Origin of the sequence: Kribbella sp. NPDC056951 (assembly GCF_042674205.1) — a bacterium.
GTDB lineage: Bacteria > Actinomycetota > Actinomycetes > Propionibacteriales > Kribbellaceae > Kribbella > Kribbella yunnanensis.
The window spans coordinates 852,244-1,082,929 of record NZ_JBHUQZ010000002.1 but is presented as its reverse complement, the minus strand read 5'-3'; the positions used below and the strand labels follow the sequence as shown (position 1 = coordinate 1,082,929).

Sequence of the window (230,686 nt, the reverse complement as noted above, 5' to 3'; positions counted from 1 at the left end):
GGCCTCCTCCTGAGGTGGCGGCGGTTTTGCCGGTCAGTGGTCAGGACCTTGCGGGTCCGGTGCGGGAGTACCGCGGGTATGTCACCGATGGGCTGGTGACTTTGGGGCGCGCGGTGGGGGTGTTGGTTCGGGCCTTGCGTAGTGGTGATCTGGGGGTGTCTCGTACGGCGTGGTTGACGGCGCATCTGGCGTATGAGCGGTTGGGGGCGGCGTACGACACGTTCGGCGATTTCGGGGACAAGATTGATGGGTTGCCGGACGGGTTGCCTGGTGGTGTGCGGGATGGCGGCTTCGTGGGGTTGCGGCGGATCGAGTACGGCTTGTGGCACGGGCAATCGCCTGCCTCGTTGGTACGGGTTGGTGTGCAGCTCGGGTCGGATGTCGCGGGGTTGCGTGCCGAGTTTCCGCAGGAGCGGACTGATCCGAACGACCTGCCTTTGCGGGCCCACGAGATCATGGAGAACGCACTGCAGTTCGAGCTGACCGGCCAGGCCGACCAGGGCAGCGGGACCGGACTCGCGACGGTCGGGGCGAACCTGGACGGGACGCAGGCTGTGCTGAATGCGCTCGCACCGGTGATGAGCAAGCGGTACGCCGGTTGGTCGCGCGTGGCCCCGTGGATCGCGAAGACCCGGGCCCTGGCCGGTACGGCGAAACGGTCGGACGGCACGTGGATCGCACCGACCGCGTTGGATCCGCGGACCCACGAGCGACTCGATGCCGCGGTCGGTCAACTCGTCGAGGAACTAGCCCCGATCGCCGCGATCGGCGACGTACGGAGGATCTCGTGAGCACGCCCGAGAAGCGTCGTGAGGAGCGCCAGGGCGCGGGTCGACGGGCGTTCCTGCGCGGCGCACTCGGCGCCGGAGTAGCTGGGGTCGCGGTGGGTGCTGGCGGCGGGATTGCTGCCGCCGGCCGCTCGGGCGCTGCCCCCGCGGCGGGACGGTCGGGCGGGGCCGCAGTTGCCGTTCCGTTCCATGGGGTGCATCAGGCTGGGATCATCACGCCGGCCCAGCCGCACGCCGTACATGTGGCGTTCGATGTGCTGGTCGACAACCGGGCGGAGCTCGCCGAGTTGTTTCGGACGCTGACTGACCGGGCTCGCTTCCTGACGGCCGGCGGCACACCACCCGATCCGGGCATTTCGGCGCCGCCGACTGACTCCGGCGTACTGGGGCCGACCGTCCCGGCGGACCGGCTCACGGTGACCGTCGGGGTCGGGGCTTCGTTGTTCGACGAGCGGTTCGGGCTGGCGGCGCGCAAGCCGCGCGGCTTGACCGACATGACGACCTTCCCCAACGACCACCTCGATCCGGCCGAGTCCAACGGCGACCTCAGTGTTCAGATCTGCGCCGACAACCGGGACACCGTCATCCACGCCCTGCGCGACCTCGCGCGCCACACCCGCGGCGCGATGCAAGTCCGATGGCGGTACGACGGCTTCAGTTCACCACCGCGACCGGCCGGCACCCCGCGCAACCTGATGGGCTTCAAGGACGGTACGTCGAACCTCGACCCGACCGACAAAGCCTTGATGGACAAGCTGGTGTGGATCCAGAAGACCGACCAGCCGTGGGCCGTCGGTGGCAGCTACCAGGTCGTGCGCCGGATCCGGATGCTGGTCGAGTTCTGGGACCGCGTGTCGATCAACGAGCAGGAGAACATGGTCGGCCGCCGTCGCGATACCGGCGCACCGCTCGACGGGAACGACGAGTTCGACGTACCGGACTTCGCCGCCGACCCGATCGGCGCGGCCGTCCCGTTGACGAGCCATATCCGCCGGGCCAATCCGCGCACCCCGCAGAGCGACGACAGCCGGATCCTGCGCCGCCCGTACAACTACGACCGCGGTGTCGACAACGTCGGCAACCTCGACATGGGGCTGGTCTTCGTCTGTTACCAGCAGGATCTGCAGCGCCAGTTCGAGACCGTGCAGAACCGGCTGGCCGACGAGCCGCTCGTCGACTACATCCAACCCGTCGGCGGCGGCTACTTCCTCGTCCTGCCCGGCGTCCAGAACACCGACGACCATTTCGGCCGCGGGCTATTCACCTGAGCTGTTCCCATCAAGGAGGAATGCGTGGTCATCAAGCCGCGTAACTGGAGCAAAAGAACCCGTACGGCGGCGATCGCCGGCGTGGCCGGAGTGAGCGCGCTGGCGCTGGTCGCTGTGGCCGGCCCGGCCTGGGCGGGTGACGGCTGGTGGCATCACGGCGGCGGCCATCATCCGCAGCCGCCGGTGAGCGCGAGCACACCGATCAAGCATCTGGTCGTCATCTTCGACGAGAACATCTCGTTCGACCACTACTTCGGCACCTACCCGAACGCCGCCAACACCGACGGCACGAAGTTCCACGCCGCGCGCAACACCCCGCGGATCAACGGCCTGACACCCGCGCTGCTCAAGCACAACCCGAACCAGTACAACCCGAGCAGGCTGAGCCACGAGCAGGCGATGACCTGCGACCAGAACCACGGGTACGGCGCGGAACAGAAGGCGTACAACGGCGGTAAGGCCGACAAGTTCGTCGAGTACACCGAGACCGACAAGTGCACCGGCCAGCCGATCCTGTACGGCGCTCCCGGTCTCGTCATGGATCACTACGACGGCAACACGGTGACCGGGCTGTGGAACTACGCCCAGCACTACGCGATGAGCGACAACTCGTACAGCAGCGTGTTCGGCCCGTCGACGCCCGGGGCGCTCAACCTGATCTCGGGGCAGACGCACGGTGTGTACGCCGTCGATCCGGTCACGGGCAAGAAGGTCACCGACGCGTATACGGTCGCCTCCCCGGACGCGAACGGCGTCGGCACGGTCATCAACGACCCGGACCCCGCCTTCGACGACTGCTCCGGCAACAACCACACGTCGAAGAACGCGCTCGGTGTGATGACCGGTAAGAACATCGGCGACCTGCTCACCAAGCAGGGCACCACTTGGGGCTGGTTCCAAGGCGGCTTCCGTCCGACCGGTACCGCGAACGGGTACTCGATCTGCGGTGCGACGCACCAGAACGTCGGTGGCAACACCGTGGTCGACTACAGCCCGCACCACAACCCGTTCGAGTACTACAAGTCGACCAGCAACCCCAAGCATCTGCCGCCGACCTCGGTCGCGAAGATCGGGCACACCGACCAGGCCAATCACCAATACGACCTGACCGACTTCGACGCCGCCGTACAGGCCGGCAACCTGCCGTCGGTGAGCTTCCTGAAGGCGGGGGAGTACCAGGACGGTCACGCCGGCTACTCCGACCCGCTCGACGAGCAGCATTTCCTGGTCAGCAAGATCAACGAGTTGCAGAAGTCGAAGGACTGGGCCTCCACTGCGGTGGTTGTCGCCTATGACGACTCCGACGGTTGGTACGACCACGTGACACCGCCGAACGTCAACGGCTCGAGCGACGCGGCCAACGACCAGGCGGCCCTGTGCGGCACCAAGCCCGCCGCCGGCGGTTATGCGGACCGCTGCGGCTACGGCCCGCGCCAGCCACTGCTGGTCATCAGCCCGTACAGCAAGACCAACTATGTCGACCACCAGCGCACCGACCAGACCTCGATCCTCAAGTTCATCGAGGACAACTGGCGGACCGGCCGGATCGGCGACGCCTCGTACGACGCCCGGGCCGACTCGCTGACCGGGATGTTCGACTTCTGGCACCGCCCGAACAGTCGCCCGGTCATCCTCGACCCCGGCACCGGAGCCGTCACCAAACACTGAGTTCATACCAACGCTGGCTTGAATTCGACCACCGGGAAAGGGGTCCGAAAGTCCCGGGAAAACCTGCGCAGCAAGGCATTCCGGGCATGGCCGTGACGGCGGTACGGTCGCTCGATGACGGACACCACGGCACCCACCAGCCCGATCGACGAGCTCTCCGAGCGGTTCCTCGCGGCCCATGCCGAGTTGTCGCCGGCCGCGGCGACGCTGATGGGGATGCAGGGGTACGACGACAAGCTTCCGGATCGATCACCGAATGGCTTCGAGGCGCTGATCGAGCTGCATCGATCGACGATCGCCGAGGCGAAGTCCGTGGCCGTCTCCTCGTTACGGGAGGAGACGGCCAAGGACGCGCTGCTGGAACGGATCGAGCTCGAACTCGAGCGGTACGAGGCCGGCGTACCGCAGTACGAGCTGAACGGGATCTCTTGTGTGCCGGTCGAGATCCGCGCGGTCTTCGACCTGATGCCGACGTCGACCGACGAGGACTGGGAGCAGCTCGGCACCCGGCTGAACCAAGTCGGTACGACGCTCGACGGGTACCGCGAGACGCTCCTGCAGCAAGCCGCGGCGGGTCGGGTCTCGGCCGCACGTCAGGTGCGGGTGCTGGCCGAGCGGATCGCCAGCTGGACCGGTGCCGAGGGCAACGACTACTTCATCGGGCTGACCGCGACAGCGCCTGAGTCCGCAGTCAGAGAGCACGTCGAAGCGGCCGCGATTGCGGCCAGTAAGGCGTTCGGCGAGTTCGGCGAGTGGCTGACCAACGAGTTGTTGCCGCAGGCACCTGAGCGGGATGCGGTCGACCGCGAGGTCTACCAACTCGCTTCGCGGTATCACATCGGCGCGACTCTCGATCTGGAAGAGGCGTACGCCTGGGGCTGGCAAGAGCTGGCCCGGATCGAGAAGGAGATGCAGACCATCGCGGCCGCGCTGAACGGCGGCGACCGCAGTATCCCGGCGATGGCCGCCGTACTGGACGCGGATCCGGCCCGCAAGATCCACGGCAAGGAGGCGTTCCGCGACTGGATGCAGGAGCTCGCGGACAGCGCCGTACAGGAGCTCGGGGCTAAGCACTTCGACATCCCTGAAGCGATCGGGCGGATCGAGTGCATGATCGCGCCGACCTCGGAAGGCGTCATCTACTACACCCCGCCGAGCGAGGACCTGACTACTCGTCCCGGTCGGATGTGGTGGGCCGTGCCCGACGGCATCGAGGACTTCGCCACCTGGCGCGAGGTCACCACCGTGTACCACGAAGGTGTCCCCGGCCATCACCTTCAGGTCGGCCAGACGATGGTCCGCGCCGACCTGCTGAACCGCTGGCAACGCCTCGGCTGCTGGGTCTCCGGCCACGGCGAAGGGTGGGGCCTGTACGCCGAACGTTTGATGGAAGAGCTCGGTTATCTCGACGAGCCAGGCGCCCGCTTCGGCATGCTCGACGCCCAAGGCTTCCGCTCGGCCCGCGTGATCGTCGACATCGGCATGCACCTGGAACTGGAGATTCCGCAGGACAACCCCTTCGGGTTCCACCCCGGTGAGACCTGGAACGCGGATCTCGGCTTCGAGTTCCTCCGCGCCCACTCGCGGATGGAAACCGAGTTCCTGCAAGCCGAGCTGAACCGCTACTTGGGCTGGCCCGGCCAAGCGCCGTCGTACAAGCTCGGCGAACGCATCTGGCTGCAAGCGCGCGACGAAGCCAAACAACGCCAAGGCGCCGACTTCAACCTGCGCACCTTCCACCGCGACGCCCTCAACCTAGGCTCGCTCGGTCTCGATCCTCTCCGCCGCGCACTCGCTCGCCTTTGAGCGACTGGACTGTGCCGAGGAGGGCTAGCCAGGTGAGGGCTAGGGTCCAGCCAGCTAGTACGTCGGTTGCCCAGTGGTAGCCGAGGTAGATGCGGCTGAGGCCGATGGCGAGGCTGAGTAGTAGGGCTGCGGCGGTGCCGGCGAGTTTGGTGAGGCGGGTGGCGTTCGAGTGCCAGAGGAGTGCGGCTAGGAGGAGGAAGAACACGGCTGAGCTGAGGCTGTGGCCGGAGGGGAACGAGAAGCCGGTGCTGACGGTTCCGACGACGATGGAGGCGTCGGGGCGGTGGCGGCCGATCAGGAGTTTGAAGCCGAAGGTGAGGGCGGCGGCGCCGAGCATGCCGACGGCCAGAAAGAGCGCGGGGCGCCAGCGCTGGGTGAAGAACCGCAGCAGCAGCGCGACAACGATGGTGAGTGCGGTCAGGACCCAGATCTCGCCGAGGTGGGTGATGGCTCGGACGAGTGGGGTCAGCGCGGCGACCCGGTGATTCATGAAGGTCGTGGTCAGTTGGGGGTCGAAGGCCGCTAGGTCATCGCCTTCGGTGGCAGCGTCGGCGAGGTTGGCGAAGACCGTCGTACCGAGGCCGACGACTGCTAGCCCGGCTACCACGCGCGCTGTCCTCATACGGTTAGAAGATATACAAGCCGGTCACAGCAGTCGGGGCGATGCCTAGCAGGAGCCATGGGGACAGGGGAGTACGGCGGAAGATGGCGAGGATGCCGGCCACCGTGAGGAGGCCGATCACGCCGGACATCGCCCAGAGGCCGACACCGCGGCCGAAGTCGTCGCTCGCGATGCCGATGCTGTAGACGGCGAGGGTGACGGCCGGGACGCTGCCGACGTGGAAGACGATGGCGGACGCGACCCAACGCTGAACGGTCTCGATGTTCATCGGGCGGGGTGTGCGCCGGCGTCGCTGGGTCTGGGCCACGATCTCTCCAATACTTAGTGTGCTAATCATTAGCCTACATAAAGTTGCTACACTAAGCACATGACCGAGACCGAGATCACGGCGGATCAGAACCCCCTGGCACTGGAGCACCAGGTCTGTTTCGCGCTGGCGGTCGCCGCCCGGACGGTGATCGCGCTCTACCGCCCGGTCCTCGAGCCGATGGGGCTGACGCACCCGCAGTACCTGGTGATGCTTGCGCTGTGGGAGCACGAGCCGGTCTCGGTGAAGGACCTGTCGCGAATGCTGCAGCTCGAACCGGCAACCCTGTCGCCGTTGCTCAAACGCCTCGAAGCCGCCGGTCTCCTGTGCCGCGATCGTTCCGCGACCGACGAACGCTCCCTGGCCGTAGCCCTCACGCCGCAAGGCCGCGTGCTTCGCGACCAGGCACTCGCCGTACCGCCGGCCATTGTCGAGCGCCTCGGCATGGACATCGACGAGCTGATGGACCTTCATGGCCGACTCACCAGAGTCATCGCCGCCGCAACCGGCGTGGAAAAATCGATCGCATGACGCGGAACGGTAAGTACTCACCGGGCGAGGCGGCCGATGTGACCGGGCTCAGCCTGGACACTCTGCGGTACTACGAACGCGAGGAACTGATCGGCCCGATCGAGCGGCTGCCCGGTGGGCGGCGGGTCTTCACCGAAGGTGATATCGCGTGGATCGGGGTCGTGAGCTGTCTCCGCGACGCCGGGCTGGGGATCGCCGACATCCAACGGTTCACCACACTGCTTCGTACGGCGGGCGACCCGGCCTCACGCGTTGAGTTCCTGCGCGAGCGCCGGGCCGCGTTGATCGAACACATGGCCCGGATGGACGCGGCCCTCGGCGTACTGGACGACAAGATCGAGTACTACGGCGCCCGGCAAGCCGAGAAGTCCGCCCGAGCCTGACGAGCTACCAAGCCGCGTCGAGCTCCGCGCGCAGTTCCGGCGCGAGCTCCAGACGAGCACCCGTGATCGCGGCAGTGAGCTGTTCCGGCCGGCTCGCGCCGACGATCGGACGAACCGGGGGAGTGCCGCCACACAGCCAGGCCACGACGACGCTGCTCCGGCTGACACCGAGCTCCGCAGCCACCTTGCCGAGCGCCTCCAGCCGCCGGGTGGTTCCCGGGTGCTCGTAGGCCTCGTCGAGCGGCCGGTCGTCCCGTTCGTAGGAACCCGCCATCAGCGGGGTGTACGCCCACAGGTCCCAGTCCTGCTGATTCTCGACGAAGTCGAGGACCTCGTCGGTGATCCACCCGAAGCGGTGATTGTGGACGTGCCCGCGAACGAACGGCCGCGGCTGCACGTACGAGTAGCGCAGCTGCGACGCGCTGGGCTCCACCACGCCCAGCTGTGCTGCGAGTCCCCGAGCTCGCTCGACGCGCCAGAGCGCCCAGTTCGACAAGCCCACCTTGCCGATGGTGCCTGCCGCGTGATGCTTTCCGAAGGCAGCGATCGTCTCTTCCATCGGCGTGTTCCGGTCGTCGCGATGCGCCCAGTACAGGTCGATGTGGTCGATCCCCATCCGCCGCAGCGACGTCTCGAGTGCCGCGTCGATGGCCGCCGTACCGAGCCCTTCGCACTGCTCCGGATAGCCGCCGACGACCGTGGGCTCCCACCCGACCTTCGTGGCGATCCGCACCTTGTCCCGCACACCGGGCCGCTGTGCCAACCACCGCCCCAGCAACTCCTCGCTCTGCCCACCAAAGCCACTGTCCGACTGCCAGAACGCGTAACAGTCTGCCGTGTCGATCCACACGCCACCCTCCGCGACGTACTGGTCCAGTAGGGCGAACGACGTCTTCTCATCGATCCTGGTCCCGAACTCCATCGCACCCAAGGCAAGGTCAAGTCTGCTCATACCGGCAGCGTTCCTCCTGGAGCGCGCTCCAGGTCAAGCCGATTCAAAGGAACTTGGGAACCAGCCGGTCGGCGGTGCGCAACGCGAAGGCGAGCGGGAGGGCCAGCAGCCCGGCAACAGTTCCGTGCAGCCGGCTCCGACGCCTCGTCGAAACCCTCGGCGGCAGAGTTGCGAACAGCGTGGCCAGTGCCGGTAGCGGCCGGACGAAGATCGTGTTCTCGGCGATCTGAGCGTCCGGGTTGAAGCGCAGCAGATTGTGAGCCTCGAGCGGCACCCCGCGAACCGTTGCACTGAAGGAGAACGACCATTGAGCACCCCGACTGAGCGGCTCGGTGGTCTGCAGATCCTCCAGTACGGCGAAGATGTCGCGATGCAGGGCGACGACCTCGTCCCTGCCCTCGAACGACAGCCGCATCGTCATGGGGGAGTGGAAGACGACGTCCGGTGCGAACAGGTCCGTGAGCGCGTCAGCATCTCCGCGTTCCGCGGCAGCACGGAGAGCTGCGACAGCTGCCGAGGCTTTGTCATCAGATGTGGAGGGAGGCATGACTCGATTTCACTACATCCATAAGGTCAGGCAAGGTCGGCTCGCGCCTCGGCTTCGATGCGGTGCATCGCGGCTGAGAAGCGGGGGACACGCCTGAGGTCGACCGCGCCCGTGCTGTAGTCGGTCAGCTGATGCCACTCGTTGTCTGTCACGTAATAGATGTGCGGGCTGACGGCGCCTGGTGATTCGGAGTAGCAGCGGGTCGCCATCTTGGTCATTTCCAGCATGGCGTAGACCACCGCCGGGTCCCGCATCACGTGCACGAGAAGCAGGTCTCGGGCGGGCATGGCGACGACGCAGCCGAACGGGGGATTCTCGACGTGCAGAGACTCGCGCAGGACGGTGTCGAGGACCAGCGCTCGGGAGGCGGTGAACATGGAGCCGCTGAGCATCGCGACCTGCGCGCCCTGGCAGTCGACGTACTCGACGGTGTCCTTGAGTCGGCGAAGGTTTGCCAGGCCGATCCGGTTGATGTCGTGCCAGGGGAGGCCGAGGCTGTCGAGGTCGAAGTGCATCGCGACCGACCGGCCGGCGTAGGTGGCCGGCGCCATCCGCAGGCCGGGCACGAACTCCGGAACGCGCTCGGCCCACTCCGGGTTGATCGTCGACGCGTCGACCAGGCGCAGGTAGAGCTCGTTGTCCAGATCCTCCGGAACCGCCGGCGGCGCACCACCCGGGGCCATCTGATCGAAGTGCGCCGACACGGCAGCACGCCACTGCTGCCGCGGCAGCCCGCCGACGGTACGGGCGAGATTGACGAGGCCGGCGGACATCCCGCCGTCCGCTGGAACTCCGTCGTCGCCGACGGGCAGCAGCGCACCCGACCCGTCGTACCGCATCGGGAACCCGCGGGCCGAGCTCGCGTCCTCGGCCAGCCGCACCAGGCGGTCCACCTGTGTCATCGTCAACGGCACCAGCACCGGGTGCAGCCGGTCCCCGTCCTTGCACTGCTTGCCGCTCACGCGGCGCTTGACCTTCCTGCCAGCACTCATCGAGCACCTCCTTTGCCCAAGAACATATGGACTTCGGAGCCCCGAAAACCGCCGACTTCACAATCTGTGGATAACTGCCCAGTTGCACGGTGGCTTCAGTCGCACCCCTCGACGCCCACTCGATCGGCGACTGCGCGGACCGTGTCGTCGGCAACCGATTTCCGGCGACACAGAGGCCACAGTCGGCGGCACACTGGTCGCATTCGGCACGGTGGCTTCGGTCGCGGCGGTGGTGGGTGGGCCTGTGCCACGGTGGCTTTGGTCGCGGGTGATGGCATGCTGCACGCGCTTGAGCACGCCTCCGGTCGACTTAGCCGCGGCGGGTCCATTGTTCTAGTACGACGAGGGTTTTGGTGCTGGCGATGGCTTCGGCGGAGCGGAGGGAGCTGACTACTCGGCGGAGGTCTTCGACGCCTTCTACCTGGATGCGGACCAGGGCGTCGGGGTCGCCGGCGAGGGTGAGGACCTCTTTGACTTCGGGGATCTGGGCGACGAACTCCATGATCTGGGCGAGGTCCAGGTCGTCGGCGAAGTGGAGTTCGGTCATCGCTTCGATGCCGGTGGCGATCCGGCCGTGGTTGATCTGGACGGTGTACCGCTCGATCACGCCGAGCTTCTCCAGGCGGGCGATCCGGCGTTGTACCGGCGCGACGGTGAGGCCGACGGCGGTCGCGATCTCGCGGAGCGGGCGGCGGGCGTTCTCGCGCAGCAGGTCGAGGATCGCGCGGTCGGTGGAGTCGAGGGTCGCCGGTTCGGGCACGCAACAGACTCTACCTCGGACACTGGATCTGTTGCGGCCCAGAGCCGCACGGAGTCGTGGAGATTGCGGATCGTCGCCAAACTCGACGATGACTCTTGTGACCGGGCCCACCAGCCCCCAGGCTCGTGGGAACCGCCGCGGACCCCCTGGAGAGCCGATGACCACCATCGCCCCCGCCGAGATCACAGTGGAGCGGCTCGCCGCGCCGCCGTACGACCTCGGCGACCGTTTCCGGCCGTCCGGACCCTCGACGCTGCTGACCGGCGTTCAGGCGATCGCGCGGCTGCTCGTCGAGCATCGTGCGCTCGACCGGCGCAGAGGGCTGCGGACCGCGTCGTTCGTTTCGGGCTACCAGGGCAGTCCGCTCGGTGGGCTCGACAAGCTGCTGGCGGATCTGCAGGACGTCATGGACGAGAACGACGTCCGGTTCGTGCCCGGCCTCAACGAGGAGCTCGCGGCGACCTCGGTGTGGGGCAGCCAGATCGAGTTGCCGCTCGGTGTCGGCACCCACGACGGCGTCACCGGCTTCTGGTACGGCAAGGGCCCGGGCGTCGACCGCGCCACCGACGCACTGCGGCACGCCAACATGTACGGCGTCAATCCGCGCGGCGGCGCCGTCCTGCTGGTCGGTGACGACCCGGCGTCGAAGTCGTCGACCGTACCCGCGGTGAGCGAGCGGTCCCTGGCCGCGCTGGGGATCCCGGTGCTCTTCCCGCGCAACGCGGCCGAGATCGTGACGCTCGGTCTGCACGCGATCGAGATGTCCCGTACGACGGGCTGTGTCGTCGCGCTGAAGATCGTGGCGGATGTCGCCGACGGTGCCTGGGCAGTCGGCGACGACACCGGCCGGGTGGTTCCGGTCGTGCCGACCATTGAGTGGGACGGCAAGCCCTACACCTACAAGCAGCGCCCGATGGTTCTTCGCCCCGACGCCATCGTCGGCGCCGAGGCCGACCTGGTCGGTCCGCGGACCGAGCTCGTTCGCCAGTACGCCGTCTCCAACGGGCTCGACGTCGTCGACATCGACTCGGCCCACGCGCGCGTCGGGTTCGTTGCCTCGGGCAGCTGTTACGACTCCATGCGTCAGGCGATGACCGATCTCGGTGTCACTCCCGAAGCGCTTACCCAGGCAGGGGTCCGAGTACTGCGACTCGGCCTGATGAGCCCGGTTGCCCAGGGCACCATTCGCTCGTTCGCGGAGGGCCTCGACCGGATCGTCGTGGTCGAGGACAAGACGTCGTTCGTCGAGACGCAGATCCGCGACATCCTCTACGGCACGCCGAACGCGCCACAGATCGTGGGCAAGCGCGACGCCGACGGCCGCACGCTGATTCCGGCGGACGGCGAGCTCACCTCGGGCCGGTTGCTGTCCCCGATGCGGCACCTGCTGGCCGAGCTGGTCGCGATCACACCGCCCACCCCGAAGCGGATCCCGCTCCCGCTGCTGTCGACCAGCAGGTCGGCGTACTTCTGCAGCGGCTGTCCGCACAACCGTTCCACCGGACTCCCCGAGGGGTCGATGGGCGGCGGTGGGATCGGCTGCCACGCCATGGTCACCATCTCCGACCGCGAGGACAGCGCGGTCACCGGTGTCACTCAGATGGGCGGCGAAGGTGCGCAGTGGATCGGCCAGGCCTGGTTCACCGACGCCGGCCACATCTTCCAGAACGTCGGCGACGGTACGTTCTTCCACTCCGGTCAGCTCGCGGTGCAGGCCTGTATCGCGGCCGGGGTGAACATCACCTACAAGGTGCTCTACAACGACGTCGTCGCGATGACCGGCGCCCAGGACGCCGAGGGTGCGCTCAGCGTGCCGCAGTTGACGCACAAGCTGCACACCGAGGGCGTGAAGAAGATCGTCGTCTGTGCGGACGAGCCGGACCGGCACCGCAGCCGCGACCTCGCACCCGGCACACTGCTCTGGCACCGCGACCGCCTCGACGAGGCCCAGCGGATGCTGCGCGAGATCCCTGGCGTGACGGTACTGATCTACGACCAGCACTGCGCCGCCGACGCTCGCCGTCAGCGGAAGCGCGGTAGCCTGCCCACCCGCACGCAGCGCGTCGTCATCAACGAGGCGGTCTGCGAGGGCTGCGGTGACTGCGGTGTGAAGAGCAACTGCCTGTCGGTGCAGCCGGTCGACACCGAGTACGGTCGCAAGACCCGGATCGAGCAGACCTCCTGCAACACCGACTACAGCTGCCTCGACGGTGACTGCCCGTCGTTCGTGACGGTGGAGACTGCGCCCGCGAGAAGCAAAGCCGCCCCGAAGCGCAAGGCCTTCCCGACTCCGCCAGCGGTCGCGCCGAGCAGTGCCGAAGAGCGGGTCACCAGCACCCAGAACGTGTTCCTGGCCGGCATCGGCGGTACCGGCATCGTCACCGTCAACCAGGTGCTCGCGACGGCCGCACTTCGAGTCGGGTACGCCGCTGAGTCGCTCGACCAGACGGGGTTGAGCCAGAAGGCGGGACCGGTCACCGGCCACCTGCGGTTCGCCGCCGGCGACCTGGAGCCGGCCAACCGCCTCACGCCCGGATCCGCGGACTGCTTCCTCGGATTCGACCTGCTCACCCTCGCCGAGGACCGAAACCTTGCCTACGGCAACGTTGCCTCGACCCGGACGGTCGTCTCCACCAGCCGCACCGCCACCGGCGCGATGGTTTACGACCCGGCCGTTCAGCACCCGGACGAGGCAGGCCTGCTGGAGCGGGTCCGCACGGCCGGCGCGGAGCTGTTCGACTTCGACGCACTCGAGGCCGCCGGACGGATCTTCGGCAATACGATCGCCGCGAACTTCCTGCTGGTCGGCGCCGCCTATCAGACCGGCGCCCTCCGGCTCCCGGCCGCGGCCATCGAGGAAGCCATCAAGATCAACGGCACCGCGGTTGCCGCGAACGTAGCCGCCTTCCGCTGGGGCCGCGTAGCGGTCACCGACCCAGCGGCCTTCAACGCCGCCGGAGCGACCCCAGCCCGGCAGGTGGCGCGCGACGTACCGGCATCGGTTGCTGCTGCCGGTTTCCAGGGTGAGCTGCACCGCCTGGTCGCTCAGCGCGCCACCGACCTGGTCGGTTACCAGAACGTCAAGCTGGCCAACTCGTACGTCGCCCTCGTGGCGCAGGTCGCGGCCGCCGAGCAGGCGGTCACCACGGACACGCGGTTCAGCGAGGCAGTTGCCCGCAACCTGTTCAAACTGACCGCCTACAAGGACGAGTACGAGGTTGCCCGCCTCCTGACCGACCCGGAGTTCCTCGACTCCACCGGCGAGGCGTTCCCCGGCGGCGTGGTCTCCTTCAAGCTGCACCCGCCAGTACTGCGGGCGATGGGCCGCACGAAGAAGATCTCGTTCGGCCCCAAGTCGCACGGCACGCTCCGCGCGCTGGCCCGGCTGAAGTCGCTCCGCGGAACCCGCGCCGACCTCTTCGGCTATGCCCACCTCCGCAAGGTCGAGCGGTCACTCCGCGACCACTACCGCACGCTCGTCCTCGACCTGGCTGCCAATCTGGACCAGGCGTCGTACGACCGCGCTGTGCAGCTCGCCGAAATGCCGGACCTGGTCCGCGGCTACGAGTCGGTCAAGCTGCGCAACGTCGACCGATACACCGAGGAGCTCCGGAAGCTGGGTGTCGAACCGCCGGCCTAGACCGACAGCCGGCGGGCCTTCACGGTGCCGTCTTGGTAGTGGAACTCCTTGCCGTCCATCAGCTTGACGCTGTCGTGGGCGGCAGTGGTGAGGAGTTCCCAGCGGCCGTCGTCGAGGCCTAGGTCGGCGACGACCTCGGCCGGCGTCGGGAAGTGAACGTCGCCATGCGCCTCGTGGTGGGACTTGATCGGGAACTCGAGGTGACCTTCCACGAGCAGGATGCCGCCGACGGCGACCGCGGCAGCGGCCTCACGGAGGATCTCCTCGCGAGGCAGGTCGATCGTCGAGTGCAGGAACTGCGCGGACACCAGGTCGAAGGTTCCGGCGGGGAATGTCTTGCCGAGCTCGTGCTGCTGGAACTCGATCCGGTCCTCGACGCCGGCTTCCTTGGCGTGCTCGGCGGCCCGGCCGAGTGCGATCGGCGAGACGTCGACGGCGGTCACCTGCCAGCCTTGCTGGGCCAGCCAGATGGCGTCGCCGCCCTCGCCTGAGCCGAGGTCAAGCGCGCGCCCGGGAGCCACGCCGGTCACCTCGACCACCAGTGCGGCATTCGGCTTACCGCTCCAGATCCGGGTGCTCTCGGCGTACCGGGCGTCCCAATGTTCTTCTGCTGTCGTCATGTGACCAGCCTCCGGCCTCGATAGCCCGATCGACAAACTTCGTTGCTGTTCCGGCAACTTCTGACATAGGCTCCGGAACCATGTTCGGTGTGCAAGGCAGGACAGCCCAGCTCCAGTGGTACCGGACCGATGCGGAACCGGCCGAGGTCGCGTTCCTGCACGGCTTCTCCGATTCTGCCCGGTGCTGGGAACCGCTGCTCGCCGCGCTGCCCGGGATCCGGGCGCTCGCCATCGACGCGCGCGGGCACGGCGACTCCGGGCTGCCGGAAGAGCCGCTTGGGTACGACGCCCTCCGCGACGATGCGGCCGTCGTACTGGCGGAGCAGCCTCGTGATGGCGGGGTGGTTGTGGTCGGTCACTCGATGGGCGCGATGTCGGCCGCCTACCTGGCTGCGGCGCGGCCGGATCTGGTTCGTGCGCTGGTGCTCGAGGACCCGCCGCCTGGTCAGGCGAACGCCGGTCAGGGCGAACCGTGGTCAGTGCCTACGTGGCTCGCGGACCTCCAGGCGCTCGAGTTGCCGGCCCGGATCGCGCGCGGCCGAACCGACGAACCCGGCTGGCCCGAGGACGAGCTCGAGCCGTGGGCCGAGTCGAAGGCTCAGGTCAACCCGGGGCTGTTCGAGCTGACGTTCCAGGACCCGGGCCCGTTGACCGACCTGCTGGCCGTGACAACGTGCCCGGTCCTGCTGATCCACGGGGACACCGAACGCGGTTCGCTGATCTCCAGCGAGTACGCCGAGCGCTGCGCGCAAGCGGCCGCCGGCGAGTTCCGGGCGGCCCACCTTCGTGGTGCGGGCCACTCGGTACGCCGGGACAATCGCGCGCAGTACCTCGACGAACTCAAGTCGTTCCTCGTCAAGAACGGATGATGCCCTGGCTGCTGGTGCGGTTACCGTCCCAGTCGCCGACCAACGGGCGGTCGCCGGTGTCGCCGTACCGGATCTTCTCGGTGGTTTCGGTGGGATCGATACCGCTCACCCGGAAGTAGAAGGTGCTGTCGGCGGGGTTGTAGACGGCCGGTTCGTCGCGGCCGTCGCCGTTCCAGTCGCCGATCAGCGGCTTCCAGTACGGGTCGCCGTACACGAACGAGCGGGTGCTGCCGTCGGCGAGCCGCAGCTCGAAGGTCGCGTTCGAGGCGCGGTAGACGCCCACCTCGTCGGTGCCGTCACCGTTCCAGTCGCCGACCAATGGGATCTGGTACGGCGTGCCGTAGACGACCGTGGTCGTCGTACCGTCGGCCGCGCGCTTGGTGAACGTGCCGGTGGACGGGGTGTAGGTGCCGACCTCGTCGGTGCCATCGCCGTTCCAGTCGCCGACGATCGGCTTGTCGCCGACCCCGCCGAACGGGATGGTGATCTGGCCGACGCCGCCGTTGAAGTTGTTGGTGAGGAAGAACTTGTTCTCGTCCGGGCTGTACGCGCCTGGCGTGTCTCCGCCCGCGCCGTCCCAGTTGCCGGCCAGCGGCACCATCGGAGTGTTGCCATAGGCAAAGGCCGGGATCGTTGCCGTGCCCGACGTTCTGCTGTTGGAGAGATACCAGTTGTAGACGCAGACCGCGGCGGGCGCTGCGGTCTGTGCCTTCTCATCGGAGAAGACTTTCGGAACCGCGATGACCGCGGCGGCGACGGCGGCCGCGACACCGCCGGTGATCAGTTGGCTGAGGAGTTGGGTGCGCATCTCGTCCCCCTATGCGTCGAGCCGGTACAGGGCGGCGGCCCCGGGTGCCAGGGTGGCGACGATCTTGGTCTTGTCCGCCTGCGCGGTGTAGGTGCGGGTCGCCGGGTCGAAGACCGAGACCTTGGTGACCGTTGCCTGGTTCAACGAAACGGTCGTGGTGCCGCTAGCGCCGTACTGGCGGTTGGCGATCAGCAACCAGCGAGTCTTCGCGGCATCGGTTGGCCGGAACCGCCCGAGCACCGCGGGACTGCCCGACGTACCGCTGAGGTAGCTGTCCGGCGTGAAGCCGACCGTGCCCGGTGGTGGGGTGTGGTTCGCGTGTACGGCGAGCTCGGACACCAGCGGTTTGAGCTCGGCGCCGACCGGGCGGAGCCAACTCGCGTTGATGGCCTTCGCGGCGTCGTACAGCGGGGTGTGCGTGCCGTCGAGGGTGGTGAGCGCGCGACCGAAGTTCTCCCCGCGCGCGGGGTCGGGCTGCCAGTAGGTGAAGTACTGAATGCCCTTGCAGCCATAGGCGAGGCTGGTGTTGATGTTCCACAGCAGCTCGTCCCGCGTCGGGAACCGGTGGCCGTTGTACTCGACGCTCTGCACGAACACCCACGACGGAATGTTCGCGCGCAGTGCCTCGGAGCGGATGATCGCCCAGTTCTCGAAGTAGTTCGGGTCCTCGCCCGACGTCAGCAACGGGTACCGGTCGTACGACAGCATCGGCGGCCGGCACGTGTCGACGAACCGGCGAACCATCGCGCGGTATCCGTCGCCGGTGCCCGGCACCAGATTCGAGTACGGCGTGTACGACGGCGCCTGTTCGCGCGCAATCGCGAATGCCTTGCCCAGCGAGGGGAACTGCCCTTCCGGCGGTTCGTCACCGAGGCTGAATCCGGCGAACGACTCGAAACCGCGGTACTGGTTCAGCGCATTGGTCAGCAGCGTCCGGGCATCCGCGGTGGTGATCGACATCGGGACCGACCGGTCGTCGCTGATCGTGAATCGCCGCGCCATGTTCTGCACATCGGGATCGCTGGAGACCAGCACCTTCAGGCCGACCTGCTCGGCGATTGCGAGGGTGTGCCGGATAATCGCCTGGTCGTCCAGATAGTTGCCGGTGATCAGGAAGTTGAACCCGGCCGCGCGGATCGCGTCGTACCGCGCGATGGTCGTCTGGAACGGCGGTGGCGGCCAGTACAGCCCGATCGGGAACTCGGCACCACCGACCAGCGGCAGTTCCACACAAGCCGCCGCCGGAGCCGCAGCCTGCGCGGGCACGTTGGCGGAACCGGTCAGGCGATGGGCGAACGGGATAGGCGCGGCGGCCAGCGCCCCGATGACGGCGCCACGCAGCACCGCCCGCCGGCCGAACCCGGTGGCCGCCCTTTGTTCAGGAATCATCATGCTCCTTCTCTCTGGTCACGACGCAGACCAGAACAGCCGAAGCTTTCACGCAGGGCAATCCTTTAGGCCCAGAACGTAATGAACGCCTGGCGACCAATACCGGACAGCCGATGCACATCAGGGTTTGAGAACGATCCGTCCGAAGACGTGGCCGGCGTCCATCTGCTCGTGCGCCTTGGCAGCTTCCTCCAGCGGGAGGACATCGTGAACCACGGCCTGGAGTTCGCCACGGGCCGCGGCCGCGAACTGGTCCCGGCGGACGCGTGCGCGGGCCGGCAAGTCGATCGTGTCCAGGCTGAACGTTGCCAGCGACAACGATCGCTGGAACGACCGCATCAGGTGATCGGTGAGGTCGGCCGGTAGCGGACCACCGACGACGCCGAGCACGACCAGCCGGCCGTTGGGGGAGAGCCTCGGGAGGAAGGTTGGCAGGTCCGGTCCGGCGACCACATCGAGGATGACGTCGTACGTCGCGGGTCCGTCGCCGGCGCCTGAGCGATCGAGCACGTGGGTCGCGCCGAGCTCGCGGAGGCGGCGACCGCGGTCGGGGGAGGAGGTGGTCACCGCGACCGCGGAGGCGGCGGCTGCGAGTTGCACAGCGAGCAGGCCGATGCTGCCTGCGGCCCCTCGGATCAGGACGGACTCGCCGGGGGCGAAATGCGCGTGCTGTAAGGCGAAATGGGCCACCGCGCCGGAGCCGCCGAGTGCAACGGCCGCCTCGTTCGTCAGGCCCGCGGGAATCCGCTCGAGGTGGTCGACCGCCGCGACGGCCTGTTCGACGTACCCGCCGCCGGTGCCGGTGAAGGCCCAGACCCGTTCGCCGATCCACGACGGATCGACCTCTGCGCCGACCGCGCTGACGGTCCCGGCGACCTCCGAGCCGAGGATGAGACCGGTGCCGAAGCCGTACCCGGCGAGGGTGCCGCGCCGGATCACGGCGTCGACCCCACCCACGCCGATCACCTCGACCGCGATGACCACCTGCCCGGGGCCAGGCTCTGGCGCCGGTACGTCGACCACCGCCATCCCGTCCGGTGCTCCGAATGTCCGGACCGCAACTGCTCTCACTGATCTGCTCCTTCTGAGTCTGTCTGCCGGTGCTTCGGACGTTAACGGACGCCTGCGTCCGGTTAGGTAGAGTGAGAGCGATGACCGTCGAACTGTCTCGTTCCCTGCGCGCCGATGCCGCGGACAACCGCGACCGGATCGTCGAGGCGGCGTACCGGCTGTTCGCGGCCGAGGGGATGACGGTGACGATGCGGGAGATCGCCCGGCAGGCAGGAGTCGGGCCGGCGACGCTGTACCGGCACTTCCCGACCAAGCAGGATCTCGCGGTCGAGGCGTTCGCCGAGCAGGTGCGGATCTGCCGCCAGGTCGTCGACGACGGGCTGGCCGAGCCCGACCCGTGGACCGGGTTCTGTCAGGTGATCGAGCGGATCTGCGAGCAGAATGCCGCCAGCCGCGGGTTCACCGAGGCGTTCCTCGCGACCTATCCGGAGCTGGCCGACCTGCGGACGCATCGCGAGTACACGATGGGCGTGATCGCCGAGCTCGCCCGGCGGGCCAAGCGGAGTGGACAGTTGCGCGCCGACTTCACGCTCGACGATCTGATCGTGATGCTCTCGGCACACCGCAGCATCCCGGGCCGGACAGCGCAGCAACGCCGTACGGCGTCACGCCGGTTCGCTGCGCTCACGATCGAGGCGTTTCGCGCGCGATTCTGAAGTGTTTGGTCGCTCCAGGTAGTCTCGTCGTTTGGCGCCCGGGCGAGCGGGTTGCCGTGTCGACGGGGTGGGTACGAGGAACGGATGTTGATCGCAGGGCGGTATCGGCTTGGCGCGTCTCTCGGGCGTGGCGGCATGGGGGAGGTGCATCGCGCCACCGACGAGGCACTGGGTCGGGTGGTCGCGGTGAAGACGATGCTCCGGTCCAGCGCGGATCCATCGGCGTCCGAGCGTTTCCGCCGGGAGGCGCGGGCGGCCGCCCGGTTGAGCGATCCCCACATCGTCGCGGTCTACGACTTCGGCCAGCACGACGACGCCTTCTACCTGGTGATGGAGCTGGTCGAGGGACGTTCGGTCTCCGGCGAGCTCGCTGACAGCGGACCGTTGTCGTGGCAGCGGGCTACCACGATCGTTGAGCAGGCCGCCGCCGGACTGATGGCCGCCCACGCCCAGGACGTCATTCACCGCGATATCAAGCCCAGCAACCTGCTGGTCACGGCGGACGGGACGGTCAAGGTCGCGGACTTCGGTATCGCGCAGATGCCCGGAGCCGAAACCAGTGAACTGACGATGACCGGTCAGATCCTGGGTAGTCCTTATTACTTGGCGCCGGAGCGCGCGCAGGGCCTGCAGTCTGGTCCCGAGGCCGACATCTACGCGCTGGGATGCGTTCTGTACGAGCTGGTCACCGGCCGGCCGCCGTTCATGGGCGATCATCCGACGGCGGTGCTCTATCAGCACGTGGACGCCGAGCCGGTTCCGCCCAGTGAGCTGCGCCCGGAGTTGGCCGGGCCGTTCGAGGGCGTGCTGCTGCAGATGCTCGCCAAGGATCCGGCGCAGCGTCCGACCGCTGCGCAACTCGCTGCGGGCAATTGGATGCCGACCGTCACCAATCGGCCCACCGAACCACTCACACCCGCAGCCGTACCCGCACCCGCGCCTGTGGTGCCGACGAAGGCCGCGCCGAAGCAGCGGACGACCTGGCTGATCGCCGCCGCCAGTGTGCTCATCATCGCCGGTGCGATCACCGCTGCCGTCGTACTGGCGAACCGCGGTGACGATCTGCCGCCGACGGTCGACATCGGGCCGCGTCCGAGCAGCAGTGTCAGTACGTCGAACACGCCGGGCCCGACCGCGCCGACGCAGTCCAGCGAGACGACTCGGCCGCCTTCGACCACACCGTCGACCACGCCGAGCGCGACGCCGACTCCTACCCCGACGCCGACTCCCACGCCGACGCCGACTCCGACGCCAAGCCCGACGCCGACTCCCAGCCCGACGCCGACGCCGACTCCGTCACCCACGCCCTCGCCGACTCCCACGCCCACCCCGTCGCCGACCCCGACCGGCACCCCGGAGCCGTAGGCTCGTGCTGCGGGCGTTGGCGTCGTACGCTGCCGCCAACAAAATGGGGGTGGGGCGGCATGGCACAGGCCGCGGGATACAGCTTCAATCCGGAGACCGTGTGGGGTGACACGGTCCGAGATCTCGCCGGGTACGGCTTACACGGCAAAGTCGTGGGGTCGGCAACGATTGTCCCGGCGAAGTACGGCGATGGTCTGAACTGCACCGGTGGCGCACTGCGCATCGTTGCCGAGGACGACACGTACCCGACCAACACCGACGGCGGGATCAGCCTAGCCGCGTGGGTACGACTGAACAACAACACCGCGGCAGCGCGCTGCCTGGTGTCGGTCTCGAGTGATGACGACCTCAACGTGGCGCTGTACGCGTCCAACGCGGCCGGGCACGTCGAGGCCTGGATCGAGGGGACGACGTACGCGACGACCACCAGCATCCGGGACGGCGCCGAGCACCACGTGATGCTGGTGGTCAACCGGACCACGGGTCCCGGCGACGAGTGGGTGAAGATCGTCGTCGACGGGACCGTGGTGTTGAGCGAGACCGATCTCACCCTCGACTTCGACTACGCCGGTGAGGTCACGGTCGAGGTCGGGCGGAACGTCATCGAGGAGGACGAGGCGCTGAACGGCGTCGTCGACGACTTCCGCTGGTGGAACGATCCGATCGAAACGTCGTACTGGGCAACGATTGTCGGGCAGGAGCAGATCGACCTGCAGCTCGCGATCTACCCGTTCGACAACGAGGCCAGCGACCGGAGCATCTACGGCCGGCATCTGATTCCGACGGCATCGGCGGCCTATACCTACGGCATGTACGGTCGGGCGCTGGTCTCGAGCGCGAGCCAGGCCGGAGCATCCGGCCCGGTCAACCTGCCGGACTGCGACCGGCTTGCGATCACCGGCTGGGTCCGGCTGGACGTCGTACCGAGCAGCCCGGAGCCGATCCTCGCGATCGACGACCTGGCCGGGAACTCGCGCGTCCGGGTGGTCGTCAACGCCGACCGCACGGTCACCGCGACCTGGGTGACGATTGCCTACGGCACCAAATCCGTGACCAGTACGGCGGAACTCGTGCACGGCGAGTTCGTCCCCGTGCACATCTCGATGAACCCGACGTACGTCGGCATCCGGATCGGCTCGCTGTCGCAGCAGACGACGTCGACCGGCAACGGCTTCCCGCATCTGACACCGACGGTCAACGGACTCAAGGTCCTGTACGTCGGTGGTGACAAGAACACCGGCGGTGAGGTCACCTGGAACTACCTCACGCTGACCAAGAACTTCCTGCGCGAGGTCGCCGACACCTACTGGGCGGGCCCGCCGACCAACTACCCGTCGCGGCCGCTGAACATCGCTCGCCTGGTCGTCGACTTCAACGAGAACGGCGGCACCACGGTCAAGAGCAAGTCGCCGGCCGCGAGCCCGCTCACCCGGACCTCGGCCGGTTCGTGGATCCAGGGTGTGCACGGTGCTGCCTTGGCCGCCAACGGTTCCGGCGGCAGCGCGACGGGCTCGATCGACTGGCCCGAGAATCCCAAGGGCTGGGCGTTCAGCGCGTGGGTGCGGTGCCGGGAGGAACCTTCTGGTGCGCGCTTTCTGGTGCTCCGCAACGAGGAACACGAGGTCGCCCACGCGGGACGCCTCTGGGGGAATCTGTGGACCCGCCTGTTCGGCGCCGATGGCAACACCGGTGCGATCTCGATCAGTTCGGCTCCGATTCCACACGAGACCTGGATCCACGTCGCTGCCTCGTGCAACGGCCAGCGGACCCAGTTCTTCCTGAACGGTGAGCGGGTTACTGCTCTCACCTACGACGTCGGTGCTTTGCGAGTCCCGACCCAGATCGTCATCGGGGGCGACGGCGACGACGACTCCGTTGCCGACATGGACAGTCTCCGGCTGTTCGATACACCCGTGAGCCCGGCCAACATCGCGTGGATGTACCAGAACCCAGGCCAGTTCTACGACACGGAGGGCGCCGTACTGCTGTGAGTAGGGCTTGGCGGCCGCGGGTACTGAGCGGCTATGGATGCAACAGGACTTCTGCAGGCAGCTGAGCGATTGTCGAGGTCACTGACAGCCGGTGACCTCGACCACACGCTGAGTCGGATCACGGCCGCGGCCGTCGAGGTGCTGCCGGAGGTCGAGTACGCCAGCATCACGGTGAAGCACAGCGACGGCAGGCTCGAGACGATCGCGCCGACCAGCGATGTGTTGTGGGGCGTGGATGCGGCGCAGTACGAGTTGCGTGAAGGTCCCTGTTACGACGCGGCGACGGACGGTGTGCATGTCCTGTCACCGGACCTGGCCGCCGACCCGAGGTTCCCCCGGTACGCCGCGAGTGCGGTCGCAGCCGGGATTCTGGCGCAGGCCGGTCTGCGGTTGTTCGACGCACCGAAGTCTCAAGGAGCGTTGAACCTGTACTCGACGAGCGTCGGTTCGTTCGAGGACCTCGGAGCCGTCGGTGCCCTGTTCACCCACCAGTCGGCCGTTGCGATCGAGTACGCCCGGGAGATCCACAGCCTGCAGGACGCACTCCGCACCCGCCGAACCATCGGCAAGGCGATCGGCGTCCTGATGGAGCGGTACACACTCACCGACCAGCGCGCATTCGCCTTCCTCGCCAGACTCTCCCAACAACGCAACATCAAACTCCACCGCATCTCCGAGGAGCTGGTCGAAGACGCCCAACTCCGTGGCGAACAAGGCGTCGGCGCCGGCTAGAAGCCCGGGAGGAAGAGACACAGCACGTGCCCGTGCGGATCCCGGATGACCCGGACGCCGTCAGGCTGCGGCTGATGCTCCTCCACCGTGGCCCCGAGGCTGACCGCACGTGCGGTATCCCGCTCAAGATCGTCAACCTGTACGTCGAAGTGCGCCTGCATCTGCTGGCTCCCCGGCTCCTGCGGCCAGACCGGCGCCACGTGATCAGTCTCCAACTGGAAGCTGAGCCCCGGCCGATCGTCATCGGGGTGGCAGACCCGAGCCCACTCCGGCGCGCTGCTCGTCACCTCCCACCCCAACAACTCGCTGTAAAAGCTGGCCAGCGCCGGCGGATCCGGCGTACCGAGAACGGTCGCAACAAGTCTCGTCATGTTTGGGCGGTACCCCACCGGCGACAGGCTCAGTCCTTCAGGCCGGCTCCGATGTCGGCGCTCATGACGTATTTCTGGAAGACGAGGTAGAGGGCTACCAGGGGGATCATCGAGAGGACCGAGGCGCCCAGGAGGACTGACCAGTTGACGTTTTCGGCGCCGACGATGGTGGCTACGCCGATCTGGAGGGTGTATTTGCTGGGCTCGTTCAGGACTACGAGGGGCCAGATGTAGTCGTTCCAGCGCCATTGGAACGAGAAGATCGCCAGGGTGAGCATGATCGGGCGGGAGAGCGGGAGCATGATCCGGAAGAGGGTCTGCAGCTCGCTGGCGCCGTCGATGCGGGCGGCCTCGAGCAAGTCGTTCGGGACGGTGAGGAAGAACTGGCGGAACATGAAGGTGCCGGTTGCTGTGATCACCGACGGTACGACGACGGCCGCGAGGCTGTTGTACATGCCGAGGTTGCGCACCACCAGGAACAGTGGCGCGAGGATGACCTCGCCGGGGAGCATCGTGGTTGCGAGGATGCAGATGGCGAAGGCTTTGATCCACCAGTTGGTGTACTTGGCGAGGGCGTAGCCGCAGGCGGCGCTGGCGATGATGGTGAGCACGGTGGCCGAGACGGCGACGATCAGGGTGTTGACGAAGTAGTGCGCGACGTCGAAGCTCGTCCAGGCCTGGGTGAAACCCTTGATGGTCGGGTGCTTGGGGAAGACTGTCAGTGGATACGAGAACAGCTCGCCGGCCGGCTTGAACGAGCTGAGCAGGAACCAGAGGACAGGAACGCCGTACACGGCGACCATGAGCCACAGGAGCGCGGTCGCCCAGATCTTCTTCGGGAGTTCGCCCGTGGAGGCGGTGGCGGCCATGTCAGGAGTCCTTCCGCCGGTTGAGGGCGAGCTGTACGAGCGCGATCACCATCAGGATCAGCATCAGCACGAACGACGCCGCGCTCGCGTAGCCGATCTGGGCCCGCTGGAAGCCCTTCGTGTAGATGTACTGGACGAGCAGGTTGTTCGCCGTCCCCGGGCCACCGCCGTTGATGGCCTGGATCAGCGCGTACTCCTTCATCGAGCCGAGCACGCTGAGCAGCACCACGATGAACGTCGTCGGCGCGATCGCGGGCAACGTGATGTGCCGGAACTTCGCCCACCCGCCGGCGCCGTCGAGCGACGCCGCTTCGTAGTACGCCGTCGGCACGTTCTTCAGTGCGGCAACGAACAGCAGCATGTTGAACGCCGTACCGCCCCAGGCCGCGGCCACGATGACGACCAGCATCGACAGGTTCGCGTTCGACTGCCACGGCACCTCGCTGCCGCCGAGCGAGGTGATGACGTAGTTGACGAGGCCGAAGTTCTCGCCGAACATCCAGCGCCAGATGACGCCCGCGATGATCGGCGAGATCAGCCACGGCAGGAAGAAGATGATCCGTGCGACCGCCTTGCCCTTGGTGTAGTTCGTGACCAGCAGCACCGCCGTGGTCAGCGAGAGCACCAGCGTCAGCGGTACGACGCCCGCCGTGAACACCAGGGTCCGGATCAGCGCCGAGTAGAACGCATCGTCCTGCAACAACCGCTGGTAGTTGTCCAGTCCGACGTACGGCGCGGTGCCGATCCCGGTGTAACTCGTGAACGAGTACAGCAGGCCGGTCACCGCCGGCCAGACGAAGAACGTGATCAGCAGCAGCAGGTTGATCGAGATGAGCGCCAGCGGTGCTGCGGTGTAGTGGTTCAGGCGGCGGCGCGGCCACACTCCTTGCACCGGCGTCAGCCCAGCGAGGCGTTGAGGCCGTTGACGATGTTGTCGACCGTCTTCTGTACGTCCTGCTCACCGTTGACGAACTTCGCCAGCTCGCCCTTGGTCGGGTCCTCGCCGGCTTCCTTGCCCGCCAGCAGCAGCTTGGTCCCGGCGGCCTGGCCGGACGACGAGATCGGGTCGGCGAGCTCGATCTCCTTGGCGTAGAGCGCGAAGGCGTCCTGCGCGGCCTTGGACTTGAACGGGTACGTCAGCGTCAGACCGGACTCGACCGGCAGGTAGCCGTTGGCCTGGGCCAGCTTGGTGTAGTTGTCACGCTGGAACAGGAAGTCGACCCACTTCTTGGCGGCCGCCGCAGTGTCCTTGTTGGTGAAGGCAACGACCTTGCCGCCGAGGTTGATGTCGGTGGCGTGCACCGGACCCGGCGTCGGTGCGCTGGCCCAGTCGAAGTTCGTGATGCCTTCGGCGAAGTCCGGCACCTGCCAGACGCCGGAGAAGTACGCGACCACCTGACCGCTCTTGAACAGCGCGTTCGGGTCGCCGCCCGAGGTCCAGACCGACTTCGGCATCACCTTGTCGTCGTTCATCGCCTTGAACTTGGTCAGCGCGGCCACGGTCGCGGCGTCCGGCGTCTGGTACTTGTTGTCGGCGCCGAGCTGGAAGCCCTTGCCGCCGTTGTTGTAGATGAACGCCCGGATCCGGGCCGCCGAGTTGTCGTAGACCAGGTCGTACTTCGCACCGGTCGCGGTCCGCACCTTGGTCGCGGCGGCGAGGAACTCGTCCCACGTCCAGGTCTGGCTGGGATCGGCCGGTACGGCGACTCCCGCCTTGGTGAACAGGGTCTTGTTGATGAACAGCCCGGCCGCGGTCAGGTCGGACGGGATCGCCAGCACCTTGCCGTCCTGCTCGGTGATCAGGTCCTTACGGATCTTGTTCGTCTCGTTGTTCGCGGTCGCGCTCAGGTCCTGGAGCTGGTTGATCCACAGCGCGTCGAGCGACGGGACGCTGGCGACGTCGGGCAGCGAGTTGGCCTGGGCCGACTGCCGCAGCTTGTCCTGGTAGCCGTCGTACGGCTGGTTCACCACCTCGACGGTGATGCCTTCCTTGGCCTGGAATTCCTTGGCCAGGTCGGTGTATCCCTGGATCTGGGCGGCCGTCGACAGCCAGAAGGTGATCTTCTTCGCGTCACCCGAACCTGAGTCGCCGGACCCGGAACCGCAGGCGGTCAGCACCGCCGCGGTCGCCATGCCTGCCGCTAGCCACCGCCACCGCCGAAGGGAACCGCTCATCGTTTTTCTCCTTGTGTTCAACGCAGCCCGGGTAGGCGACGGTGGGACGCTAGGAGGCAAGCGCTTACCGCGTCAAGAGCCAATGCTGTATCGATATACATTTAAGTCCTGACAAAAGGTTACTGAGCGGAAGGGTTCTGCGGTGGACCACGATTTCCTGGGGTTGCTGACGACCGCGGGCGAGGCGCAGATCACGCGGCTGCTGCGTGCCGGTACGGCGATTGGGAGCGATCCCAGACAGGTCGGGCGGGAGCTCCGGCGACTCGTGGCCGGGTACGTCGGAGAGTCGTCGTACCGTCACGATCCGGCCGTCCTGGAGTTGTTGCGGCAACTATCCGGGGAGCTCGCGGCGAGCCAGCACGCGGACGGGACCTACGACATCGGCAACCTGCATTCGCCACCCGACACGGCCTTCCTGGTCCAGGATCTCTGTGTGGTCTGGGAGTTGCTGAAGGATGACGACCAGGAGATCGCGGCAACGATCCACGAGATCCTGGCGAAGGCCGGTCCAGTATTGGCGAGCGGGGGAGTGCACACCCCGAACCATCGGTGGGAGGTGTCGGCGGCACTTGCCCGCATCAACCACATCCAGCCCGACCAGCGGTACGTCGACCGGATCGACGAGTGGCTGGCCGAAGGAATCGACGTAGGTCCGGACGGGATCTACAGCGAGCGGAGTTCGATCTACGCGTCCGCCGTGACGAATCCGTCGCTGCTCACGATCGCCTGGCTGCTGGATCGTCCGGAGCTGGTCGAGGTCGTCCGGCGCAACCTGGAGGCGACGCTGCACCTGCTGGAGCCGAACGGCGAGGTGGATGTGATCGCGTCCCGCCGGCAGGACCAGTTCCAGATCCAAGACGTCTGGGGCTACCTCCTCCAGTACCGCGAACTGGCGATCGTGGACGGGGACGGCAGGTTCGCCGCGGTTGCTCAGGGCATCGAGCGTCGAAGTGTCGGTGAGCTGGGTGACTTCTGGGCCGAGGTCCTCGAACGGCCGGACCTGGCCGCCAAATTGCCGCCGGCGACCGAGCCGCCGACCGACTTCGTCAAGGAGTTCCCGTCACAGTCGTCGGTGCGGATCCGACGGGATACCCGTACGGCGACGATCTTCGGCGGGACGGACTTTCACGACGTACCGGTGATCGCGTCCGGCCTCTCGGTCAACCCGACCTTCTTCAAGCTACGCAAGGGGGATGCGATCCTCGACTCCGTTCGACTCGCACCGCAGTTCTTCGGCACCGGGCACTTCCACAGCGAGTACCTGCGGCGGTTGTCGCCGTCCGTGGTCGAGCTCGGGGCCGAGGTCGCAGTGCCGTACTACCAGCCGTTGCCGCCGGAGCGCCGTACTGCGGACGGCCGATATGCGCTCACCCCCGACGGCCGGTTCTACGCGTCGATGGACTTCGGCGAACGGCCGCGGGACTACCGGACACTGCGGACGGTGATCACCGTGGCCGAGGTGGAGAGCGGGTTCGATCTGACCTTCGAGCTCTCCGAATCCGAGGCGCCGTACGCGATCGAGCTCTGTTTCCGGCCGGGTGGGGTGTTGTCGGGGGTCGACGAGATCGATGATTCCGGCAACTATCAGCTGGCGTCCGGGACCGGGGTGTACACGGTCGGCGACGACCGGATCGAGTTCGGTCCGGGGTCGGGGACGGCGCGCGTCCGGATGGATCCGGGGGAGCGGTACCGGATGCTCAACGGCTCGCTCGTTCCGGCCGGATTGCGGGTCTACCTGACCGGTCGTGCTCCTGGCGTTCAGAGACTCGAGATCCGTACTGTGTAATGGTCCTTGACCAAGGGGTTGTTACCGCGAACACTGGCCTCTGGCGCACGTAAGCAGCAACCAGGGGGTTCGGATTGAGCACCGGCAAGCAAGCGAGTCTGACCGACGTTGCCGATCTCGCGGGCGTGTCGCACATGACGGTCTCCCGGGTGGTCAACAAGACCGGCCCGGTGAGCGCCGCGACCCGGGCCCGGGTGCTCGCAGCCGTCGAGAAGCTGAGCTACCGGCCGAACTCGGCAGCGCGCGCCCTGGTCACCGGCAAGACCGGAATCCTCGGCGTGGTCACCCTGGACTCCACCTTGTACGGCCCGGCCAGCACGCTGTACGGCATCGAGCACGCAGCGCGCGAGGCCGGGTACTCGGTCACGATCACCAGCGTCGGTACGCCGGACACTTCGGCCATCGCGGACGCGATCGAGAACCTGCGTCGCCAGGCGGTCGAGGGCATCGTGGTGATCGCGCCGCATGCGGCCGCTAGCAAGTCGCTCGAGGTGGTGCCGCGTGACATCCCGCTGGTAGCAGTCGGCGGCGGTCAGGCCGCGCCAGTGCCGATGATCGCCGTCGATCAGTCCGACGGCGCACGTCGTGCGACCGAGCACCTGCTCGCGCTCGGTCACAAGACCGTCTGGCACGTGGCCGGTCCGGTCGACTGGCTCGAGGCCCAGGATCGTGAAGCGGCCTGGCGGCAGACCCTGAAGCGGCATCGCGTCCGCGCACCCCGCATCGTCCGCGGCGACTGGAGTTCACGCTCGGGGTACGCCGCAGGCCAGGTGCTGGCCCAGGAGAAGGACCTCACCGCGGTGTTCGTGGCCAACGACCAGATGGCGCTCGGCCTGCTGCGCGCCTTCACCGAAGCGGGGATCGCGGTCCCGAAGGACGCCCACGTGGTCGGCTTCGACGACGTACCGGAGGCGGCGTACTTCAGCCCGCCGCTGACCACTGTCCGCCAGGACTTCATCGAGGTCGGTCGGCGGACGTTCCGCCAACTGGCCGAGCAGATCGCCGGCGGCGAGCCGGCTGTTCGTGACCTGGTCCCCGCGGAGCTCATCGTCCGGGAGAGCACCGGGCCCAGGTAGCGCCAACCCAACGTTCGCGGCGGGCTCTTCGTCCTGTGGGGGCATGAGACGACGACGAATGGTGGTCGGGGCCTTGGCTGCCCTGGTCGGGGTCGGGGTGCTTGGGTACCAGTTGCCTGGTCAACCGGCGGATGCCGCCGCGGCCCAGCCGGCCGGACCCGAGCAGGTGGTGACCTTGGTGACCGGAGACAAGGTGGCGGTCCGGCCCGACGGCAAGACCTGGCAGGTTCGGGTCGAGCCGCGGGCTGGGCGCCGGACCGGGTTCCTCCAGAGTGTCGGGCCTGGGGGAGTGACTGTGATCCCGGCCGATGTGGCGCAACTGGTTCGGGACGGCAAGCTGGATCGGGCGCTCTTCGACGTGACCGGGCTGATCGCGCGGGGCCTGGCGGACGGGAAGAGTACGACGCTTCCGTTGCTGGTGCAGACCGATGGACGCCGGTCGGCCGGGACGCTCGGGCGGATGACGCGGCAGTTGGCGAACCTGGCGGCCGTTTCGGCGCCGAAGGGCCGCGCGCTGGATGAGCTACCGGCCGGAATCAAGCGGGTCTGGCTGAACGGGCGTGCAAAGCCCACGCTGGACGTCAGCGTGCCGCAGGTCGGCGCACCGGCCGCGTGGCAGGCCGGACACAGCGGGAAGGGCGCGAAGATCGCCGTACTAGACACCGGGTACGACGCCGCGCATCCGGACCTGCAGGGTGCAGTTGCCGCGAGCAAGGACTTCACTGGCGAGGGGATCCAGGACGAGGTCGGCCACGGGACGCATGTCGCGTCGATCGCGGCCGGACGCGGTACGGCGTCGAAGGGCAAGTACACCGGGGTTGCCAAGGACGCCGGGTTGCTGATCGGCAAGGTCTGCACCTGGGAGGGCTGCTCGTGGGACGCGATCATCGCCGGGATGCAGTGGGCCGCGGACAGTGGCGCCAAGGTGGTCAACCTGAGCCTCGGCGGCGACGCGTCTGACGGGACCGACCTGCTCTCGACGGAACTGAACCGGATCTCGGCCGCCTCCGGTGCCCTCTTCGTGGTGTCGGCCGGTAACGCGGGTCCGACCGGTCGGGTGTCGAGTCCGGCCGCGGCCGATCGCGCTCTCGCGGTGGGCAGCGTCACCAAGCAGGACGAGTTGAGCGAGTTCTCGTCGGTCGGCCCGCGGGCCGGCGACTTCGGCCTCAAGCCGGATATCGCGGCACCGGGATCGGACATCGTGGCTGCCCGGGCCAAGGGCACGCCCGATGACGATGCCGTTGACGAGAACTACGCGCGGCTGTCCGGTACGTCGATGGCCGCGCCGCACGTGACTGGGGCTGCCGCGATCCTCGCCGCGCAGCACGTGGACTGGACCGGCGAGCGGCTCAAGGCCATCCTGATGAGCAGTGCGCAGCCGCTGGACGGCATCTCCGTGTTCGCTCAAGGGGCGGGCCGTCTCGACGTGGCGCGGGCTGATCGGCAGCAGGTCGTGACTGATGCGGCGGCGCTGCAGTTCGGTCGGCTGGTCTGGCCGCATGCGGATCGCGAACCCATTGCACGCAAGGTGATCTTCCGAAACCTCGGTACGACGGCGGTCACGCTGGCCACGCAGCTCGACGTACCGGATGTGCCTGCTGGATTCGCCAAGGTCGATGCCGCCACCCTCACGGTGCCGGCGGGTGGACAGGCCGTGGCGACCGTGACCATCGACCCGAAGCTGGGGCGGCTGGGCACGTTCGAGGGGCGGCTCGTTGCACGCTCGGCTGACGGCAGTGTGGTGGTGCAGACGCCGTTCGGTGTGCACAAGGAAGAGGAGTCGTTCGACTTCGAGCTGAAGGTCATCGACCGCAACGGTGCGGTGCTGCCGGCGACCGGCTCGAGTGCGACTGCCCGCATCCTCAATCTGGATCGCCCGGAGATCGACCTCTTCCCGGTCGAGCCCGGCGAGAAGCTGCGGCTGCCCAAGGGCCGCTATCAGGTCGGCGCCTACGTCTACACGGCGAATGCCGGGTACGCGCTTCCGTCGGTGACCGCGTACGCGCAGCCGGAGCTCAGTCTCGACAGCGATCGAGTACTCACCATCGACGCCCGGCCCGGCAAGCCGGTGCGCCATCACGTCGATCGACCGGGTCGGACCAACGGCACCTTCGCGATGGTGACGACGACCGCGGCGGGTCGGAGCACCCTCTCGTCCTGGTTCGCCGAGCGCTCTTTCGCGGTGCCGACGTCCGGTTCGTCGGCGGACCTCGGCTTCCTGGACGGCTCGTCGACCGAGGCCGATGCGGTCGTGATCACCGACCAGCGCGGTACGACGATGCCGGTGGACTGGGCTTCCGGGGACGACGCGCGGTTCATCGGGAGCCGCAAGCTTCGCACGGTGAATGTCGGTCATGCCACCGACGCCGATCTCGCTCAGGTCGATGTCAAGGGCAAGCTCGCGATGTTCACGCTGGACGTGAACGAGGTTGGCGATTATGCCGCCCGGGTCCAGCGGTTGGCGGAGCTCGGCGCGGCGGCCACGCTCAACTACCTGACCGACGAAAACGCGTGGCCGGGTGACGAGCCGAGCATTCCCAGTGTCGTTGCCGATGGCCCCGGTATTCGCAGGCTGGTGGCGAACGCCGGCTCGTGGGCAACCCTGACCGGACGCCCGCAAAGCCCTTATCGGTATGACGTTCTGTTCGGTCACCGGGGCGGGATTCCGGCGGCGATGGATCGGCGGATCCGCGATCGCGACCTGATCACCGAGCAGACGGCGTACCACGGGAACCAGGGCGAGGCTGTGTCCGTGCTGCCGATCGGGTCGGCAGGGGACCTGGGGCGGCTCGGAATCCAGTGGGCCGAGCAGATCAGGCTTCCGTTGCAGCGCACCGTGCTGAGGTCAGCGGCTCCGATCACGTGGACGGACGAAATGCTCACCGACACCGCTCGCTATCGGAGTGAGGTGCTGGATCGCGGCCCGGGCCGCATCAGCACCGCGTGGCTCGCGCCAGTCACCGGCCCGGCGCCGGCCGCCGAGGCGATCCGGGACGGTGACGGGTTGTCGATCCGGTTGCCGCTTGTCTCCGATGGTGCCGGACATGCCGCTAGCGCATCCAACGAGGGCTACGAAGGATCAACCACGCTCTGGCGAGGCGACCAGCAGATCGCGCACTCCGACCGGCCCGGCGATCCGTTGACAACCGAGGTCGGGGCGGAGCAGGCGACGTACCGGCTGGTCGCGACTGCTCGCCGTACCGGGCAACCGACCCAGGTGAGCGCCGAGTGGACCCTCCGCTCCGGCCGGACGGCGGCCGCGCAACCCCTGCCGTTGGTGACGGTCGGCCTGCAACCGCCCGTCCGCCTCGACAACACCGCACCGGGTGGGCGCACGTTCCGGATCCCCGTCACCGCTCGGCAGTCGGCGACGGTCGAGTCGGTCGAGTACTCGACCGACAACGGCAAGACGTGGACCAACGCCGTCCTCGCGAACGGCGTGGCCACCATCAGGCATCCCGCCACAGGCTGGATCTCGCTGCGGTCGAGCGCCAAAGATGCTGATGGCAACAAGGTGGTGCAGACGACGCTAGCCGCCTACCAGGTGAGGTAGGACCCGGCAGCCCCCGAGCCCGCGCCGGGTTCGGGGGCCACCGTTCACAGATCCGTCGGGCCGAGATCCGGGTCGGGCGCGAACCGAGCCGTCGGGTCGGAGAGCGTGTCCAGCTCCAGTACGACGAGCTCGTTGGTGCCGGCTCGTAGGGCAGGGCCGGGGATGTAGAGGGTGTGTTGTGGTCCGCGGCGCCAGTAGCGGCCGAGGCAGAAGCCGTTGATCCAGGCGAACCCCTTGCCCCAGGCATCCGTCCGGAGGAACAGGTCTGTCGCTTCCTCCACCGTGAACGACGCTCGGTAGGCAGTCGGGCCGACGCCCGCCGCGGACGGCAGCGTGTCCTTCCACAGCTCCGGTACGGCGTCGAGGTCGATCGCCAGCGTCTGCCAGGCGGACGGGGTGTGCGCCCCGACCTGGAGCGGCCCGATCAGTCCCTTCGGCTCACCGATGCGCGCACCGTAGTTGACCCGACCCTGGTCCTCGACGATCAGATCAAGTCGGCCACCGCGGGGGAGGGTGATCGCGCGGTCGTGGTCCTCACGGCTGAGCACCCCGACCGGATCGCCGTCCAGGAAGACGTGCGCGCGATCGCGAACCTCGCCGAGTGCGAGAACCGCCGGACCGTCGACATCGACCTGCGTGCGGTACAGAGCGAACTGCGTGTCGAGGTCGTCCAGCGTCGGAAGCTCGTCGTGCGCCCGCCAGGTACCCCAGTTGTCCGGCCGGTCCAGCAACCGGATCGGCTCGCCCAGCTCCGCGCTGAACTCCGGCGTCGGCACCACCTGGTCAAAGTCAGGCAGCGGCGGCACCGGCGCATGCCGGGCGATGACCTCGCGGAAGGCGTGGAACTTGGCCGTCGGACGACCCGCCTCGTCGAGTGGGGCGTCGTAGTCGTACGACGTGATGGTCGGCCGGTAGACGCCCTTGTCGTTGGCGCCGTTGGTCAGGCCGAAATTCGTCCCGCCGTGGACCATGTAGATGTTCACCGAGGCGCCCGCCGACAGGAGCGCGTCCAGTTCGGCGGCCGCCTCGGTGGCGGAGGTGGTGTGGTGCGGTCCGCCCCAGTGGTCGAACCAGCCGTCCCAGAACTCCATACACATCAGCGGACCGGTCGGTTGATGGGTCCGCAGTGTCGACAGGCGCTCGACACTGCGTGATCCGAACGAACCGGTCCGCAGTACGCCGTCGATCCCGCCCGCGGTGAGCATCGCGTCCTCGGGCTGGTCGACGGTGACCAGTGGCACCGTGATGCCCTCGGCGCGGAACAGTTCGACCAGCCACTTGAGGTAGGTCGAATCGTTGCCGAAGGCCCCGTACTCGTTCTCCACCTGCAGGAGCAGGACCGGTCCGCCCTGATCCACCTGCAGAGGGCGCACGATCCGCAGTACCTCGCTCAGGTACTCGCCCACCGCGGCGAGGTACTGCGGCTCGTACCGGCGCACCCCCACTCCTGGCTGCCGGAACAGCCAGGCGGGGAGGCCGCCGTTGTCCCACTCGGCGCAGATGTACGGGCCGGGCCGGACGATCGCGTGCAGACCCGCTTCGGCGACCCGGCGCAGGAACAGCTCGAGATCGAGCATCCCGGTGGTGTCGAAGACACCGCGCCGGGGTGAGTGCGCGTTCCACGGGACGTAGGTCTCGATGGTGTTGAGACCCATCAGCCGCGCCTTCTCGATCCGGTCCGCCCACTGGTCCGGATGGATCCGGAAGTAGTGCAGCGCACCGGACAGGATGCGGAACGGCTTCCCGTCGAGCAGGAACTCGGACTCACCGATTGCGAAGTCTGACATCATTTCCTTTCAGCCGTTGACCTGGAAACCCTGCTGATTGCCGTAGGCAACCAGAGCGTCCTGCCAGGACTTCAATCCGTCGTCCAAGCTGCTTTTCGCCTGATACGACTTGCCGACGGTGTCACCGAAGATGCTGTTCGCGTAGAGCTGGTAAGGCAAGTAGCTCCAACCGGGAGCGACGGTACCCGCGGCACCGGTCAGCACCTGGTTGATCTCCTGGCCACCGAAGTATGCGCTCTTCTTGCCGACGAACTCCGGCGCCTTCAGGTCGGCCGTGGTGGCGGGGAAACCGCCGCTGGCCAGGAAGGTCTTCACGCCGTCACCGTTGTTGAGCCAGCGGACGAATCCGGCCGCGAGCGCGGGGTTCTGGCTCTGCTTCAGCACGGACTGCGTGCTGCCGCCGTTCTCGGCCGTGACCGGCTGACCGTCGTACGTCGGCATCGGGGCGACCCGCCACTTGCCGGCGCCGGCCTTGACCGAGGACTCCATCACACCGGGCATCCAGGCGCCGGTGGGCAGCGTGGCGATCGTGCCGTCGCCGAGTGCCTTGAACCACGCGTCGGACCAGCCGGGAATGCTGGACACGAGTCCACCCTGAACGAGCTGGTTCCACTCGGCGGTCCACTTCTTGGCGCCGTCGTCGGCCAGGTTGATCGTGACGTTCTTGCCGTTCGTGGTGAACGGCTTGCCACCGGCCTGCCAGATCATGCTGGTCGTGAAGCCCGCGTCACCGCTGTCGTTGGTGATGAACTTCTTCGGGTCGGCCTGGTGCAGCTTCTTCGCCGCGGCGACGTACTCGTCCCAGGTCTTCGGCACGGTCAGGCCGTACTTGTCGAAGACCTCCTTGTTGTAGAACAAGGCCATCGGGCCGGAGTCCTGCGGCAGCCCGAAGAGTCCGTCACCGGCGTGGACGGCGGTCCAGGTCGACGGCGTGTACGCCGACTGGAACTGGTCGAACCCGTACTGCCGCAGGTCGACCAGCGAGCCGGGCAGCGCGAACTGCGGCAGCGCCTGGTACTCGATCTGCGCGACATCGGGAGCACCCGAACCGGCCTTGATCGTGTTCTGCAGCTTGGTGTAGTGGTCGTTGCCGGTTCCGGCGTTGACGTAGTTCACCTTGACGTTCGGGTACGCCTTCTGGAACGCGTCCACCTGCGCCTGGGCGGACGGCGTCCAGCTCCAGTAGGTGATGGTGCCGCCCTTTTGCAGCGCCTCGTCGACAGCCGCGGGCGAGCCCTTGGCGCTGTCGCCGCCTCCTCCGGTGCCGGAGTCCTTGCTCGATCCGCAGGCGACCAGAACCAGCGACATCGCTGCGATCATGGCGCCGGCGGCCACCAACTTACGGGTGGTTGACTTCATGGCCTTCCCTTTCACTGTTTTACGCTCGCGCCCACTGCTGGTTCGGCTGGCCGGTGCAGGCCTTCAGCTGAACCTGCGAACCGTTCGCTGTTCCGGCGGCCTGCAGGCAGAGCGCCGGGTTGTTGATGCTGGAGATCGACTTGTCGTCGTTGAGCTGCCAGGTCTGGTTGATGGCACCCATGCAGTCTGTGATGACGACCGAGCTGTCGGCGCCCGGCGTCACACACTTGTCGGCGTACACGGTGAGCTGCTTGTCGGCGGTCAGGTTGAAGCTCTGGTTGCCGCCACCATTGCAGTCCCACAGGTCGAGCGCCGTACCGTTGGTGGTCGAGAAACCCGGTACGTCGACGCAGCGGTTGCTCTCGACTCCGCGCAGCGGCTCACCTGGCGGGGCCGGCGGCAACGTGTTGACCGGTTCCTTCTTGAGCAGGCCCCAACCCCACTGCAGCTGGGCCAGACCGCTGGCGCTGTTGACCTTCAGATCGCGTTCGCTGACCTGAGTGGTCATCGAGTACGAGTCACCGTTGCGCAGACCGGGCCAGTACACGATGCCCATCCGCTGTGCCCGGGCGGTCTCGGTCAGGGCACCCAGGTACGCCGTGGAGGTGTTCCCCTCGTGATTGCCGTAATTCAGGCCGATCGTCATCGGGGAACCGGCCTCGTCAATGATCGTGCGCCAGCCGTACTCGCCGATCCGCGGCCGCAGGTTCGCGAGCCAGGCGGCCTCGGTGGTGTCGGACGCCCAGAAGCCGTAGAAGTGCAGCGACAGCAGCGTGCCCTTCAGTTCGGGCGCAGCGCCGACCGCGGTGACGTTGTCGTTGTAGCCGGTACCGGAGATGACCAGCCGTCCGCGGGGCACATCCGAGTGCCGGTCGGCCCAGGACGAGGCGAGCGAGATCCAGTCCGGCGCCGAGTAGCCGAACGGTTCGTTCATCGGCTCGAAGTAGACCTTCGGGTTCTTCCGGTACGCCTTGAAGACGGTGTCCCACATCGCGGTGAAGGCGGCGGTGTCGTCGACCCGGCCGTCCTTGGCGTTGTCGGCCTCCCAGTAGCTCAGGATGACCTTGAAGCCTTGATCGGTGGCCGCGTCGATGGCGGCGCGGTAGGACGACCACCAGTTCGTCCCGACGCTGGACGGGTTGATCGGCAGCCGGATGGTGTTCGCGCGCAGCTCGTTGCGGAACTCGGTGAGGATGCCGGTCGACTTCCGGTACGTCGTCCAGTAGCTGTCCGCCGTACTGAGTCCCGACGGCACGACCTCGTCGTCGGCGTAGTTGTCGCGCGGGTCGGCCCAGTTCACGCCACGGAAGTCGGCGGTGTTGGGCTTGGGTGGCGTTGCGGCCGCGGGAACCGTGAGGGTGGCGGCGACGGTGGCGAGGGCCACGGCCGCCCGCCAGAGGGTGGATTTCATCGGACTCCTATCACTTGATACTTCCGGCACTCAGGCCGGATTGCCAGAAGCGCTGGAGCAGCAGGAACGCCACGACGAGTGGCACGATGGTCAGCAGCGAGCCGGTGATGACCAGGTTGTAGATCGGGTTGGCGCCGACTCCGGTGGCCTGGTTGTTCCACTGGGTCAGACCGACCGTGAGCGGGTAGAGGCTCGGTTTGCTGAGCATGATCAGCGGCAGGAAGTAGTTGTTCCAGGTCGCCACGACCGCGAACAGCAACACCGTCACCACACCAGGCGCGAGCAGTCGCAAGGCCACGGTGGCGAAGATTCGTACTTCGCCCGCACCGTCGATGCGGGCCGCTTCCAGCAGCTCGACCGGGATCGCCTCGGAGGCGTAGACCCACATCAGGTACAGGCCGAACGGGCTGATCAGGGACGGGATGATGATCGCCCACACGGTGTTGGTGAGACCGAGCTTCGAGAACAGCAGGAACGTCGGTACGGCGAGCGCCGTACCGGGGATCGCGATCGCGCCGAGCAGTACGGCGAAGACTGCGCGTCGCCCGGCGAACTTGTACTTCGCCAGTCCGTAGCCGGCCGCGGTCGCGAGCAACGTGGCCCCGCCGGCCCCGACGACGACGTACAGGAGGGTGTTTCCCAGCCAGCGCAGGAAGATGCCGTTGTTGTAGGTCAGCGTCTGCTTGATGTTGGCGAACAGCGCGAAGCTGTCACCGAACCACAGACCGGGCGTGGACAGCAGGTCGTCCTGGGTCTTGGTCGCGCTGATCACCAGCCAGACGAGCGGTACCAGGGTGTAGATCAGGTAGAGCACCATCAACCCGGTCAACAGACGCGACGGCTTTGACTTGGTCACAGTGCCTCCCGGGACCCGCGGAGCTGGACGATGTACGCGATGATCGCCGTCAGGACGCCCATCACGATCGCCACCGTGGCGGAGTAGTTGAACTGCTGGCCGGCGAACGAGAGGTTGTAGGCGTACATGTTGGGCGTGTAGTACGTCGTGATCACGTTCGGCGCGAGGGTGCGCAGGATGTTCGGTTCGTTGAAGAGCTGGAAGCTGCCGATGATCGAGAAGATCGTGGCGATCACGATCGCTCCGCGCAGGGCGGGCAACTTGATCGCCCGCACGGTCCGGATCGCACCGGCGCCGTCGATCGCGGCCGCCTCGTACAACTCACCGGGGATCGTGCGCAGCGCCGAGTAGAAGATCAGCATGTTGTAGCCGACGAACTCCCAGGTGACGATGTTGGCGATCGACGGCAGCATCCAGGAACCGCTCAGCGGCTGGATCACGGTGGTTCCGAACAGGTCGTTCAGATCCGCGGCCAGGCCGAAGGTGTCGCCGTACAGGAAGCCCCACATCAGGACGGCGACCACGCCCGGTACGGCGTACGGCAGGAAGATGACGATCCGGAAGAAGCCCGCACCGCGCAGCCGGGCGCTGTCGATCGCCAGCGCGGAGAGCAGCGCGAGGACGAGCATCACCGGGACCTGCACGACCAGGAACACCAGCACCCGGCCGGCCGACTCCCAGAACTTCGGGTCCCGCAGCACCTCGGTGTAGTTGTCCAGGCCGACGAACACCGTGCCGCCGAAGAACGCCTGGTCCCGGTACAGGCTCAGATACACCGCGTATCCGATCGGGGCGAGAAACGTGAGTGCGAAGACGGCCAGGAACGGGCCGACGAAGACCCAGCCTTTCGCCTCTTGCCGCCGCGACATCGCGTCGACCTCCTGATGATTGTTGACGTTAACACCGACGGCGGGGACGCTAGCTTGTTAACGTCAACATGTCTAGAGTGTGGCTTTCAACAGGCGGACGGAGGGGTGGAAATGCGCAGGCGAGGACCCTCGATCGCCGACGTGGCGCGGCTGGCCGGCGTCTCCGGACAGACCGTGTCCCGGGTCGCCAACGACCGGCCGAACGTCGACACCGCCACCCGCGACCGGGTGCTGGCCGCCATGCGCGAGGTCGGTTACCGGCCGAACAGCGCCGCTCGCGCGCTGCGCAACGGCCAGTTCCGCAACATCGGGGTGATCGTCTTCGAACTGTCCAGCTTCGGGAACACCCGCACGTTCAACGCCGTCGGTCAGGCCGCCACGGCGGCCGGCTACGCGATCAACCTGATCCCGCTGCTCGACGCCGACCAGGGCAAGGTGACCGGCGCGTTCACCCGGCTCCAGGAGCAGGCGGTCGACGGCATCATCATCCTGATCGAGGCCCATCAGCTCGACGAGGCCGAGATCCACCTGCCCGAGGGCCTCCCGGTCGTGGTCGTCGACTCCAGCGCGCACTACGACTACCCGATCGTGGACACCGATCAGGCGCAGGGTGCGCGGATCGCGACCGAGCACCTGCTGGATCTAGGGCACGAGACCGTCTGGCATCTCGGCGGCCCGCCCACCTCCTTCGCGGCGACTCGTCGTCGCCGTTCCTGGGAGGAAACCCTGGCTGCGCGTGGGTGTCCGGTCCCGCCGCTGCTGGTCGGTGACTGGTCGGCCGCGTCCGGGTACGCCGTCGGTCGCCAACTGGCCGCGGATCCGGCGGTCACTGCCGTCTTCGCCGCGAACGACGAGATGGCGCTCGGCCTGCTCCGCGCACTCCATGAGGAAGGACGTGAGGTTCCGGGTGACGTGAGCGTGGTCGGCTTCGACGATCAGGAGTCCTCCGCCCAGTTCTGGCCGCCGCTCACCACGATCCGCCAGTTCTTCCCGGAGGTCGGCCGCCGAGCGGTGGAGGCGTTGATCGCCGAGCTCGGGGTCGAGGAACACCACCATCGCCCGGTCAGCGTTCCGACCGAACTTGTCATCCGCGCCAGCACTGCGCCACCACGGGCCGGGTGACGCTCAGGCGTGGGTCACGCGCAAGTTCGCGTACTCGCCGATCATCGGAGCCATCTGGCGCAGGCCGAGTTTGCCGCCGGCCAGCGGATGCTCGTCGTACCACTCGAAGCTGACCAGGTCGTTGACGGCGAATGTGATCAGCCCGCGGCGTACCGACAGCTTCATCCGGTACGGGCCTTGCGCGTCCGCCACCGACGGCAGTGGGTCGGGGCCCTGGGCAACGAGCTGGAAGCCGTGGCTCTTGCGCAGGTTGCAGGTGTGGAAGGCGCGCTCGTCCGGCCAGCGGCGGCGGAAGTAGGAGACGTGGTAGGTGTCGAGATCGCCGTGGTGGTACTGCTCGTACGGGCCGGTGCGCGGCGCGAGGTCGAACAGGTCCTCGCCGTAGCGGCCTGCCGCGTGGAAGAACAAGATGCACAGACCCGGCTCGCGAATCGGCCAGAAGTCCCACTCCACCACGACATCGGCCGGGAAGTCCTCCGGGCACCAGAGGACGACGTTCGCATCCTGGCCGTCGTCCGGCGAGCGCGTGCTCTCCAGCCGCAGCCGGCCCATCGGGAACGAGACAGCGCCGTCGCCCTCGAGCCGGAAACCGGCCAGATCGTCGGCCGCCGCCAGCGGGTTGTTGTACAGCACCCGCGGCAGCCTACGTCACCGGAACGCCCAAGGCCGGCTTCGTATGCGCTTCTCACCATGAGCCGGTACGACGTTGTGCACAGGTCAGCCACGTGCGCTGCCGGACGGTGGTTGAGGGGTGCTCAAGGTGCGGTGGTCGGGGCGACGTTGAGCACGGCTCGACCGTCTCGGTGGGGGCCGGATGGTCGGTGGGTGCTCAAGGTGACCGCCGGCCCGCGATCGCGCTCCCGCGGATGTCTGGCCCCGTTAGTCGGAACGGAATCGGCGCCTGGACCCGAAAATCCTCCGACTAACGCAAGACCTCGAGCCTCACGCACCCCAGCCACAGCCCGTCAGCCCCAGACGACGTGAAGCCGCGGTCACCGGCCTCGCCAACCAGCCCAGCCTCCCGCGTGGCCCGCCCTCTGGTTTTGGTCGGCCGCCTTTGGTGGTCGAGTCCGGGGTACAGGCGCGAAAGGACTCGGCCGGGGACGTGCGCTGTGGCTGATCGCCGCTTCCGGCCGACTAAGAAGACAGTGTGGCTGGGCGACGCGGTGGCTGGGGTGGGTGGTGCGGTCGGTGACCGCCTGCAGGTTGCTTGGGGTTGCCGGGCTGTGGTTGCGGTGCGGGAAAGAGACCGGCTACCGGCTGATCCACGCCTCACGCACGCCCGTGCTGCCGATCGCGCGTTAGCCGGTACTTTTTTTGCGTATATCGCCCCAAAATTGCCGACCAACGCGACCTCCGCGGCTCAACGTCCGACGATCCGGAGACCACGTCTGCGGGTTCTTCCGACGTTGCGGCCACGGGACCCCGGATACCGCAGAGGCAAGCCTTAGAACCGGCATTGCGGGAACGCCGGCAGCTGGTTGCGGGTCGGAGCGGGTCTGTTCGAGTGTGATCGGTTGGTGGTCGGTGCGCTCGGCGCAGGAGAGCATGGCCGGATGACCATTGCTCGGCGCTGGCAGGCGCTGGATCCGGCGGTCCGGGCTGAGGCTCTGGAGTGTGCGCGCGAGCGGAGCGGGGTGCCGGACATCGACCGGCGTGAGGTGTGGGCGTCGCGTGCGTCGGAGGCGGTGGTTGAGCGGGCTGCGGCGAATCGCTCTCGGCCGTGGCCGCAGACGTTGTTGTCGGACTTCGCTCGCTACTGGCGGGACGGGGTGCGGACGGCGTACGAGGGTCCGGTGGGGGAGCGGCTGCGGCGGACGAGTGCGGCGGTGCAGGCTGCTGTGCTGACTGCGGATCAGCAGTACGTCGACGAGGCCGCCGACGGGTTGTTGTTGCTGTGCGAACAGACGACCTGGTGCTGGGCTGCGCATGAGTCGTTCGCGACGGCTCGGGGTGAGGTCGTGGCGGATCCCAGTACGCCGTACCTCGATCTGGGGGCCGCGGAGACGGTGGAGGTGCTGGCATGGGCTGACCTCGTGCTCGGGCCGGCGTTGGATGCGCGCGTGCCGGGTCTGCGCCGGCGGTTGCGGGACGAGGCCGATCGGCGGGTACTGCGGCCGTTCCTCGAGGACCGGCGTTGGCACTGGCTCGGACTCGACGGTCACCTGCACAACTGGAACCCGTGGATCCACGGGCATGTCCTGGCCGCGGCGCTGTTCCTGGAGGACGACCCGGTACGGCGGGGGCAGGTGGTCGACCTGGTTGTCGATGGGCTCGACCGGTATCTGCGCGCGCTGCCGGCCGACGGTGGTTGCGACGAAGGTTACGCGTACTGGTGGAACGGGCCGGCGCGGTTGGCGTCGGCACTCGAGTTGCTCGACCGGATCACGCTGGGCGCGCTGGATCCTTGGTCTGTCGAGCCGTTGGCCGAGCTCGCCCGGTATCCGCAGCGGATGGCGTTGGGTGACGGCTGGTACGTGAATGTCGGTGATGGCCCGGCCCGGCCGAACCCCGACCAACCGTGGGATGTGTTGCACCGCTGGGGTCGCCGGATTGGCGATCGGGAGGTGATGGCTCAGGCGGCCGCACACCGCGATCAGGCGGCGGCCGTCGTCGGTCTCGGACGAGCCTTGGTCGCATTGGTCGACGACGAGTGGTTGCAGGCGACCGTCGTACCGCTGCCGTTGCCTCGCTCCAGTTGGCTGCCTGAGGTGCAGTTGCTGGTGACTCGGCAGGAGGGTGGTTCCACCGCGGGGTGGACGCTTGCCGTGAAGGGTGGGCACAACGACGAGAACCACAACCACAATGACGTGGGCTCGTTCATCGCCGCGCTTGATGCGGTGCCGGTGCTGATCGATCTCGGGCAGCCGACGTACACCGCGATCTCGTTCTCGGATCGCCGGTACGAGCAATGGGCGGTCCGAAGCGAATGGCACAACGTGCCGGTGGTTGACGGCCGCGAACAGGAGGCAGGTTCGCAATGGCGGGCGGCAGAGTTCGCCGTACAGGGCAATGGCGTCGACGTTGATCTGTCGGATGCTTATCCCAGCGGGAGTCTTCGCCGGGTGGTGACATTGGATCGGTGCGTCCGGGTTGTTGACACCTGGGCTGCGGGGAGCGAGGTCGTCGAACACTTCGTGATTGCCGGACAGCCGGTCGCGCACGAGCCTGGCCGCCTCGTGGTCAAGACGCTCGGTGGCAGCATTGCCGAACTGCAGTGGGACGCCCGTCTCGGTACCGGGGAGCTGTCGCGGCGTGTTGTTGACGACGAGTTGTTGCAGGGGGTGTGGGGTTCTGCCGTCCATCGCCTGATCCTTGCGGCAGGCAACAATCGATTCGAACTGACGGTGACCTGATGACGGATGCTCGCTTCACTGGACTGACCCGCGACTCCTGGGCCGCGGTTGCCGATCAGCTGCTGCTGTCGTTGCGCGGTTGGGCCTCGCCCGATCATGCGCGGATCGACCTGCCTGGACCGCAGAGTGCGTACGGGCCCGACAGTGATTCGCTGGAGGCCTTCGCGCGATCCTTCCTGCTGGCGGCGATCCGGCTGAAGGGGGAGGACGGCAAGGATCCGCACGACCTCGCGGGGTGGTACGCCGAGGGTCTGCGGGTCGGCACAGGGCCGCAGGGGTGGCCGCGGCCCGACCAGCTCGGGCAGGCCAAGGTGGAGGCCTGCTCGATCGCGCTCGGCCTGCACCTCAGTCGACCATGGTTGTGGGACCGGCTCGACGATCGCGATCGTGCGCAGATCGTTGCCTGGCTGGCGACCGTGGTCGGCGAGCAGTATCCGCCGATCAACTGGGTCTGGTTCCAGATCGTCGTGGAGACGTTCCTGAAGTCGGTCGGTGGACCCTGGTCCCGCGACGACATCGAGAGCGGCCTCGCCGTACACGAGTCCTTGTACCGCGGCCACGGCTGGTACGCCGACGGTCCGGAGCGAGCGTTCGACCACTACAACGGCTGGGCGCTGCACGTCTATCCGTTGCTCTGGGCATCGATGGATCCCGGGCTCAGCGACGTGAAGCTGCAGGACGCGTGGCGGGACCGGTTGTCGGAGTTCCTCGACTCGACGGTGCACCTGATCGGCGCCAACGGTTCGCCGCTGGTCCAGGGTCGCAGTCTGACCTACCGCTTCGCTGCCGCGGCACCGCTGTGGATGGGCGCGATCACCGGTGCCACCGAGCTCGCGCCCGGTGTCCTGCGTCGCGCGAGTTCGGGAATCCTCAAACACTTCCTCGATCACAAGGTCCCCGACGAGCGCGGGTTGCTCACCCTCGGCTGGTACGGCGAATGGCCGGCGATCGCGCAGTCGTACTCCGGCCCGGGCTCGCCGTACTGGGCGGTGAAAGGCATGCTCGGCCTGATGCTCCCGGCCGATCATCCGGTGTGGACCGCGGCCGAGAAACCCTTACCTGTCGAGGATTCGGACTTCACCCGCGAGATCGCGGAGTCGGGCTGGCTGGTCAGCGGAACGCGGTCGGACGGGATCGTGCGGGTCGTGAACCACGGCACCGACCACTCTGTCCCCGGCGACGAACGCGCCGACTCACCGCTGTACGCCCGCCTCGGGTACTCGACCCACACCATGCCGCCACTCAGTACGCCGTACTGGGCGCAGCCGCTCGAGAACAGCGTCACGATCGTGCACCCCGAACTCGGCCTCGCCCACCGCAACGGCTTCACCGCCGTCACCCCGAACTCGTCGATCGCCTCGCTGCACTGGGTCCGAACCGCCGACGACAACAGCCCTGAACATGGCTCAGGACGCGGGGGAGCGGTCGTGGCCGGGCCCGTTGTCGCGATGACCTCGGTGCTTCGCGGCAGTCACGAAGTACGGGCCGTGCGCATCGATCCGGACGCCGAGCTCGAGCCCGGTTGGCAGATCGAATTCTCCGGCTGGCCCCTCACAGCCGACACCGAACCTACTGCCGAACAGGCTGCCGAAATCCGCACCGGCGCGCTGGTGTCATCCGTCCGGGGCCTTACCACCCAAGACATTCGGCGGACCGACCAGACCGATGCTCTCGGCAACCACACGGCCATCCCGTTCGCGCGGGCGACCGCCGTACCGGGTGCGTTGTACGTCGCCATCGTCTCCCTGGCCGGTGGTGATCCGGAGCCGCTGCCCGATGTACAGGTGGAAGGTGACCGCGTTCTGGTGGCGTGGTCGGACGGTGTCAGCGAGGTATTGACGAGTCCCGGATGACGAGTTCGGGGACGATGAGGACTCGTTGGGGTGGGCGGCGGCGGCCTTCGGTGAGACGGGCGACCATCTGCTCGACGGCGGTGCGGCCGACGACGGGTTTTGGCGGGCGGATCGCGGTCAGGGCTGGCTCGACGAGGTGGGCGATCTCGTCGTCGTAGGAGACCAGGGCCAGGTCGCCAGGAATGCTGATGCCCTGTTCGGCGCAGTACTGGGCGACCGCCATCGCGTCGGGATCGGAGTGCACGACGAGGGCGGTCGTGCCGGCCGAACGGCAGCGGTCGAGGACGTGCGCGACGATGTCGCGGTGGCGCGGCTGGTCCATGTTCACCGACTCGCGGATCACCAGGTCGGGCGAGATGCCGAGGTCCTGGCAGACCAGGGCCCACCCGGCGGCCAGGTGTGCGGAGGTCGGACTGCCCTTTGACAGCAGCAGCGCGAGATTGCGGTGGCCTTGGGCATACAGATGCCGTACGGCGATCTCGACGCCGAGAGCGTGGTCACTGCGGACCCATTCGACCTGGTGCTGGGTCGGTGTCCAGCGCGGTGGCTGCCGCTCGACGAGGATCACCGGTACCGGGAGTTTGGAGATCCAGTCGATCATCTCGCCGACGTCCTCACCCTCCAGGTTCGGCGCGAGCAGCAGGCCCTGGACCTGTTGGGCCTCGATCAGCCGGATGATCTGCCGACGGTCCTCGGCCCAGTCATAACTCGAGCCACGCAGCTGGATCGCGACGCCCAGAGCGGCGGCCGCCGAGCGGGCTCCGCCGACGATCGGCGGCCAGTAGTAGTCGAGTGACGGCACGACCATGCCGATGGTGAACCGAGGCGTGGCCGCGGTACGGCGCCGTGCCACCGGCGCGAGCTCGGTCGGGAGCGTCGCGCCGCCGTGCACCTTGGTCAGCAGGTTCTGGGCGGCCAGCGCGGAGATGTCGCGCCGGATGGTCAGCTCGCTGACGCCGAACAGTTCCGCGAGCTCGCGGACCCGGACCGAACCGTGCCGGCGCAGTTCGTCCATCACCCGCTCGTGGCGTTGGACCCCGAACAACCGATCCTCTGACACCCGCCTCACCCCGATGTTCGAGTCTGAATGTTTCCGATCAAGCCTGTACGAGCCGTAGAGGAGCTGAACACTCTGGTCATCTCATGTTCACATGACAGCAACGGTAACCGCTTACCGCCATGAGGCGCTGGTCGTCATGGATCGCGAGGTGTTCGCTGCGCATTTCGACGAGACCCGGCTCGAGCGACTGGCCGCCTTGGTGGCGCTACCCGATCCGATCTGGACCGACGAACTCGACTCGCCGCAAGCGCGGGAACGGCTGGCGACCGCCGAGCTGCTCGTCACCTCCTGGGGTGCGCCCCGGCTGACGGCGGAGCGGCTGGCGGCGGCACCCAAGCTGCAGGCGGTCTTTCACGCGGCCGGGAGCATCCGGTCGGTGGCCGACCACAGCCTGTGGAGTCGCGATCTCGTGGTGACCAGCGCCGCCGACGCGAACGCCGTCCCGGTCGCGGAGTACACGCTGGCCGCCGTCATCTTCGCCGGGAAGAAGGCACCGTTCCTCGCGGCCGATGCCAGTACGGCGTACCAGGGCTGGTCCCGCCCGCAGGGCTTCGGGGACCTCTCGAACTTCCGGCGCACGATCGGCGTCGTCGGCTTCTCGCGGATCGGCCGCCGGGTCGTGGACCTGCTGCAGACCCTGGAGGGCGCGACCGTCCTAGTCGCCGATCCGCATGCCGACCCGGCCGCCGTGGCGGCGGCCGGCGCACGTCTCGTGGATCTCGGCGAGCTGCTGTCCCGGGTCGACGTACTGACCTTGCACGCGCCGGAGCTACCCAGCACGCGGCAGATGATCGGCGCGGCCGAGCTCGCACAGTTGCCGGACTACGCGACGGTGGTCAACACGGCGCGGGGGAGTCTGGTCGACTCTGCGGCGCTCGCAGCGGAGTGCCGCACCGGCCGGCTGTTCGCGATCCTCGACGTGACCGACCCCGAGCCGCTGCCGGTCGAGTCCCCGCTGCGGGCGGTCCGGAACGTGATGGTCACCCCGCACATCGCCGGTTCGCTCGGCACCGAGATTCATCGCCTCACCGATCACATGCTCGCCGAGCTCACCCGCTGGGTGGCCGGTGAACCCGTCCACGGCCGGATCACGGCCGACGCTTTCCCACTGACTGCCTGAAGGAGATCGTTGTGAGGCGACACCTCGTCACCACCCTGGCCGGCGCGGCAGCGCTGGCGCTGCTCACCGCCTGCGGAGGCGGCTCACCGGAGCCGGCCGCCGACGGGCCGCAGACCATCAAGGTCGCGCTCTGGAACTACGCCACCACGCCGGAGTTCAAGGCGATCATCGACGGCTTCCAGGCGGCCAACCCCGAGATCAAGGTCGAGCCGGTGGACATCCTCGCCGACGACTACGCCGAGAAGGTCACCACGATGCTCGCCGGTGGCGACACCACCGACGTACTGACGATGAAGAACGTCATCGACTACTCGCGGTTCGGCACGCGCGGACAGCTGCTGCCGCTCACCGACCAGGCGGCCAAGCTCGACCCGGCGAAGTACTCGGGGCTGAAGGCCTACGACCTAGACGGCAAGTACTTCGCGCTGCCCTACCGGCAGGACTTCTGGGTGCTGTACTACAACAAGACCCTGCTGAAGCAGGCCGGTGTGCCCGAGTCCAAGCTGCAGAACCTGAGCTGGGCCGACTACGCCACCTTGGCCAAGAGCCTGACCAAGGGCGACGGAGCAAACAAGGTGTACGGCGCCTACCAGCACACCTGGCGCTCGATCGTGCAGGCGACGTCCGCGGCACAGACCGGCGGCAACCTGCTGGGTGGCGACTACAACTTCATGAAGGACCAGTACGCGATGACGCTGGGGTTGCAGCAGGACGGCGCACTGTTGCCGTGGGCAACTGCGTCGAGCCAGAAGGTCTCTTACAACACGATGTTCTCCACCGGCAAGGCGGCGCTGCTGCCGATGGGGACCTGGTACGCCGCGACCCTGCTGGCCGACGCCAAGGCGGGTAAGACGAAGGTCGAGTGGGGAGTGGCGCCGCTGCCGCAGCGCGCCGCCGACGGGAAGGTGACCAGCTTCGGTTCGCCGACCGCGTTCGCCGTGAACAAGAAGTCCAAGCATGCCGAGGCTGCGAAGAAGTTCGTCGAGTGGGCGTCGAGTGAGGCCGGTGCGACCGCGGTGGCCAAGGCCGGTGTCACGCCGTCGCTGCAGAGCCAGCAGATCCTCGACACGTACTTCGCGCTGCCGGGCGTGCCGAGCGACGCGGTGGCCAAGAAGGCGTTCAAGCCGGACAACGTCGTACTGGAGATGCCGATCAGCGACAAGTCCTCCGACGTCGACCAGATCCTGACCGAGGAGCACGAGCTGATCATGACCGGGCAGAAGTCGCTCGACGACGGCCTGGCCGAGATGTCCAAGCGGGTCAAGAACGAGGTCGGCTGAGCTGTGACCACCACCCGCAGCCGGACCTGGGTCGGCTGGAGTTTCATCCTGCCGAACTTCCTCGGGTTCGCCGCGCTCACGCTCGTCCCGGTGATCGCCTCGCTCGCGTTGTCCTTCCTGGACTGGGATTCGTACAGCACACCGCGCTGGGTCGGGCTGGACAACTTCGAGCGGATGATCCACAACGACAACTTCTGGACCGCACTGGGCAATACGGTGTACTACGCGGTGGGGCACGTGCCGCTGACTCTGGCGGCCGCGCTGGGGTTCGCCGTACTGCTGAACCAGAAGCTGAAGGGTGTGCGGTTCTTCCGGACCGCACTGTTCTTCCCTTACATCACCTCGCTGGTCGCGGTGGCGGTCGTCTGGAACATGTTGCTCAGCCCGGAGCAAGGACCGGTGAACCAGTTCCTGCGGGCGATCGGCATCGACCAGCCGCCGGGGTGGACCACCTCGACGACCTGGGCGATGCCGGCCGTCATCGTGGCGAGTGTCTGGCGTGACCTCGGATACTACCTGATCCTCTACCTGGCCGGGTTGCAGACGATTCCCGCCGAGCTCTACGAGGCGGCTCAGGTGGACGGCGCGACCGGCTGGCAACGGTTCCGGTACATCACCGTGCCGGGGCTGCGGCCGACCACGTTCTTCGTGCTGATCATGCTGACGATCTCGAGTTTCAAGGTGTTCGACCTGATCCAGGTGATGACCGAGGGCGGTCCGGGCCGGGCCACCCTGGTGCTGTCCCAGGTGATCTACCGCGAAGGCATCGTGCAAGGCCGGTTCGGCTACTCGTCCGCGGTGTCGATGGTGCTGTTCGTGATCGTGCTGACCATCACCGTCGTCCAGTTCCGCCTGCAACGAAGGAGCGAGGCATGACGGCGTCAGTACGGCGGGGACTCGCCTACGTGCTGCTGGTCGCGTTGTCGGTGGCGGTGCTGGTGCCGTTCGCCTGGATGGTGTCGTCGTCGCTGAAACTCGACGCCGAGGTCTTCTCGGTGCCGGTGCGCTGGATCCCGGCCGAGTTCCATTGGAGCAACTTCGCGACCATCTGGGAGCGGATCCCGCTGCTCACCTACCTGCGGAACTCGGTCTTCCTCAGCATCACGATCACCGCGTTGCAGGTGCTGACCGGCAGTTTCGCGGCGTACGGGTTCGCCAAGGTGCGCTTCCCCGGCCGGGACGTGCTGTTCCTGGCCTACATCGCGACGATCGCGGTGCCGTGGCAGGCATACATGGTGCCGCAGTACGTGATCATGCAGAAGGCGGGTCTGGTGAACACGCACCTGTCGCTGATCCTGCTGCAGGCGTTCAGCGCGTTCGGGGTGTTCCTGATGCGCCAGTACTACCTGACGATTCCCGACGAGCTGAGTGAGGCCGCGCGACTCGACGGGTTGAACGAGTACGGGATCTGGGCACGGATCATCCTGCCGTTGTCGAAGCCGGCGCTGGCGAGCCTGGCCCTGCTCACCTTCGTCAACACGTGGAACGACTACATGGGCCCGTTCATCTACCTGACCGACAACAGGTTGTGGACGATTCAGCTCGGCCTGCGCTCGTTCGTCGGCCTGTACGACGCCGAGTACGCGATGATCATGACCGGCTCGGTGCTGTCGGTGCTGCCGATCCTGGTGATCTTCCTGCTCGGCCAGAAGTACTTCGTGCGCGGTATCGCGACGAGCGGGCTGAAGTGATGGCGTCGCCGCTGGCGCGGGTGAATGTCCGGGCGGATCTCTGGGAGACGCTGTGGTCGTTCGCACACCGGGTCCTCGCGGTCAATCTGCTGCTGGCGCTTGCCGGTGCACCTTTGATGCTGGCACTCGGGGCGGTTGCCGAGCCGTGGCGCTATCCCGTGTTCTTCGGGGTGCTGGCCTTACCGCTGGCACCGGCCGTCGCGGCTGCCTTCGGGTACTACGCCGACGACGACCCGCGTCCGCCGTTGACGAGGTTGTTCCGCCTGATGCGGTCGCGCGCTCGGCGTTCGCTGCTGATCGCGGTCGTCGCGGGCGGCCTGAGCGGGGTACTGGTCACGGACATCAAGGTGCTGGCGAAGTCGCTCCCGGCCGCGGTGCCGCTGCTCGCCGTGTTGCTGCTGCTGATTGCTGTTGGTGCACTCAACGCTCTCGCTCTGGTTGGAACGCCTGTGCGGCTCGCCCTCTACAGCGCGGTGCGCGGGTGGGGGTTGAGTCTGTTGTCACTTGGCGTCCTTGGCGTGGTGGTGGTGATTGTCAGTCAGGCGCCGCTGGTAGGGCTCGCGACCTTGCCGGGATGCGCCCTGTGGGTCGTGCACACGAACACTCAAGCCCAGCTCGCTCGAATTGTGAGGAGAACCGGATGAGAATTTTCAGACCACTCGCTGTGCTCGCCGCCGCCCTGGCCGTGCTCAGCACGACCGCGGTCGCTGCGCCGGCGGCACCGGCGTACGACTCGTTCCGCCCCGGCAGCGAGTGGAAAGACACGAACGGTCAAGTGATCCAGGCGCACGGTGGACAGGTCGTGCCGTCGACCGATCACCGCGGCCGGCGGATCTGGTACTGGTACGGCGAGGACCGCAGCAAAGGCTACTTCGACAGCCCGGGCGTGCACCTCTATTCGTCGTACGACCTCTATAACTGGAAGGACGAAGGGCTCGCACTGCGGGCAATGAGTTCACCGGACCAGTTCGAGAACGACGCGTACTTCAGCAAGCTGTACAAGAAGTACAGCCCCGCGCAGAAGGACGTCGTCTGGCGGGACCTGTCGACCAACAGCGTCCGCACCGACGGCTGGGCCCGGCCGTCGATCCTCGAGCGGCCGAAGGTGATCTACAACCAGGCCACGCGCAAGTGGATCATGTGGGTGCACTCCGACGGACCGTCCTCACCGACCAGTACGTCGACGTACGCGCGCGCCGAGGCTGGAGTCGCGATCGCGGATTCGCCGAAGGGCCCGTTCCGCTGGATCGATTCGTACCGGCTGAACCGCGTGCCGAGTGATTCGGTGCCGTGGTGCGGTACGTCGTCCGCGTTCGACCCGGCCGGTGGGATGGCGCGGGACATGAGCCTGTTCGTAGATGACGACGGCAAGGCCTACATCATCTACTCGTCCGAAGAGAACCGGACGATGTACATCTCGAAGCTCAACCGTGACTACACCTACCTGTCCGCGCGGCCGGAGAACGCCGTACAGGGCAAGGACTTTGTCCGCACGCTGGCCTGCAACCAGCGCGAGGCGCCCGCGATGTTCAAGTCGGAGGGCCGGTACTACCTGGTGACGTCCGGGGCCACCGGCTGGGACCCGAACCCGGCGCGGTACGCGACCTCCAGCACGATCCTCGGCCAGTACGCCGACCAGGGGAACCCGATCACCGGCCCGGGTGCCGCGAACACCTACCGGTCGCAGAGCACCAACGTGATCCCGATCGATGCCAAACGCAACAAGTTCGTCTTCATGGGTGACCGCTGGACCCCGAACGATCTCGCGAACGCGCCGTACGTCTGGATGCCGATGTCCTTCGGCGAAGGCGGCAGCCTGTCGATCGGCCCGGACCAGGAGTGGAAGCTGGACGACCTCCAGCCCTACCGCCGCTGGACCGTCGAGACGCCGCTACCGGAAAGCCTCCAACTCGGCGACACCAGCAAGCTGCCCACCAAGGTCCAGGTGCGCACAGGCTCGCGGGTGACCTCCGTCGGCGTGACCTGGGACGCCACGAGTGTGGCCAAGCCGGGGACGGCAAGCCTGCGCGGCACACTCGCGGACGGCCGCGCCTTCACCCGCTCGATCGTCGTCGTACCACAAGGCCTGCGGTACGCCGTCAACGCCGGCGGCATCGCCACCACGGACTGGCAGGTGCTCACGCGGGCGGGTTCGCTGCTGAACTCGAGCCCCGAACAACCCCTCGGCACGGACCCAGTCACCGGCCAGACCTGGGGCTACACCGGCGACAGCGCGCCGGCCGGCCCGGCCAACGGCGACCTCTACAGCACCCTGCGCTACGCCAAGAACCACGAGCCCCTCGTCTACACCTTCGGCGGTCTCGCCCCCGGCACCTACACCGTCCACGCCGGCTACTTCGACCCCTGGCCCTGGGCCAACCGCGCCGCCCAGGTAACGATCAACGGCACCGTCGTCGACCAGCAACGACTCTTCACCGCCACCAACGAAGCCGCCGCGTACGACGGCGTCGCAGTAGGCACCGACGGCAAGCTCACCGTCACAATCGCCCCAACCCGCTCACCCGACATCCAGATCAGCTGGCTAATGATCAGCCAGCCGACGTAGTCGAGTCGCCGTCAGCTAACGTCCGAAGATCCGGAGACCATGTGTGCGGGTTTTCGGACGTTGTGGCGGCGTGCGGGGTTAGCGCAGGCGGCGGCGGGGGGTTGGGGTGCTGGCTGGGCTGGGGACGCCGAGGCGGCCTAGGTATTGCTCGAGGGTGAAGGCGGCCATGCCTAGTGCTACTGGGTTGCCCGGGACGGCGGAGGCTTCGACTACTAGGCCGGCCATCGACCCGGGCAACACGTGCGTGGGGAGTTCGTCGCGGACTGCTGGGATGAGCCACTGGCCGATGGCGGATGAGGTCCAGCCGGTGAGGGTCAGGTGCGGGATGTTGAGGAGGTTGACCAGGTCGGCGAGGGCGGCCGCCAGATAATGCGCGGTACGGCGGGCCAGTTCGGTCAGCTCGGGGTCGTCGGCGGCTAGCCCTTGGGCGATTGCGTCGACGAAACCGCGTTGCAGCGGCTGCTTCAGCGCGGAGTGGTTGGGGGCGATCTCGGCCAGGGTCATCTCGAGGCCGTGGACGCCGAGGTAGGCCTCGACGCAGCCGCGTCGTCCGCAGCGGCAGGGGCGGCCGTCCAGTTGCAGGAGGGTGTGGCCCCACTCGCCGGCGTTGTTGGTGGCGCCGCGGATGAGGGTGCCCTCGATCGCGAGCCCGGCGCCGACTCCGGTACCGAGGTTGACCACGGCCATCGTGTCGGTGACGCGGCCGACGCCGAACCACATCTCCGCCAGCGTGATCGCCTTCAGCGGATTGTCGACGTACACGGAGATGCCCAGGCGGTTCTCCAGCAGCTCCTCGATCCGGACGTCGTGCCACTGCCAGTTCGGCGCGAACACCGAGACTCCGGCATCCGGCTGGACCTGGCCCGGCATGCTGACGCCGACGCCGATCAGCTCCGTCCGGCCGGAGTCGACGGTCGCCAGCGCGTTCTCGGTGGCGGTGACGATGCCGTCCACGACGTACGCCGGGTCGTTCTTGTGCTCGTCGAGGGCGATCGCGCTGTGCCCGAGCGGGCCGAGTCCCAGGTCGAACACGGTCGCGTCGACGTAGGTCTCGGCGACATCGACACCGACGATCCGCCCGCGATCCGGGTCGATGCTGAGCCGCTCGTACGGGCGTCCGACGGTACGGCGTTCCACCGTGGCGATCCGCAGTACGCCGGCCGCCAGGAACTCGTTGACCAGCGTCGCCACCGTGGCCGTGCTCAGCCCGGTGTGCCGGGTGAGCTCCTGCCGCGTCGACGGGCCGAGCGTGAACAGCGCGTGGAGAACCTCGAACCGGTTCTCGTTGCGCAGGTCATGGGAGGTCTGTCGTGGCACCAAATCCCCCTCAATCCGTCGGTGGCTCCAGCCGTAGCGTACGCAGTTCAGCCGCTCCAGCGCCGTCAACACCGCGGAGCAGCAAGGTGAGACCCGCCCAACCAGGCGGGATCCAGAGCCGGTCGGGGTCCCCGCCCGAGAACGCGGGCCGATCACCCAGCCAGACGCGGCCGATGCATTCACCGCCGGACCAGCCGGTCACCCGAAGCTGAGTGCCCTCGAACCTCAGCACGTAGCCGGCGTCCGACGCGGGCAGATCCACGTCGAGCCAAGCCTCCTCACCGGCTGCGAGTTCGAGCGGCAGCTCGACAGCGAGGCCAGGGCTGGAGGAGACCGCGAAGGCGGTCAGCAGCTCGTCGTCCTGGGCAGTGCAGGACCACCCGGTCACCGCGGCCAGCGTCAGCAGGTCGGCACCGAGACCAGGACGGCTCGCGTCGTGGGGCAGCGTCACGGCGACCTGCGACGACCCGGCCGGCAGGAGGACCCACGGGTTCTCTGCAAAGACAGTGACAGGGTCCGCGCTGTCGATCCGGACGAACACAGGCTCGTCGAGGCCACGCAGCAGCAGCGCCGCAGGCGTGGGGGAGTGGACCAGCCGGGTGTAAGTGACTCGTTCGCCACCTCGCGTACTGCTCCACCCACCGAGTGCCCGAACCGGCGCTGGCTGCCCAGCCCAGTGACCGCTCACCGTCCACAACGCCGTCACGTCCCGAACCGCCGTGACCTTCCAGACCGAGCCGAGACCGCGCAGAGCACCGAGCCGCAACGCAGGCAGCCGGGTGTCGTCGAAGTTCGCGTGCCCCCAGATCTCGACGGTCGCCTCGATCGGGACCGGCCCGGTCAGCTCCCGCACATCGATCCGCCGCGGCGCACCGAACGTCACGAACGACGGCCGGACCACACCCCCGATCGTGAGGTCGACGATGTCGGCGGCTCCGGCCACGAGCAGCTGGTCGACGCCGGTGAGATCCGTCGTCGCGCTGTACGTGCCGCGCCCGCGATAGACACCGAGCGATTCGAGCGTCGGCGGCAGCTCGTAGTCACCGGCCACGGCAACCGGCGCCTCGCCCGACCGACGTCGTACCGAGGTCACGGTTGTCGCCGCGCCCACCTCATCGACCTGCTTGGTTACAGCTGGAGGAACTGCGACAAGCGAAAGGTCCGCAACGGTCGCTGTCGAGCCGACCGGTACCACGACCGTGATGTCGTCGATGACGACGGTCACCGGCACGGCGGACGAGAACACCAGCTCGCCGTCCGTGACACCAACCAGATCCGCCGAAGCAACCGTGAGCGTATGCGAGCCCACCGGCAGCCCGACCGGCATCAGCGGACAAGCACCGGCCGCGACCTCCACCCGCACACCGGCGATCGTCGCGTGCCCATCGACCAGGCCGAGATTCGGTACGGCGATCACCTGCCCACCACCGCTCAGTTCCAGCGCGCCGAACACCGAGCTGGTCGGGAAGTCGGTCAGCACCTCAGCAGCCGGCGTGGCCACGGCCGGTCGCGGACCCAGTACGTCGATCACTCGCGCCAGAACCTGCGCTTCGGCGTACTCGGGCCGTTCCTGACCGGTCGGCGACACATACCCGCCGAAGTCGTACCAATGGCTCATGAAGTTGCCGGGGTCACCCCAGTTCCCCGTCGACGGCGTGTAGCCGAAGTTCCAGCCGGACGACTGCAGGTACGGCGCGATCAGCGTCGCACCGGACACCAGCAACCTCCGCAATGTCCGGTGCCGACGGTTCGTCTCGGTCACCAGCAACGGGAGGTCGCGCTCAGCCAGCAGATCGTGATACCGCCGTACCTCGGCCTCGATATGCGGTGAGTCGTCGTCGGGATAGAAGTTGCAAGCCGGTACGACGCCCGCGACGTCACCGGTGGCGCCGAACAAGTCACCCTGTCCCGCGCAAGCGATCAACGGCACCGTGATCCCGTGCCCGATCGCCAGATCCCGCAGGGCGGTCAGGTAACCCGGCCGATCCGTGCAGTCGAAGAAGTCGAGCTCGTTCTCCAGCTGAACCATGATGACTGGCGAGTGCTGCCGCTCGGCCAGGATCGGCATGACCTGATCGAACCAGGCCGCGACCTGTGCCAGGAACCGCGGCTCGTTCTGCCGAACCTGGAGTTCGGGGTCAAGCCCCAGCCAGGCCGGCAGCGCACCGCCGTCCCACTCCGAACAGATATAAGGACCGGGCCGCGCGATCACCGACAAGCCGGCTGCGGCCGCCAGGTCCAGGAACGCCGCGACATCACGACGCCCCTCGAAGTCCCAGCGACCAGGAGAGAGCTCGTGAAAGTTCCATGGCAGGTAGACGTCCACACAGGTGTAGCCGGACGCGCGGACCTGGTCGAGCCGGGCGCGCCACTGCTCCCGCGGCAGGCGGAAGTAGAACAGCGACGCGCACAACTGGATAGTGTTCACTTGACCCCCGCGCTGCCGCCGCTGATGTCCATCTCGTACAGGTATTTCTGGCCGAGGTAGTAGACCAGGATCATCGGCAGCGTGAGCAGGATCGACCCGACCATCACCAGGTTCCAGGGCGGGGCCTGGAGGGCTTGCGACGTACTGGTGATGTACTGCACGCCGAGCGCGAGCGGCATCTTGGACTCGTCGTTCAGGTAGATCAGCGGACCCATGAAGTCACCCCAGGTGGCCGTCAGGGTGAAGATGCCGATCGCGATCAGCACCGGGGCGAGCATCGGCAACATGATCCGGCGGTAGATGCCGAAGAAGCCGAGCCCGTCCACCATCGCCGCCTCGTCGATCTCGCTCGGCAGCCGGGACACGAACTGCCGGACCAGGAAGACGTTGAAGGCGTTGGAGAAGAAGTTCGGCACGATCAAGGGCAGGAAGGTGTTCACCCAGCCGAGCTCCTTGAACAGGATGAACTGCGGGATCATCGTGATCTGCCCAGGGATCATCATCGTCGCGATGACGATCAGGAACAGCGCGTTCTTCCCCGGCGCCCGCAACCGAGCGAACGCGTAGCCGACCAGGCCGCTGGACAGCACCTGCCCGGCCACCGCGCCGACCGAGATGATCACCGAGTTCAGCAGGAAGCGCTGCATCGGCAACTCGGTCCCGAAGACGCGGGTGAAGTTCTCCCAGTGGAACTCGCGCGGGATGATCGTGAACCCGTTCGCGTTGACCGTCTGATCACTGGCCAGCGCGATCGAGACCACGAAGACCAGTGGCACCGACAGTACGGCGGACACCACGATCAGCGTGGCGTAACTGAACGGCGTCGCGCGGAATGCACGGACCGACATCTACCGGACCTCCGTCTCGTAGAACACCCAGCGCCGTGCGCTCCGGAACGCGACCAGGGTGAAGACCATGATCACGGCGAAGAGCAACCACGACAGCGCGGACGCATAGCCCAAGTGGTAGAAGGAGAACGCCTGGTCGAACAGCAGCGGAACCATCGTCTGGCTGGCGTTGTTCGGTCCGCCCTTGGTCAGGATGTAGACCTGGGAGAACACCTGGAACGCGCCGATCAACCCCATGATCAGGTTGAAGAAGATGATCGGCGTCAGCTGCGGCACCGTGATACTCCAGAACTGCCGGATCGAGCTCGCCCCGTCCACCTCGGCCGCTTCGTACAACTCCCGCGGGATGCCCTTCATTGCCGCCAGCAACAACACGGTCGCGCCGCCCGCACCCCAGACCGACAGCAGGATCAGTGCCGGTTTCACCCAGACCGCTTCCAGCAGCCAGGACGGGCCGGGGATACCGACCACGCCGAGCAGGTCGTTCAGCGGACCGGACGGCGCAAGCACCATCTTGAAGATCATCGCGGTCGCGACCAGCGGGACCAGTGTCGGCAGGTAGATCAGCGTCCGGAACAGCTTGCGCATCCGCACCTGCTTGTTCAGCAGGTTCGCCAGCCACAGGCCGAGCACGAGACCGAGCGGGACCGAGATCGCGGCGTAGTAGAACGTGTTCCACAACGCCTTCCAGAACACCGGATCGTCGGTGAGCAGGCGCCGGTAGTTGTCCAGGCCCACCCACTTCGGGGGTGTGAAGGAGTCCCAGTCGGTCAGCGAGAAGTAGATCGAGGCAACCATCGGGCCGAGCAGGAACACCACGAACCCGATGATCCAGGGCGAGGCGAACAGGTAGAACCAAAGCGCCTCCCGGCGCCGCAGCTTCGACATCCGCCTACCCCGCCGGCTTGACGACCGACTCGAGCTTCGCCTGTACGGCGGTCAGCGCGCTCCGGGCGTCGGTCTTGCCCAGCCAGAAGTCGGCGAGTCCGTCGTCGAAGGCCTTCTGCATCTCGTTCCAGGCCGGGATGAACGGCGCCCGGTAGATGAAGTCGCTCGACTCGCCGAACACCTTCATGTTCACCGGCTTGGTCATCCAGGACGGCTTCAGGAACGCGTCGCTCTTCTGCACCTCGACGGCAGCCGGCACGTCCTCACCGGTGGCGATGATCTGCTGCTGGGCCGGCGGCGAGGTCAGGAACTCGATCGCCTTGAACGCGGCATCGGGGTTCTTGACGGTCCGGGAGATGGCCAGGCCACTACCGAACGCCGTCACCGCCTGCTGCTTGCCCCGCCACAGCGGTGCGATGTCCCAGTCGATGGTGGCCTTGGACAGACCGTTGATCGCCCAGAAACCGGTCGTGTTGACGGCGACCTTGCCGCTGGCGAACGCCGCGTCGCCACCGACGTCGGCGCCCATGTCGGCGTACTGCTTCTGGTTCGGTACGACGCCGTGCTTCGTCACCAGGTCACCGGCCCACTGCAGCGCCTCGATCACCTCGTCGGTGGCGACCGCGGGCTTACCCGCGTCGTCGATGATCTTGCCGCCGTTCTGATAGACGAAGCTCCACCACTGCGCCCACCAGCCGGCACCGGAGTAGCCCCACTGCTTACCAGGCACAGTGAGTTCCTTGAACGCGCTGAGTGCGTCGTCCCAGGTCCAGTCGGCGGTCGGGGCCTTGATGCCCTTCGCTTCGAACAGCTTCTTGTTGTAGTACACGATCATCGCGCCGGAGCGGTCCGGGATCGCGTAGACCTTGTCCTGGTAGCTGTAGATCTTGCCGATCGCACCGAACCGCTGGGTGAGGTCGAGGTTCGCCTTCTTCGCCAGGTCGTCGAGCGGCAGCAGCTGGTTCTTGCTGGAGTAGACGTTGACGTTCTCGGCCACCTGCATGATGTCCGGGCCCTTGCCGCCCGCGATCATCGTCTGCACCTTCTGTGCGTAACCGTCGCTGGGGATCAGCTGCAGCTTCACCTTCAGCTCCGGGTACTTCGCGACCAGCAGATCGATCCGCTTCTGGTACGTCGCCTTGTCGTTCTCGCCGCCCCACACCGTCATCACGAGTTCGGCGGCCGCGTCACCACCACCGGACGGCTTGTCGCTGTCCGCACCACAGGCGGTCAGCGTGATCATGCCCGCGGAGAGTCCCAGTCCGAGGAAACCCCGTCGCGAGAGACCCCCGTTCGACGTCGATGTCATCGCCGTGCCTCCTTCTGCTCAGGGGTTGAGGTGGGGGTTAAACTAACCGTCAGAAAAACCCTTGCCAAGACCTCGTTCGAGATCCGGCTGAATCGTGACCGAATGCCTGTTAGCGTGAACAACTCACTACCCCAAGGAGTTTTCATGCCGATCGAGTCAGCAGCGGGCAGAGTGCGGTGGACGAGCGGGGCGGTCGAGCTCCTCCTCCTGACCGACGACACCGCGCCGGTCCGGATCAGCTCGTTACGACCGGCCGAGGTGCAGCCGCCGAGCGAAGACCTCGCGGTCAACCTGGTCGAACTGAACCTGACAGGTCACGGCCGGATTCATCAGCCGCCCGGCACCCGGCACCGCACTTACGCGGCGGCCGACGCCCTCCGACTGGTCGAGGTCACCGAGCAGAAGAATGCTGCGGGCAACGAAGTGCTGGTGGTCCGGCAGGCCTCCAACGATCTCGAGGTAGTGAGCCGGATCGAGAGCTGGGCCGGTACGTCGGTGCTGCGCGCAACGACCGAGGTGATCAACCGGGGCACCGGCGAACTCACCCTGACCTACCTCTCGTCACTCGCGCTGGCGGGCTTCGGAGGCGGGTTGCGAGCGGGCACCCGGATCCACCAAGCGCGGAACTCGTGGTGCGCGGAGTTGCGCTGGCAGGTGCTGAGCCCGGAGCAGGCCGGCCTGGTGAGCATCCTCGGGTCTGGTGACCCCAAGGACCGGTTCGCCGCCACCAGCCTCGGCAGTTGGTCGAGTGCAGAGTTGCTGCCGATGGGTGCCATCGAGACCGATGAGCTGACCTGGACTTGGCAGATCGAACATCAAGGTGCGTGGCACTGGGAGCTCGGTGGGCTGAAGGAGGATCTGTATCTGCAGGTCTCCGGCCCGACCGATGTCGAGCATCAGTGGCGGCAACGCCTGGCGCCGGGGGAGTCGTTCACCACGGTCCCGGTCGCCGTCGCGGTAACCCGCGGTGGCCTCGACGACGGGTTGCGCGCACTCACGTCGTACCGGCGGGCGATGCGGCGACCGCAGGTGGATCACAGCAATCTGCCGGTGATCTTCAACGATTACATGAACTGTCTGTGGGGCGATCCGACCGCCGACAAGCTCAGTCCGCTGGTCGCGGCCGCGGCTGAGGCCGGTGCGGAGTACTTCGTGATCGACGCCGGCTGGTACTCCGACGACTCGGGCTGGTGGGACACCGTCGGGGCGTGGGAACCGTCGAAGGTCCGCTTCCCCGATGGCCTCGGTGTGACGATCAAGGAGATCCAGGACGCCGGCCTGGTACCGGGATTGTGGCTGGAGCCCGAGGTGGTCGGCGTGCGGAGTGAGATCGCCGAGCAGCTCCCGCCGGACGCGTTCTTCTGGCGGGACGGCCGCCGGATCGCGGAGACCGGCCGCTACCACCTCGACTTCCGGTCGGCGGCCGTCCGCGAGCGGATGGATTCGGTGGTCGACGGTCTGATCGCGCAGTACGGGATCGGTTACTTCAAGTTCGACTACAACATCAACCTGCCCGGTACCGATGCTCTCGGTGAGGCTCCCGGGGCTGGGTTGCTAGGTCACAATCGTGCATACCTGTCCTGGCTCGACGACCTGCTGGATCGGCATCCCGGGCTCGTTCTGGAGAGCTGCGCATCCGGAGGCATGCGACTCGATTACGCGATGCTCGAGCGGATGACGCTGCACTCGACCAGCGACCAGGTCGAGCTGCTCGCGTATGCGCCGATCGCCGCTGCCGCACCGAGTGCCGTGACCCCCGAGCAAGGTGCGGTGTGGGCTTATCCGCGGCCCGTGCATACCCCGGAAGAAGCATCGTTCGCGTTGGTGAATGCACTGCTGGGCCGGATCCATCTGTCCGGGCGACCCGACGAAATGGACGCAGAGCAACGGATTCGGGTCGCTGCGGCAGTCTCGACGTACAAGGAGTATCGCTCCCTCATCGCGCAGGCCGAGCCGTACTGGCCCCTCGGTCTCCCTGGCTGGTACGACGACCAGATCGCGCTGGCGCTCGTTGCCGACGGCACCGCTTTGCTGGCGGTCTGGCATCGCGGCGACGGTGCCACGACTGTCGACGTACCGCTGCCTGGTACCTGGCGAACCGCCGACGTGCTGTTCCCGGCCGACCTGCCGACGACCCTCGATCTGGAGGGCAGCCGACTCGGTGTCGGCCTGCCTGCCGGTCCGGCGGCACGCCTCATCCGCCTGCAGCACTGACGCGAGCGAGGACTTGACCAATACCACTGTGAGCGCCAACATGTGAGCGCTAACAGTCCGCCTGCGTGTCCCCGGAAGGGAAAGTTGTGATGAAGAGGTTCTTGGCCACCGTGAGTGGCGCCCTGCTGGTGCTCGGTCTTGCGGCCTGTGGTGGTGAGGGAGCGGGTGGCAGCACCGACACTGCGAGTCAGCAGCCGAAGGATCTGACCATCGGGGTGTCGATGCCGACGCAGACGTCCGAGCGCTGGATCGCCGACGGCAAGGCCGTGAAGGAGAAGCTGGAGGCGAAGGGGTACAAGGTCGACCTGCAGTACGCGAACGACGACATCCCGACGCAGTCCCAGCAGGTCGACCAGATGATCACCCAGGGCGCCGACGTACTGGTCGTCGCCGCCATCGACGGCACCGCGCTGAGCGGCCAGCTGCAGGCGGCCGCCGACAAGAAGATCCCGGTGATCGCCTACGACCGGTTGATCCGCGGCAGCCAGAACGTCGACTTCTACGTCAGCTTCGACAACTACAAGGTCGGTGTCGCGCAGGGCAAGGCGCTGCTGCGGGGGCTCGGGCTGGAGAACGCGGACGGTTCGAAGGGCGCCAAGAAGGGCCCGTTCAACATCGAGCTGTTCGCCGGGTCGCTGGACGACAACAACACGCACTTCTTCTTCCAGGGCGCCGAGGACACGCTGAAGCCGTACCTCGCCGACGGATCGCTGGTCATCAAGTCCAAGCAGACCAAGATGGAGCAGGTCGCGACCCTGCGCTGGCAGCAGGAGGCCGCGCAGAAGCGGATGGAAGACCTGCTGACCTCGAGCTACAACGACGGCGCCAAGGTCGCGGGTGTGCTCTCGCCGTACGACGGCATCTCCCGCGGCATCATCACCGCGCTGCAGAACGCGGGCTACGGTACGGCGGCCAACCCGATCCCGGCGATCACCGGCCAGGACGCGGAGATCGCGTCGGTCAAGCTGATCGCCGACGGTGTCCAGAGCTCGACGATCTTCAAGGACACCCGGCTGCTCGCCGACCAGGCCGTCAATGCGGCGGAGGCGTTCCTGCAGAAGAAGACGCCTGAGGCCAACGACTCCAAGTCGTACGACAACGGCGTCAAGGTGGTCCCGGCGTACCTGCTGCCGATCCAGACGGTCTTCAAGGACGACATCACGAAGGCGCTGGTCGACTCCGGCTACTACACGGCCGCCGAGGTGGCCGCCGGTCAAGCCAAGTGACCGACGACGTCCTGCTGGAGATGCGGGGGATCACCAAGAGCTTCCCCGGCGTCAAGGCGCTCGAGGAGGTGTCCCTCGCCGTCCGGCGAGGGGAGATCCACGCGATCTGCGGTGAGAACGGCGCCGGCAAGTCGACCCTGATGAAGGTGCTGTCGGGCGTCTATCCCAGCGGCACCTACGACGGTGAGATCAGGTTCGACGGGAAGCCCGTGCACTTCGCGGGCATCCGGGACAGCGAAGCCGCCGGCATCGTCATCATCCATCAGGAGCTGGCGCTCGTTCCGTACCTGTCGATCGCGGAGAACATCTTTCTCGGCAACGAACGGCGCGGACGCGGCGGGTTGATCGACTGGAACAAGACGAACGCCGATGCCCAGGAGCTGCTGGCATCGGTGGGGTTGCACGAGAACCCGGTCTCGCCGGTGATCCAGCTCGGTGTCGGCAAGCAGCAGCTGGTCGAGATCGCGAAGGCGATGGCCAAGGACGTCCGGCTGCTGATTCTCGACGAGCCGACCGCCGCCTTGAACGACGTGGACTCGGCGCATCTGCTCGACCTGCTCCGGCGGCTGCGCGACCGCGGTGTCACCTGCATCATGATCTCGCACAAGCTGAGCGAGATCACCGCGATCGCCGACACCACGACGGTGATCCGGGACGGCCGTACGGTCGAGACCCTCGACATCCGTTCCGGGGAGGTGACCCAGGAGCGGATCATCCGGGGCATGGTCGGCCGCGACCTGGAAAGCTTCTACCCGGAGCGGGTCTCCGAGCCCGGGGCCGAGGTGCTCCGGATCGAGGACTGGACGGCGTGGCATCCGGTGCAGCACCGCAAGGTCGTCGACGGCGCGACGCTCGACGTACGGGCCGGTGAGGTTGTCGGTATCGCCGGGCTGATGGGCGCCGGGCGGACCGAGCTCGCGATGAGCGTCTTCGGACGCTCGTACGGGCGCAACATCAGCGGCCGGCTCTTCGTGCACGGTAACGAGGTGCGGGCCCGGACGGTGGCCGAGGCGATCGAGCACGGGATCGCCTACGCCACCGAGGACCGCAAGCGGTACGGGCTGAACCTGATCGCCGACGTCCGGGCCAATGTCTCGGCCGCGGGCCTCGGCAAACTGGCCCGGGCCGGCTGGGTCAACGGCAACGAGGAGATCAAGGTCGCCGAGGCCGGCCGGCGCGACCTGAACATCAAGACCCGCACCGTGATGGACACCGTCGGCACCTTGTCCGGCGGTAACCAGCAGAAGGTCGTGCTGGCGAAATGGCTGTTCACCGATCCCGACGTACTGATCCTCGACGAACCGACGCGGGGGATCGACGTCGGCGCGAAGTACGAGATCTACACGATCGTCAACGCCCTGGTCGCCCAGGGCAAGGCGGTGATCATCATCTCGTCGGAGCTGCCGGAACTGCTCGGGATGTGCGACCGGATCTACACGCTGTCGGCCGGCCGGATCACCGGTCAGGTGCCGGTCGGCGAGGCAACACAGGAAAACCTCATGGCGCTGATGACCATGGAGAAGGAGCTCGCGGGATGACCAGCATCAAACCTTCGGCGCCGACGGACGATGCCGCGGCGGACAGCGCCCCGGCCGCCGCCCTGCACGTCGGTTCCAGTGATCCGCGCACGCTGATCATGCGCAACCTGCGGCAGAGCGGGATCTATGTCGCCTTCGTCGCCATCGTGGCGCTGTTCGCGATCCTCACCGACGGTGTGCTGCTCAGCCCGGGCAACCTCACCAACATCGTGCTCCAGTACTCCTACATCCTGGTACTCGCAATCGGCATGGTGATCCTGATCATCGCCGGCCACATCGACCTGTCGGTCGGTTCGATCGTCGCGTTGACGGGCGCGGTGTCCGCCGTACTGGTGATCCAGAACGGGCAGCCGTGGTGGATCGGCATGGTCGCGGCCATGGCAGTGGGTACGGCGGTCGGTGCCTGGCACGGGTTCTGGGTCGCCTATATCGGGATGCCGGCGTTCATCGTCACGCTGGCCGGCATGCTGCTGTTCCGCGGTCTGACCCTGCAGGTGCTGGACAACGTCTCGCTGTCGCCGTTCCCGGCCGAGTACCAGAAGGTGGCCAGCGGCTTCCTGAACGGCCTGCTCGGCGGCCAGGGGTACGACGCTTTCACCCTGCTGATCGCCGCTCTCGCGGTTGGTGGATATGCGGTCAGCGTGTTCCGCACCCGGCTGGCCCGGATCCGGTACCAGCAGCCCGTCGAGTCGTTCCCGCTGTTCGTGGCCCGGGTGCTGCTGGTGGCAGCAGTCGTCATGTACTTCGCCTGGCAGCTCGCCCACGCCCGCGGACTGCCGATCGTGCTGATCATTCTGGCCGTCCTCGTGATCGCCTACGGCCTGATGACCAAGGACACCGTCTTCGGCCGCCAGGTCTACGCGATCGGCGGCAACCTGTCCGCCGCCATGCTGTCCGGTGTGAAGGTCCGCAAGGTCAACTTCTGGATCTTCGTCAACATGGGCTTCCTGGCCGGTGTCGCGGGCACCATCTACTCGTCCCGCTCCAACGGCGCCCAGCCCGCGGCCGGCAACATGTTCGAGCTCGACGCGATCGCAGCAGCCTTCATCGGTGGCGCAGCAGTCGCCGGCGGCGTCGGCACGGTCGTCGGTGCCGTGGTCGGTGGTCTGATCATGGCCGTGATGAGCAACGGCATGCAGCTGATGGGCGTCGAGCAGTCCACCCAGTCCGTCGTGAAGGGCCTCGTGCTGCTGCTGGCCGTTGCCTTCGACATCTACAACAAGCGCCGGGCGGGCAACGCTCGATGACCACTCTGGGACCAGCTGCTCCGCGACGGACCCCGTACGTCGCTCCGTTGCCGCTGAGCGCGGCACGACTCGACCCCGGTTCGTTGCTGGGCAGCTGGCAGGAGCTGAACGCGGCTGCGACGATTCCGCACTGCCTGGACAACATCCGGCGTACCGGCGTGCTCGAGAACTTCAGCCGGCTCACCGAGGACGTTCCGCCGGGCAAGTTCGTGGGATTCTGGTTCGCGGACTCGGACCTGTACAAGACACTTGAAGCGATCGGCTGGGAGATGGGCCGCAGCGGCACCGACCAGTGGGCCGAGGTCCTGCCCGAGGTGGCGGATCTCCTCGAGAGCGTGCAGGAATCCGACGGCTACCTCAACTCCTACGTGCAGGGGTCCCCTGACCAGGAACGCTTCGGTCGGCTGGAACACAGTCACGAGCTGTACTGCGCCGGTCATCTCCTGCAGGCTGCCGTGGCCCTGCATCGTGGTGGTGGCGACACGCGCATCCTTGCGATCGCGCGGCGAGTGGCCGACCTGATCGTCAACGTGCCGCTGATCGACGGGCACCCCGAGGTGGAGACCGCGTTGGTCGAGCTCTACCGCGAAACGGGCGACGAGTCCTACCTGCGCGCGGCCGAGCTACAGATTGAGCGCCGTGGGCAACGAAACCTGACCGGCGGGTTCGGTCCGCAGTACTACCAGGATCATCTGCCGGTGCGCGAGGCGACCGAGGCCATCGGGCATTCGGTGCGGCAGCTGTATCTGGCCGCGGGAGTCACCGACCTGTACCTCGAGAACGGTGATGATTCGCTGCTGAGCGCGATGGAACAACTGTGGGACAGTGCCTTCGGCAGCAAGATGTACCTCACCGGCGGACACGGTTCCCGGCACCGGGACGAGGCGTACGGCGATCCCTACGAGCTGCCGCCGGACCGCGCGTACGCCGAGACCTGCGCGTCGATCGCTGCCCTGCAATGGTGTTGGCGCATGCTCCTGGCGACCGGCCAAGCCCGGTACGCCGAGGAGATGGAGCGGGCCCTCCTCAATGCCATCGCGGCCTCGCTGGCGACGACCGGCACCGCCTTCTTCTACTCCAACCCGCTGCAGCTCCGCACCGGCCACGACGGCTCGAGCGAGGACGCGCCCAGCGAGCGGCTGCCGTGGTACGACTGCGCTTGTTGCCCGCCGAACCTGGCCCGCCTACTCGCTTCGCTCCACGGCTACGCGGCGACGACCGATGCATCCGGACTCCAGCTACACCTCCTCACCGCCGGCACGTTCAGTACGGACACACTGACCGCCGTCGTCGAGACCGGCTATCCCTGGGACGGCGACGTCGTCGTGACCGTCAGCGGGCAAGGCGACCTGGCGATCCGGGTCCCCACCTGGGCCGCCGGGGCCAGTCTCACGGTTACCAACGCCGAGGTGCTCGTCGCGCCGGTCCCAGGTGCGTATCTGCGCGTGGCGTGTGAAGACGGTGCGACGGTCCGGCTCACCCTGCCGATGACTCCCCGCCTGATCCGCGCGGACGACCGCGTCGACGCGGTCCGCGGTTGTGTGGCGGTCGCCCGCGGACCACTCGTGTACTGCGTGGAGCAGGCCGACCTGCCCGACGGCGTACTGGTCGAGCAACTGCGCCTCGACGGCACGGCACCAATCACCGAAGAACACCTGTCCGACGACCTCACACCCGTCAGACTCCGCCTCTCCGCCATCGCCAAACCACTCGAAACCGAGCTGTACAAGCCCTATCAGCCGGATTCACAGGCCGGTTCGGCGATCAGCGTCACCGCGATCCCGTACCACGCCTGGGCCAATCGCGGCCCAGGTGCGATGCGCGTCTGGCTCCCGCTGGTCTAGCCGTTGTTGGCACGACCGACGTACACGTTGCGGGCGCGGTAGTAGGTGTCGCCGGACGGGCCTGACGAACCCGACGCGCCTTCCATCTGCAGGTTGATGATGAGGTTCATCGGCTTGCCGACGAAGTTGCTGCCGCGATGCTGACCGACCCAGGTGCCGTCGAGGTAGTAGTGGATCTCGACGTCCGTTGCGCTGACCTTGTTGATCCACGCCCGGTAGCCATGCCAGCCACCCGGGTTCGACACCGGCACGATGGTGTTCTCCCAGCCACCGTCATAGGTGTTGAACCAGTTCCGGGCGTCACCCTTGAACTCGAGAATGTCACTCTCCGGCGGCCAGCTGTTGACCCCGGTCAACCAGAACGCCGGCCAAGTACCACGACCGGAAGGCGCCTGGAACTCACCCTTCACCTCCCACTGCGGGTACCGGTCGTTGACGACCACCTGAAGCTTCGAGTGGATCGCACCGGCGTGGTAATGGATCGGCAGGAAGGGATCCTTGCTGCTCTTACCTTCGTCCCAGGTGATCCGCGATCCCTTGAGCACCAGTACGCCGCCCGACTCGAGGTACACGTGGTTGTGGTCGGTCCTGCTCGCGTACATCCGCGCGCTGCCGTTGTGGTCGGAACCCCACGGATAAAGGTAGTTCCAGCTCGCCTCCAACGCGGAGTAACTGGAAAAGCTATTGGCCGGCAGCGCGGTCTCCCAGGCCAGTTCCTGCGCGGCCGCGGGCGCGGCAACTGCCGCACCCGCGATGGTCGTTCCGGTGGCGAGCAGAAAGGTTCGTCGATTGAGGGTCATGGGCGATGTCTCCTCACGAAAGGGGTGCCAGCAGTCTCTTGGGGCGCTTCGAGGTCGGGCAACACCGCGTACACACTCGAACACGATCCGTCCCAAACGGTCAGGCTGAGTCGCGCAGGATGAGTTGGGTGGGCAGGATGCTGGCGGAGCGTTCGTCGGAGCCGATGCTCTGCAGGAGGAGGCGGACCATCTCGGTGCTGACCCGGTGGAAGTCCTGGCGGATCGTGGTGAGCTGCGGGACCGAGCTGGTCGCGGCCTTCGAGTCGTCGAAGCCGCCGACGGCGACGTCCTCGGGAATCCGGCGGCCGGCTCGTTGCAGGGAGGCGACGGCGCCGAGGGCCATCAGGTCGGTGCAGACGAAGACGGCGTCGAGGTCGGGGACGCGCTGGAGAAGTTCGTCCATCGCCCGAGCGCCGGAGGCCTGGCTGTAGTCGCCGTGGGCAATCAGTCGGGGATCCGGCTTGCCGAGTACGTCGTGGTAGCCGGCCAACCGGTCGACGCCGCCGGGGGTGTCGACCGGGCCGGTGATGATGGCGATCTTGCGGCGGCCCAGTGAATGCAGGTAGTTCACCATCTGGCGGGCGCCGTCGCGGTCGTCGGCGGCGACGTACGAGATCTCGCGTTCGTGGCCGATCGGCCGGCCCGCCGCCACGATCGGGAGTCCGCGCGAGCGGAGGTCGTCGATCAGCGGACTGCCCGCATGGTCGGAGACCAGCAGTGCGCCGTCGACGTGACCGCTGGTGACCCAGCGGCCGACCCGCCGCCGATCCGCCTCCGTGCCTGCAACGGTCAGCACCAGCGTCAGGTCGTGTTCGGCGAGTGCCTGGGTACAGCCCTTCAGCAGGATGTTGAAGTTGGGATCCTCGAACAGCCGGTCGTGCGGATCCGACACGATGAACGCCACCGAGTCGGATCGCTGCGTGACGAGACTGCGGGCGTGCTGGTTGACGACGTACCCGGTCTTCTGGATCGCCCGCTGGACGGCGGTGAGTGCGTCGGGGGAGACGTACCGCGCGCCGTTCAGCACCCGGGACACCGTGCCGCGGGAGACACCGGCGACCTCGGCGACGTCTTCCATGGTCGGGCGGTGGGACGGTCCGGAGGAGCTCATGGTGACATTCTGCGCTGATCGGACCGCAGGACGCGGACCGCACCCGCCGGTACGACGAGTTCACCGGCGGCACCGGCCTGGGTGAGCAGCTCGTCGCCGGTCCCCGGTAGCACCCTGTCCTGGTCACAGTGATTGATGGCGATCGTGTACTCGTGTTCCGGTCCGCGGCGCCGGACGACTTCGAGGCCGGCCGGGAGCTCGTCGTACTGCGGCATCCCGGCAGCTCGCAGGACGGCGCGCAGATCGGATCCGGTCAGCCGGGTCGACAGGTACCAGGCGGACCCGCTCCCGACCTGATTCCGGGTCACCGCCGGATGCCCGGCCGCCGGACCATCGACGTACCGGCGAACGACCGACGCCTTACCGGCCACGACGTGTTCGGCCCAGACATCGCCGCGCTCGCCGCCGTCGAGCGACACCTGCTCACCGTCGAGCAGCGGCAGGAACTCCTCGACCGTCACTCCGAGCAGGTCGCGCAGGGCACCGGGGTAGCCGCCCGGATGGACGGTGTCGTGCTCGTCGACGATGCCGGAGAAGTACGACACCACGAGGGTGCCGCCGTCGCGGACGTACGCTGCGAGGTTCTTCGCGGCCGCTTGCGTGGTCAGATAAAGACTCGGAACCAGTACGACGGGGTAGCGCGACAGGTCCCCTTCAGGGTGGACGAAGTCCGCCGTCAGGTGCGACCGCCAGGTGGTCTCGTAGAACGCCGCCATCCGATCCAGGTAGGACAGATCCGATGAAGGCCGCCATTCCAGCTCGAGTGCCCACCAGGACGGCCAGTCCCAGACGATGCCGACGTCGGCGACGACCTCGGTGCCACGCAGTTCGTCGAGTTTCGCGACATCGGCGCCCAGTTGGCAGACCTCGCTCCACACCCGCGTGCTGGTGCCGCCGTGCGGAACCATCGCCGAATGGAACTTCTCGCCGCCGAACCGGGACGCCCGCCACTGGAAGAACAGCGCCGACTCCGCACCGCGGGCCAGATGGCTCATGCTGTTCCGGCTCAGCTCACCCGGTCGCTTGGCCGCGTTGCGCCCCTGCCAGTTGACCGCGCTGGTCGAGTGTTCCATCAGCAGCCAGCCGCCTCCGGCGACCGACCGGGTCAGGTCCGCCGACATCGCCAGCTCGATGTGATTGTCCGGCCGTTCGGCGTACAGATAGTGGTCGTTGGCAACGACATCGACCTCGGCCGCCCACTGGTGGTAGTCGATCCACTGGCAGTTGTTGATCATGAAGTTGGTCGTCACCGGTACGCCGGGCGAGAGCCGGTGCAGGATGTCCCGCTCGGCCCGGAAGTTCTCCAGGTGGGCATCGGAGCTGAACCGCAGGAAGTCCAGCCGCTGGGCGGGATTGACCGCGGTGGCAGCGATCAGCGGCACCTCGATCTCCGCCCAGTCGCCGTACTGCTGTCCCCAGAACGTCGTCCCCCAGGCATCGTTGAGGTCGTCGAGCGAGACGTACCGCTGCCCCAGCCAACGGCGGAACGCTGCCGCCGAAGTCGGGCAGTAGCAATGCGGGTTGGCGCCGCCGTACTCGTTGTGCACGTGCCAGAGCGCCAGCGCGGGATGACCGGCGTACCGCTCGGCGATCTTGGTGGTGATACTCGTGGCCGCTTCGCGGTAGTCCGGTGAGCTCGGGCAGAACGCCTGCCGGCCGCCGGTCCCGAGGACCCGTCCCTCGCGATCGGTCAGGCGGGTGTGCGGGTGCTTCCGGAAGAACCACGGCGGCGGGGCGGCGGTCGGCGTGGCCAGGTCGACCGCGACGTCGGCAGTGTGCAGGAGATCCAGCACCCGGTCCAGCCAGTCGAACTGGTAGCGGCCGGGCGACGGCTCCAGCAGTGACCAGGAAAAGATGCCGACGCTCACCAGGTTGACGCCCGCCTCGCGCATCAGCCGCACGTCGTCGTACCAGGTCTCCTCGGGCCATTGCTCCGGGTTGTAGTCACCACCGAAGGCGATGCCGGTCGGTCGCGGCAGCAGGGTCATGGACGGTGCCTCGTCTGTGAGCGCGAACAGGAATTGTGCACAGCATGGCATAGAGAATTCATAGATCTGAAGCATTGACAGACAAATCAGCTCGCCAACACACTGTGAGCGCTCACAGAAATGCCGCATCGGGAGGTCGGAATGGACGGATCGGGACGGATCAGCAGGCGGTTGTTGCTGACCGGAGCAACGGCGGCTGCGGGTGGGTTGCTGAGCGGCTGCAACGCCGGGTCGTCCGGTACGTCGTCCGGCCAGGGCGGCAGTGGGGGCACAGTCACGCTGACGGTGATGTACAACAACAACGAGCTCACCAAGGAGCACGTCGCGGACTTCGAGGCGAAGAACCCGGGCGTCAAGATCAACTTCCTGCAGACCGATCCGACGCGCCTGAACGCGATGCTGGCGGCCGGCAATCCGCCGGACTTCGTGCGCGGTGCCGCGGTGGGTAGCGCGAACCTCAACGCGCGCGGCCTCGCGACCGACCTGACGCCGTACCTCGACAAGAGCGCCGTACTGAAGAAGGACGACCTGCTGGCGGTGAACGACGGCTTCCGCTGGGACGGCTCGAAGATCGGTCAGGGCCCGTACTACGGGCTGGTGAAGGACTGGAGTCAGGACGCGACGCTCTGGTACAACAGCGCACTCTTCGACCAGGTCAAGGTGCCGCACCTGAGTGCGACCGAGCCGATCGGGTACGACGAACTGCTTGCCATCGGCAAGCGACTGACCATCCGCAGCGGCGGGAAGACCACGGTCCACGGGCTCGGCCTCGAGTGGGCGTGGAACCTGTTCGCCCCGATGGCCACGATGATCCTCCAGCAGGGCGAGCAGCTGTACACCGACGACCTCGCCGAGGTCGACTTCACCACTCCGGCCGCCCGGCGCGCCTTCTCCTGGTACGTCGACTTCGCGCGCGCCGGCGCCGGACCGACCTCGCTGACCCCGCTACCCGACGGCTCGGACCTCTCGACGTTCCTGGCGAAGCGGATGGCGATCACCCAGGACGGCTATTGGTACGGCGGCAATTTCGTCAAGGAGTCCGCACTCCAGAGCGTGATCCGGATGGCCCCGGCACCGCGAATGGGCGACCAGCGGATCAGTCCGACGTACGCCGGTGTCGGTGCGTGGATCCCGGCCAAGTCCAAGCACAAGGACGAGGCCTGGAAGCTGATGGAGTACTTCATGGCCGGCCCGCCCGCCGAGGAACGAGCCAAGAGCGGCTGGGGCCTGCCCGCGCTGAAGTCGTTGCTGCCGAAGCTGCCGCAGGAACTCCCGTACCAGAAGCAGGCGTACGACGTCGCTCAGGCCGAACTGCAGTTCGCCAAGCCGTTGCCGGACACGCCGTACGCGACCGTCGACACTTGGAACCTGACGCTGGACAAGAATCTCCAGCAGGTGCTCAAGAATCAGACGACCGTCGACAATGCCTGCCAGGCGATCACCAAGGAACTCAACAAGGTGCTCAAGCAGGGCAAAGAGCAGATCGGCTGATTGCGGGATGAGTCAACGCGGTTGGTCGCGGTACTCGAGCCGGACCTTCTATCTGTTCGTTTCGCCGTGGGTGCTGGGTTTCCTGCTGCTGACGGCAGTGCCGCTCGCTTACGCGTTCGGCGTGAGCCTGACCAACTTCGACGGCAGCTCACCGCGCTGGCGGTGGGTCGGTCTGCGCAACTACTCGGAACTGCTCGGCGACAGTGCGGCCTGGAGTGCCCTGCTTCGCACGATCGCCTACACCGCGATCTCGGTCCCTCTCAGCGTGGCCGGCGGCCTCGCACTCGCCGTACTGCTGAACCGGCGGCTGCGAGCGGTCGGCCTGTGGCGGACGATCTTCTTCCTCCCGTCGGTGGTGCCTGTCGTCGCGATGGCGATCATGTGGAAGCTGGTGCTGAACCGCGACGCCGGCATCCTGAACGCGATCCTGCAGGTCGTCGGCATCGCGCCGGTCAGCTGGCTGGTCGATCCGATGGCGTTCTACTCCCTGATCATCCTGACCCTGTGGGGCCTCGGCGGTGGCATGGTCATCATGCTGGCGGCGCTGCAAGGCGTACCGGCCGAGCTCGAAGAGGCCGCGACCGTGGACGGCGCGAGCCCATGGCGGGTGTTCCGGCACATCACGGTGCCGATGATCTCGCCGGTGCTGTTCTTCCAGGTGGTCACCGGGGTGATCGCGACGTTCCAGATCGTCGTCCAGCCGCTGTTGCTCGCTGAGACCAACAGCATCGCCGGTGTTGGTCAGGTGCCGCAGAGCACCCACCTCTACATGGTGCAGGTGTACCAGGAGTTCTTCACCAGCAACCGGTTCGGCTACGGGTCGGCGATGCTCTGGGTGTTCTTCCTGGTGATTCTGGCCTTCACGTTGCTGATCCAGCGGTCCGGCCGGCTGTGGGTCCACTACGAGGTCGACGCCGATGCCGACCGGTAGGAGATCCGCCGGGGCGGTCTACGTCGTACTGATGGGGCTGGCCGTCCTGTTCGTCGGCCCGTTCTTCTGGCTGGTGCTCGCCGCGCTGAAGACTCGCGACGAGTGGGCCGCGGTACCGACGCGGATCCTGCCGCGAGCCGCCCAGTGGGAGAACTTCGTCCACGCGCTGACCGATATCAACTTCCCGGCGTACGCCGTCAATTCGCTCTTCCTGTCGACCCTGTACGCGACGCTGATCACGGCGTCGAGCGCTGCCGTCGGGTTCGGGTTCGCGCGGCTGCGTGGTCGCGGCAAACAGGGACTGTTCCTGGTCCTGGTGTCGACGATGATGCTGCCGCAGATCCTCACTCTGCTGCCGACCTACGTGCTGTTCGCCAAGCTCGGCCTGGTGAACACGTACTGGCCGTGGGTGCTCTGGGGCGCGGCCGCGTCGCCGTACCTGATCTTCCTGTTCCGGCAGTTCTTCGCCGCGATCCCGCGCGAGCTGGAAGACGCCGCGATCATCGACGGCTGCGGGTGGGGACGGATCTTCGCGGGCATCTTCCTGCCGCTGTCCCGGCCGGTGCTGCTGACCTCCTTCTTGCTGTCGTTCACCTGGACCTGGGGCGACTACATCGCGCCGGCCCTGCTGCTCGACGTCGATCACACCACCCTTTCGGTCGCGATCACCGCCTGGTACCGCGATCCGCACGGCAACGCGATCCCGACCGTGCAGGCGGCCGCCGCGGCACTGTACGTGCTGCCGTCGCTGCTGATCTTCCTGTTCGCCCAGCGCTACTTCATCCGCAGCGTTGTCGCTTCGGGTGTGAAGGGATGAGGCATGACCATCAATGACAGTCCTGGAGGCGTGACCCGACGATCAGTTCTGGCCGGGGCAGCCGCAGCTGCCGCTGGTCTCACGCTCGGAGTGCCCGCGTTCGCCGCGGTCACCGCCGATCCGGCCATCACCAATGACGTCTTCTGGAAGGACACCGCCGGCAACCCGATCTTCTCCCAAGGCGGCGGCGTCCTGCTCGAGGGCAACACCTACTACTGGTACGGCGTCAAGTACAACGGCGCCGTCACGTATTACAACAACCCGTCGGGTAAGAACAGCGACACCTCGTTCAACGCCGTCACCTGCTACTCGTCCACTGACCTGGTGAACTGGACGTTCCGCGGCAACGTGATCACAGCGGCCAGTCTCGGTGCCAGCGACTGGGTCGGGCGGCTTGGGGTCGCCCGCAATCCCAACACCGGCAAGTACGTGCTCGTCACGCAGTACAACGGACCACTCGGCAGTGGCGTGTTGTTCGCGACCAGCAGTACGCCGACCGGATCGTTCACCACACATCACGTGCAGACGTCGATCGCGAACGTGGTCAACGGGATGTCCGGCGACCAGACGGTGTTCATCGACGACAACGGCAAGGCGTACCTGGTATTCAGCAACACCCAGGGACGCAGCCATCTCTACGTCTCGGCACTCCGGCCGTCCGACTACCTGAACATCGAACCCGCCACGAACGTCTTCAACAGCTCGTCCGGTGGTCGCGAAGGCAACGTGATGTTCAAGCACGGCGGCCGGTACTACTTCTGCTCATCCGACCTGCACGGCTGGAACTCCTCCCACACCTACTACATCTCGGCGACGAACATCCTCGGGCCGTACTCCGGTGAGGCGGTGATGCAGGGTTCCACCGCGGACTTCTCGCACGTGTCGCAGACCGGCATGATGATTCCGGTCAACGGCAGTTCGGGATCGTTCGTGATCTCGGCGGGGGACCGCTGGTCCGACTTCGCGGGTAACGGTCTCGGCTACAACCAGTGGGTGCCGATCACCTTCAACGGCAGTACGCCGGTGATGCGATCACTCAGCCAGTGGACCCTCAACGAGTCGACCGGGCAATGGGCGGTCGGTGCCGGCAACAACTACGCCATGAACCCCAGTTTCGAGGCCGACCGGGTCGCGACGACGAACCTGACCGGCTGGCAGAAGTCCGTCGACGCCGGAGCCGATGCCACGGCGAACGTGAGCCCGGGCCGCACCGGCCGGTGGGCGATGACGCACTGGGACGACGCCGCGTACAAAGCGAGGTTGTGGCAGTCGATCGCCGTACCGAATGGCACCTACACGCTGCGGGCCTGGGTCCGAGGCGGAGGTGGGCAGAACCGCGCGGAGATCTTCGCACGTGGTTACGGCGGCTCCGACAAGGTCGCCTCGATCGCCTCGTCGATCAGTGCGTGGACCCAGATCACCATCTCCGGGATCAACGTCACGAACGGCACGGTCGAGGTCGGCGTCTACTCCGACGCCAAGGCGAACAACTGGGTCCGGGCCGACGACTTCTCGCTGACCCGGTCCTAGTCCTGAACACCCGGTCGCCGTGTCACGCCTGGTGTGTTGTGACGCGGCGACCGGGGCTCTTGTCGCCGGTCAGAAGCCCTGGGCGAGGCGGTAGTAGGCCTGGGACCAGCGGAGTTCTTGGGTGAAGCGGCGGGTGGTGGTGTCGGCGTCGATGACTGCTAGTTCGGTGCGGGTCATCTCGGCGAGGTCGGCGAGTTCGTCGATGCCGAGCGCCGTACTGAGGACTGTGTGGTGCGGGCCGCCGGCGGTCAGCCAGGCTTCGGCTGAGGTGCGTAGGTTGGGGCGGGGCTTCCAGACGGCTCGGGCGACTGGGAGCTGGGGGAGTGGGTGGTCGGGGGCGACGACGTCGACCTCGTTGGCTACCAGGCGGAAGCGGTCGCCGAGGTCGGCCATGCCGATGACGACGGCCGGGCCGGGGGCGGCGTCGAAGACCAGGCGGACCGGGTCCTCGCGGCCGCCGATACCGAGCGCGTGGATCTCGGCGGTCGGGGTGCCGGCGGCGATGGACGGACAGACCTCGAGCATGTGGGCGCCGAGGATGCGCTCCGCGCCGGGGGTCAGGTTGTAGGTGTAGTCCTCCATGAACGACGTACCGCCGGGCAGGTTGCCGGCGGCAACCTTCAGGGTGCGGAGCAGGACGGAGGTCTTCCAGTCACCCTCGCCACCGAAGCCGTAGCCGTCGGCCATCAACCGCTGGACGGCGAGGCCGGGGAGCTGCCGCAGTCCGCCGAGGTCTTCGAAGTTCGTCGTGAATGCGGTGAAACCGCCGTCGGTGAGGAAGGCGCGGAGTCCGGCCTCGATGCGGGCGGCGTACCGCAGCGACTCGTGCCGCTCGCCGCCCGGACGCAGTTCCGGTACGACGTCGAAGTCGTACTCCTTGAGCAGTGTGTCGACAGCCGAGTCGGAGATCTCGTCGACGACCGCGACCAGGTCGTTGACGCCGTACGTGTTGACCGACACCCCGAAATGCAGTTGAGCTTCAACCTTGTCGCCCTCGGTCACCGCGACGTCGCGCATGTTGTCGCCGAAGCGCGCGACCCGCATCGTCCGCATGGCCGCGTACCCGGCCGCGGCACGAGCCCAGACGGCGATCCGGGCGCGGACCGACGGGTCGGAGACGTGACCGGCCACCGTGGTCCGGGCCACACCGAGCCGGGTCTGCAGGTAGCCGAACTCGCGGTCGCCGTGCGCGGCCTGGTTCAGGTTCATGAAGTCCATGTCGATCGTTGCCCAGGGCAAGTCGACGTTGGCCTGTGTGTGCAGGTGCAGCAACGGGGTGCGGAGGGCGTCGAGCCCGGCGATCCACATCTTGGCGGGGGAGAAGGTGTGCATCCACGCGATCACGCCGATACAGGCATCGTTCGCGTTCGCCTCCAGGCAGACCCGGCGGATCGCGTCGGCGTCGGTGAGCACCTCCTTCCAGACCACTCGGGGAGCGAGGTCGCCGGATGCGGCCAGTTGCTCGGCGAGACTGCGCGACTGGTCGGCGACCTGTTGCAGCGTCTCCGGGCCGTACAGGCCCTGGCTGCCGGTCAGGAACCAGACTTCGGTCGGGGTCACAGATGTCACAACTGTCTCCGTCATCGTTGGCCGTACACGTTCTGGTACCGGTCGTAGAGCCGGTCGATGTCTTCCGGGGCGATGGCTGTCAGCTCACCGGCCGAGCGGGCGAGGTGCACGGTGCGGGCGACGTCCTCGCACATCACCGCCGCCTTCACGGCGGCCTTCGCGTCCTTGCCGATCGTGAACACCCCGTGGTTCTGCATCAGGACTGCCGGGGATCGGTGCCCGGACAGCGTCGCCACGATCCCGCGGCCGATGTCGTCGTTCCCGATCAGCGCGAACGGCCCGACCGGGATCTCGCCGCCGAACTCGTCGGCCATCGCAGTCAGCACACACGGGATCGCCTCGGCCCGAGCAGCCCAGGCGGTCGCGTACGTCGAGTGCGTGTGCACGACTCCGCCGACCTCAGGCATTTCGCGGTACACATAGGCGTGGGCCGCGGTGTCGCTGGAAGGATCGAGGTCGCCCTCGACCACCTTCCCGTCGAGATCGCACACCACGATCGTGTCGGGGCTGAGGTCGTCGTACGAGATCCCACTGGGTTTGATGACGAACAGATCCTCGCCAGGCACGCGGCCGGACACGTTGCCGGCCGTCCAGGCGACCAGGCCGTAGCGGACCAGTTCGGCGTGCAGGGTGCAGACCTCTTCGCGGAGGCGGCTGACGGTCACTTGGCTGCCTCGTTCCGGAGCGCGCGGAGGCGATGCAGTACGCCGCTACCGCCGTGCCGCTCGCCCGCGAAATAGTCGTGGAGGTCGCGATACTCGGCGTACAGGCGGTCGTAGACATCGGCGCGATCCTCGTCGGGGACGAAGGCTGCCTCAGTACGCCCGCCCATCGCGGCGGCCGCGCTGGGCACGTCCGGGTAGGTGCCAGCGGCAACGGCCGCGTGGATCGCCGACCCGAGTGCAGGCCCCTGCGAGGAGCCGATCACCGACAGTGGACGCCGCAGGACGTCGGCGTAGATCTGCATCACCAGCCGGTTCTTCAGCAGACCACCGGCGACGATGAACTCAGTGACCGGTACGCCGGACTTCTCGAATGCGTCGAGGATCGTGCGCGTTCCGAACGCGGTCGCCTCGATGAGCGCGCGGTACGTGTCCTCCGGCTTGGTCTCGAGCGTCTGGCCGATCACCACGGCGGACAGGTCGTGGTCGACCAGGACGGACCGGTTGCCGTTGTGCCAGTCCAGGGCGATCAGGCCGTGCCGCCCGACCGGCTGCTGCTCGGCGAGCGAGGCGAGATAGTCGTGCACGGTCACACCGCGACGCTGCGCTTCGGCGTGATACTCAGCCGGTACGGCGGTGTCCACGAACCAGCCGAAGATGTCGCCGACCGCCGACTGCCCGGCCTCGTATCCCCACAGGCCGTCGACGATGCCGTCGCGGACGACACCGCACATCCCGGGGACCTCGGCGAGCTGCTCGGACGACATCACGTGACAGGTCGACGTACCCATGATCGCGACCAGCTGACCGGGCCGGACCGCATCGGCCGCGGCCGCGGTGACATGGGCGTCCACGTTGCCGACCGCAACGGCGATCCCGGCGGGAAGCCCGGTCAGCGCCGCAGCCTCGGTGGTCAGCCGACCAGCCAGCCCGCCGAGCGGGGACAGCGGGTGCTCCAGCTTGGCGGTGAAGTCACCGAACGCCGGGTTCAGGGCCTCGAGATACTCCCGGGACGGGTAGCCGTCCTCGGTGTGGATGCCCTTGTAACCGGCCGTGCACACGTTGCGAGTCTCGACACCGGTCAGCTGCCAGACGATCCAGTCGGCCGCCTCGATCCAGCGATCGGCACGCCGGTACGTCTCCGGGTCCTCCTCCAGCACCTGCAGCGCCTTGGCGAACTGCCACTCCGACGAGATCCGGCCGCCGTACCGCGGTAGCCAGGACTCGCCGCGCTGTTCCGCGACGGCGTTGATGCGGTCCGCCTGCGGCTGCGCCGCGTGGTGCTTCCAGAGCTTGGGCCACGCGTGCGGGCGGAACCACATACCGCGCACCTCGCACAGCGGCGTCCCATCGGCGAGCGTAGGCAACACAGTGCACGCGGTGAAGTCGGTGCCGATGCCAACCACGTCGTCCACCGAGATGCCCGCCGCCGCAACCGCCTCCGGCACCGCGTGCAGCAGCACGTCGCGCCAGTTGCTGGGCGCCTGCAGGGCCCAGGCCGGCCCGAGCGCGATGTCGGACCCGGGCAGCCGGCCCTCGATCACCCCGTGCCGGTACTCGTACACCGCGGTGCCCACCTCGGCGCCGTCCGACACCCGGACCACCACGGCCCGGCCGGACAGCGTCCCGAAGTCGACACCGACGACGTACTGACTGTGAGCGTTAACATTCTCGGTCATGAATGCCCTCTGTGCTGGCTGACTGGTTGCAGTTAACGCTAACAGTCAGCGGGCCAGAGCGTAATACCTAGGTGAGAGTGACCGAGACCGTGACGTAGGAGTGGGGCGGGAGTTCGAGCTGCAGGCCGGCGGGGTGGGCGGTGACGCCTTCGAAGGCCTGCGGTGCCACGGCGTCGGGGTTTGCCGGGGTGTTGTGGGCTTGGGGGGTCTTGGCGGAGAGGATGCGGGCAGTGTGCCCGGAGACCTCGCGGCCGCGGAGGTCGAGGACGATCGGGCGCGACTCCTCGGCGTCCAGGTTCGAGAGCGAGATCAGCGCGGTGCCGTCCTTGGTGGAGGCCGAGGCCGAGACCATCGAGATGTCGTCGCGGGTCGGTGCGTCCAGGAGGTGTACGGCGAGGCTGTCAGCGTCGTGGTGAGGCGTGTTCATCTCGAAGACGTGGTACGTCGGGGTGCGGACCAGCGCGTTGGTGTCGGGGTCGGTCAGGATCATCGCCTGCAGGACGTTGACCGTCTGCGCGATGTTGGCCATCGTCAAGCGCTTCGCGTGCCGGTGGAAGGTGTCGAAGTGCAGGCTGGCGACCAGGGCGTCGCGGATCGTGTTCTGCTGGTAGAGGAAGCCGGGGTTGGTGCCGTCGGCAACGTTCCACCAGGTGCCCCACTCGTCGAGCACGAGACCGACCTTGCCGCAGGGGTCGAACATGTCCATCACGGTGGAGTGCCGGCGCAGCAGCTCGTCGATCTTGTTCGCCTTCGCCAATGTCGCGTAGTACTCGTCGAGGCTGAAGTCGGTGGCGTGGCCCTTGTCGTCCCAGTCGCCGGCGATCGTGTAGTAGTGCAGGGAAATCCCCTGCAGTGGGCCCTTGCCGCAGCCGCCGATGGTGCGCATCAGCGTCTCGGTCCAGCTGTAGTCGTCGGAGTTCGCGCCGGCGGCGATCCGGTAGAGCTTGTTGTCGCCGTGGTCACGGCAGTAGGTCGCGTACTGCCGCGCCAGGTCGGCGTACGCCTCGGCACGCATGTTGCCGCCGCAGCCCCAGGACTCGTTGCCGACACCCCAGAACGGCACCTTCCACGGCTCTTCCCGGCCGTTGGCGCGCCGCAGGTTGGTCATCGGCGATGCGCCGACCCCGGTCAGGTAGTCGACCCACTCGCGCATCTCGCGGACCGAACCCGAGCCGACGTTCGCGCTGATGTACGGGTCGGCGCCGAGCAGTTCGCACAGGTCGAGGAACTCGTGGGTGCCGAAACTGTTGTCCTCGACGACGTTGCCCCAGTGGGTGTTGACCATCGTCGGCCGCTCGTCCCGCGGGCCGACGCCGTCGCGCCAGTGGTACTCGTCGGCGAAGCAGCCGCCGGGCCAGCGCAGGTTCGGGATCTGCAGGGCGCGGAGCGCCTCGACCACGTCGGTGCGGATGCCGCGGATGTTCGGGATCGGGGAGTCCTCGCCGACCCAGAAGCCGCCGTAGATACAGCGGCCGAGATGTTCGGCGAAGTGCCCGTAGAGATGGCGGCTGATCCGCGCTCCGGGCAGATCCAGGTCGATGACCGCGCGGGTTGCACTCACAGGGGTCCAGCCTCTCGATCGGGGACGACGCGCAGCCCTTTCCGGCGGCACAGCACGCCGGTGAGTATATCGATAAACATCAGCCCTGTCCGGCTTTCTCTTGACCCTGAATTGGTGCGCCCTTAGATTCGTCGAAGCGCTTCGACAACTCAAGCGAAAGGCCGCCGATGAAGTTCACCGATGGTTACTGGCAGTTGCGGCCCGGGGTGAGCCGGCTGTCGCCCGCCGGTGTCGAGAGTGTGGAGGCGGGGGAGCGGTCGGTGACCGCGTTCGCGCCGGCCCGCCGGATCGACCGCCGCGGTGACACGCTGAACCAGCCGTTGTTCACGATCACGCTCGATGCGCCTGCGGAAGGCGTGATCGGCGTCCGGATCGTTCACCACGCCGGCGGACTACCGCCCAGGCCGGCGTTCGAGCTGGAGACCGATGACCTGCATCCGGTCAAGGTCGAGGTGGACGAGACGACCGCGCGATTGACCAGCGGCGACCTGACCGCCGTACTGCAGCTCGATGGTCCTTGGGACCTACGCTTCGAGGACGGTCGCGGTGAGCTGACCGGCTCGGGCGCCCGCAGCGTCGGGCTGATCACCGACGCGGATGGCCGGCAGTACCTGCACGAGCAGCTGTCGCTCGGAGTTGGCGAGAGCGTCTACGGGCTCGGTGAGCGGTTCGGTCCGCTGGTGAAGAACGGCCAGGTCGTCGACATCTGGAACGCCGACGGCGGTACGTCGAGCGAGCAGGCGTACAAGAACGTCCCGTTCTACATGAGCAGCCGCGGGTACGGCGTACTGGTCGACACCCCGGCGCATGTCTCGTTCGAGGTCGGCTCCGAGGTGGTCTCGCGCAACCAGTTCAGCGTCGAGGGCCAGGAGCTGCGGTATCTCGTCTTCGCCGGCCCGACGCCGAAGGACGTCCTGCGCCGCTACACCGGCCTGACCGGTCGCCCGGCTCGGGTACCCGCCTGGTCGATGGGACTGTGGCTGTCGACATCGTTCACCACCGACTACAACGAGCCGACGGTGGCGTCGTTCGTCGACGGGATGGCCGAACGCGATCTTCCGTTGAGTGTGTTCCACTTCGATTGCTTCTGGATGCGGCAGTTCCACTGGTGTGACTTCGTCTGGGACCCGATCGCCTTCCCGGACCCGGCCGGCATGGTCCGGCGGCTGAAGGAACGCGGCTTGCGCGTGAGTCTGTGGATCAACCCGTACATCGCGCAGCGGTCGGCGCTGTTCGAGGAAGGGCGTGAGCACGGCTATCTGCTGAAGCGCCCCGACGGCTCGGTCTGGCAGTGGGACATGTGGCAAGCCGGGATGGGGATCGTCGACTTCACCAACCCAGCGGCGACGGCGTGGTACCGGTCCAAGTTGCAAGGCCTCATCGATCTGGGCGTCGACTGTTTCAAGACCGACTTCGGTGAGCGGATCCCGACCGACGTCAGCTGGTACGACGGTTCCGATCCGGAGCGCATGCACAACTACTACCCGCACCTCTATAACGAGGCGGTCTTCGATCTGCTGCGCGAGAACCGCGGTGATGGCGAAGCCGTTCTGTTCGCGCGATCGGCGACAGCCGGTGGTCAGCAGTTCCCAGTCCACTGGGGTGGCGACTGTGAGTCGACGTTCGAGGCGATGGCCGAGTCGCTGCGCGGTGGCCTGTCGCTGGCATCGTCCGGCTTCGGCTACTGGAGTCACGACATCGGTGGCTTCGAGGGCACACCGGATGCCGCGGTCTTCAAGCGCTGGGTGCCTTTCGGCTTGCTGTCCTCGCATTCGCGGCTGCACGGCTCGAGCTCGTACCGCGTGCCGTGGGCCTTCGACGACGAAGCGGTGGCCGTACTGCGTCGCTTCACCAAGCTCAAGTTGTCACTGATGCCGTACCTCGCCGAGGTCGCGGAACAGGCGCACCAGACCGGTACGCCGATGATGCGGCCGATGGTGCTGGAGTTCCCGGACGATCCCGCGGTCAGTCACCTGGATCGCCAGTACATGCTCGGTCCGGACATCCTCGTCGCGCCGATACTGAGTGCCGATGGCGCAGTGACCTTCTACCTGCCAGAGGGCCGGTGGACGAGCTTGCTGGATGGCGAGCAGCTCAATGGTGCGCGTTGGTTCACTCAGCAGCACGGCTTCGATAGCCTGCCGGTCTACGTCCGTGAAGGTGCGATCCTGCCGGTGGGTGCGGTCGACGACCGGCCGGAGTACGACTGGGCCGACGGGGTCGAGCTGCGGTGGTTCCAGCCCACCGAAGGTGACGTCCGCCGGATTCGGTTGCCTCGGCCCGGTGGCGGTACCGCCGCAGTCGTCGAGCTGACGCTGACCGACGGTCAGCCGGTGGCCGCAGTTGTCGAAGGCAACTGCGACCACTTCACGATAACCGTCAGCTGAAGGACAGCTCGCGCAGGAACACCCCGGCTTCGGCGAACACGACGTACAGCGTGTGAACGCCGGAGCCGGCGGCGAGTGCGGTGGTGAGCTGCGTCCAGCTGGTCGGGTCGACCTCGACGGTGGCCAGCACAGGACCGTGGTACGGGTCGTCGAGCCGGAGCTCGATCGTGGCCGGCTTGGAGAGCTCGCTGGCCACGGTGAGCAGGCACTCCACCGGGCCGGAGCCGAAGTCGGTGTCCGCAAAGGCGAGCCAAGCACCTGGGTGCTCAGACCGTACGGCGTCGCCGTGGTCGGCGTCCGTGAGCGTGAGGCCGCAGTACTCGTCGAACGTGTCAGCCCGCAGGGGAACCGTCAGTTCGCGGTCAGGGATCGGATCGCCGAGTACGTCGACCGGTGCGCTGAGCCGGATGTCGGTACACGACCGCCCGATCAGGATGCTGTGCCGAGCCGGCTCGATCCAGTAGCAATCCCGCGTCACGTCCCAGATCGCCAGATCGGCGGCCCGGACGGTCAGCTCGGCCCGCGCGGATTCACCGGGCTCGAGATCGAGGTGCTGGACGGCGCGGAGGCGGCGCAGCGGCTGCTTGACCCGCGAGTTCTGCTGATGGGTGTAGAGCTGGACGACCTCGTGGCCCGGCCGGGTGCCGGTATTGGTGACTGTGCAGCTCACCAGCACCTCGCCGTCCTTGGCGATCGTCGGCGTGCCGATCTCCAGCTCGCCGTACGCGAAGGTCGTGTAGCTGAGGCCGTGGCCGAAGGGGTAGAGCGGAGTGCCACGGAAGTACTGGTAGGTGGCGTCGCTGGTGATGATGTCGTAGTCGAGCAGATCGGGCAGATCTGCCTCCGACCGGTACCACGTCTGCGGCAGCCGACCGGCGGCATCGACAACCCCGAACAGGACGTCGGCGAGCGCGTGGCCGTACTCCTGGCCGCCGTGCGCCGACCAGACGACCGCGGGCAGCTCACGCTCCGCCCAGCCGACCGAGAACGGGTAGCTGCTCGACATCACCAGGACGGTCCGTGCGTTAGCTGCCTGTACGGCGAGAGTCAGTCGCTTCTGCCCGGCGGGCAGGTCCAGGCTGATGCGGTCCTCGGTCTCGCGGCCGTTCACCAGCGGATGGTTGCCGACGACAACCACCGCGACGTCGGCGCGCGCCGCGGCCGCAGCGGCCAGTACGGCGCCATCGGCGATCCTCGTGAAGTCGAACACGGTCGGCTCGTCCGCGGTGACCTCGATCCGCCCGTCATCACACTTGGTGACGTAGTGACCGGACGTGTGATGGCGGAGCAGGCATTTGCCGTCCTCGACGTGGACGAGTTCGAAGGTCTCCTTGACGACCCAGCTGTTCGGCCCGGGGTGATCGGCCCGCAAGGTGCCGTCGTCCGTGACGGTCAGATAGCGGCCCGTCCGGACCGAGCGCAGCGTGCAGAAACCGCCGCCCCAATCGAAGAGGTCGAACCCGGCGCTGGACCTGGTCAGCCCGACCACCGCGTCCTCGCCGGCCTCCAGAGCCAACCCGCCGACACCGAACTGCACCCGGTCCGCACCTTCGCAGTACTCGACGGCGTCGGGTCCGAGGCGCTCGGTCAATGCCTTCACCGCAGTCACCTGGTACGGCAGCGTGCCGGAGTACCAATCCTCCTGCAGGGTGTCGGCCAAGGGGCCGAGCACGGCCACCCGCTTGATGTCGGTGGACAGCGGCAGCAGGTCGTCGTTCTTGAGCAGTACGAACGACTGCCGGGCCGCGTCCTGCGCCAGGTCGCGATGTGCCTGGCAACCGACGATGTCCGGAGCAGTCTCGACAGCGGGGTCGAACTCGCCGAGCCGGAACCGCAAGGTCAGCGCGCGCGCAGCGGCCCGATCGATGTCCTGCTGCGTGATCAGCCCACGCGACAGCGCCTCCTCGAGGAGCCGGGTGGTGCCACTCGGATCGTTGTCGTCCTGCGTGAAGCTGTCCACCCCCGCGCGCAACGCCGCCGCATAAGCGATCGCCCCGTCCGCGCAGTACCCCTGCAGACCGTAAAGATTCGCCGGTGCCCCCGCATCGCTGACGACCAGCACTTCCTGATCGGACCAGCCCCGCAGCACGTCGTTGATCAGCGGACTCAGGTGGGCAGGCCGACCGTTGACGAGGTTGTACGACGGCATCACGGCCACCGCCGCTCCGGCGCGCAGTGGCGCTTCGAAGGCCGGCAGTTCGTACTCACGCAGTACTCGGGCGGGCATGTTGCTGGAGGTCGTGCAGCGGTCGGTTTCGTTGTTGTAGGCAAGGAAATGCTTGAGGGTCGGCGCAGTCTGCAGCGGACCGGAGCCGTCGCCGGCCAGTCCGGAACCGAAGGCGATCGCGAGCTCACCGGTCAGCCAGGGATCTTCGCTGTAGCCCTCTTCATTGCGACCCCAGCGGGGGTCTCGCAACGGGTTCACGACGGGCGCCCAGACGTTCAGACCGACGGCGGCCGGATCCTTGTCGTGGAAGGCGCGCACCTCGGAGCCGACCGCCGTACCGACGGCGTGCAGCAGGTCGGGGTTCCAGCTGGTCGCGAGGCCGACCGCCTGCGGGAAGACGGTGGCGGGACCGAGCCAGGCGACTCCGTGCAGAGCTTCCGTGCCGGTCCGGAACGGGCCGACGCCCAGCCGGGGGACAGCGGCCTGATGCTGATGGAGGAGACCGAGCTTCTCGGCCGGTTCGAGCCGAGCCATCAGGTCGGCGACCCGGTCGGCCACGGGCTGCTGCGGATCGCGGAACACGTCGTCTGACTGGCTCATCGGTTGTCGTCTCCGGGCGTTCGGTGGCTGCCGGCGCGCTCGAAAGGTGGATTCGAGCAGCGTCGAAGCGCTTCGACAGTTCTGGAAGGGTCGCACTCCACGGCGACCCGGTCAAGATCCGGGCAGCGGTCGAGGCGAAAGATTTCGGGCTAAGTGATCAGCTGGGGATACGTCCGGCGTCGAGCTGGTCGAGGGATCGCGCCACCGCGCCGATGGCGGTGATGTCGTGCCCGAGGGCCGAGAGTGCGACCTTGCATCCGCCGGCCTGTGGTGCGAGTGCCTGCCCGTGCAGTTCCTTCTCGACCGCCGGCAGCAGCCACTCGCCGAGGGTCGCGTAGTACCCGCCGAGCACGATCAGCGCCGGATTGAGCAGGTTGGCCAGCATCGCCACACCCTGCCCGAGCCAGCTGCCGGTCTCGAGCAACGCCTTCACGGTCTCGCTGTCACCGGCGCTCGCGCGGGCGACGATCTGCTCGACGGTCAACTGGAGATCATCGGTGTCATCGTGCAATCGCCGTACCAATGCAGGGATACCGGCCACGGCCTCCAGGCAGCCGCGACGTCCGCAGCCACAGACCGGACCGTCGGGCGCAACGCGCAGATGACCGACCTCTCCGACGTACCCGAGGTTGCCTTGGAGTGGACGGCCGTCGGCGATGACTCCGGCCCCGAGACCGGTGTCGCCGGAGATCTGGATGAGGTTGTTCGTGCCCGCGTGCGGGCCATACCGATACTCGGCGAGCGCGCTCAGGTTGGCGTCGTTGTCGACCGACACGCTGAAGGTGGGGTGGCTCAGTGCGTCGAGCAGCCGCGGCTTGAGCGGGTAGTCGCGCCAACCGAGACCAGCAGCCAGTACGACGGTGCCGTCGCGATCGACGAGCCCGGGTACTCCGACGGTCAGCCCGAGGATCTGTCGGCCGGTGGCCTCGACGGCTGCCATTGCGCGTCGGGCGAGCGCGCTCGTCGCCGTCAGCGTCTTGTCCGGGCCGGCGCCGCGACCAGGGCCGGAGCGATGCCAACGCAGGATCTGCCCACCGGCCGCGTCGTACGCGATCGCGGTCAGACCACGCGCGCTGATCTCCATCCCGATCGCCGCGTACGCCGATCCGTCCAGCTCGAGCAGTGTCGCCGGGCGGCCGACCCGGTTCTGCGTCTGCTCGGTCTCGCGGATCAGCCGCCGGTCGATCAGATCGCCGACGATGTTGGTGATGGTCGCCTTGTTCAGGCCGGTGCCGCCGGCGATGGCGGCCCGCGAACATGGGGCGTTGGCGCGCAGGAATCCCAGCACCGCGGACAGATTGGTCGCCCGAACATCGCTGTAGCCGGCAGTGAGTGTGCTCAACGTGTGTCCGTTCGGGTCGGTGGTGCGGTGTCTTCAGTCTGGCATCTTGTCGCGGCCCGGCGCATCCTCTACTTTGTTTGGCGTCAAGCCAAACTAACTCTAGCTTGGAACGTCCGTCGTTCCCAGTGGAAGGGACTCATCGTGACCGGAACTGGAAGCAGCGGACCGAACCGCCGGAGTTTTCTAGCCCTTGTCGGAGCCGGTACGGCGGCCGTCGCAGGCGGCGCGTCGTTGACCGCCTGCTCGGACGGTGGTGGCGGCGGATCGACGACCGCGGGCCGCGCCGAGGCCACCGACAAGCTCACCGGCCTGCTGCCGAAGTACACGGCGTACGAAGGGGTGAAGCCCGATCTGCCTGGTGAGCACGGTGCGGACCCCGGGTTCACCAAGTACCCGACCGACCTCAAGAAGGTGATCACCGAGCCACCGGTCAAGAGCGGCAAGGAGGTCACAGCGATGACCCCGCTGTGGGCGCCGAGCCCACCCGGACTGGGCAGCAACTCGTACTACGCCGCCAACAACGAGCGGATCGGCGCGGGGGTTCGGTTCAACATCGTCAACGGGATCGACTACGGCGACAAGCTCGGTCCGCTGCTTGCGGCCGGCAACGTTCCGGAGCTGCTCTGCATCCCGGGCTGGAACATCGGCGGCCTGACCCGGTTCGGCCAGGCCGTGGACAAGCTGTTCGAGGACCTGACACCGCATCTTGCCGGTGACAAGGTGTCGCCGTACCCGATGCTCGCGAACCTGCCGACCGCGGCGTGGTCGTTCTCGGTCTGGAACGGACAGCTCAAGGCGGTCCCGTTCCCCGGCGGTGGCGCCCCCTGGATCCTGTACTACCGCAAGGACCTACTGGACAAGGCCGGCGCGCAGCCGCCGAAGACGATCGCGGAACTCGAGGCGCTCGGCAAGCAGCTGACCGATGCCAAGCGCAAGCAGTGGGCGTTCGGCGGGATCTCCGACGAGGTCCAGCGGGCGTACGGCGTACCGGCCGGCTGGCGCAAGGACTCCAGCGGCAAGCTGGTCAACAAGATCGAGACGCCGGAGTTCGAAGAGGCCGTGGCCTTTGTGCGCAAGACGTTCCAGAACGGCTGGGTGCACCCGGAGGTCGTCGCGAACAACAGCGCCGACCAGAAGCCGCTGTTCGAAGGCGGTCAGGTGGTGATCCGTCAGGACGGGACCGGGACGTGGGCGGAGACGCTGCAGCGGCAGGCCAACAACCCGTCGTTCGGCATGCAGGCGGTCGCGCCGTTCGCGCACGACGGCGGCACACCGATCGTGTGGGGCGGTGACCCGGCCGGCATCTTCACGTTCATGAAGAAGGGCCTGGCGCCGGACCGCATCGCCGAGCTGCTGGGAGTCCTCAACTACACCGCCTCGCCGTTCGGTACCGAGGAGAACCAGCTCTACAACTACGGTGTCGAAGGCAAGCACTACACCCGGCTGCCGTCCGGCGCGCCCAAGCTGACTCCGCTGGGCCAGAAGGAGATCGCGCCGACGTACCTGTTCCTCGGCGGCCGGCCGAACGCCATCACGCAGAGCGAGTACCCGGGCTACGTGGAGGCGATGAGCGCCTGGCAGAACCTGGCGGCGAAGTACCGGGAGAAGAACCTGTTCGAGGGGATCCGCATCGAGCAGCCCGCGAAGTACGCGGCACTGGCCCAGCCGTTCGACGACAAGCTGCAGGACATCTACCGCGGCCGCCGGCCGATGAGCGATCTGAAGGTCGCGATCAAGGAGTGGCAGACCAAGGGCGGCGACGCGGGTCGCGACTTCTTCGCGAAGGTGCTCAGTGACAACGGTCGCTGAGGGTCGCCGCCGTCCCGTCCGCAGCGGCAGAGGCGGCGCGAACTGGCGGCAGCGGTTCCGCCGGGACTGGCCGCTGCTGCTGATGGTCTCGCCCGTGATCGTGCTGCTCGGGGTGTTCCACTACTTCCCGACGCTGGGCAACGTGATCGCGTTCCAGGACTACTCGCCGTACGCCGGGATCCGGGGCAGCGAGTGGATCGGGTTCGCCAACTTCGCCCGGCTGTTCGGCGAGCCGGAGTTCTGGTCGGCGATGCTGAACACGCTGACGATCACCGGCTTCCAGCTGGTGTTCTTCTTCCCGATCCCGATCTTCCTGGCGCTGCTGCTGAACAGCGTGCTCTCGGTCCGGGTGCGGACACTCATCCAGGGCGTCGCGTACCTGCCGCACTTCTTCTCCTGGGTACTGGTCGTCTCGCTGTTCCAGCAGATGCTGGGTGGCTCGGGCCTGCTCGCGCAGGCCTTGCGCAACAACGGGCACGGCGCGTTCGACCTGATGACCAACCCGGATACCTTCCTGCTGCTGGTCACGTCGCAGTCGGTCTGGAAGGACGCCGGGTGGGGGATGATCGTCTTCCTCGCGGCGCTGAGCACCATCAACCCGGCCCTGTACGAGGCGGCGGCCGCCGACGGCGCCAACCGGTGGCGGCGGTTGTGGCACATCACGCTGCCCGGCCTACGCCCGGTCATCGTGCTGCTGCTGATCCTGCGGCTGGGCGACGCACTGAGCGTCGGCTTCGAGCAGTTCATCCTGCAGCGGTCCGCCGTCGGAGCCGAGGTGTCGGAGGTGCTGGACACCTTCGTGTACTACCAGGGCCTGCTGGTCGGTGACTTCGGGTACGGCGCGGCCGCCGGACTGTTCAAGGGAGTCGTCGGACTCGTGCTGATCCTGGTCGCCAATCGATTCGCTCACATGATGGGTGAGCAGGGGGTGTATTCGAAGTCATGACCGCACAGAATCTGACTCTCCCCGACCGGCTGAGCAGTCGGCTGGCCCGGCGCCGGGCAGCTGTGGAGAACGAACGCCCGGTCTGGGAAGAGCCACCGTCGATCCCCGGCCGGATCAGCAAGGGTGTGGTGCTCGGGCTGGTCGTCCTGGCCGTCACTTTCCCCCTGTACGTCGTAGTGGTGACCAGCCTGTCGAGCACCGAAGCGGTCACCCGGGCCGGCGGTCTGGTGGTCGTCCCGCGGGAGCTGACGCTGGCGGCGTACGTCCAGTTGCTGTCCGGGGGAGTGGTTACCAAAGCCTTGGTGGTCAGCATGGGCGTCACGGCGATCGGGACGCTGTTCAGCCTGGCCATCACCGTCCTGGCGGCGTACGGACTGTCGCGACCGGGCTCGTTGCTGCACCGTCCGTTGCTGTTCGTGGTGCTGCTGACGTTCCTGTTCGGGCCCGGCATCATCCCCAGCTATCTCCTGGTCAGCTCCTTGGGACTGATCGACAGCTACGCCTCGCTGATTCTTCCGACGGCGATCTCGGCGTTCAATCTGATCGTGATGCGCTCGTTCTTCATGGGCATCCCGGGGGAACTGATCGACAGTGCCCGGGTGGACGGCGCCGGCGAGTTCGGCATCCTGACCCGGATCGTGATGCCGCTGTCCAAGGCGGTGGTGGCGGTCGTCGGGCTGTTCTACGCGGTCAGCTACTGGAACGCCTTCTTCAACGCCTTGCTGTACCTCAACGACAACAACAAGTGGCCGTTGCAGCTCGTGCTGCGGACCTACATCGTGCAGGCGCAGCAGTTGCCGTCCGGCGCCGGTGGGATCGCGGCATCGCCCGGAATGAACCTGGCACCCGCGCCGACGCTGGCGATCAAGATGGCGATCGTCGTGATCGCGGTCCTGCCGGTGCTCCTGGCCTACCCGTTCATCCAGAAGCACTTCACCAAGGGCGTCATCATCGGCGCCGTGAAGGGGTGATCACCATGAAGCGTAGGAACTTCTTGGCACTGAGCGCCGGAGCCGCGGCTGTCGCCACCACGTCGGCGCAGTCAGCCGCCGCGGCGCCGGGGCAGCGGTATCGCTGGCGCAATGTCGAGATCGTCGGCGGCGGCTTCGTCACCGGCATCATCCATCACCCAAAGCAGCGCGGCCTGGTCTACCTTCGCACCGACATCGGCGGCGCGGCCCGGCTGGACCAGCGCACGCAGCGCTGGGTGCAACTACTCAACTGGGTCGGCTTCGAGGACTGGAGCCTGACCGGTGTGGAGAGCCTCGCTCTCGATCCGGCGGATCCGTCCCGGCTGTACCTCGCGGTCGGCACGTACACGAACGAGTGGTCACCGATCAACGGGGCGATCCTGCGCTCGCGGGACCAGGGCCGGACGTTCGAGCGCACGGATCTGCCGTTCAAGCTGGGTGGTAACGAGCCGGGCCGGTCGATGGGCGAGCGGCTGGTCGTCGACCCGATGGACGGCCGCGTGCTCTACTTCGGCACCCGCAACCAGGGCTTGTGGCGCAGCACAGACCGCGGCGTCACCTGGGCGCGAGTGGACAGCTTCCCAAGCACCGGTACGGCGGGGATCGGGCTCGGCTTCATCTTCTTCGATCCGCGCGGTGGCCGGCGTGGTCGCCCGACGCCGACCATCTACGTCGGTGGGACGGATCTCGCGTCGCCCCTGCACCGCAGTACGGACGGCGGCTCGACCTGGCAGCCGGTCGCTGGTCAACCGACCGGTTTGATGCCGCATCACGGCGAGCTCGGTCCCGACGGCTGCCTCTATGTCACCTACGGCGACCGCCCGGGGCCGTACGAGATGTACGACGGCTCAGTCCACAAACTCGACACCCGGACCGGGGTGTGGACCGACATCACGCCGCTGCGTCCGAACACCGGTGGCGAGGCCGGGTTCGGGTACGCGGGTCTCGCACTCGATCCCCGCAAGCCGGGCGTGGTGATGGTGGCGACGATGAGCCGGTGGGGTCCGGTCGACGACATCTTCCGGTCGGTCGACGGTGGCGCCACCTGGCATTCGATCACCGAACATCTCGAGCTGGACGTGTCCGGAGCGCCGTACCTGACCTTCCATGGAGAGAAGGCGAAACTCGGCTGGATGATCGGCGACATCTCGATCGATCCGTTCGACTCGAACAAGGTCATGTACGTGACGGGTGCGACCGTGTTCGGCACCGATGACGTGACGAATGCCGAGCGTGGCGGCAGTACGCATTGGTCGGTGCGGGCGCAAGGGCTCGAGGAGACCGCGGTGCTGGACCTGATCAGCCCGCCATGGGGACCGCCGTTGATCAGCGCGCTCGGCGACATCGGCGTCTACCGGCACGACCGGCTGGACGTCGTACCGCCGGATGGTCAGGCCGCGAACCCGGTCAGCGGTACCTCACCGAGTCTCGACTATGCCGCTCGTACGCCGGGCTTCGTCGTCCGGCTGGCGAATGCCGGTGCGGGGGAGCGCGGCGCGATCTCGGTCGATGCCGGTAAGACGTGGGCTCCGTTCCCCGGTGAGCCCGCCGGGCTGACGCAGACCGGAAAGGTTGCCGTCAGCACCGATGCGCGCACTCTTGTGTGGGTCCCGGGCAACCAGGTCCCGCACTTCTCGCGAGACCGCGGTGCCACTTGGTCTCCGGTCGAAGGGCTGCCGAACGACGTCACGGTGGTCGGCGACCGCGTGGACCCGGCGCTGTTCTATGCGGTCGCCGCAGGGACGGCGTACCGGAGTGTTGATGGTGGGCGGACTTTCGCGCCGACGGCAACGGGTCTGGTCCTGTCTGGCGTGAAGCTGGAGACCGTGCTGGATCAGGCCGGGCATTGCTGGCTCGCGGGCGGAAGCGGTGGGCTGTATCGCTCCACCGACCAGGCGGTGACATTCGAGCGGCTCGCGGCGGTCGAGCAGGCGTTGACGATCGGCTTCGGCAAGGCCGCGCCGGGACGGTCGCACATGGCGGCCTATATCTCCGGCAAGGTCGGCGGTCAGTGGGGGATCTACCGCTCCGACGACATCGGCCGGACCTGGATCCGGATCAATGACGACCAGCACCAGTACGCCTCGACCAACGACGCGATCACCGGTGACCCGCGGGTGTTCGGGCGAGTTTTCGTGTCCACGAACGGACTTGGCATCCCTTACGGAGAGATCTGTTGATGTACTTCGGTGGCGATTACAACCCCGAGCAGTGGTCGCCGGAGACCTGGAAGGAGGACGCCGAGCTGATGCAGTGGGCCGGGGTGAACCTGGCCACGGTCGGCGTCTTCTCCTGGTCGAATCTGGAGCCGAGGCCCGGGCAGTACGAGTTCGGCTGGCTGGATACGGTGCTGGACCAACTCGCGGATCACGGTATCGGTGTGGATCTGGCGACACCGACCGCGTCGCCACCACCGTGGTTCAGCCTGCAGCACCCGGAAGCCCTCACGGTGACGCCGACCGGAACCCGGCTGACCCACGGCAGTCGGGACACGTACTGCGTCTGCTCGCCGGCCTACCGCGAGGCGGCGGCGCGGATCTGCGGTGTGCTGGCCGACCGGTACGCCGAACATCCGGCGCTGACGATGTGGCACGTGCACAACGAGTACGGCACCACGTGTTACTGCGACCAGGCCGCGGCCTCCTTCCGCACCTGGCTTCGCTACCAGTACGGCGATCTTGATGCGCTGAACGCGGCGTGGACGACGTCGTTCTGGAGCCAGCGGTATTCGGACTGGGCCGAGGTGATGCCGCCCCGAGCGACGCAGTACTTGGTCAATCCGGCCCAGTACGTCGACTATCGGCGGTTCTGGTCGGACGAACTGCTCGCGGCCTTCAAGGAACAGAAGGCGATCCTCGCGGCGGCGACGCCGGATGTCCCGGTGACGACGAACTTCGTCTTCGGCGGTTGGGTGCCGGTCGATCACCACCGCTGGGCAGACGCTGTCGACCTTGTTGCCATTGACAACTACCCGTCCGGGACTGGGCTCGGGCCCGAGGAGCAGACGGCCTTCGCGGCTGATCTGGCCCGTGGTTGGGCCCGGCGCGGGGAGTGGCTGCTGATGGAGCAGGCTCCGGGCGGCATCAATGTCGGGACGCGGTTGCAGACCAAGGAACCGGGCCGGATGACTCGGATGAGTCTGTCGCATATCGCCCGTGGATCTCGCGGTGCGATGTTCTTCCAGTGGCGGGCTTCGGCCGGCGGGGCCGAGCAGCACCATCCCGGGATGGTGCCGCACGCCGGCCAGGAGTCTCGGCGGTTCCTGGAGGTCTGCGAGCTTGGTGGACTCTTGGGGCGGCTGGACGAGATCAGCGGCAGCTCGGTCGAGGCGGAGGTCGCGGTCCTCTGGGACAGTGCGGCCTGGTGGGCGATGCAGGGGACACATCTGCCGTCGTCGGAGCTCGACTACCTCGAGGCGGTGCAGTCCGCGCACCGGCAGTTCTGGCACGCCGGGATCGGGGTCGACGTGATTCATCCCTCGGCGGATCTGTCGCCGTACCGGCTTGTCGTGGTGCCGTCGTTGTATTTGATCGATCCAGCTCACGCTGCCGTACTGCGGGAATACGTGGCGGCGGGCGGTCATGTGCTGGTGACGTATTTCAGCGGCATTGTGAATCCGAACTGCCGGGTATTTCTCGGTGGCTATCCGGGTGCATTCCGTGAGCTGCTCGGAATCCGGGTCGAGGAGTTCTATCCGGTCGCCGAGACCGAGCTGGCCGACGCCGGAAAAGGACGGTGGTGGAGTGAGCACGTGGGGCCGGAGGGGGCGGAGGTGATCGACGTCTATGCGAGTGGGCCACTGGCCGGTTCCCCGGCGATCACCCGGAACTCCTTCGGTGGCGGCGAGGCCTGGTACGTGTCGACCCAACTCGAGGACGCCGGCTACCAGCGGCTCGTCGAGACCGCCTGCCGACGGGCCGGGGTCGCCGTACCGGACCTGCCGGACGAGGTGGAGCTGGTTCGCCGACGGCAGGGTGAGACCACGTGGACGTTCCTGCTGAACCACGGCGCGGGCGAGGCCACGATCGAGATCGAGGGGCACGACCTGATCAGCCGACGGCCGATCGAGGGCGTTCTGACGCTGAAGCCAGGAGATCAGGCGGTGGTGGAGCGGTCCGGCTGAGGTGCGGGACCGCTGCTCGCGCGCGCGGTCAGTACAGCCGGGACGAGGGTCGTCGGCGCTGGGGCAAGCCCGTCCAGCTTGCCGATCAGCAGGTCGACGGCCCGCCCGCCGATCTCGTCGGCCGGGATCGACACCGAGGACAGCCGGGGAGATTGCCCCTCGGCGACGTCGTCCGCGCAGATCGCCAGCACCGACATGTCCTCGGGGACCCGGCGGCCGAGCCGGCGGAGAACCTCGAGCAGCGGGCCGATGATCGGCTCGTTCTGAACCACCAGTCCGGTGAGGCCGGGCTCTTGGGTGAGTAACTCCTGGACCGTCTTCAGCACTGCCTCGTGAGTCGGCTCGCAGGGGGTCTCCACACCATGAACACCGCGACGCCGGGCGGCCGACCGGAAGCCCTCGAGAGTGCGATGCGCGAACGCGGTCTGGCGTTCGTACACAGCGGACGGTGTCCCCAGCAGGGCGACGTCCTGGTGCCCGAGGTCGGCGAGATGATCGACGCAGAGCTCGGCCGCCTGCACGAAGTCCAGGTCGATACACGTCAGACCGTCGGAGTCGAGGGGCGTCCCGATCAGCATCGACGGCAGGTCCAGGCCGCGGAGCAGGGGGACCCGTTCGTCGTGCAGTTCGATGTCCATCACCACGACCGCGTCGACCAGCGAGCTCTGCTGGATCCGCTCCAGCCCGGCGGCACCCTCGTCCGCGGTGAGGAGCAGGACGTCATGGTCGTACCGGCGGGCCGAGGTCACCACGGCCGCCGCGAACTGCATCAGCACCGGCACGTGCATGTCGGCCCGCAGCGGGATCACCAGGGCCAGCACGTTCGACCTGTTCGAGGCCAGGGCCCGGGCGCTAGCATTCGGCCGGTAGCCGAGCGCGTCGACGCTTGCGTTCACGCGCTGGCGTGTCTCGGGGGAGATGGAGCGCTTCCCGCTGAGAACATAGGACACGGTGCTGGTCGCGACGCCCGCATGCCGCGCAACATCGGCGATCGTCACCATGGGCCCACCTCAGGGTCGGAGTTGGATTTCGAAGCGCTTCGATATTACCACCTCCTGAGATATTGACCGACTGGCTTCGCATTGCGACAGTGGAAGTCCCTGGAGTCGGTGGCGGGTTCTCCCCGCCTTTTTTCTGGGCGGTTATCGAAGCGCTTCGATAACGTCATCGACGCCCACTCCGAGAAGGGAAACCATCATGAGCAAGTCATGGAAACCGCTGGCAGCGCTGGTGACGCTGCTGGCCGCTCTAGTCGCCTCGGCGCTGCCGGCGCAGGCCGCCACCTGGTCGTCGAGCGACAAGTGGGGCACGTGGTCGAACGGCGGCTACACGGTCCGCAACAATGTCTGGGGCAGCGGTGCCGGGCCCCAGACCATCTGGGCGAACTCCTACAGCAACTTCGGTGTCTGGGCCAACCACCCGAACACCGGCGGTGTGAAGTCCTACCCGCACTCCGCCCGGGACATCAACCGCCGGATCAGTTCGCTCGGCAGTCTCACCAGCAACTTCAACGTGTCCAGGCCCGGCAGCGGTGCGTACTGCACCTGCTACGACATCTGGGCCGACGGCCACAACTACGAAATCATGATCTGGATGAACAAGCAGGGCGCTGTCGGCCCGATCGGCAGCCGCCAGACCACCACCTCGGTCGGCGGTCACACCTGGGACGTCCACCGCGGTTCGAACGGCTCCAACGCCGTCTTCTCATTCGTCCGCACCGGCAACACCAACTCGGGTTCGGTCGACATCAAGGCCGTCCTGAACTGGTTGCGCAGCGCCGGCTGGATGGGTGACGTCAATGTCACCGACGTCCAGTTCGGCTACGAGATCACGTCGTCCAGCGGCGGCCTGAACTTCAACGTCAACAGCTACTCGGTCAACTTCTCCTGACGAGCCGAGGGGGCGCGCACCCAGCCCGCCCCCTCTGCGAAGGTTGCGTCGCTCGGTAACCTTGGGGCGCCATACGCGAAAAATCACCGCCCAACGCACCACCGCACTGCACACATGACGAGCCGGTGCGGCTTTGTGAGGCGCGGGGTGGGTCAGCTATCAGCAGGCCTCTGTCCCGTACGGCAACCACAGCCCGGCAACCCCAGGCGGCGTGGAGCCGCGGTCACCGGCCTCGCCATCCACCTCAGCCACCGCGGCGATCAGCCACGCTTTCTTTTTGGTCGGCCGGAGGCGGCGATGAGCCAGAGCGGTCGTCTCCGGCCGAGTTCTTTCGGGCCTGTGCCCCGACTCGACCGCCAAAGGCGGCCGACAAAGCAAGAGGGCTGGCCACGTGGGTGGCTGGGCTGGTTGGCGAGGGCCGGTGACCGCGGCTGCGCGTCGTTTGGGGCTGACGGGCTGTGGCTGAGGTGCGGGATGCTCGAGTCTTGCGTTAGTCGGAGGATTTTCGGGTCGTGGCGCCGAAAATGTTCCGATCAACGCGCCAGATATCCCCCGGGGCCCGAGATCGCGGGCCGGCGATCACCTTGAGCACCCATCAACCATCTGCCCGCCACCGAAACGGTTGAACCGTGCTCAAGGTCGCCACGACCAGTTCACCTTGAGCACCCATCGACCACCTTCCGACCGCGCAGATGGTTGACCCGTGCCCAACGTCGTACCGGATCGTGTAGCGGCTGGTTCAGGGGCGGGGTGAGGGGACTCCGGTGGCGCGGCGCATGAGGGCGTCGAAGGTGCGGTCGGGGAGGATGTCCTTGAGGAAGATCATGGGCTTGGCGCCGAAGCCGACGGCGTAGCGGGTGTTCGGTTTGCGGGCCGTGACGGCTTTGCGGATTGTGCGGGCGATCAGCTCCGGCGGCGAGGCGCGGCGTTGGTTGGACTCGGCTGACAGCGAGTTGGCTACGGCGTTGCCCTGTGGGGCGTAGGGGCCGGTGGAGGAGACTGCGCGGAGTTTGCCGGCGGCGATGTCGGCCCACTCGGTCTTGATGCCGCCGGGTTCGATGACGATGACGTCGATGCCGAACGGGGTGAGTTCGAGGCGGAGGCAGTCGCTGATCGCTTCCAAGGCGAACTTGGTGGCGTGGTACCAGGCGCCGAGCGGGGTGTGGATCTTTCCGCCCATTGAGGTGATGTTGACGATCTTCCCGCTGCGCTGGGCGCGCATGTGCGGGAGCACGAGCTGGGTGAGCCGCGCGGCGCCGAAGACGTTGACGTCGAACTGGTACCGCGCTTCGTCCATCGGCACGTCCTCGAGAGCGCCGTACGATCCGTAGCCCGCGTTGTTGACCAGTACGTCGAGACGTCCCGCGTCGGCGATGATCTTGTCGACGCCTTCCTGCAGGGAGGTGTCGTCGGTGACGTCCATGGCGATGGGCTGGATGCCGGATGCGGTGAGGTGGGTCATCCGCTCGACGCGGCGCGCGGCGGCGTACACGGTGTAGCCGGCCTTGGCGAGTTCGAGGGCGGTGGCTTCACCGATACCGGAGGAAGCGCCGGTGACGAGGGCGACGAGGGTGGGCATGACTTTCTCCTGTTCTTGGCTTCTTCTTGGTCACCAAGTTAGGAGTGACAGGCGGTCCTTCCACTAGCACAGGACGCCGATCTACTTGCAGGTCACGCCAACTGCCGGATGGCGTCCGGCGTCGTGCCGGTCCAGGTCCGGAACGCTCGGTAGAACGAGTTGGTGTCGTCGTAGCCGAGCAGGAAGGCGATCTCCGAGGTGCGCAGCTCGCCGTTGATCAGGTAGTGCCGCGCGAGGTTCTCCCGGGTCCCGGCCAGGATGGCCTGGAACGACGTACCTTCCTGGCTGAGCTGGCGTTGCAGGGTTCGCGCGCTGGTGGCGAGCTGCTGCGTCACCGCACCGATCGAAGCATCGCCGGCGGGCAGCGTCTCGGTGAGGGCGGCGCGGACGCGGTCGGCGACAGTGGCCGACGCCTGGAGATCGGCCAGCCGACGACGGAGGTCGGGGGCGAAGACTCGCCACATCTGGTCGTTCTCGGTCAGGAATGGCCGCGTGGCGTCGGCGGCTGTGAAGGCGATGGAGTACGTGGTGCCTTTGCGCAGCCGCGTTCCGAGATAGTCCTCGATCACCGCGCGGTTGGCCGCGGGGTTGGGCATCGTGACACGAGCCGGCCGGACCTGCTCGCGAGTGGCGATGCGGGCCAGCGCGGTCCAGAAGATCAGCTCGATGGTGCCGAGCAACGCCGGCGGGTCGGACGGCCAGGCACAAGTGATCGTCAACGCGTCGGAGGTGTCGACGTCGAGTCGCAGCGGGCCGATCAGCGGTTTGTACGCCGCGAGCCGTTGGGCGGCGGTGGCGAGGTTCGGGCTGCAGAGCGCGGCGAAGATCGGTGCGGAGAACATCTCGACCGAGATCGCCTCGCCGATGTCGACGGCGAGGTCACGGTCCCCACCCTCAGCCGCGAGTGCTTCCCAGAATCGGTAGTACTCCGCGGGGGAGAGCTCGATGGGCCGATGGGCAAACAGGTCGGCCGGCAGCTGGGCTCGCCGAAGCACCCGCGCAGGAGGTAGGCCAAGGTCGCGAAGCAGCGCCTGGAGACTCGGCTCCAGGTCGAACCGTTGACCCGCCATGAGGTGATCGTAGACGAGGCGCTGCAGGCCGCAGCGCCTCGTCGCGGGGCGACTAGCTCAGAGTGATCGGTGCGGTCACTTCGAGCTCGGCGAGCTGGAAGCGATACGCGTTGCCGGCGGCCTCGGGGATCGGGAGCCCGAGCTTCGTCGCCGAGACTCGCAGATAGCGGAACGAGCCTGCGGCTGCGAACGTCTGCGGGCCGAGCACCGGGGCACCAGCGCCGTACCCGGTCTTGGTGACCAAGGCCTGCGACCAGTTGGCGCCGTCGTTCGAGCCTTCGATGGTGAAGTCGGCCGGGAAGCCGCGGCCGTCACCGAACTGGTCGCTGCGGGGCCACAGCGTGACGGCATCGAAGGTCCGGGTCGCCCCCAGATCCACGCGGACCGACTCGGAGGCGGCCGCGGTCGGGTGCTCGGCCGAGGTCCAGCCCATGGTCGGGTTGCCCTCGTTCGCGCCCGTGTAGCTGTAGCGGCGGCCGTCGACGAGAGCGCTCGGCCCCCAACCCTGACCTGCATTCGTGTACGACGAACTCGGGGCAACCGTCGCGCCCCGCGCGAAGTCGATCGTGGACTGCACACCCGGTACCGGCTTCGAGCCAGGGGTCTCGGAGGACGGCGTGAGCTCGATCAGCGCGACCGCGTTCGGTGCAAGCGTCACCGTGCTGGACCAATTCGACGCCGAGGCGACGACCGTGCGGTTCGACGGCCGGAGCGGCTCGTGTGCACTGGGCCGCAGGTTCTTCTGACCGGCCGCGTTGTCGGAGTAGGAGTTCTGCGCGTTCACCGCGTACTGGGTGACCGCGAAGTTGGTCGAGGTGTACGGCAGGCCGCTCACCGACGGGTGGAAGGTGGTGGCGTTCAGCGTGTTGTTCCAGAGCAGCACGGTGGTCTTCTTCGCCGCGGTGTCTGCGGTGACCAGCCCGTACGTCGCAGTTCCGCTGTTCCCGCTGATCGTCGTACTGAGCTTGGTGTTGCCGAGGGCATCGAACATCGCGAACGCGTTGCCGACCGCCTTGCGCCGGCCGTCCACGGTCAGCAGACCGAGGTCACCGTTGAAGTCCGCGCTCGGGCGCCAGCCCTCGAGTCCGCTGAAGAAGTGCACGCCGTTGAGCCCGGTCTCGCCGAGCGCGTCGTACATCCGTTGCAGCGCGTACGACGCGGTCTGGTGGGTGTCCGGCCAGGTGCCCGGACCGTTGTTCATCGCGAACGTGGAGTTCCACTCGGTGATGTAGAGCTGCTTGGCCGGGATGCCGCGGCGGGAGATTTCGCCGCGGATGTCCTGGGTGCTGTTGAAGTCGTTGGGCCCGTACGAGTGCCAGGACACGAAGTCGCAGGGGATACCGGGGTTGGCCGCGATGAAGTCCAGCCAGCCGCCGAGCAGTCCGACCGTGGGCGTCGCGACACCGGGTCCACCGACCTTCGCGGTCGGGTCGCCATGCCGCACGGCTTGCGCACTGGCGGCGTACAGCTGGTTGTACTGCGCTGTCGTGCCGGTCCAGAAGCCGCCCTTGTTGTCGGGCTCGTTCCAGACCTCCCAGTTCCAGCCGCGGTAGTTGGAGCCCGGCATCGCCGCGTAGTGGGAGACCATCGCGTCGACCGCGCGGCCCCAGGCGGCGTAATCCTTCGGCGGGCTGAACAGACCGTTCGTGGCGAACGCGCCCGGCATGTAGCTGAGGCTGATCCAGGGGCGGATGCCGTGGTCGACCAGCGGCTTCAGTACGGCGTCGAGCTTGCTGAAGTCGAACTTGTCGACACCCTTCACGACGCCGTAGAAGCTGTCGTCGAAGACGTGGTCGACGCGGATCTCGCGCAGGCCGAGATCGGCGAGTTCGTCGGCGTGGTCCGCGAGGACGTGCAGGTTCTGCAGGGTGAGGTAGCCGCCCTGCGAGGCGCGGAGCACGAGCTCCTTGTTCAACGTTCCGTTATCGGTGCCGTAGACGGCCGACACTTCGATAGTCGCAGCAGGTGCTGCGCTGACCGTTGTAGGTATCAGTGCAAGGACGAGTGGCAGGAGTAGTGCAGTCCAGCGACGCATGGGTATTTCTCCTTGAGGGTTGGGCGGCTGATCAGCCTTTGATCCCACCGGCCATCACTCCGGCCAGAATGCGACGCTGACCGAGGACGAAGACCAGGACGAGGGGAAGGCTGACCACGATCACGTCGGCGAAGACGTAGTTCCAGTTGGTCGAGTGCGAGTTCGAGCTGACAACGGCGAACAGGCCGAGCGGCAGCGTCTGCCGGCTCTCACCGCTGAGCAGGAAGAACGCGTAGAAGAAGTCGTTCCAGATGAAGACCCAGAGCACGATCCCGGCCGCGAACAGCACCGGCCCGAGCAACGGGAACACGATGGTGGCGAAGATCCGCAACCGGCCCGCGCCTTCGAGCTGTGCGGCCTCTTCGAGTTCCCGCGGTACCGAGCGGACGAAACCGGTGATCAGGAAGATTGCCAGCGAGAGGTAGACCCCGGCGTACAGGCCGATGAGCGACAACCGCGTTCCTTGCAGGCCGATTTGGGCGTCGAGGTAGACCGAGGTGATGACCGGCGCTGGTACGAGGATGCCGACGATGCTCGCGTAGAACAGCAGCCGGACCGGACGGGACTCACTGCGCGCGAACACCCAGGCCGCCATCGCCCCGGCGATCAGGATGAAGGCGACTGAACCGGCTGTGATCAGCAGGCTGTTCAGCAGACCGACGCCGGCGCGGCCCTCGGTCAGCACGGTCCGGAAGTTGTCGATGATCGCCCAGTCATGCGGCAGGCCGAATCCCGGAGTCCGCGCTTCGGCGAACGGTTTGGCCGCGTTCACCAGCACCATCCACAGGGGTACGCCGATCACCAGGCCGGCGGCGACGGACAGTACGACGTACTTGATCGTCCTCATGCGTCGACCTCCCGGCGGCGGAGCGTGATCAGCAGCGGGAACGCGACCGCGCAGACCAGCAGCAGGAGGAGTAAGCCCATCGAGATCGAGTAGCCGTAGTACCCCTGCGCATATTGCTGCTGGATGAACATGTTGAGCACCTGCGTCGAGTCGCCCGGACCGCCGTTCGTCATCGCGAAGACGATGTCGAAGGTGTTGAACGCCCCGATCAGCGTGGTGACGAAGTTGAACGTGATCGCCGGCGCGAGTAGCGGCAACTGAACGGACCGGATGATCCGCCAACGGCTTGCTCCATCGGTGCGCGCGCTCTCGAGCAGTTCACCGGGGATCGCGTTCAGCCCGGCGATGTAGACGAGCATGTTGACGCCCATGAACTTCCAGGCGTTCACCAGAGCGACAACAACGATCGTCCACGTGGTGCTGCCGAGCCACGAGACCTCGATCCCGGCTGCGCGGTTCAGCGGTCCGTCATCGGCGAGCAACGCCTTGAAGACATAGCCGGCGGCCAGTGGCGAGATCAGCACTGGCAGGAAGAACGCCGCGCGGAAGAAGACGTGCACGCGGCTGGGCTTCTCGAGGGCGAACGCGAGCAGCAGACCGGCCAGGTTCTGCGCGATCATCACGACCACCGCGTAGACCACGGTCACGCGCAGATCGGTGCTCAGGGCACCTTCCTGGAGCAGCTCGCGAAAGTTCGCCAGCCCGGTGAAGGCGATCGTGTCCTTGTACGCCGACCAGTCGGTGAACGCGAGCGCGAAATTCAGCAGGTTCGGGACCAGGTAGAAGACGGCCACCACGAGGAGAGCGGGCAGCAGGAATCCCGCCGTACCGGCTCGGGCTCTGAGCGAGGTGGTCATCAGAACCCGGTCAGTCCTGCCGTCTTGGCGCTCTTCGCCCACGCCGCCTGCAGATCCGCGGCCACCTGCTCGGGAGTCGACGAGCCGTTGATCAGCTTGCTCATGAAGGTCGGGAAGGGGCCGAAGTCGGCCGCGAACAACTGCGGGTAGCTGGTGCCGTCACTCTCGAGTGCCGCGTACGCCGCCTGGGTCGCGGCCGGGACCTCGGTTGGCGTGGTGAAGCCGGTCAGCGCCGGCGCTTGTTTCTGCACGTCGACGAAGTGTTGATATCCCGCACCCGCAGCGAACTTGAGGAAGGCTGCGGCCGCCTGCTCCTGCTTTTCGTTGCCGGTTCGCGGCATCTGGATCGAGAAGGTGGTGGAGTACGCCGCTGTCGGGCTGGTCGTGGACAGCGCCTGCCAGCCCAGCTTCTCGTTCATCGCGGTCACGCCGATCGACTTCACGAAGTCCGAGCTGATCCAGGTGCCCTGCGGGATCATCGCGACCTGACCGGCGGCGAACTTCTCCTGCTGCTCGGCGTACGTTCCGGTCTTCAGGTTGCTGTTGAAACATGGCTCCAGTGATTTGTAGGCCTTGAGTGCGTCGACGATCGCCGGATTGGTCCACTGGGCTTGGTTGTCGTTGAGCTTGTCCTGGAGGCCGGCCTTCATCGCGTCGGTCCAGAGCATGAACGGCAAGATCTGCGTCGTCCACTGGTCGCCGCCCGCGTCGTACAGCGGGGTTACACCAGGATGCTGCTGCTTGATCGTCTTGCAGGCGTCGACGAGTTCGGCGAGGTTGGTGGGCGGCTTCGGGACGAGTTGCTTGTTGTACCAGAGGCCGAAGACGCTCGGCGGTTCCAGACTGAGGCCGTAGTTCTTGCCATCCAGTACGGCGGCAGTCTTGGCGAGGCCGAACCGCTGCTTGGCGACGAAGTCCTGGCCGGTCAAGTCGTACAGGTTCTTGGCCGGATCGAGGCGACGCATGAAGCTGGCCGTCGACTGGAAGATCATCAGATCGGGCCGGGTCCCGGTCGCCCACTTGGTCAGCAGGTTCGACTCGTACGGGTCGGGGAAGATCTCCGGCCGGATCTTCGCTCCGGTCGCCTTCTCGAAGTCCGCGAACAGGGTCTTGTAGCCGGCCTGCAGGGTGTTCGACTGCCAGACCGTCAGGGTGACGCCGGTCAGGTCGGTGGCCGCCTGCGGGAAGGTCTGGCCGCCGGTCTTGGTCATCGGGTTGGCGCAGCCGGCCAGGACGAGGGCGGCGGTCAGGAGGCCGAGGATCGTGCGTTTCATCGAGATTCTCCTTCGCGAACGAAGAGCCAGTCGCCGGGGCCGACGCGGTAAGTCGCCGGTCCGATCGGCTCGGCGCTCTGTGGGGCGGTGATGCGGCCGGTGTGCGGCAGGTGGATGACGGCTGGACGGTCGGTGGTCACCTCGAGTTGGAAGCGTTCGCCGGTGAGATGCCAGGCGGTTCGGACGCCCCGGTGTTCCGCCTCGACCCAGGTGAGATCGCCGACCACGACCGGGCGGATGACGAGGTCCGTCGCGCTGTATTGCAGACCGGCCAGGTGCTGCGTGAACCAGTCGTCGACGACGCCGAGCATGAAGTGGTTGTGCGAGCCGTAGCCGTTCCAGTACTCCGGGAGAGACGTCGTACCGAGGGTTGTCAGGTGGGCGTAACCGGGGTAGCCGGGGGTGGTGACCACGTCCCAGATGACGTCGTGGCGACCGCCTTCGGCGAGAACGCGCAGGACCGGGCCGAGGCCGATCTCGCCGACGGTGAGGTGGTTGCCCTGCGCAATGATGTCGTCGACGAGCTGCTGCAGCACCGCGCGACGGGACGAGGCCGGTACGACGCCCAGTTCGAGCGCCAGTGCACACGAGGCCTGGGTGGTGTAGCGGGGGAAAGCACGTTGGAAGGCTTCGGCGATGCGAGCGCTCAACTCCTTGTACGGCGTGGTGTCCTCGTGCAGGACGGTCGCGATCTCGTGCAGTGTCTGAACCGCCCGGAGGTAGCCGAAGGTGGCGGTGAGCTGGACCGGGGTCGATTCGTCGAAGGCACCCCAGTCGCCGAGACCGTGGTCGAGCAGGTGGTTCTTCGCCTTGCTGGTCAGATAGTCGACGTACCGGATCATCGCGGGGAAATGCTCGCGGAGGGTGTCGACGTCGCCGTACTGGCGGTAGAGCAGCCAAGGGGCGAGGACGAGGGCGCTGCCCCAGTTCGGGTCGTCGCGGAAACCGCCCTCGAAGACCGTGTACTCCGGGGCGATGTCCGGGACCAGGCCGTCGGCGGTCTGGGCCTCCGCGACGACCTTGAGCAATTCGCGGTAGTAGTCGGCGACGTCGTACCCGAAGGCTATTGGGCCGAAGACCAGGTGGATCTCCTCGAGCCAGCCGAGCTTCTCGCGGTGCGGGCAGTCGGTGAGGACGGAGTACATATTGGACTGGATGGCCCGGTCGATGAGCGTGTGCAGCTTGGTGATCAGCGGGTCCGAGCAGGCGAAGCGGCCGACCTGACGGTTCGCGGTGCGGAGGACCAGACCTTCGATCGTGTCGGGGCGCGGCGGGTGGGGGAGTCCGTCGACCTGGACGTAGCGGAGGCCGTGGTAGCGGAACTTCGGGTGCCAGGTCTGCGGGCCGAAGCCGGCCAGGGTGTACGTGTCCCAGATCGGGCCGCCGGTGCCGTCAGAGGTCTGTCGCACGTAGCCGTACTCGTCGAGGACCTCGCCGGGGCGCATGGTGATCGTGGTTCCCGGTGGGCCTTCGACGGTGAGGCGTTGCCAGCCGGCGAAGTTGACGCCGAGATCGAAGACGTAGGTGCCGGGCTCGGGCTGGGTGATCGCTTGGGTGGTGAGCGTTTCGACGATCTCGATGGCCGGGGCGGAGGTCATCGAGATCGCGGGGCCGTCGGTCGTCATCGCGTCTCGCCAGCCAGTGGGAGTGCGGGTGGCGTCGTAGTCTTCGCCGCCGTACCAGCTGGAGAAGGTGGTGCGGCCGAGAGCGGTCTGCCAGCTGAGGTCGTGGACAACGCCGTCGAGGCGGAGTTCGGCGTACAGGCGGGGTGGGCCGTCGGAGCGGGTGAGTTTCTGGTAGCGGTCGGGGGTTAGTGGGACGTGGGCCATACCGGGACCGACCTCGACCGTGATCGTGTTCTCGCCAGGCCAGAGTGCGTTGGTGACGTCGTAGTCGCGGTAGACGACCCGGCGGGAGAAGTCGGTGTACGGCGGCTCGAGGACGGCCGCGCCGACCGCGTGATTGTTGACCAACGCGTCGTACACGCCGCGGGCGGTGACGCGAAGGATGGCTTGGCTGGGCAGGGCGTCGACGGCGAACGTCGTGCGGAAGATCGGGAGCGCGGCCGGCGTACTGCCGGGCTGTTCCCAGTCGTGGTTGCCGATCCAGTAGGTCACCCAGCGATGGTGCGCCGCCGCGGACACGCCCAGATAGGCCCGGATGAACCGCTACTTGGACGAAACTAACCCCAGGCTCGGATGGAGGTGGATGCCATGGCCGAACTGCCGGTCGCGCTCGAGAGCGGCCTGATCTTCTTCACCGACGAGATCACGGCCGGAGCCGGGCGGCACCTGCACCTGGACAGCCATCCGGTGCATACCCACAGCTTCATTGAGATCTTCACGGTCATCGGTGGTAGCGGCACTCACCTGTCGCCGCTCGGGACCCAGTTGCTGACGGTCGGGGACGTCGTACTGCTGCGTCCTGGAGCGTGGCATGCGTTGGAGGACTGCCACGAGTTGGAGGTCTTCAACTGCGGGTTCGCGCCGGAGATGTTGCGGCGGGAGCTCGCGTGGATGCGTGAGGATCCCTTGCTGTCCTACCTGTTGTTCGAGGGGCCTTATACGCCTGGGCATCAGGGCACGCTGGCGTTGCATCTCGAAGCGGAAGTGCTGGCCGAGTACGTCGCTCATCTCGAACCGCTGTCCGATCTGCGGCCACCGCGGACCGAGCGGTACCGCGCCGATGTGATCGGGCGGTTGTCGCTCGGGCTCGGACTACTGGCTCGCGCGGCCGGTGAGGCGAAGTACGGGACCGAATCGCCGCTGCGGTTCACGCATCCCGCCGTACTGCAGGCGATTCGGATGCTTGAGGCGGATGTGACGCGGGGGTGGACGTTGCAGGACCTGGCTGATGCGTGTCATCTGGCTCCGAACTACCTGATCCGGCTGTTCAAGACGAACACCGGCTTGCCGCCGCTCGCGTACCTGGCCCACCACCGTGCCGAGACGGCCGCGATCTTGCTGGGCACCACCGACCACCCGATCTCGTCGGTCGGCGCTGCTGTCGGCTGGCCCGATCAGAGTCATTTCACCCGGCGCTTCAAGGCCTACTACGGAGTCAACCCCACTACCTATCGGCGCCAGCGTGATCAGGCTCCGGTGGTCGAACCCGGGCGATAGATCATCAGTACGACGACGATCGCCCAGAGCAGGTTGAAGATCCCGGTCTGCATGCCGAGCCGGCGGCCGGCTGCCGCGACGTCGCGGTGGACCCAGACATCGCTGAGCAGCTGACGTTGGCCGGGCAAGATCAGCCCGATCAGGATGGCGGCGGCCACGGCGGTCAGGGCCATCGAAACGATCAGCCAGGTGTCGGTGAGAACCCCGAGCTGAGCACCGGTGGCGATACCGAACACCGGGACGAAGATCGCGATCACGCTGTACACGCGGGTGATGCGATGCAGTACGACGACCGTCGCGGGCTTGCCCGGATCGTCGGGGTGCTGGGCGGCGCTGCGGACCGCCGCTGGGTACATGCTGGCCGCGACCGCCACCGGGCCGATGGTGAGGATCGCGGCAAGGACGTGGACCGAGAGCAGGAACGCCGTCATGCGGACATCCTTGGCTAGTCGTCGGCGCGGTGCCATTGGCGATCTGGACACAAAGTGCCTGGATCCGGCCAACCCGCTCTCTGTGCTCTGAAGTGGTTAATCTGTGGAGATGCAACTGGTTGCCGTGCTGGCGCTGGAGGATGTGATCGCCGCCGATCTGGCCACGCCCGTGGAGCTGTTCGGGCGGGTGCGGCTGCCGGATGGGCGGGCGGGATACCGCGTCGTGGTGGCCGGATCCGAGACGTCGGTCGGGGCCGGGCCGCTGCGGATCATGCCCGGGGCCGGCCTCGACATCCTCGAGCGCGCCGACCTGATCGTCGTACCGGGTCGCAACGATCCGACGGCCCCAACGTCGCCGGAGGTGCTGACCGCTCTGCGCGCCGCCGCGGATCGGGGCACGCGGCTGATGTCGATCTGCGTGGGTGCGTTCAGCCTGGCCGAGGCCGGCCTGCTGGACGGGAAGCTCGCGACCACCCATTGGCTCGCGACTGACCGGCTGGCGCGCGAGTATCCGTCGGTTCGAGTCGACCCGGACGTCCTCTACACCGACAACGGCTCGATCCTGACCTCGGCCGGTGCATCCGCCGGCATCGACATGTGCCTGCACGTGGTCGAGAACGACTACGGCGTCGCGGTCGCGGCGGATGCGGCGCGAATAGCGGTCGCCCCGCTCCACCGCACGGGCGGGCAAGCGCAGTACATCCTCCGCAACCGGCCGACCCAGCACACGGCGAACCTCGAGCGCGTCCTGGCGTGGATCGAGGAGAACGCGCACCGGCGGTTGACGCTGACGGACATCGGCGCAGCCGCCGGGATGAGCGTTCGGACGGTGGCGCGACGGTTCACCGAGGAGACCGGGCAGAGCCCGATCCAGTGGCTGACCGGCGTCCGGATCAGGCATGCCCAAGAGCTCCTCGAAACGACCGACTACACCGTCGACCGGATCGCCGACAAGGTCGGCTTCCCGACCGCGAGCAACTTCCGCACCCTGTTCGCCCAGACAGTCGGCGTACCCCCAGGCGCCTACCGCCGAACCTTCCGCCCGGCTAGCTAGCGCGCGACTTTCGGTGGGCAGGTAGGTCCGGAAGTTCGATGGGAGCGAGTCTGCTGACCGAACTCGAACACCTGGTCCGGGCCGGCCTCACGCCCGCAGAGGCCCTCACGGCCGCCACTGCCGCATCACCAACCTCCGCACCCTCCACACCATCTGGAAGAACGGCTATCAGGTCGACCGCACGCCGCCCGCGGAGGTACGGCGTTCGAGCGCCTCGATGACGGTCGGGCAGACGTCGACGTCGTAGAGCCTTTCGATGGCCTGAAGGCCGCCGGGGCTTTCCGCGTTGATCTCCACCACCTTGCTGCCGATCACGTCGATCCCCACGAAGAACATGCCGTCGGCAACGAGTTTCTCGCTCATCGCCTCGATGATGCCGCGTTCGGCGTCGCCGATCTCGAGCGGGACGGGGTGTCCGCCGGTGCTGATGTTGGCGCGGGGGTCGTTCCCCGTCGGCACCCGGCGGAACGCGGCCGGCTTGCCGTCGCACTCGAGGAGCTTGCCCTCGAGCAGGAAGATCCGGGCGTCGCCGTCGACGCCGCCGTCGACGAACTCCTGAGCGATCGCGTAGCCGTCCTCCAGGACTGCCTCCGTCATCTGGGCGAGGTTCGCCTCGTCCTCGTCCTCGATCATGAACACGTTGCGGCCCTTGGATCCGTAGAGCGGTTTGACGACACAGTGGCCGACCTCGGCGGCGAACCGTTCGATCGCCTCCGGGTCACGGGTCACGAGCGACCGGGGCCGGATCTTGGCCGGGAACTCCTCCAGGTAGAGCTTGCTGGTGGCGCGGGCGAGGCAGGAGGGGTTGTTCACCACCGTCACGCCGCGGGCTTCGAGCAGCTGGCCGAAGACCACGCCCAGCGGGCTGGCCCACGACCGGTCCCGCAGGTCGTCGATCGATTCGTTGCGCAGGAACACGGCGTCGAGGTCGTCCGTCGCGATCCGCTCGGGCTCGCGCTCCTGGACGCGCTCCAAGAAGGTCGTGAGGGTGTCGCCCGACCGGAACTCTGCGGCACGTGCCCGAGCCGTCAGCTCCCCGTTGGCCGGACCCGCCTCGAGGTCGCCGACTCCGACGTACCAAACCTGATGCCCACCCTGTACGGCGGCCCTGGCGAGCCGCGTGGTCGCGTACTCGTCCACCTCGGCGGGGACATCGTTGACGAAAAAGGCCAGCTTCACGAGGCAGCTCCGTCGTACAGGTCGGTGACCGAGGCTCCCGCACGGAGTCGGTTCAGGCGGTCCTGAGCGCCGGGCACATCCAGCCAGCGTGGGCGGATCCACGGTGCTTCGAGGACGCCGCGGTCGAGCAAGTCCTGGATCAGCGAGACATGGTCGAGGGCGAGCTTGCCGACGAAGAGCACGTCGAGGCTGTTGCCTTCCGCAATGGTCTCGAGGATGCGGGTGATCCCGCGCAGGTAGATCGCGTCCTTCACCGAGCCGCCGCCGACGACGACCCGGATCGCGATCGACCAGGCCGTCTTGGCCGGGATCCGGTGGTCTTCCCGGAGCGACTTGAAGATCTCCGGGAACTCGGCGCCGTCCAGCATCTTGCCGACGGCAACAACTCTGGCCGCGAGCACCCGCAGCCGCCGCGGATCCAGACCGCCGGTCAGATACTCCGCGAGGACCGCGAGACCCTCCTGAGTCTCGTCGTACCCGGGCAGTCCGATCTTCAGCAGGGTCAACGGTTGCCGGGCGCCGTTCTGGTAGGTGACGACGTGGGTCCCGACCTCGTGGTGCAGGAGGGGCTCGACGCGGTCCGCCCGGATCGCCGCGGTTTCCGGGATGAGCAGCTTTCCGAACGAGACCATCAGTTCGGAGACGTCCTCACGAACCTCGACGTACGCCGGGAAGTCCGGATACATGGCCTGGTAGCGGTCGAACTCCTCCTTGGCCGCCTGCGCGAAAGTAGCCGCCGTGACACTGCGGCTACTCGGAGCTTGGACCGGAATGAGCTTCAGTAGTTCCTCGGCCGCAGCCGCGAGCGCGGGGGAGACCTCGCCGTACAGCTGAAGTGATCCGTACACGAAGCGTGAGGTGTCGCGGTCTTCTAGGACCGTGATCTCGCGGGCGATCTCGTCCCGCTTCGCGCGGAAGAGTGTGTGCAGCGCGGGATCGTCGATGGTCTCGATCTCGAGGTCGTACAGCTCCCGGCGGACCAGGTCGGGCTCGAACTCCAGCGGCCGGAGCCGCAGCGTGGGCGCCGAGCCGAAGTCACCGCGTTCGAAGTCCGTCCACGCTTCGGCTGCGTTGACCGGTGTGAGGTTGAGCAGCAGATCCAGTCTGCGCTCGATGGCGGTCAGCCGCCCGTCGATGTCGACGGCGGCTCCGAGCGTTTGAGTCGAAGAGCTCATCTTCCTGCCGTACCCACGAAGCATCACAGGCAAGCAGAAAGCCCAACAACTAGAAAACACTTTGTTTAATTCTGTGTGACTGCCTGATCACTCCGAGAGGAGTTCCGACAGCTGGGGGGAGTAGGCGCGGTGCAGGACGAGCGCCGCGCCACCGACCGCGGCGGCGTCGGCGCCGAGCGGGGACAGTACGACGTCGACCCCGCGGATGTGCCTGGACATCGCCCTCGTGGCGAGGGCTCGGCGGGCGGTCTCGGCATAGCGTTCACCGATATGGCGGATGCCGTGGCCGCCGAGGACGACCAGGTCCACGTCGGTGATGTTGACGACGTTGACGACCGTGGCGGCGACCTGGTCGGCCGCCTGGGCGAGGACGCCGGCCGCCAGCGGATCGTGGGCGGCCGCTGCCTCGTGGATCGTGAGGATGTCGACGGAGGCGGGGGCGAGGCGGAACCGCTGGGACAGCGAGCTCGGGCTGCCGGCGACCAGCCTGCGGTGGGTCTCGGCGACGATCGCGGCGGGGCGGGCCACGGTCTCGAGGCAGCCCCGGTTGCCGCAGTAGCACTCCAGCCCGTCCGGTACGACGGACGTGTGGCCGAACTCGGCCGCGTTGAACGATCCACCTCGGTACACCTGCTGGTTCAGGATCAGGCCGCCGCCGATCCCGGTACCGAAGAAGAAGTAGGCGAGATTGCCGACGCTGCGCCCGGCTCCGGCCCAGCGCTCGCCGATCGCGGCGGCGGAAGCGTCGTTGTCCAGGGTGACCGTCATACCGGTGGCGTCGGTCAGCATCTGCTTGATCGGGACGCGATTCCAGTGGGGCAACTGGGGTGGCGTGACCACGGTCCCGTGTTCCTGGTCGATCGGTCCGGGGCTGGCCAGTCCGAGGCCGAGGACGCGGTCGGGGGAGACCGCGGCGAGAACCTCCTGGACGAGCTTGGCCATCGACGCGACGACCTCGACGGGTTCGGCGCCCGCAGGCGTGGGGAGCCGCTTGGTGACGATGGGCTGGCCGCGCAGGTCCACGGCCACACAGGCGAGTTCCGCGGGATCGAAGTGCAGCCCGATCGCGCACCCCGCGTCGGCGTTGATGCGCAGGATGGTGCGTGGCTTCCCGGCGCTGCTCACCCGGCTGGCGCCGTCCTCGCGCACGATGCCCTCGTCGAGCAGCCGGCGGACGATCCCGGAGACGGCCTGAGGCGTGAGACCGGTGTGATCGGCGATCTCCTGACGGCTGATGCCGTCGGCATGCTGGATCTGCTCCAGCACCACCGCCTGGTTGTACCGCCCGACTTTGGGGAGGTTCGTACCTGCTTGTCGCACCCGTTGCCCTCCAGATCACTGATCGACGCCAGTCTCCCGCAGAGCGTTGACGAAGTAAATCAAATGGATTTACAGTCCTCCAGGATCAGCTCGCGACACACAGGAGTTCCGGACACAGTGATGCCAGTTCTGCTAGAGATGCGGTCGATCACCAAGACGTTCCCCGGGGTGAAGGCGCTGGCCGATGTCAACCTCGTGGTGCGCGAGGGTGAGATTCACGCCATCTGCGGCGAGAACGGCGCCGGCAAGTCGACGCTGATGAAGGTGCTCAGCGGCGTCTACCCGTACGGCGACTACAGCGGCGAGATCCTCTACCGCGGTGACGAGGCCCGGTTCGGCGACATCCGGGCCAGCGAGCACGCCGGGATCGTGATCATCCACCAGGAGCTGGCGCTGATTCCGGGGATGTCGATCACCGAGAACATCTTCCTCGGCAACGAGCCGCGCAAGGGTGTCGCGATCGACTGGAAGGCCGCTCAGCGCCGCGCGCAGGAACTGATGAAGCTGGTCGGGCTGAACGAGGACCCGGACACGCTGATCAAGGACATCGGCGTCGGCAAGCAGCAGCTGATCGAGATCGCCAAGGCGTTCGCGAAGGACGTCAAGCTGCTGATCCTGGACGAGCCGACCGCCGCGCTGAACGAGTCCGACTCCCGGCAGCTGCTGGACCTGCTGCGCGAGTTCAAGAAGCAGGGCATCACCTCGATCATCATTTCGCACAAGCTGAACGAGATCGAGGCGGTCGCCGACTCGATCACGATCCTGCGCGACGGCAAGACGATCGAGACCCTCGACGTCAAGGCCGACGGGGTGAACGAGGACCGGATCGTACGCGGCATGGTCGGCCGCGACATGAGCAGCCGCTTCCCGGACTACACGCCGAACATCGGCGAGGTCTTCTTCGAGGTCCGCGACTGGACCGTGCGGCACCCGATCACCGACCGGCTGGTGACCAAGCACGCCAACTTCTCCGTACGGCGGGGTGAGGTCGTCGGATTCGCCGGCCTGATGGGTGCCGGCCGGACCGAGCTCGCGATGAGCCTGTTCGGGCGGTCCTACGGCACCTGGCTGAGTGGCCAGGTCTTCAAGGACGGCCAGGAGATCCGGCTGCGAACGGTCTCGGAGGCCATCGAGCACGGCCTGGCCTACGTGAGCGAGGACCGCAAGGCGATCGGCCTGAACCTGCTCGACGACATCAAGACCTCGATCGTGGCGGCCAAGCCGGCCAAGATCGCGCACCACGGCGTCATCGACGAGGTGGCCGAGCACCGGGTCGCCGAGCAGTACCGGCAGGACCTGCGGATCAAGACGCCGTCCGTCGACGAGGGCATCGCGAAGCTCTCCGGCGGCAACCAGCAGAAGGTGGTGCTGGCCAAGTGGATGTTCAGCGATCCGGACCTGCTGATCCTCGACGAGCCGACCCGCGGGATCGACGTCGGGGCCAAGTACGAGATCTACGGGATCATCCACCGGCTCGCCGAGCAGGGTAAGGGCGTCGTGGTGATCTCCTCGGAACTGCCCGAGCTGATCGGCCTGTGCGACCGGATCTACACCGTGTTCGAAGGCACGATCACCGGTGAGGTGCTGCGTGCGGACGCCGACCCCGAACGCCTGATGAAGCAGATGACCACTACGAAGAAGATGCCGGTGTGATGAGCGGACTCCAAGACCTCAAGAAGAACCTCTTCGGAGGAACCACCTCTGTCGGCCGCCAGTTCGGCATGATCTTCACCCTGGTGGCGATCATCCTGCTGTTCGAGGTGCTGACCGACGGCCTCACGCTGACGTCGGGCAACCTGATCGCGGTGGTCAGCCAGTACTCCTACATCCTGATCCTGGCGATCGGGATGCTGATGGTGATCGTTGCCGGACACATCGACCTGTCGGTGGGATCGGTCGCGGCGTTCGTCGGGATCGTGGTCGCCAAGGCGATCCAGAACTTCGACGTACCGTGGCCGCTGGGGATCGTGCTGGGCCTGGTGGTCGGCGCGCTCATCGGTGCCTGGCAGGGCTTCTGGGTCGCCTATATCGGCGTACCGGCGTTCATCGTGACGCTCGCCGGCATGCTGCTGTTCCGCGGTGGGAACCAGTTCATCGGGAACGCCGACACGGTTCCGGTACCGGAGGGCTTCCGCACGATCGGTGCGGGCTACCTGCCCGAGGGCGGGCCGATTGCCGGCTACAACAACCTGACGCTGCTGCTTGGCCTGATCGGTTGTCTGGCAGTTGCGTGGCGCGAGTGGCAGGCCCGGAAGACCCGGCAGGAGATGGGCGCCGAGCCCACTCCGCTGTGGATCTCCGGTGTTCGGCTCGCCGTGATGGTCGGCGTCATCATCTTCGCCACCCTGCGGTTCGCCGGCGGTCGCGTCGGTACCAGCCTGCCGGTGTCGGGCATCATCCTGATCGGCCTGGTGCTCATCTACTCGTTCTACACCCGCAACACCGTCTCCGGCCGCCGCATCTACGCGGTCGGCGGTAACGCCCGCGCTGCCGAGCTGTCCGGCGTGAAGCTGCAGCGGGTCAACTTCTTCGTCATGACGAACATGGGGATCCTCGCCGCCCTGGCCGGGATGATCTTCGTCGCGCGGTCGGCGGCATCCGGCCCGCAGGACGGTCTGAGCTGGGAGCTCGACGCGATCGCCGCTGTGTTCATCGGCGGCGCTGCGGTCTCGGGCGGTCTGGGTACCGTCAGCGGCTCGATCGTCGGCGGCCTGGTGATGGCCCTGCTCAACAACGGCCTGCAGTTGATGGGCGTCGGCGTCGACCTGGTCCAGATGATCAAGGGCCTGGTGCTGCTGTTCGCCGTCGCACTCGACGTCTACAACAAGAGCCAAGGACGCTTCTCGGTGATCGACTCGATCACGCGTCCGTTCCGTCGCGAGGGACCGCCGGCCGCCCCGGCTGTCCCCGCCGATGCGCCACGGCAGAGCGACAAGACCCCGGCCGCCGGCTGAGGCAACTGAACTTCCGCTGGACTTGGTCCGTGGTCGCACAAGAAAGGTAGTCATTGATGTCCAAATTCATCACCAAGGCGGTCGCGGTCGGTGCCGTCGCCGTACTTGCTCTCGGTGCCGCAGCCTGCGGCAACACCCGTGAGGGCGAAGGCAAGACCGGCGACGCGCCCAAGGGCTTCGCGGCGGATTCCCTGGTGGGCGTCGCACTCCCGTCGAAGACGTCGGAGAACTGGGTGCTGGCCGGTGACCTGTTCACCAACGGCCTCAAGGAAGCGGGCTTCAAGTCCGACGTCCAGTACGCCGGCGCCTCGACCACCGTGGCCGACCAGCAGGCCCAGATCTCGACCATGGTCACCAAGGGCGCGAAGGTCATCGTGATCGGCGCGACCGACGCCGCGCAGCTGTCGACCCAGGTGAAGCAGGCCAAGGAGTCCGGCGCTGTCGTCATCGCGTACGACCGTCTGATCACCAACACCGGTGACCTGGACTACTACATCGCCTTCGACAACTTCAAGGTCGGCCAGCTGCAGGGCCAGGCCCTGCTGGACGGCATGAAGGCCAAGAAGGCCACCGGCCCGTGGACGATCGAGCTGTTCTCGGGTTCGCCCGACGACAACAACTCCGCCGTCTTCTTCAACGGCGCGATGGACGTCCTCAAGCCGCTCATCGACAAGGGCGAGGTCGTCGTCGGCTCCGGCCAGAAGGACATCAAGCAGACCGCCATCCAGGGCTGGAAGGCCGAGGGCGCCCAGCAGCGGATGGACTCGCTGCTGACCTCGACGTACACCGGGAGCAAGACCCTGGACGGCGTCCTGTCGCCGAACGACACCCTCGCCCGCGCCATCCTGACCTCGGTCAAGGGCGCCGGCAAGCCGACCCCGGTCGTCACCGGCCAGGACTCCGAGGTCGAGTCGGTCAAGTCGATCATGGCCGGCCAGCAGTACTCGACGATCAACAAGGACACCCGCAAGCTCGTCGCCGAGACCATCAACATGGTCAAGACGCTGCAGACCGGCGGTACCCCGCAGGTCAACGACACCAAGACCTACAACAACGGTGTCAAGGTCGTCCCGTCGTTCCTGCTCCCGCCGGTCATCGTGACCAAGGCGAACGCGGCCGAGGCCTACGCGAACGACCCGAAGCTGTCGCCGCTCACCAAGTAGCACCAGCTCGGCAAGGCGCCCGTCCTGGACTTCCAGGGCGGGCGCCTTTTGCCGTCCGGACGGATCTGTGCCGAATCTTGGCGATTCCCTGACCTGACCATGACGTGGCGTGTGGAACCGTGGAGCCGTGCTGGTTCTCCTGGTTGAAGACGATCCCGCCATCGCCGGTGCCTTGTGCGACGGGCTGCCTCGGTACGGTTTCGAGGTTCGGCATGTGACCACGGGAGCTGAGGCACTGGCCTCGCACCCGGCGGCGGAAGTGGTGCTGCTCGATCTGGGGCTGCCCGATGCCGACGGCATCGACATCTGCCGCAAGATCCGGGCGGTCAGCGACGTCCCGTTGATCATTATCACGGCCCGCTCGGACGAGATCGAGCGGGTCGTGGGCCTGGAGATCGGGGCGGACGACTACGTGTCGAAGCCCTTCGGGTTGCGCGAGCTGGTGGCGCGGATCCGCGCGGTCACCCGGCGTACGGCGGTGCGGGACCAAGTCGTCGCGGCGGCACCGGTAGACGCTCAGCAAGTCGGCGCCATGACGCTCGATCGAGCGGCCCGGCGGGTGTTCGTGTCCGGGGCGGAGGTCTCGTTGACACCGCGGGAGTTCGATCTGCTCGCCTTGCTTGCCTCGCGGCCGGGTGCCGTACACACCAGAGAGCAGCTGATCGAGGAGGTCTGGGACAGCAACTGGTTCGGATCCACGCGCACTCTGGATGTCCACGTCGGGTCGCTGCGCAAGAAGCTCGCCGGGGCGGTCGACGTACAGACGGTTCGTGGTGTCGGCTTCCGGCTCGAGCAGCACGCCGGATGAAGCTCCGGCTGGTCGCGAGCTACGTGGTCCTGGTGGCCATCGCCTTGGCCCTGTTCACCGTTCCGGTCGCGGCGAGTTCGGCGTCGATCCTGCGGTCGACGCTGGCGCAGACGGCCGAGCGGGAGGCCCGGTTGTTCGCGCCACTGGTCGTCCGGACGGATCCGGCGGCCAGGCAGTCGATCGTGGACCGGACCCGGGACTTCGAGAGCGCAACCGGTTCGCAGGTCCGGCTGATCTCCGCCGGGACGGCCGGAGTGCAGGACGCACAGGTCAACCAGGCGCTGTCCGGCGGAGATCCAGCCGCCGTCTGGAGTGCCGACGCGGTGAGTGTCGTGTTGCCGGTCAAGTCGGGCGGGCGCACCGTCGCCGCCGTACAGATCATCTCGCCGGCGGCCGAGGTCAACGCGCAGATCGCGCAGATCTGGCAGTTCCGGTTGCTCGTCGGCGCTGGGGTATTGCTCGCGGCGACTGCGATCGCCGTACTGATCGCCAGCACTATTGCCAGGCCGCTCAAGCGGCTGGATGCCGTGGCGCGGCGGATCGGCGACGGCGACTACTCGGCTCGCGCCGAGACCAAAGGAGCGCCCGAGATCGCGACCCTGGCGCGGACGCTCAACAACAGTGCCCGGCAGACCGAGGCGCTGCTGGGTTCGCAGCGGGCGTTCGTTGCGGATGCCTCCCACCAGCTTCGGACGCCGCTCGCGGCCATCCGGCTGACCCTCGACAACATCCGCGACACCAGCGACGATCCACAGCTGAGTGAACGGATCGCCACCGTCGACGCCGAGATCCACCGGATGGGCCGGATGGTCGAGGGGCTGCTCACCCTGGCCCGTGCCGAGTCCGCGACGACCGCGGCGCAATGCATCGACCTGGCGGAGGTGGTCGATGCGCGCAAGTCGACCTGGTCCGCCGCGATGGACGACGCCGGGGTCACCCTGCACGTCGACCTCGAACGGCCCTGCAAGATCACCGCGACTCCCGGTGCGATGGAGCAGGTCCTCGACAACATCCTGAGCAACGCGCTCACCGCCGCGCCCGCCGGGAGCACCGTCGTACTGCGAGCTCGCAGTCACGGACCGGCGGTCGACCTCGTGATCCGTGACCAGGGCGCCGGGATGACCGACGAGCAACGCGGTCGAGCCTTCGACCGGTTCTGGCGAGCCGGTCCGCCGGGCACCGGGACCGGCCTGGGCCTCGCGATCGTCCGCCAGCTCGTCGAACACGACGCTGGGTCCGTGGAACTGCGGTCCGCGGACGGCGGCGGACTCGAAGTACGGATCAGCCTGCGCGCCAATCGCTGACACGATCCTGCCGCAATCCACACCTTTCCCTGACAGATCGTTGCATGGCGCAACGGGAGTCTGGAGGCATCGAGAACGCCACCAGACAAGGAGAAAGTTCGTGAGGAACCCCACCGCCCGCCGCGTCCAGCTCGCCACGATCACCGGCACCGCCCTGCTCGCGGTGACAGCATTGACCGCCTGTGGTTCGAACGCTGCTGCCGCGACCAAGCCTTCGTCGCAGGAGATCGCGGCCCTGTTCGACCAGTGGAACACCGCGCTGCAGGGCGATCCTGAGGGTGTGGCCGAGCTGTACGCCGAGAAGGGGATCCTGCTGCCGACCCTGAGCCCGGTCGTCCGCACCAACCGCGAGGAGATCAAGGAGTACTTCGAGAAGGACTTCCTGCCCAAGAAGCCGTCCGGGACGATCACCGAGTCCCATGTCCTCGTCATCGACGAGAACTCCGCCGCGCACAGCGGCAACTACACCTTCACCGTCAACGGCAAGGACGGCGCCCGGACGAAGGTCCCCGCCCGCTTCACGTATGTCTACGAGAAAATCGACGGTAAGTGGCTGATCGTCGAACACCACTCCTCCGCCGTACCGGCCTCATAGGTGGGGGCGGAGGCGGGAGCGGGCCAGGACGGCTTGGATCCGGTCGGGGAGGCACAGTTTGGCCAGGACGTTGGAGACGTGCACCTTGACCGTGCTGCGGCTGATGACGAGGCGTTCGGCGATCTCCTGATTGGACAGGCCTAGCGAGACCAGGTCGAAGACCTCGCGTTCGCGGTCGGTCAGGTGTTGTAGTGCCTGCAGGAGGGCTTGGTCTTCGGCGTTCGGGAGGTCGGGGCGGAGGGCCTCGATCAGGCGGGTGGTTGTCTCGGGAGCGAGGACCGAGTTGCCTGCGGCAACCACCCGGATCCCGTCGCGGAGACGTTCGCTGGGCGCGTCCTTGAGGAGGAAACCACTCGCGCCAGCCTGCAGAGCGGCGTACACGTAGCTGTCGAGGTCGTAGGTGGTGAGGATCAGGACGCGAGTACGCGGGCTGGCGGCCACGATGCGGCGGGTGGCTTCGATCCCGTCGAGGACCGGCATCCGGATGTCCATCAGGACGACGTCGGGGGAGTGGAGGCTCGCGGCCTCGATCGCTTCCCGGCCGTTGCCCGCGACAGCGACGACCTCGAGGTCGGGCGCTACGTCGACCAAGCGGCTGAGCGCCTCGCGCAGGAGCTCCTCGTCGTCGCAGACCACGACCCGTACGGCGCCTGTCACGAGCCACCGCTTCCGGAGCGGACCGGCTGACGCAGCGGCAGGGTGGCGTAGACGGCGAAGCCGGTCTTCGTGGGGCCTGCGTGCAAGGTTCCGCCGAGGAGCTCGACGCGTTCGCGCAGTCCGACCAAGCCGGTGCCGCGAAGGGCTTTCTTGTGAAGGCGGTTGCGGGGTAGTTCGTTCACGACCTCGATCTCCAGGGCTCCTGTCAGATAGGTCAACCGGACAGCGGTCGGTACGGCGCCCGCGTGCTTGGCCACGTTGGTCAGCGACTCCTGGACCACCCGGTAGGCGGCGAGCTCGATGCTGGTGTCGGCCTGGCGTACCTCGCCTTGGCGGTCGACGGTGACCTGCGGTCCGCCGGACGGGATCCGTGCGACGAGTTCGTCGAGCTGGTTCAGATCGGGTGGCGGGCGCAGTTCGCCGGGCGTCTCAGTGCGCAGTACGCCGAGGAGTCGGCGCAGCTCGGCGAGCGAATCGCGGCCGGTGTCGGCGACGCGGTACAGGGTCTGCCGCGCGGCGGCCTCGTCACCGGTCTCCGCGCCGGCCTCGGCGTCGAGCACCATCCGGGTGACGGAGTGATTGAGGATGTCGTGCAGTTCCCTGGCCAGGAGGGCTCGCTCCCGATCTGCGGCCTGTTGCTCCGCGACGGCTCGCTCCTCGGCCAGGCGGCTGGAGGTCTCGCGCAGTTCGGAGATGCGTGACCGTTGTGACGCTTCGAACCGGCCGCTGATCCAGAAGCCGAGGAAACACATCACGAGCGCGCCTGCCATCGCCAGCGGTCGGTCGTAGCCGATGGTGAAGGCCACCGCGACAGCGCAGTAGCCGAGGCCGAAGGTCAGTGCGACGATCCGCTGGCGGCGGCTGCCCCAGGAGGCTGCGTAGTACGCGGCGATGATGACGCCGAAGGTGAGGACGTTGCCGCCTGCCAGATAGATGGCGGCCTCTAACGCGATGATCACGAGCATCATCGCGGCGGGGAAGCGGCGGGCCCAGGTCAGGGCGATCGTTTGGGCCATTCCACCGGTCAGCGCGATCGCGCCTGCGGAGTCGAAGCGCTGAAAAGCGACCAGCGCAACCAGGAGCGGGAAGGTGGAGGTGACCAGGTGGTTGACCTGGGCAACCGACAGCGGTACCGGCCAGCGCCGGGTGGGAAGGCTCAGGTCCATTGCCACGTGTCGCGTCGACGCCCCGGCCTGGTCCTCCACCACAGATAGCCTCCCAGCGGTACGACGGCGGCCAGCGGCAGCAGGCCTATGGCCCAGGCTAGTGCCCCAGGCGGTCCCGGACGGCTGCCGACCGGTACTTCGAGTACGCCGGTGCCGGGGCCGTTGGGTCCGTCGAGGGCGAACTCGAATCGCCAGACACCTGGTTGGTTGAGCGCGACGATGTCTAAGCCCCACTGGTCGAGTGCTCGGGGGTGCCTCGCGAGCTCCGTGCCGTTGGCCGTGGATTGTTGCTGCGGTCGCAAGACATCGCCGTTCGGTGCGATGGGTTTCAGGGTGGCTTTGAGCCCGGTGATGCCTTGCTCGGTTTCGAAGAGGAAGTCGAGTGAGCGTTCGGAGCGTAGCGGCCATCGGCTGAACGAGGTTCGCACCTGGTAGGGACCGACTGCGGTCAGTTCGGTGTGCACGATGTCGATTGGTTCGGTCGCTGTTCCTTGGGCTGAGGCCGGTGTTGCTACGGCGAGCAGCACGATTGTGGCGAACAGGATGCGCTTATACATGGTGACCTTCCTGGGTTGCGGCACGGCCGAGGCTGCCCAGCTGCCAGCCGATCCACGCGGCTAGCGCGCCGACGACTGGGCCGGCGACGAGGGTGAGCGGTTCGGGCTCGAAGACCGGTACGGCGAAGTAGCCGAGGGCAACCAAGGTGCCTGCTACCGCGCCGAGGGCGAGCACACTTGCCTTGGGCGACCAGTTGCGTCGTACGGCGAAGTGGATGCCTGCGGCAAGTATCAGCGCGGCCAACGGCATCGCCATCGGGAAGGTGATCGGCATCACCGGAACGCCGGTCACGTAGTCACGGAGCCCTAGCCCGAGCGACTCGGCGTACAGCTTGGTGGCGGGCATCGGGAAGAACCACAGGAGGACCTGTACGGCGACGTAGGTTGCGGCGATCATCGCCACGGCCTTCGGGCTGCGGAGTGCGCCGGCGGTGGCGGCGATCAGGAGGACGGCTACGGCGGTGATGGCGAGCACGACGGAGTGGACGCCGGGCAGGGGCGGTGTCGAGTAGGCGAGGAACACCAGCGAGGCGGTTGATGCGGCGACGGCCGCCGCCAGTCCGAACCGGCCGGAGGCGCTGCGCCTCATCATGATGAAGGCCAAGGTCACTCCGACTGTGTCGAACAGGCTCATCAGCGACATCGCGACATGCGGGGGCGAGGTCGGTGTTACGTCGAAGCCGTAGACCGTGTGCCACCACAGGTCCGCCAGGCCGTAGAGGAGGCCGACGGCAGCCGCCGTACCGGAGAGAAGGAAGGGGAGTGGCGCGCGGAAGACGCGCAGCACGGTGATCGCGCTGGCTCGGTCGGCGGCTCGGGTCGTCAGGAGTACGACGGCCAGGCTCGTGGTACCGCTGATCGCCGTACCGAGGTACATGACGAGGTGCGGGAGGGTGAAGAACGTGTCGGGGCCGACGTCGGAGTGCCATTGGATGTCCCAGACGAGGCCGATGCCGGCGACGGTTGTGCCCAGCAACAAGAGCCAGGCGCCGAGGCGTTCTCGGCGGGGTGGTTCGCTGATCATGACGGTTCCTTTCAGTCCTTGAGTCAGTCCTTGACGGAGACGGTGATGGTGACCGTGTCGGTGCCCAGGCGGACGGTGAGGTCCCAGGAGCCAGGCATGGCGAACAGTTCGCCGCGGCCTCGGTAGTGGCCGTCCTTGCCGCGCTGGGCGGTCAGTGCCGCGGTCGCGTGCCCCATGCTCGGCATGCCGGGCTCGAGGGTGACTGCTTTGAGGGCCTCGTCCTTTGGGGTGACTACCAGGTCGACGTCGACCGGGCCGGTGGTGAGCTCGCTGAGTCTCAGCTCGACGGTGTGCTGGTCCGATGAGCCGGTGAGAGTCACCGATGCGTCGTTGGTTGGCCAGAGCAGGTAGGCGGCGCCTGCGCAGATCACCACGGCGGAGATCAGTAGCGCCAGCGGCCGGGCTAGGCGGGTCATGGTTGTCCTTTCGCGACGTCGATCGTGAGCGGCACGGTGTGGATCCGGAACGCCCGTGCGAATTGCACCCACACGAGATAGCGGCCGGGCGCCGGGAAGGTGTAGGTGAACCGCAGCGTCGGTCCTTCCCTGGCGACGGTCTCGTCCTGCAGCGGTGCCCTCGTCGCGGCTCGCTGTGCCTGGGCGGCCATCGAGGTCAGTTCGTGCACATGGCCGAAGAAGTTGCCCTCGGCATCACGGATGACGAGGTGCCCCGCCATCCCGAGCCACGGCTGCAAGTCCCGCGCCGGCCGCCCGTCGGCGCTGACCTCCGCCTGAATCGTGACCGGCCTCTGCGCCACCACGCGCTTCGGTGACAACGCCACCTGTACGTCGACCCCGTCAGCCTCGACTGACGGCGCGGGCAACCGGGATCCCGCTACGTGGAAGCTCCCACTGACCAGTTGCGCTCCACTGTCCGCCCGCTCGAACTCGGCGTACATGAGGTGCTTCCCGGGTGTCCTGACGGACATCCGCACAGTCAGTACGCCGGGTGCGGTGCGGACCGGGTGTACATGACGAAACTCGCGCCCGTCCTGGCTGGTGATGACCGTGTGGATCAGCGCCGCATGATGGGCAACCAGATCGTCGGCCGGTCGGCCTGTGCTCCCGTCGGTGAGGTTCAACACGAGGTCGAAGTCCTGCCCCGTCTGCGGATTCGCCGGTTCGGTCCGCAGCCGGAGGTTCACGTACGGCCGCCCGTTAGGTGCCGACCCATCGGCCGCATCAGCCCGCAACGCTGACCCCGGTGGAGCTCCGTCTGGCACGGCTGGCGGCATGTCCTTCGACAATCCAGCTGTCGTCGCGGCCGCGACCAAGGCGATCACCGCCCCAACAGCCTGCGGTACGGCGAGAGCCCGAATCCCCGGCCGCCGAGCCACGGCACATCCGAGACTGGTGATGATCAACAGCCCGGCCGCCGCAAAGCCGCCGTACGTGATGATCTCCCAGGTCGCGAGGCGATCGACGAGCACCCGGAACGGGATAGTCGCGCGTTGATCACCCGCCCTGAGCTCAAGTACGTGCTCACCAGGTCCCTCGACCCGGAGAACGGCAGCCTGCACGCCGGGGGAGACCAGCCGCATCACCGCATCGTTGGGCTGCCCGGTGATGGTGAGTGTCAACGTCGTCTTTCGGACGGGGGAGTGCGCGAAGACCTCCACCTGCAACGGCCCAGGTACCTCCGACGTACGCCGCAGCACGATTGTGAGGTCGTTCCCCGCAAACGTCTGCGCCAGCTGCAAATCCGCCGTAGGCCCCACCCCGTGCGCCTGCGCGGGCAGTGGCGACGCCAGGGCCGTGATGAGGACAACCAGAAGGAGGACGACCCGTTGCCTCACCTGTTTTCGCACACCCGCGACGCTACGGACCCCCGCCCACCCCCACATAGGCCAACCGGCCCGACTTCCCTACGACCAGAGAACTAGACCCCCGCCCTCGCAAACCATCACCACCCACGAACGGCAACACAATCACCAGCCAGCCAGCCAGGCTCGGGCAGCGGACACTCGGCCGACGACTTCTACGACGGTTGCTGTCTCAGATCAAGCGGCTCGCGGCGGACCCATCGGTGTGGTTGCTTCACCGGGGTAAGGCTTCCGGTTGACGTCGCAGCCCGATCACAAGCGCCCACCCCGACAACTCTCAGGCGGGCCTGCGTTCGATCCCCCCAGTTCTGATGGCCCACAGGTCCGCATCCCCAGCACCGGCCACCACCCAGACGACCGCCGTCCGATGGGACCCCAAGTCCGGTGAGCCAATGGCTCCCACCATGAGCTGGTACGACGTTGGGCACGGCTCAACCATCTGCGCGATCGGAAGGTGGTTGATGGGTGCTCAAGGTGCGGTGGTCGGGGCGACCTTGGGCACGGTTCGACCGTTTCGGTGGCCAGCGAACGGTTGGTGGGTGCTCAAGGTGACTGCCGGCCCGTGTTCTCGGGGCGTCGGGGGGTGACTGGCGCGTTAGTCGGAACGAAATCGGCGCCTGGACCCGAAAATCTTCCGACTGATATGGAGTTGTTGGTGTCAAGGGGGCAGGGTGAGGCGCCCGGCTGGAAGGTGTTCCGGTCGGGCGCCTCGTGGCTTCGTGGATCAGGTGGTGGTGAGCGTGTCGTTGGCGACGCGCGGTCAGGACTGATATGCGCGGGTTGGTTACCGCAGGACGGGGTGTTCGGCTGGAGCGGGTCCGCGTATCTAACGTCGAGCGTCACCTTGGCCTGTGAGGGTTTTGGTTGCTCATAGTCGGTTCGCGGGTTGCTCCTCGTGCTGTCACCACCGGGCGTTTGGTCAACGAAGCCGGTTTGTGGGGTTAGTCCGGCATGATGGCCAGGGACCAGCACCAGCCGGCGAGTTCGCGGGCGATGGCGACGTCAGCGATGGTGGCCTTCTTGTTCCGTTCGCTGAACCTGACCCAGCGTGCGTGCAGGCGCCGGTTGCCGGCGTCGCCGCGGGCGCGGGCCGCGGGTGTGGCCAGTGCCCAGCGGTCGCGGATGGTTTTGCCGGGCAGGTAGCGGGTGCGGTGGTGCCAGGCGGCCTCGACCAGGAGCCGGCGGGCGTGGCTGTTGCCGGCCTTGGTGATCGAGCCCTGGGCCCGGCTGGCTCCTGATGAGTGCTCGCTGGGCACGAGGCCGACGAATGAGCCGATGGTGTTGCCGTTGAACCTGGTCCAGTCGCCGATCTCGACCGCGAGCGCGAACCCGGTCAAGGTCGCGACACCGCGCAGACAGCCCAGCCTGCGGGTCACGGCGGTGAACTCCGAATCGGCTGCCATCGCCGTGATCGCGGCATCGAGGCGGTCACGGCGCGAACTGGTGGTCAGGACACAGTCGTAGCAGGAATCGAACGTCAGCCGCGACACCGCCGCGTCGAAGTGTTGCCGCTGCAACCAGGCGTCGTGTTTGCCGGTCCAGGCCGCACCACCGCAGTAGACGATCCCGTGCCGCAACAGGAACTTCGACAACCGGTGCCGCGCGCGCATCAAGTCACCACGGCAGTCTTCCCTGGCCCGGACCAGATCGCGCGCTGTCTCCTGCCCGATCGTCGGCACCGCGACCGGCGTGATCTCGTCAAGGCGCAGCAGCCGCGCCAGATGGATCGCGTCCTTGGCGTCGGTCTTCACCCGGTCACCGGCCGGGCGCTGCAGTTTCGACGGTGCCGCGACCTCGCAGCGCACTCCCGCCGACGTCAACGCCCGGCAGAGCCCGAACCCGGTCGGGCCGGCCTCATAGGTCACTGCGACCGGGCCCGGCAGTTGCTGGATCCAGGACCGGATATGGTCATGAGCCGGGGTCAGCCTGGCCTGCACCAGCTCACCGGTGACCCCATCGATCGCGGCCGCTGCGACCGATCTGGCGTGCACGTCCAGCCCAACACTCGTACGCTCGGTAAACACCGGGGCCTCCCCACAATGTCGGATAGACCGAGCAGCCGAATTCTGCCCGGTAACCCACGAATCTGTGCGGTGAGGCCCCGGCTCACAACCCTTCGCAGCGCCGGTGACCACAGTTCCCCGCCGTTCCTCGATCGGCGCGCCTTCAACCGGCGAGCGGGACGGAGTCAACGTGGAGCACGCGCAGCGCAGCGAGCATGAACGACGTTGACACCCTCCCGCACACCGGCTTCACAATCACCGCCCGAGGAAACCGGAACACGCACAAAGCCATGCGGTCACTCCATACCGTCTAACGCAAGACCTCGAGCATCACGCACCTCAGCCACAGCCCGTCAGCCCCAGACGGCGTGGAGCCGCGGTCACCGGGCCTCGCCAAGCAGCTCAGCCAGCTGCGTGGCGCACCCTCTGGTTTTGGTCGGCCGCCTTTGGTGGTCGAGTCCGGGGTGCAGGCCGAAAGGGACTCGGCCGGGGGCGTTCGCTCTGGCTGATCGCCGCGTCCGGCCGACTAGAAAGAAAGCGTGGCTGGGCGCCGCGGTGGTTGGGGTGGGTGGTGCGGTCGGTGACCGTGGCTTGCGTTGCTTGGGGTTGCCGGGTTGTGGTTGGGGTGGGTGGTGCGGTCGGTGACCGTGGCTTGCGTTGGTTGGGGTTGCCGGGTTGTGGTTGGGGTGCGGGAAGAGGTCTGCTGGCAGCTGACCCACCCAGCACTGCCGAAACATCAACCGCACGACCAGTCCTCCGTCGACCCGGAACATCAACCGGACGACCAGTCGTTCGTCGACCCGAAACCCCGCCTCACCACAACCGCCTGTCTCTCCACCCGTCCATCTGAGGAGCCTTCGAACACTTCGGGGCGGCTCAGGTTGCTGCTTGGAAACTGCGGTGGGCATGGGTAGGGCCGCGGGCCGGTCGGTGGACCGGCTGCCGCGGTGGGGTGATGGGGGGGTGGAGGGTTGTGGGCGATGGACCGGGTGGTGGGGTTTCTACGGTCCGGCTGTGGGGGTGGTGTTGGTGCCCCAGGGGTCGGTGTAGTTGGGTGCCACTGCGGTGAGCCAAGTTCGGAGGGCTTGACGGGCGGCGGCCAGTGTCGGGTTGGGCAGGGTGCTGGCGGGCGGGAGCCGGTTCGGTTGTTCGTGGGTTGGGTTGCTGGTGACGCCGCCGTAGCCACTCCAGTCGGAACTGGCGTTGCTGACGTCCCGACCGGGATCGCTGTCACTGGTGTCGGGGCTGGAGGCGGGGGTGACCCAGCCGATGACCTCGGCGAGTGCGGTGGGGTCGGTGCGGGGTGGGTCGGCCCAGCTCGGGCGGGTGACCTGGACGCCTTCGGTGGTGATGGACAGTGCCCATTGGTCGTCGTGGACGGCGCGGTGGTGGACGGCGCAGAGGAGGGCGAGGTTTTGGAGGTTGGTGGGGCCGCCGTTGGCCCAGTGGATGAGGTGGTGGGCGTGGCACATTGAGGGTGGGGCTTGGCAGATGACGCAGCCTTTGTCGCGTTTGTTGAGGGCGCGGCGGATGTAGCGGTTGACGAAGCGTTGTTCGCGGCCTACGTCCAAGGGTTGGGAGTCTCCGCCGAGGACGATCGGTAGGACGGCGGCGTCGCAGGCGAGGAGGCGGACGGCGCCGGCGGATAGGTTGCCGCCGAATACCAGTTCACCTACCCCGCCACCTTGACCGGCCGCACCGGCCCCGTTCGCACCGGCTCCAGCTGTACCGGCTCCGGTCGCTTCGGTTCCGCTTGCGTCGGTGCCGGTGGTGCCGCCGAGGGCGGTGGGGGTGGCGGCGAGGGTGGCGGCTTTGAGGTCGTTGAAGTCGATGGTGACGGTGAGGTGGGGGACGCCGGGGTGGTCGGGGTTGCCGGCGGCGGCGTCCATGGTGGTTTTCAGGGCGTCGGCTTGGCGTTGGTCGAGGGTGCGCGGGTCGCGTTCGCCGTCGATGGTCTTGTGCGGCTTGGACAAGGCGTGCATTTGGGTCTGGAACTGGTCGGCGCTGGCACCGGCCAGGAAGCCGGTGAACTTGACGCCGCCTTCGACGCGGCGGATCCGCAGGGATTCTTTCGCGGCTGCTTCGGCTTCGGCTGGTTCCTTGCCGTCGGTGTCGAGCCGGGTGAGGACTGTCTGGCCGAACTCGGTGAGCTTGCGGGGGTTGGACACGCGGGCGGCGTTGATCATTTGTTCTTCGGCGACGGTCAGGGTCTCGACCGGCACCGACGAGGGTGCTTTCTCCAGGGTGGTGACGATGACCTTGGCCAGATCGACCGACAGAACCGCGGGACGCGATGGGTCGGCTGGGTCGGGCAGGGCGGCGGTGACGGCTGGGTACTTGCGCAGGGCGGCTGTGTAGGCGAGGTCTTTGCGGACCTCGGCACGGTCGATCCGGTACCGTTCCGAGACCAGCTCCACGGTGTCGCGGGCACCGAGCTCGGCCGCGGCGCCCATCTCGTCGAGGCGGGCGAGCACCTGGAGTTCGTCGGTTTCGATCAGGGCTTTGGCGGCCTTCAGGGTGTCCAGGCGCGACAGCAGTTCGCTGCTGCTCTGCGTGTACACCGGGGGCATCGCCAACATCTCCATACCCAAGAGCTTAGACATGCCCACCGACAGTTTTCGAGCTCAGAACCCCTTATTTACAAGAGAAGTGTGGGCTGTTTGGGGACTCACGCTGTCAACAGTTGCGTCCAGGGTGAGGTGGGTGGTTACGCGGTAGCGGTCGCCTCGGTAGGAGGCGTGGGTGTACTCGAAGAGGCGGCCGTGCTGGTCTCGGGTGAGGCGGTCGAGGGTGAGGATGGGGGCGCCTTCGGTGAGGCCTAGGACGGCTGCTTCGGTGGCGTCGGCGGCGGCGGCTTCGTGGGTTTGTTCGGCGTCGGTGGGGATGACGCCGTACTGGTCGCGGAGAAGGGCGTAGAAGGAGCCGGTTTCGATGGCGGAGATGTCGATGCCGGGGACGAGTTCGTCGAGGACGTGGATGGTTTCGAGGGACATTGGTTCGCCGTCTACCAGGCGTTGGCGGGCGATGCGGAGTACGGCGGCGCCGGGTTCGATGCGTAGGCGGCTGCCGATGGCCATGCCGGCTGGGATGACGGAGTGGCTGAGGACGCGGCTGGTCCAGGTGCCGGGGGCTGGAGGGTAGGCGGCCCCGCCCGTGCGGGAGGGGCCGCCGACGATCTCCTGGGCGATTTTGGGGGAGCCGACGAACATGCCGCGGCCGTGTTCGCGGACCAGCCAGCCGTCGCGGACCAGTTCGTCGACTACCGAGCGGAGGGTGGGGCGGGAGATGCCGAGGTCGGCGGACAGTTGTCGCTCGGACGGGATCGCTTGGCCGATCGCCCTGGTTTCGATCAGGCCGATCAGGTGTTCACGGGCGCGATCGCGCTTGCGCAGACTGGCTGTCACTACCTCGCCTCTCGGTGGCTAGCTGTACACGCGAACGTAGTCGACCAGCATCTTGGCTGGGAATTGGGTGGACGAAGTGGGCGGGCCCGGCCAGACCCCACCGACGGCGAGATTCAGCAGCAGGTAGAAGGAGTGGTCGAAGACCCAGGTGGCTCCGGCGGGGATGTCGTCGGGGGTCACGGTGTGGAAGGCGGTGCCGTCGACGGTCCAGACGATTTTGTTGGGTGACCATTCGACGGCGTAGTTGTGGAAGGCATCGGCCCATTTCGAGGCGGCGGTGATGCTGCCGCCGGGGCCGTTCTCCGAGTGGTAGCCGGGACCGTGCACGGTGCCGTAGAGGGTGTACGGCTCGCTGCCGACGATTTCCATGATGTCGATCTCGCCGTTGTTCGGCCAGCCGGCCTCGTCGATGTTCGAGCCCATCATCCAGAAGGCCGGCCACAGGCCCGGACCGTCCGGAATCTTGATCCGGGCCTCGAACTTGCCGTAGGCCTGGTCGAATTTTGCCTTGGTGGTGATCCGGCCCGAGGTGATGTCACAGGTTCCGTAGGGACAGTTCTCCATGCCGGCGAGTTTTTCCTTGCGGGCCTGTACGACGAGAAGGCCCGCGCCGTCGGTGGAGACGTTCTCGGCGCGGTCGGTGTAGTACTGCCATTCCTCGTTGCCCCACTGCGGTTCACCGCCGACGTCGAAGTTCCAGCGGCTCGCGCTCGGCAGGGTCCCGGCCGGGGAGTCGAACTCGTCCTGCCAGGTAAGGGCCAAAGCGGGCCGTTCGTAGGCGCCGGCCGGCGCGGTGGTCAGGGCGGGTGAAACGACGGCAGCCGCGAGCAGCGCGGCCACCAGGCGGGTTCGTCTCATGACAACCTCCGATAGCGGGTGGGTTGCCGAGGACCGTCTCACGCTGGGCAATAAGTGGTCAATATCTCAGACCGCAGAACCAGAACTGGGCTCGACAACGCTTGACATGTCTGCCGATCGCGCAACAGACTCAGGCAGAGCTAGCTGGTGAGTAAGTGGTTAAAAAGATGAGGGCGCTTTCATGAAGAAGCTTCTGTCGATGGTGGCTGTCGTCGTGCTCGCTTCGGTGAGTGGGTGTACGGACAGCAGTCGGCCGGAGCCCGGCCTGGTCTGGTCGGACGAGTTCGACGGGTCGGGGCCGGTCGACGAGCGGTCCTGGAATGTTGCTACCGGCAACAAGGAGTTCGACGGCTGGGGTAATGAGGAGCTGCAGTACTACACGAAGGACAGCCTGGTCCGTGATGGCGAGGGGCATCTCGCGATCACTGCTGAGAAGGCCGCGCTGGACGCTGAGCTGCCCTGCTGGAACGGGAAGAACTGCGAGTACACCTCGGGCCGGATCACCAGCGAGGACAAGGTCTCGATGCAGAACGGGCGCGTTGAGGTTCGCATGAAGGTGCCCGCGGGCACCGGGCTGTGGCCCGCGTTCTGGATGCTCGGATCCGGCGTGGATGAGTGGCCGAACGGTGGTGAGATCGACGTGATGGAGTGGGTCGGCAACGAGACGAAGACGGTCTACGGCACGCTGCATGGCCCGGGCTACTCCGACGATGCCGGCGTACAGGGGGAGGTCGAGCTGCCTGCCGATCTGAGCGACGACTTCCATGTGTTCGCAGTCGAGAAGAGACCGGAGCGGATCCAGTGGCAGGTCGACGGTAAGACGTTCTTCGAGATGACGCCCGACAAGCTGCCCGAGGGGAAGAAGTGGGTCTTCGAACGCCCCTTCTACCTACTCTTCAATCTCGCCGTCGGCGGCCCGTGGCCAGGAAGCCCGACCGAGGAAACCAAGTTCCCTGCAACGCTGCTCGTCGACTACGCGCGCATCTACAACTAGGCAGAGCGGTCGAGCCATTCGGTCAGCAGTGATCGTTCGTTGTCGCTCAAGGTCGGCAGGTCGGGCATGGCTGCTCGGAAGGCGTTCACGACCGCCACGGTGTCGGAGGCGGGTGGTGCTGGGTTCGTGGTCAGGATGCTTGCGAGCACTGCCTCGAGGAGCCCGTCGAGGTCGGCCTTCGGCTGACTGAGCAGGGTCAGTACGGCGCCGGTGCCGGCCGCACGGATCATGTCGACTGCGCGACCCTCCGGGACGCTGAGGAGTCCTGCCGCTGCGACCCGGCTGACCCGGGCCCGAAGGACCTCTTCGCCGGCCACAACGGCTGGAGAAGATCGCCGCGGGCTGGTGAGCAGCTGGAACACCTCGGGGTTCGACAGCCCGAACTGGAGATGCGCGTGCCAGGCGGCCCGAAGATCGTCGACCGGATCGCCGTCCTCGGCAGCTGCCTTCACGGTCTTGTCGGCGGAGTAGCCGGCCATCACGTGCTCGGCCACCGCCTCCATCAGGCCGTCCTTGTCGCCGAAGATCCGGAAGATGGTCGGCGGCTGGACCCCGGCGGCCTGCGCGACCGCGCGGGTGGTGACCGCCCGCGCTCCACCCGTGCGGAGAAGCTCGGCCGCGGCGGCGACGATCTCGGCTGTGGCGTCCATGAATCGATGGTAGCAGGAACGTGTTATCAGTGATTCGAATCAGTGGTAACGTGATTGGCGGATCACCGATTCAAGGAGAAACGCAATGATCATCGTCACCGGAGCGACCGGACGGCTCGGCTCCCTGGTTGTCAGCAAGCTGCTCGACCGCGTTCCCGCCGCCGAGGTCGGGGTGAGCGTGCGCGACGTCGGTACGGCGGCCGCCCTGGCCGACCGTGGAGTCCGGGTTCGCGCGGGCGATTTCACCGACCCGGAGACCCTCGATCACGCCTTTGAGGGCGCCGACCAGGTGCTCGTCATCTCGGCCGCGATCCGCGGCTCGCGGGCATCGGCCGCCAGTAAGTGTGCGATCGATGCCGCGGTGGCTGCAGGCGCTTCGCGAGTGCTCTACACCAGTCACCAGATGGCTTCACGCGACTCACAGTTCGCTCCGGCCCGCGAACATGCGGAGGCCGAGGCGCACCTCGCCGTACAGGATGTTGCGTCGACTGCGCTGCGCCACGGCTTCTATGCCAGCACGCTCGAGCACTACCTTCCGCGGGCTTTGCAGACCGGTGAGCTGAGGTTGCCGGCCGACGGTCCGGTGTCGTGGACCGCGCATGACGACCTCGCCGAGGTCGACGCCATCGCGCTCACGAACCCCGGCGTACTCACCAAAACAAGGCCGTTGACCGCCTCCGAGCTGCTCGACTTCGCGGACGTCGCGCGTGTAGCAGGTGAACTGAGCGGCCGGACGATCCGGCGGATCGTTGTGGACGACGAGGAGTGGACGGCGGACATGACCTCGCAGGGCATGCCCGCCGACCTGGCCGAGTTCACTCTCGGCATGTTCCGGGCCGCCCGCGCCGGCGAGATGGCGGTGACCGACCCTGCCCTCGAAGACCTGATCGGCCGGCCGGCGACTCCGGCGCGCACGGTCATCGAGGGCATCCTTCAGCAGGTTCCGGTGCTCAAGGGGTGACGGGGATATTGGTCAGGCCCGTCACCGCGTTCTGGACGGTGTTGGAGGCATAGACAACGTTCGGATCGGCGCTGCACTTGGACGCCGACGTGATGTAGATGGCGTACTTGCCGGTGCCGCCCAGGTTGGACGAGTTGTTCCGCCACACGTTGCCGCAGCCGTTCGCGAACGACGGGGTGGTGGAGGGGTTGTGTGTCTCGTAGCCGTTCGCGAACGTGCCGGGGGAGGAGAAGGTCCCGGTGTTGTTCTCGATGACGTAGTCGAAGCCCTTGACGTCGACCCACGAGTCGGCCGAGTTCTCGCCGGAGATTCCGCGGCCGTTGAAGGTGTTGCCGCGGATGACTCCGCCCGTCGTTCCCTCTTTCACGTCGATGGCTTCGGCGGCGATGTTCGGGCCGAGGTGGTTGTCCAGCACCTGCACTCGGTCGGACTTGTCGACCCCGCCGGTGTTGCCGTGACAGCTCCAGTTGGATCCGGCCGAGCCGATGTAGACACCCTCGCCGTACCCCTTCTGCACCAGACCCGCGTCGGTGACGGTGGAGTTCTTGATCACGCCATCGGCGGACGAGCGGCGGAAGTGCACCCCCTCCTCATCGGTGTGGTGGACCGAGACGCCGTCGATGGTCACGTGATGCGAGTTGTCCAGCACGATGCCCTTCTTCGACTCCTGCACCGTGAATCCGGTCAGCTTCCAGTACGGCGCTCCGAACAGCCACAGCCCGTACCCGGAATCCCACCCAGCCGTCGGCGCCGGGCACGAAGGTGCATCTCCGGTCGGCCCGTCATTGATCAGTACGGCGGATGCCGGCCCGGTCAGCGTGATCGGCGCCGACGCGGTCCCGGCGCGCTGCGTGAGGAACGCGCCCCGGTACTGGCCGGCCGCGAGCCGGATCGTCTGACCTGGTTGCGCATTCGCCAGCGCGGCCTGCAACTGAGCGGCCGTCGAAACGTCGACCACCGACCCACCGCCACCACCCGAGGTCGTCACGGTGATCGCGGAACTCGGACCCGATTGGTTGCCCGCGGCATCACGGGCCCTGACGACATACGAGTAACTCGTCGACGCGGTCAGCCCAGTGTCGGTGTGGCTGGTGCCCGTGACGGTGGTCACCGGCTGCCCGTTGCGGTAGATCACATACCCGGTGACGCCGACATTGTCGGTAGCCGCGGTCCACGCCAGCGAGACGCTCGACGACGTCGTACCGGTGCTGCGGAGCCCGCCCGGAACGCTCGGCGGTGTGGTGTCGCCACCGCCGCCACCGCTCGTCCCGTAGACCTCGAACTCGAACAGCGAATACCCGTACGCCGTCCCGCGTGCGGTCCCGTTGATCCGCACGTACCGGGCGGATCCCGTCACCGGGATCTCGTCGGTACCGCCGTCACCGGTCGTCGTGGAGTGTGCGGTCGACCAGGTGGTGCCGTCGGTCGAGAGCTGGACCTGATACGCCTTGCCGTACGCGGCCTCCCAGTTGAGCTTTACCCGGGTCAGGTTCGCCGCGGCGCCGAGGTCGACCTGGAGCCACTGGGGATCAGACCCTTCCTGCGATGCCCAGCGAGTCGCGGTGTCGCCGTCGACCGCAAGCCCGGCCTCGAAGCCGCTGCCCTCGGTCGACGACGCAGTGGCCGGCTTCCCGCGGGACAACAACGTTTCCGATCCACCGCCGCCAGGCTGAGTAGTTGCGTCGACCGCATTGCTAAGACTCGATTGGTTGCCCGCAGCATCGGTTGCCCGGACGGTGTAGGAGTACGTCGTGGCTGCGGTCAGACCGGTATCCGTGTACGTCGTGCCGGAACTGGTTCCGACCACCGTCCCGTTGCGCAGTACGTCGTACCCGGTCACTCCGACGTTGTCCGTCGACGCGTTCCAGGTCAACGAAGCGTTGGTCGACGTGGTCGCGGTGGCGCGCAGGCTGGACGGCGTACTGGGCGCGGTGGTGTCGTCCTCGCCGCCACCACCTGGGTTGCGAAGGAACAGTGAGCCCGAGGCATCCGTACGAGTTGCGTTGACGCCGCCGTTCGGGACGGTGTAGTCGGCCGTCTCGCGGCTTGCCCAGTCAGGGATGGTTGCGCCGTTCACCGCGAGGTGCTGGAACTTGGTCGGGTCGGCCGAGCTGCTGCCGAACTGGTACAGGCGCTGCCGGTCCGGGTAGTAGCTCTGGTACGGGCCGTTCTCGGTGGTCTGCTTGCTGAGGGCGTTGTTGTAGACGACGTTCTGCGGACCGCTGGACCCGGACCACTTGACCGCCTTCGGACCCGCAGCCCACCAGATCGGCCACCAGGTCGAATCGTCCGGGATGTCACCGCCCTCGTCGCCGCAGTTGCTCTGGCAGTTCTTCGACGAGTGCTCGAACGGGATCCGGACGGTGTTGTTCTCGAACAGATTGCGCCGTTCCCAACCGCCGTGCACGTTCAGGTCGGAGTCGAAGTCGTTGCCGATGGCCACGTTGTTCGAGGCCGACCACTGGAAGGTGAAGTGCCGCAGGTTCCGGGTGGTGTTGTAGGCGTAGAGCGAGTCCCACACCCGGGAACCGCGCAGGTAGCCGTTGCCGCCCTTGCCCTTGTTCCACGAGCCGTCCAGATGCGACTCCTGCACCTGGATGTTCTTGGCGCTCTCGGTGACGATCGGGTGCGAGCCGGTCATCTCGGTGCCGACCCGGCGGACCCAGGCGTTGATCGCCCACTTCAGCACGATCCCGTGCATCTCGTACTCCGGCGCCATGTTGCCGTAGTTGTGGACGGCATCCGCCTTGTTGAGGTTGTAGGTGCCGCCGGCAAGCTTCGGCAGGCCGGTCATGTCCTGCGTGATGGTGAGGTCCTCGATGCCGACCCCGAGGACCGGCTTGAGCGGGGTCACCCGGCTCGGATAGACAGTGCCGCCGATCGCCGCCGAGCCGTCCGAGGTGGAGTTCAGCGGCAGGTCGTACTCGAGGGGCTTGTCGATCGTCAGGTTGCGCCCGGTCGCATCGACCGCGGTGATCTGGAAGATCTGCTGGCGCATGTGCAGGTTCATGTACTTCGACGCGTCGGTGACGGTCTGCTGCTGGTAGAACTTCGCCGAGTTCGCCGCACCGACCCAGAGGTAGTTGCCGGCCTTGAACAGCGCCATGTTCGCGTTGGTCGCCAGCTTGATCTGTGTCGTACCGATGGCCGACGCCTCGCGCAGCGGTACGCCGCTGGCCCAGTGCTGGTTGATGCTTCCTTCGAAGATGTCCTTGCGATTCGCCGGCGCCGAGGCGTAGTCGGCGGCGTACTTGGGGGAGACCTCGCGGCTCTGGACCCGGAGCAGTCCGCGGCCGGGCCACATCCAGCCGCCCTTGCCAGACGAGCCGTGCGTCATCCCGTCTTCGTCCCAATCACTGCCGTCGGCGGTGAGCTTGTCGTACCTGGTGTTGGTGTCGGGGCGGAACACCAACACGGTACGACCCTGTCCGGCGCCCTTGATCAGCAAGTAGCTGGCGTCGAGACCGAGCTGCCGGGTGACGGTGATTCGTCCCTCCGGCAAGGTGATTTGCGAGAGCTTGTTGTACGTCGCCGATGGCGTGCACTGCGTCCGAATCGCATCGATCGCGGACTGCAGCCCGGTGGTGGCGTCACTGCCGTCGGCGCGTACGCCGTACTGCGAAGCAAGCTCGTCGGCGGTGACCTGGCAGTTCGGGTCGGGGTTGATGTCGGCCGGTCCCGGCAGCGGCGCGCCGCCTCGGTAGCCTGCCTTGCTCCAGTCCGGCAGACCAGCGATCGGCGCCCGCCGATTCGCACTGGTCAGGTCGGGAATCGCGGCTGCGGCGGTGGATGCCGCCTGAACGTGTAGAGCCACGGTCGCAGTGGTCAGCAAGCCGAAGATCAGCGTGAACGCGCCGGCTCCGGCAAGCCGGCGGCGACTTCGTCGGGTGGTGAAGGGCATCGCAGTGCCTCCTGAAGGGCGGGGACGGGAAGCGCTTTCCCAAGCATCGGAGAACTGTTAGGAAAGTTTCTTAATGATTGGGATGTGACGGTAGACCGCGATACCGGGTCCCGGCAAGACCTCAAGGCGAGATTAAATTCGGGCCATCATGGCCGACATGCTGGAATTCCGGATCCTCGGTCCGCTCGAGGTCCTGCGAGCGGGCCGGCCGATCGCGGTTCCCGCGGCCAAGCAGCGGGTAGTGCTGGCCGCGCTCCTGCTGAGGGCGAACCAGGTGGTCGCGATCGAGGAACTGATCGACCGGCTGTGGCAGGACGACATGCCACCCGATGCCCGAGCCACCGCGCAGGCATACGTGATGCGGCTGCGACGCGTACTGGGGGAGACCGATCGCTCCTCCGGCATCATCCGGACCGAGTCGGGCGGGTACCGGCTGACCATCGCTCCAGAGCAACTGGATCTCCTCCGCTTCCATGCGGCGCTGCGGAAGGCGGAAGCAGGCGAGGACCCGGCGACCGAGGCGGCCCAGCTACAGGAAGCGTTGGCGCTGTGGCGTGGCCGACCGCTCGCGGACGTGCCGTCGGATCTCTTGCACCGCGAGGAGTTGCCTCGGCTCGAGGAGCTTCGCTGCCAGGCGCTGGAGCGTCGGATGCAGCTCGATCTCGACCTGGGCCGGCACAACCAGGTCGTCCCCGAGCTGCGCGCGCTCGTCTCCGAGTACCCGTTCCGCGAGGCGTTCTGGGGCCAGCTGATGCTGGCGCTGTACCGGGCCAACCGCCCGCTGGACGCGTTGGACACCTTCGACCGGCTGACCACTCTCCTCTCCGCCGAGCTCGGTTCGGTGCCGAGCCGGGAGCTCCATCGCCTGCAGCTCGCCATCCAGAGCGACGACCCTGTACTGCGGCCGCCCAGCTCGATGGGTCGCGGCCGAACGCCGAGATCGTTGCCGGCCGGCGTGCTGGATTTCGTCGGCCGCAAGAACGAGACAGCCGATCTCTGCAGCCTGCTCACCCGCCGCCGCGGCCGTCGCGGACTGCGGTTGGTCGTCATCTCCGGACCGCCAGGCGTCGGCAAGACAGCACTCGCCGTCCACGTCGCGCATCAGGTCGGCGACGACTTCCCCGATGGTCAGCTGTACGTCGATCTTCGCGGCTATGCAAGTGGTTCGCCCACGGGGCGAGCGCTCACCCAGCTACTACGGGCCTTGGGCATCCAATCGGCCCAGCTTCCGGCGAATCCGGATGAGCAGCTCGACCTGTATCAGTCCCTGCTCACCAACCGCCGACTGCTCATCGTGCTGGACAACGCGGCGAGCGCCGAACAGGTGCGACAACTTCTGCCGGATGAAGCGGGCTGCGCGGTCCTGGTCACGAGCCGGAACGAACTGCGCGGTCTGACCGCGCTACAAGGTGCGCGCCGTGTCGCGCTCGAGCCGTTGTCGGACGCCGATGCCCGCGCGCTGCTGATCGAGATCGCCGGTGACGAGATGCTCACGGCGGATCCCGAAACGGGTGCCGAGTTGGTGCGACTGTGCGGTCGGCTCCCACTGGCGTTGCGGATCGCGGCGGCCAACCTGTTCAGTCGCCGGGGTACCCGACTGGCCGAGTACGTCGACGAACTGCGGAACGCGAACCGCCTGTCGGCGCTGTCCATCGAGGACGACGACCAGGCCGCCGTACGGACGGCTTTCAGTTTGTCCTACGAGCCGCTCGAACCAGCTGCCGCTCGGTTGTTCCGCCTCCTCGGTCTGGTACCGGGTCCGGACTTTTCCGTCGAGGCTGCGGCTGCCTTGGCTGACGTCGACCGTGCGGAAGCGTTCGTATTGCTGAGCCGGTTGACCGCTGCGAGCCTCGTGCAGCAGCACAACCTCGGGCGCTACCAGGTGCACGATCTGCTCAGGATCTACGCGGGGGAGCGGTCACAGGCCGAGGAAAGCCCAGCCGAACGAACCGCAGCGCTCACCAGGTTGTACGGCTTCTACCTGAGCGCCGCAGACGCGGCGGCGGATCGCCTCGATGCCACGTTGCCCCGGCTACCAAGACCGGACTGGTTGTCGGCCAGGTCTCCCATCGACCATGAGGCGGCCGTCGAGTGGCTGACTCGTGAGCGCGCCGGTCTGGTCGCCGCGGTCGAGACGGCCGCGTCCGACCCGGAGCTCGCGGCGATGAGCTGGTATCTGGCCGACGCGTTGACCGGCTACCTGCACACCAACCGGCATGACCACGATTTGTTGACCACGGCAACCATCGCCCTCGCGACCGCACGACGCCACGGGGAGCGGCGGGCCGAGGCCACCATGCTCAACGCACTCGGCATCCTGCATTGGAGCGCGGCCGAGTACGACGCCGCCGCCGATCACCTGGAACGTGCGCTCGAACTGTTCCGGTACGTCGACGACGCGGCTGGCCGTGCCGTGGCGATGATCAACCTCGGCATCGTGCAACTGGAATGCGGGCGGACGTCGGCCGCAATCCAAAGCTTCACCGACGCGCTTGACGTCAGCCCGGCGTTACCGGCGGCTGTCGCGTCCGTGCGACTCGGCATGGCGCTCCTCGAGGCCGGGCGGCTCGCTGCGGCGAAAGTCCAGCTCGAAGCCGCGCTCGCGACAACTCAACGGTTGGGCCTACTCCACACCGAGGCGACAGCGCTCAACACCCTCGGCGCCGTCCACCTCCGGCTTGGCGAGTTCGACGAGGCGGCCCGCCGACATCACGATGCGCTGGATCGCTATCAGCGACTGGGATCGCGGCACGACCAGGCCGAAGTACTGCAGAATCTGGCTGCGCTGCAACGGGACAACGGGCAGTTCGCAGCGGCGATCGGCTATGCGACCGACGCACTCGAACTGGCTCGGCAGACGCGCAACCGACGCTTCGAGGTCGACTCGCTGAACACCCTCGCCACCGCGCATTCCGGCCTCGGCGAGTCGGCCAAGGCGGTCGACGAACACAGCGCGGCGCTGTCCCTGGCCCGCAACATCGGTTACCCACAAGGCGAAATCGCCGCGTTGATCGGTCTGTCGCGTACCCGATCCAATGGCGCGAGTACGGCGGCACGAGCTGCTACTGAGCTGGCTCGTGCCACCGGACTCCGGCTACGCGAAGCCCAGGCGCTCACCGCCCTCTCGGCGGCGGAACTGGGTGCGGGTCGTCGCGATACCGCGGACGCAGCGTCCGAGCAGGCCCGGACGCTGCAGGAGGAGATCCGCGCAGCCCTACCGCATGATGGCCTCGCAGGCAGCCAGTACGACGGCCTGAGCGCTTCCGGGAGCGGCCGGGACCGTGCCGACCGGTGACGATCTGAGCGGCGCCGGCCAGCTGTAGGCCAGCATGCTCGACCCATAGCCAGCAACCAACCGATCTCCTTCGCGCCAGCTGGACTCGTACCCGGGCTGCCAGGCGGTCTCGTCGGTCGGGATGTAGCACTGCGTCTCGTTGGCGTAAGCCATGACCCAGAGCTTGCCGATCCCGAGCCGTACGGCGATGTCCTTGATCAACTGCTGATAGCCGGCCAGCACCTCGTGCGACAGCGCGAGGACGGTCAGCCCGCCGAACTTCCAGCACTGGATCGGCATCGGGATGGACCGCGCAACAGTCCCAGTCCGAAGCTGTTCCAGCATCAGTCGCGCATGCCGCACCTCGGCCGGGCCGAGATGACCGTCGAGTCGGCTCTCGAACTTGCGCTTCAGGTCCGCCTGCACCGCCGCGTTGTCGGTGTCGACCGCGAACGGCAACTGGATCTCGGTCAGCTTGGTCAGGATCGGGCCTGTCACTGCAGTGAACCGATCAGCAGCGAGTACGTCGACAATGGCATCCGCGAGCTTCTCGCCGACCACGAGCGGACCGCCGGCATTCGGGTCGATGTCACCGGCCAGACCCTGGAAGAACAGCGCCGGCAGACCGAGGCGTCGTTCGATCGACTCGATCACGACGCCCACGTAGTCGGAGTCGAAGACCTTGTCGTTGCCACGGCAGACTGGATGGCACGCATACCCGAACAGCACCGCCACCGGCTCGGTCGTGGTCGCGTTCCGCACCAGCAGGACCGGTACGTCGGGAAGTACCGTGTCGACCACGCCGGTGCGGTTGTGCCCGAGGCGCACGGAACCCTCGGCGTAGTGCAGCGTGGCCGGGACCTTCGGCGCCTGCACCGTGCGTTTGACCAGGTCGACCATCAGGTCGATGAACAGCGCGGTCGACTGGTTGACCGCCGTGATGTCGGCCGGCTGCAGGTTCATCAGGACGTTCGGATGCGGATGGCTGCTGCCGATCATCGGACCGCTGTGCGTGTGACTGCTCGCGATCAGGAAGTCCGAGTCGGCCACCAGCTTCTCGACCTCCACGACCCGGCGGCGCAGCTCGCGATGCACGTCGCGAGGGATGCTGACCACGTCGATCCGCAGCAGCACGTTCGCCGATCCGCTGTCATCCAGCACCAGGCAGTGGGCCCGAAGCTTGCGGGCGTACGTGCCGTCTCCACCACGCGGGTCCCAGCCGTAGCCACCCATCCACAGACTCGGCCACGGCGGGTGTTTCGGCGTCATATTCAACGTGTTCACGGCTACCGACAGCGTGGCCGCGTTCCTCCGGAAGCGGGCCATCAGAGCGGGTCCGCGGCGAGTGCGGCGGCAATGTCGGCGGCGACCGTGTACGGGTCCGCGGCCGGCGTCGTACGGTGCAGTTCGGTTTGTTGGCTCCAGGCGTCGCCGCGTGCGAGCCAATCGCCGTACTCGGGCTGTTTGCCGCTCGCCATCGTCGCGGGCAGATCGGTGAGGAACCGCTGCCAGCGCGGTTTGTAGTACGAGCTGAGCAGGCCGTGCCACTCCCGGTTCGCGTACTCGCGCAGGGTGCCGAAGGCCTCTTCGGTCCAGATCGTGATCATCGAGCGCGCGTTCCACTCGATCAGCTGCTTCTCGTCGGCGGTCGTTCCCCAGGTCTTCGCCTGCTCGAGCCAGGGCCCGAGCATCCACTGCGGATGCGTGCCGAGGATCCGCTCGGTCTGGTCGATCGTGGTCAGGAAGCGGTTGCTGTGCCGGGCCAGCTCAGTCCGGTCCTTGGCCTCGTATGCTTCCCGGATCTTGTCCAGCAGCAGCCGGCCCCGGTTGGCGAGAACCTGCCTCGTGACGTCGACGACGTCGTACTTGTACGTCGGTTTGCTCCGCAGCGCCGGCGCCACTGCGAGCAGTGCGGGCAGCGCAGGTTCGAACTCCTCGGGGAGATAGCGGAACTCGTCCGGCCCGAACATCGAGACACTGCGCAGGTTCAGATCCGGCATCGCCTGGAACGCGGACTCGAACGGTCCTTCGCCGGTTGTGTGGTTGGTCGAGACATACGAGTACGCCGTCCGTCGCAGAATGTCCCACGCCTTGATCGCGTTGGCGTCGTCGCTGCCGTACCGGCGGATGGCGAAGTCGCGGACCCAGGTCGAGAGGTCGACCGCCGACCGCCGCCACATCATCTCGCCGAGCAGGTCGGGGACGATCGGGTTCTGGTGCAGACCCTCCTGCACCCACGCGCAGCCGACCAGCCGACGCCGCTCCGGCCGGGTGCGGACCCGGGGGAACGTCTGGCCCGGTTCGCCGAGGTTGCCGAACATCCCGAGCCGCCCGCCGAAGTTCTGAATGCTGCCCCAGCACCACGGAACACCCCAGTACGCCTCGGTGTCCTCCCACTTGCGGTCGTCGTCGGAGTCCAGGTCGAGAACGATCACGCGGTTCTCGTCGACCGCGTTGAGGATCTCCAGCCTCGGGTTCGACTGCCAACCCTGCAGCAGCCAGATCGCACCGGGAGAGGCTTCCTCCAAAGCGTTCTGTACGGCGACCGCCGCGTCACCAAGATTCGCGCCGTCCAGGTAATCCGGCAGATCGTCGCCGACTTCGTGGATGAGGTCGTTGGAGAAATGCGTGGTGCTGCCGAAGTGAGTGCGCTGTGCTTCGTAGAACCGGCGGGCCACTTCGGGGTACAGAGCCTCAGTGGTGTCGAGCCAGTACGGCCGCGGGTGACCCGCATAATCCTTCTGCGCGGGGATGTGGGTCCCAGGATGGCGCGACGCGAAGATCTCGTCCGGCACATGGCCGACGAAGGCCGGGAAGACCGGCGTAATCCCCAACTCCCGCATCCGCGCCACGATCTGCTGCCCGAGATCCCGACGCTTGTGCAGGAACTCGACCGACACCGGCCCGCTGTACCCCGAAGCATCGAGGTCGTAGCCGGTGGTCTCGCCGTACCACTGCCAGGGTTGGTGGGCAGGCATCGAGATCCACTGACGTACTTCGAGCTCACTCATCCCGAAGTCGCGGAACGTGTCGTACCAGACGATCTCCTGCCCTATCAGCGTCAGCGCCCGATTGATGCCGTTGATCGCGAGGAAGTCGAGCTCACGTTCCCAGTCCGGCCATTGCCAGTACGGACTCGTGTAGCCGAAGAAGGTGAAGTTGTACGCGTACCGCTCGGCCAGTTCGGTGCTCATCCGGATCGGTGTGGCCGGGGTCGGGAGCGTCGACGGCAGTTGCAGCTGGTCGCCGTTCGCCGAGAGGTGCCCGCGAGCGACGTACTTGAGCCACCAGTTGAAACCGGAGAGCAGTGCGACCGTGCTGCTCCCCGCGATCCCCACCTGCTCGCCCACTCGGCTGATCTGGAAGGCATCCGTCTCACCGGCGCCCGCGACAAGCGTGCTGAGGGCGAACCGGCTGGGGTCCAACCCGCTCAGGCGCTGGATCGCCGCGCGAGCCGCCGCCAGGTTGGGTGGCGCAGCGGCCGCACGGGTTGCTGCGGCAGCGCGCCCGGCACCACCCCCGACAGCCAGGGCGGCGGCCATGGCGCCGCCAACGAACGTACGCCGAGTAACAGGGGTCATGAGATCCCTCCGGGGGATGGGCGGTGACGAGTGGTCCACTGCAGTTTCAGCACCCCCGCCGACTTCCCGCCGACGCCGCACTGACGTCACCACACCCCCCATCGAATACCCACCGAAAATCCCGTTGTTGGCGCTCGGGGGAGCGGCGATAGTGGGCCTGTGCAAGGCGAGTGGTCTCTCGAGATGCAGGTGGATCGGCAGCGGGAAGAAGAGCTGACCGACAAGCTAGTGGCGTTCAACAGGGCGGCTTCGCCGATCGTCGACGTACGGTTCGAGCCGGAGAACCTGAAGTCCGAGCCGCTGCAGAGCGCGGTTGTCGTTGGTCGGATGTGTCGACGTTCGATTTCCAGGCGCCGGAGTTCTACCGCAAACAGGGCTACGCCGAGTACGGCGTGAAGCATGACTACCCGCCCGGCCACTCGAACCACTTCTTCCGCAAAGACCTGTGATCAGGTTGTACGGCGTATGACCAGCTGGGGTGTGAGGACCACGGGGGGTGGGAGTTCGCCGGACAGGAGTCGGTCGACCTGCTGTACGGCGAGTTCGCCGAGCCGGCGCTTGTCGAGGTGAACCGTGGTCAGCGGCGGCTCGATGAGTTCGCCGATGGTTAGTCCATCGAAGCCGACCAGTGCGCAGTCCTCGGGCACTCGGACGCCGAGGTCGCGGGCTGCCTGATGGGCGCCGATGGCAACGAGATCGTTGAAGGCCAGTACGGCGGTCGCGTCCGGATGTGCTTTCCACAGCTCACGGAACCCGGCGTTGCCGCCGGCCACGGATTGCTCGACGGTGACGATCCAGCTGTCGTCGACCGTTAGTTCGTGTTCGGCGGTCAGCGTCTGGAACATGCGACGCCGGGCGTACGGGTCGCCGCACGGCGGCACGCAGTCGATCATGCCGATCTTGCGATGCCCTCGATCGGTCAGGTGATCCATCGCTTCCCGGATGCCGGTCAGCGCGTCGATCTCCACCGAGGCGTACGTCGGGGAGTCGAGGCCGCGGTCGACGACGACGAGCGGGACCCCACCGACGGAGGCGGCGAGTTCTTCGTCGGGATGGGTGAGGTAGCCGACGATCACGTCCACCTGCTGGCTGAGTGAGCGAAGCAGCGTCAGTTCGCGGGCCTGGTCGTACTGGGTGCTGGCCACGACCACCTGCCAGTCCTGTCGGCCGGCTGCTTGGATCACGCCGTCGATGAACTCCGGGAAGAACGGGTTGACCACGTCGGGCACGATGACGCCGACACTCACGACGTCCGGCCGGACCAGCCCGCGGGCGAACCTGCTCGGCCGGTACCGCAACTGACGGGCGACATCGAGTACCCGGCGCTGGGTCTCCGGGTCGATCTCACCCTTGCCGTTGATCGCCCGCGAAACGGTCTGGTGGGAGACCCCGGCCGCCTTGGCCACGTCGCGGAGCGTGGTGCGCTTGGGCACCGACCCGCTGGTTTCGCTCATCGGTCTCCCTGTCATGCGCACAGTCAACCAGCCTTAATCCGTTGACCACTCCGGCGCCGCGACGTACGGTGATGTTAACGGTCACGTTAACGGTAACGGACGGAGGAAACGATGCCTGGGGACTACGACGCCCTCATGCTGATGGCGATCAGACAGGTGAAGTCGGAGATCGACAGCGCGCGGCCGCATGCGCCGGTCGTGCCGGACACGCGACGGTCCCGCCGGATCCGGCGTACGACGGATGTCCGGTCCGCGCTGGCCCGCGCCTTGGACCGCGCGGCGCGGGCCGTGGAACCGCCCCCGCACCGCCTGCACTCCTGAATCACTCGCGGATCATCCGCCGAGAGACTCTCGACCCCACTACGCTGCATCGGAGTCGTTACGCAGAGGAGTGGATGTTGAGTCTTCGGCCACGTCGGGTTCCCGCAGGCGCGCGCCTCATCGGCGTACTCGCAGGCCTGATGGTCGTGGGGGTGAGCATCGCGCTCGTCTTCGTCGAGGAGTCGCGGAGCACCCGCGTCACCCTGTGCACCCTCGTCGGCGTCGGGATCGGCGTCGTCATGCTGGTGTCCGCGCCCGCGCTACGGCCGCACCCTGCGCTGGCGGGCCGGCGTCGGCGCGGGGTGGCAGGGTTCGGTCGCCTGCTCGTCGTCATCTGCTGGCTGTTGCGCGTGGTCGTCGCCGGTACGACGGCCGCCTACATCGCGTGGAATTCGCACTCCGCGGAGATCCAGCCGCTCGCGGCCGCGCTCGTCGCGCTGTCGATGACTCTGCTGGTCATCGCCGAGTTCGGGCAACACCTTGCCGGGTTCGTCACGGCGGCCGACGAACTGCGCGGGACAGGTCTGGTACGCCGAGCGGGTGCCATCGTGGTCGCGGCTGTGTCCGCCGGTGTCGCCGGATATGTGGCCGACCTCGTGGAGCGTCTCAAGGGCCTGGTCGTGGATCCCGTGTGGGATCACGCGCGTGAGCAGTGGGGATGGCCGAGTTTCCTGGCCGGCGTCCTGGTGACACTGACGACGATCCTGGTGGTGACGCTTCTCGCGATCGTGGTCGGTGCGGCGATGCTCTCGATCGCCTTCGCGGTCGGCCCGTGGACCAGGCTCGGCCGCCTGCTGATGAAGTACTCACCCGTCAAGTACGCGCGCTGGCTCGACGGCGCCTACATCAGCGTCGTCGGGTTCTCGGCATCCTTTCCCAAGGCACCCGACGAACGTGTCGTGCACTGGATCTACCAGGGGGTGCGCAACAGTTCCGGCCCGTTGGAACCGATCTTCCTCAAGATGCTGAAGGACGACGTCGACCGGGCCCGGGTCGCCCTCGCGCCCGAGGCGACCGTCGTCCTGCGCGCGGTCGGCGACCACGAGGAGATCGTCGCGGAGGGTCTGCCTGCGGGTGCCGGCGGGCCGCTGGTGACCGAGTTGCTGCCTGACTTCCCCGAGGCGGCGGCGTTGCGGCGGATCCGCCTGGGACTCCACGACATCCCGCTCGGGCTTCCCTCGATGGTGCGCGTCGAGCCGCCGGAAGCCGACGCCAACCGCGACTACTGGGAGAAAGAGCGCGAGTGGGAAGCCACGCGGGAGGAACCTGCGTGGTTCTCCTCCGAACCCAGCCATGACGACCTCGTCAAGGAGGTCGTCCGGCACCCGCCCGGGCCGCCCTGGGTGCGCGAGCGGCTCGGTCTGCCCGAGGTCCACCTGGACTGGTGATCAGTCGCTGATCTTGAACTTCGCAGCGGTCGCCAGCTCGGCCAGCTGGCGGCTGGTGAAGATCGGTTGCGCCAGCGGTTTGGGCTGACCTTCGTACTTCTTGGCCTGCGCGAGCATCACGACGGTGCCGTCGTCGTAGCGGTAGGTGGCCCACTGGTCGAACTCACCCTGGCCCTTGGTGGTCACCACGCCGACCTTCTTGCCGTCGACGTCCACGATTGCGCAGGTGCCGGTACCACCCCAGAACCCCTTGGCCAGCTTGCACGGGTCCGTCGCCGGCTTGCCGTCGGGCGTGGTCGAGTTCAGCAGCAGCTTGCCCACCTTGCCGTCCCGCTCGACCGGGATAGTGGCCGCGTACTCCCAGTAGTCCTGCTCACCGTCGTTGGATGCGTACTGCGCTTGCGCATACCGCAGCCGGTGGCCTTCCGGGGCCTTGAGGTCGGGCGTGGTGAAGCCCGCTGGGACCGACGAACTCAGGTCGTCCATCAGCTTCGTCACTCGGGTCATGCGCGGACCAGCAGTCGCCGTACGATCCGACTGGCCCTCCGGCCACGGGTCGCCGCTCTTGCGGGTGGTCGGCGCCGCCGTCGGCTTGACGGTGGGTGCCGTCGCCGTGGGGCCGCTCGCCACCAGATCGCCCCCTGAACCGCCGCCGCCGAGGTTCGCGACCAGGGCCGGACCACCGCCGATGGCCGCCACCAGCGGTACGACGGCGAGCCCGGTCCACGCCAGCCGGCGCCGCCGATACGCCGTACGGCCGTGGTTCAGTGCTTGTGAAGGATCCATCGACGGCGGGGGAGTACTGCGCTCCATCGCGTCGCGCAGTGCCCGGTTGAGATCCTCTTCGTTCATCGAACCCTCTCCTCTGCGAGCAAACCGCGCAGCGTCTCCAGCCCACGCGCGGCCTGACTCTTGACGTTTCCTGCCGAGCAATCGAGGAGCTCGGCCGTCTGATCGACCGATGCGTCCTCCCAGTACCGCAGAACCAGTACGGCGCGCTGCCGCGGCGGAACCTTCGCGAGTGCGTCCAGCAACACCATGCGTTCGTCGGCCAGCCCACCCGGCGGCGCCGGTCGATCAGTCGCTGTATCTCCGACCGATTCGAACCGGAACCACCCCCGCCGCCGCTCGGACAGGAACGTCCGGATCAGCGTCTGCCTGGTGTAGTTGTCCATCGCCTCGTGCCGCTGGATCCGGCGCCACGCCAGATAGATCTTCGTGAAGGTCTGCTGGACCAGGTCCTCCGCCCGATGCCAGTCACCGCACAGCAAGTACGCCGTTCCGCGCATGGCGTCGGAACGCGCCGCGAAATACGCCTCGAACGCGGCGTCGCGTTCACTCATAGGTCCTCCCCGATCTTCGGTACCGGGTTAGACACGCCACCGCCCAGATAGTTGGTTGCATGCCTCAGACAGATCGGTGCCGGGCCCCGCCCTCGACGTGGATCGTCTCACCGGAAACGAACCCGGCGCGGAGCAGCCACATCACCGTGTCGACGATGTCGTCGGTCTCGCCGTGGCGTCCGACGAAGGTGCCGGCCGCACTCTTGTCGAGCAGCCCGGCCTTGTTGTCGCCGAGGCGATCCCAGGCGCCGGAATCGATAACCCCGGGCGAGACGGCATTGACCCGCACCGGCGCGAGATCCGCGGCCAGGTGGCGCGCGGCGTACTCGACCGCTCCGTTGGTGATCCCCTTGACCAGCGACCCCGGACCCGGCCGCCAGCCGACCACGCCCGAGAACAACACCATCGATCCGGTCGGCCGCAGTACCGGCGCGAAGTGCTTGGCGACGAGCAGGGGACCGAGCACCTTCGCCGTGAACGCCGTCACCAGTTTGTCGCGATCGAGGTCGGTCGCGCGAACGTCGTGCGGCGCCGACCCGGTCGTCACGAGGTGATCGACGCCATCCTTCAACTGCTCCGCGGCGGCTGCGATCGTCGACTCGTCCTGCAAGTCGATCCGCACTGCGGTGGCGCCGATCTCGCGAGCCAGTACGTCGGCCGCCGCGAGATCACGAGCACCGACCACAACGTCGTACCCGTCCTTGACCGCACGCCTCGCCACCGCCGCGCCGAGCGCCCGGGCGCCGCCGATGACCAGAATCCGCTCCATGGTTCCAACTCCTTCTCGTAGGATCAGGAGTCACGGTATGGATTTGATACCGGTATCTTCAACGGAACTGGGAGCACCCATGGGCAAGGCCTACAACGTGATGGCAGCGACCTGCCCGAGCCGCACCCGTGCTGCACCGCATCGGTGCCCGCTGGACTGTGTTCGTCGTCAACGCCCTCGACGACGGACCGCGGCGCTTCACCGAACTGAAGGCCCACATCCAGGGCATCACCCCGAAGGTCCTGACTGAGACCCTGCGCTCTTTGGAGGCCGACGGGCTGATCAGCCGGCGCGAGTACGACGAGAACCCGCCGCGCGTCGAGTACGCGCTGACCCCTCTCGGCCGCTCCCTGCTCATCCCACTCCGCGCGGTCCGACTCTGGGCCGAACAACACGTCCCCGACATCGAGGCGGCCCGGGCCCGTTTGCAGGCCTGACTACATTTTCGCGCCGCAATCCGTCAGCAGGCGCCGGAAGTAGTTGGCGTAGAGGGCGTGCAGATCGACGGTCGGGTCGAGCCGCCACAGCACGAGGGCGCCCTCCTGGAACGCGAGGATCTCGGTCGCGATCGCCTCGGGGTCGGGGCATGAAGCGAGCTCGCCGTCGGCGACCGCCGTACGGAAGATGGCCGCGATCGCCTTGCGCAGCATGCGATTCCGGTCGAGGAAGCGACGGCGTACGGGGTGGTCCTCGGCGGCCTCAAGATGCTCGGACTGGAGCGTCGTGTGCAACGTCGCGAGGTGGACGTTGTGGGTCATGTGCTCCGCGTTGTCGAGCATCGCGTCGACAAGCCCGGTCACGCCCTGGCCGACGTAGTGCGCCAGCCGGGACGCGGACCGCTCGTCGTAGTCGTCGAGAACCGCCTGCAGCAGGCCCTCCTTGCTGCCGAAGTGATGCACGACGGCCGACGCGGTGATGCCGGCGTCGGCCGCGATCGCCGCCAGCCCGGTCCCGCGATACCCCTGCCGGCCGAACAGTTCACCGGCGGCATCCAGGATCGCGCGACGCCGATCGACGCCGCGTTGCTGCACCTGCCCCTTGACTCCCGCGATGACCGTCAGCCTAACTTCTCGGCCATCTCCTTCAAGGCCCACCCAACCTGCCGGTACTCCCGCTCGAGCGCCTCCCGGTTCTCGCTGATCACCGACTCGGCCATCGACCCCGTGAAGCGCTCGACGTCAACCAACCGCACCCCGTCCGGCAACACCTCCAGCTCGAACGAATGCTCCCCGAAGAACACCCCCGCCGTACCGCCCTCCCACACCAACAGGCGCTCCGGCGCCAGCTGGACGATCTCCACCTCAAACTTCTGCTCACCAGCCGCCCCACCCCCAAGCCGCAACGAAACAACAGCCCCAACCCTCAACTCCGGCGCCTCCCCGTCAACCGTCAACGTCGGATGCCACTCCGCGAAACGCCGTACGTCGGTCAGTACCCGCCACACCGTCGCGGGCGTGGCGGAGATGTCGGTCACGGTACGAACCTCTGGTTTATTTTCCTGCATGGTCGTTCAGTTTAATCACGGTTCCGCCGCTGTCGAGCGAATAAAGCTAGGCTCCTTGGTCGTGACGGGCGATTTCGAGGGGTGGCCGCGGTCGGCCTTCGACCTGCTGCTCCAGCTGGAGGGCGAGCCTGCTGCCGATGTCCTGCGGGAGTGCCGGCAAGACCGGGAGGACCTGGTACGGCGGCCGATGGTCGAGCTGCTCACTGCGATGGCCTATGCCGATCCGGCGTACGAGGACTTCGCGGTGTGGCGGTACGGCGGGGTCTCTATGGGGGCGTGGCAGCGGCAGACCGCGAACGTTCGGCTGGCCCGGAACGTCGAACTGACCGTCGGTTTCGATCTGGACGGACTGGAGGTCGGCGCGGCGTGGTGGTACGCGCCACCGCCGCAGATCGAGCGCTACCGAGCAGCAGTTGCCGATCCGGGAAGTGGGCGTCGCCTCGTCGCCATCGTCCACAAGCTCGAGCGCGAGGGCTTCGCGATCTCGGGAGACCTGATGAAGCGACCGCCGCGAGGCTACCCAGCCGACCATCCCCGGGCGCACTTGTTGCGGCACAGATCCGTCATCGCGCGCCGGCACCTCGGATGCGACGAGTGGATCCACACCGCTGCCGCGGCCGACGAGGTGCACGCCGCCTTTACCCAACTACGGCCGCTGGTCCGGTGGTTGGTGCGAAACGTGTCACCGGTCGCCCAAGCCTGACGACCCTGTATTAATGGGGAACTCGGCGGTCTCCATACAGTCATGGAGAATCTGTTTCGTTTGATGCTCCTGCGGCCTGCGGTTGAGCAGGCGCCGGAGCAGTTGTCGATCGGGCTCGGACAGGAGTCCCCTTATCAAGATGCCTTGCGGGCCGCTGTGGTTTCCGGTGGCGGCCGGCCTGGGATCGAGGCGGCGTCGGCGGAGTTTGCCGCGTCTGCTGAGTTCGTGTCCGGGGTGTCGGACACTCCGTTGGGGGCAAGGCTGGATGAGCTTGCTGATCGCGTTGACGCACTCGAGGCGGCCGGGGAGGTGCCGTGGTCGGAGGTGGCCAACGCGGTCGAGGAGGTGTTCGGTAGTCCGGCGGAGGATGTGGTTGCCGGGGACGACTACCAGGAGACGGTACGGCGACTGCGCGACAGCCTGATTGCGATCAAGGTGTTGCAGCAGCTGCACGGGCTGCCGATCGAGCGGTTGACGCGTCAGCTCCGCACGGCCGAGCTGATCGCGGATGTGGCCGCCAACCGCCCGGCGAACGACTCTGCTCGGAGGAGGCGTCGTTCGCTCGAACTGCCGGTTGAGCTCGAACTGAAGTCTCGGCTGTCCACTCGGGACGCGCGGAAGGAGCTTGAGGAGCAGCGCAAGAAGCTCCTCGAAAACCGCCGCAAGCGGGTCGACGAGTTGCTGGCCGAGCACGACGTACTGCGTGGTGCGATCTCGGAGCTGGCCAGTCTCGAGTCGATCCACTTCCGCGCTACCGAGATCGTCGCGAGCGAGCCGACCAGGGCACCCGAGGTCACGGTGCTGACGAACGCGGTCAGCAGTGCGGCCAACTACACCCAGATCCTGCGCGAGCAGCACATCAAGGGTGCGCCGCGGCGAGAGGACGACGAGCGCGCGGTGGTCGACATCAGCACGCCGTACGCCGAACTTGCCCAAACGCTCGTCAAGGCGCCCGACGTGGTGCTGCCGGTGCGCGCTGCGTTCACGCCGGTCGCGCTTGCCGAGGTTGGGTTCGTGCTGAAGCCCAACGTCGGGAGCAAGCTGTCGCAGAAGACGCAGGCAGCCCTGAAGCAACGCGGTATCGACCTGGCGACGACGCCGCTCGACAAGGTGACTCAGCGACTGCAGACCGACCTGGCCACCACGGTCGACGAGCTCGAAGTCGTCGCGGGGCATCCGGAGAAGCACTCGTTCGTCCGGTTCGGCGATGCGCTGATCTCGGTCAAGACGCCGCTGACCACCGGCTGGGGCGCGTTGGGGACCGGTGGCATCCTCGGGATCCCGTTCTTCCCGATGCCCGGCAGCGTGCCGACGACCAAGGGGAAGATCGCGCCGGCCGGGGTTGCGGACCTGCTCATCATCAAGCAGCAACTGACCGGCTACGAAGCCGTCGATGTCGCGCACATCGAGAACATTCTCAAGGGTGAGCTGAAGTCGCGTGAGCACACGCGTCGCGAGGAGAGCGAGACGATCACCTTCGTCGAGACCGAGACGAGTACGTCGGAGGAGCACGAACTCGAGTCGACCGATCGGTTCGAGATGAGCCGGGAGGCGAGCGAGACGATCAAGGAGGATGTCGCGCTCAAGGCCGGGCTGACGATCTCCGGCAGCTACGGCCCGACGGTCGAGTTCTCGGCCAGCGCGGAGGGGTCGTTCAACCGTTCGAAGGAAGAGGCGACCAAGTCGGCGACGACGTTCTCCCAGGACGTCACCGAGCGGACCTCACGCAAGATCTCCGAGCGGGTGCTGCAGCGTACGACGACTCGCACGCTGACCGAGACCATCGAGAAGAACGTGCACACGCTCGACAACACGACCGGGACGGGTCACATCTCCGGCGTGTACCAGTGGGTCAACAAGGTCTATCAGGCTCAGATGTTCAACTACGGCCTGCGGATGATGTTCGACTTCATGATCCCGGAGCCCGCGGCGTTCCTGGTTGCCGCCATGAACCAGGCACAGAACAGCGCGCTCACGTTGACCAAGCCGCCGGACTTCACGCTGACGCCGGCACAGATCAGCGAAAGCAACTACTCGTACTGGGTGAAGGTCTGCGGCGCCACCGATGTCGCACCGCCGCCCGAGTTGTTCCGCACCAAGTCCGCCGACTTCAAGGGCGGTGGCGGTGACAGCAAGACCAACTACAACCACTCCGCCCAGATCACCATCGACGACGGCTACCGTGCGGTGTTCGGCAGTGTCGCCCGGGTCTGGAACGTCTGGGAGTCCGACGCCAGCCTGGATGTCGCCCTCGGCCGCCGCGTGCAGCGGATGACGGGCGGCCAATGGCAGTGGACGACAACGCTGGACGACGAGCGCGACTCGATTCCGCTCGCGCTCGACTCGTGGCATTCGTCGCAGATCGCGGTCGCGATCGAGGTGAAGTGTCAGCGGACCGACCGGGCGCTGGACAAGTGGCGACTGGAGACCCACGCGAAGCTGCTCTCCGCCCACAACGCGCAGGTAGCGGACTACGAAGAGAAGCTGGCACAGCTCAAGCTGCAAGCAGGAGTCGCGATCCGCGGCCGCAACCCTGCAGCGAACCAGATCACGATCCGCCGGGAGCTGCAGAAGAACTGCCTGAGCATCCTGACCGATCAGCACTTCGACCTGTTCGATGCGGTCGTCAACTCGCCCGTCAATGGGCTGCCGCAGATCGACGTGGCGGAGGCGGCTGCCGAAGGCACGTACGTCCGGTTCTTCGAGCAGGCCTTCGAGTGGGAGCACATGTCCTGGGTCACCTACCCGTACTTCTGGGGCAGCAAGGACCAATGGGACGAGCGGCTCGGGTACGACGATCCCGACCCGGCGTTCGTGGACTTCCTGCAGGCCGGGTACTGCCGGGCGACCGTGCCGGCCCGGCCGGGGTTCGAGGGTGCGATCGACCACTTCCTCACCTTCGGCGAGGTCTGGAACGGCGGCCCGCTGCCGACCATCTCCAGCCCGCTCTACCTGCCCATCGCGGACGAACTGGCCGAGCGGCTCGACCGCCCGGGCGACGAGGTGCCGCAGGGTGACCCGTGGACCGTTCGCGTTCCGACCAGCCTGGTCAAGCTGCGTGCCGATGACGCGCTGCCGGTCTGGGAGCAGAACGAGGACGGCGAATGGGTCGAGGCCTGACCTCATGGGCGACATCTCCAGGCACCGGGACATTTTCCTGTTCACCAGGGAGACCGTCCCGGTCGCCTTCCTCGACAACGCGAAGTTGACGGCTGACGACCTCACCTATCTGGAGCTCGGCAATTACCTGACCGACGTCTCGCAGTTCCGCGACCCGGTCACCTACATCTTCGCCAAGCAACGAATCTGGCGGGAGTTCGTCATCCCCGCCGTACAGGACAAGACCCAGCTGCTCCGCGGTCTGGCCGCGCTCGGAGCCGGCGCGGCGCTCGCAGCATCGCAGTACCTGAAGGGCTTGACCTCCGGTACGGCGGCCGATGTCGTCGAAGGCTCTGGGATCGGACTGGCCGCGATCGGCGGGATCATCGCGCTGCTCCCATCGGACACGTACGCCGACCTGAGCGGCGCCGACGAGTGGATCGACAAGCTGCTCGGTACGCCGATCGAGCGCACGCCCGGCGTGGCCGCGGACGACGCGAAGCACTACGGCTATCTCGGTGAGTTCTTCCGGCTGACGATCGAAGGAACCACCCAACTGCTATTCGCGCAGGACGTGACGCACCGGGTCGACGGCGCGTGGGGCTCGATCAAACCGATCCCGACGAACCGCGTCGACGACGTGTACGGCGAATTCTTCACGCAGTACTACCCACATGAGCACACCGACCAGCCGCCGTACGTGTGGAACGCGAGCAAGCGTCCGGCGAACAAGCTGTACCAACCGAGTCGGCGGCAGGCGAACCTGACCGACGAGGTCGGCGTGATGAACGCGGTGGACGCGCACTACGTCGCCTACCTGGCCGAGGGGCTCGCTGGGATCGAGGACGACTGGCGGGCACTGAAGCGCGAGGACCAAGCCGGCCGGCAACGCCTGCTGGTGCGGACCGGCAAGCTGCTGCACGGCGTCGAGGACTGGTTCTTCCATTCGAATGTGGTCGAGTTGCTGGAGCTGCGCAGCTACCGGCCGGCCCAGGTCGAAGGCGAAAGCGACGAGGCGTTTCTCAAACGGTTCGTGGACGACGTGGCGAAACGGCGGCCGGAGTTCGTCGCGGCGAAACCGGACGAGCTGATCCGGTTCAAGCGCAAGCTCTTCCGGCGGCTGCGCTACCCGGCGTACGAGGCGGGCGGTAAGAACGAGAGCTTCGGCGTACTGAGTAAGACCAGGATGTCCACGCCGAGTACGCGGCACGCCTATCCCGCGTTCCCGTCGGCGCAGGACACCGCCCACACGCTGCTGCACGCCCTCGAGAACCTCGAACGGTTGGGCCTCACCGCGCTTGGTCCATTGGCCGGACCGCTCGCGCCCGCACTCGCGACGCCGAAGCTCCGGGAGTCGATCCCGCTGGTGCTGACACTCCTGAGCGCCGATGAGCGCCAGCGGCTGGCAGCCAACGTCGCGCCGGCGCACTGGCCCCTGGCACCCGGTGCGTCACCACCCAAGCGCACGGTCAAGGAGACCGAGCTCGAGCTACAACTCAAACGCCACACCGCCGCCCTCGAACCGAGGCTGCAACGCAGCGGCCACACCGAAAGCAACTACGACCAGTTCGTCCGTGGCCTCGCCGACAGCGGCCGCATCAACGCCAAGGGCAGCGCGGCCCTGCTCGCCGCCTTCGCCATCGACCGCAAGGCCGAGCAACTCCCGACCGAGGCACCAGGCGCTGGCGGATTCCTGATGCAGTTCGCCGTGGCGGACCTGCAGAAACTACTCAACGAGGGCAACGCCAAGTCCGCAGAGCTGGACAAGTCCGCGGCCTCGATCTTCGCCCTGGAATCCGACAACGGCGCCTTCAACGAGATCGTCGGCTCGCACTCGCTGATGTCGAAAGACACCCTTGCCTCGGTGCCGTTCTTCGACGACGCCCGCGTCCTCGCCAGCGTCGCCTCGTCAACGGTCTTCACGATCCTGCTCCAGCAAGTCGCCGCCCCGAAAGCCGACCGAAGGCTGGCCTGGGACGAGGTGCTGCACCACCTCATCCGCTTCCCACCATCAACCGGCGGCTGGGAACGCCGTGCCCTGGCCCTGTTCGCACCCGAACAAAAGATCCCCCGGTACGCCGACCTGCCCGAGTTCGCGCGGTTGGCCGAGAGCGCGCTCCGGCCGCCGCCCAAGCAGCAGAAGCCGCAGCCCTCCAAACGTGCAGACCTGGAAGAGCGCTACCGCCGCCTCGAAACCGAACTCTCAAAATACCGCTACCCGTAATGGATCAGGCTGGGCCGACCCAGCTCTGGTTGCGGGTTCCGACGCAGTCGTAGATCTGTAGCCGGCGGCCGTTGGTGAAGACGGCCTCCGGTAGGTCGAGGCAGCGGCCGGAGGCTTGGTTGACGAGGGTGCCGAAGTTGCCTCGGGTCCATTTCTGGTTGCTGGCGCCTGAGCAGGCTGCGACGCGGACCAAGGTCAGGTTGGCTGTCTGGCCGGGTGGTACCTCCATGCAGACGCCTGCGGTGGTGAGCGAACCGAGACTGTCTAGAGTCCAGGTCTGGTTGGAGTTTGCCAGGCAGGTCCATAGCTGGACGTTGCCGCTGGCAACATCGCGGTCGACGCACATGTCTTGGCGGGTGGTCGAGGCGATGGCGCTGGCTGGAGCCGAGCCCGGAGGAGCGGGCGTCCAGGTTGAGGCGATGGGGGAGACGCTGAGCGAAGTGAGCGTGACCGTGCCACCGACGGCGTACAGGCGAAGCCCGCGACTCGTGGGGGAGGAGTCGAAGGCGACGTTGTCGCTCACGACGGTCTTGCCGCCGTTGCCGAAGACCTCTAGTTGGCCGCGGTCCACGAGGAGCCGGATCGTGACCTGATTCGCGATCGGTGGCATCGATACGCCGTACAGGGTCTGAGCGCCGACGCTGTACGCCACGGTGCGATCGCTCGATCCGTCCGAGCGCGCGTGCAGGCGGAATCCGAACTCCGACGCGGTCAAACCCGTGAGGTCGAACTGTGCGTTGATCTCGTAGGTGTCGGCGGAGATGCCGGTGAGTGGATCGGTCGTTGGATCCGTGGTGATCGTGCGCGTTCCCCAGGTCTGCGTGGACGTGCGGATGGTCGAGATCTCGCTGACTGGATTGCGGGTGAGGCGGATGCCCTCCGGATAGGTCTTCAGGGCGAGCTCGACTGGGAACGACGCGTTGCCGGTCCAGGTCACACCGGCGTTGCTCGGCTGCCAGCCCAGTTGGACGACGCGGCCGTTCGGTAGTTGGTTGAAGGTCTGGGGCGCGTACCAGGTGGACGGCGGGAAGGCTGCGCCGGAGACTCCCCATTCCATCCGTTGCGGGGTCGCCCAGTCCGAGACGAAGAGGCCGTTCGCGTCGAGTGAGCCGATGACGTACTCGCCGCTGGCATCTTGAAGGACCCACTTCTGGGCGTTGGAGTTTCCGTCGACCGGCAGCTGGTAGAGGTCAGGACACTCGACGAACCAGCTAGCCGAGTAGACGCCGCGATAGGTCCAGTTGAGCAGGTTTGTGGAGGTGTAGAAGGCGGCGCCGGTCCCGGCCCGGAACGTGACGAGCTCCCAGCGGTTGTGCTGCGGGTCCCATTGCACCTTGGGGTCGCGGCTCTCGACCGGGTCGGTGATGACCTTCGCGCCCCCGTTGTACATCTGGAAGGTCTTCGCCCCGTCGGTCGAGTACGCGATGCTGACGCCCTCGGTGTTGGTGAACAACAGGATCGGGTCGTCGGTCCCGACCTTCAGGCCGGTCACGTTGTTCACGTCGACCCAGCCCGCGCCCGACCAGAGATTGCCGTTGTGCACACCTGGTTCGAGGGAGATCGGTTGCTGCGTCCAATGCACCAGGTCCGTGCTCGTCGCGTGTCCCCAATGCACCGCGGCGTCCCAGCCGAGCCCGTGCGGGTTGTGCTGGAAGAACAGGTGGTACACACCGCGGTAGTACAGCGGAGCGTTGATGTCGTTCATGAACCCGTTCTGCGGGCTGAAGTGGAACTGACCGCGGAGCGGCTCGGTGTAGTCGGTGGCGGCGTACGGGTACTCCGGATAGTCGGCGGGGGAGCCGGCCACGGCGGCCGTCGTACCGGTGAAGGCGAGGACCCAGGCCAGGAACAGGGCGACCCGCCTCATGGCGTGGCCCGGAACCCGTACGTCGCTCCACTCAGCGCCTGGAATTCCGCCGCCGTACCGTTGTCGAGGACCTTCGTGTTGACCGTCGATCCGTCCAGGACAACCGTCCGTACGGCGACGTTCGCCACCGTGTGATTCGTGGCGACGTAGTTGTTGCTCCCCGACTTCACCAGGACCATCGTCGGGGTCGCTCCGGACGGCGTGATGTTCGCCGGCGGGACGTCGTACGAGAAGTGGTTGCCGACCACCGTGTTGCCGCTGCCGTTGACGTGTACCAGGCCGTTCAGGTCGTCGAGCCCGTTGTTGAAGCCGGTCATCGCGGGGAACGACTCGAGGTTCCGAAGGAAGTGGTTCGACCCGATCAGGTTGTTGTGGCAGGCGCCTTCGAACTGGATCATCCCCGGGTAGAAGGCGTGCAGGCGGTTCGCGGTGATCGTGTTGTTCGTGCAGGTCTTCAGGTGTACCGAGCTCTTGCCGCGGGGGAAGATGTTGTTGCCGGAGACAATCAGGCCGAAGTGGTTCTCGGCGAAGATCGTGAAGCCGACATAGCCGGCGCCGAGCAGGTTGTCGTTGACCATACTGGCCTGTCCGGAGCCGGTGAGCTCGATGCAGTTGCCGTTCTCGCAGACGAAGTTGCCGGTGATGTGCAGGGCGTCGGCATCGGTGATCACGATCCCGCGCTCGAGGTAGACCAGGCCCATCCCGGTGATCCGCAGCGAGTCGGTGGCGGTGGCCGATCGGATCCCGATCTTGCCGTTGCGGTAGCTGTTCTGGTTCGGCGTGAACGACAGGCCGTCCAGGCAGAAGTCCAGCAGTTCGATCGAGCTGAGCCGGGGGTCGCCGCTGCGGCTGATCAGGATGGCCTCGGTGTTCCCGTCGGTGTTCTCGACCCGGATCCGGCTGCCGCCCGGCCAGATCTCGTGCCAGCCGGAGGTGTTGCCGGCGTTGTAGCGGATGCTCGACGACGTGAAGCCGTGGCCGGATCCCTTGAGCTGCAGGTAGCTGATGTCGATGACGATCCGGGTCTTCAGCGAGTAGTCGCCGGGCGGGATGTAGATGACCGCGCCGGGCTTGGAGGCCTGGTTCGGCTGGTTGGTCTTGATGTCGGCGATGATGCTGTTCACGATCGCGCCGATGTCCGTGTAGGCGGTGGTCGCCGGGCTGCCGGGGATGGTCCAGGTGGTGACGTCGTAGATCGTCGAAGGCATGGTCTTCCTTTCGTCTTCGTCAGGTGAGGTCAGAGCACGCCGAGGAGCGTGCGGTGCGGTCGCGGTGCCGGCGCCGCAGCTGCGGCGACAGCCCCAGCGCGCGCCGTACTCGGCAGCTGGCTTGCGACGGTCGCGGCGGCCGCGGCGGCGAGGAAGACTCGGCGCGACAGGCGTGGGTCGGCAGGGGTGGAGGAGGTCATGGCGGCTCCTTCGCGAGATGCCAAAAGGTTTTGGCAGAGCTGAATTGATCCGAAGGTAGGACCGCGGCCAGGCGGCGGCAAGGTCGTCGGAGCTGCCAAAAAGTTTGGCAACTGTTTGGCGGAATTTTGGCGTTGACCGAGCGGCCCCGGCGGACGAACACTTGCCGCCAAGACGTTTTGCCAAAACGTTTAATCACTGCCTGGAAGGAGTCGGAGCATGAAGCTTCGCAGGACCGCGATAGCCGGCATCGCCGTGGCGACGAGTGTGATCCTGGCGGTCGCCGGATGCGGGGCCGGCGGCAGCTCGGAAGGAGCCGCCGGCAAGCTCACCGTCCTGGTGGAGGGTGGCGGCAAGGCCGAGCTCCAGCCGGTCGCCGACCTCTACCAGAAGGAGACCGGTACGACGGTCGAGCTGGTCGAGCTGCCGTACGACGGTCTCTACGACCGCATCCAGACCGAACTCGGCTCGGGGAAGACGTCGTTCGATGTCGCAGCGCTCGACGCCATCTGGCTGAGCGCCTTCTCGGGTGGTGTCTCGCCCCTCGACGACCTGTTCACCGACGACGTGAAGCGTGACCTGTTCCCGGGCCTGGTGACCGAGGCGCAGGTCGGCGGTTCGTACGTCGGGATGCCGGTCTGGACGAATTCCGAGATCCTCTACTACCGGACCGACCTGTTCGGCGACGCGAAGGAGAAGGCGGCGTTCCAGGCGAAGTACGGGTACCCGCTGGTGCCGCCGACCACGTGGAAGCAGTACAAGGACGTGGCCGAGTTCTTCACGCGTGACACGAACGGCGACGGCCAGACCGACATCTACGGCACCGATGTGAAGGGTGCGGTCGAGACGGAGTGGCTGGCCACGGTTGCGCAGGCCGGTGAGAAGACGATGGTTCTCGATCCGGCGAGCGGAAGGGTCACCATCGACGACGCGGATCACCTTGCTGCGTTGAACTTCTACACGAGTCTGTTGCCCTCGGCACCGCCCGGCGCCGCGCAGCTCGACTGGGCCGGCTCGCAGAACCTCTTCTACCAGGGCAAGCTCGCGATGATGCGCTTCTGGGGACACGCCTACACCCAGACCCCGGCCAACGCAGCCGTCAAGGGCAAGATCGGCGTCGCGCCGATGATCGCGGGACCGGGCGGCATCGCCGGCGTACCGGGTGCCTGGTACTTGTCGGTGCCCAAGGCAACCAGTAAGCAAGCCGAGGCGAAGAAGTTCGTTGCTTTCGCCTATGCGCACAACGACCTGTCGATCAAGACGTCGCTGGGCTTGGTCTCTCGGATCTCGGCGTTCGAATCGCAGGCCGGTGTCGCTGGTCACGAGAACTACCCGGCCATCCTCGCGACTCTGAAGTCGCCCGCCACGGCCGCGCGGCCGGCCACCCCGAAGTGGCAGGAGATCGTCACCTCGGTGCTGACGCCGATGCTGCAGAAGGCGGTCGCCAAGGGTGCGGACAACGCGGCCCTACTGAAACAGGCGAAGACTCAGATCGAAGCGATCGTCAAGTAAGGACACGTCTGTGCGCCTCACCGACCGCCGGTTCGCTCTCCTCCTGATCGCTCCGGCCGCCCTGTTCCTGACCGCCTTCGTGGCCTGGCCACTGCTCAGATTCGTCTCGAATGCGTTCTACGAGATCTCGCCGATCGCCGGCGGCCCGCGAACGTTCGTGGGCTTTGAGAACTTCGCTACCGCGTTCGCTTCGACCGCGTTCCAAGGAGCGGCGCTGCGGACGATCGTTTACACGCTCATCGTGGTCGCGCTCGAGTTCGCCTTCGGGCTGGCCGTGGCGCTGGTGTTCGCGGCGCTCGGTAGCCGGTCGGCGGTGTTCCGGACAGTGTTCATGTACCCGCTCATGGTCGCCCCGGTGGTGGCCGGCCTGCTGTGGCGATTCCTGCTCATCGACAACTTCGGCATCCTCAACGAGCTGCTGCGCCGCGTCGGGTTGCTGAACAGCACAGACCAGATCGCCTGGCTGAGCAATCCCGATATCGCGTTGTTCTCGGTGGCGCTGCCGGACATCTGGCTGACGACTTCGTTCATCACGCTCGTACTCTTCGCGGGACTGCAGAACGTGCCTGGTGACGTCATCGAGGCTGCCCGGATCGACGGCGTACGGTTCCCGACACTGTTGTTCCGGATCATCCTGCCGCTGCTGCGACCGGTGATCGCGGTGGCGCTGATCGTCCGCGGTATCGATGCGGCGCGCGCGTTCGACATCATCCTGATCCAGACCAACGGCGGGCCACAGGACAGTACGACGACCTTGAGCCTGCTGATCTATCGCACGATGACGCGCAACGGCGATCCCGGCCTGGCCAGCGCCATGGGCACGGTCTATCTGATCGGCATGCTCGTGGTCGCCGCAGTCGCGATCTTCGCCATCTGGCGGCCGGGCGGTGATCAGGCATGAACGGTCTCGAGACTCGTCGCCGTACGACGCGCGTCATCCTGTGGGTCGCACTGTTCGCAGCACTGGTGCTGTACGGATTCCCGTTCGTCTACCTGCTGCTGACGTCGTTCAAGACACCGCTCGACGCGATCGCCGTACCGCCTCACGTGCTGCCGTCGCAGTGGACGCTCGACAACTACGTCGCGGCGCTCAGCAAGGAGGGCGTCGTACCGGCGCTGATCAACAGCGTCGCAACCGCAGTGCTCAGTACGGCGTTCTCCCTCGCCCTCGGGGTTCCGGCGGCGTACGCGATCACCCGCTACCGGACGCCGAGCGGCCGCGTGTTCGTGGTCGCCGCGCTGGTCACGCGGATGGTGCCGACGATCGCGGTCGGGGCGCCGCTGGTCGAGACGATGCGGCGACTCGGCATCTCGGACACCACGATCGGTTTGGCGATCGCCCACACGACGATCTCGCTGCCGCTGTCGATCTGGCTGATGTCGAGCTTCTTCGAGGCGGTCCCGGTCGAGCTGGAAGAGGCCGCGAAGGTCGACGGCAGCGATCGGATCCAGGCGCTGCGACACGTCGTACTGCCGGTCGTGTCCGGCGGGTTGGCGGTCACCGCCATCTTCGCCTTCCTCGCGTCCTGGAACGAGTTCCTGTTCGCGCTGCTGCTCACCTCGGTGCGGGCGCAGACCACGCCGATCGTGATCGCCAACTTCCAGACCCAGTTCGGCCTCGACTGGGGCGGGATGACCGCGCTCTCGGCGGTCTACTCGGTCCCCGTCATCCTGCTCACTCTCGCGCTCCAGCGGCACATCGTCGCGGGGCTGACCCTCGGCGCCGTCAAGGGCTGACAACCACACAACCATCGGAGACGATATGGAATTCTGGCAACCGAACAGCCCGCTCGGCGGCCTGGCCCACGTGAAGTCCGGCCGGTCGCGCCGCGAGTCGAGCTGGGACCGCACCGGCGGCAACCGGGACTTCGCCGTGGTGCCCGCGGGGGAGACGTTCGTGATCGCCGACATCGCCGGCGCGGGTCGCATCGAGCACATCTGGCTGACCACCCGGTGTTACTCGGAGAAGTACCTGCGGAAGCTCGTCATCGAGATGTTCTGGGACGGGGAGGAGAACCCGAGCGTCCGCGCGCCGCTCGGCGACTTCTTCGGCGTCGGGCACGCGGTCGCGAAGCACTACATCTCACTTCCGCTGAACGCCGTGTTCGGTCCGCGGCGGGGTCCGAAGGGGCCGTTCGCGGCCGCGATGAACAGCTACTTCCCGATGCCGTTCGGCAGCCACGCGAAGATCCAGATCCGCAACGAGAGCGACCAGCCGATCGAGAACCTCTTCTACTACGTCGACTACGAGCTCAGCGAGGAGCCGATCCCGGACGACGTCGCGCGGTTCCACGCGTACTACCGCCAGGAGAAGCCGGCGACCGCCGTACAGCATGCGAGCAATCTCGAGAATCCGGCGCCATGGGACCTGCCGGGGACGAACCTGACCGGGGACGAGAACTACGTGATCCTCGATGCGACCGGCACGGGGCATTACGTTGGCTGCGTGCTCAGCATCGACAACTTCGACGCCTCCAACCAGGTGTTCACCTGGCCGGGGGAGGGCGACGACATGTTCTTCATCGACGGGGAGGTGTGGCCGCCGTCGTTGCACGGGACCGGTACGGAGGACTACTTCGGTGCGGCGTGGGGATTCCCGAGTGGCGAGTATGCCGGTCCGTACCACGGCATCACGCTCGGTGCGAGCCCGCAGGAGCATTTCGGACTGTGGAGCATGTTCCGCTGGCACATCGAGGACCCGGTCCGGTTCCAGAAGAGCCTGCGGGTGTCGATCGAGCACGGACACGCCAACGATCAGGGGAACGACTACTCGAGCGTCGCCTACTGGTACCAGTTGGGTGAGCACGCGCCGCACGCCGAGCTGCCACCGGTCGACGAGCGGCTACCGCGACGATGGCCGGAGCACGGCCTTTGGGACGAGTAATGCCGGACGAGGATGGGGTTGTGCCGAAGGTTGGAATCCGGGACGTCGCCCGCGCCGCGGGTGTGTCCGTCACGACGGTGTCGCATGTGCTGAACGAGACTCCGCACACGCGGACGAGTGAGGCGACCCGGGACCGGGTGCGGTCGGTTGCCCGGGACCTGGGGTACACCCCGAACCGGTTGGCCCGCGGACTGCGGACGCGTGCGTCGGACATGATCGGGCTGCTCACCGAGGAGATCGCGACCACCCCGCACGCCGGCCGGATCATCCTCGGCGCGCAGGAGGAAGCGAGCCGGCACAACCTCACCCTCGCGATCATCAACTCGCATCTCGACGCCGGCGCGGACGCCCGCCGCGCCGACGCCCGGGCGCTGATCGAGCGGCAGGTCGACGGCATCATCTACGCCACCGTGTTCCATCACGAGGTGTCGGTACCGCGGGAGTTGCGCGCGGTACCGGCGGTGTTGATAGGAGCCCTGGACCGGCAGGGCGTCGTACCGGCTGTGTTGCCGGACGAGGCCAGCGGGGCGGCGGATCTCGTTGCCCTGCTGGTCGATGCGGGGCATCGGCGGATCGCGTTCGCGGACTCGAGTATCGAGGTTCCGGCCACGCAGGGTCGGCTGGTCGGGTACCTGCGCGGTCTCGAGCAGGCGGGGATTCCGCGGGACGATCGGCTGATCACTGCGGGGGTTTCGGAGGCGGGTGGTGGATACTCGACCAGCCTCGAGCTGCTCGACCGAGACGATCGGCCGACGGCGATCTTCTGTTACAACGACCGGATGGCGATGGGTGCGTACCGCGCGGCCCAGGAGCTCGGGCTGCGGATTCCCGATGATGTGTCGATCGTCGGCTTCGACGACCAGGCGCCGATCGCGGCCAGTGTCCACCCGGCGCTCACCACTGTCGCGCTGCCGCACTACGAGATGGGTGCCTGGGCGGTGGCCACGTTGACCCGGCTCATTCAGAGCAGCAGCACGTCGTGGTACCGGTCGACGCACCCGACCTTGCTTCCGTGTCCGGTGGTCGTCCGCGAGTCAGTTGCCCAGAACAACCAATGACAGTGAGGGTTGAGATGCGTCCGCGATTTCACTTCACCGCGCCGAGCGGCTGGATCAACGATCCGCACGGCATCACCTACCGCGACGGCCAGTACCACCTGTTCTACCAACACGTCCCGGACAGTTTGGAGTGGGCGCCCAATTGCCACTGGGGACATGCTTTGTCCTCGGACCTGTTCCTATTTGAGGCCCAGCCGATCGCGATCGCGCCGGGCGACGGCGACGACGGGATCTGGACCGGCTGTCTGGTGAGCGACAGGATCTTCTACACGTCCGTCGAGCAGCCGGACCTCGGCCGCGGACGAGTCCGGGTCGCGACTCCGCTCGACGCGGAATGGATCAACTGGCAGAAGGGCGAGGTGGTGGCCGAGACGCCGGCCGACGTCTCGGCGTACCGCGATCCGTTCGTCTTCCGCGACGGCAGCCAGTGGCGGATGTGGGTCGGCGCCGCCCTCAAGGACGACAGCGCCGCAGCCCTCTCGTACGTATCCGACGACCTCGACCACTGGACGTACGACGGCATCGCCTTGCAGCGCTCCCGTCAGGACCGAGACCCCGTGTGGACCGGCGCCATGTGGGAGTGCCCACAACTCCTCGAGCTCGACGGCCGGCACGTGATGATCACCTCGGTCTGGGACGACGACGTACTGCACTACGTCGCCTACGCGATCGGCGACCACCGCGCCGGCAAGTTCCACCCCGAAACCTGGGGCCGCCTGACCTTCGGCGACAGCCACTACGCCCCGACGTACTTCCAAGACGCCACCGGCCGCCCCTGCCTGACGTTCTGGCTGCGAAACATCGCCGACCCGGAGGCAGGCTGGACGGGTGCCCACAGCATCCCCTACGTCCTTCACCTCGACGCCGACCGCCTAGTCGCAACCCCGCACCCCGGCCTAACGGCATACCACTCAACCAACACCCAACTCCAAGGCCCAGCCGCCGACCTCACCTGGACCGGCACCAACCTCACCATCTCTTCCGGCCCCCACCCCGTAGCCACCATCAGCACGACCCCAACCGACCTGACCCTCCGAGTAGACGAAGAGTCCTGGACGATGCCGTACGACGCCGGCCCGGTGCGCGTCATCCTCGACGGCCCAATCCTCGAGGTCGCGACCGGTTCCGGCCTGATGGCAGCCGCGATCACCCCAACAACCGACGTACTGTCCATAACCGCCGACGGAGACCTGCACCACCTCTCATCCCTGGAACACGACTGACAGCCGGACACCCGTCCCACTAGGTGGTCCGGGGGTTTCGGGGCGGTGGGCGGGGGTGTCACCATGCGAGGGTTGGTATACCAGGAGGCGCGTTCCGTTCGATGAGCCTTGCCAGTTATCCCGCGGTGACGGTTACTGCGATCGCGATGTCGCAGGAACGGGACGAGCTGCGTGGTATCAGTCGCGTACAGTGGGCGGCTCCTCACGGTGGGTTGGAAGACAGCTCGATCGACGACGTCATCCGCTGGATCGAGCACAGTGCCGGTATCGCCTACGTCCGCGCGCCGGACGGGGGTCGTGGACCGCGCATCCGCGTTGTTGACGCGAATCCGCAGCGGTACATCAGGAGCAACCCGGACGACGAAGCGGCCGACGCGCTGCTGACCTTGCCGCGCCTTGACCGCGTCACACCTCCCACTCGACCGTCCAGGTCCCGCCGGGCCGTTCGCCAGCCAGCTTGGCCCTGGAGCATCGCAAGGCGACCCGGACCTGCTACCTAGCCAGACCTGATCACCGCCTGTGAGTTGACTCATAGGACGTCACAAAGCGGCGGGCCGCGGGGTCATGTGGGTAGCTGCGGATTGCAGCTGAGGGCTCTGTGGCGGGAGGTCGGCTGATGCGCCGCTGGTTGGACGGGTTGCGGGGGAGGGTTTTCCCCGATCACTGGTCGTTGTTGTTCGGGCAGATCGCGTTCTACAGCTTCGTGATGGTGACGATCAGCGGCTTGGTGCTGATGGTGCCGTACGAGCCGTCACTCGATCCGGTCGTGTACGACGGTCCGTACGCGCCACTGCGTGGGGTGACCATGTCGCGGGCGCTGGACTCAACGCTGGCGATCAGCTTCGAGATGCGCGCGGGGTTGCTGGTGCGGCAGGTTCACCACTGGGCGTCGCTGCTGATGGTGGCCGCGATCATGCTGCACCTCTTGCGCCTGTTCTTCACCGGTGGATTCCGCCGGCCGCGGCGTACGAGCTGGGTTGTCGTGTTCACGCTGTTCCTGGTGATGCTGGGCGCAGCCCTCACCGGTACGTCGCTCCCGGACGACATGCTGTCGGGATCGAGTCTCGCGGTCCTCGACGGCGTGGTGAAGTCGATCCCGTTCATCGGCGCGGAGATCTCCTCATTGATGTTCGGCGGCCAGTTCCCCGGCGACGTACTCGCGCTCTTCTACCCACTGCACGTGTACGTGCTCCCCGCCGTCATGGTCGGGCTCTTCATTGCCCTCGCGGTCCTCGCACTCAAGCACCGGCCCGCGCAGTTCGAGGGCCCCGGCCGGACCAACGACAACATCGTCGGCCGCCCGGCTGTCGTCGCCGCCGTGAAGGGCGCCGGTCTGTTCGCGTTCGTGGCCGGCATCTCGCTGCTGATGGGTGCCACGGCAACCATCAACCCGATCTGGATGTACGGACCGGCCGACCCCGCGGACGCCTCGGCCGGCATCGGCCCGGCTTGGTACCTCGCATTCCTGGACGGCGCGCTGCGGCTCGCCCCGGGGTGGGAGGTCGAGCTGTGGGGGAGGACCCTCACCCTCGCCATCCTGCTCCCGGTTGCCCTCTGCACCCTGTTCTTCATCGTGCTCGCGGCGTACCCGTTCATCGAGGACTGGATCCTCGGCGATCGCAAGGACCAGAACCTCCTCGAACGCCCCCGCAACAACCCGACCCGCACCGGCATCGGCGTGGCCGGCATCGTCTTCTACGGCGTCCTCTGGGCAGCCGCCGGCGCCGACACCCTCGCGCTCACCTTCCACCGCTCGTTCAACATGCTCATCCACCTCTTCCAGGTGCTGCTCATCATCGGCCCGCCGATCGCGCTGGTGATCACCCGCCGCATCTGCATCGGCCTGGAGCGAGCCGACCTGGACCTCGCCGAACACGGAGTGGAGACCGGCCGAGTCGTTCGCCTACCCAACGGCGGCTACGTCGAGGACCATCGCACCCTCACCCCCTACCGCCGCTGGGCCCTCGCCGGCCACACCCACGCCGTACCGGAACCTCCAACAGGCTTCAGAATCTCCCTGGTACGGCGCCTCCGCTTCCGCCTAGCAACGCTTTTCGACGCCCCCTCGCACCCCAGGTAGTCGGGTCGACCTTCACGGAACGAGTTTCCATTCTTGTGATCCGTCCGTGGTCGCGTTCTGCAGCGTCAGCGGTGCGCCGGCCGCCGAGCCGGTGAGGTAGACGGCCGGGTTGGCCGCGGACTGGAACTTGTAGTAGCCGTTCGTCGTCGCGACCAGTTTCCACAGGCCGGCTGTGATGTCGTCGACCCACTGGCCGATTCCCTGACCGACCGTCGCATTGCCGGTCCAGATGGCCGCCGCGCGACCACCTGACTTGTTGAGCAGGGTCGCGGCGCCGTCCGCTTTGGTGACCAGGTGCCAGTACTGCGTGTCGGCGTTGGCCGCGGTTCCCGAGGTCTCGAGCCGGACGTCGGGTGTGTTGCCGTTGCCGATGTCGGCGTCATTGGTGTGGTTGCCGGTGCCGATGACTTGGCCGGTCTTGCGGTTCGACACCTTGGAGTACGTGCCGGTGGAACGGCCGAAGTCGACATCGGCGTACACGATCTTCGACGTACCGGTGTTGCCGAGGATCGCGATCCGTCCGGTGCTCTGGACGTAGGTGAGGTTCCGGCTGTAGCCGGACGGCATCGTGGTCCGGTACTGCGTCCACACGCCGTTGCTGTTGCCGGTGGGGTTGATCCAGACATCTCCGCTGCCGGCGGCGTTGTAGAGCAGTCGTCCGTCCGGTGTGCGGATCAGCACGGGGCTTCCGCCCCAGGACAAGCCGCGCGAACCGGGGGCGAACGGCAACGGTCCCTGCTGGCCGTCGGCGCGGCTGATCTCCTGGCCGACGGGGTCGCCGTCGGCGAAGAACTTCAGCGGATCCGAGGCGAGCTTGAACCGGACATTGGCGCCACCACCCCAGTATTCGTAGGTGAGCATCCATTGGCCGTCGGTGGTCCGGACGACGTTGGGCATCCCCGGCCGGCCGCCGCCGAGCCCGTTCTTGCCGCCGCCCATCGGCACCGTCGTACCGGCGACATCGACGACGGCGGAGCTCCAGGCAGCGCTGATGCCGTTCCAGGTGCGATGCGCGATGACCTGACAGTGGCAGTCGGTGGCCGTGGCGTTGGCGGGGTCGAGCGTGAGCGCACCCGTCGTGGGGTTGAAGCTCGTGTAGTCGTTCTCGTCGGAGTAGTAGGCGACGAGTTGCCCGTTGTAGACCATCAGGTACGGCTCCCACACGGGATCGACCTGACGGAAGGTGTTGGCTGCGGCGATGTTGGTTCCGGTCGCACCGGCGCTGCCGCCCTGCCACCCGCCGGTGGTGATGATGTTGACGAAGCTCCAGCTCGCACCCTGGTTCGTACTCTTGAACAAGGCGATGGCGAGGTCCTTGCGATCGCCGTCGTTGTTGGGTGTCCAGTTCGGGTCAGCCGCTTTGTGCTCCGTGTAGTAGGCGTCCTCTCCCGACACCACGGAGGCCAGCACCAGGGTGCCGGCGGACAGGCTCCCGACTGCCTGGGGAAGCGTGTAGAGATACGGGTTGGTCCAGTTGCTGACGTACTTCGAGTTCGCCGGGGGTGCGACCTCGCTGAGGTACTGCCAGGTTGTTCCGGCGTCGTCGCTCTTGTAGATCGGCAGCGTCTGGCCGGTGGCCGCACCGCTGGCCGGTACGACGGTGGACTTCTCGAAGGCGGCGACCAGGCGCCCACTGGGCAGCTGGGCGGCCTTGGGATAGATGGCGCAGTTCCCACGGCCTTTGAGGCAGGGCTGCGTGCTCGGCAGTTGGTAGATCGTGCCCATTGTCGGGCTGTAGGCAGTCGCCGTCACCAGCGGCAGTCCCACCAGCCCGAGCAGGGTGATCAGCAGAATCGACAGTCTTCTCCTACGCACACCGCTCTCCTGTCTGTTATTTGACGGCACCGCTCGACAGTCCCGACTGCCAGAACCGCTGCAGGAGCAGGAACGCGATCACGAGCGGGATGATCGACACCAGCGCGCCGGTGACCACCACGGTGAACAGACCTTGCGATCCGCCACCGGCGTTGTTGGCCGTCGCGTTGACCTGTGCGAGGCCGACGGTCACCGGGTACAGCTTCGGGTTGTTCAGCATCACCAGCGGCAGGAAGTAGTTGTTCCAGGTGGACACCAGTGAGAACAGGAAGACCGTGATGAATCCCGGCACGGTCATCGGCAGGGCCAGCCGCAGGAAGATCGAGCCCTCCCGCGCGCCGTCCATCCGCCCGGCCTCGATGATCGAGTCCGGGACCGAGTCGGCGACGTATGCACGCATCAGGTAGATGCCGAGCGGGTTCACCAGCGACGGCAGGATCACCGCCCAGGGCGTGTCGACGACCCCGATCTTGCTGAACAGCAGGTACGTCGGAATCGCCAGTGCCGTGGTCGGAACCGCGATCGCGCCGAGGATCGTGCCGAACATCAGCGACTTGCCGGGGAACTCGTACTTCGCGAAACCGTAGCCCGCCGCGGTCGCGAAGACGGCCGCGCCGAGGGCGCTCACCAGCGAGTACCAGGCCGAGTTCGCCATCCAGTGCAGGAAGACGCCGTCGGAGTAGGTGAAGACGCCGCGCAGGTTGTCCCACAGGTTGAACTTGCCGGAGAACCAGAACCCGAACGACCCGAAGAGCTCACCGTTGGTCTTGGTCGAGGAGATGACGAGCCAGCCGAGGGGAATCAGGAAGTACATCAGGAACGCGATCATGACCACGTTCGCGAGCGCCGAGCTTCTCCTCGTCATGGCTTCCTCCGGAGCCGTCCGAGCCCGAACACGACGTACGTGGCGACAAGGATGACGAACCCGAGCAGGAACGACACCGCCGCCGAGTAGTTGATCTGCTGGTCGGTGAACGCGAGCGTGTAGGCGTAGAGGTTCGGCGTCCAGTCCGGGGTGATCGCCGCGCCCGCCGTGGGGGAGAGCACCCGCGGCTCGTTGAAGAGCTGGAACGAGCCGATGATCGAGAACAGCAGGATCACGGCGAGGGCCGGTTTCAGCAGTGGCAGCTTGATGGTCAGGGCGATCCGCACCGGGCCGGCGCCGTCGATCTGCGCGGCCTCGTACAGCTCGGTCGGGATCGATCGCAGGGCGGCGTACAGGATGATCATGTTGTAGCCGGTGAACTCCCAGGTCACGATGTTCGAGACCGAGGCCAGCAGGTGTTCCGGTGACAGGAAGGCCGGGTTCGGCAGGCCGACGTCGGCAGCCAGGTTCGTCAGCGCCCCGAACTTCGGGCCGTACAGGTAGCCCCACATCAGCGAGGCCACGACCGCGGGAACGGCGTACGGGACGAAGAACGCCAGCCGGTAGAGCTTCGGGGCCCAGACCCGGCCGGAGTCGATGATCAGGGCGAACACCGTGGCCAGGACGATCATCAGGGGAACCTGCAGGAAGAAGAACTTGATGATCCGGAACAGACCGGCGGACAGATGCTGGTCCTTGAGCGCGTCGACATAGTTGCCGAGGCCAACGAAGACGGTGCCGCCGATGAGCTGGGTCCGGAACAGGCTCAGGTACGCCGCGTAGGCCAGCGGCGCGACGAACATGGCGGCGAACACCAGCATGAACGGCGTGACGAACAGGTAGCCGGACCGTCCGTGGCGATGATCAGCTTTCAACGGTGAACCCCTGCTTCTTGGCGTACCCGGCGAGATTGTCCTGCCAGCTGTCCAACGCGGCGGACAGGTCGGTCTTCTTGGTCAGCGCGCCGCCGAGGATCTGGTTGTTCGTCGAGGTGACGTAGTCGTTGAACGGGCTCCACTGGAAGTCGGTCGCGACCGTCTCGGAGATGCCGGCGAAGACGTCGTTCACCTTCTGGCCGCCGAAGAACGGCAGTGCCTGGTCGCGGAACTTCGGGTTCTCCAGCGTGGCCTTGAGCGGCGGGTACAGGGACTGCTTGGTCGCCATCGCCAGCGACGACTCCGGGTCGTGATTGAGGAACATCGCGAACGCCGCGGCCGCCTCGGGGTACTTCGTCTGCTTGGTCACCGCCGAGGTCGAGCCGCCCCAGTTGCCGGACACCGACGCACCCTCGCTCCACTGCGGCATCGGGGCCACCCGCCACTTGCCGGCGCTCTTGGCCGCCGAGCCGGTCAGGAAGATCGGCGCCCAGGCCGCGGTGATCCAGGTGGCGTACGAGCCGTTGGTGAGGCCGGCGTACCAGTCGTTGTTGAAGTCGGCGTCGGTCGACACCACGCCGGAGGCGACCAGCGGCGACCAGAAGTCCGCGAGCTTCTTCATCTCCGGCGAGTTCACCGAGATGCTGATCTTGGGCCCGTCGACCTTGAACGGCCGCGCTCCCGCCTGCCAGGCGTAGCCGAAGGTCTGGCCGGCGTCGTTGTTGGCGAAGTTCGTCATCGAGATCGCGGGGTTGGCCGCGTGCAGCTTCTGCCCCTGGGTCGCGAACTCCGCCCAGGTCTTCGGGACGGTCAGCCCGTACTTGTCGAAGACGTCCTTGCGGTAGAGCATGCCGAGCGGGCCGGTGTCCTGCGGGATCGCGTAGACCTTGTCGCCGACCGACACCTGCTTCCAGGTCCACTCGACATAGTCGTCCTTGATGTCGTTCGCGCCGTACGCGCCGAGGTCGAGCAGGTCGTCGGTGATGGTGAAGGTCGGCAGGTACGAGTACTCGATCTGTACGACGTCCGGTGCGCCCTTGCCTGCTTTGAGCGCGGTGCGCAGCTTCGTGTACTCGTCCAGCCCCTGGCCGGCGTTGACCAGGTTGACCTTGATGTTCGGGTACTTCGCCCGGAACAGCGCCACCTGCTGCTCGATGTTCGGCACCCAGCTCCAGAACGTGATCTCGGCCGGCTTCTTCAGCGCGGCCTCCAGGTCGCCGGACGAGACCGGCTTGGGCGGCGCGGTGCTGCCGCTGTTGCTCGAGCAGCCGGTGAACACCGTCCCGGCGGTGACAGCGGCAGCGGCGAGGAACCCTCGCCGGCTGAGACCGGTCTTCTGGCTGGACATAGCGTGCACGCTCCTTCGTGGCTGACCCGACTTCTGACTGCGTAGTCAGCGGCGAGTGTGATCTCGCTTTCCGTCTCCCGTCAAGACCTCGGACCCGATCTTGCGCGGAGTACCGGAGGATGGTTGACTGCGTAGTCACGTGTCAGTCGGATCGAAAGGACGGTGGTGGCCAGGTGCCGAGCAATCGCGCCCGAGACCTGCCCGCGCGGCCGGCGAGCACCGACGTCGCACGCCTCGCGGGGGTGTCGCAGAAGACGGTCTCCCGGGTGATGAACAACGAGCCCTACGTGCGCGAGGAGCTCCGCCAGCGGGTGCTGCGCGCCGCGAGTCAGCTCGGGTACCGGCCCAATGCCGCCGCGCGCAGTCTGACCTCGGGCCGCACCAACCGGCTGGGGGTCGTCTCGCTGGGAACGCGCCTGTACGGCCCGATGACCATGATGGTCGCGATCGAGCGATCGGCCCGGCGGCTCGGCTACTCGGTGTCGATCGCCCACACGAGCGAGGACGACGAGCACGGTATCGCCGAGGTGATCGACAGCCTGATCGAGCAGGGTGTGGACGGGATCGTGCTGTCCGAAGCGGTCGACGAGGGACCGGTCACGATCAGCGTCGACATCCCCGTCCTGACGCTCGGCCGGTTCCCCGGCCTGGTCGCCGGCCGGCGCGTCCGTTCGGCGGAGAAGGCCGACCGCCGCGGCTACATCGCGACCCGGCACCTGATCGATCTCGGGCACCGCGAGATCCGCCATGTCACCGGTCCCTCGCACTGGTGGGCGTCGCGCGATCGCACGGAGGGGTGGCGAACGGCGCTGGCCGAAGCCGGTCTGCCGGGATCCGAGCCCGAGGTCGGCGACTGGTCCTGCGAGAGCGGTTACGAGGCCGGACTCCGGCTGGCGCGGGACGCTGCGATGACCGCCGTCTTCGTGGCCAACGACGACATGGCCATCGGCGTACTGCGCGCCTTCGGCGAGGCCGGCCTGCGCGTTCCGGACGACGTGAGCATCGTCGGCACCGACGACATTCCCGCGGCCCGGTACCTCCGCCCGTCGCTGACGACTGTCGCCCAGGACTTCGACACCGTGGCGACCGAAGGGATCGGTCTGCTCGTCGCGGAGATCGCCGACCCGGGATCCACCGAGACCACCTTGCACGAGGTCGACCCACCGCTGATCGTTCGCGAATCCACCGCCGCGCCGCAGCAGCGCTGACCCCCTACTTTCGTGAGGAGCCCTGTCATGGGTGACGGATACCGCATGCCCGGACGCGTCCTGTTCGGGGCGGCGTACTACACCGAGTACCAGCCGCAGGAGCGGCTGAAGGAGGATCTCGACCTGATGGCCGAGGCCGGCTTCTCGGTGATCCGGGTCGGCGAGTCCGTCTGGTCGACGTGGGAGCCGGAGGACGGGCGGTTCGAGCTCGACTGGCTCCAGCCGGTGCTCGACGGCGCCCACGAGCGCGGGATCTCGGTCGTGCTGGGCACCCCGACGTACGCCGTACCGCCGTGGCTGGCGCGCACCTATCCCGAGATCACCGGCGAGGACCGGACCGGCCACCGGATGGGCTGGGGCGCGCGGCAGGAGGTGGACTACACCCACGCGGCGTTCCGCTTCCACGCCGAACGCATCATCCGTGCTGTCATCGGCCGGTACGCCGATCATCCGGCCGTCATCGGCTTCCAGGTCGACAACGAGCCTGGTCTGCACCTGTTCCACAACTACAACGTCTTCCAGCGGTTCGTGGACCACCTCCGCCACCGGTACGGCACAGTCGAGGCGCTCAACGAGGCCTGGGGTCTCGTCTACTGGTCGCACCGGTTGTCCGACTGGTCGGATCTGTGGACACCGGACAACAACGCCCAGCCGCAGTACGACGTGGCCTGGCGTGAGTTCCAGGGTGCGCTGACGACCGAGTTCATCGCGTGGCAGGCCGGCATCGTCCGCGAGTACGCGTCCGCCGACCAGTTCGTGACGACCTGTATCGCCTACGAGCGACCGGCGATCGACGACGAGCAGGTCTCCCGGGCGCTCGACGTCACCTCCGGCAACGCGTACTACGACATGCAGGACGGACTGTTGCTGCCGGAGGCCGATCGCGCTCGCCAGATGTGGCGGACCCGCGGGGTGTGGGCGCTCAACCTCACGGCCGATCGGATGTACGCGTCCAAGCAGGCACCGTTCCTCGTCACGGAGACCAACGCCTCGTCGATCGGATTCCCCTGGAACAACAAGCCGGCGTACGACGGCCAATGGCGTCAGGCCGCTTGGGCGCTGGTCGCGCGCGGAGCCGAGATGGTCGAGTACTGGCACTGGCACACGTTGCACTTCGGTGCAGAGACCTACTGGGGCGGTGTGCTTCCGCACAACCAGCGTCCCGGCCGGGCCTACCGCGAGATCGCGCAGTTGGGTGCTGAGTTCGCCGCCGCCGGTGACCGGGTGGTCGGGCTGACACCCCAGGCAGACGTCGCATTCCTCTACTCGACACCCAGCAAGTGGCTGATGGAGAAGTACCCGCCACTGGCCGGACCGGACGGCGAGGGCCACGAGCGGGCGTGGCACGAGATCTTCGACGCTTTCTACAAGGGAGCCTTCGACGCCCGCCTCCAGGCGCGGATCGTGCACGTCTCCCAACTTCCCCCGCAGACGCCCGCCGACTTCGCCCGGGAGCATCCGGTGCTGGTTGCCGTCGGCATCTACCTGACCGACGACCAACTGCTTGAGTGGCTGGGGGAGTACGCGGCGGCCGGCGGCCATCTCGTCCTCGGCCCGCGCACGGCGTACGCCGATACCGAAGGACGCGCCCGGACCGACATCGCCCCCGCCTTGCTCGCCGATCGCGCAGGTGTCTGGTACGACGAGTTCAGCAACCTGGAACACGACGTACCGGTCGTCGGTGCGGCTCTCCAGGGAGCCGCCACGCAATGGATCGACGGGCTGGTCGTCAGCGACGGTGAGGTCCTCGCCACCTACGCGCACCCGCACTACTCGAAGTGGCCGGCTGCGACAACCAAGGTCCATGGCGACGGCCGCATCACCTATGTCGGCACCATTCCGGACGGCGAACTGGCTCGTGCTCTCTTCGAGTTCGTCCGGCCCGCCGCCGGTCAGTGGGGCGCACTGCCCGACTCGGTGACCGTGCGGACCGCCCTCGACCGTGAGGGCCGACGAGTGCACATCATCCACAACTGGTCGTGGGAGCCGCAGGAGCTCACCGCCCCGGCCGCCCTCGTCGACGTACTCGGCAAGGCGCCGATCAACCCCGGCGCCCCGATCACCCTCGGGCCCTGGGATGTCCGGGTCGTCTCCGACTGATCAGCGGCTGCCGCAATAATGGTGCGGCTCTGCCGGTGCGGGCGTGTGACGATGCCGTCATGGGAATTGTGCTGCGGGCAGCGACGTCAGATGACCACGACCAGCTGTGGACTCTGTTCGCCACGGCGATGATGTTCGACAGTACGTCGTCCGATCTGGACCGGGAGCTGTTCGAGCCCGAGCGTGCCTTGGTGGCGACGGACGGCGACCTGGTGGTCGGTACGGCGAAGGCGCTGAGCCGGGATCTGTCGGTTCCGGGTGCCGTGGTGCCGGCGGCGCATGTCACCGCGGTCGGCGTTCAGGCGACCCACCGGCGGCGGGGGATCCTGTCCAGCTTGATGAGCCGGCAACTGCGCGAAGCGCCGGAGGCGTTGGCGGTGCTGTGGGCGAGCGAGGCTGCAATCTACGGGCGGTTCGGGTATGCGGCGGCGGCCTGGAACGTGTCGTACGAGGTCAACCCGCACAGGGTCTTGCCGACTCCCGGGCCGCGCGGCGCTGACCGCGTCGAGGAGCTGACCGCGGAGGACGCCGCCGTACAGCTGTCTGCCTTACTGCGGGCCTTGCAGGAGAGCCGGCCTGGGGTGTCGGGGCGGTCGGAGCTGCTGTGGCGTAAGCGGCTTCAGGACAAGCCTGAAGATCGCGGCGGGGCGACCCCACGGAAGATCCTGGTCCACCGCGATGCCACGGGAGCCCTGGATGGATATGCCTTGTGGCGCGGCAAGATGAGCTGGGTAGCCGAAGGACCGGCCAACGAGGTGGTTCTGGAGGAGCTTGTCGCGGTCGATCCGACGGCCTACCACGCACTGTGGCATCACGTGCTGACGCTGGATCTGGTCGGCAAGATTCAGTACAACCACGCCGCGCTCGACGAGCCAGTGCAGCAGTTGGTGGCCAACCCGTCCGCTCTCGTCCGCCGGGTCGGCGAGTCGCTGTGGGTCCGGCTCACTGACGTCAGCCGCGCCCTTGCGGAACGCCGTTATGCGACCGGTGTGGACGTCGTACTGGAGGTGACCGATGACCTCATCGAGCACAACAACGGACGATTCCACCTGACTGGTGATTTCCAGAAGGCCACCTGCGAACGCACCGAGGCTGCCCCGGATCTGTCGCTGTCGGTGAGCGAACTCTCCGCCACCTACCTCGGCGGCCGGTCCTTGGGGGAGTACGCCGCGACTGGCAGGGTCACCGAACACACCCCGGGCGCACTGGCCGCCACCTCAGCCGCGCTGGGCTGGCCGATCGCTCCGAAGAGCATCGAGATCTTCTAGCTGACCAGTTGCGGCAGCTGGCTACAAGTGGACACGGTTCGGCGGGTCTGAGCTGAGAAGCTGAGCCATGCGCACGAAACCGACGATGGCGGCCGCGCTCCTGACGGCCGCCGTTCTCCTTCTGCCCGGTCTTCCCGCCCACGCCGCGACGGCGACCGTCACGGTCGACTTCACCAAGCCGGTCACCACGCTCGACGCGAACGACTACGGCCTCGACATCACCGGCTATGGCAACCAGCACTACATCACCAACGACTCCAAGCACCGAGAGAACCTTCGCCGGCAGCGCTTCGGCGTACTGCGGATGGAACTCTTGTACGACGCCAACGGCAAGCTGGTGTGTGGCGGTTCGTACTGCGATACCGCGATCACCGGTGATGCCTGGGTCGCGGCGATCCGCGAACTCGGCGCCGAACCGATGCTGATTCTGCCCGCGGACGGACGCCGGTCCGCTGCCGAGGACCTCGCCGATGCTCAGAACATCTACCAGCATTTCAAGGCGACCGGTACGCCGGTGCGCAAGTTCATCTACGGCAACGAGCACGACAACGGCGGCAACCCGAAGAAGATGAGCGCTGACGAATACAGCGCTCGCTACAACCAGGTGCACGACGCGCTGCATGCACTGGACTCCGCCGTACAGGTGGGTGGGCCGGCGTTGGCGTCGTACGAGCCGCAGTTCGGTACGCCGTACATGGACACGTTCCTGTCTGTGTCCGGGAGCCGCGTCGACTTCATCGACTACCACGACTATGGCGCCGGGTACGCGCGGTACACCCCCGAGGAACTCCTCACCACAGTGATCGACAGCTACCGCTCCGACATCGCCGACCTCAAGGCCCGTATCGCCAGGCTGACCGGTCGGGACGTGCCGATCCAAATTGGCGAGTGGAACATGGACTACGCCGATCCTGACGGCACTCTGATGCTCTCGCACCTGGCCACTGTCTGGGGCGCGGCAGCCCTCGGCACGATGCTGCAGTCCGGCGTCGCCACGCTGTTGTACGGCGACAAGAACGGTAACGCCGCGAAGAACACCGGCCTGGGCATCACCAGCACCGAAGGCGAAGGCGGCATCCCGGTCAGCGATCCGACGCCGATCTACCACGGCCTGGGCATGTTCACCGGCGAAGGTCTGTTCCGCCACTTCGGCACGACCATGGTCACCACCACCTCGAGTAACAACCTGCTGCGCGCCTTCGCATCAACCGGCGCCAAGAACATCGTCCTGGTCAACGCCGCCACCACGGCGACCACCACCACGCTGAACCTGACCGGCTACTCGGCCGGCACCGCACAGGTCTGGCAATCCACCGAGACGGCCGGGACCCCACGTCAGACCCGCACACTGCCGATCGCCAACCGCACCGCAACCCTCGCCCTGCCCGCGCGCTCGGTCACGACCCTCGTCCTTCCCTGAGAATCAGAGCAGCGTCTCGACCAAGGCTCGTGCCTGATTGGCCGGGCCGTCGATGCCGAGTGCCTGGACGGACGCATAGGCACCCTCGAAGATCAGCGTCAGATGCGTCGCCAGCCGATCAGGGTTGTCGGAGGTCAACTCCTTGGCCAGTACGGCGAACTGGTCGTGCACCCACTGCTTCATCTGGACCGCCTGCTGGTGACTCGCCGTCGTTCCGTCCGGGAACTCGGTGAGCACCATCAGGAACGGGCAACCCCGGCAGACCTCGGGCTGGAGCATCGCGTTCTGCTCGTCGAAGAGCGCCAGCACGCGCTTGCGCGGATCGTCGCCACCACGATCGAGCGCCGAGCGGAACCATTCGCGATAGGCCTCGTGCGCGCGCTCGACGTACGCCGCGATCAGGTCGTCCTTGGAGGCGAACAGCCGGTACAGCGTGGTTGGCGCGATGCCGGCCTCGGCGGCGATCCGGTCGACGCCGATCGCCCGGATGCCCTGCCAGTAGAAGAGCTCGTGTGCGACCGCGAGCACGTGCTCACGCGTCTCGGCGGAACTTCTGCGGGTCGTCACAAGCTCCAGGGTAGCAATGTTAGGGATCGTTCCCTATCGTCTATGTTAGGGATCGTTCCTAGTCGCTGACGAGAGTAGGGATCTTCGATATGAGCTTGCAGGGAAAGACAGCACTGGTGACCGGCGGTTCGCGGGGGATCGGGCGTGCCGTGGCGGAACGGCTGGCGGCGGACGGTGCGCGAGTCGCGGTGCACTACGGCACGAACGAGGCAGCGGCGAAGGAGACCGTCGAGGCGATCACGGCAGCGGGCGGTGCGGCGTTCGCCGTACCGGCTGAGTTCGGGACGGCTGGTGCCGTCGATGCACTCCATGACGGACTCGTCGCCGGGCTGGACGGCGCCGGCCTGGACATCCTGGTGAACAACGCCGCGATCGTCGACTACGACGACAACATCCACGACGTCACGCCCGAGGCGTTCGACCGGCTGATCGAGATCAACGTGAAGGCGCCGCTGTTCCTCACTCAGCGGGTGCTGCCGTTGATCCCGGACGGCGGCCGGATCGTGAACGTGTCCTCCGGCGTCACCTGGTTCGCCCAGCCGGAGATCACCTACGGGATCACCAAAGGTGCGCTCAACGTATTCACACGCTCGCTCGCGCGCACCCTCGGCCCGCGTGGGATCACCGTGAACGCCGTCTCGCCCGGTATCACCGAAACCGACATGAACGGCTGGCTCCAGGACCCGACCTCCGCCGGGCGCGTTGCCACCATGGTCGCGCTCGGCCGCCATGGCCAGGCCCCGGACATCGCCGATGTCATCGCCTTCTTCGCCTCCGCTGATGCCCGCTGGGTCACCGGCGAGGTTCTCGAGGTCAACGGCGGTCTCTGGCTGGGGCCGAACGAACGCTGAGGGCCTACGAGGTGGCCCCGTAACAAGCCCGCATGAAGCTCAGGAAGGACGCCTGCAGACCCGTGGCGTGGGTTTCCTTGAGTACGGCGGCTGTGAGGGTCACGCCTGTCTCCGAAGCGCGCAGGCTGTCGATGAGCTGCGCGCTTCCGCGACCGAGCATCCGGTAGATCGGCAGCTGTCCGGTCAGCTCCACGTCGTTCAAAGTCACGTGAAGCCGCGTGCCGCTCAGATCGGGCTGGGCGTCGGCGAGCTTGAGAACTGTGCTGTCGAAGGAAGCGACACCCGGGCTGCCCGCTCCGTACTTCGAGAACAGCGAGGCTCCGCTGAGCAAGGCGTACAAGGTGAAGAGTCCGCCGTACGAGTAGCCGAAGAGTCCGTGGCCGGTCGGAGCAACGCGGTACCGGCGACACACTTCCGCATGCAGTTCGTCCGTGAGGAAAGTGAGGAAGGCATCGGCGCGGGCGGTCGCGAGCTCGGCGAGGTAGGCATCAACCTCCGCCTGGGTCATCGCCCCTCTCTCGACGGCAAGGTCTAGCGTGGATCGCATGTCCGGAGGGAGCGGCTCGCCCGGCGGAACGAGGTCCCGGTTTCGAACCCGGCTCCAGTCGTCGGCTTCCGCGCCCGTGTAGCCCACGGTCACCTGAAGGTACGGCGCGATCGGCAACAGGACATCGCTTTGCATCACCGCCAAGGGCGCGGTCTGCCCGACGCTGAAGTTTCCGTCGGTCACGTAGAGCGCCGGATAGCGCTCCTCGTCGTCGGCGTAGTTCGGCGAGGTCGTCACCCAGATCCCGAAACGCCCGCCGACCGCCGCCGAGTCGATCTCGAAGTAGTCGGTGTTGCCGAGGATCTGCGCTACCGGGATCTGCGTCAAGAGTCATCCTTGTCTGTGCGAGCTGAACTAAACAGTGGTGAGTTCACTGTCGGTTACTGTACTCAACAGTGGTGAGGACAGCAAGGGAGGCACGATGAGATCGGCTGCCGGTGAAGGGCGCGAGCGATTGCTCGAGGCGTTGTTCGACGAGTTCGGCGAGAGCGGTCCCAGCCCGAGCCTGTCGATGCGCCAAGTGGCCGAGCGGCTCGGCGTGCACCACACGCTGCTGACCTACCACTTCGGATCCCGACCGAGCCTCCTCGGCGCAGTGCTGTCGGAGGCGCGCCGCCGCGACAACCTCGTGATCGCCGAGACGGGCGACGAGCTCGGATTCGTTCCGCTGTGCAGGGCGATCTGGGACTTCTATTCGGACGCCGCCCACGAGGATCGAATTCGTGCCTTCTTCCACCTGGTCGGGCTCGCCGTCTACGAGCGCGACGCCTACCAGAGTTTCGTCGCCGGCCTCGACGATCTCGTTCAGGCCCTCGAAGCGGCAGCACGTCGCGACGGACACACGGCGACGGAAGCAAAGCAGCAGAGTCTCATCGCCGTCTCGTGCCTGCGAGGACTGCTGCTGCAGCGGTTGCTGACTCCGGAGGCCGAGGTCGACGACGCGGCCGAGCGCTTCATCGCATCCCTGCCGACCCTCCGCAGCTAGCCGGGCGGTGACCGAAGTGGCGTCCGGCGGCGGGGGTTCCTACGATGTCCCGATGGATCCTGGCTCGCTCGTCGCCGGTCGCTACCGCCTGGAAGAAGAACTCGGCCAGGGCGGGATGGGGGCTGTCTGGCGCGCGGTCGACCTGGAACTGGGCCGCGAGGTGTCGCTCAAGCGGGCGATCGCCGGGAGCGCCGGTCAGATCCGCCGCGAGGCCAGAGTCGGTGCCGGGTTGCTGCATCCCAACGTGGTGGCGGTCTTCGACACCGTCGTCGACGGGGACGCGCAGTGGCTCGTGACCGAGTACGTGCAGGCGATGAGCCTGGATCGGATCATCGAAACCGACGGTCCGGTCCCGGAGTCCCGGGTGCTCGCGATCGGCGCCCAGTTGGCGACGGCTCTGGTCGCGATTCACCAGCGTGGCATCGTGCATCGCGACATCAAGCCGGCCAACGTCCTGGTCACCGAGGACGATGTCGTCAAGCTCACCGATCTCGGGATCGCGCGCTGGACCGAGGTCACGCAGACCGGCGGAGCCCAGCTGACGGGCACGCTGGGCTATGTCACACCCGAGGTCGCGAACGGCGCGGAGGCGAACGCGGCCTCCGACGTGTTCTCGCTCGGTGCCACCCTCTACGCGGCCGTCGAGGGCCAGTCGCCCTGGGGTGACGGCGCCGACGGGCCGTTCTCCCAGATCCAGCGCGCGGCAAAGGGCTCGCCCCTGCCTTACCAGCGCGCCCGGCAGATCAGGCGGCTGCTCGATGCCCTGATGGAGCCGAACCCGGCGGATCGTCCCTCGGCAGCGGAGGCCGTCGCGCTGATCCAGGGGGCCGATCTGCCACGCCGCTCCTGGAAACGACGCCTACGGCCGGTACGACGGGGAGCGATCCTGACCGCGGTCGCCGCGATCGCGGTGGTGGGCGCCGTACTGCTGGCGTGGTTCCTGCCCCGTGGTCCAGAAGCACCCGCAGCCAAGTCGAATCTGATCGGGCTCGGAGCAGATCCGGCGGCGGTCGATCCCTGCGCGGCGATCCCCACGGACGCGCTGCGTGAGTTCGGCGAGGCGTTCGTCGACCCCGAGGTCAGGAACTTCGCCAGCTGCGTCATCTCGAGCACCCTCAAGGACAACAGCGGCCAGGTGCAGTCCGCCCTCGAGTTCACCGGTCCGGAAGAGTATCCGTCGCGTCCGGTGGTGCCCGGCCAGATGGGCGAGATCGAACGACCCGACGAGACGGAATCGAACTGCGAGCGCGCCGTCAACCTGCCGGACGGCAACCGCCTCACGATCACGTCGTACCGCATCAACAAGGCGAAGCAGGCGAAGCTGTGTCCGTTCGCGGAATCGCTGATGCAGGACGTGCTGGCGACCTTGTCGAAAGGCCCGCTGCCGCCGCGACCGGAGCTGCCTGCTGATTCGCTGCTGCATGTCGACGCCTGCACGCTGCTCAACACCGCCGAGGCCAGTCAGGCCATCGACGAGCCCAGCGATCCGCCGAAGGCGGACTTCGGTCATTGGGGATGTACCTGGGACGGAAAGGCGAACGAGGTCAGCGCCGAGTTCACCCGGGAATGGACGATCGAAGGTGACGACGACTGGGGTGGGAAGGTCATCAAGGTCGGTGACCGGAACGCGCGCCTGATCCCCGACCCCGACAACAAGGCCATCTGTACGGCGGTGGTGGTTCACTGGCTCTACAAACCGAGGCTGCCGGTGCTGGACGGCACCGACGAAATGCGTGAAGAGGTGGTTTCCGTTCGGCTGGCCGACAAATCCGCTGCGAGCTCAGCCGCCGTCTGTGCGCGCACCCGAGCAGCGGCCGAGGCCGTCGTACGACGACTGCCGGACGTCCCCTGACCATGGAGCCGCGAGCGAAGTTCAACCAGTTCCGGAGTCTTCGGCACGCCCCGGACGAATCGCAGCCGGGGACCTTGAGCGTGCTCACGGTGACGGAGAACCTGGTCGTACCGCCTGCCCCCAAGGCCGAGATCAGCTTCGGGCGCAACCGGCTGGCCGTCGACCTGTGCATCGGGGAGAACGACGTACGGATCAGCCGGGTGCACGGCACGATCACGTACGACGCGGGGAGTTGGTGGCTGCGCAATCACGGCCGGCTTCCGATCCGCGTGTCGAACGCCGTACTGCTCCATAGCGGTGCTGAGCCGCTGCCGTTGGCGGCCGGTTACACGACGCTCTTCCTGCGTGGGAACCGGCACCGAGAGCATCTTCTGGAGGTGCTGATCTCGGACGGCGATGGCCGCGACGCACAACCTCGGCCGAGCCAGTTGACGGTACCGCCGAAGCGCTGGCGGCTGACCCCGGAAGAACACCTCACACTGACAGTTCTTGCCCAGCGCTACCTGGCCTACGATCTGCAGCCCCTGCCACTGACCAGGCAACAGGCCGCGGCCGAGCTCGCCGACCTGCGCCCCCAGGAGACCTGGACCGCCAAGCGCGTCGAACACATTGTCTCCCGGCTGCGGCAACGACTGTCCGACGCCGGTGTCGCTGGCCTGCGCCGTGACGAGGTCGGCGAACCGGTCGGCCTGACCCTCACGGTCAATCTGATCTGGGAGCTCGTGCAGTCCACCAGCATCGTGCCGATGGATCTGGAGTGGCTCGAGCTGGACGGGGACAATCCTCCGCCGGCTTGAGGCGGCATCAGTCCAGCCAGTCCAGCAACCAGCCTCGATCCGCGGCCTTCACCCCGGCCTGGAATCGGCTGCGCGCGCCGAGCCGATTCATCAGCTGAGCCACCATCCGCCGTACGGTCCGCACGGAGATCCCCAACTGGGCCGCAGCATGCTCATCGGTAGACCCGACCGCCATCAACCGCAGTACTTCCTGCTCCCGCCAGGACAGCTCGGCGGTCATGACGATGTCGGTGCCGACGAGCGGCACCGCATCACCCCAAACCCGTTCGAAGAACCCGGTCGCCGCCGCGACGACACTGTTCAACCGAAGCACGGCCACGCTGCCGTCGTTGTTGTCCGAGGGCAGCACAGCAGTCTGACCGTCGATGACGAGCGCGTTGATCACCGCCCCCGGCGTCGTCCGCACCGCAACCCCAGCCATCGCGAGTGCCCCGAGCCGACGGGACAACCGCGGAGCAGTCCGCGCACTGTCCGGGAAGATCGCCCGATACCGAACACCGGGACGAACATCACGCGGCCCGAACGCCGCCCTGGTAGGCGTCAAGGTGCTGATCGATATGACCTCCTCGCGAGCACCGGCCAGGATGGCGGCAACCCCACTGGTCTGCTGAGCGAACGTAGTGACGGTCATGGTCGTAGTACCCCCAAGAGGTGAGCGTCCCGATCTTTGTACAGCCACCCCCTCGGGACCGGTCCCCAACTTCTCCCCGCCCTGGCAGCAACGGGCCAGGACCGTCGCGGGGGTGGATTGGCCGCCCAGAGTGAACCGCATGAACCAACTCAGGCGTCACGGCGGGGGAGTTGCCCTGGCCGTGCTGTGTCTCGCCCTCGGCGCGTGCGGATCAGACTCCAGCCCTGCGTCAGCACCACCGCCGAGTGCGACTCCGACACCTACTCCCACACCCACACCTACTCCTGCACCGACAACCCCTTCGAAGCCGAAGCCGAAGCCGCCACCGGCGAAATGCGTCGGCACCTTCACCCGGGACAACATCAACATGAGCTTGATCGACGGCAGCGCGATCGTCGGCGGCTCGTTCACCTGCGGCCCGGACGGCGAGATGTTCACGCCGGTGCAGGTGAAGAACGGCGTACAGATCTCTGTCGGCGAGGCAACAGCAATCGCTCGCTTGGGCAAGCCCGTGGTGATCGGCGGCTACTCCGTTCGCGTCCGGTCCGTGAAGGGCTCGACCACGGTCTTCGAGGTCACCCCACGCTGACCTCTTCCGGCCACTGCCGGAACCTGTCTACCCTGCGGGCCACGGCAGCCCAGATCCCGTTGACTACTTCGCGGCGCGGGACGTCCAAGGCGGCCGGTGGGGAGGAGTACTCCTATGTCTTTGACCGATAGCTATCTCGCGGCAGCAGCCGACCAGGGACCCAAGCCAAGCGAACTACGCGCGGCGGCCGAGCCCCGGCTGGATGCCACCGGGTACGGCGGGCGCTGCCTGACCCGCCCGGTGTTCCTGGAGGCGGCCGAACACCGTCGTCTCGCCGAGGATCTGGGCTTGTTGCACCAGGCCCTGACCAGCATCCCGGACCGCCTCTTCGGTGGTGACATCGCCCGGTTCGCCCAGGCCGCCGGTCTGGCCGAGGCCCAGGCAGTCGCGGTGAGCCGAGGACGCGGGCCGGCGCCGAGCCGCTTCGGGCGGGCCGACTTGTACCGCGACGAACACGGCTTCTGGCTACTGGAGCTGAACCTCGGAAGTACGGCGGGCGGGGTCGACAACGCCGTACTGAACGAGGCGATGCTCGAGCATCCGTTCATCGCCGACTTCGTCAAGCGCAACAACCTGACCTACACCGAGACGATGGCTCAGGTGGTCAAGACCATCCTGACCGAGGCCAAGGTCCCGACCGGCGTCCGTCCGGTGATGGCGATCGCCGACTTCCCGGACAGCTATCCCGACCTGGCCGTCCAGCTACACCGAAGCGCGGCGGCGCTGGCCCCACTCGGCATCGACGCACTGGCCTGCCCGGTCGACGAACTCGAGTACCGCGACGACCGGATCTGGCACGGCGACCGCGCGATCGACATCGTGTTCCGCCTGTTCATGATCGAGGACCTACTGAAGCCAGGCGCAGTAGAACTGCTAGAGCCGGTACTGCGAGCCAGCGAGCGCGGACACGTAGCGATCTTCACCCCACTGGACGCGGAACTGTACGGAAGCAAGAGCGCGCTGGCGATCCTCTCCGACGAAGCCAACCGCTCCCGCTTCCGCCCGGAGGAGCAAGAGGCCATCGACCGCCTCGTACCGTGGACCCGGATGGTCCGCGCCGATCTCGTCAACTACGCCAAGGAGAACCAGTCCGACCTGGTCCTCAAACCAGCCGCCCTCCACGGCGGCGAAGGCGTCCTCCTGGGCTGGCAGACCACCCCCGAAACCTGGTCCACCCACCTCACCGAAGCAGTCGACCAACCATGGGTCCTGCAACGCCGCATCCAACCCCTCCCCGAAGCCTTCCCCACCGACAACGGCACCGAGAACTGGCTCCTCACCTGGGGCGCCTTCCTGGTCCACGACGGCCTCGGCGGCTACTACGTCCGAGGCACCGAAAACCCCGACGGCGGCGTCATCAACCTCACCATGGGCGCCACCGGCACCTGCTGCTTCTACCAGCAGTAGAACGCGTCTGGCTGCCCCGGGATCCACTCCGGGGCAGTTCAGTGGCCGTGCTGGGCCTGCATCTGGTCAGCCGTCAGGATGTGCGCCCCGGGGCCTGGGACGAAAACAGATTCAGTCCCCGTATCGTCCCAGCGGACGAGGAACGGCGGCTCGCCCGCCGGGCCGTGCACCTCCAGGATCAGGCCGCGCCGCTTCGGCGTGTCCAGGTGCGTGCTCTCCACCACAACCCAGTTCCCCTGCGTAGCCTTCATGCCGCCCTCCCTTCCACAGACGGCCCGCGGGCCGAAGCCGTCCACAACCGACTCTGCTCGCCTTCCGGCAGTCAGTCCAGACCCGAAGGGGGCAGGAGGAGTTGGGGGAGGGTTTCGGCCCACCAGGTCTGGACCTGGTCGGGGGACCAGGCTCGCTCGATGGTGAGGGTGTTGTAGACGTCGATCGTGCAGAGCGCGGCGTAGATGTCGAGGGCTTGGGGGACGTCTACGCGCAGGGTGCCGGGGGGCCAGGAGGTGAAGACCTGATGGCGGGCCTCGTCGGCGCGGCGGCGTCCGTCGGCGTAGGTGTTCGCCAGGTCGGGCTCGGTGCGGCCTGCGTCGCGAACCAGCTGGATCACGTCGCCGGCGCGCTCGTAGAGGCGGCGGTCGTAGGCGGCCATGGCGGCGAGTTGGTCGCGGGGTCCGGCGACGGCGAGTTCTTCGACGAGTCGCGGCAGGTCGGCGGCCAGGTCGGCCGCGTCGGCCAGGGCGAGAGCGAGGCCGGTCTTGTTGCGATAGGTCGCGTAGATGGTCGGTACGGAGACGCCGGCCTCCCGCGCGACGTCGCGCACCGTGGTGGCTGCCCATCCGTGAGCGACGAACAGCTCGCGCGCCGTACGGGCGATCTCGGCTCGGGTCTCCTGTGCCTGCGCCGCCCGCCGCAGCGATTCGTATCGCCGCCGCTCGCCGCCGGAGCCGCTGTCCTCGCTCACTCAGGTCCTCTCTGTTCGGTATTCACTTTACACCTGTCATAATCAATACGTGACTACTCAATTCAATCGTATCGGTGGCTCGGGCGCGATCGGCTTCGCCACCATGATCGTCCTGGGCAACCTGATCACAGTCCCGGCCGGGCATCCGTCACCCGGAGCCGACCCCGCCGAGGCGAGCAGGTTCGTGGCCGATCACGGCGGGCTCGTGCAATGGTCCTCGGCGCTGACGCCGATCGCCTGGTTCGGCATCGTGCTCTTCGCGGCCGGCGCCTTCGTGGTGCTCTGGCCGTTGGAACGCCGGCGCGGCGAGGCCTGGTCGGTGGTCGGCGTCGCGGGACTCCTCCTCCAGACGGCGGTGTTCGTCGGGGTGATCGGCGCCAGGCTCGCGGTGGTGCAGCAACCCGGCGAGGCGAGCGCACTGTGGCCGTTGCAGGATGCGCTGCTCACCATCAACGGCACCTTTCTCGCGGTCGCGCTGATCGGGCTGTCCATCGCCGGCTTCCGCTGCGGACTCATTCGGCGTTGGCACCAACTGCTCGGATTCGCCGCGGCCACGCCGACCTTCGCTTCCGCCGTACTGACGCCGCTCGTGATCGACCGGGGTGGAGTCTTCGGCTTGATCGGGCTGACCGGCTGGCTGCTCTGGGTCGCCTGGCTACTGGCCTACGGCACCGCGCTCATCAAGCACCGACCGCAGCTCGGGTCGTGACTCGGTTCTGCGCTGGTGGTCTTCGGCGTCGTATGGTTCGCGTCATGGCACGCTCACGTCCGTTCGCGCAGGTCGATGTGTTCTCGCCGGCCCCCTACCTCGGCAATCCCGTCGCGGTGATCCTTGACGCGGATGACTTGGATACCGACGCGATGCAGCGGGTCGCCCGGTGGACGAATCTGTCCGAGACGACGTTCGTGCTGACGCCCGCCGCCGCGGATGCCGACTACCGGTTGCGGATCTTCACTCCCGGTGGCGAGCTCCCGTTCGCCGGTCACCCCACGCTAGGGTCCGCCCATGCCTGGCTCGAAGCGGGTGGGCGGCCGCGCAGTGAGCAGCGACTCGTGCAGGAATGCGAGGCCGGGTTGGTCGACGTACGACGTACTGACGGCATCTTGGCGTTTGCTGCTCCGCCTACGCGCCGTACTGGTGAGCTCGAGGAGGAGTACGTCGAGCAGGTCATGGCCGCGTTCGGTATCGAGCGTGACCAGGTGCTGTCCCATCAGTGGGTGGACAACGGGCCCGGCTGGGGTGTCGTCCGGCTGGCGACCGCGCGGGAGGTGCTCGAACTGGAACCGGACCTGTCGCGGATCCCGACTGCGATGGTCGGCGTGATCGGCGCCTATCCGGACGGGTCGGAGCACGCTTTCGAGATGCGCACGTTCGCGCCGGGCATTGGAGTGGCGGAGGATCCGGTCTGCGGCAGCATGAACGCCTCGGTCGGCCAGTGGCCCATCCGCACCGGCGCAGTGCCGGGCAGCTACCGCGTCTCGCAAGGCCAGCGGCTGGGCAGGGCCGGTGACATCAGGATCACCGCGGAGACCGATGGCAGCGTCTGGGTCGGTGGAGCGACGAACACCCTGTTCCGCGGCACGGCCCTCGTCTGATGGCGCGGTCGAGCGGTGACGATGGGCGAGAAGTGAAGGTTTGGACGGTGGTCGGGGCGACGGTCTTGCTGTTGGTGGCTGTTTTCGTGACGATGATCAACGCGATGTACGCCGTCCCCAGTGACCGGGAGCCGGGAACGCCTTTGCCGCCGGAGTACGGGACCTGGCACAGCCTCTTCACCGTTGCCGAGCTGCTCCTGCTGGTGGCCGCTGTGCTCTGCTTCGTATTACGAAAGTGGGTACTGGGCATCGCCGCAGGTGTCGCTGTCCCGTTGGCCTGGTACTTCCTTCTGCTCACATCGGTCGGACCCACCTGAGTATTTGTACCGATTCCGGGGGTGGTGGCCTCGGGCAGGCTGCTGGGTATGTCGAAGATCTGGGTGTTCTGTGGGGCTGTGGTCGTCACGGTTGTTGCCATCGTGCTGGTTGCGATCGCCGACGTGCCGCTGCAGGAGATCCTGTCGTTGTTCCTGGCTGCTCTCTGCCTGTTGTGGCTGATTCTGCTGCTGACTGTGCCGTGGAACCTGTACTTCCAGGCGCATGCGTTGATTCACGAGATCCGGACGAGCCGTGACCGCGGCATCGACGTACCGGCGGAGCGGGAGCCGGAGGTACGACGTATTGCCTCGCGCATGCGTTGGTTCGCGGTCGGCTCGCATCTGGTGTCCGCGGCACTCGTTGCCTTGGTCACCTATTTTTCCGGTGGCGCGATCGGTTACTACCTGGCCGGCCTCTACTTGGTCAGCACGTTCTTCCGCCCGACCGGCGCCTACTTCAGCTACCTGCGCGACCGGATGACCGCGATGCTGCAAGACGTCAAGCACCCCCGTGACGACCTGATCGAAACCCTTCGCCGCCTGGAGACCCTGAAGACCGACCTCAAGACCTTGCGGGCGGAATCGAATGATCAGCACGTCCGCCTGTCTCAGCTGGAGCAGGGGCTGGCCGCTGCCGAGGCCAGCGCGGTCGCTCGGGACAGAGCGTTGCACGCCAAGGTGGACGCCCATGCCCGCCAGTTCGAGCACTCGTTGACTCGCCTCACCGACAACCAGGAAGTCATAGCCGGCCTCAAAGCCTTCCTCCGCCTCACCCGCTCAGAACTCAGCTGATCAGTGACCGGTTGCATTTCAACGCGATCGGTGTCGTGAGGTTGCGAACCTCGCGGACCACGAACATCGGTACGGCGGACACCGCCATGCCCGCGGTGCCGACGGCGACCGCCACCGTGGGACCGAACGTGCTGCCGAGGACCCCGCCCAGTGCGGCTCCGAGGGGGAGTACGCCATACGTGAACGTCCGATAGGCGCCGTTGCTCCGGGCAAGCGAAGTGCGGGGGATCAACAGCTGGCGGATGGTCACCGACAACACGTTCGCACCGCCCAGGCCGATACCGGCTCCGAACTGCACGAGCCCGAGCAGAACGCCGTACTCGAGGCCACGCCCGGGCAGGAAGGCCAGCGCTACGGGCACCCCTGTCGACAACGTGATCGAGCCGAGCAATGCGGGACCGTAGCCGAAGCGCCGCGCGGGGCGTAACACGATCATCGCGCCGACGAACGCTCCGACGCCGCCCGCGCTCAGCGCGATGCCGTAACCACCTGCGGACAGGCCACGGTCTTTCACCGCAAGAATCACCAGGTTGACGACCATGATCTGCGCGGCGCCGTTGTACAACGCGACGCCGACCGTCATGGACCGCAGGAAGGGACTCACTGCGATCTGCCGGACGCCTTCCCACAGGCCGGGCCGCTCATCGGTCGACTGCGGTGCAGCCTCCGTGCGTCGCGCAGCAGCGATGCCGACGGCGCTCGCCACGTAGGAGATCGCATCGACCAGCAGTGCAATGGCGGGCCCGAGCATCTGCACCAAGAGGCCCGCGAGGCCCGGGCCTCCGACCTGAGCAGCCGTGGACGAGCCCTGAAGGGCTCGATTCGCGGCCGGCAGCTCTTGCTCGGGGACGAAGTCCGGCAGGTACGCGAACGATGCGATGTCGAACACGACACTCGCGGCGCCGACCACCAGCGCGACTGCGACCAGGATCGCCACCGAGAGGTGATCGAACGCCCAGGCCAAGGGGATCGCCGCTACGGCAGCCGCCCGGAGCAGGTCGGTGGCGACCATCAGTCCGCGCTTCCGCCGCCCTTCGAGCCAGTGGCCGGCGAGCAACGGAAGGACCGCGCTCGGCAGATAGCTCGCAGTCGCGATCGCACTGACGCCTGCGGCGCCGGCGTCGAGGGTGATAGCCGCAGTCAGCGGCAGCGCCACCGCCGTCACGTGGGTACCCACTGCGGACACCGACTGGCCGGCCCAGAACCGCTTGAAATCGCCGTCCATCCTCGTCAACCGCGGTGGAGGAGGAAGGGCGCGAAGCTTTGCGCCACGGGCATCAGCTCGATCACGTTCACATTGACGTGCCGCGGTTGCGAAGTCGCCCAGGCGACGGACTCGGCGATGTCGTCCGCGGTGAGTGGCTGCACACCGTCGTACACGCTGCCGGCCTTCTCCTCGTCGCCGCCGAAGCGGACGACGGAGAACTCCGTTCCGCCGCACAGACCGGGCTCGATCGAGGTGACCCGGACGCCGGTGCCGTGCAGATCGCTGCGCAGGTTGAGGGTGAACTGGTGAACGAAGGCCTTGGTCGCGCCGTAGACGTTGCCGCCCGGGTACGGATAGGTGCCTGCGACGGAGCCAACGTTGACGATGTGTCCGGTTCCTCGTTCGACCATGCCCGGCAGGACAGCGCGCGTGCAGTGGACGAGTCCGGTGCAGTTGGTCGCGATCATCTGCTCCCACTGCGCCGGGTCGGCCGTCTGCGCCGGTGCGAGCCCGAGCGCCAGGCCCGCGTTGTTCACCAGGACGTCGATGGCGGCGAAGTCGGGCGGGAGGCTTGATACCAGGTCGCCGACTGCCCCGGCATCGCGGACGTCCAGGACGACCGGCAGGACCGTTGGGCCGAGCTCGGCGGCGAGGGCGGTGAGCCTCGCACGTCGTCGCGCGGCCGCGACGACGCGGTGGCCGTCCTTGACGAACCGGCGGGTGATGGCGGCACCGAAGCCACTGCTCGCGCCGGTGACGAGGACCGTGCTCATACGTGCTCCAGGAAGGTTTCGAGTACGGCGTTGAACTCCGCCGTACGCTCGAGATTCGGCAGATGGGCGGCGCCTTCGACGACGGTCAACGTCGAATCCGGAAGCGTCGTGTGCATCAGCTCGGCGTCCGCGATCGGGGTGAAGTCGTCCTCGCTCCCGACGATGACCAGGGCCGGAACTGTCGCGCCTTCGAGCGTTGCGAGATAGTCCGGCCGATCGGCGCGCCCGCGCAGCGCCGCGGCCCCGCCGGCCGGCGGCGTCCCGAGCATCATCGTCATGACGTCGTGGCCAAGGTCCGGCGCCGCCAGCAAGTTGCCGGGGGCCACCATCTGGAGCAGGACCTCTTCGGCGTACGGCGGCATCCCTTCGGCCAGGAGGCGGTCGGCCATCTGATGCCGGACGGCACGGCCGGCCCGAGTCTCGGCCCGGGCCGAGGTGGCGGCGAGGATCAGGCCGGTGATGCGCTCGGGGAAGAGCCGATAGCATTCCATCGCGATCTGCCCGCCCATCGACAAGCCGCCCAGAACGAAGGTGCCGATGCCCAGGTGATCGGCCAGACCGATCACGTCACCGGCGAACGTCTCGAACGCCGTGGTCCCGGGCCGCACGGAGGTCTCTCCGTAACCGCGGAGATCCGCGGCGACGACGCGGAAGCCCAGTGCTGCGAAGTGTTCGAGCTGCGGCTGCCACATGGTGCGATCGAACGGATGCCCATGCACCAGAACGAGCACCCGCTGACCACTGCCCATCTCGTCGTACGCGACGGTGATGTCGCCGATCGTTGCTGTCGGCATCGTTCTCCTCAGGGCCGCGGCGGCTGGACGTTCTCACCATATGCACTGAGATTGCTCGGATCAATGATAATATTGCTCTCGGTGCAATGATCGCGGTGCGAGGAGCTGAGATGGCGGAGGACTATCGGGGGATCGCGGACCAGGTCGGGGCTGACATCAGCGCCGGCCGGCTGCGGCCGGGGGAGCGGTTGCCGACCCAGCGCCGGTTCGCCCGCGATCGGCGGATCGCCGTGTCGACCGCCAGTCGCGTGTACGGCGAGCTGGTGCGCCGCGGTCTGGTGGTGGGCGAGGTGGGCCGGGGGACCTTCGTCCGGACCACCGAGCGGGCCACCGAGGTGCTGACGGAACCGGCGCGGGCCGGCGTCGACCTGGAGTTCAACTTTCCGATCCTGCCCGGTCAGGCTGAGCTCCTGGCGCCCAGCCTGGCGGGACTGGTTCGGCCTGATGTGCTGACGGCCGCGTTGCGGCCGGCAACCGTCAGCGGCACCACCGAAGCGCGAGAGACGGCGGCGGAGTTCCTGTCCCGACCGCACTGGAGTCCGCAGCCGGAGGAGATCCTCTTCGCCGGCAACGGGCGCCAGGCGCTCGCGGCAACCGTTGCAGCACTGGTGGGACCGGGGGAGCGGCTCGGTGTCGAGGCTTTGACCTACCCCGTCATGAAAGGCATCGCCGCTCGGCTCGGTGTGACGCTGGTGCCGCTGGCGATGGATGCTCACGGCATCGAACCTGCCGCCCTTCGGACTGCTGGTGTTCGCGCTGTCTACCTGCAGCCGACCCTCCACAACCCACTGGGCATCACGATGCCCGAGGACCGCCGCGTGGACGTCGCGGCCGTGCTCGCGGAGCTGGGCCTGCCCGCGATCGAGGACATGGTCAACGGATTCCTCGAGCCAACGGTGACACCGCTGGCCGCACTGGCGCCGTACCAGACGGTCTTGGTGGACAGCTTGACCAAGCGACTCGCACCAGGCCTCACCACAGGCTTCGTGGTCGCGCCCCGCATGCTGAAGAGTGGTCTGTCCTCCGCACTACGATCCGGAGGCTGGACGGCTCCTGCTTTTGCCGTGGAGGCCGCGACCCGCTGGATCGCCGACGGTTCGGTGGCAAAGATCGTGGCGGCCAAGCTGGACGACGCGCAGGCCCGGCAGCGGATCGCCGCCGACCGGCTCACCGGGTTCACCGTCTCGGCCAACCCGTCCGCCTACCACCTGTGGTGGTCGCTTCCCGCGCCGTGGCGGGCCGAGACCTTCGTCGGCGCCGCCGCCAGACACGGCATCGCCGTCACCCCGGCAGCCGCCTTCACCACCGGCCCCGGCCAGGCCCCGAACGCGATTCGGCTCGCGCTCGCCTCACCCCCGATCGAGATCCTCGAGCAGGCCTTGGAAGCCCTGGCAGAGGTGGCCAGATCCACCCCCGACGACACCGACTACGAGTAACTCAGCACTTCAGGCAGCTCCGGCTCGGTGGGTGTCCAGCAGGTACTGCGCTCTGAACTCTCGAGGGCTCATGTCGTAGCGCTGGCGGAATGCGACGCTCAGGGCGCTGTTGGAGGAGAAGCCGCAGCTGTGGGCGAGTTCGCCGATGACGATGTGGGCGGGGCTGCGGAGGCGTTCGTGCACAAGGGCGAGTCGTTCTTCGCGGATCAGTTCGCGGGGCGTCGTACCTGCTCGCTGCATGGCCAACTGGACTTGGCGTAGCGACCAGCCGAGGGCACGTGCCACTGTGGCGCCGGTCAGGGTCGGGTCGGTGGCGTGCTCTCGGACGTAGCGTCTGACCATGGCTTCGACCTCGGCCAGGCCGCTCTCGGTGTCGGGTCGGTCGTCGCCGACGGCGAGCATGGACAGGAGATCGACCAGCCGGTCGCAGACCGCGTCGAATTCGGCGGCCGACAGGTGCGCCCGCTGAGCGAACAGTTCTCCCAGCATGCCAACGAGGACGCGACCCAGGCCGCGGTTGAGATCGAGCATGCGGGATGCCGACCGGCGTGCCCCGGGGCGGAGGCGGTTGTCCAGCTCCGTCCCGGGAATCGTCAGCAGCGCGATGTCCGCGTGGTCGAGCTTTGCTTCGAACGGCGAGGTGGACGACGCCAGGAACGCCCCACCTGGGCCGACCCGGCACTCCTGATCATCTTGGCTGACCAGCAATTGACCGCGGATCGTCACCATCAGCGTGCGGCTGTCGTGCGGGTCCGCGGACGCCATGGGGGCGGTGCGATGTCCCTGTGCACAGTCGGCCGACACCCGGCCGAGTGTGTAGGCGACCGTGCCCATGCGAAGCAGCCGGCCCCGGAAGGTCCCTGGCGAACAGGTCGGATCCACTCGATAACGGGTGGCCGCGCTGAGGACGCTCATCCAGTATTCGACACGTTCCGGTGGTCTGACGTCGTCCGTCGACCATGAGGCGATCGAGTAGGGCGAGATCGCGGTTGACATAGGGGCCTCACTTCGTTCCGGCGCAAAGAGCCTGGGGCGGTTGGTTCTGACGGCTCGTCGATCGACCGTTCAGTCGAGTGCGTCGATGGCCTTCTTCGCTGCGGCATGCAACGGCACTGGGTCGGTCGTTGCGGCGTTCTTGAGGTCGATCCCCTTGGCTGCGGGATTGACTTGCACGAGGGCTGCTTTGTTCTGGAGGAGCAGGCTGGTGAGTTTCCCGGCCAGCTCGTCGGGCATGTCCTTACGCACCAGCAGCAGGTTCGGCACAACGATCGTCTGGGTGTCGGCCGGCTGCTTGTACGTCGCGGCCGGGATCACGCCCGCGGTGTACACCGTGCCGTGCGCCTTCTGCAGGGCGGGCAGTACGTCGTCGAGCGGGAGGAAGCGCACCTTGGCGCCCATCGACGTGGTGAGGTCGCTGATGCCGCTGGTGGGCAGGCCGCCGGACCAGACCAGCGCGTCGATCTGGCCGCTCTTCATCGCGTCCACCGACTCGGGCAGGCCGAGCCGCTGGGCCGTGACGTCCTTCACCGGGTCGACGCCGGCGGCGGTGAGCAGGCGTCGCGCGATCACCTCGGTGCCGGAGTTCGGCGAACCGGTGGAGATCCGCTTGCCCTTCAGATCGGCGATCTTCGTGATGCCGGACGACGCCCGTACGACGACCTGGGTGGAGTTCGAGTACAGCCGGGTCAGCGCGACGATGTCCTGCGGCGCAGCGAAGCTGTTCTTGCCCGCGACCGCGTCGGCGGCGGTGTCGGCCAGGGAGAAGGCGATGTCGTAAGTCCCGGCGGTCAGTCCCTGGATGTTCTGCACCGAGGCGCCGGTTTCGCTGGCGGTGGCGCGGTAACCCTCGAGGTTGTCCGAGATCAGTGAGGCCAGGGCACCGCCGAGCTGGTAGTACACGCCGGTGGTGTTACCGGTCGCGATGGTGAGGCGGCCACCTCCCGCGCCGTTGCCCGGCTCGGGCTTGCGTTGCCCGCCGCAGGCGGCCATCGAGACCGTCAGCGCGAGGGTGACCACCACAGTGGACAAAGAACGGAATCTCATGTGGGTAAGGGCCCTTCCGTGGTGTTCCGCAGGCGTTGACGCCGTGCGAGGTTGATGACGACAGCGACCCCGAGCAGCGCCAGGCCGACGCCGATCGTGGTGGGTGCGAGATACAGCAACAGCAACGCGGCCGGGAAACAGAGGGCACGCTCCAGCCACCCGGCCCGTACGACGATCCATCCGCCGGTGACCACCGCCAGTGCGGCGACGGCGAGCGCCGAGACCGCGAGTGTCCACGCCGCACCGCCCAGACCCTCGAGGCCCAGCAGGTTGGCCCCGTTCGGCGTCAGCACGAACGCGAAGGGCACCAGGAACGCGGGCAGCGTGTACTTCCAGGCCTGCCACATGGTCGGGATCGCCCGCCCGCCGGTGATCGCCGCCGTCGCCACGGCGGCAAGAGCGGTGGGCGGCGAGACCTCCGACAGTACGGCGTAGTAGAAGATGAACATGTATGCCTCGGCCGGGGCCACGCCGAGCTGGAACAGGGCGGGCGCGATCACCACGGCGGCGATGATGAACGACGCGGTGACGGGAACCGCCAACCCGAGCACCATGACCGCGAACGCCGACAGCGTGACGGTCATGATCAGTACGACGGTGTGGTTCTCGGAGATCGCGGATGCCGCGGACACGATGATCTCGGCGAGGTTCAGACCGAGACCGGTCTGGGTGACGACGGCGACGATGATCCCGGCCACGGCACAGGTCGCCACGACGGGCAGCACCGAGCGGGTGCCCTGTGCGAGCGCCATGCCGAGCCGGCGTGGCGTCAACCGGTGCTCACGGTCCAGGAACGACAGTCCGATCTGCAGCAACGTCGCGTAGACGACGGCCTTGAACGGCGGGATGTCCATCGCCATGAAGCCGATGATGAGGAACAGCGACACGAAGTGGTATCCGAACCGCAGCAGCAGCCGGCGCGCCGACCGGGTCGACGGTTCGGCCGCTTCCGTGCCGTGCCGCCGGGCGTCCATCTCGATCGCCAGCAAGATGCCGAGGTAGTACAGGACGGTCGGGACGGTCGCGTAGCCGAGCACCACGAGATAGCTGACCTGGAGATACTCGGCGATGATGAACGCCGCCGCGCCGAGCGTGGGCGGCGACAGGATCGCCCCGATACCGGCGGCTGCGAGCATGCCGCCCGCCGGTTCGGCCGGGTATCCCGCGCGGCGGAGGATGGGCCAGGCGACTGTGCCCAGCGATACCGCTGTCGCCGTACCGGATCCCGACACCGTGCCCAGCAGGAAGCCCGCCAGTGTGACGGTCCGCCCCGGAGCCGTGCGGCTGCGCTTGAAGGCGGCGAACGACACGTCGATGAAGAACTTCCCGGCACCCGAGGCGTCCAGTACGGCGCCATAGATCGTGAACAGGACGATGTAACTCGCCGCCACCGCCAACGGCGTCCCGTAGAAGCCCGCCGTACCCATGAACAACTGCGCCACGATCGCCGAGAAGTCGAAACCTTGGTGCGCCAAGGACCACGTGTACGGCAGATAGCCGCCGTAGTAGGCGTAGCCGATGAACAGCAGGCTCACCAGCGGCAGAACCCAGCCCGTCGTACGCCGACAGGCCTCCAGGGCCAGCACCAGCAGCAACGCCCCGGCCAGCAGATCGAGTTGCGTGGGAGCCTGTCGCCGCTCCAGGAACGCGTCGAAGTCCAGGAACGGATACAGCGAGACCACGAGTGCAACTGACGCCAGAACCCAGTCCGCCACCGGCGGGTCGTCGCTGCGTCGATCTCCGCGGAACGGATTCAGGAACGCCGGCACACGCCAACCGCGGTAACACAGCAGCGCACCCGGCAACACCGCAGCAAGAAACAGCATCAGGTAGAACTGCGTCCCCGCTGGAATCGGAAAGAATACCTGCACCAGAACGCCGACACTGACCAATGCGCAGAACCCCGAGATAACGCGGTCCAGAACCGGGCTCAGCCCCCGCGCCGGCCTTTCCTGCTCGAAAGCAGCCAATTCCTCCGCGCTCGGGATGGTGATCGTCACGGGGCCTCCTGTTAATGATTCTCCGCACACAATCCTCAGTTCGCAGGTTTCCCACAAGCCCCTGTGTCGCATCCTTACGTCGCCTTAAGAAGAAGCCCTGGACAGGGGTCGGCCCGGACCCCAGAGACGCCTGGGGTCCGGGCCGATGATGCGGAGCTACTCAGCAGATGCTGAAGATGTTGTGTCCCCAGGCCTTCCACGAGACCACACACTTCGTCTTCTGCTTGGGCTTGGTGTTGCGGCTCGGGGAGCGGGTGTCGCCGCCGAGCATCTCGTAGAGCATCCACAGGCCGACGCCTCGTTTGGTCGCCGTTCGATCGGCCTTGAACTCGCCCTTGACCTTGCCGAGTTGTCCCCGCGGGGTGACGCCGCCCTTCTTCCAGATCTCGCCGGCCCGGTAGAGGGTCCAGCTGCCCCGGGCGACGATGTACCACTTGACGTAGTGCCACCCGCCGCCGTCGTGCTGCCCCTTCCCGATGGCCGAGCCGAGCACGGCGCAGGTGTTGGCCGGGGTGCCCCTGATGAACCGGCAGATCGCGTAGCCGGCGCCGGCGACCTTCACCAGCGCGTAGTCCTCTCCGCCGAGGATGGAATTCTTCTTCCTCTTGGCCCGGTCCTTCGCTTGTTGCTGTTTCTTCTTCTTCGCCTTCGCGGCGGCTTTCTTGGCCGCCTTCTTCTTGAGCTTGGCCGCCTTCTGGGCGGCTTTCTTGGCAGCGGCCTTCTTCGCCGCCCGCTTGGCCGCCGCGATCTTCTCCTGCTTTTTCTTCTTCGCGAGGTAGCGCTGGTAGTCGCAGCCGTCGCAGTAGTGCTTGGCCTTCTTGGCCGCCTTCTTGTGCGCCTTCTTCTTTTTCTTGGGGGCCTTGTTGTAGCCGCCGCAGCCGTCGCAGTAGTGGCCGCCGGGCAGGACGCGCCACTCGCCGTCGGGGTCAGCGGCCGTGATCGGGGTGTTGTCGGCGTACGCGTAGCCGTTCAGCTGTTGCGGGTTGCCGAAGTCGGCGATGGGGTCGGTGGAGACGAAGCGTCCGCGGGCGGAGTCGTATTCGCGGGCGCCGAGGTGGGTGAGTCCGGTGGGGTCGTCGACGCCGTCGACGTAGCCGTGTTTGTCGGGCCAGGTCGCGGGTTTGATGCCGCGGGCAACGCCGAACGGGGTGAAGCGGCGCCGCTCCGGGCTGAGGTCGCCGGCGTCGACCGAAAGCGTGTTGGTGCCGTGATGGTCGGCGACGGTGAAGCTGAGACCCGACTCGTTGCGGACGCCGCTGGTGGTGCCGAGGTCGTAGTACCGGGTGGCTGTCACCGTGCCGGTGGGGCTGAGCTGGAGTTCGGAGTTGTCGAGATAGAGGGTGGTGCCGTCGGTGTCGCGGGCGATGAGCCGGTCACCGTCGGCGTCGTACAGGTAGCTGGTGGCCTGGCCGTTCTCGGTGAGGGTGGCCAGATTGCCTTCGACATCCCAGGTGAGCGTCTGGGCCTTCCCAGCGACGTTGCGGGCGGTGGTGTTGCCCACGGCGTCGTAGGTGAAGGTGTCCGACCGGGTGCCGGTGGCGACGCCGGACAGCGCGTGCGGCCGGGATCCTCCGGCGGCTGGGTAGCTGTAGGTGGATGTGGTGGCGGCGCCGGTGGCCGGGTCGTGGTTGGTCTCGCTGAGCCGGTTGCCGGTCTTGTCGTAGGTCCAGCCCTGCCAGTACGGCGCCGCTCCGGCCAATGCGCTAGCGCTGGGCGCTGCGGCACAGTCGGCAGCAGGGGTCCAGGCCTCGGTGAGTCGGCGCAGGTGGTCGTAGCTGAAGCACTGGACATCACTCATGCCGTCTTGGGGTGTGTCGGCGATCTTGGTGATGTTGCCGGACGCGTCGTAGGTGTATTTCACGTCCGCCAGGTGTTCGGGGGCAGTGGAGCGGTCGACCAGGACCCGGTCCAGCTTCCGGGTCGCGTCGTCATAGAACGCGGAGTGGACGAGCTGCTTGCCGGCCGTGGCGGACAGGGTCGACTGGGCGACCTCGTCGTACGGCGTGTAGGTCGCAGCGGTGAGCATCGTGCCGAGACCACTGCTCGCGGTCTGCAACCGGCCGGCCGCGTCGTAGCCGTACCGCAGTGTCTCCGCCGCGAGCGCACCCGCTGCCGGGTAGGACACCAGCGACGGCAGCCCGGTAGCGGTGTAGCCGGTGTTGGTCTTGTACGACCCGGCCAACGCGCCCTCGGACGTGGGAATCGTGACGGTCTTGGTCAGCGGCCGATAGCGGATGTCGTAGGCGTCGACCGACTTGGTGTAGGCGTTGCCGTTCACGAAGCGGGTCGAGGTCGCGAGCATGCCCTTGACGCTTGTGCCCGAGGTGAGGGTGTCGTAGGTCCACTGAGCGCGTTTGGTGCCGGAGGTGGATCCGTCGAACATGCCGGTACGGCGGCCCATCGCGTCGTAGGTGTAGGCGAGCGTGGCGCCGCGCGCGTCGGTGCTGGTGAGCATCTGGCCGGCGTTGTCGTAGGTGAAGCTGCTCGTCCCGGTGTCAGGGTCTTCGCGTTGGGTGACCCGGCCGCGCAGGTCGTAGGTGGTGTCCCACTTGTTGCCCGCCGGGTCGGTCGTGGTGACCATGTCGCCGCGCTTGTTGTAGGTGTAGGTGGTCGCGTCGTAGGAACCGGTCGGCGAGCCGCCGGTGTACTGGCGCAGTTCTACTTCCGCATCGTCCGCATCGGTGATCGACGTGGTGGCCGTCTGGCCGTCCGGCGGGTCGATGCTGATGCGGTCTCCGCCGTACGTGGTAGTGGTGCGCCACTTCTCGAACCCGTGCGAGCGGAAGATCTCCACCGTTTCGCGTTCGGCGCCGTCGTACACGGTCAGGTCCTGGCCGGGCACGGACGCGTCGGTCACTCCGGTGAGCAACGTCGTACTGGCAGCGCCGCTGTTCCAGTACGCGCCGTTGGACTTCACCTCCAGGCCGCGCGAGTCGTAGAACGTGTCGGTCACGACCCGGCCGCCGTCAGCCGCGGGGTCTTGCGTCTGCCGTTCGCGCAACTGCCCGTCGAACAGGTCGTGGCTGGCTTCGTACGTGCCGTCGTCGCGGACCTCCTCGGTGGTGATCACCGACGGCGCGTCCTGGCGGATCAGGTAGGTGTACTTGGTGTTCGGGGTCTTCCCGGCCGCCTTGGACCGGTCCGGCAGCCACACCGCGGTGATCCGGCCGAGCGGGTCCCGTGCCGTGTCGGTACGCCGCCCGTTCAGGTCGACCTCGGCGACCGTCTCACCGAACGCAGGCTCGACGGTCGTCGTGGTCACATGCCCGGCCGGGTTGGTCACTGCGATGGCGGTGACGGCCCCGCCACTCGTCGGGGTATAGACGGCCGACGACTTGCGGTCCAGCTGGTCGTAGGTCTCGATCGGCCGGCCGTAGGAGTCGTAGACCGTGCGCCCCTCCTGGGTGTAGACCGGCGTGCTGCCCGAGTAGGAGGCGAGTTCCTTGGTGAGGGTCGCGTCGCCCTTGGTCGGCGCCGCACCCAGTGTGGTGGATCCGTCGTAGTAGGTCAGGTCGTCCGACACTGCGTCGGCCGGGTACGACGGTGTCGCGGTGCAGGCCACGGACACGGTCTCTTCGCGGGCCTCGAAATCGATCAGCCACGACGCGGTGTTGCGGGCGTACGTGGTGCGGGTACATTCCTCGTCGCCGGTCTTGGCGGTGTCGCCGAGGTCGTTCTCCTCGATTTCGAGTCCGTAGGAGTCGTAGGTGCTGCGGGTCTCGGTGTTGCGCCATCCACCGGACGACAGCGCCTCACGGGACCGTTCGGCGGCCTGGTGGACCATGTAGGCCTTGATCGTGCCGTTGCGGGTGACCTGGGTGGCGGTGGGGGAGGAGATCAATGGGTCGGTGATCTGACCCTCGAGCACGCTGCCGCCCGCCTCGGTGTAGGTGAGGGACTCGCGTTCGAACCCGGCCAGCGCGGGGTGATCGGTGATCGTGCCGCCGAGGGAGTCGGTGACGGTCACCGAGCGGGTGCCGCCGGATGCGAGCTTGTCGCCGTCCATGCCGCGGAGGTACAGGTTCTCTTCCTGGGAGCGGGTCTCGCCGGGGTTGCCGTGGAGCACCCGGACCCGGCCGAAGCCGCGCCACTGTCCCCAGGTGCGGTACTTCTTCGGGGTCAGTTCGTTGTCGTCGTAGTGCCACGCGCCGCCGCCGAGGTACTCGTAGTCGGTGCGCTCGATGCCGGCCACGCCGGACTGGTCGTCCTCGAGCACCGTGACCGGCACGTACTTGTGGAACCAGTCCAGTGTCAACGACGTCGACCCGTCGGCCTGCCAGTACTGCGGGAAACAGCGCTTGGTGTTGTCGCCCGGAGCCGGCACCGCACCCGCCGTGCACTCCGTCGCCGAGTAGTTCACGTGGACGTGCCCACCGGCCTCGTCGTACACGTCGGTCAACCGCCACTTGTACATCGGCGGAATCCCTTCCACGGCGTCCACCCGGTTGGCCAGTTGCACGCCCTGGAACGACACCGAAGGAAGTGACACGGTCCCGCCGACCTTGCCGGTCGCGGTGATCGACGCCAGCCACAACGCGGGCGAGCTTCCGTCACCAGGGTCACGGAACTGGTAGCCCAGCGCCCACGACGTCGCATCCCGGTACGTCGTCCCGGACACCCACAGCTGAGTCGTCACCGTCGTCAGCCGCTTGCGCGTCCAGAACGTCGGCGAATACAACCCCGTGCACTTCGCGCCCGCCGAACAGTTCTGGTCGTACGGCACGTCCGGCCAGTTCGCGGAATTGGCCGACGTGATGTCGCCGGTGGTGCAGGTCGCACCCGCCGCGCAGCGCTCGTCCACGGTGAACGACACCCGCATCGGAGCGGCCGCTGAATACATCGACGTGGACCGCTGGCCGTAGTCGACCCGCTTCAGGTAGCCGCCGCGCACGTACTGGGTGCCGGCGGTCGCGGTCAGGTTCCGGCCGTAGTAGTTCGTCTCGCTGCCGTAGAAGTACGACATGGCGTTGCCATTCGGGTCGACCACGTAGTCCAGGTTCCAGCGCCACGCCTGCGTGCAGTACGACGCCGCGAACGACGCCCCGTGGCACGGCTCAGCCGCGTCGTTGCCGAACACCGGAGCGGTCCAGACCGAACCGGTCTCCTCGTTACCAGCGGCCCATCCCGGCAGCCGGTTCAACCCGAAGTAGTACTGCGTGCCGTCCCGTGACGTCAGCCGCCAATGCTCGCCGTCGTTGTCGCCGTTCACTCCGCCGGTCAACCGCTCCAGCCGCGAACCGTCGTCCTCCCGCAGTTTCCAGGTCCCGGTGGCGTCGTCACGGACCAGTTCGGACGCGGTCCCGCCCAGCACCAGGTAGGCGTTGTCGGTCTCCCAGCACAGGTCCTGCGGCTTCGATGTCGTCGTCACCTCATCCGCGCACGTCGTGTACCGCCGTTCGACGAAGCCTTCATCCATGCCCCAGCCTTCACCGACCCACGAAGACTGGTTGTTCGTCGACGCCACCCGGCCGTCGATGTCACCCGACGAATAGCCCAGATCCAGATCTGGTTCCGGGCCGCCCAATCCCTCCGGGCTGTCCATCGGGTAACCCCACGTGAACGCACCTGACGAGCCGCCCGCGTTCCATGACGCCGATGCCGACAACGCGGTCGGCTTGTAGCTCCCCGCGCTGCCCGACGGCGCCGACGACAACGCGAGCACCGTCGCCTGACTCGACGCGGGGACCTCGGTAGCGATCCGGTTGTTGCCAGAGGCTTTGGACGTCAGCAGTTGCCCGTCGGAGCACCCTGCCTTGTCCGGTGTGGTCAGTGCACACGCCGGCAGCCGCACCAGTCGCAGCCGGCTTGCCCAGTCGCCGCCGTACGTCGAACGGAACGCCGAATAGTCCACCTCGACCTTCACCTGGCCGCTGCTCGCAACCAGGTCGGTGCGACCGACGCTGAACAACATCCCCGAAACGCCCAGCTTGTCGGCAGCCGAACGGTCGTGGACCTGAACGCGCACCCGGTTCAAGGGCGTCAACGCAGTGCCCTGGACTTGCCCCGCGCCGACGCGAACCGGCAACTGGCCGGCCTGCGTCACGGTGCCGTCGAGGGGGAGCGACACCTCCGCCGTACCTGGCGCCGGTCTGGTCACCTGTGGAGGTTGCTGCAGCACGGATGCGGCCTTCGGATCGGCCGGACGCGACCTGGGCACGGAATCGTGCCCACGCACCGACGACTCCTTCTGGGCCGCGGGCCGCCACGCATCCGACGTACCAACATCGGCCTGCGCGGTGGGCACCGCGACCAGGCTGCTGGCAGCGAGTGCGACGGCCGTGACTATTCCGGTGAACGGCACCAGCATGGCGCCACTCCTCTCATGAAACGGTGCAGTGCGGGGCGGGTGGGTCACAGCTGGGACGGCAAGTAGAGGTCGGCGATCTGCTGATCCGAGAGCACACCGGAATACATCTGTACGTCGTCGATGGCGCCGGTGAAGAAGTCACGCAGGCCGGCCGTCGAGGTCCACTTCGTTCCGAAGCGTGCCGCGCCGGTCGCGTTCCACGCACTGCGGTGATATGTCTCGGCCGCGAATTGGCCGCCGACGTACAGCCGCAGCATCTGATCCTTCGCGTCGTACACCGCGGCGACGTGCGTCCACCCACCGGCCACTGGCTCGTCGAACGGGCCGACCGCCGCGTGTACCTCCGCCGACGCCGAGTCTGCGACCGGCATCTCCACCGACCAGCGATAGCCGCCGTACAGGTCGTCCCAGACGTATCCCAGGCTGAAGCCGCTGACCTGCGAGCCGTCCTGACTGATCACGACTTCGTTCTTGCCGACCGCGGACGGCTTCACCCAGGCGGACACTGTGAAGCTGCCGTCGGTGCGGACCGCCGGTCCCGACGCCGTCAGTGCGCCGGTGCTGCCGTTCAGTTGCACCGCGTTGCCGGTCTTGCCGGCCACGCGGGACACGCCGCTGGCCGACCAAGCGGCCGGATGCGCCCCGGCGGCGTCGCCGGCCGTCGTACCGGAGCTCTCGTCCATCAGCCAATGACCGTCGCGCCGGGCCACCTGCTGGATCTCGCCCGGCAGCAACACCCGGCTGTGCACCTGCAGCTGGTCCAGATCACCCGGCCAGTACTCGCCGTACGTGCCGTTGACCTTCGACCGCCCGATCTGGAACGAGCCGGCCGCGTTCCACGGTGTCGTGTACGCCGTGGTCGCCTCGAGAACGCCGTTGACGTAAAGGCGGATCTGGGCGTTCGGTGCGTCGTACACGCCGGTCAGGTGCACCCACCTGCCGTCCGCCGCAGGCACTGTGGTGGAGGTCGCCCTGGTGTACGTCGGCGAGGCGACGTCGGCCGAGGTTCGGCTGAAGATCCACCGCTTGGCGGAGCTCGAGTAGGACAACGTGAAGGCGCCGGCCTGGGACCCGACCTGGGTGGCCACCACCGCGTTGTGCGAGATGTCGGTCAGTCGCACCCAGCTCGACACGGACAACGAGTTCAGCGTGTTGACCACCGCCCCGGTCGTCGCGGCGTACCCGGTCGTGCCGTTGAGCGTCAGGGCACCGCCTTGCCGGCCGTCGCCCCAGGACGCGCCGCCACCCAGGGTGGCGTTGTGCTTGACCGGCGCGGAGTCGACCGCCACGGTGCCGTCACCGGTCTCATCCAGTTTCCAGTCCCCGACCGGTCCGGGGGCCGCGCCGGCGTAGAACACTGCCGTCACCACCGCAGAACGGTTGCCTCCGGCATCGACCGAGCGGACGTGCAGCCAGTTCACGTACCGATCCGGTACGACGGAGATCGCCGCCTCGCCACCTGGCTGCGACGGCGTCGCGGTCAGGTTCAGCGTTGTCGACGTACCGTTCAAGGTGTACTCGTACTTGACCACGTCGGACTCGCCGTTCGCGCCGAACGTGACCGGCAGGCTCGTCCCCATCACCGCGTTGCCGGTCCCGTTGTCCGGGAACCCCGACGACACCGCCGTGGGTGCCTCCGGCGCTGCGTCATCCACGGCGAACTCGCACCATGGGCTCCACGCGCTGACGTCGATACCGTCCTCGGCCCGTACCCGCCACTTGCCGACCGCACCGTTGCCGAAGGCACCCGACGGAACCGAGGTTGCCACGACCGTCGGTGTCGCGCCCGCGACGACCGGTGAGACGTATTCCCCGGCAGGCGCCGTACCGTCGGCCGTCCACCACTCGAAGCGCGCCTGGACCGAGTTGTCGACGTCGTGGAGAGTCGCCCGGAGCGTCGGCGTCACCGTGGACACGACCAGCCGATCGGCACCCGTCACACAGGACGCCGAGCCTTCGGTGGTGAGGTTCGCCGGGGTGTCGGGAATCGTGTTGTAGTCGATGGTGATGCTCGGGTTGTTGGCGAACTTCCGCCACGAGTGCGCATCGTTCTTGCTCTCGGCCGCCGTCGACGAGCGAAGTCCCTGCGTGACGTTGGACCAACCGTTGGCCGCGGCGTTCGTGATCTGGCTGGTGACGTTGAACTCGACCCCGCCGGCCGGGCAACTCGACGACGAGAAGCCCTTCGCGAAGCTCTTCTTCTCCATCTGGTACGCCCACGTCGGCTGGTTCTTCCAGGTCGTCGCCGAGGAGATCGGATTGGTCGCCCACACCTGCACCTCGCGCACCGTGCAGGACCACGACCAGGTCGAGATCGTCTGCAGCGTGGCCTTGAGGATGTGCTTGTACTTCACGCCGCTGGTGTCGAACTGGAAGAACGACCGGGTGCGCTTCTGGTCCTCGCCGTCGTAGCCGACCCGGGCGACCTTCTCCGACGTTCCGAGGTTCGCGCCGTTGTAGAACGACGTGGTCGGGTAGTTGCTCCACACCTGGGTCCAGGCCTGCTTGACGCCGGACCACGACGGGTCGATGTAGACCGGGAACCGGGTGGTCTTGGCGGTCAGGAACGCCCGATTCGGCACGAGGGACAGCTGATCCCCGGCGACCCGGGCACCGACTGCCTTGACCTGGCCACCCGGCTGTACGGCTGACCCTTGACCGGAGGAGTCCCACATGTACGGCGCGGGTCCGCTGAACACGACGTCGCCAGCCGGATCCGTCGCGGTCAGGCCGGCCGCCGTGGAGCGAACCGTCAAACCCTTGGCTGTCAGGCGATACGGTAGCGAAGCGAGTGCCGGGTTCGCCGCAGCTGCCGCGTTCTTGACGACCAGGATCTGCGACAGACCGGCCGTCGAGGCAGTCAGGACGAGGTCGACACCGGGCAAGACCTCGCGGTAGGTCGCGGTCTCGCCGGACAACTCCGGCTGGGGGAGTCGGCCCGGCCAGCCGACAGCCAGCTCACGGCCGTCCCGGCGAAGCCGCACCAGCGGCATCTCGCCACCCCCGGAGAACGCCAGCTCGAGTGGACCGGCGATCGGCGCCACCGTTCCGTCGGCTCTGGCCCGCAACGTCATGTCCACCGGCACCCACCCGGACGACGCGTGGACCCGCACCGGCAACGCCGACTCGTGCCTGGTGTAGGAACCGTCCGGATTGGCGAACACCTGCCCGGTCTCGGTGGTCAGCGCGCCCACCTCGACCTTGCGTCCTGTCCTGGCGGCGACATCCTGCGCCTGTGCTTCGCCCAGCACCGCTTCATCTGACAGCGTTGCGGAAGCAGCCGGCGTCGACGTGACGACGACCAGGAGAGCTCCGAGGAAGGCGAGGACACAGCTCATCGCCACCGACAACGAACCGGCCTGACGCAGCCGTTGCAGAACTCCGACAACACAACTGCGACGAGACAGAGTGGGTTTGCCCAACATGACGGCCTCCACGGCGACGAAGGAAGATCTGAGTCCTCCATGCCAAGGAACACGGTCCAGCACTGGCGCGTCCACGAGGCCCCCGCGATCCTGCGCGTATCGACAACAGCCATGCGCGTGTCGACCCGGGGGGTCGGTGGCAGGATGACGTCGTGCGGATACTGATCGCGGAGGACGACGACAGCGTCGGTGAGGCGCTGATCGACGTACTCGGCGCGCATGGTCACCAACCACAGCGGGTCTCCAGAGGTGCCGACGTACTTCTTCGGCACAGCTCGGCCGATGTCGTGCTGCTGGACCTCGGCCTGCCTGACGGCGATGGGCTGGATGTGCTGCGGAAGCTGCGCCAGGTCAGCGAGGTACCGCTGCTGGTCGTCACCGCGCGCGGCGACGAGCGGTCGGTGGTGCGCGGCCTGCGGCTCGGCGCGGACGACTATCTGGTGAAGCCCGTGCGGTTGGGCGAGCTCCTGGCCCGGATCGACGTGGTGGTCACCCGTCGCGCCCGGAGCTCACTGGCGGCCGGGGTGGTCGAGGTGGGTGACGTCGTGATCGACCTGACCGCTCGGCGGGTCCGGGTCAGCGAGCGGGAGGTCACGTTGACTCCGAAGGAGTTCGACCTGCTCGGGGCGCTCGCCCGCCGAGCAGGTGCCGCGGTGAGCCGCGCGGTGATCCTCGACGAGTTGTGGGGCGACGCCTTCCTGGCGAGCTCGCGGGCGCTCGACGTCCACCTTGCCCAGCTCCGCGTCAAACTCGACAGGCCCGGGCTGATCACCACCATCCGCGGTTTCGGATACCGACTCGGCTCATGAGGACGCGAGTTCTGATCGTGCTGACGATCTTCTCTCTCGTTGCAGTTGCCGGGCTGGTTCTGCCGCTCCTCGCGACCACCTCTCAGACCCGCACCCAGGCACTGCTGCTTAGCCGCGTCGCAACGCTTGACCGGCTCGCCGCCCTGGCCAGGGAGATGCGGGATGCCGGTGACCTGGCCACCGTGCAGGCGGAAGCATCCCGGATGACCGAGGTGTACGGCGAAGACCTGCTGCTGGTGGGCCCGAGCGGACAACCTGTCCTGTCCACCGGTTCGTTGGACCTCAACGATCCGGGTGTGCGAGAGACCCTGGCATCCGCGTCGCGGAACCTTGCGCGGACGACCCTCGACCCGGTTCGGCCGTGGAGCGAGCCACAGCATCTGCTGGCCCGTCCCGTCGGGACACCCCACGATTTGGCCGGCGCGGTCGTGCTGCGCGTCGACGCCGGCCGGGCGATCTCCGCCGTACGTCGCGATTGGGCGCTGATCGTGACCGGGGCGATCGCCGTCGCGCTGCTCCTCCTCGAGCTGGCGATCCTGCTGACCCGCTGGGTGGTCCGTCCGGTACGGCGGCTCGAGGAGGCCGTCGTCGGTCTCGCCGAGACACCGACGAAAGGCCCGGCTGTGATGCTGTCCGGCCCACCGGAGCTGCGCAATCTGACCCGATCGTTCGCGGACATGGCGGCCACGGTCACCCGGTCCCTGGAGATGCAGCGCCGGATGGTGGCCGACTCATCGCACCAGCTGCGGAACCCGCTAGCGGCCGTCCGCCTCCGGCTCGACGCCCTGGCCTCGGAGCTCCGCGATCCGTCCAGCCCGCGGTTCGCAGGTATCCAGCAGGACCTCGATCGGCTCGAAGCGCTGCTCAACGATCTGCTCAGACTTGCCGAGGCCGAGAGCTGGAGCCCGGATGCCATCGCCGGTCAGTCGGTGGTGTCCGAGGTACTGCCCGGTGAAGTGGGAGCGTGGCGGCTGCTCGCCGCCGAGAACGGCGTCGACCTGGCAGCCGAGCTCGCCGTCGTACCGCCGGTGGCAGTCAGCGAAACCGACCTACGACAGATCGTCGGCGCTCTCGTCGACAATGCGATCAAGTACGCCGGCGAAGGAGCACGGGTGATCGTGCGGATCGAGCAGTCGGGTGCGGACGGCGTACGGCTGAGTGTCGTCGACGACGGGCCAGGGCTTCCCGCGGAGCAACGCGAGTTGGCATCGCAGCGCTTCTGGCGCGCCGACCAGCATCAATCGTCACAAGGCAGTGGTCTCGGTCTGGCGATCGTCGACCAACTGGTAAGCACCGCTGGCGGAACGCTCACGATCGAGGCGGCGACGCCACACGGCCTGGCGGTTCACATCGACCTGCGGACGGCGACATGAGCGGCTTGTCCCGGCGAGCCCTGCTGGCTGCCGGGCTGGCGTCGTTCGCAGGTGGTTGCAGCTCCGACCGACCATTCGTGGACCGGCTGGTGGTGGCCGGCGGTGAGCGTGGCGGCTTCTACCTGGAGTTCGCCAACCTCCTCGCCACCCAGCTGAGGGCTGCCAAGGTCGCCCGAACCGTCGAGGTGCGATCGACCGAGGGCAGCCTGCAGAACCTCGACCTCCTGCGTCTCAAGCAAGCAGACCTGGCAATCTGCCTCGCCGACGCCGCGGCGCAGTCCCGCGAGGTTGTCGCCCTCGGCAGGGTGTACGAGAACTACTTGCAGTGCGTGGTTCGCGCGGCCGGACCCGTCCGCCAATTACCTGACCTCGCCGGCAAGCGGATCTCCGCCGGCCCACCAGGCGCCGGCGCCGCCCTCACCACGAACCGCCTCCTCACCGCAGCCGGCATGCACGCCGACCGTGCCCCAGTAGTCGCCAACCTCCATCTTTCGGACGCCACTGACGCGCTCGCCACCGGACGAATCGACGCGATGTTCTGGTCCGGCGGCGTACCGACCCGGCGACTGTCAGACCTCTCCGCTCAGGTGCCCATCCGCCTGCTGCCTCTCGCCCCCTGGCTGTCCGCGCTGCGCTCGGCCTACAGCGTGGTCTACCAAAGGGCGCAGATCCCCGCCGGCACCTACAGCGGCGTCGAACAGGTCAGCACGATCGGCGTACCGAACTTCCTGATCTGCCGCCCCGAAGTCCCAGCTGCGGTCGCCTCGAAAATCGTCGACGTACTCGTCAACCATGCAGCCGGTCTGGTGCCGGCCGCCGCGGTCGGCGCCCACTACCTCGACCCGAACTCACTCATCGGCACCAGCCCCCTAAACCTCCACCCAGGCGCCGCCGCCCGCTACCGCACCCTCCACGGCTGAGGCGGTCAGTCGAGAGTTGGTGCTCACCGGCTCCAGATGGCGTGTTCGTAGACCGATCGGTGAGTGTCCGGCGGCCGTGGCTTGGCGGGTTGGTGATGGGCCTGGTCTTCGAAGTACAGGTCTCGGCTCAGGGCGTCGACCAGTCGGGGGATCCCGGTCGCCAGGCTCTGTGCGTCTCCCGCGGGAATTCCGAAGCTGAGACTGGTCGCCGCGGAGAAGACATGGATTCGTCCGACGAAGCTGGCCGCCTTCTTCGCGACGAGTTCGTAGCCAGGACCGAGGTAGGGGAAGCAGGCCAGATTCTCATGGGCGAGCTCGGCAGGTGGTTCGTACCGGTCTCGCCACAAGGCGATGTGCGGGGCGATGTCGGCCAGTTCGGGCCGGGTCCGTGGATCGTACTGATATCCCGTCCCGGCAAGAACGAAGTCGAAGACGTGTGAGCCGTCGGCCGCGTCGACGCGGACCTTGCCGCCGTCGGCTCGCGCGTCCCGCCACGGTGCCGAGAGATGGACACGAAACCCGGGAAAGGCCACGGCTCGCGTCAAGGACTCCAGCGTGCAACTGCGTCCAGCGCGAGCTGCCAGGACCTGGGCTCTCCACCGATCGGCGTCGTCGCGCCGATGAAAGTTCTCCTTGGCGCCGACGTTCCGCCCGATGTTGAGGCTCGGCTCCTGAACGAGAAGCTCGGACCTGCGGGTGAACACATGCGCCTCCTGCGCACCGGCCTCCAGCGCCACGGCCGCAGCATCCAGCGCCGAGGAACCAGCACCCAGTACGGCGACGCTCCGTCCGGCGAGCTGTCCGAAGTCGATGCGATCGCCCGTGTGAGCGGCCAGGTGCGAGGGAAGCGCGCGGAAGTACGGCGGCAGAGCGGGGCCCCCGGTGCCCTCGACACCCGTGGCCAGCACCAGCTTCCGAGTCGTCTCGACCCGTTCGTCCACGTGGCCGTCGGTACCGGTCACCGCAAGCCGGAGCACAAGGTGGTCCGAGCCCGGGACGACGCCGACCAATCGCGTGTCGTGGCGAACGGGAACGTCGACGACGGATCCGAACCAGGCGACGTACTGCGCCCAGACGGTCCGGGGAATGTTCTCGACGACGTCGTATGCGGCCTGGCCATGAAGACCCTCGTACCAAGCCCGGAAGCTCAATTCCGAGTGTCCGAATTCCGGCTGCGGCCAGCTCTTCGGAGTGCGCAACGTGTGCATCCGTGCGGTGCTCATCCAGCTACCCGCCTCGCCAGGAGCCGCCGCGTCGACGACAGCAGCACGGCCGATCCCAGCCCGCCGCAATGCGAATCCGATCCCAAGCCCGGCCTGCCCCGCACCAACGACGACCACGTCGTGATCGGCGGAAGTACGACGTACCCAGTTATCAGGATCAGGCCCGAAACGGCGCATCGCGTGCACTCACACACCTCCCCAACAGCTGTCCCGTCACTAAGCCCGACCACTCTGCCACGCCCCGGGCCGACAGATCCCTTCGGGCTGGGCCGAAAGCGGTCGCCGGGCGCCGAGCGGGAATCGAGGCTGGGCGGATGAGAAAACTCATCGTTCTTGCAGTCCTGGCGATCACGTCGACCACCTCGACGGCGGCGGCCGCGCGCCCCTGGCACGAGCCGCATCGCCCATCGACGTACGTCGTGTCGGAGACGCCAGGTGATACGCCCGAGGGGATCGAGGTCACGCGCGACGGCACCATCTACGTCACGAGTGTCGGGACCGGCGCCGTCTATCGCGGTTCGGCGCGGAGCGCCCGGCTCCAGCTGTTTCTGCCGCCTGGGTCCGACGGCCGCACCCAGGCGACCGGCATACACGTGGATCGCTGGGGCCGGATCCTCGTCGCCGGCGCGAGCACCGGGCGGCTCTTCCAGTACGACGCCCGCGGCCGGCTGCTCGCGTCACGATCGGCAGCCGCAGGCTCGTTCCTGAACGACTTCGCCTTCACCAAGGACGCCGTCTACGTCACCGATTCGGCGCACAACCAGATCTGGCGAGCGCCGCTCACCCGGCACGGGCTGGGCGAGCTCGAACCGTGGATCACGCGTGACCAGATCTCTCCGAAGCCGTACTTCCTCAACGGCATCGTCAGCACTCCCGACGGCCGCACCTTGCTCGTCGGCGAACAAGGTCAGGACCTCACCTATCGCGTGGACATCGCCTCGCGCGTGGTGCGGCCGGTCGAGGCCGACGGGGTTCTCTCGGGCGACGGTTACCTGCTCGAGGGACATCACTTGTACGTCGTCCACAACGCAGGCAACGGCCGCTATGTCACCAGGCTGGCCCGGCTCGATCGCACGTGGTCCAAGGCCACGATCCTCGCCGATTCGGCACCGGGCGCCGCCGGAACGACCCCGACCACGATCGCGCGGGATCGCGGCCGCCTGCTCTGGGTGAACAGCCAACTCGACCATGCCCCAGGGACTCCGCCGTACACCGTTTCCGTCGTACCGGGTCTGAACTAGCAGTCCATGCCGAGCAGCTGAACAGCGATGGGGGTGAGCGAGTGGTGGGCAGTGCCCCGTGATCGGTCGGTGGTCAGCAGACCGGCGGTGCGCAGAACGCGGGCATGCTCGGACGCAGAGGCGATGGAGATGTTGAGCCGGCGGGCCAACTGGCCGGTGCCGGCGGGGGCGGCGAGGGTTCGCAGGACAGCAGCGCGGGTGCGTCCAAGGAGTTCGGCCAGGGCATCGGCCGAATCCCGCTCGTCCGAATCCACCGCGGGCAGGGCGACAGCTGGGTAGACGAGCAGTGGAACCACTGCGGGCTCGTCGAAGATCAGGCACTCCGAGACGAAAGGTGACGGACAGAGCCTCAGGCCTCGGCCGGCCAGCTTCACGTCGTACTCGAATGGCATCGAGAAGCTGAGGAGGCCGTCCTGCCAGGCGACCTTCGGATGCAGAGTCGCAAGCAGCTCTTCGCTACCGCCGGTGAGGACCGTCCGCGAGCGAATGGCCAGGTCGGCCGCGTGAGCGCGCCCCAGGTCGATCGCGGACGGTCCGACCACGAGCCGGTGGAACTCACGGACGGCGCCGCCCAGCGCTCGACGCGCATCAGCCTGGCCACGCAGCAGCGCCCGCAGAAAAGGATGAATCTCAGCCGGCAGGTGCGGTGCGAGCTCGGCGCGCATCAAGTCTGCCGGGGTCTCCAGCAGACACTCGATCGCTGATTCCAGCCCGGCCCTGTCCACCTGCGGTGTGAGGAAGCCCGGAAACTGCCCGGTCGGCGAGATCAGCTTGAACAGCGGCCCCATCGCCGGCCGAACCCGGCTCGCGGCCACCCGCCGCCACCGCCGAGCCGTGGCGGATGTCTGACCAGCACCGAGCGCACGAGCGGCCAGCGCCGCCTGCCGAAGCGGCTCGGGTTCGGGGAGGAAGGTCACCCGCCCAACGTCCGCCGCGGTGAAGTGGATCCGGATCACGGCCTGATTCTCACGGCTCGACCACGTCCACACCACCCTCCACCCACCAGCTGAAAGCGATTTGAAAGCCGGTGGGCGCAAAGTGTTCCGGCGATCAAATGTCAGTGTCCGGGAGGGCGCCGTGCTACGCATTCATTTCACGCCGCGTGACCTGACGCGAACCACGGTATCCGCAAAGCCCGCCCCGCTGTGGGAGGTCCTGCTCAGCCTGCAGATGCTGCAGCAACAGGAAGGCCGACTCGTCTTCGGGGACTGGCGTCGACATGTCCGGGCCCGGGTGGCGCCGGACCAGCTGCGGCTGCTGCTGGAACTGACACCGCCCAAGGGCTACTCCCCGAACTTCCTCACGCCTGCCGAAGCGGCCCCTGACTTCGAGCGCGCGCTCTCGTCATCGTGGAGCCGCGAGCTCGCGCAAGGCGACCGCCACTCGATGCGCAAGCTCGGCCGAGCCATCCGGACCTACCACGACACCGCGATCGCGCCGTACTGGAAGTCGATCGGCACTCACGTGTCAGCCGACCATGCCCATCGCGGTGAGGCATTGGCCCGGCACGGGGTGGAGCGGTTGCTGTCGACTCTGCACCCCCGGGTTCGCTGGGCCGACCCCGTACTGCAGGTCCTCGACATGGACGACCGCGATTTCTACCTCGACGGGAGCGGCATCGAGTTGCAGCCGTCGGCGTTCTGCTGGCGGGTGCCGATCAAGCTCGCCGACCCGGGGCTGAAGCCGATCCTGGTGTACCCGATCAATCATGCTCCGGGGATGCTGCGGCAGGCATCGGCGGAGCCGAACGACCACGGGGATGCTCTCGGCGCCCTGCTCGGCTCCACCCGGGCGGCCGCCCTGGAAGCCGCGGTGAACGGTTGCTCCACGAACGAGCTGGCCAGGCTCTGCAAGGTCTCCGCCGGGGCGGCGAGCCAGCAAGCGCACATCCTGCGCGAAGCCGGCCTCATCACCACGCGCCGGGTGGGCGCGACAGTCCGCCACGAAGTGACCCAGCTCGGCATCTGGCTGCTCGCGGGTCACGGCGCCGATCGCGAGGACTGAACGGGTGGACCGCACGACGCGGCCCACCCGTCCGGATCATGCTGGTGTCAGCAGCCGTTGTAGGTGTGGCACCATTCGTTTTGCTGCTGCGTCTTCTCGCTGAAGTCCTTCGCGCGCTTCGCCTCCGCCGGAGTTGTCGTGGACATGTCCCAGATCCAGTCGAAGAGGTCGCTGGCGCCCTTGCCACCGGCTGCTCCACACACCCATGGTGCGGCCCCGCCGGTGACCGGCGCCGCTGGAGCACAGGCGGCCGCGCCACCTGCGGCGCCACCGGCCGTACCGAAGGCCTTCAGCCATTCGAACCAGCCCGGCTGCTCCGGATCCTCGTCGCTCAGTTCCTCGTCGCCGTCCGGGCCTCCCATGCTCAGCAGTTTGCCGCCGCCGAGCGCGAGTACGTCGCTGCCGTTCTTTCCTTGGTTGTTGACTCCGCGCTGGCTCGCGTACCAGCGGGCGACGGTCTGGGCCACTTGCCGGGCCGCGTCGGCCAGGATGTCGGTCGACTTCTTCAGGAGCGCGTCGAGCTGTTTCGACTCGGCGTCACCGACCCAGCGTTTGAGCTTCCTGGTCACCCGTTCCTGGACCTTGACCAGTTCCTTGATGGTTCGGTGGATCTTGATCATCCGCTTGATCTCGACCGTGATCCAGTACCCCAGGATCTGCGCCAGCGCGTGCAGACCGACCGCTTTCAGGACGCTCTGCGCGGCCGAGAGCACCCGGACGAACACCCGCTTGCGTTCGAGGATCTGCTTCTGCTCGACGATGCGCTTGTAGACCGTCTTGATCACGGTGCGCATCATCGTCACCGTCTCGGTCACATACCGCCGGCCATCCGGGTCACTGAAGCTCACCGGGCTGTTGTTGCCGTAGGCATAGGCGTTCAGCTGCTGCGGATCCTCGACATCGGTGACCGGGTCCACCGAGATGAATCTGCCGAGCTTCGGGTCGTAGGCGCGAGCGCCCAGCTGGACCAATCCGGTCGACACGTCCTGCAGACCACCGACGAAGCCGCGCTGGCCCGGCCAGGTAGGCGTCGCCCCGCGGAGTTCGCCGTACGGCGTCATCCGGCGTCGCTGGACCGCCAGACTGTCCGCGTCGACCGAGACGTTCATCGTCCCGTGGTGGTCGCTGCTGACCCAGGTGAGCTTGGTCGCGCCGGTGCGGATCGCCACCTTCTGGCCGCCCAAGGAGTAGTACCGGGTACCCACCAGCGATCCGTCGGGCTTCAGGAGAAGCTCCGTGTCACCGAGCGACAGGGTCGTGCCACTGGCGTCCTTGCGGAGCAGTTGGGTGCCGTTGGCGTCGTAGATGTTCTTGGTTGTCCTGCCCGTTCCGGCGACGGTGTCCAGCTTGCCGTCTCCGGTCCAGGTGAGGCTGTCGGCCGTGCCGTCCTGGGTCCGGGTCTTCAGGTTGCCGGCCGCGTCGTAGGTGTACTGGTCGACCTTGTTCACGCCCGGGCCAGTAGTGGTCACCTTCTGAACGGCATGGGGCCGCGCCTGGCCGGCCGCCGGGTATTCGTAGGTGCTGACGGTTTCGCCCGCGGGTGTCGTCCGCTTCTCGGTCTTCCGGTTGCCGGTCACGTCGAAGGTCCAGCTGTGCCAGTACGGCGCCGGACCACCCAGTGTGGCCTGGCTGGGTGCTGCGTCACAGTTGCCACCGGCCGGGGTCCAGGCCTGCGTCAGCCGCCGGTAGTAGTCGTAGTCGAAGCACTGTCTGTCCGCTACCGCTTGGGTGGTCGGGGTGTCGGTCACCTCGGTGATGTTGCCGGCGGCGTCGTAGGAGTACTGCACATTCGACTCGAGCCCGTTCGGGGTGACCATGCCCGCACCCTTCAGCTGGTGCGTTCCCTCCTCGAAGTCGAACAGCTGCTCGGCCCAGTTGGCGCCGCGCTCCATCTTGATCCGGCTGGTCTCGCCGTACGGCGTGTAGTCGGTCTCCGTGACGTAGCGGTCCGCGCCGGTCAACGTGATCGGCCTACTGCGCTTGTCGTACTCGTAGGTGAGCGTCTCGGTCGGCAGACCACCGACAGCCGGCACGGTGAAGGTCTTGGGTTGGCCGTCCTCGGTGTAGGTCCTGGTCGTGCTGTAGGTCCCGGCGAGGTTGCCTTCGGTGGCCGGAAGGACGATTTGCTGGCCGGTGGGCCGCCCTGCCTCGTCGTACCCGGTGTACTGCAGCCGGTAGGGCTGCCCGTTCACGTAGCGGGTCGCGCTGGTCAGCGAGCCCACCTTGATCGTGTCGTACGTCCATTCGTTCAGTAGCGTGCCGTCGACGGTGGTGGTCTTGGGCCGTCCCACCGCGTCGTAGGTGTACGTCTGCGTTACACCGCGGGCGTCCTTCGACGTCTGGAGCTGGTCGAGCTCGTTGTAGGTGTAAGTGGTGAGGCCCTGGTCGGGTGTCTGGTCGCTGACCTTGCGGCCGCGGACGTCGTACGTATATCTCCAGATGTTGCCGGCCGGGTCCGTCACCGAGGCCAGCTGACCCGCCGGGTGATAGGTGTACGACGTCTTGTCGGGGACGCCGGTCGCCGTGCTGCCGTGATAGCTGCGCAGCTCGATGAGACGGCCCTGGATATCGGTGACCCGGGTGGTCGCCTGCTCACCGGCCGGTGGCTCGATCGTCTCGACCCCGGTCGCGTTGTCGTGCTTGCGATTCCACAGCTGCTGCCCGACCGACTGGAACGTCTCGGTCTTCGCGCGGCCGAGGGCGTCGTACGTGGTCAGCTTCTGGGCCGGCAGCGATTTCTCGTCCACCGGCTTGACGATCTCCAGGCCGAGCGGGGCGTCGTTGTAGTACGGGCCGTTCTGCTTCACCTCCCGGCCCTGCGAGTCGTAGATGTAGTCCGTGACCACTCGGCCGAACCCGTCGGCGGATTCCTCCTGGGTCTGCCGGCGACGCATCAGGCCGTCGCTGAACTCACGCTTGACCTCGACCCTGCCGTCCGAGCGCAGCGAGGTGCTGGTCACCATCCCGGCCTTGCCCTGGCCGTCGTGGTACTCGTTCTTCTGGTTCGGCACGCTGGTGGTGTTCCCGGCCAGCCAGGTCTCGGTGACCCGCCCGAGCGCGTCCCGTTTGGTGGCCGACCGGCGACCGGCCGGGTCGATCACGACGGTCTCTTCACCCCACGCCGGTTCCAGCTCGGTGGTCGAGGTCTGCCCGTTCGGCTGCGTGGTCTTCGTCTTGGTCAGTGGCCCGCCGGCCGTCGGGGTGTACTCGACATTCGTCAGGTTGCTCTTGGCATCGGTGCTGGACCTGACCCGGCCGAAGACGTCGTACGTCGACGTGCTCGTCGTCTGGTAGATCTCCTTGCCGGCGGTGTCGAAACCGGCGAGCCGCTGCGTCGCGACCTTCGCCCCGGTGTTCGCGTCGTAGCCGGTCTTCTCGTCGGCGAGGACGTTGTCCTTCGTCCACGGCTTGTCACAGCTCACGTTCACTGTCTGCTCGCGGGCCGGCAGTTCCTTGATCCCTCGGGCGAGGTTGCTGAACCACTCGTACCGGACGCAGACGTCGTCGTTCGGGTTCGCCAGGTCCCGGCGATCGGTCTTGGCCACCAACCGGCCGCTGACCGGATCGAAGGTGTTGGCGGAGGCGCTCTTGCGCCAGCCGGCGCCGACCGCTTCGTCCTGAGCGACGGCCTGCTCGTCGACCTGGTTGGCCGTGGTCGTTCCCCACGGTTTCACCCGCGTCGCGCGGGCGGGCGACACCCAGTGGTCGGTGATCGATCGCTCCACCAGGGTGGTGCCTTCGTACGTCGCCTGCTCCCGCAGCTTGCCGGACAGGGCGTTGACGTCATCGGTTTTCACGCCGGTGGAGTCGGTGACCTGGACGTCCTTCGTTCCGCCGGCTTGCAGCTTGTCGCCGTCCATGCCGCGGTAGTAGGTGTTGACCTTCACCTGCTGCGGACCGTCGACGCCGTTGCCGGTGATGACCTTGACCTTCTCGTACCCGCGCCACTGCGACCAGGTCTTCTTGCCGATCTCGACCAGGCCGTCCTCGTCGTCGTAGCGCCAGGCCGGTGGGGTCAGGTATTCCAGTGTCGTGACCGTTCCGGTCGTACCGCCGACCAGGTCGCTCTCGGTCACCTGGTTCACCACGTACTTGTGGAACCAGTCCTCACGCTCCGCCTGGTTCTGCGGCGTCCACTTGATCGGTTGGCAGCGCTTGGTGTTCTGGTCCGGCGCCGGAACATTGCCCGGCAGACTGCAGTCGGGTGGCAGGTAGCCGACCGCGATCTGCCCACCGGTGCCGTAGGTGATGGTCTGCATGCGGGGCCAGTTCAGCTTCGGTTGCCCGGCAGAGCCGGAATCCAGCAACCGGTTCGGCATCATCACCGCGCTGAAGGTCGTCTCGGGCAAGGTGGTCTGTCCGGCCACCAGACCGACGTTGGTGACGCCGTCCAGCCAGAGCATCGGCGATCGGCCTTCGTCCTGAGGGTCCAGGTAGACGTGCCGGAACGACCAGGTGCTGACCGGCGCGAAGGCGGTGCCGCGCCAGACCTGCGTGGTCACCTTGGCCAGCCGCTTCTTGGTCCAGAACGACGGATAGAACTTGTTGTCGCAGTTCGTGGTGCTGGTGCACTCGAGATCGAGCGGGGTGTCGGGGTAGTCCGAGGCGACACAGCCCGACGGCTTCAGGCAGCGCTCGGCGGTGGTGAACTCCACAGCCGCCACCTTGGCGGCGTTGTCGAAGACCTGGCCGTCGCGCTGACCGTACTCGATCCGCCGGATGTTCCCGGCCCGGGTGTACTGGCTGACCGAGGTCGCCGTACCGGCTCGGGCGTAGTTGTTCTTCTCGACGTCGTAGAACAGGCTCATGGTGTTGCCGAACGCATCGACCACGTAGTCGAGGTTCCATCGATACGCCTGCTGGCAGTGGGAGGCGGCAAAGGCCGTCTGGTGACACGGCTCGCTCGCGTGGTTGCCGAAGACGGGCAGGGTCCAGACCGAGTTCGTGTCCTGTGCGGCAGTGGTTGCGCCAGGCAACTTGTTCTTACCGAAGTAGAACTTGGTGCCGGCCTTGTCCGTCAGTAGCCAGTACTCTCCCTTCGCGCCCGCACCGCTGTCCGGGCCGAGGTCGCCGTTGTCGGCGCCGGTAAGCCGTTCCACGGTGACGCCGTCGTCGGACCGCGACTTCCACACGCCGGTCTGGTCGTCGAGGACCAGCTCGCCGCCGGCGCCGTTCAGGCTGAAGGTCGCGTTGTCGGTCGCCCAGCAGTAGTCGCCGACCGCGGTGGTGCCGTTGTTGCCGGTCTGTTCCGACTTCACCCCGCAGGAGGCGTACCGGCGCTCGATCGAACCACCGGGTGCGAGGTCGAAGCCCGCGCCGGCCCAGGACGACTGACTGTTGCCCGCGGTCGTGCGGCCGTCGACACTGCCTGAGGAGTACGCCAGCGAGACCTCCGCCTTGGGGCCGATGAGACTCGGCGGAACCTGCATCGGATACGCCCAGGAGAAGTCACCGGACGACCCGCCGACCTGCCAGGTCGCCGTCGGACTCAGGGAGGTGGTGGTGCTGTCGCCGGACGGACCGGACGGCGCGGCCTGCAAGGCGAACGTGGTGAACTCCGCTCCCACCGGAACGTCGGCCGACACCTCGGCGGAGCCGTCGTTCCGAGTCGGCAGCGGGACTGCCGCGCAGCTGGGCTTGCCCGGCGTCGTCGCCGCACAGGCAGGCACCGACGCCAGCCGCAGACGAGTACTCCAATCCCCACCGAAAGCCTGCTTGAAGCTGCTGTAGTCCAGCCGCAAGGAAACAACGCCGGGCGTTCGGAGGCCATCGGCGCGCCGCAATCTCAACCGCACCTCGTCGCCCACTCGGCCGGTCAACTCGACCGCCACCTTCGCCGGTACGACGCCGGGTGCGGTCACCGCCGGGTTCCTGAGGCCGCCTTGCGACCCGGGCCGGCCGATCCGGACCGGCAGCACGCCGGCCCGGGCGGCCGGGCCAGGACCGGCCTGCTGAGCTTGTCCGCTGAGTACGGCGCCCCAGGTGTTCTGCTCGCTGACAGGCTGAGCAGGCGGCATGCTCACCTCGGCCGTGCCGGCCTTCGGCCAGACTGGCGCCGGGATGCTGGTCACCGTTCTCTCCGCGTCGCGATCCGCTGTTCCCCGTTTGGCCGCGACTCCCTGGACGGGCAGCGGCCGGTCCTTACGGGCCTGCCAGCCTGCCTTCGGATCCTGCTTGGTGGGCCGGTCGACCGCGGCGGACATGCCCGGCGTACTCACGAGCAGGCTGATCACCACGACGCACGCCAGCGTGGCTCTGGGCAGATGTCGTCGACGTTGGGGCATGGAAATACCTCCTGGGACGGAAATGGTCTCCACTGAATCGGTTCAATGGTCATTTCCGCAATACTTTTAGCCGACGTCGAAACGAGTAACTCGTCGATCGCGAGTATTTCGCGAGAAATTTAGCGCAGACCAAAATGCTTCTCGGTCCGTCGCGGAACTGCCAGCATGTCTGCGATCCCATCCACCCGGCGGTGACGGAGACTGCTATGCGACAGGCCAGAACTGCCCACCTGCTGGCGATCTCCGCCATCCTTGCCCTGCTGCCACCGAGCCTGGCCGTGGCGCGCACGCCGACTACCGCCACGGGCCACGCCGGACCGGCCGCGGTCGTCCGGGCTGATCCAGCCGATGGGCCGGCGGCCCAGGCGAAACACACCGGAAAAAGCGTCGAATTGACCGGGTCCACGACTGAGACCCGGCAGGTCTTCGTCAATCCCGACGGAAATCACACCCTGATTGAGAATGCACGCCCGGTCCGCGTGCGCACCGCGAAGGGCTGGACTCCGGTCGATCACACCCTTCGCTTCGGCGCCGGCGGTTCGGTCCGTCCGGCCGCGGCCGGGACCGGTTTGGTCCTGTCGGGCGGTGGCCCTGGCTCGGGCCTGGTCTCGATCGGCAAGAGCGGGGCCCGGTTGCGAATGAGCTGGCCCGCCCCGCTGCCGAAACCGGTCCTGCACGGCGACACGGCGACGTACCAGGACGTCTTTCCCGGCGTCGACCTGCAGTTGCGGTCGGAGCCCGCCGGGTTCGCGCAGGTTCTGGTGGTCAAGAACCGGACCGCCGCCCTCAACCCCGCCCTGCGGAAGCTGCGATTCCCCGTGCAGGGTGACGGGTTGACGGTGTCCACCAAGCCCGACGGCACCACCGTTGCCACCGACGGCAAAGGCCGGGTGGTCTTCGCTTCCGGTCAGGCGACGATGTGGGAGGCGGGTGCCGAGACCACCCGACGGCACGCGCGGCTGCCGGTCGAGCTCGGCTCCGGAGTGCTGACGGTGGTCCCGGATCAGCGGTTGCTGACCGGCGCGGACACGAAGTTCCCGCTGTCCATCGATCCGTCCTGGGCCGGCTTCGTCGGCGACATGTGGACGCACGTCGACGAGGACCATCTCGATCAGTCGTACTGGAACTTCGACCGGGCCGAAGGCGCCAAGGTCGGCGAAGCCTACGGCGCCGACACCGACACCTACCGCTCGCTGTTCCAGCTGAGTACGGCGGGGATCGCCGGGGCGCGGGTGATCGACGCGAAGTTCAGCATCACGCTGGACCACAGCCCGAGCGGTACGGATACTCCCGTCGAGCTCTGGCAGACGCTTCCGATCAGTCGCGCGGAGGCGGTCACCTGGAGGAACACCAGCAACCACTGGCTGAAGAAGCTGGCGGTGGCCTCGGGGAGCGCCTGGACAGGGCATGAACCGGACCTCGCGATGGGGTTCCTGTCGACCGACCTGCACAACCTCGTTCAGGAGATCGCCGACCGTGGTGAGCAGACCATCACCTTGGGCCTGAAGGCGCCGAACGAGACGGACCCGATGCAGTGGAAGAAGTTCTTCGGGGGCACGGCGGCCATCGTGGTCACGTACAACAACGCGCCTCGGGTTCCGATCCGGGTGAACTTCACCTCGCCGAAGCCGTGCGGCACGGCCGTCGCCCCGGCGGTGATCAACACGGTCAACCCGCAGTTCTCGGCGGTCGCGAGCGACCCGGACGGCGACAACCTGACGAACCGGCTGGAGATCTTCCGCGCCTCCGACGGCGGCTCGGAGTACCTCCAGGACTCACCGTTGACCGGTAACGGTGCCGCCTTCAGCTGGTCGGCCGTGCCGGCCGGCGAGCTGGTCGACGGGGGCACCTACTACTTCACCGCCCGCAGCGACGACAAGGTGCCGAACGACAACCTCGAGTACGGACCCGCCAGCGCACCGTGCTACTTCCGGATCGATGCCCGGCCGCCGTCGACACCGGCCATCTCGTCGACGGACTTTCCCAACGGCGCTCCTGGCCGGCCTGCTCGTGAGGTCGGAATCATCCAGCTCACCGCGGCGGCCGTCGACACGGATGTGGCCGAGTTCGCGTACGGCTTCACCCGCGAGAAGATGACGCTGCGGATCAAGGCCCGTCCAGACGGAACGGCCAGCTTGCCTGTCACGGTTCCGTCGGGCACGCGCCGGCTCTGGGTCAGTGCGGTCGACCGGGCCGGCAATCGGAGCGTGCCGACTCAGCCGTGGCTGCTACTGGCTCAGTCGAACCCCAGCACCTTCAAGGTCCGCGGCGATGTCAACGGCGACGGCACCGCCGACGTCAATCTGGTCCTCGACCACGGCTCCGGACGGACCGGCGTCTGGAACCTGACCAGCCGCAACGGCACCTTCACGACCGGCACGATGGCCTGGGACAGCGAGAACAGCGGCGGTTTCGCGCTGTCGCGCACCAGGCCTGTGCAAGGCGACTTCACCAACGACGGCCGGGCGGACCTGGCGTTCTTCCGCGATGAGCCGGGTCGCCGGGTCGGGCTGTACCTACTGCGGTCCGACGGTGACAGGTACGACGCGCCGTCGACGCCGATCTGGACGAGTGAGACAGCCGGCTGGACGATCGTGTCTGCCCGGGTGGTCGCCGGCGACGTCGACGGCGACGAGATCTCCGACATCGTCGTCCAGCTGAACACGGGCAATCAGAACTGGCGGGTGCTCGTGTTCCCCGGGAGCAATCTCGGCGCACCGGCACAGTGGTTGCAGACTGCCGCCGGCTCGGGGGACTGGGCGCTGAGCGACGTCGTCGTGGCCGATATCGACGCGGACAAGGCCGACGATCTCGTCGTACTGAAGAAGACCGCCACCTGCCGGACCGTGATCGAGAGCTACCGATCGACCCGGACCGGGTTCGCCGCGCCGACAACGGGCTACGACGGCGACTACTGCTTCGACAAGGGTCATCCGGTGGTCGGGGATATCGATGCCGACGGCAAGGATGACGTGGTGTCGATCTACGACAACGGCGCCGGCACCGCGTTGCGGGTGTTCCGCTCGACCGGTTCTGCCTTCCAGTTGCAGGACTGGTGGACCGGGACCGGCTGGGACCCGGTCACGACGCTGCTCAAGGTCGGGGACTACGACAAGGACGGCAAGGAGGACGCTGCGCTGGTCACCTCACTCACCGGTGGCGGACGTGAGGTCTTCCAGCTGCGCTCGACCGGTACGGCGTTCAGCGCGCCGGTCCCCAGTTGGAAGGAGACCAATGTCGGGGCCAGCACGGGGCCGCGATTCGACCTGGAGGCCCGGACTTACGAGCTGGTCGCTCGGCACAGCGCGAAATGTATGGAGGTGGCCGGCGGAAGCCAGACCGATCCCGCGCCGTTCCAGCAAGGTGACTGCACGAACAAGCTGTACCAGCGCTTCCGGATCGTTCCGGTGGCCGGCACCGAGCAGTACGAGGTACAGCCGGCGCACGTGAACGGAGCCGCGATCGACGTGAAGCCGCGCTGTCTCGACGTGGGAAACCAGAGCACAGCGGACGACACACCCATCGTTCAGTGGAAGTGTGTCGGCACCGGCAATCAGCAGGTCCTGCTGGACTATGTCGAGGGCAGCAGCTACGACGCGGTCTTCCGGCTCCGCTTCGGGCACAGCGGCAAGTGCGCGGCGATCGCGGCCGCGGGCACCGCCAACGGAGCCAAGCTCATCCAGCGGCCCTGCGCCACCGGAGCCGAACAGCAGTGGGTACTCCGGGCAGCACTGAACGCTCCTCAACTGGACGGCCGGTACAAGATCCGGACGATGCGCACGATCGACTCGCCGTCGATGGACTACGTGCTCGACATCGCCGACTGTGACGCGGCGAAGGGCATCCGGATGTGGGTGTGGGTGCCGGGCAGTCCCTGCCAGCGCTGGCAGCTCAAGCCGCTCGGTGACGACGTCTACCAGATCATCGACCCGTCCACGAACAAGGCCGTCCAGGTCGAAGGCTGCTCCCGGCTAGCCGGCGGCAAACTCGTTCCCTTCGACATCGACGCCGCCGACTGCCAACGCTGGCGGATAGAACCGGCCGCAGATGGCAGTTACACCCTCCAGCAGGCCGACACGGGACACATGATGGACGTCCCCGAATGCGTCCGCTCCACCACCGATCGAGTCATCGTCTGGCACTACTGGAACGGCCCCTGCCAACGCTGGCAACTCACCAAGACCTGAGCCCTGGTGCGCCGCGGTCACTCGCGGCGTACCGGGGTGACCAGCAGGCTGATGTCGAGTGCGGCGGGGGAGTGGGTGAGGGCGCCGACCGAGAGGGCGTCGATGCCGGTGGCGGCGATGTCGGCGATCGTGTTCAGGGTGATGGTGCCGGAGGCTTCGAGCCGGCAGGCGGACCCTGATGCGTCGCGCTCCTTCACAGCCAGGGCAACGTCCTCGGTGGACATGTTGTCCAGCAGGATCCACTCGACCTGGCA

General features: G+C 67.2%; 176 protein-coding genes (2 of these 176 running past the window's edge). 85 read left to right on the top strand and 91 right to left on the bottom strand.

All coding sequences use genetic code 11. The annotated features are described in order from the left end of the window. From ACFTSF_RS12360 to ACFTSF_RS12345, 4 genes are all read left to right on the top strand, one after another. Positions 1-791 carry the 3' portion of an EfeM/EfeO family lipoprotein gene (locus ACFTSF_RS12360; RefSeq protein ID WP_380153900.1) on the top strand. The gene continues 268 nt to the left of window position 1, outside the view, so the window shows 791 of its 1,059 coding nt (coding positions 269-1,059); the start codon falls outside the window, past its left edge; it ends in the stop codon at positions 789-791. After that, positions 788-2,056, top strand: a complete 1,269-nt coding sequence (gene efeB / locus ACFTSF_RS12355; protein WP_380153899.1) for an iron uptake transporter deferrochelatase/peroxidase subunit — start codon at positions 788-790, stop codon at positions 2,054-2,056. Before ACFTSF_RS12360 ends, efeB begins: the two co-directional genes overlap by 4 nt. 24 nt (positions 2,057-2,080) lie before the next feature. Then, positions 2,081-3,724, top strand: coding sequence for a phospholipase C (locus ACFTSF_RS12350; RefSeq protein WP_380153898.1), 1,644 nt, complete (start codon positions 2,081-2,083; stop codon positions 3,722-3,724). Positions 3,725-3,838: 114 nt separating this feature from the next. Continuing rightward, positions 3,839-5,530 carry a DUF885 domain-containing protein gene (locus tag ACFTSF_RS12345; protein ID WP_380153897.1) on the top strand — a complete coding sequence of 564 codons (1,692 nt, stop codon included), beginning with the start codon at positions 3,839-3,841 and terminating at the stop codon, positions 5,528-5,530. Here ACFTSF_RS12345 and ACFTSF_RS12340 read toward each other — a convergent pair. Further along, entirely contained in the window at positions 5,475-6,152 is a 678-nt protein-coding gene (locus tag ACFTSF_RS12340; protein ID WP_380153896.1) for a phosphatase PAP2 family protein, read from the bottom strand. The two genes, ACFTSF_RS12345 and ACFTSF_RS12340, sit on opposite strands and share 56 nt — an antisense overlap. A 4-nt stretch (positions 6,153-6,156) precedes the next feature. Then, complete coding sequence (locus ACFTSF_RS12335; RefSeq protein WP_344148421.1) at positions 6,157-6,420, bottom strand: hypothetical protein; 264 nt, start codon at positions 6,418-6,420, stop codon at positions 6,157-6,159. A 99-nt stretch (positions 6,421-6,519) separates the two neighbouring features. On the opposite strand from ACFTSF_RS12335, the gene ACFTSF_RS12330 reads away from it, so the two are divergent. Further along, positions 6,520-6,990, top strand: coding sequence for a MarR family winged helix-turn-helix transcriptional regulator (locus tag ACFTSF_RS12330; protein WP_380153895.1), 471 nt, complete (start codon positions 6,520-6,522; stop codon positions 6,988-6,990). After that, positions 6,987-7,373, top strand: coding sequence for a MerR family transcriptional regulator (locus tag ACFTSF_RS12325; RefSeq protein WP_344148415.1), 387 nt, complete (start codon positions 6,987-6,989; stop codon positions 7,371-7,373). Before ACFTSF_RS12330 ends, ACFTSF_RS12325 begins: the two co-directional genes overlap by 4 nt. A 4-nt stretch (positions 7,374-7,377) precedes the next feature. Here the strand turns inward: ACFTSF_RS12325 and ACFTSF_RS12320 are convergent, their stop codons facing one another. The 4 genes from ACFTSF_RS12320 to ACFTSF_RS12305 form a co-directional block, all read right to left on the bottom strand. Then, complete coding sequence (locus ACFTSF_RS12320; RefSeq protein ID WP_380153894.1) at positions 7,378-8,325, bottom strand: aldo/keto reductase; 948 nt, start codon at positions 8,323-8,325, stop codon at positions 7,378-7,380. Positions 8,326-8,368: 43 nt separating this feature from the next. Then, the gene (locus ACFTSF_RS12315; RefSeq protein WP_380153893.1) at positions 8,369-8,872 is read right to left on the bottom strand and encodes a nuclear transport factor 2 family protein; all 504 of its coding nucleotides are present in this window, start codon (positions 8,870-8,872) and stop codon (positions 8,369-8,371) included. 26 nt (positions 8,873-8,898) lie between these two features. Beyond that, positions 8,899-9,864 carry a hypothetical protein gene (locus ACFTSF_RS12310; protein WP_380153892.1) on the bottom strand — a complete coding sequence of 322 codons (966 nt, stop codon included), beginning with the start codon at positions 9,862-9,864 and terminating at the stop codon, positions 8,899-8,901. A gap of 310 nt (positions 9,865-10,174) precedes the next feature. Beyond that, positions 10,175-10,624, bottom strand: a complete 450-nt coding sequence (locus ACFTSF_RS12305) for an Lrp/AsnC family transcriptional regulator (protein ID WP_132414440.1) — start codon at positions 10,622-10,624, stop codon at positions 10,175-10,177. A 157-nt stretch (positions 10,625-10,781) separates the two neighbouring features. Between ACFTSF_RS12305 and ACFTSF_RS12300 the strand changes: the two genes are divergently transcribed. Beyond that, positions 10,782-14,264 (top strand): indolepyruvate ferredoxin oxidoreductase family protein, encoded by a 3,483-nt coding sequence (locus ACFTSF_RS12300; RefSeq protein ID WP_380153891.1) that lies wholly within the window; start codon positions 10,782-10,784, stop codon positions 14,262-14,264. On the opposite strand, the gene ACFTSF_RS12295 is transcribed toward ACFTSF_RS12300, so the two are convergent. Beyond that, positions 14,261-14,884, bottom strand: a complete 624-nt coding sequence (locus ACFTSF_RS12295; RefSeq protein WP_380153890.1) for an SAM-dependent methyltransferase — start codon at positions 14,882-14,884, stop codon at positions 14,261-14,263. The two genes, ACFTSF_RS12300 and ACFTSF_RS12295, sit on opposite strands and share 4 nt — an antisense overlap. 80 nt (positions 14,885-14,964) lie before the next feature. Here ACFTSF_RS12295 and ACFTSF_RS12290 point away from each other — a divergent pair, with 80 nt between their 5' ends. After that, positions 14,965-15,753 carry an alpha/beta fold hydrolase gene (locus tag ACFTSF_RS12290; RefSeq protein ID WP_380153889.1) on the top strand — a complete coding sequence of 263 codons (789 nt, stop codon included), beginning with the start codon at positions 14,965-14,967 and terminating at the stop codon, positions 15,751-15,753. Here the strand turns inward: ACFTSF_RS12290 and ACFTSF_RS12285 are convergent. The 3 genes from ACFTSF_RS12285 to ACFTSF_RS12275 all read right to left on the bottom strand — a co-directional run bounded on the left by ACFTSF_RS12285 (position 15,740) and on the right by ACFTSF_RS12275 (position 19,021). Then, on the bottom strand, positions 15,740-16,561 hold the full coding sequence (locus tag ACFTSF_RS12285) for a hypothetical protein (RefSeq protein WP_380153888.1): 822 nt from the start codon (positions 16,559-16,561) through the stop codon (positions 15,740-15,742). The two genes, ACFTSF_RS12290 and ACFTSF_RS12285, sit on opposite strands and share 14 nt — an antisense overlap. A 9-nt stretch (positions 16,562-16,570) precedes the next feature. Beyond that, positions 16,571-17,953 carry a hypothetical protein gene (locus ACFTSF_RS12280; RefSeq protein ID WP_380153887.1) on the bottom strand — a complete coding sequence of 461 codons (1,383 nt, stop codon included), beginning with the start codon at positions 17,951-17,953 and terminating at the stop codon, positions 16,571-16,573. Positions 17,954-18,070: 117 nt separating this feature from the next. After that, positions 18,071-19,021 carry a zinc-binding dehydrogenase gene (locus tag ACFTSF_RS12275; protein WP_380153886.1) on the bottom strand — a complete coding sequence of 317 codons (951 nt, stop codon included), beginning with the start codon at positions 19,019-19,021 and terminating at the stop codon, positions 18,071-18,073. Positions 19,022-19,101: 80 nt separating this feature from the next. On the opposite strand from ACFTSF_RS12275, the gene ACFTSF_RS12270 reads away from it, so the two are divergent. From ACFTSF_RS12270 to ACFTSF_RS12255, 4 genes are all read left to right on the top strand, one after another. After that, complete coding sequence (locus ACFTSF_RS12270; RefSeq protein ID WP_380153885.1) at positions 19,102-19,677, top strand: TetR/AcrR family transcriptional regulator; 576 nt, start codon at positions 19,102-19,104, stop codon at positions 19,675-19,677. A gap of 84 nt (positions 19,678-19,761) precedes the next feature. Then, positions 19,762-21,042, top strand: coding sequence for a serine/threonine-protein kinase (locus ACFTSF_RS12265; protein ID WP_380153884.1), 1,281 nt, complete (start codon positions 19,762-19,764; stop codon positions 21,040-21,042). A 59-nt stretch (positions 21,043-21,101) separates the two neighbouring features. Continuing rightward, entirely contained in the window at positions 21,102-23,033 is a 1,932-nt protein-coding gene (locus ACFTSF_RS12260; RefSeq protein WP_380153883.1) for a LamG-like jellyroll fold domain-containing protein, read from the top strand. A 33-nt stretch (positions 23,034-23,066) separates the two neighbouring features. Next, positions 23,067-23,765, top strand: a complete 699-nt coding sequence (locus ACFTSF_RS12255; RefSeq protein ID WP_380153882.1) for a GAF and ANTAR domain-containing protein — start codon at positions 23,067-23,069, stop codon at positions 23,763-23,765. Here ACFTSF_RS12255 and ACFTSF_RS12250 read toward each other — a convergent pair. From ACFTSF_RS12250 to ACFTSF_RS12235, 4 genes are read right to left on the bottom strand one after another with little or no spacing between them, the layout of a single operon-like run. Beyond that, positions 23,762-24,136: a VOC family protein gene (locus tag ACFTSF_RS12250; RefSeq protein ID WP_380153881.1), complete on the bottom strand. Its 375-nt coding sequence runs from the start codon at positions 24,134-24,136 to the stop codon at positions 23,762-23,764. The genes ACFTSF_RS12255 and ACFTSF_RS12250 overlap by 4 nt on opposite strands. Positions 24,137-24,165: 29 nt before the next feature. Further along, entirely contained in the window at positions 24,166-25,005 is an 840-nt protein-coding gene (locus ACFTSF_RS12245) for a carbohydrate ABC transporter permease (protein WP_344148366.1), read from the bottom strand. A 1-nt stretch (position 25,006) separates the two neighbouring features. Continuing rightward, on the bottom strand, positions 25,007-25,897 hold the full coding sequence (locus ACFTSF_RS12240; RefSeq protein ID WP_344148363.1) for a sugar ABC transporter permease: 891 nt from the start codon (positions 25,895-25,897) through the stop codon (positions 25,007-25,009). Positions 25,898-25,902: 5 nt separating this feature from the next. Then, on the bottom strand, positions 25,903-27,180 hold the full coding sequence (locus ACFTSF_RS12235; RefSeq protein ID WP_380153880.1) for an ABC transporter substrate-binding protein: 1,278 nt from the start codon (positions 27,178-27,180) through the stop codon (positions 25,903-25,905). Between the two features lie 142 nt (positions 27,181-27,322). Between ACFTSF_RS12235 and ACFTSF_RS12230 the strand changes: the two genes are divergently transcribed. The 3 genes from ACFTSF_RS12230 (at position 27,323) to ACFTSF_RS12220 (ending at position 33,595) form a co-directional block, all read left to right on the top strand. After that, positions 27,323-28,966: a hypothetical protein gene (locus ACFTSF_RS12230; protein ID WP_380153879.1), complete on the top strand. Its 1,644-nt coding sequence runs from the start codon at positions 27,323-27,325 to the stop codon at positions 28,964-28,966. 74 nt (positions 28,967-29,040) lie between these two features. Continuing rightward, positions 29,041-30,042 (top strand): LacI family DNA-binding transcriptional regulator, encoded by a 1,002-nt coding sequence (locus tag ACFTSF_RS12225; RefSeq protein ID WP_380153878.1) that lies wholly within the window; start codon positions 29,041-29,043, stop codon positions 30,040-30,042. A 43-nt stretch (positions 30,043-30,085) separates the two neighbouring features. Then, on the top strand, positions 30,086-33,595 hold the full coding sequence (locus ACFTSF_RS12220) for a S8 family serine peptidase (protein ID WP_380153877.1): 3,510 nt from the start codon (positions 30,086-30,088) through the stop codon (positions 33,593-33,595). Positions 33,596-33,639: 44 nt separating this feature from the next. Here ACFTSF_RS12220 and ACFTSF_RS12215 read toward each other — a convergent pair whose 3' ends face one another. From ACFTSF_RS12215 to ACFTSF_RS12195, 5 genes are read right to left on the bottom strand one after another with little or no spacing between them, the layout of a single operon-like run. After that, positions 33,640-35,382: a beta-galactosidase family protein gene (locus ACFTSF_RS12215; RefSeq protein ID WP_380153876.1), complete on the bottom strand. Its 1,743-nt coding sequence runs from the start codon at positions 35,380-35,382 to the stop codon at positions 33,640-33,642. A gap of 9 nt (positions 35,383-35,391) precedes the next feature. Then, positions 35,392-36,741, bottom strand: coding sequence for an ABC transporter substrate-binding protein (locus tag ACFTSF_RS12210; protein ID WP_380153875.1), 1,350 nt, complete (start codon positions 36,739-36,741; stop codon positions 35,392-35,394). A 19-nt stretch (positions 36,742-36,760) separates the two neighbouring features. Next, positions 36,761-38,152, bottom strand: a complete 1,392-nt coding sequence (locus tag ACFTSF_RS12205; protein WP_380153874.1) for a ricin-type beta-trefoil lectin domain protein — start codon at positions 38,150-38,152, stop codon at positions 36,761-36,763. A 10-nt stretch (positions 38,153-38,162) separates the two neighbouring features. Beyond that, a complete protein-coding gene (locus ACFTSF_RS12200; RefSeq protein WP_380153873.1) occupies positions 38,163-39,008 on the bottom strand; it encodes a carbohydrate ABC transporter permease in 846 nt (281 codons plus the stop codon). Continuing rightward, complete coding sequence (locus tag ACFTSF_RS12195) at positions 39,005-39,877, bottom strand: carbohydrate ABC transporter permease (protein ID WP_380153872.1); 873 nt, start codon at positions 39,875-39,877, stop codon at positions 39,005-39,007. The genes ACFTSF_RS12200 and ACFTSF_RS12195 overlap by 4 nt, the downstream gene beginning before the upstream one ends. A 111-nt stretch (positions 39,878-39,988) precedes the next feature. Here ACFTSF_RS12195 and ACFTSF_RS12190 point away from each other — a divergent pair, with 111 nt between their 5' ends. Beyond that, positions 39,989-40,999 carry a LacI family DNA-binding transcriptional regulator gene (locus tag ACFTSF_RS12190; RefSeq protein ID WP_380153871.1) on the top strand — a complete coding sequence of 337 codons (1,011 nt, stop codon included), beginning with the start codon at positions 39,989-39,991 and terminating at the stop codon, positions 40,997-40,999. Positions 41,000-41,002: 3 nt separating this feature from the next. On the opposite strand, the gene ACFTSF_RS12185 is transcribed toward ACFTSF_RS12190, so the two are convergent. Beyond that, positions 41,003-41,632, bottom strand: a complete 630-nt coding sequence (locus ACFTSF_RS12185; protein ID WP_380153870.1) for a DUF1961 family protein — start codon at positions 41,630-41,632, stop codon at positions 41,003-41,005. Positions 41,633-42,555: 923 nt separating this feature from the next. Between ACFTSF_RS12185 and ACFTSF_RS12180 the strand changes: the two genes are divergently transcribed. Beyond that, positions 42,556-44,355 (top strand): heparinase, encoded by a 1,800-nt coding sequence (locus tag ACFTSF_RS12180; RefSeq protein ID WP_380153869.1) that lies wholly within the window; start codon positions 42,556-42,558, stop codon positions 44,353-44,355. Next, a complete protein-coding gene (locus ACFTSF_RS12175; protein ID WP_380153868.1) occupies positions 44,355-46,208 on the top strand; it encodes a DUF2264 domain-containing protein in 1,854 nt (617 codons plus the stop codon). The genes ACFTSF_RS12180 and ACFTSF_RS12175 overlap by 1 nt, the downstream gene beginning before the upstream one ends. Here the strand turns inward: ACFTSF_RS12175 and ACFTSF_RS12170 are convergent. Next, positions 46,180-47,268: a substrate-binding domain-containing protein gene (locus tag ACFTSF_RS12170; protein ID WP_380153867.1), complete on the bottom strand. Its 1,089-nt coding sequence runs from the start codon at positions 47,266-47,268 to the stop codon at positions 46,180-46,182. The genes ACFTSF_RS12175 and ACFTSF_RS12170 overlap by 29 nt on opposite strands. Positions 47,269-47,359: 91 nt before the next feature. Between ACFTSF_RS12170 and ACFTSF_RS12165 the strand changes: the two genes are divergently transcribed. From ACFTSF_RS12165 to ACFTSF_RS12140, 6 genes are read left to right on the top strand one after another with little or no spacing between them, the layout of a single operon-like run. Then, positions 47,360-48,388 (top strand): hydroxyacid dehydrogenase, encoded by a 1,029-nt coding sequence (locus ACFTSF_RS12165; RefSeq protein ID WP_380153866.1) that lies wholly within the window; start codon positions 47,360-47,362, stop codon positions 48,386-48,388. 11 nt (positions 48,389-48,399) lie between these two features. Continuing rightward, the gene (locus tag ACFTSF_RS12160; RefSeq protein WP_380153865.1) at positions 48,400-49,668 is read left to right on the top strand and encodes an ABC transporter substrate-binding protein; all 1,269 of its coding nucleotides are present in this window, start codon (positions 48,400-48,402) and stop codon (positions 49,666-49,668) included. 3 nt (positions 49,669-49,671) lie between these two features. Continuing rightward, positions 49,672-50,544 (top strand): carbohydrate ABC transporter permease, encoded by an 873-nt coding sequence (locus ACFTSF_RS12155; RefSeq protein ID WP_380153864.1) that lies wholly within the window; start codon positions 49,672-49,674, stop codon positions 50,542-50,544. After that, complete coding sequence (locus ACFTSF_RS12150; protein WP_344163348.1) at positions 50,541-51,359, top strand: carbohydrate ABC transporter permease; 819 nt, start codon at positions 50,541-50,543, stop codon at positions 51,357-51,359. Before ACFTSF_RS12155 ends, ACFTSF_RS12150 begins: the two co-directional genes overlap by 4 nt. Then, complete coding sequence (locus ACFTSF_RS12145) at positions 51,359-52,003, top strand: hypothetical protein (protein WP_380153863.1); 645 nt, start codon at positions 51,359-51,361, stop codon at positions 52,001-52,003. The genes ACFTSF_RS12150 and ACFTSF_RS12145 overlap by 1 nt, the downstream gene beginning before the upstream one ends. Beyond that, on the top strand, positions 52,000-53,925 hold the full coding sequence (locus ACFTSF_RS12140; RefSeq protein ID WP_380153862.1) for a glycoside hydrolase family 43 protein: 1,926 nt from the start codon (positions 52,000-52,002) through the stop codon (positions 53,923-53,925). Before ACFTSF_RS12145 ends, ACFTSF_RS12140 begins: the two co-directional genes overlap by 4 nt. A 78-nt stretch (positions 53,926-54,003) precedes the next feature. Here the strand turns inward: ACFTSF_RS12140 and ACFTSF_RS12135 are convergent, their stop codons facing one another. From ACFTSF_RS12135 to ACFTSF_RS12115, 5 genes are read right to left on the bottom strand one after another with little or no spacing between them, the layout of a single operon-like run. Continuing rightward, complete coding sequence (locus ACFTSF_RS12135) at positions 54,004-55,242, bottom strand: ROK family protein (protein WP_380153861.1); 1,239 nt, start codon at positions 55,240-55,242, stop codon at positions 54,004-54,006. Positions 55,243-55,252: 10 nt separating this feature from the next. After that, a complete protein-coding gene (locus tag ACFTSF_RS12130; RefSeq protein ID WP_380153860.1) occupies positions 55,253-57,670 on the bottom strand; it encodes a beta-galactosidase in 2,418 nt (805 codons plus the stop codon). Beyond that, on the bottom strand, positions 57,667-58,518 hold the full coding sequence (locus tag ACFTSF_RS12125) for a carbohydrate ABC transporter permease (protein WP_344163363.1): 852 nt from the start codon (positions 58,516-58,518) through the stop codon (positions 57,667-57,669). Before ACFTSF_RS12125 ends, ACFTSF_RS12130 begins: the two co-directional genes overlap by 4 nt. Continuing rightward, complete coding sequence (locus ACFTSF_RS12120; RefSeq protein ID WP_380153859.1) at positions 58,519-59,406, bottom strand: carbohydrate ABC transporter permease; 888 nt, start codon at positions 59,404-59,406, stop codon at positions 58,519-58,521. 4 nt (positions 59,407-59,410) lie between these two features. Beyond that, positions 59,411-60,715 (bottom strand): sugar ABC transporter substrate-binding protein, encoded by a 1,305-nt coding sequence (locus ACFTSF_RS12115; protein WP_344163369.1) that lies wholly within the window; start codon positions 60,713-60,715, stop codon positions 59,411-59,413. Between the two features lie 144 nt (positions 60,716-60,859). Between ACFTSF_RS12115 and ACFTSF_RS12110 the strand changes: the two genes are divergently transcribed. The 5 genes from ACFTSF_RS12110 to ACFTSF_RS12090 all read left to right on the top strand — a co-directional run bounded on the left by ACFTSF_RS12110 (position 60,860) and on the right by ACFTSF_RS12090 (position 68,784). Further along, positions 60,860-62,929, top strand: coding sequence for a glycoside hydrolase family 36 protein (locus ACFTSF_RS12110; protein WP_380153858.1), 2,070 nt, complete (start codon positions 60,860-60,862; stop codon positions 62,927-62,929). A gap of 89 nt (positions 62,930-63,018) precedes the next feature. Next, positions 63,019-64,155, top strand: a complete 1,137-nt coding sequence (chvE, locus tag ACFTSF_RS12105; RefSeq protein ID WP_380153857.1) for a multiple monosaccharide ABC transporter substrate-binding protein — start codon at positions 63,019-63,021, stop codon at positions 64,153-64,155. Then, positions 64,152-65,693: a multiple monosaccharide ABC transporter ATP-binding protein gene (gene mmsA / locus ACFTSF_RS12100; protein WP_344163378.1), complete on the top strand. Its 1,542-nt coding sequence runs from the start codon at positions 64,152-64,154 to the stop codon at positions 65,691-65,693. The genes chvE and mmsA (ACFTSF_RS12100) overlap by 4 nt, the downstream gene beginning before the upstream one ends. Next, positions 65,690-66,940, top strand: coding sequence for a multiple monosaccharide ABC transporter permease (gene mmsB / locus ACFTSF_RS12095; protein ID WP_344163381.1), 1,251 nt, complete (start codon positions 65,690-65,692; stop codon positions 66,938-66,940). The genes mmsA (ACFTSF_RS12100) and mmsB (ACFTSF_RS12095) overlap by 4 nt, the downstream gene beginning before the upstream one ends. Beyond that, a complete protein-coding gene (locus tag ACFTSF_RS12090) occupies positions 66,937-68,784 on the top strand; it encodes a glycoside hydrolase family 127 protein (protein WP_380153856.1) in 1,848 nt (615 codons plus the stop codon). The genes mmsB (ACFTSF_RS12095) and ACFTSF_RS12090 overlap by 4 nt, the downstream gene beginning before the upstream one ends. On the opposite strand, the gene ACFTSF_RS12085 is transcribed toward ACFTSF_RS12090, so the two are convergent. The 3 genes from ACFTSF_RS12085 to ACFTSF_RS12075 all read right to left on the bottom strand — a co-directional run bounded on the left by ACFTSF_RS12085 (position 68,781) and on the right by ACFTSF_RS12075 (position 72,683). Beyond that, positions 68,781-69,584, bottom strand: a complete 804-nt coding sequence (locus ACFTSF_RS12085) for a hypothetical protein (protein ID WP_380153855.1) — start codon at positions 69,582-69,584, stop codon at positions 68,781-68,783. The genes ACFTSF_RS12090 and ACFTSF_RS12085 overlap by 4 nt on opposite strands. Positions 69,585-69,684: 100 nt before the next feature. Then, positions 69,685-70,695: a LacI family DNA-binding transcriptional regulator gene (locus tag ACFTSF_RS12080; protein WP_380153854.1), complete on the bottom strand. Its 1,011-nt coding sequence runs from the start codon at positions 70,693-70,695 to the stop codon at positions 69,685-69,687. Continuing rightward, the gene (locus ACFTSF_RS12075) at positions 70,692-72,683 is read right to left on the bottom strand and encodes a beta-galactosidase (RefSeq protein ID WP_380153853.1); all 1,992 of its coding nucleotides are present in this window, start codon (positions 72,681-72,683) and stop codon (positions 70,692-70,694) included. Before ACFTSF_RS12075 ends, ACFTSF_RS12080 begins: the two co-directional genes overlap by 4 nt. A 141-nt stretch (positions 72,684-72,824) precedes the next feature. Between ACFTSF_RS12075 and ACFTSF_RS12070 the strand changes: the two genes are divergently transcribed. From ACFTSF_RS12070 to ACFTSF_RS12055, 4 genes are read left to right on the top strand one after another with little or no spacing between them, the layout of a single operon-like run. Beyond that, complete coding sequence (locus ACFTSF_RS12070) at positions 72,825-74,174, top strand: ABC transporter substrate-binding protein (protein WP_380153852.1); 1,350 nt, start codon at positions 72,825-72,827, stop codon at positions 74,172-74,174. 7 nt (positions 74,175-74,181) lie between these two features. Then, on the top strand, positions 74,182-75,105 hold the full coding sequence (locus ACFTSF_RS12065) for a carbohydrate ABC transporter permease (RefSeq protein ID WP_380153851.1): 924 nt from the start codon (positions 74,182-74,184) through the stop codon (positions 75,103-75,105). Next, positions 75,092-75,922 (top strand): carbohydrate ABC transporter permease, encoded by an 831-nt coding sequence (locus ACFTSF_RS12060; protein WP_380153850.1) that lies wholly within the window; start codon positions 75,092-75,094, stop codon positions 75,920-75,922. The genes ACFTSF_RS12065 and ACFTSF_RS12060 overlap by 14 nt, the downstream gene beginning before the upstream one ends. Before the next feature lie 3 nt (positions 75,923-75,925). After that, the gene (locus ACFTSF_RS12055) at positions 75,926-77,452 is read left to right on the top strand and encodes a family 43 glycosylhydrolase (protein ID WP_380153849.1); all 1,527 of its coding nucleotides are present in this window, start codon (positions 75,926-75,928) and stop codon (positions 77,450-77,452) included. Positions 77,453-77,521: 69 nt separating this feature from the next. Here ACFTSF_RS12055 and araA read toward each other — a convergent pair whose 3' ends face one another. From araA to ACFTSF_RS12035, 4 genes are all read right to left on the bottom strand, one after another. Further along, positions 77,522-79,036: an L-arabinose isomerase gene (gene araA / locus ACFTSF_RS12050; RefSeq protein WP_380153848.1), complete on the bottom strand. Its 1,515-nt coding sequence runs from the start codon at positions 79,034-79,036 to the stop codon at positions 77,522-77,524. Further along, positions 79,033-79,686, bottom strand: a complete 654-nt coding sequence (locus ACFTSF_RS12045; protein ID WP_344163393.1) for an L-ribulose-5-phosphate 4-epimerase — start codon at positions 79,684-79,686, stop codon at positions 79,033-79,035. The genes araA and ACFTSF_RS12045 overlap by 4 nt, the downstream gene beginning before the upstream one ends. Continuing rightward, positions 79,683-81,362, bottom strand: coding sequence for a ribulokinase (gene araB / locus ACFTSF_RS12040; RefSeq protein ID WP_380153847.1), 1,680 nt, complete (start codon positions 81,360-81,362; stop codon positions 79,683-79,685). The genes ACFTSF_RS12045 and araB overlap by 4 nt, the downstream gene beginning before the upstream one ends. A gap of 67 nt (positions 81,363-81,429) precedes the next feature. Continuing rightward, entirely contained in the window at positions 81,430-82,923 is a 1,494-nt protein-coding gene (locus ACFTSF_RS12035; RefSeq protein ID WP_380153846.1) for an alpha-N-arabinofuranosidase, read from the bottom strand. A 167-nt stretch (positions 82,924-83,090) separates the two neighbouring features. Between ACFTSF_RS12035 and yicI the strand changes: the two genes are divergently transcribed. Beyond that, positions 83,091-85,310 carry an alpha-xylosidase gene (gene yicI / locus ACFTSF_RS12030; RefSeq protein WP_380153845.1) on the top strand — a complete coding sequence of 740 codons (2,220 nt, stop codon included), beginning with the start codon at positions 83,091-83,093 and terminating at the stop codon, positions 85,308-85,310. On the opposite strand, the gene ACFTSF_RS12025 is transcribed toward yicI, so the two are convergent. Together ACFTSF_RS12025 and ACFTSF_RS12020 are read right to left on the bottom strand one after the other, a co-directional pair. Beyond that, positions 85,303-88,077, bottom strand: a complete 2,775-nt coding sequence (locus ACFTSF_RS12025; protein ID WP_380153844.1) for a glycoside hydrolase family 3 C-terminal domain-containing protein — start codon at positions 88,075-88,077, stop codon at positions 85,303-85,305. The two genes, yicI and ACFTSF_RS12025, sit on opposite strands and share 8 nt — an antisense overlap. Positions 88,078-88,234: 157 nt before the next feature. Beyond that, on the bottom strand, positions 88,235-89,419 hold the full coding sequence (locus ACFTSF_RS12020) for an ROK family protein (protein WP_380153843.1): 1,185 nt from the start codon (positions 89,417-89,419) through the stop codon (positions 88,235-88,237). A 141-nt stretch (positions 89,420-89,560) separates the two neighbouring features. Between ACFTSF_RS12020 and ACFTSF_RS12015 the strand changes: the two genes are divergently transcribed. From ACFTSF_RS12015 to ACFTSF_RS11995, 5 genes are read left to right on the top strand one after another with little or no spacing between them, the layout of a single operon-like run. Continuing rightward, entirely contained in the window at positions 89,561-91,228 is a 1,668-nt protein-coding gene (locus ACFTSF_RS12015; protein ID WP_380153842.1) for an extracellular solute-binding protein, read from the top strand. Continuing rightward, positions 91,212-92,174 carry an ABC transporter permease gene (locus ACFTSF_RS12010; RefSeq protein ID WP_380153841.1) on the top strand — a complete coding sequence of 321 codons (963 nt, stop codon included), beginning with the start codon at positions 91,212-91,214 and terminating at the stop codon, positions 92,172-92,174. The genes ACFTSF_RS12015 and ACFTSF_RS12010 overlap by 17 nt, the downstream gene beginning before the upstream one ends. Beyond that, positions 92,171-93,145, top strand: coding sequence for a carbohydrate ABC transporter permease (locus ACFTSF_RS12005; protein ID WP_344163414.1), 975 nt, complete (start codon positions 92,171-92,173; stop codon positions 93,143-93,145). The genes ACFTSF_RS12010 and ACFTSF_RS12005 overlap by 4 nt, the downstream gene beginning before the upstream one ends. Before the next feature lie 5 nt (positions 93,146-93,150). Next, positions 93,151-95,325, top strand: a complete 2,175-nt coding sequence (locus ACFTSF_RS12000; protein WP_380153840.1) for a WD40/YVTN/BNR-like repeat-containing protein — start codon at positions 93,151-93,153, stop codon at positions 95,323-95,325. Beyond that, a complete protein-coding gene (locus ACFTSF_RS11995) occupies positions 95,325-97,268 on the top strand; it encodes a beta-galactosidase (protein ID WP_380153986.1) in 1,944 nt (647 codons plus the stop codon). Before ACFTSF_RS12000 ends, ACFTSF_RS11995 begins: the two co-directional genes overlap by 1 nt. Here the strand turns inward: ACFTSF_RS11995 and ACFTSF_RS11990 are convergent. Next, positions 97,241-98,269 (bottom strand): LacI family DNA-binding transcriptional regulator, encoded by a 1,029-nt coding sequence (locus ACFTSF_RS11990; RefSeq protein ID WP_344163420.1) that lies wholly within the window; start codon positions 98,267-98,269, stop codon positions 97,241-97,243. The genes ACFTSF_RS11995 and ACFTSF_RS11990 overlap by 28 nt on opposite strands. A gap of 196 nt (positions 98,270-98,465) precedes the next feature. On the opposite strand from ACFTSF_RS11990, the gene ACFTSF_RS11985 reads away from it, so the two are divergent. Then, positions 98,466-99,158 (top strand): hypothetical protein, encoded by a 693-nt coding sequence (locus ACFTSF_RS11985; protein ID WP_380153839.1) that lies wholly within the window; start codon positions 98,466-98,468, stop codon positions 99,156-99,158. Between the two features lie 739 nt (positions 99,159-99,897). On the opposite strand, the gene ACFTSF_RS11980 is transcribed toward ACFTSF_RS11985, so the two are convergent. The 7 genes from ACFTSF_RS11980 to ACFTSF_RS11950 form a co-directional block, all read right to left on the bottom strand. Then, the gene (locus ACFTSF_RS11980; protein ID WP_380153838.1) at positions 99,898-100,737 is read right to left on the bottom strand and encodes an oxidoreductase; all 840 of its coding nucleotides are present in this window, start codon (positions 100,735-100,737) and stop codon (positions 99,898-99,900) included. A gap of 92 nt (positions 100,738-100,829) precedes the next feature. Beyond that, positions 100,830-101,807 (bottom strand): AraC family transcriptional regulator ligand-binding domain-containing protein, encoded by a 978-nt coding sequence (locus ACFTSF_RS11975; RefSeq protein ID WP_380153837.1) that lies wholly within the window; start codon positions 101,805-101,807, stop codon positions 100,830-100,832. A gap of 52 nt (positions 101,808-101,859) precedes the next feature. Then, positions 101,860-103,842: a discoidin domain-containing protein gene (locus tag ACFTSF_RS11970; RefSeq protein ID WP_380153836.1), complete on the bottom strand. Its 1,983-nt coding sequence runs from the start codon at positions 103,840-103,842 to the stop codon at positions 101,860-101,862. A gap of 31 nt (positions 103,843-103,873) precedes the next feature. Continuing rightward, positions 103,874-104,689 (bottom strand): carbohydrate ABC transporter permease, encoded by an 816-nt coding sequence (locus ACFTSF_RS11965; RefSeq protein WP_380153835.1) that lies wholly within the window; start codon positions 104,687-104,689, stop codon positions 103,874-103,876. Beyond that, entirely contained in the window at positions 104,686-105,546 is an 861-nt protein-coding gene (locus ACFTSF_RS11960) for a carbohydrate ABC transporter permease (protein ID WP_380153834.1), read from the bottom strand. The genes ACFTSF_RS11965 and ACFTSF_RS11960 overlap by 4 nt, the downstream gene beginning before the upstream one ends. After that, positions 105,546-106,820: an ABC transporter substrate-binding protein gene (locus tag ACFTSF_RS11955; RefSeq protein ID WP_380153833.1), complete on the bottom strand. Its 1,275-nt coding sequence runs from the start codon at positions 106,818-106,820 to the stop codon at positions 105,546-105,548. The genes ACFTSF_RS11960 and ACFTSF_RS11955 overlap by 1 nt, the downstream gene beginning before the upstream one ends. Continuing rightward, the gene (locus tag ACFTSF_RS11950) at positions 106,817-108,937 is read right to left on the bottom strand and encodes a family 78 glycoside hydrolase catalytic domain (RefSeq protein WP_380153832.1); all 2,121 of its coding nucleotides are present in this window, start codon (positions 108,935-108,937) and stop codon (positions 106,817-106,819) included. Before ACFTSF_RS11950 ends, ACFTSF_RS11955 begins: the two co-directional genes overlap by 4 nt. Before the next feature lie 96 nt (positions 108,938-109,033). Between ACFTSF_RS11950 and ACFTSF_RS11945 the strand changes: the two genes are divergently transcribed. Further along, positions 109,034-109,942, top strand: a complete 909-nt coding sequence (locus ACFTSF_RS11945) for an AraC family transcriptional regulator (protein WP_380153831.1) — start codon at positions 109,034-109,036, stop codon at positions 109,940-109,942. Here the strand turns inward: ACFTSF_RS11945 and ACFTSF_RS11940 are convergent. Further along, on the bottom strand, positions 109,912-110,373 hold the full coding sequence (locus ACFTSF_RS11940; protein ID WP_380153830.1) for a hypothetical protein: 462 nt from the start codon (positions 110,371-110,373) through the stop codon (positions 109,912-109,914). The genes ACFTSF_RS11945 and ACFTSF_RS11940 overlap by 31 nt on opposite strands. 109 nt (positions 110,374-110,482) lie before the next feature. On the opposite strand from ACFTSF_RS11940, the gene ACFTSF_RS11935 reads away from it, so the two are divergent. Further along, a complete protein-coding gene (locus ACFTSF_RS11935) occupies positions 110,483-111,427 on the top strand; it encodes a GlxA family transcriptional regulator (protein ID WP_380153829.1) in 945 nt (314 codons plus the stop codon). 168 nt (positions 111,428-111,595) lie between these two features. On the opposite strand, the gene ACFTSF_RS11930 is transcribed toward ACFTSF_RS11935, so the two are convergent. The 3 genes from ACFTSF_RS11930 to ACFTSF_RS11920 all read right to left on the bottom strand — a co-directional run bounded on the left by ACFTSF_RS11930 (position 111,596) and on the right by ACFTSF_RS11920 (position 115,101). Continuing rightward, positions 111,596-112,606: a glutathione synthase gene (locus ACFTSF_RS11930; RefSeq protein WP_380153828.1), complete on the bottom strand. Its 1,011-nt coding sequence runs from the start codon at positions 112,604-112,606 to the stop codon at positions 111,596-111,598. After that, positions 112,603-113,781 (bottom strand): flavohemoglobin expression-modulating QEGLA motif protein, encoded by a 1,179-nt coding sequence (locus tag ACFTSF_RS11925; RefSeq protein WP_380153827.1) that lies wholly within the window; start codon positions 113,779-113,781, stop codon positions 112,603-112,605. Before ACFTSF_RS11925 ends, ACFTSF_RS11930 begins: the two co-directional genes overlap by 4 nt. Positions 113,782-113,868: 87 nt before the next feature. After that, positions 113,869-115,101, bottom strand: a complete 1,233-nt coding sequence (locus ACFTSF_RS11920) for an ROK family transcriptional regulator (protein WP_380153826.1) — start codon at positions 115,099-115,101, stop codon at positions 113,869-113,871. Positions 115,102-115,221: 120 nt separating this feature from the next. Between ACFTSF_RS11920 and mmsA (ACFTSF_RS11915) the strand changes: the two genes are divergently transcribed. The 6 genes from mmsA (ACFTSF_RS11915) (at position 115,222) to ACFTSF_RS11890 (ending at position 121,925) form a co-directional block, all read left to right on the top strand. Then, entirely contained in the window at positions 115,222-116,754 is a 1,533-nt protein-coding gene (gene mmsA / locus ACFTSF_RS11915) for a multiple monosaccharide ABC transporter ATP-binding protein (RefSeq protein ID WP_380153825.1), read from the top strand. Further along, positions 116,754-118,055, top strand: a complete 1,302-nt coding sequence (mmsB, locus tag ACFTSF_RS11910; RefSeq protein WP_380153824.1) for a multiple monosaccharide ABC transporter permease — start codon at positions 116,754-116,756, stop codon at positions 118,053-118,055. Before mmsA (ACFTSF_RS11915) ends, mmsB (ACFTSF_RS11910) begins: the two co-directional genes overlap by 1 nt. A gap of 56 nt (positions 118,056-118,111) precedes the next feature. Next, complete coding sequence (locus tag ACFTSF_RS11905) at positions 118,112-119,218, top strand: sugar-binding protein (protein WP_344163463.1); 1,107 nt, start codon at positions 118,112-118,114, stop codon at positions 119,216-119,218. Positions 119,219-119,345: 127 nt separating this feature from the next. Beyond that, positions 119,346-120,026: a response regulator transcription factor gene (locus tag ACFTSF_RS11900; protein WP_380153823.1), complete on the top strand. Its 681-nt coding sequence runs from the start codon at positions 119,346-119,348 to the stop codon at positions 120,024-120,026. Further along, on the top strand, positions 120,023-121,330 hold the full coding sequence (locus tag ACFTSF_RS11895) for a sensor histidine kinase (protein WP_380153822.1): 1,308 nt from the start codon (positions 120,023-120,025) through the stop codon (positions 121,328-121,330). The genes ACFTSF_RS11900 and ACFTSF_RS11895 overlap by 4 nt, the downstream gene beginning before the upstream one ends. A gap of 100 nt (positions 121,331-121,430) precedes the next feature. Continuing rightward, positions 121,431-121,925, top strand: a complete 495-nt coding sequence (locus ACFTSF_RS11890; protein ID WP_380153821.1) for an SgcJ/EcaC family oxidoreductase — start codon at positions 121,431-121,433, stop codon at positions 121,923-121,925. Here the strand turns inward: ACFTSF_RS11890 and ACFTSF_RS11885 are convergent. The 10 genes from ACFTSF_RS11885 to ACFTSF_RS11840 form a co-directional block, all read right to left on the bottom strand. Then, entirely contained in the window at positions 121,920-122,582 is a 663-nt protein-coding gene (locus ACFTSF_RS11885) for a response regulator (RefSeq protein ID WP_380153820.1), read from the bottom strand. The two genes, ACFTSF_RS11890 and ACFTSF_RS11885, sit on opposite strands and share 6 nt — an antisense overlap. Next, entirely contained in the window at positions 122,579-123,790 is a 1,212-nt protein-coding gene (locus ACFTSF_RS11880; RefSeq protein WP_380153819.1) for a sensor histidine kinase, read from the bottom strand. The genes ACFTSF_RS11885 and ACFTSF_RS11880 overlap by 4 nt, the downstream gene beginning before the upstream one ends. Further along, a complete protein-coding gene (locus ACFTSF_RS11875; protein ID WP_380153818.1) occupies positions 123,739-124,305 on the bottom strand; it encodes a hypothetical protein in 567 nt (188 codons plus the stop codon). Before ACFTSF_RS11875 ends, ACFTSF_RS11880 begins: the two co-directional genes overlap by 52 nt. After that, entirely contained in the window at positions 124,298-125,329 is a 1,032-nt protein-coding gene (locus ACFTSF_RS11870) for a hypothetical protein (RefSeq protein WP_380153817.1), read from the bottom strand. Before ACFTSF_RS11870 ends, ACFTSF_RS11875 begins: the two co-directional genes overlap by 8 nt. A gap of 23 nt (positions 125,330-125,352) precedes the next feature. Beyond that, the gene (locus ACFTSF_RS11865; protein WP_380153816.1) at positions 125,353-125,745 is read right to left on the bottom strand and encodes a hypothetical protein; all 393 of its coding nucleotides are present in this window, start codon (positions 125,743-125,745) and stop codon (positions 125,353-125,355) included. After that, a complete protein-coding gene (locus ACFTSF_RS11860) occupies positions 125,742-127,136 on the bottom strand; it encodes a hypothetical protein (RefSeq protein WP_380153815.1) in 1,395 nt (464 codons plus the stop codon). Before ACFTSF_RS11860 ends, ACFTSF_RS11865 begins: the two co-directional genes overlap by 4 nt. A 956-nt stretch (positions 127,137-128,092) precedes the next feature. Beyond that, entirely contained in the window at positions 128,093-129,175 is a 1,083-nt protein-coding gene (locus tag ACFTSF_RS11855; protein ID WP_380153814.1) for an IS110 family transposase, read from the bottom strand. A 980-nt stretch (positions 129,176-130,155) separates the two neighbouring features. Then, positions 130,156-131,739, bottom strand: coding sequence for a DUF222 domain-containing protein (locus ACFTSF_RS11850; RefSeq protein ID WP_380153813.1), 1,584 nt, complete (start codon positions 131,737-131,739; stop codon positions 130,156-130,158). Between the two features lie 39 nt (positions 131,740-131,778). Further along, positions 131,779-132,558, bottom strand: a complete 780-nt coding sequence (locus ACFTSF_RS11845) for a GntR family transcriptional regulator (protein ID WP_380153812.1) — start codon at positions 132,556-132,558, stop codon at positions 131,779-131,781. 18 nt (positions 132,559-132,576) lie between these two features. Then, positions 132,577-133,416 carry a family 16 glycosylhydrolase gene (locus ACFTSF_RS11840; RefSeq protein ID WP_380153811.1) on the bottom strand — a complete coding sequence of 280 codons (840 nt, stop codon included), beginning with the start codon at positions 133,414-133,416 and terminating at the stop codon, positions 132,577-132,579. A 181-nt stretch (positions 133,417-133,597) separates the two neighbouring features. On the opposite strand from ACFTSF_RS11840, the gene ACFTSF_RS11835 reads away from it, so the two are divergent. After that, positions 133,598-134,410 (top strand): family 16 glycosylhydrolase, encoded by an 813-nt coding sequence (locus ACFTSF_RS11835; protein WP_380153810.1) that lies wholly within the window; start codon positions 133,598-133,600, stop codon positions 134,408-134,410. On the opposite strand, the gene ACFTSF_RS11830 is transcribed toward ACFTSF_RS11835, so the two are convergent. Further along, positions 134,407-135,060 carry a TetR/AcrR family transcriptional regulator gene (locus tag ACFTSF_RS11830; RefSeq protein ID WP_380153809.1) on the bottom strand — a complete coding sequence of 218 codons (654 nt, stop codon included), beginning with the start codon at positions 135,058-135,060 and terminating at the stop codon, positions 134,407-134,409. The genes ACFTSF_RS11835 and ACFTSF_RS11830 overlap by 4 nt on opposite strands. An 85-nt stretch (positions 135,061-135,145) precedes the next feature. Here ACFTSF_RS11830 and ACFTSF_RS11825 point away from each other — a divergent pair, with 85 nt between their 5' ends. Continuing rightward, positions 135,146-136,021, top strand: a complete 876-nt coding sequence (locus tag ACFTSF_RS11825) for an NAD(P)H-binding protein (RefSeq protein WP_380153808.1) — start codon at positions 135,146-135,148, stop codon at positions 136,019-136,021. On the opposite strand, the gene ACFTSF_RS11820 is transcribed toward ACFTSF_RS11825, so the two are convergent. Then, positions 136,011-139,922 (bottom strand): discoidin domain-containing protein, encoded by a 3,912-nt coding sequence (locus ACFTSF_RS11820; RefSeq protein WP_380153807.1) that lies wholly within the window; start codon positions 139,920-139,922, stop codon positions 136,011-136,013. The genes ACFTSF_RS11825 and ACFTSF_RS11820 overlap by 11 nt on opposite strands. A gap of 157 nt (positions 139,923-140,079) precedes the next feature. Between ACFTSF_RS11820 and ACFTSF_RS11815 the strand changes: the two genes are divergently transcribed. Continuing rightward, a complete protein-coding gene (locus ACFTSF_RS11815) occupies positions 140,080-143,217 on the top strand; it encodes a BTAD domain-containing putative transcriptional regulator (RefSeq protein ID WP_380153806.1) in 3,138 nt (1,045 codons plus the stop codon). Here ACFTSF_RS11815 and ACFTSF_RS11810 read toward each other — a convergent pair. From ACFTSF_RS11810 to ACFTSF_RS11800, 3 genes are all read right to left on the bottom strand, one after another. Beyond that, entirely contained in the window at positions 143,137-144,522 is a 1,386-nt protein-coding gene (locus ACFTSF_RS11810) for a hypothetical protein (protein WP_380153805.1), read from the bottom strand. The two genes, ACFTSF_RS11815 and ACFTSF_RS11810, sit on opposite strands and share 81 nt — an antisense overlap. Beyond that, a complete protein-coding gene (locus ACFTSF_RS11805; protein WP_380153804.1) occupies positions 144,522-146,777 on the bottom strand; it encodes an alpha-N-acetylglucosaminidase in 2,256 nt (751 codons plus the stop codon). The genes ACFTSF_RS11810 and ACFTSF_RS11805 overlap by 1 nt, the downstream gene beginning before the upstream one ends. Positions 146,778-147,226: 449 nt before the next feature. Continuing rightward, positions 147,227-148,231 carry a LacI family DNA-binding transcriptional regulator gene (locus tag ACFTSF_RS11800; RefSeq protein ID WP_380153803.1) on the bottom strand — a complete coding sequence of 335 codons (1,005 nt, stop codon included), beginning with the start codon at positions 148,229-148,231 and terminating at the stop codon, positions 147,227-147,229. A 111-nt stretch (positions 148,232-148,342) separates the two neighbouring features. On the opposite strand from ACFTSF_RS11800, the gene ACFTSF_RS11795 reads away from it, so the two are divergent. After that, positions 148,343-148,552, top strand: a complete 210-nt coding sequence (locus ACFTSF_RS11795) for a hypothetical protein (RefSeq protein ID WP_344163518.1) — start codon at positions 148,343-148,345, stop codon at positions 148,550-148,552. 77 nt (positions 148,553-148,629) lie between these two features. Further along, positions 148,630-149,940: a hypothetical protein gene (locus tag ACFTSF_RS11790; RefSeq protein WP_380153802.1), complete on the top strand. Its 1,311-nt coding sequence runs from the start codon at positions 148,630-148,632 to the stop codon at positions 149,938-149,940. Here the strand turns inward: ACFTSF_RS11790 and ACFTSF_RS11785 are convergent, their stop codons facing one another. From ACFTSF_RS11785 to ACFTSF_RS11775, 3 genes are all read right to left on the bottom strand, one after another. Further along, a complete protein-coding gene (locus tag ACFTSF_RS11785; protein WP_380153801.1) occupies positions 149,941-150,792 on the bottom strand; it encodes a hypothetical protein in 852 nt (283 codons plus the stop codon). It abuts the gene before it with no gap. Beyond that, positions 150,789-151,283: a SigE family RNA polymerase sigma factor gene (locus ACFTSF_RS11780; RefSeq protein WP_380153800.1), complete on the bottom strand. Its 495-nt coding sequence runs from the start codon at positions 151,281-151,283 to the stop codon at positions 150,789-150,791. The genes ACFTSF_RS11785 and ACFTSF_RS11780 overlap by 4 nt, the downstream gene beginning before the upstream one ends. 64 nt (positions 151,284-151,347) lie before the next feature. Beyond that, complete coding sequence (locus tag ACFTSF_RS11775) at positions 151,348-152,052, bottom strand: SDR family NAD(P)-dependent oxidoreductase (protein ID WP_380153799.1); 705 nt, start codon at positions 152,050-152,052, stop codon at positions 151,348-151,350. 128 nt (positions 152,053-152,180) lie between these two features. Here ACFTSF_RS11775 and ACFTSF_RS11770 point away from each other — a divergent pair, with 128 nt between their 5' ends. Then, positions 152,181-152,489 (top strand): winged helix-turn-helix transcriptional regulator, encoded by a 309-nt coding sequence (locus ACFTSF_RS11770; protein WP_380153798.1) that lies wholly within the window; start codon positions 152,181-152,183, stop codon positions 152,487-152,489. On the opposite strand, the gene ACFTSF_RS11765 is transcribed toward ACFTSF_RS11770, so the two are convergent. Together ACFTSF_RS11765 and ACFTSF_RS11760 are read right to left on the bottom strand one after the other, a co-directional pair. Continuing rightward, positions 152,490-153,083: a helix-turn-helix domain-containing protein gene (locus ACFTSF_RS11765; RefSeq protein WP_344163534.1), complete on the bottom strand. Its 594-nt coding sequence runs from the start codon at positions 153,081-153,083 to the stop codon at positions 152,490-152,492. It lies immediately after the preceding gene. Between the two features lie 26 nt (positions 153,084-153,109). Further along, entirely contained in the window at positions 153,110-153,526 is a 417-nt protein-coding gene (locus ACFTSF_RS11760; RefSeq protein ID WP_380153797.1) for an SRPBCC family protein, read from the bottom strand. A gap of 91 nt (positions 153,527-153,617) precedes the next feature. Here ACFTSF_RS11760 and ACFTSF_RS11755 point away from each other — a divergent pair, with 91 nt between their 5' ends. The 3 genes from ACFTSF_RS11755 to ACFTSF_RS11745 are packed head-to-tail and all read left to right on the top strand — an operon-like array spanning position 153,618 to position 159,582. After that, positions 153,618-154,259: a DUF2461 family protein gene (locus ACFTSF_RS11755; protein WP_380153796.1), complete on the top strand. Its 642-nt coding sequence runs from the start codon at positions 153,618-153,620 to the stop codon at positions 154,257-154,259. Positions 154,260-154,301: 42 nt separating this feature from the next. Beyond that, positions 154,302-157,379, top strand: a complete 3,078-nt coding sequence (locus ACFTSF_RS11750; protein ID WP_380153795.1) for a hypothetical protein — start codon at positions 154,302-154,304, stop codon at positions 157,377-157,379. Positions 157,380-157,383: 4 nt separating this feature from the next. Beyond that, entirely contained in the window at positions 157,384-159,582 is a 2,199-nt protein-coding gene (locus ACFTSF_RS11745) for a hypothetical protein (RefSeq protein ID WP_380153794.1), read from the top strand. A gap of 4 nt (positions 159,583-159,586) precedes the next feature. On the opposite strand, the gene ACFTSF_RS11740 is transcribed toward ACFTSF_RS11745, so the two are convergent. The 3 genes from ACFTSF_RS11740 to ACFTSF_RS11730 are packed head-to-tail and all read right to left on the bottom strand — an operon-like array spanning position 159,587 to position 162,857. Further along, positions 159,587-161,449, bottom strand: coding sequence for a ricin-type beta-trefoil lectin domain protein (locus ACFTSF_RS11740; RefSeq protein ID WP_380153793.1), 1,863 nt, complete (start codon positions 161,447-161,449; stop codon positions 159,587-159,589). Further along, positions 161,446-162,657 (bottom strand): NosD domain-containing protein, encoded by a 1,212-nt coding sequence (locus tag ACFTSF_RS11735; protein WP_380153792.1) that lies wholly within the window; start codon positions 162,655-162,657, stop codon positions 161,446-161,448. Before ACFTSF_RS11735 ends, ACFTSF_RS11740 begins: the two co-directional genes overlap by 4 nt. 29 nt (positions 162,658-162,686) lie before the next feature. Further along, on the bottom strand, positions 162,687-162,857 hold the full coding sequence (locus ACFTSF_RS11730) for a hypothetical protein (RefSeq protein WP_380153791.1): 171 nt from the start codon (positions 162,855-162,857) through the stop codon (positions 162,687-162,689). Between the two features lie 217 nt (positions 162,858-163,074). Here ACFTSF_RS11730 and ACFTSF_RS11725 point away from each other — a divergent pair, with 217 nt between their 5' ends. From ACFTSF_RS11725 to ACFTSF_RS11695, 7 genes are all read left to right on the top strand, one after another. Then, entirely contained in the window at positions 163,075-164,367 is a 1,293-nt protein-coding gene (locus ACFTSF_RS11725; RefSeq protein ID WP_380153790.1) for an ABC transporter substrate-binding protein, read from the top strand. A 10-nt stretch (positions 164,368-164,377) separates the two neighbouring features. Next, positions 164,378-165,268: a sugar ABC transporter permease gene (locus ACFTSF_RS11720; protein ID WP_344163560.1), complete on the top strand. Its 891-nt coding sequence runs from the start codon at positions 164,378-164,380 to the stop codon at positions 165,266-165,268. Then, positions 165,265-166,104: a carbohydrate ABC transporter permease gene (locus ACFTSF_RS11715; protein WP_380153789.1), complete on the top strand. Its 840-nt coding sequence runs from the start codon at positions 165,265-165,267 to the stop codon at positions 166,102-166,104. The genes ACFTSF_RS11720 and ACFTSF_RS11715 overlap by 4 nt, the downstream gene beginning before the upstream one ends. A 25-nt stretch (positions 166,105-166,129) precedes the next feature. Further along, on the top strand, positions 166,130-167,251 hold the full coding sequence (locus ACFTSF_RS11710) for a glycoside hydrolase family 172 protein (protein ID WP_380153788.1): 1,122 nt from the start codon (positions 166,130-166,132) through the stop codon (positions 167,249-167,251). Between the two features lie 20 nt (positions 167,252-167,271). Further along, the gene (locus ACFTSF_RS11705; RefSeq protein WP_380153787.1) at positions 167,272-168,309 is read left to right on the top strand and encodes a LacI family DNA-binding transcriptional regulator; all 1,038 of its coding nucleotides are present in this window, start codon (positions 167,272-167,274) and stop codon (positions 168,307-168,309) included. Between the two features lie 14 nt (positions 168,310-168,323). Then, positions 168,324-169,532: a glycoside hydrolase family 32 protein gene (locus ACFTSF_RS11700; protein ID WP_380153786.1), complete on the top strand. Its 1,209-nt coding sequence runs from the start codon at positions 168,324-168,326 to the stop codon at positions 169,530-169,532. 616 nt (positions 169,533-170,148) lie between these two features. Next, the gene (locus ACFTSF_RS11695; RefSeq protein WP_380153785.1) at positions 170,149-171,612 is read left to right on the top strand and encodes a cytochrome bc complex cytochrome b subunit; all 1,464 of its coding nucleotides are present in this window, start codon (positions 170,149-170,151) and stop codon (positions 171,610-171,612) included. Positions 171,613-171,624: 12 nt separating this feature from the next. Here the strand turns inward: ACFTSF_RS11695 and ACFTSF_RS11690 are convergent, their stop codons facing one another. From ACFTSF_RS11690 to ACFTSF_RS11675, 4 genes are read right to left on the bottom strand one after another with little or no spacing between them, the layout of a single operon-like run. Beyond that, entirely contained in the window at positions 171,625-173,427 is a 1,803-nt protein-coding gene (locus tag ACFTSF_RS11690; RefSeq protein WP_380153784.1) for an RICIN domain-containing protein, read from the bottom strand. Positions 173,428-173,443: 16 nt separating this feature from the next. Further along, the gene (locus ACFTSF_RS11685) at positions 173,444-174,292 is read right to left on the bottom strand and encodes a carbohydrate ABC transporter permease (protein ID WP_380153783.1); all 849 of its coding nucleotides are present in this window, start codon (positions 174,290-174,292) and stop codon (positions 173,444-173,446) included. Further along, complete coding sequence (locus ACFTSF_RS11680; protein WP_380153782.1) at positions 174,289-175,167, bottom strand: carbohydrate ABC transporter permease; 879 nt, start codon at positions 175,165-175,167, stop codon at positions 174,289-174,291. The genes ACFTSF_RS11685 and ACFTSF_RS11680 overlap by 4 nt, the downstream gene beginning before the upstream one ends. Continuing rightward, the gene (locus ACFTSF_RS11675; RefSeq protein ID WP_380153781.1) at positions 175,157-176,515 is read right to left on the bottom strand and encodes an ABC transporter substrate-binding protein; all 1,359 of its coding nucleotides are present in this window, start codon (positions 176,513-176,515) and stop codon (positions 175,157-175,159) included. Before ACFTSF_RS11675 ends, ACFTSF_RS11680 begins: the two co-directional genes overlap by 11 nt. 173 nt (positions 176,516-176,688) lie before the next feature. On the opposite strand from ACFTSF_RS11675, the gene ACFTSF_RS11670 reads away from it, so the two are divergent. The 4 genes from ACFTSF_RS11670 (at position 176,689) to ACFTSF_RS11655 (ending at position 182,511) form a co-directional block, all read left to right on the top strand. Next, entirely contained in the window at positions 176,689-177,723 is a 1,035-nt protein-coding gene (locus ACFTSF_RS11670) for a LacI family DNA-binding transcriptional regulator (protein ID WP_380153780.1), read from the top strand. 27 nt (positions 177,724-177,750) lie between these two features. Then, entirely contained in the window at positions 177,751-179,823 is a 2,073-nt protein-coding gene (locus ACFTSF_RS11665) for a beta-galactosidase (RefSeq protein WP_380153779.1), read from the top strand. Between the two features lie 59 nt (positions 179,824-179,882). Continuing rightward, positions 179,883-181,091 (top strand): GNAT family N-acetyltransferase, encoded by a 1,209-nt coding sequence (locus ACFTSF_RS11660; RefSeq protein WP_380153778.1) that lies wholly within the window; start codon positions 179,883-179,885, stop codon positions 181,089-181,091. 67 nt (positions 181,092-181,158) lie between these two features. Beyond that, a complete protein-coding gene (locus ACFTSF_RS11655) occupies positions 181,159-182,511 on the top strand; it encodes a hypothetical protein (RefSeq protein WP_380153777.1) in 1,353 nt (450 codons plus the stop codon). Positions 182,512-182,514: 3 nt separating this feature from the next. Here ACFTSF_RS11655 and ACFTSF_RS11650 read toward each other — a convergent pair whose 3' ends face one another. After that, a complete protein-coding gene (locus ACFTSF_RS11650; protein ID WP_380153776.1) occupies positions 182,515-183,078 on the bottom strand; it encodes a TetR/AcrR family transcriptional regulator in 564 nt (187 codons plus the stop codon). Between the two features lie 89 nt (positions 183,079-183,167). On the opposite strand from ACFTSF_RS11650, the gene ACFTSF_RS11645 reads away from it, so the two are divergent. After that, entirely contained in the window at positions 183,168-183,929 is a 762-nt protein-coding gene (locus ACFTSF_RS11645) for an SDR family NAD(P)-dependent oxidoreductase (protein WP_380153775.1), read from the top strand. Between the two features lie 4 nt (positions 183,930-183,933). Here the strand turns inward: ACFTSF_RS11645 and ACFTSF_RS11640 are convergent, their stop codons facing one another. After that, complete coding sequence (locus ACFTSF_RS11640; RefSeq protein ID WP_380153774.1) at positions 183,934-184,803, bottom strand: alpha/beta hydrolase; 870 nt, start codon at positions 184,801-184,803, stop codon at positions 183,934-183,936. A gap of 94 nt (positions 184,804-184,897) precedes the next feature. Here ACFTSF_RS11640 and ACFTSF_RS11635 point away from each other — a divergent pair, with 94 nt between their 5' ends. Genes ACFTSF_RS11635 through ACFTSF_RS11625 form a run of 3 tightly spaced genes read left to right on the top strand, consistent with a single transcriptional unit; the run spans position 184,898 to position 188,110 of the window. Further along, positions 184,898-185,461, top strand: a complete 564-nt coding sequence (locus ACFTSF_RS11635) for a TetR/AcrR family transcriptional regulator (protein WP_380153773.1) — start codon at positions 184,898-184,900, stop codon at positions 185,459-185,461. 52 nt (positions 185,462-185,513) lie between these two features. Then, positions 185,514-187,313 (top strand): protein kinase, encoded by a 1,800-nt coding sequence (locus ACFTSF_RS11630; RefSeq protein ID WP_380153772.1) that lies wholly within the window; start codon positions 185,514-185,516, stop codon positions 187,311-187,313. A gap of 2 nt (positions 187,314-187,315) precedes the next feature. Next, positions 187,316-188,110, top strand: coding sequence for an FHA domain-containing protein (locus ACFTSF_RS11625; RefSeq protein WP_380153771.1), 795 nt, complete (start codon positions 187,316-187,318; stop codon positions 188,108-188,110). Between the two features lie 7 nt (positions 188,111-188,117). Here the strand turns inward: ACFTSF_RS11625 and ACFTSF_RS11620 are convergent, their stop codons facing one another. Further along, entirely contained in the window at positions 188,118-188,741 is a 624-nt protein-coding gene (locus tag ACFTSF_RS11620) for a helix-turn-helix transcriptional regulator (RefSeq protein ID WP_344164501.1), read from the bottom strand. 367 nt (positions 188,742-189,108) lie between these two features. On the opposite strand from ACFTSF_RS11620, the gene ACFTSF_RS11615 reads away from it, so the two are divergent. Together ACFTSF_RS11615 and ACFTSF_RS11610 are read left to right on the top strand one after the other, a co-directional pair. Further along, a complete protein-coding gene (locus tag ACFTSF_RS11615) occupies positions 189,109-189,330 on the top strand; it encodes a hypothetical protein (RefSeq protein WP_380153770.1) in 222 nt (73 codons plus the stop codon). Positions 189,331-189,444: 114 nt separating this feature from the next. Then, positions 189,445-190,737 carry a hypothetical protein gene (locus ACFTSF_RS11610; protein ID WP_380153769.1) on the top strand — a complete coding sequence of 431 codons (1,293 nt, stop codon included), beginning with the start codon at positions 189,445-189,447 and terminating at the stop codon, positions 190,735-190,737. 38 nt (positions 190,738-190,775) lie between these two features. Here ACFTSF_RS11610 and ACFTSF_RS11605 read toward each other — a convergent pair whose 3' ends face one another. Further along, positions 190,776-190,988, bottom strand: coding sequence for a DUF1918 domain-containing protein (locus tag ACFTSF_RS11605; RefSeq protein ID WP_344164530.1), 213 nt, complete (start codon positions 190,986-190,988; stop codon positions 190,776-190,778). 71 nt (positions 190,989-191,059) lie between these two features. Next, the gene (locus ACFTSF_RS11600) at positions 191,060-191,701 is read right to left on the bottom strand and encodes a TetR/AcrR family transcriptional regulator (protein ID WP_380153768.1); all 642 of its coding nucleotides are present in this window, start codon (positions 191,699-191,701) and stop codon (positions 191,060-191,062) included. 49 nt (positions 191,702-191,750) lie between these two features. On the opposite strand from ACFTSF_RS11600, the gene ACFTSF_RS11595 reads away from it, so the two are divergent. From ACFTSF_RS11595 to ACFTSF_RS11580, 4 genes are read left to right on the top strand one after another with little or no spacing between them, the layout of a single operon-like run. Then, positions 191,751-192,410 carry a hypothetical protein gene (locus ACFTSF_RS11595; RefSeq protein ID WP_380153767.1) on the top strand — a complete coding sequence of 220 codons (660 nt, stop codon included), beginning with the start codon at positions 191,751-191,753 and terminating at the stop codon, positions 192,408-192,410. Between the two features lie 44 nt (positions 192,411-192,454). Continuing rightward, positions 192,455-193,297, top strand: a complete 843-nt coding sequence (locus ACFTSF_RS11590) for a PhzF family phenazine biosynthesis protein (RefSeq protein WP_380153766.1) — start codon at positions 192,455-192,457, stop codon at positions 193,295-193,297. Positions 193,298-193,344: 47 nt separating this feature from the next. After that, on the top strand, positions 193,345-193,614 hold the full coding sequence (locus tag ACFTSF_RS11585) for a hypothetical protein (RefSeq protein ID WP_380153765.1): 270 nt from the start codon (positions 193,345-193,347) through the stop codon (positions 193,612-193,614). Positions 193,615-193,662: 48 nt separating this feature from the next. Then, complete coding sequence (locus ACFTSF_RS11580; protein ID WP_380153764.1) at positions 193,663-194,406, top strand: hypothetical protein; 744 nt, start codon at positions 193,663-193,665, stop codon at positions 194,404-194,406. Here the strand turns inward: ACFTSF_RS11580 and ACFTSF_RS11575 are convergent. From ACFTSF_RS11575 to ACFTSF_RS11565, 3 genes are read right to left on the bottom strand one after another with little or no spacing between them, the layout of a single operon-like run. Next, on the bottom strand, positions 194,399-195,631 hold the full coding sequence (locus ACFTSF_RS11575) for an MFS transporter (protein WP_380153763.1): 1,233 nt from the start codon (positions 195,629-195,631) through the stop codon (positions 194,399-194,401). The two genes, ACFTSF_RS11580 and ACFTSF_RS11575, sit on opposite strands and share 8 nt — an antisense overlap. A gap of 5 nt (positions 195,632-195,636) precedes the next feature. Further along, entirely contained in the window at positions 195,637-196,386 is a 750-nt protein-coding gene (locus ACFTSF_RS11570) for an SDR family NAD(P)-dependent oxidoreductase (protein ID WP_380153762.1), read from the bottom strand. After that, positions 196,383-197,180, bottom strand: a complete 798-nt coding sequence (locus tag ACFTSF_RS11565) for an alpha/beta fold hydrolase (protein WP_380153761.1) — start codon at positions 197,178-197,180, stop codon at positions 196,383-196,385. Before ACFTSF_RS11565 ends, ACFTSF_RS11570 begins: the two co-directional genes overlap by 4 nt. A gap of 110 nt (positions 197,181-197,290) precedes the next feature. Between ACFTSF_RS11565 and ACFTSF_RS11560 the strand changes: the two genes are divergently transcribed. Continuing rightward, positions 197,291-198,616 (top strand): PLP-dependent aminotransferase family protein, encoded by a 1,326-nt coding sequence (locus ACFTSF_RS11560; RefSeq protein ID WP_380153760.1) that lies wholly within the window; start codon positions 197,291-197,293, stop codon positions 198,614-198,616. Between the two features lie 9 nt (positions 198,617-198,625). Here ACFTSF_RS11560 and ACFTSF_RS11555 read toward each other — a convergent pair whose 3' ends face one another. The 5 genes from ACFTSF_RS11555 to ACFTSF_RS11535 all read right to left on the bottom strand — a co-directional run bounded on the left by ACFTSF_RS11555 (position 198,626) and on the right by ACFTSF_RS11535 (position 212,391). After that, positions 198,626-199,531, bottom strand: coding sequence for a helix-turn-helix domain-containing protein (locus ACFTSF_RS11555; protein ID WP_380153759.1), 906 nt, complete (start codon positions 199,529-199,531; stop codon positions 198,626-198,628). Positions 199,532-199,681: 150 nt separating this feature from the next. After that, positions 199,682-200,659: a TAXI family TRAP transporter solute-binding subunit gene (locus tag ACFTSF_RS11550; RefSeq protein ID WP_380153758.1), complete on the bottom strand. Its 978-nt coding sequence runs from the start codon at positions 200,657-200,659 to the stop codon at positions 199,682-199,684. After that, positions 200,656-202,659 carry a TRAP transporter permease gene (locus tag ACFTSF_RS11545; RefSeq protein WP_380153757.1) on the bottom strand — a complete coding sequence of 668 codons (2,004 nt, stop codon included), beginning with the start codon at positions 202,657-202,659 and terminating at the stop codon, positions 200,656-200,658. The genes ACFTSF_RS11550 and ACFTSF_RS11545 overlap by 4 nt, the downstream gene beginning before the upstream one ends. 160 nt (positions 202,660-202,819) lie before the next feature. After that, positions 202,820-208,966, bottom strand: a complete 6,147-nt coding sequence (locus ACFTSF_RS11540; protein ID WP_380153756.1) for an RHS repeat-associated core domain-containing protein — start codon at positions 208,964-208,966, stop codon at positions 202,820-202,822. A gap of 44 nt (positions 208,967-209,010) precedes the next feature. Next, positions 209,011-212,391 (bottom strand): LamG-like jellyroll fold domain-containing protein, encoded by a 3,381-nt coding sequence (locus ACFTSF_RS11535; protein WP_380153755.1) that lies wholly within the window; start codon positions 212,389-212,391, stop codon positions 209,011-209,013. 152 nt (positions 212,392-212,543) lie between these two features. Here ACFTSF_RS11535 and ACFTSF_RS11530 point away from each other — a divergent pair, with 152 nt between their 5' ends. From ACFTSF_RS11530 to ACFTSF_RS11520, 3 genes are read left to right on the top strand one after another with little or no spacing between them, the layout of a single operon-like run. Next, positions 212,544-213,200, top strand: coding sequence for a response regulator transcription factor (locus ACFTSF_RS11530; protein ID WP_380153754.1), 657 nt, complete (start codon positions 212,544-212,546; stop codon positions 213,198-213,200). Beyond that, a complete protein-coding gene (locus ACFTSF_RS11525; protein WP_380153753.1) occupies positions 213,197-214,573 on the top strand; it encodes a sensor histidine kinase in 1,377 nt (458 codons plus the stop codon). Before ACFTSF_RS11530 ends, ACFTSF_RS11525 begins: the two co-directional genes overlap by 4 nt. Next, positions 214,570-215,493 carry a TAXI family TRAP transporter solute-binding subunit gene (locus tag ACFTSF_RS11520; RefSeq protein WP_380153752.1) on the top strand — a complete coding sequence of 308 codons (924 nt, stop codon included), beginning with the start codon at positions 214,570-214,572 and terminating at the stop codon, positions 215,491-215,493. The genes ACFTSF_RS11525 and ACFTSF_RS11520 overlap by 4 nt, the downstream gene beginning before the upstream one ends. A gap of 23 nt (positions 215,494-215,516) precedes the next feature. Here the strand turns inward: ACFTSF_RS11520 and ACFTSF_RS11515 are convergent, their stop codons facing one another. Next, complete coding sequence (locus tag ACFTSF_RS11515) at positions 215,517-216,893, bottom strand: SidA/IucD/PvdA family monooxygenase (RefSeq protein WP_380153985.1); 1,377 nt, start codon at positions 216,891-216,893, stop codon at positions 215,517-215,519. Between the two features lie 137 nt (positions 216,894-217,030). Between ACFTSF_RS11515 and ACFTSF_RS11510 the strand changes: the two genes are divergently transcribed. Then, a complete protein-coding gene (locus ACFTSF_RS11510) occupies positions 217,031-217,957 on the top strand; it encodes an SMP-30/gluconolactonase/LRE family protein (RefSeq protein ID WP_380153751.1) in 927 nt (308 codons plus the stop codon). On the opposite strand, the gene ACFTSF_RS11505 is transcribed toward ACFTSF_RS11510, so the two are convergent. Then, positions 217,954-218,913, bottom strand: a complete 960-nt coding sequence (locus ACFTSF_RS11505) for an ArsR/SmtB family transcription factor (protein ID WP_380153750.1) — start codon at positions 218,911-218,913, stop codon at positions 217,954-217,956. The two genes, ACFTSF_RS11510 and ACFTSF_RS11505, sit on opposite strands and share 4 nt — an antisense overlap. 121 nt (positions 218,914-219,034) lie before the next feature. Here ACFTSF_RS11505 and ACFTSF_RS11500 point away from each other — a divergent pair, with 121 nt between their 5' ends. Further along, positions 219,035-219,961, top strand: a complete 927-nt coding sequence (locus ACFTSF_RS11500; protein ID WP_380153749.1) for an ArsR/SmtB family transcription factor — start codon at positions 219,035-219,037, stop codon at positions 219,959-219,961. Between the two features lie 47 nt (positions 219,962-220,008). Here the strand turns inward: ACFTSF_RS11500 and ACFTSF_RS11495 are convergent, their stop codons facing one another. Continuing rightward, entirely contained in the window at positions 220,009-226,245 is a 6,237-nt protein-coding gene (locus ACFTSF_RS11495; RefSeq protein WP_380153748.1) for an RHS repeat domain-containing protein, read from the bottom strand. A gap of 206 nt (positions 226,246-226,451) precedes the next feature. Between ACFTSF_RS11495 and ACFTSF_RS11490 the strand changes: the two genes are divergently transcribed. Next, the gene (locus ACFTSF_RS11490) at positions 226,452-230,432 is read left to right on the top strand and encodes an RICIN domain-containing protein (protein ID WP_380153747.1); all 3,981 of its coding nucleotides are present in this window, start codon (positions 226,452-226,454) and stop codon (positions 230,430-230,432) included. 17 nt (positions 230,433-230,449) lie between these two features. Here ACFTSF_RS11490 and nadC read toward each other — a convergent pair whose 3' ends face one another. After that, a protein-coding gene (gene nadC / locus ACFTSF_RS11485; RefSeq protein ID WP_380153746.1) for a carboxylating nicotinate-nucleotide diphosphorylase crosses the window boundary here: on the bottom strand, positions 230,450-230,686 show its final stretch. Its footprint extends 633 nt past the window's final position; only the last 237 of its 870 coding nucleotides appear in the window; its start codon lies beyond the right edge, outside the window — the gene reads right to left on this strand; its stop codon occupies positions 230,450-230,452.

Bases quoted from the DNA above. Each gene is read 5' to 3' on its own strand.
- ACFTSF_RS12345 (WP_380153897.1), top strand. From the start codon at position 3,839: ATGACGGACACCACGGCACCCACCAGCCCGATCGACGAGCTCTCCGAG.
- ACFTSF_RS12340 (WP_380153896.1), bottom strand. From the start codon at position 6,152: ATGAGGACAGCGCGCGTGGTAGCCGGGCTAGCAGTCGTCGGCCTCGGT.
- ACFTSF_RS12335 (WP_344148421.1), bottom strand. From the start codon at position 6,420: ATGAACATCGAGACCGTTCAGCGTTGGGTCGCGTCCGCCATCGTCTTC.
- ACFTSF_RS12330 (WP_380153895.1), top strand. From the start codon at position 6,520: ATGACCGAGACCGAGATCACGGCGGATCAGAACCCCCTGGCACTGGAG.
- ACFTSF_RS12325 (WP_344148415.1), top strand. From the start codon at position 6,987: ATGACGCGGAACGGTAAGTACTCACCGGGCGAGGCGGCCGATGTGACC.
- ACFTSF_RS12320 (WP_380153894.1), bottom strand. From the start codon at position 8,325: ATGAGCAGACTTGACCTTGCCTTGGGTGCGATGGAGTTCGGGACCAGG.
- ACFTSF_RS12315 (WP_380153893.1), bottom strand. From the start codon at position 8,872: ATGCCTCCCTCCACATCTGATGACAAAGCCTCGGCAGCTGTCGCAGCT.
- ACFTSF_RS12310 (WP_380153892.1), bottom strand. From the start codon at position 9,864: ATGAGTGCTGGCAGGAAGGTCAAGCGCCGCGTGAGCGGCAAGCAGTGC.
- ACFTSF_RS12300 (WP_380153891.1), top strand. From the start codon at position 10,782: ATGACCACCATCGCCCCCGCCGAGATCACAGTGGAGCGGCTCGCCGCG.
- ACFTSF_RS12295 (WP_380153890.1), bottom strand. From the start codon at position 14,884: ATGACGACAGCAGAAGAACATTGGGACGCCCGGTACGCCGAGAGCACC.
- ACFTSF_RS12290 (WP_380153889.1), top strand. From the start codon at position 14,965: ATGTTCGGTGTGCAAGGCAGGACAGCCCAGCTCCAGTGGTACCGGACC.
- ACFTSF_RS12285 (WP_380153888.1), bottom strand. From the start codon at position 16,561: ATGCGCACCCAACTCCTCAGCCAACTGATCACCGGCGGTGTCGCGGCC.
- ACFTSF_RS12280 (WP_380153887.1), bottom strand. From the start codon at position 17,953: ATGATGATTCCTGAACAAAGGGCGGCCACCGGGTTCGGCCGGCGGGCG.
- ACFTSF_RS12270 (WP_380153885.1), top strand. From the start codon at position 19,102: ATGACCGTCGAACTGTCTCGTTCCCTGCGCGCCGATGCCGCGGACAAC.
- ACFTSF_RS12265 (WP_380153884.1), top strand. From the start codon at position 19,762: ATGTTGATCGCAGGGCGGTATCGGCTTGGCGCGTCTCTCGGGCGTGGC.
- ACFTSF_RS12260 (WP_380153883.1), top strand. From the start codon at position 21,102: ATGGCACAGGCCGCGGGATACAGCTTCAATCCGGAGACCGTGTGGGGT.
- ACFTSF_RS12255 (WP_380153882.1), top strand. From the start codon at position 23,067: ATGGATGCAACAGGACTTCTGCAGGCAGCTGAGCGATTGTCGAGGTCA.
- ACFTSF_RS12250 (WP_380153881.1), bottom strand. From the start codon at position 24,136: ATGACGAGACTTGTTGCGACCGTTCTCGGTACGCCGGATCCGCCGGCG.
- ACFTSF_RS12245 (WP_344148366.1), bottom strand. From the start codon at position 25,005: ATGGCCGCCACCGCCTCCACGGGCGAACTCCCGAAGAAGATCTGGGCG.
- ACFTSF_RS12235 (WP_380153880.1), bottom strand. From the start codon at position 27,180: ATGAGCGGTTCCCTTCGGCGGTGGCGGTGGCTAGCGGCAGGCATGGCG.
- ACFTSF_RS12220 (WP_380153877.1), top strand. From the start codon at position 30,086: ATGAGACGACGACGAATGGTGGTCGGGGCCTTGGCTGCCCTGGTCGGG.
- ACFTSF_RS12215 (WP_380153876.1), bottom strand. From the start codon at position 35,382: ATGTCAGACTTCGCAATCGGTGAGTCCGAGTTCCTGCTCGACGGGAAG.
- ACFTSF_RS12210 (WP_380153875.1), bottom strand. From the start codon at position 36,741: ATGAAGTCAACCACCCGTAAGTTGGTGGCCGCCGGCGCCATGATCGCA.
- ACFTSF_RS12205 (WP_380153874.1), bottom strand. From the start codon at position 38,152: ATGAAATCCACCCTCTGGCGGGCGGCCGTGGCCCTCGCCACCGTCGCC.
- ACFTSF_RS12195 (WP_380153872.1), bottom strand. From the start codon at position 39,877: ATGTCGCGGCGGCAAGAGGCGAAAGGCTGGGTCTTCGTCGGCCCGTTC.
- ACFTSF_RS12190 (WP_380153871.1), top strand. From the start codon at position 39,989: ATGCGCAGGCGAGGACCCTCGATCGCCGACGTGGCGCGGCTGGCCGGC.
- ACFTSF_RS12180 (WP_380153869.1), top strand. From the start codon at position 42,556: ATGACCATTGCTCGGCGCTGGCAGGCGCTGGATCCGGCGGTCCGGGCT.
- ACFTSF_RS12175 (WP_380153868.1), top strand. From the start codon at position 44,355: ATGACGGATGCTCGCTTCACTGGACTGACCCGCGACTCCTGGGCCGCG.
- ACFTSF_RS12165 (WP_380153866.1), top strand. From the start codon at position 47,360: ATGACAGCAACGGTAACCGCTTACCGCCATGAGGCGCTGGTCGTCATG.
- ACFTSF_RS12150 (WP_344163348.1), top strand. From the start codon at position 50,541: ATGACGGCGTCAGTACGGCGGGGACTCGCCTACGTGCTGCTGGTCGCG.
- ACFTSF_RS12145 (WP_380153863.1), top strand. From the start codon at position 51,359: ATGGCGTCGCCGCTGGCGCGGGTGAATGTCCGGGCGGATCTCTGGGAG.
- ACFTSF_RS12140 (WP_380153862.1), top strand. From the start codon at position 52,000: ATGAGAATTTTCAGACCACTCGCTGTGCTCGCCGCCGCCCTGGCCGTG.
- ACFTSF_RS12125 (WP_344163363.1), bottom strand. From the start codon at position 58,518: ATGTCGGTCCGTGCATTCCGCGCGACGCCGTTCAGTTACGCCACGCTG.
- ACFTSF_RS12120 (WP_380153859.1), bottom strand. From the start codon at position 59,406: ATGTCGAAGCTGCGGCGCCGGGAGGCGCTTTGGTTCTACCTGTTCGCC.
- ACFTSF_RS12115 (WP_344163369.1), bottom strand. From the start codon at position 60,715: ATGACATCGACGTCGAACGGGGGTCTCTCGCGACGGGGTTTCCTCGGA.
- ACFTSF_RS12110 (WP_380153858.1), top strand. From the start codon at position 60,860: ATGCCGATCGAGTCAGCAGCGGGCAGAGTGCGGTGGACGAGCGGGGCG.
- chvE (WP_380153857.1), top strand. From the start codon at position 63,019: ATGAAGAGGTTCTTGGCCACCGTGAGTGGCGCCCTGCTGGTGCTCGGT.
- mmsB (WP_344163381.1), top strand. From the start codon at position 65,690: ATGACCAGCATCAAACCTTCGGCGCCGACGGACGATGCCGCGGCGGAC.
- ACFTSF_RS12090 (WP_380153856.1), top strand. From the start codon at position 66,937: ATGACCACTCTGGGACCAGCTGCTCCGCGACGGACCCCGTACGTCGCT.
- ACFTSF_RS12085 (WP_380153855.1), bottom strand. From the start codon at position 69,584: ATGACCCTCAATCGACGAACCTTTCTGCTCGCCACCGGAACGACCATC.
- ACFTSF_RS12080 (WP_380153854.1), bottom strand. From the start codon at position 70,695: ATGAGCTCCTCCGGACCGTCCCACCGCCCGACCATGGAAGACGTCGCC.
- ACFTSF_RS12075 (WP_380153853.1), bottom strand. From the start codon at position 72,683: ATGACCCTGCTGCCGCGACCGACCGGCATCGCCTTCGGTGGTGACTAC.
- ACFTSF_RS12070 (WP_380153852.1), top strand. From the start codon at position 72,825: ATGGACGGATCGGGACGGATCAGCAGGCGGTTGTTGCTGACCGGAGCA.
- ACFTSF_RS12065 (WP_380153851.1), top strand. From the start codon at position 74,182: ATGAGTCAACGCGGTTGGTCGCGGTACTCGAGCCGGACCTTCTATCTG.
- ACFTSF_RS12060 (WP_380153850.1), top strand. From the start codon at position 75,092: ATGCCGACCGGTAGGAGATCCGCCGGGGCGGTCTACGTCGTACTGATG.
- ACFTSF_RS12055 (WP_380153849.1), top strand. From the start codon at position 75,926: ATGACCATCAATGACAGTCCTGGAGGCGTGACCCGACGATCAGTTCTG.
- araA (WP_380153848.1), bottom strand. From the start codon at position 79,036: ATGACGGAGACAGTTGTGACATCTGTGACCCCGACCGAAGTCTGGTTC.
- araB (WP_380153847.1), bottom strand. From the start codon at position 81,362: ATGACCGAGAATGTTAACGCTCACAGTCAGTACGTCGTCGGTGTCGAC.
- yicI (WP_380153845.1), top strand. From the start codon at position 83,091: ATGAAGTTCACCGATGGTTACTGGCAGTTGCGGCCCGGGGTGAGCCGG.
- ACFTSF_RS12025 (WP_380153844.1), bottom strand. From the start codon at position 88,077: ATGAGCCAGTCAGACGACGTGTTCCGCGATCCGCAGCAGCCCGTGGCC.
- ACFTSF_RS12005 (WP_344163414.1), top strand. From the start codon at position 92,171: ATGACCGCACAGAATCTGACTCTCCCCGACCGGCTGAGCAGTCGGCTG.
- ACFTSF_RS12000 (WP_380153840.1), top strand. From the start codon at position 93,151: ATGAAGCGTAGGAACTTCTTGGCACTGAGCGCCGGAGCCGCGGCTGTC.
- ACFTSF_RS11995 (WP_380153986.1), top strand. From the start codon at position 95,325: ATGTACTTCGGTGGCGATTACAACCCCGAGCAGTGGTCGCCGGAGACC.
- ACFTSF_RS11990 (WP_344163420.1), bottom strand. From the start codon at position 98,269: ATGGTGACGATCGCCGATGTTGCGCGGCATGCGGGCGTCGCGACCAGC.
- ACFTSF_RS11985 (WP_380153839.1), top strand. From the start codon at position 98,466: ATGAGCAAGTCATGGAAACCGCTGGCAGCGCTGGTGACGCTGCTGGCC.
- ACFTSF_RS11980 (WP_380153838.1), bottom strand. From the start codon at position 100,737: ATGCCCACCCTCGTCGCCCTCGTCACCGGCGCTTCCTCCGGTATCGGT.
- ACFTSF_RS11975 (WP_380153837.1), bottom strand. From the start codon at position 101,807: ATGGCGGGTCAACGGTTCGACCTGGAGCCGAGTCTCCAGGCGCTGCTT.
- ACFTSF_RS11970 (WP_380153836.1), bottom strand. From the start codon at position 103,842: ATGCGTCGCTGGACTGCACTACTCCTGCCACTCGTCCTTGCACTGATA.
- ACFTSF_RS11965 (WP_380153835.1), bottom strand. From the start codon at position 104,689: ATGAGGACGATCAAGTACGTCGTACTGTCCGTCGCCGCCGGCCTGGTG.
- ACFTSF_RS11960 (WP_380153834.1), bottom strand. From the start codon at position 105,546: ATGACCACCTCGCTCAGAGCCCGAGCCGGTACGGCGGGATTCCTGCTG.
- ACFTSF_RS11955 (WP_380153833.1), bottom strand. From the start codon at position 106,820: ATGAAACGCACGATCCTCGGCCTCCTGACCGCCGCCCTCGTCCTGGCC.
- ACFTSF_RS11945 (WP_380153831.1), top strand. From the start codon at position 109,034: ATGGCCGAACTGCCGGTCGCGCTCGAGAGCGGCCTGATCTTCTTCACC.
- ACFTSF_RS11940 (WP_380153830.1), bottom strand. From the start codon at position 110,373: ATGACGGCGTTCCTGCTCTCGGTCCACGTCCTTGCCGCGATCCTCACC.
- ACFTSF_RS11935 (WP_380153829.1), top strand. From the start codon at position 110,483: ATGCAACTGGTTGCCGTGCTGGCGCTGGAGGATGTGATCGCCGCCGAT.
- ACFTSF_RS11925 (WP_380153827.1), bottom strand. From the start codon at position 113,781: ATGAGCTCTTCGACTCAAACGCTCGGAGCCGCCGTCGACATCGACGGG.
- mmsA (WP_380153825.1), top strand. From the start codon at position 115,222: ATGCCAGTTCTGCTAGAGATGCGGTCGATCACCAAGACGTTCCCCGGG.
- mmsB (WP_380153824.1), top strand. From the start codon at position 116,754: ATGAGCGGACTCCAAGACCTCAAGAAGAACCTCTTCGGAGGAACCACC.
- ACFTSF_RS11905 (WP_344163463.1), top strand. From the start codon at position 118,112: ATGTCCAAATTCATCACCAAGGCGGTCGCGGTCGGTGCCGTCGCCGTA.
- ACFTSF_RS11895 (WP_380153822.1), top strand. From the start codon at position 120,023: ATGAAGCTCCGGCTGGTCGCGAGCTACGTGGTCCTGGTGGCCATCGCC.
- ACFTSF_RS11875 (WP_380153818.1), bottom strand. From the start codon at position 124,305: ATGTATAAGCGCATCCTGTTCGCCACAATCGTGCTGCTCGCCGTAGCA.
- ACFTSF_RS11870 (WP_380153817.1), bottom strand. From the start codon at position 125,329: ATGATCAGCGAACCACCCCGCCGAGAACGCCTCGGCGCCTGGCTCTTG.
- ACFTSF_RS11865 (WP_380153816.1), bottom strand. From the start codon at position 125,745: ATGACCCGCCTAGCCCGGCCGCTGGCGCTACTGATCTCCGCCGTGGTG.
- ACFTSF_RS11850 (WP_380153813.1), bottom strand. From the start codon at position 131,739: ATGGAGATGTTGGCGATGCCCCCGGTGTACACGCAGAGCAGCAGCGAA.
- ACFTSF_RS11840 (WP_380153811.1), bottom strand. From the start codon at position 133,416: ATGAGACGAACCCGCCTGGTGGCCGCGCTGCTCGCGGCTGCCGTCGTT.
- ACFTSF_RS11835 (WP_380153810.1), top strand. From the start codon at position 133,598: ATGAAGAAGCTTCTGTCGATGGTGGCTGTCGTCGTGCTCGCTTCGGTG.
- ACFTSF_RS11830 (WP_380153809.1), bottom strand. From the start codon at position 135,060: ATGGACGCCACAGCCGAGATCGTCGCCGCCGCGGCCGAGCTTCTCCGC.
- ACFTSF_RS11825 (WP_380153808.1), top strand. From the start codon at position 135,146: ATGATCATCGTCACCGGAGCGACCGGACGGCTCGGCTCCCTGGTTGTC.
- ACFTSF_RS11820 (WP_380153807.1), bottom strand. From the start codon at position 139,922: ATGCCCTTCACCACCCGACGAAGTCGCCGCCGGCTTGCCGGAGCCGGC.
- ACFTSF_RS11815 (WP_380153806.1), top strand. From the start codon at position 140,080: ATGCTGGAATTCCGGATCCTCGGTCCGCTCGAGGTCCTGCGAGCGGGC.
- ACFTSF_RS11810 (WP_380153805.1), bottom strand. From the start codon at position 144,522: ATGGCCCGCTTCCGGAGGAACGCGGCCACGCTGTCGGTAGCCGTGAAC.
- ACFTSF_RS11805 (WP_380153804.1), bottom strand. From the start codon at position 146,777: ATGACCCCTGTTACTCGGCGTACGTTCGTTGGCGGCGCCATGGCCGCC.
- ACFTSF_RS11800 (WP_380153803.1), bottom strand. From the start codon at position 148,231: ATGAGCGAAACCAGCGGGTCGGTGCCCAAGCGCACCACGCTCCGCGAC.
- ACFTSF_RS11795 (WP_344163518.1), top strand. From the start codon at position 148,343: ATGCCTGGGGACTACGACGCCCTCATGCTGATGGCGATCAGACAGGTG.
- ACFTSF_RS11785 (WP_380153801.1), bottom strand. From the start codon at position 150,792: ATGAACGAAGAGGATCTCAACCGGGCACTGCGCGACGCGATGGAGCGC.
- ACFTSF_RS11780 (WP_380153800.1), bottom strand. From the start codon at position 151,283: ATGAGTGAACGCGACGCCGCGTTCGAGGCGTATTTCGCGGCGCGTTCC.
- ACFTSF_RS11775 (WP_380153799.1), bottom strand. From the start codon at position 152,052: ATGGAGCGGATTCTGGTCATCGGCGGCGCCCGGGCGCTCGGCGCGGCG.
- ACFTSF_RS11750 (WP_380153795.1), top strand. From the start codon at position 154,302: ATGGAGAATCTGTTTCGTTTGATGCTCCTGCGGCCTGCGGTTGAGCAG.
- ACFTSF_RS11745 (WP_380153794.1), top strand. From the start codon at position 157,384: ATGGGCGACATCTCCAGGCACCGGGACATTTTCCTGTTCACCAGGGAG.
- ACFTSF_RS11740 (WP_380153793.1), bottom strand. From the start codon at position 161,449: ATGAGGCGGGTCGCCCTGTTCCTGGCCTGGGTCCTCGCCTTCACCGGT.
- ACFTSF_RS11735 (WP_380153792.1), bottom strand. From the start codon at position 162,657: ATGCCTTCGACGATCTACGACGTCACCACCTGGACCATCCCCGGCAGC.
- ACFTSF_RS11730 (WP_380153791.1), bottom strand. From the start codon at position 162,857: ATGACCTCCTCCACCCCTGCCGACCCACGCCTGTCGCGCCGAGTCTTC.
- ACFTSF_RS11725 (WP_380153790.1), top strand. From the start codon at position 163,075: ATGAAGCTTCGCAGGACCGCGATAGCCGGCATCGCCGTGGCGACGAGT.
- ACFTSF_RS11715 (WP_380153789.1), top strand. From the start codon at position 165,265: ATGAACGGTCTCGAGACTCGTCGCCGTACGACGCGCGTCATCCTGTGG.
- ACFTSF_RS11710 (WP_380153788.1), top strand. From the start codon at position 166,130: ATGGAATTCTGGCAACCGAACAGCCCGCTCGGCGGCCTGGCCCACGTG.
- ACFTSF_RS11700 (WP_380153786.1), top strand. From the start codon at position 168,324: ATGCGTCCGCGATTTCACTTCACCGCGCCGAGCGGCTGGATCAACGAT.
- ACFTSF_RS11695 (WP_380153785.1), top strand. From the start codon at position 170,149: ATGCGCCGCTGGTTGGACGGGTTGCGGGGGAGGGTTTTCCCCGATCAC.
- ACFTSF_RS11685 (WP_380153783.1), bottom strand. From the start codon at position 174,292: ATGACGAGGAGAAGCTCGGCGCTCGCGAACGTGGTCATGATCGCGTTC.
- ACFTSF_RS11675 (WP_380153781.1), bottom strand. From the start codon at position 176,515: ATGTCCAGCCAGAAGACCGGTCTCAGCCGGCGAGGGTTCCTCGCCGCT.
- ACFTSF_RS11665 (WP_380153779.1), top strand. From the start codon at position 177,751: ATGGGTGACGGATACCGCATGCCCGGACGCGTCCTGTTCGGGGCGGCG.
- ACFTSF_RS11660 (WP_380153778.1), top strand. From the start codon at position 179,883: ATGGGAATTGTGCTGCGGGCAGCGACGTCAGATGACCACGACCAGCTG.
- ACFTSF_RS11655 (WP_380153777.1), top strand. From the start codon at position 181,159: ATGCGCACGAAACCGACGATGGCGGCCGCGCTCCTGACGGCCGCCGTT.
- ACFTSF_RS11645 (WP_380153775.1), top strand. From the start codon at position 183,168: ATGAGCTTGCAGGGAAAGACAGCACTGGTGACCGGCGGTTCGCGGGGG.
- ACFTSF_RS11635 (WP_380153773.1), top strand. From the start codon at position 184,898: ATGAGATCGGCTGCCGGTGAAGGGCGCGAGCGATTGCTCGAGGCGTTG.
- ACFTSF_RS11630 (WP_380153772.1), top strand. From the start codon at position 185,514: ATGGATCCTGGCTCGCTCGTCGCCGGTCGCTACCGCCTGGAAGAAGAA.
- ACFTSF_RS11625 (WP_380153771.1), top strand. From the start codon at position 187,316: ATGGAGCCGCGAGCGAAGTTCAACCAGTTCCGGAGTCTTCGGCACGCC.
- ACFTSF_RS11620 (WP_344164501.1), bottom strand. From the start codon at position 188,741: ATGACCGTCACTACGTTCGCTCAGCAGACCAGTGGGGTTGCCGCCATC.
- ACFTSF_RS11615 (WP_380153770.1), top strand. From the start codon at position 189,109: ATGAGCTTGATCGACGGCAGCGCGATCGTCGGCGGCTCGTTCACCTGC.
- ACFTSF_RS11610 (WP_380153769.1), top strand. From the start codon at position 189,445: ATGTCTTTGACCGATAGCTATCTCGCGGCAGCAGCCGACCAGGGACCC.
- ACFTSF_RS11605 (WP_344164530.1), bottom strand. From the start codon at position 190,988: ATGAAGGCTACGCAGGGGAACTGGGTTGTGGTGGAGAGCACGCACCTG.
- ACFTSF_RS11590 (WP_380153766.1), top strand. From the start codon at position 192,455: ATGGCACGCTCACGTCCGTTCGCGCAGGTCGATGTGTTCTCGCCGGCC.
- ACFTSF_RS11580 (WP_380153764.1), top strand. From the start codon at position 193,663: ATGTCGAAGATCTGGGTGTTCTGTGGGGCTGTGGTCGTCACGGTTGTT.
- ACFTSF_RS11575 (WP_380153763.1), bottom strand. From the start codon at position 195,631: ATGGACGGCGATTTCAAGCGGTTCTGGGCCGGCCAGTCGGTGTCCGCA.
- ACFTSF_RS11570 (WP_380153762.1), bottom strand. From the start codon at position 196,386: ATGAGCACGGTCCTCGTCACCGGCGCGAGCAGTGGCTTCGGTGCCGCC.
- ACFTSF_RS11565 (WP_380153761.1), bottom strand. From the start codon at position 197,180: ATGCCGACAGCAACGATCGGCGACATCACCGTCGCGTACGACGAGATG.
- ACFTSF_RS11560 (WP_380153760.1), top strand. From the start codon at position 197,291: ATGGCGGAGGACTATCGGGGGATCGCGGACCAGGTCGGGGCTGACATC.
- ACFTSF_RS11555 (WP_380153759.1), bottom strand. From the start codon at position 199,531: ATGAGCGTCCTCAGCGCGGCCACCCGTTATCGAGTGGATCCGACCTGT.
- ACFTSF_RS11550 (WP_380153758.1), bottom strand. From the start codon at position 200,659: ATGAGATTCCGTTCTTTGTCCACTGTGGTGGTCACCCTCGCGCTGACG.
- ACFTSF_RS11540 (WP_380153756.1), bottom strand. From the start codon at position 208,966: ATGCTGGTGCCGTTCACCGGAATAGTCACGGCCGTCGCACTCGCTGCC.
- ACFTSF_RS11535 (WP_380153755.1), bottom strand. From the start codon at position 212,391: ATGTTGGGCAAACCCACTCTGTCTCGTCGCAGTTGTGTTGTCGGAGTT.
- ACFTSF_RS11525 (WP_380153753.1), top strand. From the start codon at position 213,197: ATGAGGACGCGAGTTCTGATCGTGCTGACGATCTTCTCTCTCGTTGCA.
- ACFTSF_RS11520 (WP_380153752.1), top strand. From the start codon at position 214,570: ATGAGCGGCTTGTCCCGGCGAGCCCTGCTGGCTGCCGGGCTGGCGTCG.
- ACFTSF_RS11515 (WP_380153985.1), bottom strand. From the start codon at position 216,893: ATGCGCCGTTTCGGGCCTGATCCTGATAACTGGGTACGTCGTACTTCC.
- ACFTSF_RS11510 (WP_380153751.1), top strand. From the start codon at position 217,031: ATGAGAAAACTCATCGTTCTTGCAGTCCTGGCGATCACGTCGACCACC.
- ACFTSF_RS11495 (WP_380153748.1), bottom strand. From the start codon at position 226,245: ATGCCCCAACGTCGACGACATCTGCCCAGAGCCACGCTGGCGTGCGTC.
- ACFTSF_RS11490 (WP_380153747.1), top strand. From the start codon at position 226,452: ATGCGACAGGCCAGAACTGCCCACCTGCTGGCGATCTCCGCCATCCTT.